Here is a 221,505-nt window from a genome sequence, read left to right on the forward strand (position 1 = left end):
TCGCCAGCTGGCAGGTCGCATCAATCGACTTGACCAATGGCGGACCTGTCAGTGATGTGTCGGAACAGGTGTCAGCAATGTCTCCGGTCTAAACATCGAGCCGGGCGATGACACCGGAGTGAGTACAAGACTCCTCCCACTTGTCGTCCCTGCGAAAGCAGGGACCCATACTCCGCGGCCCCTGTCGTGAACGGGACTCGTCGTACCAGCATCGTTCAACGGTAGTCATTCGTGGTTATGGGTCCCTGCTTTCGCAGGGACGACACCGAGCATGTTGAACGGCCGGAGGTCATGGGTCTCGCGATCGCAGCGAGACGTCGCGCGTCAGGGCCGACAGCAAGACTCATGGATTGGCAGCAATCGCTCTACAATCACGTCAATAGCTCGGGGGCGGCGACAGGTCTGGCCCGGTAAATCTGCACAAATTACCGGCTTTCGAACCAAGGGTCGCCATGTCCGAGTTCCCGAGGGGCCCCGTCACGCCCGCCTTAATTGTTGAGGCACTGGAAGCAGTGGCCGGCCATCCGTCAAACGGACGTGCGGGCTTTGCCAAGGGCCAATGCGTCCACGGCACCTATATGCCGTCGCAGCAGGCGCAGGAAATCACGAGGTCGCGGAGCTTCACCAGGCCATCCCGCGTGCTGGCACGCTTCTCGGTGGGCGGCGGCAATCCCGATGTGGCGGATACCGACCATCTCGTGCCGCGTGGTTTCAGCTTCAGGCTTGGCGACACCGGTCATCGCTCGGACATCCTCGCGCAAAACGCTCCGGTTCATTATGCGAGGACGCTCGAGCAGATGCTGGCTTTCCTTGAAGTGCGCATCCCGGGACCCAATGGGCAGCCCGACGTCGAAAAGGTCAAGGCATTCTCTGCTGCCAATCCCGAAACGCTGCATCAGGCCAGCTACATCGCCGCGCGGCCGCTGCCGGCCAGTTTTGCCGGCACGACCTATTGGGGGGTGCACTCCTTCCCCGCCACGAATTCGATGGGCGAGACACGGTTCATCAAATTCAAGATCGCGCCGGTGGGCGGCGAGGTGACGCTGACAGCGGCGGAAGCCAGGGCGAAGTCGGCCGACTTCCTGCACGACGAACTCGAACAGCGGGTGGCGACAGGCAATATCCGCTTCAGTGTGATGGCGCTGCTCGACCGCCCCGGCGATCCTACCCTGGACCTGACCATCCGATGGCCCGACGAGGACGATCGCGAAGCTGTGCGATTGGGGACGATCGTGATCACCGGCGTCGAGCCGAACGACGCATGCGATGGCTCTATCTTCGATCCGGCAAATCTCGCCGATGGCATCGGTCGACCACCGGACGAGATCTTCGCAGCGCGCTCCGCCGCCTACGCCATCTCGCTGCGTCGCCGGTCAGGCGAGCCGCCGCGCACTGCCTGAAATCACCGATTGCCTTCGGACACGCCGCACATTTCACGGCGCCACACAGCCGGGCTGACCCCGACCACGGCTGAGAACACCCGTGTAAAGTGGCTCTGGTTGGCAAAGCCGGCCGATATCGCGATCTCGGCCAGCGGCAGTTCGCGCACGCCCATCAATTGCTTCGCGGCCTCCACGCGCTGACGAAGCAGCCACTGATGCGGCGGCTGGCCGGTGGAGATTCGGAACGCGCGCGAAAAATGGCTGACCGAGAGGCCGAATTCAGCCGCGATCTGTTGCGATGAAAGTTTTCCGCCAAGATCGGCGTCAAGCCTTTCACAGGCTCGTTTCATCTGCCAGGGCGCTAGACCACCGCGCGCGAGCTCCGCGACGCGCCGCATACCGCCATAGGTCTGCGCAACATGCGCGGTAAATGCGAGCATCGTGTAATCGACGAAGAGCTGGTTAATCTCAGCGGGCCGACGCAGCGCTTGCAGGAGCGACCCGCCAATATGACGGATGACCGCGTCATCATGACCGCCGCCGAGCTGGGAGGGGAGCTCGCCCACGCGCGGCGCGGCGGCCTGTGCAGCGATGCCGTCGAGCGCCGAGCGCGGAAGGTAGAAATGAAGGTGATGTAATGGCTGGTTGATGATGAAACGTGGATTTTTCTTCATGTCGTACAGGTGTGTTGCACCCGCACGAATATCGGTCTTGGTGGAACGCTTGCCGCGCTCCCAGCGCTCGGCGTTGGGGTAATCGTAAAGTTTCAGGCTGACAATATAGGCATCCTGAACATCCATCTCGCCGGAAGGGCCTTCCACAGGGGTATCATCCCGAACCTCAGTAACCGCGATTTCGGCATTGCGCAGCGAGCGCGTGATCAACGAGGATGCTGGATGCTCCAGATGAAAGTACTGGGTCACAGCCTGACCGTAGAAACCCATCGACTTCATATGCGCCGCCCCCTTGAGTGGAGTTGGACGGAATGAATGACCGCGATCGAGCGAAGGTCGCGACCATCGTGAGGATCACGCGGCAGCCTCCAGGGCAGCCCGTGATCATACTTCGCCTTCGGATACGCCATATTGCTCGCGACGCCACACGGCTGGACTGACCCCGACCGCGGCCGAGAACACCCGCGTAAAGTGGCTCTGGTTGGCAAAGCCGGCCGATATCGCGATCTCGGCCAGCGGCAGCTCGCGTACCGTCATCAACTGCTTGGCCGCGCTGATACGTTGGCGAAGCAGCCATTGATGCGGCGGCAAACCGGTGGAGATTCGAAAAGCCCGCGAAAAATGTCCGACCGAGAGGTCGAATTCAGCCGCGATCTGCTGCAACGAACGTTTTCCGCCCAAATCAGAATCAAGCCGTTCACAGGCCCGTTTCAACTGCCGGGGCGCAAGACCACCGCGCGCCGATTTGGTGACTTGCTGCAGTCCACCATAGGTCTGCGCAATATGCGCGCTGAACGCTAGCATCATGTGATCAACGAATAGTTGGTTCGTCTCGTCCGGCCGACGCAGCGCTTGTAGCAGCGCCGCACCGACATGACGCATGATCTTGTCGTCATGGCCGAAGCCGAATTGACAGGCGAGATCCCCGATGCGGGGTACACCGGCTTCCTCAGCGATGCGATCGAGCGCCGAACGCGGAAGAAGAAATTGGAGAGAGTGGAATGGCTTGTCGATGATATATCCCGGATCGCTCCTGAGGTCGTATAGATACGTTGTACCGGCTCTGACATCCGTCTTCATGACGCATTTGCCGTGATCCCAGAGCTCGCAGTCCGGGTAATCGTGAAGCTTCAGGCTGATGAAATAGGCCTCATCGGCCACTGAGCCGGAAAGACCCGGCTCGGGGTTATCACACTTGGTTTCGGTGACTGCGAGTTCGACGCCGCGCATCGAACGCGTGATCAGCGACGGCGGCGCCTGTCTCAGGTGCAACTGCCGCCCGACCCTCCGCGCGAAGGTGTCTGCCTGTGTCATGTGGGATGGTCTCATAGCAAGGAGCCAGACGAGGTGACCAGCCGATCGCCTCCGCAGTCATTATTGGTATTATCCGGTATCGGGATGCTGTGGTCTAGGTCAGCGGACGCTAGAACGGTATTGTGATTGCCTTGCGACGGACGATTTTCACAAATGATTTCAGTACCTGGCATCCGGTTGTGCTGACGACATCGATCAATACTGCTGACCTAACGCCCGCAGGCTGCCCATCGCGCGACGCCGCAGGCAAAATGTTGCAGCAGGATCAGGCAAAGCCCAGCGGTTTTGGGAAAGAAGCCGTAGTTCTCCTTGCCTAAAACGCGCGGCGAAGGCTCGCAGCATTTACCGGCATCAACCAACCGCGGACTCGAAGCAACGACGTCACGCGCCGTCCGTGAAGCCGGGCCGGTGGCACGCGTGTGGTCTCGCCAGACGAGTACAAGCCAATGAGCAAGCCAATCCGCCACGAAGCGTCAGAGGGGCCGCAGGCTGCGCCCGAGATGCGTCAGACCAATTTGCCGGGCAGCGACCATCGTACCGCCGAGGCCGAGATGGAGCGGGTGCTCGGGACCACGCCGTTTCACATGGCTTTGGATTCCTCGGGCGCCGGGATCGCGCATTGGAAGCATGATCCATTGCACGACGTCGTCGAGCCGATGACCCATCACGTCATCATGGCCTACAACGGCACGGTACAGCGCATGGAGCGGCGGACAGGGCGATCGCGCGTGACCGGCACGTTCCGGCCCGGCGTCGTGATCATCATCCCGGAAGGATCAAGCTCGCGATGGGACATCTCAAAGCCTGTCGACGTGGTTCAGCTCTATCTTCCGCACGCCACCCTCAGACGCGTGGCGGACGAAGTCGACGGCGCCACGCCAAGGGAAATCCTGGAGCGCACGGCGCATCCCGATCCCGTCACATCCCGGCTGCTGCTGAGCGCGGCAACTATCCTGGAGAGCAATGACGCCCTGGATACATTGTTCAGGCAGCAACTGACGGAGCTGCTGGCCACCCGTCTTCTCGTCGCGCATGCCAGCTCGACCGTCGCGGTCGAGCCGGTCAGGGGAGGATTGGCGCCGAAGGCGCTGCTTCGTGCGATCGAACGCCTGCGTTCAGACAGCGATACGGACGTGTCGCTGGCGGCTCTCGCATCGGAGGCCGGGCTGTCGCGCTTTCACTTCTGTCGCGCCTTCAAGGACAGCACCGGCCTTTCCCCCCATGCCTGGCTGCGCCAGTACCGGCTCGAACAGGCGATGAGCATGTTGCGTAACACGGATGCGTCGGTGGTGTCGGTGGCGGCGGAGCTCGGCTACGCCTCCCAGACCGCCTTTGCTGCCGCGTTCAAGAAGCTCACGGGCGAAACGCCGAGCGATTGGCGGAGGCGCGTGCGTTAGCGGCAATCGCTCTGGCAGGTAACTGAAATGTCTTCCGAACGCGAGGACGGCCCCATGGGCGACCCGATATTGCGCGCTCCCTTGCAAGACCCTCAGCCGCGTCCCTCCGAGGCGGACCCGGACAAACTACGTCGCGCCGATGTGGAGATGGCGCGTGTCCTCAAGACCGTCCCCCTGCAGATGGCTTCGGACCCATCCAATGGCTCCATCGCGCATTGGAAGCATGGGGCTCTGCACGACGTGGTCGAGCCGATGACCGATCATGTCATCATGACCTATCCCACCGGCGTTCAGCGCCTGGAGCGACGGACCGGGACGTCGGTCGCGATCGGAACGGCGCGTTCCGGCGTCGTGACGATCATTCCGGCCGGATCACAAGCCAGATGGGATATTCCCGGCATCGTCGATGTCATCCAGCTCTATCTTCCGCACACGACGCTCGCACGCGTTGCCCGTGAAGCCAATGCGCCCGCGCCCGGCGATCTTCTGGAGCGGACGGGACAGCCAGACCCCATCACGTCCGGATTGCTGATGAGTGCGGCGGATGTGCTGGATGGCAATGCGGCCCTGGATGCACTGTTCAGGCAGCAACTGACCGATATCCTGGCGACGCGCATTCTGGCCGGACACACCGGCGCACCAACCACGTTCGTGCCGATCATGGGCGGACTGTCTCCGCATGCTCTGCGACGCGCGATCGAACGCCTGCATTCCGACAGCGACGCTGACGTTTCGCTCGCGGCTCTCGCGTCGGAAGCCGGCCTGTCGCGCTTCCACTTCTGCCGTGCCTTCAAGGACAGCACCGGCCTTTCGCCCCATGCCTGGCTGCGGCAGCACCGGCTCGAGCAGGCGATGAACATGTTGCGCGATACCGACGCATCGATGGTGTCGATCGCGTCCGCACTCGGTTATGCGTCGCAGACCGCCTTCGCTGCCGCGTTCAGGAAACTGACCGGCGAAACGCCGTCCGATTGGCGGAGGCGTATGCGTTAGCCGCAATCTTTCTGCAAGCACGGCAATCGCTCTGGCGCAGTCGAAATCTCAATCCGTTAGGTCAATACGGTACCCAAGATCCGTATCGGATGGAGATCAACGATGACCTGGAGGAAATATCTCACCCTTCCTGCAATCGTCCCGCCACGGAGGGCGATAGCGAGCGCAGTCGTCTACGGCCTCTCGCTGGGCATCCGTTTCACGTCAGCCACCGGCGAGCAGGTCGAGGTTCACTCGCTCGCCACGGCGCCGATCATGACAACGGACGACGCTCCGCTATCCTACAATGGCTTTCCCCTGAGGCCAACGCAGCCGATTGCGCTTCGACTTGTCCAGCCGATGCTTGCCGGCCGTTGTCACGCGGCGTGCGGACACTCCATGCCGATGGCGCTGGCGGCGACATGCGGCGCGCCGTGAGCGCCGCCTAGAATTTATCTCACATCGTCGTGTCGTTGGCGATCGCGCCGGGCTCTCCCGGACGGCGGCGACGCGCGTGCGTCCCGGCGTCATGACGCCTGCCTGCGACATCCGATTCGACTCCCGAGCGCAACAACTTTTGGAGGACCACCATGTCGACCCTTCCTTACGCCGCCGAGCAGAAAGCCGGCACCCGCAGCTCGCCGTCGCGCCAGGCAGTCCGGCGCGCGGCGTTCGCGCTCGCCGCGGCACTCGGCGTCGCCAACGCTGCCGCGTTCGGCCACTACTACGTCACCACCGGCCGCTACCTGGAAACGACCGACGATGCCTATGTCAAAGCCGATTCCACGATTATCGCACCCAAGGTCTCCGGCTACATCGCCGAGGTGCTGGTTTCCGACAACGAACGGGTCAGGGCCGGCCAGACGCTGGCGCGGATCGACGACCGCGACTTCAAGGCCGCGCTGGGGCAGGCCCAGGCGGATGTCGCCGCGTCCGACGCTGCCGTCAAGAATCTCAACCTGCAGATCGAATTGCAGGAGCCGCTGATCCAGCAGCAGGCAGCCGAGGTCGACGCGATCGAGGCCAGCCTGAAATTCGCGCAGCAGGAGCGCGCCCGCTACGACGAACTCATGAAATCGGGTTCCGGCACGATCCAGCGCGCCCAGCAGACCGACGCGGCGTTGCGCACGCAGACTGCGCAGCTGCAGCAGGGCAAGGCGGGATTGCTGGCGGCCAACAAGAAGATCGAGGTGCTCGCGGCCCAGCGCGCGCAAGCCGTCGCGCAACTCAGCCGCGCGCGCGCGGTCGAACAGCAGGCCGCCCTGAACCTCTCCTATACCGAGATCACGGCACCGGTTGAGGGGACGGTCGGCGCACGAACGCTCCGCATCGGGCAGTATGTGCAGGCTGGAACGCAACTGATGGCAGTCGTGCCGCTCGACGCGGTTTACGTGGTCGCGAACTTCAAGGAGACCCAGCTTACCCATGTGCGCAATGGCCAGCCGGTCGAGCTGCGGGTCGACAGCTTCCATTCGATCAGGCTGAAGGGCCATGTCGACAGCCTGTCGCCGGCAAGCGGCCTGGAATTTGCGCTGCTGCCGCCCGACAACGCCACCGGCAATTTTACCAAGATCGTGCAACGCGTGCCGGTGAAGATCGCGCTCGACGATCACAGCCTCACGGGCCTGCTGCGGCCCGGCATGTCGGCGATCCCGACCGTCAACACCAAATCGGCCGCCGTCGCCGAACGTACCTCCGGGAAGCGGCTCGCTGCGCGCGGCGGCGGTCCCGCAGCCGACTGATGCATCACGCCCGCGCGCGAGGAGGCCACCATGACGACATTACAAGCTGTCGATGCCGCTCCCGCCAGCGACGGTCAGTCGCCGGCCGCCGGTCCTGCTGTCTCCGCAAAGACCTGGCTCGCGGTGACGGGGGCGACGCTCGGTGCCTTCATGGCGGTGCTCAACATCCAGATCGTCAACGCCTCGCTCGCCGACATTCAGGGCGGAATCGGCGCCGGCATCGATGACGGCGGCTGGATCTCGACGTCCTACCTGATCGCCGAGATCGTCGTGATCCCGCTCTCCGGATGGCTCGCCCAGGTGTTCTCGGTCCGCATCTATCTGCTCACCAACGCGTTCCTGTTCCTGGTGTTTTCGGCGGCGTGCGCACTGGCGCAGGACCTGCCGCAGATGATCGCGCTGCGCGCCGTGCAGGGCTTCACCGGTGGCGTACTGATCCCGATGGCGTTCACGCTCATCATCACGCTGTTGCCGAAGGCGAAGCAGACGATCGGCCTCGCGATGTTTGCGGTCTCCGCGACTTTCGCGCCCGCGATCGGTCCGACCATCGGGGGCTATCTCACCGAGAATTTCGGCTGGGAGTACATTTTCTACGTCAACGTCGTGCCTGGCGGGGTCATGATCGCCATGCTGTTCTTCTCGCTGGAATCGAAACCCATGAATCTGTCGCTGCTGCGCGAAGGCGACTGGGCCGGGATCATTACCATGGCGATCGGGCTCGCCGCGCTGCAGACCGTGCTGGAAGAGGGCAACAAGGACGACTGGTTCGGCTCGCCCTTCATCGTCCGGCTGGCAATCATTGCCGCGGTCGCACTGGTGTTGTTTCTCGCGATCGAGCTGACCGCGAAGCGGCCGTTGCTCAACCTGCGCATCCTGTTCCGCCGCAATTTCGGGTTTGGCGTTCTCGCGAACTTCCTGCTCGGCGTTTCGCTCTATGGCTCGGTCTACGTCCTGCCGGTCTACCTGTCCCGTATCCAGGGCTACAATTCGGAGCAGATCGGCATGGTGCTGGCATGGACCGGACTGCCGCAGCTCTTGCTGATCCCGCTGGTGCCTCGTCTGATGCAGCGCTTCGACGCACGTCTGGTGATCGGCATCGGCTTCGTGTTGTTCGGGGGCTCCAACTTCATGAACATCTATATGACGAACGACTATGCCGCCGACCAATTGTTCTGGCCGAATGTCATCCGCGCCTTTGGCCAGGCACTCGTGTTCGCCCCGCTTTCCGCGGTTGCGACCGCGGGCATCGAGCAGGAGAACGCCGGTTCCGCATCCGCCCTGTTCAACATGATGCGAAACCTCGGCGGCGCGATCGGCATCGCCGCGCTGCAGACGCTGCTCACGAAGCGCGAGCAATTCCACTCCAATGTGCTCTCGCAGCACGTCACGATGTTCGAGCAGGCGACCCGCACCCGGCTTGATCAGCTCACGCAGTATTTCATCAGCCATGGGGTGGTCGACCGGATGGATGCCGTCCACCACGCCTATGTCGCGATGGGCAAGGTGATCCAGAAGCAGGCCTTCATCCTCGGCTTCAGCGATACCTTCTATCTGCTGGGAGTATCGCAGATCGTCGCGCTGATGGCCGCTCTCATGCTCAGGAAGCCCGGCCGTCTCGATGCCGGCGGCGGGCACTGACCAGCTTCAAGGACATCGTCACCGCATCTCACGATCGGCAATATCAGCCGCAATCTCTCTGCAACGACGACAATCGCTCTGGGGCAGCTGCAGCGCCGGTTCGCTAATAGTCCAACCTACCGCAAACACGCCTCAACGCGGCGTGGCCGGTCAGCAGGAGACGAACATGAACCTACACAACACCTCGCTCCCCATTAAGTCGGAGCCCGAAGAGCTGGTGCCGTCGCGCTATGCGCTGCGGATCGGCGAGATTGACGTGCTGGTCGTCAGCGATGGTGTGCTGCCGCTCCCATCCCAGATGCTGGCACATAATGCCGACCCGGCGGTTCGCGCGGCCTGGTTGAAGGACATGTTCCTGCCGCCGGACGCGTTCGATTGGGCGCTGAACGTGGTTGTGGTCCGCAGTGATGGGAAAACCATCCTGATCGACGCCGGGCTCGGATCCGATCCGGACCTGCATCTGCCGCGCGCCGGGCAGACGATCAAGCGACTGGAGGCCGCCGGCATCGATCTTGCGGCCGTGACCGACGTGGTGCTGACCCATATGCACATGGACCATGTCGGCGGGCTGCTCGTCGACGGCGTCAAGGAGAGGCTGCGTCCGGACCTGCGGATCCACGTGGCCGCCGCCGAAGTCAAATTCTGGGAGGCGCCGGATTTCTCCCGCGTCTCGATGCCGCCGGGCTTCCCGGACGCGCTTCGTGCAACTGCCAAGCGGTTCGCGAACGAATACCGCGGCAATCTGCGGACGTTCGATGACGAGCACGAGGTGGCGCCGGGCGTGGTTGTCCGCCGCACCGGCGGTCACACCCCCGGGCACAGCGTGGTCCGCCTCGCATCCGGCGGCGACCGGCTGACATTCGCCGGCGATCTCGTGTTCACCGTCGGGTTCGAACACCCCGACTGGCACAACGGCTTCGAACACGACCCCGAGGAGGCGGCCCGCGCCAGAATTCGCCTGCTGCGGGAGCTGGCGGCGAACCGCGAATTGCTGGTGGCGACGCATATGCCGTTCCCATCCGTCGGTCATGTCGCGGTTGATGGCGACGCCTTCCGCTGGGTCCCGGCGTTCTGGGACTACTGACCGCTTGCTGGGTTAGAGCTGAACCGGGGCGCGGGCTCATCATGTTGACGAGTTCGCGCCCTGGGGCGCAGCCGGGCGCTATGCGACACCGGCGACCGCCGCGTGGATGGCACGGCAGTGTTGCGCCAGGGCGTTGTGCGCGACCACGAACGCCTTCAACGGCGTGTCGATGTCGTAGAAGTAGATATTGGCCACGAAGCCATAGATGCCGGCGTCGATGGACGTCGGCGTGTTGCCATGCACGTAGCCTTGCCGCGAGATCAGGTTCGCCAGTGCGGCGAGATCGGCGAGCCCGCGGGCCATCGCGGCGTCGGGCTCGAAGCGGCCGATGCCCTGGTAATGATAGCGTTGCGCGTTGAACTCCCTGGCCTTCATCAAGCCGTCGTCGGTAAGGTCCGGATGCTCACGCTTGAGCGCATCGCGGAACTTCGGCCAGTAGCGCTCGTCCTTCCAGCGCGAGTAGGACATCACCCAGTAGAGATCGTCGAGCGTCCGCGTGACGAGGAGATCGGTGGTGCGTTGCGCCGGCGTCAGCGCCGCATCCAGCGTCACGCCGTATTTTTCGGTGACATAGCGGAGGATGGTCTCGCTGTCGCCGACGGTGTCATCGCCGTCGACGATATAGGGCAATTGCTGGCGCGGCGCCTTCGACGCATCAAAGATGTGCTCATGCCGGAACGGCACGCGCGCGAGCTTGAGAAAAGCGAACACCTTCAGACCGTAACCGTTGTTGTCGGCGACGCCGAACAACGGCGGATAGGAATAGAGCGTGAGCATGGCGGCTCGTCACGTTCAGGATGGACGAAGGTACCTCAAGAATGATCGGTTGGAAACGCTGGCCAACCGCGCCGTGCTCGGGCGGATAACGATTGGTCGGTGGGCGTTGATCCTGATGTCTCGCGCCCCGAATTTCGGCGAAGTCATGTTGGCTTCTCAAACACGTAAAATCTGCTAGATTTTGTCTGGCCAGCCCTCGGCAGTCACGTGCCGAAAGAAAGGGCGGCGATCGTCCCATTGATCCGCGCGCGCCTTTTTCTTGCGCGTCGGCTATCTCGATTTACGCACGGCCTTCGCAGCGTTGGCACCAGTGCGCGCATTTCGTTGACGGACCTTTTTGAAGCCAGAAATCGATCAGAGTTCTATCGGCATATTTAATTGATTGGAGACGTCGTCATGATCCGTATCGGATCGTTAGCGCTCGTTGTCGGCGCGGTATTGACCAGCCCGGCCAGCGCACAATCGGACCTAGTCGAGCGCGGTGATTATCTGGTCAATGGCATCCTGGCCTGCGGCAACTGCCATACGCCGAAGGGGCCATCGGGGGATATCCCGGATAAGGCATTTTCCGGCGGCGCGTCGTGGGATGAGCCGCCTTTCAAGGTCACCGCCCCGAACGTGACGCAGGACAAGGAAACCGGCATCGGCAACTACACCGACGCCGAGCTCAAGCAATTGCTGCGGAAGGGCGTCAAGCGCAACGGCGAACGTGTGGCCATGGTCATGCCAAGCGGCTTCTATGAGATCATGACCGACCGGGATATCGATGCGGTGATCGCTTATCTGCGGACGCTCAAGCCGATCAAGAATGCGGTGCCGGAGCCAATCTACAGGATGGCGCAAGGACATCCGGTCCCACCGGGCGGTGAAAGCCCGTACACCGAGGCGATGTTGAGCGGCAAGGTGCAGCAAGGGTTCTACCTCGCTACTATCGCGCACTGCATGGCGTGTCATACGCCGATGGGGCCGCAAGGGCTGGAATTCGCAACCAAGCTGGGCGCCGGCGGCAGGGATTTTCCGGGAGCATGGGGCTTGTCGGTTTCCAGGAATATCACCTCCAGCAAGACGAAGGGCATCGGCGGCTGGACTGATGACGCGATCAAACGCGCCATCACGCAGGGCGTCAGCAACGATGGCGGCAAGCTCAATCCGCCCATGGGCTTCCATTACTACGCCACTCTGGCAGCTGCCGACCTCGACGCCATCGTCGCCTATTTGCGTACGGTGCCGGCAAAAGAATAGTCTGACGGCCGCTTCTGGCGGGCAATGACGATGGAGAGGCGTAGACCCGGTGAGGGTCCGCGCCTCGCATATCGCCTGCTGCGTTCACGCCTTCGAGATGCCGCCGTCGATCACCGGTCCCATCGGCTCGTAGCGTTCGCCGCTGAAGCGCGTCAGTTGCAGTTGCTCGAGCGGATAGTAGTCGGTCGGCGAGGTGTTGATCCTGATGCCCGGCAGCAGCATGTCGGATTCGACGTCCCGCAAATTCGCCGCCTGCTTGATGATGTTTTCGGACGAGACATCGTCGCCGCACTGCTTGAGCACCTGGACCAGGATCTGGCTGGTGAGATAGCCGGTGACCGCGTAGATGTCGTTCTTGGCGGCTGCCGGATCGTATTTGTCGAGGAAGGCACGCCATTTCCGGATGGCGGGGTCGTTGTCCCAGGCGGCGTCGACGGGATCCTTCAGATAGGCGCTCGAGATGATCCCCTTGGACACGTCGAACCCCGCGGCCTTCAGCGTCGAGCCCGCGGAGGAGGCGTTGTTGCCGATGTAATGCGCCGGCTGCCAGCCGAGTTCGGCGATCTTCTTGATACCTTGGGCGGCGAATTTCGGTGTGGTCATGCTCATGAACACATTTGCACCGGCGGATTTGCAGCGGACCACCTGGCTGTCGATCGTCGGGTCAGCGGTTTCGTAGGACAGCTCGGCAACGATCGCGGACGTCTTGGCGCCAAGTCCGTCCTTGAAACCCTTCAGCACGTCGCGTCCGAAATCGTCGTTCTGGTAGACAATGCCGATCTTGGCATCCGGCTGTGTCGCGAGAACGTGTTGCGCGAAGGCGCGCCCTTCGATCTGATAGCAGGGCTGGAAACCCATGGTGTAGGGGAAATTCTTGTGGTCGCCGAACTTGGTCGCGCCCGAGGCGATGAAGAGGTGCGGGACCTTCTTCAGGTTCATGTACTTCATGATCGCTGCGTTGGTGGGCGCACCGAGCGGCGCAAACAGAACATCGATCTCGTCGCCTTCGACGAGCTTGCGCGCCTGTTCCACCGTCTTGGCCGGGCTGTAGGCGTCGTCATAGGTGATGTACTTGATCATGCGGCCGTTGATGCCGCCTTGCTCGTTGATCATCTTGAAATAGCCGCCGGGAGTGCGGCCGATCGACGAATAGACCGCGGCTGGTCCCGAATAGGCGTCGATGTTGCCGATCACGATCTCGGTCTTGCCCTCGATCTTGCCCTTGGCGATCGCGGGCCTGCCGAGCAGCAGCGTGGCCGACGTGGCGGCCGCGCTCTTGATGAGATGACGGCGGGATAGCTGGATTGAACGGTTCCTTGGCATAGTAGTTCTCCGCTTCTTCTTGTTGGCCGTTTTGGCATTGTTGGCCGTTTGGCAGCCTCTGACGGGCATGTCGGCTCGAAGCATTCCGCAATTCCGAGCCCGATCAAGCCAGTCTAGGAGAGGAGCGCGTCCGGACTTGTGTGCAGTCGCTATCATCACGAATATTGGCGGCGGTGTCAGGATGCGGAGCGGCGCGGCGGATCTGATGATCCGAGCCGCACCGCGTATCACAGGCGATCAGGCCGGCAGCGCCCGGCTTGCCACGCCACCGTATGCCTTCAACGGGCGCACCGGGAAGACGCGATCGTAGGCGATGTTGAACACGAACGCGTAGACCAGATAGAACGCGACGATCGAGATATCCATCATCAGCGCGGCCCACAGCGAGATGCCGAGGTACCAGGCGACGAACGGGATCAGCAGCACGATCAGGCCGGCTTCGAACAGCATCGCGTGCGCAACGCGGATCGGCATCGTCTTGACGACACGGCCGGTGAAGCGGACCAGCGCATGGTCGAAGCCGAGATTGAACAGCAAGTTCCAGATCGTCGCCACCGTCGCCGAGACAACGCCGATGACGCCCGTATGGGCGACCGGCTGATTGAACAGCCAGGCGGCCGCCGGCGTGAAGATGGCGATACCGATCAGCTCGAACAGGACTGCGTGCCTGATCCGGTCGGAGAAGGAACGCATGGACATTTTGAAACCCTTTCTTGTCGTTGTGACCGGATTTCTATCTGGTATTGTGGGATTACAAAGTTAGATAATATCTGTAAAAGAGATAGATGGCCGTTTCCATGGACCAGCTCGAATCCTTCGTGGCGGCGGCCGAGCAAGGCTCGTTCTCCGGCGCAGCGCGGCTTCTGAAGAAGGCGCAATCAGCCGTCAGCACACACGTCGCCAATTTGGAAACCGATCTCGGACTCGCGCTGTTCGACCGGACCGGCCGCAACCCGGCGCTCACCGAAGCGGGTGCGCGGCTGTTGCCGGAAGCAAAATTGATCCTCGATCGCCGCGAGCATCTGATCGGTGTTGCCAGTAGCTTCGAGGCGCATGTCGAGAAGCGCCTGGTGGTGGCGATCGACGAGCTCTATCCGGAGAGCGCGGTCGGCGAGCTGTTTGCGGAGTTCGCCACGCGCTTCCCGCATGTCGAGCTCGAGCTGCTGTTTCCGATCATGGAGGACGTCAGCCGCCTCGTGCTCGACGGCAAGGCCGACGTCGGCGTGATGTGGCGGCAGGAGCAGCTGCCGCCCGAGCTTGGTTTCAAGACCATCGGCTGGGTGCCACTGCAGCTCGTGTGCGGCAAGAACCATCCACTGGCACATGGGCGGGTGGACTGGGAGGAGCTGAAGCGGCATCGCCAGATCATGGTCACGGTGCGCAACGAGGGAACCGAGCGGCATCGGCTGCGTGTCGCGGCGGAGGTGTGGTGGGTCGAGAGCCACTGGGTGATCCTGCAAATCCTCAAGCACGGTGTCGGCTGGGCGCTGATCCCGGCGCACATCATGGCGAGCTCGCAGGTCGCCGAGGACCTTGCCATTCCCGAACTGGAATTCGACGAGGGCGCGCATCCCGTCGCGCTCGAAGTGGTCTGGCACAAGCAGCGGCCGGCGGGGCCGGCGGCAAAATGGCTGCGCCGCCGTTTCGCCACGCGGCCGCCGATGCTCCGCCTGTGAGCGGCGGCGCGCGCACCGTCGCGGATCGCATGGGAGCTGACATCGCGACCGCGATGTGTTGCGATGCGCGCCGCACTGACCTGACAGGGTGAAGACGATGGCGAAGCAGTTGGAAGGCAAGGTCGCGGCGGTGACCGGGGCGGCATCGGGTATCGGACTTGCGAGCAGCGAGGCGATGCTGGCCGCCGGCGCGCGCGTGGTGATGGTCGACCGCGACGCCGCCGCGCTCGCGGCGCTCGCCGGCACGCATGGCGATGCCGCGATCCCGCTGGTGATCGACCTGCTCGACCCGAATGCCTGCGCGACGCTGTTGCCGCGCGTGCTGGAGAAAGCCGGCCAGCTCGACATCCTGCATGCCAATGCCGGCATCTATGTCGGCGGCGACCTCGTCGATGCCGATAGCGCCGCGATCGACCGGATGCTGAACCTCAACGTCAATGTCGTGATGAAGAACGTGCACGACGTGCTGCCGCACATGATCGCGCGGGCGACCGGCGACATCATCGTCACAAGCTCGCTCGCCGCGCATTTCCCGACGCCGTGGGAGCCGGTCTATGCCTCGTCGAAATGGGCGATCAACTGTTTCGTGCAGACGGTGCGGCGCCAGGTGTTCAAGCACGGCATCCGCGTCGGTTCGATCTCGCCGGGGCCCGTGATCAGCGCGCTGCTCGCCGACTGGCCGGCCGAGAAGCTGCAGGAAGCCAAGGCCGCCGGCAGCCTGCTGGAGGCGAGCGAAGTCGCCGAGGTCGTGATGTTCATGCTGACCCGGCCGCGCGGCATGACCATCCGCGACGTCGTGATGCTGCCGACGAATTTCGATCTGTAGCGCGGCGGCCCGCCGGACCTCGTCTCAGGCGGCGCCGCGATCGAGCGCCGGCGCGGGGTCCTTCTTCGTCAGCCGGCGCAGCGCCGCGACATTGGTGGCGACCGAGGCCATGCGGCACTGGGCCTTGCCGGCGGATTTGGCCTCGTAGAGCGCGGCATCGGCAACCGCCAGCAACTCTTCGGCCTCGGCGCCGTGCTCGGGCGATACGGCGACACCGACGCTGACGCCGACCTTCGCAAAGATACCGTCGGCGAGCCGGTAGGGCATGGTGACGGCCTGGATGATGCGATGGCCGACGGTAAGCGCCTGCTCGGCGGTGATGCCGTTGGCCAGCACCACGAATTCGTCGCCGCCAAGCCGCGCGATCACGTCGGTCTCCGGCAGCGCGCGCCGCAGCCGCTCGGCGGCCAGTATCAGCACCTGGTCGCCGGCGGCGTGGCCATAGGTGTCGTTGACCGGCTTGAAATTGTCGAGGTCGAAGAACAGCAGCGCGAACGGCCCGCCATGTCCGGCCGCGGCCTCGAGCTTTGCGTTCAGCGCGGCGACGAAACCGGCGCGATTGCGCAGGCCGGTGAGGGTGTCGTGATGGGCGAGGTGGCCGTTCTCGCGCTCGGCGCGCATGGTCGCGATCAGCATCTTGTTGAGACGGAAGGCTGCAACCGTCATCGCCGTGAGATACAGCGGCACCTGCAGGAAGACGATGAACAGCAGCGGCTCGCCGGCAAGCGCTGCACCCGGCACGATCGGGCCGAGGCTGAGCAGGATCATGGTTCCGGCGAGGCGGGGAGCGCTGAAGTTGCGGAAGCAGATGCCGCCGACCATCGCCGCCGCCGACAGCGAGGCCAGCAGCGCGACCACCCAGTCGCCGCTGGCAAGGCTGATCAGGATGCCGAAGCCGACGCTGGCGCTCCAGGCGACCGCAAGCACGAGGTGCAGATCGGTCGGGGTGGGCCGCTGCTCGCGCGCGGCGCGATGCGCAACCACGAGCACCGCCAGTCGCGACAGGCAGATGACGAGTTCGAGCACGACCCAGGTGATGAACAGCGCGGTCGGCTCGCGGATCGCAATCACGGCCGCGACTGCGACCGTGTTGACGGCGCCGGCCGCGAACACCGGCAGCGAGCCGTAGAGATCGCCGATCAGCGCCGCGCGGATGTCGTCAGGCACGCCGGGTCCGGCGTCGGCGAGCCAGCGCGTCACGCCCCAGCGCGGCTGGCTATATCGTCCTTTTTCGGACTGCATTGTTCTTGCCCCGTACTTTCACGTGGCAAGAAACCCGACCGGCCCTAACAGGTCTCTAAGGCTGGTCTCGATCACGCAACGTGATTGATGGGTCGTAAATCCGCGCCGCCACCGCGTCATCCGGACGCAGCGGTCGCCGCCGCATCGACGTCCGGTCATTCGGCTGTCACCTCGTTCGACTGTGATGGCGCCGAAAATCGCAACAGCGAGGCGGGGCATTCATGGCTTATCTTGGGGTCACCGCGACCTGGATCGGGATTGCCGCCTGCATTTTGCAGTCGGCGCTGTTCTCCGGCCTCAATCTCGCGGTGTTCAGCCTCAGCCTGCTGCGGCTGCAGATCGAGGCGGACAGCGGCAATCGCAATGCGGTGCGGGTGCTCGAGCTGCGCAAGAGCGCCAACCAGATCCTCGCCACCATCATCTGGGGCAATGTCACCACCAATGTGCTGCTGACGCTGCTGTCGGATTCGGTGCTGGCCGGCGTCGGCGCGTTCGTGTTCTCGGCCTTCGCGATCACGCTGCTCGGCGAGATCTTCCCGCAGGCCTATTTCTCGCGCAACGCGCTGGCGATGACCGCGCGGTTTCTGCCGTTCCTGAATTTCTATCGCATCGTGCTGTTCCCGCTGGCGAAGCCGACCGCAATGGTGCTCGATTGGTGGCTGGGGGCGGAAGGTATCACCTATCTGCGCGAGCAGGACATCAGGCAGATGATCGCCCGCCATGTCGTCGACGGCGGCGACATCAGTCGGGTGGAGGCGACCGGCGCGCAGAACTTCCTTGACCTCGACGACGTCTCCGTCTGCGACGAGGGCGAGGTGATCGATCCCGACAGCATCCTGAGCCTGCCGCTCGCCAATCAGCGCTGCGTGCTGCCGAAATTCGACCGCGTGCCCGACGATCCGTTTCTGCGCCGGATCGATGCGTCGGGAATGAAATGGGTGATCGTGACCGATCTCGCCGGTGAGCCGGTGTTCGTGCTCGATGCCCATCACTTCCTGCGCGATGCGCTGTTCAATCAGCTCGAGAGCGATCCGACGGCCTATTGGCACCGGCCGATCATCGTGCGCGACGCCAAGGCGCGGCTCGGCGATGTGATCGGGCTGATGAAGGTGGTGCCGGAGACGCCGGGCGACGACGTGATCGAGCACGACCTGATCCTGGTGTGGAGCGGTCAGAAGCGCATCATCACCGGCTCGGACCTGCTCGGGCGGCTGCTGCGCGGCATTGCGACCGTGGAGAAGCGCTCGGCGGCCTAGACGAAGGCTTGCCGACCGCTGCCGTCGTAACGGGCAAAGCGGCATGGAAACTGCATGTTTGTCGGCGTCCGGCGGCATAAAATGCGGCCGGGCGCCGATCAATGCCGGCGTCGGTACAGCGTGCCAACGCCTAAGGAGGAAGCCTCATGAAACGCGAAGACCTCACCGAAAAGCTGCTCGACATCAAGCGCGAGAACGGCTGGAGCTGGAAGTACATCTGCGAAAAGATCGGCGGTTATTCCGAAGTCTTGATAACGGGCGCGATCCTCGGCCAGATGAAATTGACAAAGCCGCAGGCGGCCAATGCCGGTGAATTGTTCGGGCTGACGAAGGCCGAGATCGCGATGCTCAACGAGGTGCCGATGCGCGGCACCGGCACGCCGATGCCGCCGACCGATCCCCTGATCTACCGCTTCTACGAGATGGTGATGGTCAACGGTCCGGCGTGGAAGGCGCTGATCGAGGAGGAGTTCGGCGACGGCATCATGTCGGCGATCGACTTCGACATGGCGCTGGAGCGCGTCGCCAATCCGAAGGGCGACCGCGTCAAGATCACGATGTCGGGCAAATTCCTGCCGTACAAATATTACGGCGCCAGCGGCAACGTGCCGGAGTATGGCTTCAAGGAAGGTTGAGGACGGATGGCGAGTAGCGAACCGGGTTCTCCATTCGCTACTCGCTACCCTCTCAGCTCTTGGCGGCAGCGAACGCCTCGCGAAGGTCCTTCACCGGCGCCATGTCGCGGACGAAGGTGAACGCGCCGTTATCCTTCATCTCGCGGGCGCACCGCAGGAACGCAGCCAGCGCGTGGCGCTCCATCGCGCCACCGACGCTGATGCGCTTGACGCCGGCGGCCGACAGCTGCTCGACCGTCAAGGTCGGATCGGCAAAGCCCATCACGAGATTGAACGGCCGCTTCACGGCCGAGACCACGGTCTTGATGGTGCCGATGTCGTAAAGGCCAGGTGAATACAACACGTCGGCGCCGGCGGCCTCGAACGCCTGCAACCGCCTGATGGTGTCGTCGAGGTCCTTGCGTCCCCAGAGGAAATTCTCCGCCCGCGCCGTCAGCGTGAACGGGAACGGCAGGGCCCGTACCGCTTCGACCGCGGCCTGCACCCGCTCGACTGCAAGCGAGAAATCGTAGATCGGACGCTCGCGGTCGCCGGTCGAGTCCTCGATCGAGCCGCCGACGACGCCGGCTTCGGCCGCGCGCGCGATCGCCTTTGCCGCGGTCTTCGGATCATCGGCGCCGCAATTCTCCAGGTCGGCGTTGACGGGCAGGTCGGTGGCCTCCGAGATCACCCGGCAGTTCTCGATGATGGCATCGAGGGAGATCGTGGCCTGGCCGAGCGTGTTGGCGACCCCGAGGCTGGTGGTCGCGAGCGCCTCGAAGCCCATCGCCGCGAGCAGCTTCGCCGTGCCGGCGTCCCACGGATTTGGAATGATGAAGGCGCCGGGCCGCTGATGCAACTCGCGAAACCGTGCTGCCTTGTCTGCCTGGGTGCGCATGTGAACTCCTGATGGTTGGAAAAGCGACTGGCAGCAGCGATAGGGCGGTTTCGGTCATCAGACAAATTTGTTATTCCTCTCGATATCATCAGCTTTTTGCATGAGGCGGGAATGGACAGCGACGCGCTCAACACGTTCCTGGTGGTGCACCGCCGCGGCGGGATCTCCAATGCCGCCAAGGCGCTGCATCGCTCGCAGCCGGCGATCTCGAGGCGCATCGCGCTGCTCGAGCAGGAGCTCGGCGTGCCCTTGTTCGAGCGGATCGAAGGCAAGACGCGGCTCAGCGATGCCGGACGGGTGATGGTGCCTTATGCCGAACGGGCGGTGGCGGCAGCGCAGGATGCCGAGAACGCGGTGCGCGCGCTGCTGCGCGACAATTCCGGTCCGGTGGCGTTGGCGGTGACGGGCACGCTTGCGGGCGAGCGGCTCTCGAAGGTGCTGAAGCGCTTCGCCCGCCAGCATCCCGACGTTACGCTGACGCTGCGCACCGCGACCAGCGCGGAGGTCAGCGATTTGATCCGGCGCGGCGAAGCGACGATCGGGCTGCGCTACGATCGCGACCGCTCAGGCGAGCTCGATTGCGAGGTGCTGCGCGCCGAGCCGCTCGGGGTGGTCTGCGCGCCGGATCATCGCCTGGCCGGACGCCGGGTCGGCCGTCTCGCCGACCTCAGGGACGAGCGGTGGATCGCGTTTCCCGAAGTGCCGGGACGGCGCGAGATCACCGCCTCGCATGTGTTCGCCCTGTTCCTGACCCACGGGCTCGGCGAGATCGCCTGGACGCCGGTCGACAGCCTGACCGCGCAGAAGCGGCTGGTCGAGGCCGGGCTCGGGATCGCGCTGCTGTCACAGAGCAATGCGGCGGAGGAGCTGCGCGCCGCGACGATCGCGACGATTCGCGTCGGCAATCTCAGCGCAAGCCACGAGGTCGTCGCGGTGACGCGGCATGGCGGCTTTCTCAGCGCCGCGTCGCGCCGCCTGCTCGACATCATTCGCGCCGAGTTCACCAGGGCGAGGGGTACAAACACGTCGCGCCGGAGCAATGTCCGGCGCGCGTAGAAGGTCGAAACAGGAGCGCTGCGGGCGTGAGCCCAGGTTCGCGCCTTCAGGTTCCTGCTATCAGCTTCCTGCCTTCACTTGGGTCACGGCAACGGCCAGCAGCTCATCCATCTTGGCGCGGATGTCGCGCTCGGTGGCGGGCTGGCCCTTGGCGGTGAGGTCCTTCAGCACCTTGTGCAGGACGTCATTGTCGCCGGCTTCCTCGAAGTCGGCGGCCACCACATCCTTGGCATAGGCGTTGGCGGCGTCGCCCGAGATGCCGAGCTTCTCGGCGGCCCATAAGCCCAGCAGTTTGTTCCGGCGCGCTTCCGCCTTGAACTTCAGCTCCTCGTCGAGGGCGAACTTCTTCTCGAAACCTTCCTCGCGCTTGTCGAATTCGTTCATAGCCGAAGTTCCAATCCCCTGCTGAATGCGGGCCGCGGCTCGTTGCGGCAGGCCCGATGCCTGCCTAGATAGTTGGGAGGAATCGGCAAGACAACGAGCCGTTAAGCCGCAGGCAAAACAGGCGGAATCGGCCCTTTTCGATAGGGCGGTATAAGTGCCCGCAAGGGGGCACTATCGATTGTGCTGGATGGGCCAATCAGATAGGTTGCCAACAGGTGTGGTTCTTGTTCTGTTTCCAGTTGGATAGCTCAGGTTCCAGGCCTCCGCGGCAGCTCCGTCGTGGGTCGTAACCCCAAGTCATCCGGAGCACCCAAATTCATGGATTTCAACAAAACACGGTACATCCCAATGAGCCGTCGACGCCGCATTTATGAAGGCAAGGCCAAGGTGCTTTACGAAGGCCCCGAGCCGGGAACCCTGATCCAGCACTTCAAGGACGACGCGACCGCGTTCAATGCCAAGAAACACCAGGTGATCGAGGGCAAGGGCGTCCTCAACAACCGGATTTCGGAGTACCTGTTTCAGCACCTCAACGACATCGGGGTGCCGACCCACTTCATCCGCCGCCTCAACATGCGCGAGCAGCTGATTCGCGAGGTCGAGATCGTGCCGCTCGAGGTGGTGGTGCGGAACGTCGCCGCCGGCTCGCTGTCGCAGCGGCTCGGGATCGAGGAGGGCACCCAGCTGCCGCGCTCGATCATCGAATTCTATTACAAGAACGACCAGCTCAACGACCCGATGGTGTCGGAAGAGCACATCACCGCGTTCGGCTGGGCGACGCCCCAGGAGATCGACGACATCATGGCGCTGGCCATCCGTGTCAACGACTTCCTGACCGGTCTTTTCCTCGGCATCGGCATCCGCCTCGTCGACTTCAAGATGGAGTGCGGGCGGCTGTTCGAGAACGAGATGATGCGGATCATCGTCGCCGACGAGATCTCGCCGGACTCCTGCCGGCTGTGGGACATCAAGTCGAACGAGAAGCTCGACAAGGATCGTTTCCGCCGGGATCTGGGTGGTCTGCTCGAGGCGTACACCGAGGTCGCAAAGCGGCTCGGCATTCTGATCGAAAACGAGCGGCCGGCCGGCAGCGGCCCGGTGCTGGTGAAGAGCTAAGGTTAAGGGGCAATCGTGAAGGCACGTGTGACTGTTACGTTGAAGTCGGGCATCCTCGATCCGCAGGGCAAGGCGATCGAGGGCGCGCTGAAGTCGCTCGGCGTCGACGGCATCGCCAGCGTTCGGCAGGGCAAGGTGTTCGACATCGAGCTCGCCGCGACCGACAAGGCCAAGGCGGAGGCGGCACTGAAGGCCGCCGCCGACAAGCTGCTGGCGAACACCGTGATCGAGAACTACCGGGTCGAGGTTCTGAGCTAGCCGGGCGCGCCAGATGACAACAGCCGCTCTCGCCTGTTCCCGCAGCGACCGGATGATCGCCCAATCATTGTTGGCCGGTTTGCTCACGGTCGTCGGGATCGGCGGCGCTGTGGCTCAGTCGCCGGCGCCGGCTCCGGCCGCGACCACGCAGCGGCCGCCGTTTGCGATCAGCGGCTGGCGTTACGAGCGCCGCGCTGACACACACCTGTTCCGTTGCGAGCAGCCGCAATGCGGTGCGGGTTCGAAGGTCAGCTACCGGTTTTACACCGGCGGAAATCAGATGACGCTGGACCAGTTCCGCGACAGCCAGAACCAGGTCATCAAGGCGCTGGAGCAGCGCACGCCCGGACAACGCATCACGCTGCTCGGCGTCGATGGCGACAAGGGCAGCTCGGTGCCGCGCATGTACAAGGCACGGCGCCTGACGGTGACGCCGGGCGGCGCGAGCGAGTATCAGGTCAATGGCTTGATGCTCGGCGCGCAAGGCTCGGCCAGCCTGATCAGTTCGGCGCGCGACGAGAAGGCCAGCAACGACAATTACGCAAAATTTGCCGCCGCAGTTAAGCTTGTGCTGGCCCCCAAAACCAGGTGATCCGATGAAATCAGCCGTCCTCGTCTTCCCCGGCATCAATCGCGAGCGCGACATGGCGCGCGCACTCAGGCTCGCATCCGGCAACGAGACCGCGATGGTCTGGCACGCGGAGACCGCGCTGCCCAAAGGCACCGACCTCGTGGTCGTGCCGGGCGGCTTCTCCTATGGCGACTATCTGCGCTGCGGCGCGATCGCGGCGCGCGCGCCGGTGATGGACGCGGTGCGCGACTTTGCCGCCAAGGGCGGGCTCGTGCTCGGCGTCTGCAACGGCTTCCAGATCCTCTGCGAGTCCGGCCTGTTGCCGGGCGTCTTGATGCGCAATGCCGCGCTGAAATTCGTCTGCCGTGACGTGCATATGAAGGTCGAGCGCTCCGACACCCCGTTCACCCGCGGCTACAATGCCGGCCAGGTGATCCGCGTGCCGGTGGCGCATGGCGAAGGCAATTACGAGGCGGACGAGGAGACGCTGAAGCGGCTCGAGGGCGACGGGCGGGTGCTCTATCGCTACTGCTCTGCCGATGGCGTCGTCGACGAGGCCTCCAACTTCAACGGCGCCGCGCATTCGATCGCCGGCATCGTCAACGAGCGCGGCAATGTGCTCGGCATGATGCCGCATCCGGAAAACCACGTCGAAGAGATCATGGGCTGCACCGACGGCCGCGGCCTGTTCGCAGGGCTGGTCCAGCAGTTCGAGAAGGCGGCCTGATCGCCATAGCGTTTTCGAGCGAAGTGAGGGCCGGTTCGCGTGAAGAAAACGCGTCAAAATAAGATGCTGCGACGGTGGTTCGCGGCGGCTGCCGCGTTGCTGCTTGCGACAACGGCGCAGGCACAGGATTTCCCGAAGCGCCCGATCACGATGATCGTGCCGTTCACGGCCGGCGGTACCTCCGACGTCATTGCCCGCGCCGTTGCCGACCAGATGAGTGCAGCGCTCGGCCAGACCATCATCATCGAGAATGTCGGCGGCGCCGGCGGCTCGACCGCGCTGACCCGTGCGGCGCGCGCCGAGCCGGACGGCTACACGATCGCGATCGGCAATGCCGGCACCAATGCGGCGACCTACACGATCTATCCAAAACTGTCGTTCACGCCCGATTCCTTCGCCCCCATTGCTGTGGTTGCCAAGACCTTCGGCATCGTGGCGCTGCGCAAGGATTTTCCGGCCAAGGATCTCAAGGAATTCATCGACTACGCCAAGAAGAACCCGGGCAAGGTCAATCTCGGCCATGCCGGCGTCGGCTCCTCGAACTACCTGATCTGCAAGAGCTTCGTGCACGCCGCCGGGATCGACGTGCAACTGGTCGGCTATCGTGGCGCGGCGCTGGCGCTGACGGACGCGATCGGCAGCCAGATCGACGGCGTCTGCGATGCCGCGGCCTCGGTGTCGCAGGCGATCGACGACAAGCTGGTGAAAGCGGTCGTGGTCGGCTCGACCGTGCGGCTCGCCTCGCTGCCGGAGCTGCCGACCTCGGCAGAGGCCGGACTGCCCGAGTTCGAGGCGCAGGGCTGGAACGGCCTGTTCGCGCCGAAGGGCACGCCGCCGGAGATCATCGCCAAGCTCAACGCCGCCGCGCGCACCGCGGTCGCAAGCGACGCAGTGAAGAAGCGCTTCGTCGACCTGTCGACAGTCGCCCCCGACGCCAATGAGCTCACGCCCGAGGCGCTGCAGCAGCTCGTGACCCGCGATGTCGCGAAATACCGCACGCTGCTCGCGGACGACAAGAAGTAGCGCCTCCGCGGCGTGCAACTCCCTATTGCGGACACAGTCTGCGGCAAGCCTGCATTCAGGTCTGATCGGGGATGCGGTCATGCGCCGTATGGTGTTGTGCTGCTGCGCCGGCATGGCGCTCGCCTGGCTCGTTGGCGGTGCCGCGGCCGGCGAACAGGCTGGCCTGATTTACTTGCCCTGGGCGAAGTTCTGTATCGGCAATGCCTGCTTTATCGGGCGAGATGGTCGATTGAAGATAGAGAACATCGACTGCGGACGGGTCGTCTCAGCCGCGCTCATCGCCCGCGCCGGCGATCCCAGGAAGACGTTGCGCGTCACCCTGCCGACCCGGGTGAAGGTGGAACGCGGCGTTCGGATCATCCTCGATCAGGGGCAGGCGATTGAGCGGCCTTACACGAGCTGTTTTGCCAGCGGCTGCATCGCGGACTACGACGCGGGGCCGGAACTGGTCGATCAGCTCAAGCAAGGGCATACGCTTGGCCTCGAGGCAATCGACAAGGCCAATTCGCCGATCAGCCTGATCGTACCGCTCGCCGGATTCGCTGATGCCTACGATGGACCCGCACAAGAGACGAAGGTGATCGAGCTTTCAAAGGAAGAATCAGAGCGCGCGAAGCGCGCCGAAGAGGAGCGCAAGTCCCGCTGTGGAGCGCAATAGGGACCATGAACCTCGACCGTTCCGTCCGCGACCAATGCAGGGATAGTCGCCTCCGTTTCACAATCTCTTCACGCTAGCACGGCCGGCATGGCAACCGGGGATTGTCGCAGTGTGCCGGGCACGTTATGACGAGGGCGATTGGGATGGTCTGTCCGGTTCGCTGGGATCCTCGAATGCCTGTCGCATTGGTCGTATTGCTGCTCGACATCACACTGATCTACCACGCCTCGCGCACCGGGCGCTTGCAGCCATGGGCCTTCATCATCCTGATGGTGCCGCTGATCGGCGCGCTCGCCTACATCGTCGTCGAGCTGATCCCGGAATGGTGGGGCGGACCGGGTGCCGCGCAGGCGCGCAAGCGCGTCGCCAACCGGCTCGATCCGGAGAAGCGGTATCGCGAATTGTCCGACCGGCTCGCAACGTCGGACACGATCGCCAACCGTGCGGCGCTCGCCGCGGAGTGTCACACCATCGGCCGCTTCGAGGAGGCGGAGAGCCACTACGACCACGTGTTGCGGCTGCCGCAGGGCGACGATCCTGCCTACGCGCTGGCCAAGGCGCAGGCCCAGTTCGCCAGGAAGCAGCCGGCCGAGGCGCTGGCGACGCTCGATGCCCTGCGCGAGCGCTGGCCAGATTTCGAGTCCGCCGAGGGGCATCTGCTTTATGCGCGTTCACTTGCCGAGATCGGACGGCTCGACGAGGCGCTGGAGGAATATCAGGCGGTGTCGCAGTATTTTCCCGGCGCGGAGGCGCGGGTCCGCTATGGCCTGCTGCTGCAGCTGGTCGGCCGCACCGCCGAGGCGCGGATGGTGTTCAACGAGTTGTTGATCCAGATGCGCCGCGCGCCGAAATACCTGCGCGACGCGCAGGCCGAGTGGCTCTCGATCGCCGAGAAACAGCTGTCGGCTTGAGCTTGGACTAAAGCCTTCGCAACCAGCGCTTCACGGCGTCGCCCGGCACCGTCATCGCGGCGACGCCGAACATGACCAGCACGAGTCCCAGCGCCAGGTTCGATGGCACGGATTCCCCGAGCAGGATGACCGACAACGCGACGCCGATCGGAATCCGCAAATAGCCTTGCGCATTGGTCGTGAGCGTGCCGAGCCGCGTCAGGCACATGTAGAACAGCATCAAGCCGAACGCGCTGGAGAAGATGCCCATCACGACGGTGGCGACCAGCGCCTGCGGCGTCGGGTGCAGTGTCCAGGGATGGTCGACGATCAGGGCGACCGGCAGCAGCACGGTGCCGCCGAACAGCAGCGAGCCGGCGGCGACCACCATCGGATCGTAGTCCGACAGCCGCAGCCCGAAGATCGTGGCGCAGGCGAACGAGACGGTGGCGAGCAAAATCGCGATCTCGGCGAAGATCTCCTTGCCGAAGCCCGAGAGCGCGTCGAGGCCGATAATCGCGACCGTGCCGGCGAGGCCGAGGATCGCGCCGACCAGCTTGAGCAGCGAGGCCGGCTCGTGCCGCGTGATCGCCCAGGTGATGAGGAAGGCGAAGATCGGCGTCGTCGAGGCCAGCACCACGGTGTTGGACGCCGGCACGTAGAGCTGCGCCCAGGTGATCACCAAAAACGGGATCGTCGAGTTGATGGTCTGCTGGAAGGCGAACAGCTTCCAGGCCTTGATGTCGGTCGGGATGCGGATGCCGCGGATCCGCAGCACCACGAGCAGGAAAGCGGCGGCGACCAGCGAGCGCGCCGAGATGAAAGTGATCGGCGGGATCGAGCCGAGCCCGATCTTGGTCAGCGGATAGGTCGAGCTCCAGCAACAGGCCAGCGCCAGCAGCAGCGCATAGTCGCGCCAGCCGCGCGCGCTCGGCGCCGGTGGAGTGGGCGTGATCGCGGGAGCCGGCACACCGCCCGTCTTGGCTCCTTGTTTGAGCACGTTCTGGATCATGCTCTCGCTGTGCTCTGCGGCACCTTGACTGGCTCCCCGCGCATTTAGCGCGCATGGAAACTGATACTTCGGGAGCTTACCCGAGGCCAGAGCAAGTTTGCGGCGCTTCGTGTCGTCTAATCCCGCGAGGCGGTATTCGACACGGCCGCTTCGGCATCCGTGGAGCCGGGATGTGGGCTCGTATCCGACGTCGTTTCCCACCAGTCGCCGAGCGCATCGATCAGCGGCACGAGCCGGTGGCCGGCCGGCGTCAGCTGGTATTCGACGCGCAGTGGATAGCCTTCGAACTCGGTGCGCTCGACGATGCCGGCGTCCTCCAGCTTGCGAAGCTCGAGGGTCAGCATCTTGTGCGAGATGGTCGGGTTGTCGCGGCGCAGGTCGCTGAAGCGCTTGGTGCCCTGCTTCAGATAATAGATCAGCAGCGTCGGCCAGCGGCCGCTCAGGATCTGCATCACTTCCTCGATCGGGCAACGGGAGACGAGAGATTTCATGGCGGCTCGTGGTTACAAAAAGGTGCGTAATTTACTTCATGGATGTGGCGAATAGGGTCCGGCTCCGCTGCGCAGCGTGATCGTCAGATCATCACCGGAGACCACATCATGGAACCTATCCTCATCTATGGCTTCCCGCTCGGAAGCTCCATGGGGCTCGTTGCAGCTCTCGAATGGCTGCGCAAGCCCTATCGCCTTTGTCGCGTCGACATGCTCGGCGAAATGCGCGATCCCTCCTATGCGCGGATCAATCCGCGGCACGAGACGCCGGCCTTCGTCACGAACCAGGGCAGGGTGCTCACCGAGAACATGGCGATCGCAAGCTGGCTCGCTGCGCGCGATACCGAACGCCGGATCAGCTTCGACCCTTTGTCGCCCGAGGCGGACCGGATGCATCAGCTGATGGCCTTCGTGAACACCGGCTTCACCGCGGCGTTCAGCCCGCTGTGGGCCGCGCTGGAGATGCAGACGCCGAACCCGGCGATGCAGTCGGCGCTGCGGCAATGGGGGCAGGGCAGTGTCGTGCAGCGGCACGACCGGCTCGAGGAACTGATCGGCGATGCGCCGTTCCTGCTCGGTGACCATCCGACATTGGCGGATGGGCTGCTGATCGGTGTCGCGCGCTGGCTCGATTTCCACGCCGTCGCCGACCGCAATCGCTGGCCGAAACTCGCGGCACTTCGCGCACGCCTCGAGTCCGATCCGGCCGTGATCTACGCGACCGCGCTGGAGCAGGGCGAGCACATCCCGGGAACGGGCGCCTGCGTCGGTCACCTTCCGCTTGCCGAGGTGATCGACCGGTTCGGCACGCCCGGCGCGTGACGAGTTCCGGCCGCCGGCGGGCCGGAGCCCCCTCGTCCGGCGCTCCGGCCTATGTTACAGTTTTGTGACTTGGCCCACACGCAGTTGCCGCTCTTGCTGCTAGGCTTGGCCTCATGACGAAGCATTTCAGATTACCGATCTTTTTCACTGCTCTGTTCGTCGCAACGCAATGCTTGGCTGCGGAGACGAAGGGCGCGGGCTCAACCTTCGTGTCGCCGGTGATGGCGAAATGGATCGATGCCTACAAGGCAAAGACCGGCAACAACGTCAGCTATCAATCGGTGGGCTCGAGCATCGGTGTCGGCCTGATCAAGAAGGCCGCCGTCGATTTCGGGACGAGCGATATGCCGCTTGATTCGAAGGAGCTCGACAAGCTCGGCATGATGCAATTCCCGATCGTGATCGGCGGCGTCGTGCCGGTCGTCAACATCGAGGGCGTCAAGCCCGGCCAGATCCAGTTCACCGGACAGCTGCTCGCCGACATCTATCTCGGCAAGATCAGGTCGTGGAACGATCCGGCCATCCAGGCCGTCAACCCCGATCTGAAGCTGCCGCGCACGGCAATCACCGTGGTGCATCGCCTCGATGGCTCGGGCACCACGTTCAACTGGTCGAACTACCTCGCCAAGGTCAGTGCGCAGTGGAAGGCGAGTATCGGAGAGGGCACGTCGGTGGAATGGCCGGTCGGGCTCGGCGGCAAGGGCAATGATGGCGTCGCCTCGCTCGTCAGCCTGATTCCCGGGTCGATCGGCTATCTCGAATATGCCTACGCGCTGCAACGGCTCGACCGGATTTCGTTCGGTCTGGTGCAGAACAGTGCCGGCAATTTCGTCACCCCGGACGCCGCATCATTCCAGGCGGCGGCGGCGAGCGCGGACTGGACGGCGACGCAGGATTTCAACCTGGTCCTCACCAACGCCCCTGGCGAAGACGCATATCCGATCACGGCCACGACCTTCGTGCTGATGCACAAGCAGCCGAAGTCGCCGGAGCGGTCCGCAACCGCGATCGATTTCCTGCGCTGGTCATTGGACAGCGGCAAGCCGCAGGCTCAATTGCTCAATTACGTTCCCTTGCCGGCCACGCTGGTCGAGCAGATCGAGCTTTATTGGCAGCACAATTTCGAGGCCGTCACGGCGTCGGCAGCGGCGCCTGGAAAGCGGTGAGGGATCGGCGGACGACGCGGACAAGCTACTTAAATCCGATCACCATCGAATCCGGACCGACAAGTGGTTCGACCCGCGTTCTCGAAAAGCCGGCTTCGCGCATCCAGGCCTGACAGTCTGCTCCCGTATAGTCGAACCCACCGGAAGTCTCGATCAGCATATTCAAGCTCATCAGAAGACCGAAAGCGTTTTCGCGGCGATCGTCATCGATGATGGCATCATAAACAATGACTGCGCCGCCTTTCGAGAGAGCATCGAATGCCTTGCCGAGCAGCGTCTTCTTCCCGGCAAGGTCCCAATCATGCAGGATGTGGCCCATGACGATGACATCGACGTCCGGAAGAGGGTCCTCGAAGAAGTTTCCGCTGCGAAACCGCACGCGGTCCGCCACCCCGCGCTGAGCGATAAACTCCTCGAAGACCGGCTTGACCACGGGAAGGTCGAAACCGATGCCGGTGAGGTGCGGATGGGCGTGGGCGAGAGTGGCAGGTACCATGCCCTGAGCGGAGCCGATATCCGCGAAAGTCTTGTACTCGCTCCACGGGAATTTGCCGGCAATGGCCTGGGCCGCGCCGGCGCTGATTGCGCTCATGGCGCCCAGAAATCCCCGCAGCCGATCCGGATCGGCATACATGGCCGCAAAGAAGTTGTCTCCTCCGCCCTTGCCCTCGTTCTGCAATTCGCCGCTGCGCAGCGCCTCGGTGAGCGATCCCCAGAAGCCATAGAGCCGGGCATTCGCCATCTCCAGGACGCCGCCGATGTAGGATGGCTTGGCTCGATCGAGATACAGGTCGGTGTCCGGGGTGTTGCTGTAGATGCCGTTCTCGCGCTCCAGCAGTTTGAGCGCCACCAGCGTATCGAGGAAGTCGCGGGCTGAACGCGGATGCAGCGCCAACTTGCTTTGAAGCGTCGGCAGGTCGGCTGGGCCATCGGCCAAGGTGCTGAACACGCCGAGTTCGACACCGCTCAGGAGCGTTTTGGATGACCAAAAGCCCAAACCAATCTGCATGATATGTTCCGGTGTTGCCGCGCTCATGACTTGATCCCAAATTGGTTGTTACCGCTGATGCAGCAGAGTGAGCATGTTCGGGCCTGGTGCCCCGAGATGGTGGCAGGGGCCCGACACGAGGTCATTTCAAATAACGGCGAATAAATTTGATTTTGGCATTTCGGCCTAGTGAATGCCATCGACGTCGAATTGGCGAGAAAAAAGAGCGATGGACGCCGGTCTGGCGTCCATCGCGTAACGCTTGCCTGAAATCCCGGCAGGAGGACCTAGCGCAGCACCTCGCTGAGCACCTCGCCGTCGACGTGATGCGGCGTGGTGCCGAGGATCCGCATGATGGTCGGCGCCACGTCGATATTGCGCATGTGCCGTACCACGGTGTCCTTGCGGATCTGCGGCCCCGCGGCGATGAACGTCGCGCTCATCACCGGAAGCTCGGGATCGTGACCATGGGCGCCGTAGAAGTTCGGCATCGACAGGGCGGTGGTGGCCGAATTGAACGGCGCATCGCCCTGGCGTGCGACGCCGGGGTTCTGGATACCGTCGAAGTTGTAACCCGGCGCCATCAGCGCGAACACGTCGCCATAGTCCTGGCCGACTGTCTTGCTGGTGCACTGTCCGGTACCGGCGTCGCATTGCAGCGGCCGGGTCTCGACGACGGTGAAGATGCGCTGATCCCTGAGCGAGTAGTTGAAGCGCGCATTGGGATCGACCGCGTTCTTCACCGCATCGGTGATCTGCGCCACCAGGGCACGATAGGTCGCCAGATCGACGGTGCCGCCGAGCTCGCGGTTCTGCAGGTTGACGTAGATGTCGGCGGCAGGACCCGAGGTGCGGATGCCGACCTTGCTGGTGTCGATGCCGGCGTTGCGCAGGATGTTGGTCAGGTTGACCGAGGTGTGGAACGGCGCGAAGCCGTGATCCGACACCACGACGACGTTGCTGTCATGGCCCGCCGCATCGGCGATCTGCTTCACCGCCTTGTCGGCGGTCTGGTAGGCGAAGCGGATGTAGGACGCATAGCGCTTGACCTTGGCCGGATCCTGGTTGGCACCGATCGAGTTCGGGTCGGTCGGGCTGGTGCCCTGGCGCGGATCGGTCAGCAGGAACTGGTGCTCGGAGCCGTCGGGCTGCTCGATATAGACCATCACGAGATCGGCATCCGGATGGGTCTTGACCGCGCGCTCGCCGATATTGGCCTGGTAGCGCACGAAGGTCTTGACCATATCCTCGAACATGGTCTCGATCTCGACATCGGGGAAGCCGGTGAAGCCCGGGCTCAGGCGCTCAGGAATGCGGAAATCGGCCTGCGGACGCCAGAAGCCGATGTTGTTGTTGATGTCGTCGACATCGGCGAGCACCGGCGTGTTGCGCGGGATGTAGTTGGCGCCGTAGCGGGCGAAGCGCACCACCGAGAGGTCCGGCGACAGCGCCGACACGAAGTAGGCGGCACCGACCTTCGCGCCGCTGCCCTCGAAGAAGAACGGTGCGTTCTCGCCGCCGAACTTGACGTAGGCGGGCCCGGTCGACGGCGCGTGGAACGGTCCCGCGGTGATGCCGCGGTTCTCGTCGAAGAACACCAGGGTGTCGTAATTCACCTTGCGATCATTTGTCGTGTCGATCGCGGCGACGCGGATCGAATATTTGACGTCGAGCGTCGATGCGCCGGTGCAGGTCGCGGTCGCAGCGGCCGAGCACGAAAACGTCTCGATCGGCGCCGAGGTCACCAGCACGGGGCTGAACGAGAAATGGCCCGCGGCCTGCAGCGCCGCCACGATGCCGGGATCGGCCGTGAAGTCGCTGCGCGACAGCGTGAAGCCCTGGGCGCCGATGCCGCCGAACGCGCCGAACGGTACTGTGAAGTCGGTGACGCGGGTCGGCTGGGCCGGCTGCACCACGGTCTTGTTGATGGAGATGTCGGCGCCGTCGCCACCGGGCCAGGTCGCGGTAACGACCTTCTTGCCCTGCTGGCGCAGCTGCACCCACAGCGGCTGCGCCGTCGGGTTTGCCGACGGCCCGAGCGGGCTCTCATTGTAGCCGCCGATCGGCGCCGCGAAGCCGCTGATGCTGCTGGAGATCGGCCCGACGATCGGCTGGAACGTGTTCGAAGGGATGTCGTTATGGACAGCCGTCGAACCGGTCGCGATCGCGATATGCGAGACCGCGGTGAGCGACGGTGACGCCGTCACGTTCTGCAGCGCCACCGCGCCGCGCCGGCTGAGCCGGGCGAGGCCGCCGTCGCGCGGCAGCACGCCTTCCTCAATGAATTTCTGGATGAAATCGGGTTTTGCGCCGTCGAGCGAGATCATCACCACGCGCGGCTTGCGGCCATGATGACCGCCGTCATGGTCTTGGTCCTGATCCTGACCGCGGGCATCGCTGCCGCGATCGCCATTATCGCCGTCCTGTCCGGCGCGCGCCGGAGTTGCGATCCATGCCAGCGATGCGACAAGCGACATCGCCGTCGTAACGGAAACGAACGTCTTCAATTTCATGAGAATGCCCCAACCTGGCTTGCGCGAATGCACAAACGGAAACCGTTCGGCAATCTACGGAGGCTTGGCTGACGGGCATGTGACGCATGCGCGACGACGCAACGACAGCACGTCGTCGCGTCACAACTGCAATGCGAATTGCTTCACGCGAAGAACGCGCGTGAACACAATGCGGTAGCGCTCGGCTTTCGATTCAATCCGTGCCGATGTAACGGCTGGATGACGACGTGCATTCACAGGCCTCGCGTATTCTCGCGCGAAGCGGTGGCGCGTGCGCTTACGCGGTCGGCTCCGCCGGAGCCTTCCGCTTCACGCGCTTGATGGTGCCGGAGAAGGTGAACAGCGGCCGCTCGGCCGAGGTCAGCATGCCGCGCACAAAGATCAGCGAGCCGCCGGCGCGGGTGACCTCGCCGGTGCATTCGATCAAATCGCCCTCGCGGGCCGCGTCGAGGAATTCCGAGGCGAACGAGACCGTGACGCCGGGGCCCTGGAGCACAGAAGCAGCAAGCGCGAACAGGCAGTAATCCGCAAAGGTCATGAAGCAGCCGCCATGGACGTTGCCGGAGCCGTTGAGGTGCTTCTTGGCGACCCGGAACGCGCAGGAGATGCGGCCGTTCTCGTCCATGCGGTGGTAAAACGGGCCGGTATGGGTCTCGAAATTGTCCCGCGTCCAGGTTCGCCAGCCGGCGAATTCGCCCTCGGTTTCGACATGCAGGTCGGGGCGGCGGTTGAATGCGGTGTTGAGTGCGGTCGGGGCGAGCTCGTTCACGAAATCTGGGCCTTCAATTATCGGGTTCGGGTCCTTAAATCCGATCCATCCCCATTGTGCAAATCCCGGGTGCCAACCCCGGGCCGCGTCCAACCGCCGCAAAGCTCTGGACAGGCCGGAAATGGGCCGTAAAAGGCCTTTTCGCCCCCGTTCGATCTACCTATTAAGGGTCCCATGACCGCGCCCAAGAATGATCCGAAGAACGAGCCCCAGATCACCCCCGAACTCGTCGCCGCCCACGGGCTGAAGCCGGACGAGTACGAGCGCATCCTCAAGCTGATTGGGCGGGTTCCGACCTTCACCGAGCTCGGCATCTTCTCGGCGATGTGGAACGAGCATTGCTCGTACAAGTCGTCCCGCATCCATCTGCGCGGGCTGCCGACCAAGGCGCCCTGGGTGATCCAGGGCCCCGGCGAGAATGCCGGCGTGATCGACATCGGCGACGGCCAGGCCGTGGTCTTCAAGATGGAGAGCCACAACCACCCGAGCTATATCGAGCCCTACCAGGGCGCGACCACCGGCGTCGGCGGCATCCTGCGCGACGTCTTCACCATGGGCGCGCGCCCGATCGCCTGCCTGAACGCGCTGAGCTTCGGCGCGCCGGAGCACCCCAAGACCCGGCACCTGGTGTCCGGCGTGGTCGCGGGTGTCGGCGGCTACGGCAATTCGTTCGGCGTGCCGACGGTCGGCGGGCAGGTCCGCTTCCATACCCGCTACGACGGCAACATCCTGGTCAACGCGATGGCCGTGGGCCTCGCCGATGCCGACAAGATCTTCTACGCGGCGGCCTCCGGCGTGAACATGCCGATCGTCTATCTCGGCTCAAAGACCGGCCGCGACGGCATCCACGGCGCCTCGATGGCCTCGGCCGAATTCGACGACGCCTCCGAGGAGAAGCGCCCGACCGTGCAGGTCGGCGATCCCTTTGCCGAGAAGCTGCTGCTGGAAGCCTGCCTCGAGATCATGGAAGCCGACTGCGTGATCGCGATCCAGGACATGGGCGCGGCCGGCCTGACCTGCTCGGCGGTCGAGATGGGCGCCAAGGGCGACCTCGGCGTCGAGCTTGACCTCAGCGCAGTGCCGACCCGCGAGACCGGCATGAGCGCCTACGAGATGATGCTCTCGGAGAGCCAGGAGCGCATGCTCATGGTGCTCAAACCCGAGAAGGAGCAAGAGGCCGAGGCGATCTTCCGCAAATGGGGGCTCGATTTCGCCATCGTCGGTTACACCACGCCGACCAAGCGCTTCGTCGTCAAGCATGGCGGCGACGTGATGGCCGATCTGCCGATCAAGGAGCTCGGCGACGAGGCGCCGGTCTATGACCGTCCGCATGTTGCCTCGAACGCGCTGCCGGTGATCCGCGGCCAGGACGTCAAGCCGCCGCTGGGCATCGCCGACGCGCTGGAAAAGCTGATCGGCACGCCCGAGCTGTGCTCGAAGCGCTGGGTGTGGGAGCAGTACGACCACGTCATCCTCGGCAATACCATGCAGCGCCCCGGCGGCGATGCGGCGGTGGTCCGGGTCGAGGACGGGCCGAAGGGGCTTGCGCTCACCGTCGACGTCACGCCGCGCTATTGCGAGGCCGATCCGTTCGAGGGCGGCAAGCAGGCGGTGGCCGAAGCCTGGCGCAACATCACCGCGGTCGGCGGCCGGCCGCTCGCGATCACCGACAACCTCAATTTCGGCAACCCGGAGCGGCCCGAGATCATGGGCCAGTTCGTCGGCTGTCTGAAGGGTATTGCGGAAGCCTGCGTTGCGCTGGACTTCCCGGTCGTCTCCGGCAACGTCTCGCTCTACAACGAGACCAACGGACGCGGCATCCTGCCGACGCCCTCGATCGGCGGCGTCGGCGTACTCGACGACTTCACCAAATCCGCGACCCTGGCGTTCAAGGCGGCCGGCGAGGCGATCCTTTTGGTGGGCGATACCCACGGCTGGCTCGGCCAGTCGGTCTATCTGCGCGACGTCTGCGGCCGCGAGGAGGGCGCTCCGCCGCCGGTCGATCTCGCCACCGAGAAGCGCAATGGCGACGTGGTGCGCGGCATGATCCGCGCCGGCACTGCGACAGCGGTGCATGACGTCTCCGACGGCGGGCTCCTGATCGCGCTCGCCGAGATGGCGATCGCGAGCGGCATCGGCGCGCAGCTGCTGGCGGCGCCGTCGTCCATCGTGCCGCATGCCTATTGGTACGGCGAGGATCAGGCCCGTTACATCGTCACCGTGCCCGCGGCGGATGCTGGTCTCGTGCTGGCCAAGATGAAGGGTGCAGGCGTGTCCTGCGCACGTATCGGCACCACGGGCGGCGATGCCATTGCGGTCGCCGGCGAGGCGCCGGTGACCGTTGAAAGCCTGTCCCGCGCCTTCGAGCACTGGCTGCCGAACTACATGCGCGGCACGGCCGCCTGATCCCGGCGGATCAGGCGTCACAAAGCAACGATCTCAACAGCGCGATGACCCAATCATCGCGCTGTTCTCTTTTGTTCAACTGCGATACCTGCGGATCGTGCGCTAGGTCGCGCCGCGGACCGCGCGCCACGCAAAGATGATGATGCAGGCGCCGATGAAGCCGGCAATGAGATAGCTGAGCCAGCCTCCGCCGAGCGACACGCCGATCAGACCCAACAGCCAGTTCGCCAGCGCGGCGCCGACGATGCCGAGGATGATGTTCATGAAGATGCCGGTTCCGGACTTCATGATCATCTCGGCGAGCCAGCCGGCCAATCCGCCGACGATGATTGCCGCGATCCATCCAACTTGAGGGTCGTTCATTCTGGGACTCCCTAGGTCAAGCAGTCCGGCCAGCATACCTGAGAATCAGGGGAGGGCATGTGACCAATGGCAGGTTGTGCGCAACTTGTCGGCCTCGATGATGCCGTCAACCTTGCCGCTTGCGCGGCTGTCACCGCGCCGCGGCAGCGCCGCGGCTGGAGAGCGTCGCGGCGAGGGGCGAGATCGCGGCGTGATCAAAGCACGTATTTCGAGCCCGGAATCTTGCGCAGCACGGCGGTGGCCGCCCAGCTCAGCGCCACGGTGGCGAAGAACGCGATCGTGGCCTTGGCGATCGCCGGCAATTCCATGTCGAACAGCCAGTATTGCAGCCACAGCACGATCGGATAGTGCACCAGGAACATGCCGTAGGCGTCGCCCTGCATGCGGTCGAGCAGCGTCGGGCCCGCCGCCTTCGATTGCAGGAAGTAGGCCAGGATCGCGAACAGGATCGAGGCGCTGAACAGCACGTAGAAGCTGCCGTAGATCGCGAGATACCAGCCCGGCAGCGGGTCGGGGTTACCGATGATCTGCCGCTTGATGTAGATCATCACCCACATCAAGCAGTAGGGGATCAGTGTGATGCCGGTCCAGAACCAGCGCCGCTCGGTCAGCCGTCCGTTCGCGCTGAGCAGGCCGTTCTCGAAGTTCGCCGAGCCGATCCCCGCACCGATGAAGAAGTAGCACGCATACAGCAGCACCCGGCTCGCCTGCACCGAGAACGGTCCGAGCTCGAACCAGTAGTTCTGGCCGTAATGGACCAGCATCGGCAAATAGAAGGCGGCACTGACGACGACGAGGAACAGCCAGAACTTCGAGGGACGTTCAAATCCCTTGACCGACAGGCGGTTGATCGGTTCGAGCAGGCGCGCCGACACCCGGTACAGCACGCTTGCCGTCAGGTCTAACGCCATCAGGACCCAGACGAACCAGATCGGGCCGCTCGGCCAGGGCCCGTAGATCATGGTCCTCCACCAGAAGTCGGAGAAGGTCAGGTCGGGCGTCGCACGCAGCGCGATCGCGTAATAGGCGATCGGAATCACGGTGAACGCGCAGATCACGAAGGGCAGGCCGAGCCGCAGCAGCCGGTCGCGCAGGAAGATCAGCCACGGTTTGTTGCCGAGCCCGGGCCACACGAACAGCCCCGACAGGAAGAAGAACATCGCCATGAAGAAGCTGTCGGTGGCGAGCACCATGCAGTCGAAGCCGATCCACGACGTCGGATCGGTGTGTCCGAAATAGGTGTAGGGGATCACCGCGTGGTGCAGCAGCACGACCAGCGTCAGGAAGGTGCGCGCACGATCGAGGGCGACATTGCGCTTGTGGAGTTTCGGTGCTGCCTGGACGTCGACGGCCGGAGCCGCGTGAGCAATCGATTTCATGGCGCCCCCAGCCGGGTCTGCACCCGGATGTTGCAATCGGGAACCTGATTCAGCAAGTACGAATTGTCTCGATTCCGTGGTGTCGAGGTCGGTCATCTCGGCGTCTGTTTCGATTTGGAACTTGAATATGTAGCGGGCGTTGTCGGAAAGGCTGGCGGGCGCACCGGGCGCACGCGGCTTTGAGGAGCAAGCAATGACTCTGCTGAAATGGGCGTTGATCTTCCTTGTTGTCTCGATCATCGCGGGCTTGCTCGGCTTCACCGGTATCTCAGCCGCCTCCGCCGATATCGCACGCTTCCTGTTCTACGTGTTCGTCGTGATCTTCCTGGTGCTCCTGATCCTCGGGCTCACGATATTCAGGGTCTAGCGGCGATCCGGCCGCACACTCCCGTTATCATGCCCGGGCCTCGCCCCGGGCATTTACGTTCTCAGGCTGGGGGCGCACGCCGAAGCGCCGGGCACGGCCCGGCGTTGCGGTAGGCCAGGCGGCCTAGGCGACTTCCTCGATCTTCACCTTGTCGGGATAGAACGCGAGGTGGCCGGCGATCTCGGTCATCGCCGGGAAAGGCTCCTCATAGGTCCAGATCGCATTGTCCAGCGTCTTGCCGTTGGCCTTGATGCTGAAATAGCTCGCATCCCCCTTGTAGGGGCAATGTGTGGTCCGCTCGGTGCGGGCGAGCAGCTCCATGTTGGCGTCTTGCCGGGGGACGTATTGCACGGCCGGATAGCTCGCTTCCTTCAAGGTCAGCGCATGGGTGGTCTCGGCGATGACGACGCCGTCGGCGGTGACGCGGACGCGCTTGGCATTGGGCGTGATCGTAATCGGATGGTCGGGGCCGGGGAGCTTCATGATTCTGCGCCTCTTCTGGTCATTTCGGCGTGATGGCTTGTGACCGATTGATGCAGGTTTAAATCGCTGGGAATGGGAATATAGTGTGCGGCGGGATGACCTAGAAGACCTCAAGGACTAGGTTTTATCTTAGGCTTTCTTGGCCGAATCGGCCCTGATTCGAACGACCTGACGGAGGTGGACTGGGATGCCGATGGACGCCCGTGATATCGAATCGATGATCAAGGCAGCGATCCCGGACGCCGAGGTGACGATCCGCGACCTGGCAGGCGACGGCGACCACTACGCGGCCACTGTCGTTTCCGAGTCATTCCGCGGCAAGTCCCGCGTCCAGCAGCACCAGATCGTCTACCAGTCGCTGAAAGGCCAGATGGGCGGCGTGCTGCATGCGCTCGCCCTGCAGACCGGGGTGCCGGAAGGCTAGGCCCCGGCCAACGGGCGGGGGCCTCGAGCGATGGCAGACAATCCGCGCGGAGCGATGTTTCGCGTCATCGTGCCGAACCAGCACGGCCGCGTCACCAATGCCGAGCTGTTCTTCGACCTCGTCTTCGTCTTCGCCGTCACGCAGCTGTCGCACACGCTGCTGCACCACTTCACCCCGCTGGGCGCGGTGCAGGTCACACTGCTGTTTCTCGCGGTGTGGTGGGTGTGGGTCTACACCACCTGGGTCACCAACTGGCTCAATCCCGACCTGACCCCGGTCCGCCTGCTGCTGTTCGTCCTGATGCTGGGCGGGCTGCTGTTGTCGACCTCGATCCCGACCGCCTTCGAGGGCCGCGGGCTGTGGTTTGCCGGGACCTATGCGGCGATGCAGGTCGGCCGCACGGCGTTCTGGCTGCTGGCAACGCCGCGGCGACGGACCGCGGTGCGTCACAACGCGATCCGCATCCTGACCTGGCTGAGCTGCTCGGCCGTGCTCTGGATATCAGGCGGCTTCGCCGAACACGAGACGCGGATGTGGCTCTGGATCGCGGCGCTGACAATCGAATATGTCGCGCCGGCCGCGCGGTTCTGGACCCCGGGGCTCGGGTTCTCCTCGATGGAGGCGTGGTCGGTCGAGGGCGGCCACATGGCCGAGCGCTGTGCCGGCTTCATCATCATCGCGCTCGGCGAGGCCATCGTGGTCGACGGCGCGACCTTCGCCGACCTGACCTGGACGCCGGAGAATGTCACAGCCTTCATCTCGGCATTGGTCGGCAGCATCGCGATGTGGTGGATCTATTTCCACAAGGGTGCCGAGGCCGGCTCGGACATGATCTCGAAATCCGAGGAATCCGGCCGCGTCGCGCGGATCGCCTACACCTATCTGCACATGCCGATCGTCGGCGGCATCATCCTCACCGCGGTCGCCGACGAACTGGTGCTGAAGCACCCCGGCGGCCATTCCGATCTGAAGACGATCGTGAGCTCGGTCGGCGGTCCCATGCTGTTCCTGGTCGGGACCATCCTGTTCAAATACGTGATCCGCGGCTTCCTGCAGCTCTCCCATGGCGTCGGCATCGTCGCGCTGGCGGTCACGGCCTTTTTCGCCGGGGCGATGTCGCCGCTGGTGCTCTCGATCGTCACCACCGCGATCATGATCGTGGTCGCGGCGTGGGAGTCGATCTCGCTGCGGTCGACGGAAGAGGAAGAATAGCGAAGGTCGTTACGCGCGACGGGCCGTCGCCACCCGGTGCTGCCAATAGACGAACAGCGGCGCACCGATCACTTCGAGCAGGGTGAAGCCGACGAAGGGCAGCGGCGGTGCACCGACCATCATGATCGACAGCAGCCGGCCGACGCCGCCGAGGAAGATGCCGCCCCAGGCCACGCGAAACAGCACGCTTTCGCTTTCGATGCGCGGCACCAGCCAGAGCAGCGCGAGGCCGAGGCCGAGCCAGACCCCGCCGAAGAAGCGCAGATTGCTGTCGAGCACCGGCAGCGCCGGCACGCCCGACGAGGCGTAGAGCGGATCGCTCACGCCGAGCATGGTGATGATGCCGGTCAAGATCGGGACGAGGGCGAGCACCACTGTTGCGATCTGCAGCGCGCGCCGGCCCATGATCGTGCTCCCGTCCCTCGCGTTCACAGCGTTTTCGAGCGAAGTGGGTACCGGCTCGCGTGAAGAAAACGCGTCAAACTAATAAATATCGCTAGTCCGCGACCAGCGCGTGCACCGAGAACATCGTGTTGGCGTCGGTCCAGCTGTTGCGCACCGTCCAGCCTGCGCTGCGCGCGAGCGCGGTGAAACGCTCGAGCGAGTATTTGTAGCTGTTCTCGGTGTGGATGCTCTCGCCGGGGCGGAACGCGAAGGTGTTGCCGAGGATGCGCACGGTCTGCGCCTTGCGGCTGATCAGGTGCATCTCGATGCGATGGCGGTCGCGGTTGTAGATCGAGCGGTGGGTGAAGCCCGAGAGATCAAAATTGCCGCCGAGCTCGCGATTGATCCGCGCCAGCACGTTCATGTTGAAGCGCGCGGTGACGCCGGCCGCGTCGTTATAGGCGTCATACAGCACGCGCTCGTCCTTCTCGAGGTCGACGCCGATGATCATCTGCGCGCCATGGCCGAGGATCTTGCGCGCGCTGCGCAGGAAGGCCAGGGCCTCGCTCGGCTCGAAATTGCCAAGCGTCGAGCCCGGGAAGAAGCCGACCTTCGGCATCGCCGCGACCGCCTCGGGCAGCGCGAACGGCGTGGTGAAATCGGCCGCGACCGGATAGATGCCAAGACCGGGGAAATCCGTGCGGAGGCCGTCGGCCTGGGCCTTGAGGAAATCGCCGGATATATCGACCGGGACATAGGCTGCGAATTCGCAATGCTCGAGCAGCAGCCGCACCTTGGTGGTCGCGCCGGCGCCGAATTCGACCAGCGCCGCGCCATCGGGGATGATCGCGGCGATCTCGTCGCCGCGGTCGCGCAGGATGCCAAGCTCGGTGCGCGTCGGATAATATTCCGGCAGCACCGTGATCTGCTCGAACAGCTCCGAGCCCGCGGCGTCGTAGAAATATTTCGGCGACAGCCGTTTCGGATGACGGGCGAGATCGCCGATCACGTCGCCGGCAAACGCCGAAGTCGCTTCGTCGAACGGATACGCTTTTGCCAAAGCGGCGGCATGCACATTCATGATACTCTCCTGAACGCGCTTACCGGCGCGCACTTGATGTCAACTGGAATCAATCAGGCGTAGTCGGCGAGGCGTAACCCCGTGAATTGCCAGCGATGGTGCGGATAGAAGAAGTTGCGGTAGGTGACGCGGCTGTGACCTTGCGGCGTCGCCAGCGACGAGCCACGCAGCACGAGCTGATTCACCATGAATTTTCCGTTGTATTCACCGAGCGCGCCCTCGATCGCGCGGTAACCCGGGTAGGGTGAGTAGGCGCTGCGGGTCCATTGCCAGACGATGCCATAGGCGTCGTTGAGCAGGCCGGCACGGGCCGCGACCTCCCATTCCATCTCGGTCGGCAGATGCTTGCCGGCCCAGCGCGCGAAGGCGTCGGCCTCGTAATAGCTGACATGGCAGACCGGGGCTTGCGGATCGATCGGCTGCAGACCGCCGAGCGTCATGATCGTCCATTCGCCGTCGATCTCGCGCCAATGCCCGGGCGCCTGCCAGCCCTCGTTGCTCACGGTGCCGAAGCCATCCATCAGCCACAGCGTGGCGGTGGAATAGCCGCCGTCCTTAATGAAGGCGAGCCAGTCGGCATTGGTGACGAGATTCTTCGCGAGCTTGACCGGGCCGACCAAAGCGCGATGCGCGGGCTTCTCATTGTCGAAATGGAAGCTGTCGTCGCCGTGGCCGACGGTGTGGATGCCTTCGTTGAGCGTCACCCAGTCCTGCGGCCCGTGCTGCGACGCCGGGAAGCGCCATGCCGGATCGTAGGCCGGCGGGATCGGGTTCTGCGCGAAGGCATGCAGGATGTCGGTGTACATCAGCTCCTGATGCTGCTGCTCGTGATTGAGGCCGACCTCGACCAGCGGCACCAGCGCCTCGAGCTTTTCAGGCGTCGCGGTCTGGAAAAATTTCACCACCTCGGCGTCGACATGGCGGCGATAGGCGGTGACTTCGTCGGCGGTCGGGCGGGTCAGATGGCCGCGCTGGTGGCGGGCATGGCGGGGGCCGGCGCTGACGTAATAGGAATTGAACAGATAGGCGTAGTCCGGATGGAACGGTGTGTAGCCCTTGAGGTACTCGCCGAGCAGAAACTGCTCGAAGAACCAGGTGGTATGGGCGCGGTGCCATTTGGCCGGGCTCGCATCCGGCATCGACTGGATCAGCTGGTCTTCCGCCGACAGCGGGGCGGCCCGGCGCTCGGTCTCGTCGCGGACCGCGCGATAGGCGTCCGCCAGCCGCTGCGCGAGCGGGGCGGATTCGGAGGAAAGTGACGGGGTGGCGGCGGTCGTGGTGGCCGCGGCAGAGGCTGGTTTCGTCACATGGGTCTCCGATTCGAGGGGAGAACGTTGCTTCGGCAATCTGGTTCCTGACGGACAGTTCGTCCTAGATAGGGGCTCCGTTACGGGAAAAAAGCCTCCCTCATGATGATATTGGGGCCGTCAGATAATCCCGGCGCTTTTGGGGGTGCCGTCCGGCCCCCGCCGCATGCCAGATTTCCGCCATTTTGCTTTGGATGCACAATGGTTTGAGCTACATATATAGCCAGTCACGGGTTAGAAGGGCGGGCCGGCCCGCAAGGGCTTGAGAGCGCCGCCTACGCAAGGAAGCGAAAATGAGCATCGAGCAATTCATCGACAACGAAGTGAAGTCGAACGACGTCGTGCTGTTCATGAAGGGCACGCCGCAATTCCCGCAGTGCGGGTTTTCCGGTCAGGTCGTGCAGATCCTCGACCACATCGGTGTCGGCTACAAAGGCCTCAACGTTCTCGAATCGGCCGAGCTGCGCAACGGCATCAAGGTCTATTCGAACTGGCCGACGATTCCGCAGCTCTATGTGAAGGGCGAGTTCGTCGGCGGTTGCGACATCATCCGCGAGATGTTCCAGGCCGGCGAATTGCAGCAGCTGTTTGCCGACAAGGGCATCCCGGTCGACGTGGCTGCCTGACCTTGACCGCGCGCCAGATCGGCAAGGCGCGGCTCGAAGTCATCGTCACCGACATCACGACCCTGCGCGTTGACGCCATCGTCAACGCGGCCAATTCATCGCTGCTCGGTGGCGGCGGTGTCGACGGCGCGATCCATCGCGCCGCTGGACCCGAACTCGTCGCCGAGTGCCGTATGCTTCACGGCTGCAAGACCGGGCAGGCCAAGATCACAAAGGGGTATCGGCTGCCTGCGAAGCACGTCATCCATACGGTCGGCCCGGTGTGGAATGGCGGCAAGCTGGACGAGGACGGTCTGCTTGCATCGTGCTATCGGTGCTCGATGGAGCTCTGCGAAAAGCACGGGCTTGCCTCTGTTGCTTTCCCGGCAATTTCCACCGGCATCTATCGTTTTCCCGCAGATCGCGCGGCGGCCATCGCCGTCCGAACCGTCGTCGATGCCCTGGCATCCGCACCCGGTGTCACGCAGGTGATCTTCTGCTGCTTCTCGGCCCCAAGCGGCGAGCTCCATCAGGCGGTCCTGGATGCCTTCGGTAGCCCTTGTGCCTGATGATACCGCCGCTACACTTCCCCGTGATATCCGGGGAGGGATAGTTCGAATGCATTCATTTCGTTTGACGTGCGCCGCAGCCGCGGCCGCGGTGGTGCTTGCGGCGCCGGCGTTCTCGCACACCGAGGGCACCTATGAGATTCCGGCGGGTGCGCATTTCAACCCCGACAAGCTCGCCAAGATCAGCGAGTTCTTCAAGAACGAGGTCGCGACCGGAAAGATTCCCGGCGCCGTCGTCCTGATCCAGCAGCACGGCAAGCCGGTCTATCATGAGGCCTTCGGGGTGCAGGACGTGGTCAGCAAGGTGCCGATCACGGACAAGACCATCTTCCGGCTGGCTTCGATGTCCAAGTCGATCACCGCCGTGGTGTCGATGCAGCTGCTGGAGGAGGGGAAATACAAGCTCGACGATCCCGTCTCGAAGTACATTCCATCCTTCGCCAACATGAAGGTCGGCGTCGAGAAGAAGGCCGAGGATGGCACCAAGACGCTCGAGCTGGTGCCGCTGAAGCGGCCGATCACGATCCTCGACCTGATGACGCATACGTCGGGTATCACCTACGGCTTCTATGGCGACAGCCTGGTCCGCAAGGCCTACAAGGCAGCCGACATCTACGGCGGAGATTTCGATCTCGCCGAATTCGCCGAGCGGATCGCCAAGCTGCCGCTGCACAACCAGCCCGGCGCGCTCTGGCAATACGGTCATTCCACCGACATCCTGGCGCGCGTGATGGAGGTGGCCACCGGCGAGAAGCTCTCGACGATCGAGCAGGAGAGGCTGCTCGGCCCGCTCGGGATGAAGGACACCGGCTTCTTCGTCACCGATCCGGAGAAGCAGAAGCTGATGGCCGAGCCGATGCCGAACGACAGCGATTTCCGGGTCGGCCGGGTCAACGACCCGACCAAGGTCAAGAAATGGGAGTCCGCCAGCGGCGGTATGGTCTCGACCATGGCGGATTATTCGCGCTTCGCGCAAATGCTGCTCAATGGCGGCACCCTCGACGGCAAGACCATCATGAAGCCCGAGACGTTCAAGGAGCTGACGACCGACCGCGTCGGGCCGGGCTCCGGCGTCGAGCGCGACTTTTTCTACTTTCCCGGCGACGGCTTCGGCTTCGGGTTGGGGATTGCGGTGCGTACCGATCCGGGCAACGCCAAGCCGCCGCCACCCGGCGATCTCGGCGAGCTGAAATGGGACGGCGCCAGCGGCTGCTACTATATCATCGACCGCAAGCAGGATTTCTTCTTCGTCCTGCTGGAGCAGACGCCGACCGAGCGCCAGCGCATCCAGCGGACGCTGAAGCAACTCGTCTATGAAGCAATGGAAAACTAGAGCGTTTTCGAGCGAAATGGATACCGGTTCGCGTGAAGAAAACGCGTCAAAAAGAAAGAGCCAGAGCATGATCCGATTCAATCCAATCGGATCATGCTCTTACATGCGTGGGTGTCGCGCAATCGTCGCGGCACTCGTGCTCGCGTCCATTGCAACGGTTGCGAAGGCCGGCTCCATGGGGCCGGCCGCGCACAGCTTCTCGCCGGCAGGCCTGGCCAAGGTCTCCGACTATGTCAGGAACGAGGTCGCGTCCGGCAAGATTCCCGGCGCGATCCTGCTGCTGCAACAGCACGGCAAACCGGTTCACTTCCAAAAGTTCGGAGTTCGCGACGTCGCCACCGAATTCTCGATGAGTGCGGATACCATCTTCCGTCTCTATTCGATGTCGAAGCCGATCACCACGGTCGTCGCCATGATGCTGGTGGAGGAAGGCAAGCTCGCGCTCAACGATCCGGTGTCGAAATACATCCCGGCCTTTGCCGACATGAAGGTCGGCGTGGAGAAGCGCGGCGACGAGGGCAAGCCGACGATGATGCTGGAGCCGCTGAAGCGTCCCATCACCATCGAAGACTTGATGCGCCACACCGCCGGATTGCCCTACGGTTATTATGGCGGCGGGATCGTGAACAAGGGTTACGCCGATGCCGGCCTGTTCAACAACGATCCCGACAATGCCGAATTCGTGGCGCGGCTCACGGCGCTGCCGCTCGCCGAGCAACCCGGCACGCAATGGGACTACGGCCATTCCACCGACGTGCTCGGCCGCATCATCGAGGTGATCTCAGGGAAATCCCTGTTTCAGGTCGAGAAGGAGCGGCTGCTCGGCCCGCTCGGAATGAACGAGACGGCGTTCTACGTCACCGATCCTGCGAAATGGCCGCTGATCGCCGAGCCGATGCCGAAGGATCGCACCATCAGTCCGGTTGCCGATATCCGCGACCCGCGCCAGCTGCTGCGATGGGAATCCGGCGGCGGCGGCATGGTCGGCACCATCGGCGACTATGCGCGCTTCTCGCAGATGCTGCTGAACGGCGGCCTCTATGAGGGCAAGCGCTATCTGAAGCCGGAAACCATCGCGCTGATGGCGAAGGACCATATCGGCCCTGAAACCGGAGTCGTGCGCGACAAGAACTATTACCCCGGTCCGAATTCCGGGTTCGGCCTCGGCTTTGCCGTGCGCACCTCGGTGCCGCCGAACACGGACTGGCCATTGGGCGAGTATCGCTGGGACGGCGTCGGCGGCACGTTCTTCTTCATCGATCCCGCCGACGATCTGTTCGGGATCTTCATGGTGCAGACGCCGTCGCAGCGCGGCCGGATCCAGCAAGAGCTGAAGACGCTGATCTACCAGGCGATGGGGCGGTAGCGGTGGTGCGGGGAGGTGGTCATGCAGGCGATGACATTCACTCTCCGCAAGCTCATCCTGGCGGCCATCACATCTGCCGCCACGACTGCTGCCGCCATGACTGCGTGCCGGCCTGTTCTGGCCGAAGAACCTCGCCGCCCCGGTGATGCCGACGTCATGCAGCGGATCGACCACGTCTTGGACGGCCTGAGGACGGCGATTGTCGTCGACGGCGATGCGCCAATGACGCTTGCCGATCGCATGAACGAGCTGCACGTTCCCGGTGTCAGCATCGCGGTGATTCATGGCGGCGCCATCGAATGGGCGCGCGGCTTTGGCTCGGTCGCCATCGGCGGTCCGCCCGTGGTGCCGGAAACGCTGTTCCAGGCGGCCTCGATCAGCAAGCCGGTGACCGCCATTGCCGCTCTGGCGCTGGCCCAGGCCGGCAAGCTCGATCTCGATGCGGACGTCAACGCTTCGCTCAAGAGCTGGAAGATTCCGGACTATCCGTATTCGCTATCCCGGGTGACGGTTCGGCGATTGCTGAGCCATACGGCCGGGACCAACGTGCCCTTCTACCCGGGCTATCAGGCCGGCCAGCCGGCCCCCTCTCTTCTCCAGATTCTCGACGGCGCGCCGCCTGCGAACAGCGCGCCTGTCCGGGTCGAGCACGAACCCGGCAAGCAGGACCGCTATTCCGGCGGCGGCTACACGATCGTTCAGCAACTGCTCGTCGACGTGACGGGGCGGCCGTTTCCTGCGCTGCTCGACGACGTCGTCCTCAAGCCTTTCGGGATGACGCATTCCAGCTTCGCGCAGCCATTGCCTGCGGATCGTTTGACGATGGCCGCCACACCATACCGGTCGGACGGCGCGCCGGTGCCTGGCGGCCCGCATGTCTATCCCGAACTGGCCGCCGCGGGATTATGGACGACGCCAACCGATCTCGCCCGTCTCTTGCTCGGTGTGCTGGATTCGTTGGCCGGTCGGAGCAATCCCGTTCTATCGCAATCGATGACGGCCGAGATGCTCTCGCCGGTTCTCGGCAGTGCCGACGGGCTACCCCCCGGGATCGGACGACGCGGGCTGGGCTGGCTGGTTCGCGGCTCGGCGCCCAACCGGCAATTCTGGCACAACGGGGTGAACGAGGGCTTCATCGACACCATGGTCATTTTCGAGAACGGCGATGGCGCCGTTGTCATGACCAACAGCTGGGGCGGTCGGATCCTCGTCGACGAGATCCTGCGCAGCATCGCGGCCGAGTACGGCTGGCCAGATCGCCAGGCCAAGGTCGGGAAGTTCATTGCGGTGAGCCCGCAGGCGCTGGACCGTCTGGTCGGAACCTATCGGTTCTCGCCGGAATTTTCGATCCGCGTCACAAGGGAGGGCAATCGCCTGTTCAGCGAGGCGACAGGGCAGGAGCGGCGCGAAATCTTTGCCATCAGCGATCACGAGTTCTTTTTCAAGATCGTCGATGCCGTGCTGTCATTCGACACGGACGACCAGAACGCGGCAATGCAAGTGATGCTTCACCAGGAAGGAGCTGACTACGTCGGAAAGCAGCTGCCGTAGTTTGGCAGCCCGGATTTCGTGGAGCTCCATCCGGGCTACGGGAGTTACGCCGCGCGCACGATGTCCCTGACGTGCCCGACTGCTTCCTCGATCATTGCCGCCGACACATCGAGATGCGTGCAGGCCCTGATCCGGCCGTCCATCATGGCGAGCGTCACGCCACGCTTGCGCAGCTCGGCGACCATCTTGTCGCCCGAGACGCCGGCGCCGTCGGGCTTGAAGAACACGAGGTTGGTCTCGGGCGCCTGCACCGCGATGCCGTTGATCTGCGCCAGCCCGCGCGCCAGCGCCCGCGCATTGGCGTGGTCGTCGGCGAGACGGTCGACATGGTGATCGAGCGCGTGGATGCAGGCCGCGGCGCAGACGCCGGACTGCCGCATCGAACCGCCGAGCCGCTGCTTCCAGCGCCAGACGTCGTCGATGAAGGCGCGGGTGCCGGCGATCACGCCGCCGATCGGCGCGCCGAGACCTTTCGAGAAATCGATCCAGGCCGAATCCCAGCCCGCCGTCATGTCGCGCGGCGAGATGCCGGATGCAACGGTCGCGTTCAGGAGCCGCGCGCCGTCCATGTGGGTCACCAGCCCGTGCTCCTTGGCGATGCGCACGACCTCGTCGAGCGCGGCCTTCTTCCAGATCGTGCCGCCGCCGATATTGGCGGTCTGCTCGACGCTGACCAGCACCTGCGGCGGCTGGTAGCGGGTGCGCGGATGCAGCGCGGCGCGGAAGGTGTCCGGCGTGAACTGGCCGTCATCGCCCGGGAGCTGGGTGATCTGGAAGCCGCCGAGCGCGGCATGCGCGCCGCCCTCGCGCGCGACGATATGCGCGGTGGCGTGCGCCAGGATCTCGTCGCCGGGCCGGCAATAGGCGAGCGTCGCCGCGACGTTGCACATCGTGCCCGACGGCATGAACACCGCGGCTTCCTTGCCGAGCAGATCGGCGACCCGGGCGCAGAGCTCGTTGGTGGTCGGATCGTCGCCGACCTGCTCGTCGCCGACCTCCGCCTTCGCCATCGCCTCACGCATCGCCGGCGTCGGTTTCGTCTGGGTGTCCGACAGCAGGTTGATGCGGACGGCGGGCGCCTTCGGATCGGGGCGGGCAGGGGTGTAGTGCATGATGTCTCTCTCGGTCGATATGGCCTGACTTTAGCCAAACAAAAAGGCCCCGGCAAAACCGGGGCCTTTCCGAACTCGCAATGCTGAACTGATCAGCGCGAATAGAATTCGACGATCAGATGCGGCTCCATCTGCACCGGGAACGGCACGTCGGACAGGCCGGGGGTGCGCGCGTACTTCGCGGTCATCTTGGAGTGATCGACTTCGATGAAGTCGGGCACGTCGCGCTCGGGGAGCTGGCTCGCCTCCAGCACCGGGGTGAGCTGCTTGGAGGATTCCTTGACCTCGACGACGTCGCCGACCTTCAGCTTGTAGCTGCCGATGTTGACCTTGCGGCCGTTCACCTTGACGTGGCCGTGGTTGATGAACTGGCGCGCGGCGAACATCGTGGAGACGAACTTGGCGCGATACACCACGGTGTCGAGACGGCGCTCGAGCAGGCCGATCAGGTTCTCGCCGGTGTCGCCCTTCAGGCGGCTGGCTTCGACATAGATGCCGTGGAACTGGCGCTCGGAAATGTTGGCGTAGTAGCCCTTGAGCTTCTGCTTGGCGCGGAGCTGCACGCCGAAGTCGGAGAGCTTGCCCTTGCGGCGCTGGCCGTGCTGGCCGGGGCCGTATTCGCGGCGGTTCACGGGGCTCTTCGGGCGGCCCCAGATATTCTGGCCCATGCGGCGATCGATCTTGTACTTCGCCTCACTGCGCTTTGTCATCGCGTCCTCTTTGCATAGCCGTCGCATCAAGCGACCGGCATTTTGTCAGTCTAGGGTTTGAGGAGACGCGCCCTCCTGTGTACCAGCCAAAAGGCCTGTACCGACAGGTCCGCCTCGAAAGCTCGGGGAGAACCACGGGTCGCGAAACGCATCGCGGGCCGAAACCGGCCCGCGAGCAAGGGTGGTCTTAAGGAGAAAGTCCGGTCCTGTCAAACAAAACGGGGGGTGTCTTGGACCGAATCTGCGTCAAAACCGGCCAGTTTCGGCCCTCAAAGCCGGTTTCCGGCCGCCCGGACCGGCCGGGCGTCGGCGTGCGGCCGGATCGCACCCAATTCCGCGGCAATTTCGCCGCTCAGCACGTGCTCGAGCCGGGTCAGGGTCTGGGCGATCAGGGCGGCGTCGCAGACCAGATGGTCCCAGCGCAGCACCACATCGACGGTGTGGTCCGGCTTGATCACGCCATAGCTCAGCAGGAAGGGCCCCGGGCTCAGCGCGTGCAACTCGCTGGGGCCATAGGCCGCGACCGAGGTGACGCCGAAGCTGCCGCAGAAATTGGCGCGCTGCCGGCCGAAATTCAGCCCGATCGCCCAGGCGAGGCGGCGCAGCGGAAGCGGCAGGCGCGTCACACAGAGGGTTTTGCGGAACGAGGGGATCTCGTGCAGCGGCGCGGTCTTGGCGCGCCGGATCAGCGCATCGACATCGCTGAGCGCCATCTCGTCGGCGGCGCAGACGCGCTCGAACAGCACGCAGTCCTCACCCTTCTCGACGCGCGCAATGGCCACCATGCCGACGCTGCGCGGCAGCTCGTAGAGGCAGGGCCACGGCAATTTGACGTGCAGCGTGCGCAGGGTCGGCTCGGTCTTGGCGACCAGCGCGAATGCCTTGACGAAGATCGCGGCCCAGCCCGGTGCCTGCGCGGCGCGTGCGCGGGCCTCGACCACCGCACGAACGTTCAGCGAGCGCGTCAGGGAGACGAACGGCACGCCTGATGATGCGTACATCAGATCGGCGACGAGACGACGCGGCAATGAGATCCGACGAAACTTACCGCGCATCTGTCCGGTTCAAATCCCTGCAATCAGGCAAAACATCAAAGGCCCGGCGAACTCAAATTGTCGCTCGCCGCACCTGAAGCCAACATGAACCGATTGGTCGGAAACCAATCGGTTCGGGTTCACGGCGCTGGTTTCGCCAAGGGCTCGCCGGCCTTGACCACGTAGACGCCGATCACCTTGAGCGGCTTGTCGCCGGAAGGCTTGGCATCGTGCACCGCCTTCCGGAATCTGGTAGGAATCGCCCGCCTTCAGCGTCAGCGGCGGCTTGCCGTCGATCACAAGCTCCAGCTCGCCTTCGAGCACATAACCGGTTTCGGCACCGGGATGGCTGTGACGCCCCGACGCACCCCCGGCCGGAACCTCGGCGATCGCGGTGACCGTGTTGTAGCCCGCCGGCAAATCGACCTTCTGCAGCGGCGTTCGCTTGATGCCGCTCTGCTGCGCCAAGGCAGCGCCAGCACCGACAAAGGCAGCGCCGGCGCCGGCAAACGCAATCACGGCGAGACCAAGCAGCAATTTGTAATTTCCTCCCAACCCGCGAAACTCTAGCAGCGCGGAATCGCGGCGAAAAGCGGGCGCTGTGTGACGTATGCTTTCGACATTGGGATTAGTCCGTTCATCCAATAACGCTGGCCGTCGTGGAATTATCCGCGGCCGAGCTTACAGAGGGCTGACAAGCCGTTCAGGAAATTGCAGCGCTTGGCGTTCAGCTGATCGCAGCGCGCGGAGTTGCGTTGCGGTTCCTCCGTGACATCACTGGAACTTGCTCGCCGGCGCGAGCACGCGTCACGCCTATCGCTTGATCCCGGCAAACGCAGCTGCAATGCCGCGCTGGAACAGCGACCAGTCGAAGCCGAGCGCAAGCGCGAGGTAACCGCGCTCGATCATCGCGTTGGCCTGCTCGGCGGTGCGCGCGACGCCGCCGATCGGCACGCCGCTCTTCATGATGCCTTCCTCGGCGCGCTGCATCAGTGCGACCACTTCGGGATCGTCGGGCAGCCCGCGCTTGTTGATCGAGGTGGCGAGATCGCCGGGGCCGATCACCGCGAGGTCGATGCCGGGCGTCGCCATGATCTCGTCGATCCGGTTGACGGCATCGACGTGCTCGATCGTGATCATGCAGATCATGTCGTCGTCGGCGGTCGCCATGTAGTCGTTCATCGAGACGCCCCAGCGGAACGGCGCATGGAACGGGCCCCACAGCCGGTCGCCGTTCGGCGGATAGCGCACGCTGCGCACCGCCTTCTCGGCGTCGCCGCGGTTGCAGATCATCGGGAAGTTGATGCCGAGCGCGCCGATGTCCATCGGCGCCTTGGCAAGGTGCGGCTCGTTCGCCGCGATCCGCACCATCGGCACGCATGGCGTCCCTGAGGTCGCCACGATCATCGCATGCGCGGTGCCGAGATCGATCGGGCCGTGCTCGAGGTCGACGATGATCCAGTCCAGCGACTGCGCCATGATCTGGACGGTCTGAATGCTCGGAATGGTCGCGATCGCGCCGAAGGTCGGGCGCTTGTCGCGCCACTGCTTGCGCAGGCGGTTGAGCGGCGTCAGCGGTGCTGAGGTCAATGCGGTGCTCCCTCGGTGAGGCGAGGGCAAACTAGCAGCGCGCTGTGACGGCGGAAAGGATCAGGCCGGGACGCGGCCGCCGAAGAACGGCGTCAGCGCCGCGGACAGCGCGTGCGGTCGCTTCGAGGTGAAGATCATCTCGGCGCCGGCCTCGTCGGTCTCGGTGCCTACCGGGCCGAGCAGGTCGGCGACGCGGCGGGCGATCGCCGGCGCCGGATCGATCCAGTCGACCGTCCAGGGCGCGAGCCGCCTCAGCCGTTCCAGCAGCAGCGGATAATGCGTGCAGGCCAGCACGACGGTATCGGTGCGGGCCGGGTCGCTCGCGCCATTGCCGACGAAGCAGGGCGCGAGCTCGGCCGCGATGTCCTCGTCGCGCACGCTCTGGCCGCTGAGGGCGGCTTCCGCCAGCGAGGCGAGCTCGCCGGAGCCGACCAGCGTCACCTCGCAGCCTTGCGCGAAATCCGAAATCAGCTTGCGGGTATATTCGCGCTTCACGGTGCCCCTGGTGCCGAGCACCGAGACGCGCCGGGTCTTCGACGAGGCGCAGGCCGGCTTGATCGCCGGCACCGTGCCGACGAAGGGCAAAGGATAGGCGTCGCGCAGATGCGACATGACCAGGGTGGATGCCGTGTTGCAGGCGATCACGACCAGGTCGGGCGCGTGCGCCCGGATCAGCTCGCCGACCAGCGGCACCACGCGGGCGATGATCTCGTCCTCGGTGTGGTGGCCATAGGGGAAGAACGCATCGTCGGCGACATAGACAAAGTGCGCGTCGGGCCGGGCGCGGACGATCTCGCGCAGCACGGTGAGGCCGCCGAGGCCGGAATCGAACACAAGGATGGTCGGGGGAGTGGACACGGTGAAAAGTCTATCCGAAGCAGGGTTACCATTCAGTTGTCTTTGCCTGCCCGGCCTTTGGGGCCGACAAAAGGCAGTGAAGGCGGGAATTTCATATGGCCTTGACCGATCCCTGCAAGTATCACGGCAAACTATTGCCGCGACGTGCGAAATCCTGACGGGGCAGCTCCACCATGATCCGCAATACCACCGCAAGCTGGGGTTCGCTCGCCCGGGCGTTCCACTGGGGGCTCGGCATCACCATCATCGGCATGCTGGCCTATGGCTGGTGGATGAACCACATCCCGGCGCGGGCGGACAAGTTCTTCTACCGGTCGATCCATGCCGACATCGGCTATCTGGTGCTGCTGCTCACGGTGCTCAGGCTGGTCTGGCGCGGGGTCAATCCGACGCCGACGCTGCCGGCCGACATGCCCAGCTGGCAAAGGATCGCCGCCCGGATCAACCACGGCGCGCTCTATGCGGTCACCATCCTGGTGGCGATGCTGGGCTGGGCGCATTCCGGGTCCCGCGCGCAGGACTATTCGAGCTTCTTCGGCCTGTTCCACGTGCCCCAGATCACCTCGCCGGACAAGGCGGCGGCGGATGCCTATGAAGGCCGTCACATCTTCTTCGCCTATGTGCTGCTGGCGCTGATCGTGCTGCATCTTGCCGCGGTCGCCTTCCATCATTTCGTCAAACGCGACCGCGTCGCCGCGCGGATGATCGGAGCGGGTGAGGCCGGCCCCGCCCGCTAGCGCCGGTCGTGGCGTCGCGCCGGTGGCGGCGCTAGTCTGGCGGTGAAGCCGGGAGGGCCGAAGCGGCCGGGACCTCGTGGACGATCTTGCGCGAGACAATGCGAACTGGCGGATGCCGGACGAGGGCGCGCCGCATGCCGCGACCTGGATGGCGTTCGGCGCCAGCGCGGCGATCTGGGGCGGCAAGCTGCTTCCCGTCGCCAGGGAAAATCTCGCCGGCATCGCCAAGGCGATCGCCGCCTATGAACGCGTCAACATGCTGGTGCGCGAGGAGGACCGCGAGATTGCCGCGCGGCTGTGCGGCCCCTCGGTCAGCCTCGTCGTTCGATCGATCGATGACGTGTGGATGCGCGACACCGGTCCGGTGTTTGTGCGGGACAGCACGGGGCAGCTTGGTGCCGTCGGTTTCAACTTCAACGGCTGGGGCAACAAGCAACGCCACGCGCTTGATGCCGGGGTCGCAGAGCACGTGGCTCGTGCCGCGAATGCGACGTTCGTCAAGGCCGGACTGGTGCTGGAAGGCGGCGGGATCGAAGTCGACGGTGAGGGGACAGCGATCATCACCGAGAGCTGTGTGCTCAACCCCAATCGCAATCCGGGCGTGTCGAGGGACGCATGCGAGGCCGAGCTATCTTGCCTGCTCGGGCTCGATAAGATCATCTGGCTGCCCGGCATCGCCGGCAAGGACATCACCGACGGACATACCGATTTCTACGCACGGTTTGCCGGTCCCGGCGTCGTGGTGGCCGGCCTCGAACCGGATTCGTCGTCGTTCGATCACGCGGTGACGCGGCGGCACCTCGATCTCCTGCACGGCGCCGTTGATGCGAAGGGCCGGCGGTTGGATGTCGTGGTGTTGCAGGGCCCGTCGACGGTGCGTCCAAAGCACGGTACGAAGGACTTCGCTGCCGGATACATCAATTTCTACGTCTGCAACGGCGCCGTGATCGCGCCCGAGTTTGGCGATGCGGCCGCGGACCGCAATGCGCGCGATGTCCTGCGGGAGCTGTTCGCGGACCGGGAAATCATCCAGCTCAACATCGACGGCATCGCCGCCGGCGGTGGCGGCATTCATTGCACCACGCAACAGCAGCCGCGTCCGTGATGTGAATGGCCCGGGCGCGATGGATCGCGGCCGGACCATTCGTCGTTCATCAATTGCGCAAGCGGTGCTAGCCCGCCGGCATCTGCTTCTCGACCAGGCGCACCCAGTAGGACGCGCCGTGGCCGAGGATGTTGTCGTTGAACTTGTAGGCCGGGTGGTGGCACATCGGGCCGTCGCCCATGCCGAGGAAGACGAACGCGCCGGGGCGCGCCTCCAGCATGAACGCAAAATCCTCGGCGCCCATGACGGGCACCAGATTGTCGTTGACGCGGTCGGCGCCGACCACGTCGCGGGCGATCTCGGCGGCGATGCCGGCCTGATGCGCATGGTTCAGCGTCACCGGATACATGCGTCCATAATCCGTCTCGGCAGAGCCGCCATAGGCTTTGGCGATGTTGGAAGCGACCTCGCCGATCCGGCGCTCGACCAGGTCGCGCACCTCGGGATCGAGCGTACGCACGGTGCCGCCGAGCGTGACGGTTTCCGGGATCACGTTGAAGGCGCTGCCGGCTTCGAACATCGTGATCGAGATCACCGCCGACTTCAGCGGGTCGACATTGCGCGATACGATCGACTGCAGCGCATTGATGATCTGGGCTCCGATCAGCACGCTGTCGACCGCCTCGTGCGGGGCGGCGCCGGCGTGGCCGCCCTTGCCGCGCACGACGATCTTCAAGGTGTCCGACGAGGCCAGCATCGGGCCCGGCGTGGTCGCGAAGTAGCCCTCGGGCAGGCCGGGCATGTTGTGCAGGCCATAGACCTCCTGGATGCCCCACCGGGTCATCAGCCCGTCGTCGACCATCGCCTTGCCGCCGGCGCCGCCTTCCTCGGCGGGCTGGAAGATCACGACCGCGGTGCCATCGAAATTGCGGGTCTCGGTGAGGTATTTCGCGGCGCCCAGCAGCATCGCGGTATGGCCGTCATGGCCGCAGGCGTGCATCTTGCCGGGGACCTTCGAGGCGTAGGGCACGTCGGCGGCCTCCACGATCGGCAGCGCGTCCATATCGGCGCGCAGCCCGATGGTCTTGCCCGAGCCGTTCTTGCGGCCGCGGATAACGCCGACCACGCCGGTGCGCCCGATCCCCGTCACCACCTCGTCGCAGCCGAACTCGCGCAGTCTGTCGGCGACGATGCCGGCGGTGCGGTGGACCTCGTAGAGCAGTTCGGGGTTCTCGTGGAAGTCATGGCGCCATGCGGCCATTTCATCCGAGAGGGCGGCAACGCGATTGACGATGGGCATGGGGAGCGTCCGTTTCTTGTGATTGCGTAGGGCGGGTCAGCGTAGCGTAACCCGCCGCGATGTCACGTGGGAATGGCGGTCTCCCTCAGCTCTCCCCGAACACCCGCTTGAAGATCGTGTCGACGTGCTTGAGGTGATAGCCGAGGTCGAACTTCTCCTCGATCTCGGCATCGCTCATGTACTTCTTCACGTCGGGGTCGTTCTTCAGCAGCGTCTGGAAGTCGCCTTCGCCGCGCCACACCGGCATCGCGTTGCGCTGCACGAATTTGTAGGCGTCCTCGCGGCTGGCGCCCTTCTGGGTCAGCGCGATCAGCACGCGCTGCGAATGCACCAGGCCGCCGAGCCGGTCGAGATTCTTCTGCATGTTCTGCGGATAGACCAAGAGCTTCTCGATCAGGCCGGCGAGCCGGACCAGCGCGAAGTCGAGGGTGACGGTGGCATCGGGGCCCATCATGCGCTCGGCCGAGGAGTGCGAGATGTCGCGCTCATGCCACAGCGCGACGTTCTCCAGCGCCGGCGTCACATAGGCGCGCACCATGCGCGACAGGCCGGAGAGGTTTTCCGACAGCACCGGGTTGCGCTTGTGCGGCATCGCCGACGAGCCCTTCTGGCCCTCGGAGAAGAACTCCTCGGCTTCGAGCACCTCGGTGCGCTGCAGATGGCGCACCTCCACCGCGAGCCGTTCGACCGAAGCGGCAATCACGCCGAGCGTCGCAAAATACATCGCGTGGCGGTCGCGCGGGATCACCTGGGTCGAGACCGGCTCCGGCCGCAGGCCCATCGCTTTCGCAACGTGCTCTTCGACCCGCGGGTCGATCTGCGCGAAGGTGCCGACCGCGCCCGAAATCGCGCAGGTCGAAATCTCGTCGCGCGCGGCGACCAGGCGGGCGCGGGCGCGGGCGAACTCGGCATGGGCATAGGCGAGCTTGAGGCCGAAGGTGACCGGCTCGGCATGGATGCCGTGGGAACGGCCGATGGTCGGCGTCATCTTGTGCTCGAAGGCGCGGGTCTTCAGCGCCGCCAGCACCCGGTCGAGATCGGCGATCAGCAGGTCGGCGGCGCGCTTGAGCTGGACGTTGAGGCAGGTGTCGAGCACGTCGGAGGAGGTCATGCCCTGGTGCACGAAGCGCGCCTCGGGGCCGACGATCTCGGCGAGATGGGTCAGGAAGGCGATGACGTCGTGCTTGGTCTCGCGCTCGATCTCGTCGATCCGCGCGACGTCGAAGGTGGCATCCTTGCCCTTGGCCCAGATCGTCCTGGCGGCTTCCTTGGGGATCACGCCGAGCTCGGCCAGCGCGTCGGCGGCATGCGCCTCGATCTCGAACCAGATCTTGAAACGCGTCTGCGGCTCCCAGATGGAGGCCATTTCCGGGCGGGTATAACGGGGGATCATCGAGAACTCCGAAGTGGGCCGGGCGGGGCGCAAAGGTGGCTCCCGGCCGAATTATTTTTTACGCCGTGCTTTAGCAAATTGGGGCCGACGAGGCCACCCATTCGGGGGATTTGGCGGGGAAAACCGGCCGAAATCGGCGGTCCGCGGCCCGTTGGCTCGCCCGGGCGGGCTACGAGGCTGGGACGGGCCTACAGGTTCGCCAGGCCGCATTCGACGGCGAGGCGGACCAGTTGGGCGTCGGTCCGCATGCCGGTCTTGGCCTTGATCAGATAGTGGTAGTTCTGCACGGTCTTGGTGCTGAGGTTGAGGTTGGCGGCGATCTGCTCCTTGGTGCTGCCGGCCGCGAACTGCCGGAGGATCTCGATCTCCCGCTCGCCGAGCTGGTCGAGCGCGGATTTGGTCGGCACCAGGCTCTCCAGCGCGAGCACCCGCGCGACGTCGTCGCTCATCGCATGCTCGCCGCGCGCCACCGAGCGGATCGCCGCGATCAGCTCGGCCGGCTCGCTTCCCTTGGTGACGAAGCCGGAGGCGCCGGCGCCGAACGCCGCCTTCACCTGGGCGGCCTCGCTGTGCATGCTGAAGACCAGGATGCGGGCGTCGGGATCGCGCGCGCGGATATTGCGGATCGCCTCCAGCCCGCTGGCGCCGGGCATCGAGATATCCATCACCACGACGTCGGGCCCGTGCGACTTGAACGCGCGGTAGGCGTTGGCGGCGTTGTCGGCCTCGGCGACCACGCTGAAATCGTCCTGATGCTCGAGCACGCGCCGGTAGCCCTGGCGGACCACCGGATGGTCATCCACCAGCAGGATCGAGATTCCCCGAGTCTTCACGGCTGTCATCTTCGCGGTCGTCATCTCAGGCGGCGAGCGGGATCGTGGCGGCGACCGAGAGGCCGCGGCTGGCGCGGGCGATCGACAGCGAACCGCCCAGTGCGGCGACGCGCTCGCTGACGCCGGTGAGGCCGAAGCCCGCCGACTGCGCCACCTTGGCGGCATCGCCGCCGCCGTCATCCTCGACCCGCACCAGCAGCGCGTTCTCGGGGCCACTGCGCCGTTCGATCCGCAGCACGATCTCGCGCGCCGCGCTGTGGCGCAGCGCATTGGTCAGGCATTCCTGCGCGACCCGATAGGCCGTTACGGCAACCGTGCCGCTGATGTCGGCGAGGTCGCCCTGCAGATCGAGCTGGATCATCGGCTGCGCGGTGCGCGATCGCCAGCTGTCGACGAGATCGACCAGGCTCGCTTCCAGCCCGAGCTCCTCGGCCGGCGGATGGCGCAAGCGGTTCAGCGTATCGCGCAGGCAGGCGATGATGCGGCGCGTCGCCTGCGAGATCATCCGTGCGTCCTGCGCGATTTCCGTACCGGCGGCGTATTTGTCGCCGGCGCTCGCCTCGATCGTGTTGGCGAAGGCCAGGATCGCGGTGAGATTCTGGCCGAACTCGTCGTGCAGCTCGCGCGCAAGAGCGCGGCGTTCGTCGCTACGGATTTCAAGCAGGCGCCGCGTCAGCGTCGTGCGCTCCTCCTCGGCCTGCGCGAGGCGATCGCCGAGATCGCCGACGGCGCGACCGATCATCGCAAGCTCCATCGAGCGCACGCGCGGCAATGGCGTGCGGTACTCGCCGTCGGCCATGCGGCGCAGCGCCGACACGATCGAGTGGGCGGGCGCCAGCGTATGCGCGATCGCCAGCGAGGCGAGCAGCGCGATGGCGAGCGCCATCAGCAGCGCGACATGGATGTTGTCCAGGATGTGCTGCCAGGCGAGCGCGATCGCCGCGTCCGGATCGGAGATGGCGCGGACGGTTCCCGCGGTCGCGGCGCGGGCGCTGATCGGCCGCTCCACGGTGGCGTGCGCGCCGAGCATCGCCTGCACGGTGGCCGCGAACCAGCGCGGCGGCGCCTTGCCGATCCCCTTGCTTTGGCCGCAGAGCGGCTTCTCGAAGGCGCCGGCCGGTTCGAACTGCACGCAGATCCCCGGCGCGATCAGGCCCATGGTTTCGATGGTGCGCCAGTCCGGTGCTGGCAGCAATTGCTCGCGCATCCGGTTGCTGCGGAGCAGCAATTCACGCCAATACAGCGCCTCGAGCGACTGCGAGACCCGCGCGGCGGAGGCCTCGGTGGCGCGATCGACGCTGCGATAGGCATCGATCGTGGCCCAGACAGTAGCGGCGCCGAGGCATAGCGCGACGATGACGAGCAGGCGGGCGACCAGTTGAAGCACGAGGCGCATGCGATCACTCCACGGCCGGAGCATGATCCGAACAGGCGCGGTGCGGTTTCATGCTCAAATGAGTGGCCTGATGCTAACAGCACCCCCGTTCCCCGCCAATCGCAAGCATGCCAAGCTATGCAGGTCGGGAAATTTGCCCGACCAAATTTGGGCAGATGTCTTTGGACGGCGCCGGCCGGCTCTGCTCTAACCGTAGCTGAGGTTCTGACACGGGCCTCGCGGAACAGTCGCCACAGGGAGCGAGCGCAGCATGGACGCCAAGGTCGAGGCCGCGGCCGCACCGGCCGGCACGGACGCGGCGGAGCGCAGTGTGCTGCTGCTCTGGATGATCTTCACCGGCCTTTCGGTGTTCGCCGCCTTCCTGTTGTGGCGCTACGGGCTGATCCGCCTGATGGTCAGTTCCGACCGCACCTACATTTCCAGCGTCATCGCGGTGCTCTACGTCGTCACCTGCATCCATTGCTTCTGGCGGACGCGGGCGATCGCGCGGGAAGGTGAGGTGGCGCGGTCCTGCCGCACCATCCTCGCTGCGCCTGACGGCGCCAAGGCATTGGTATCGGATGCGCGCGGCTTGCCGCGTGGTCTCGTCACCGATCACATCAAGAGCCTGGTTCAGAAGGCCGACGCGCAAGCCAAAGGCCGGATCGACCAGACCCTGCTGCTGCGGACGCTGGCGGACCGTCTGCGCGGCTCCAACGGTTTCGGTGCCTTCGTCTCCGACACGCTGATGAAGCTCGGCCTGCTCGGCACCATCATCGGCTTCATCATCATGCTGGCGCCGATCGCCTCGCTCGATGCCGCCGACAAGGTCGCGATGAAATCGTCGATGGGCCTGATGAGCGACGGTATGGCGGTTGCGATGTACACGACGCTGGCCGGGCTGATCGGATCGATCCTGGTCCGGATCCAGTACTACATGCTGGATTCCGCGACCCAGCGGGTGTTCTCCGATGCCGTCGTGCTGACCGAGACCCACGTCACGCCGGCCCTGGAGCGCCGCCTTGGTACGCCGTCATGATGGACGAGTTCGGCCTCTATCCGCGCGAGGAGCCGTTCGATCCGCTCGGCGTCATGCTGTTCAAGGCGCTCCAGGTGATCGCCTTCCTGTTCTTCCTGGCGCTGCTTGCGGTGTCGCCGGACTCCAAGGACGGCAAGATCGAATCCAAGGCGGAGTTCATCATCACGATGGACTGGCCGGACAACCATCCCGACGATCTCGACCTGTTCGTGCAGGACCCCGCCGGCAATATCGCCTGGTACCGGCATCGCGAGGCCGGCTTCCTGACGCTCGACCGCGACGATCGCGGCGGCGCCAACGACTTCATCGTGGTCAACGGCAAGAAGATCGCCTCGCCGATCCGCGAGGAGATCGTCACCCTGCGCGGGGTCGTCGCCGGCGAATACACCGTCAACGTCTCGCATTTCCAGGCGACGACCGGCGAGCCGGTGCAGGCGAACGTCAAGGTGCAGAAGCTCAATCCGACGGCGCAGGTGATCTTCGACGACAAGCTGACCGTCGATCACACCGGCGACGAGAAGACCGCCGTCAGGTTTCGTCTTGATGCCGAGGGCAAGGTGATCAACGTCGACCGGCGGCCGAAATCGCTGCTCGAGACCTTCCGCAGCAGCTGGCGCAACGGCGCCGACCTCGATCCGAACACCGGCGCCCCGAGATCCGGCGTCAGGGTGCTCCGCAATGATTAGCTTGCAGTCAGTGATCCTCACCATTGCAGTCGCCTACGCAGTGATCGGTGCGCTGCTCTTGATCGTGCTGGTCTATGCGCGGCTGCACTGGTCGCTGAAGGCGGTCGTCATCGTCGTGACCAGCGCGTTCTATTTCGTCAGCTTCGGCGGCATGCGCGGCCTGCTCGGCTGGGCCTCCGCGGAGAAGCTGCCGGCCAACTTCAAGCTGCTGTCGACGCGGATCGTGGAGCCGCATTCGCTGGAGGGCGATCCGGGCTCGATCTATCTGTGGGTCGAGGAACTCGACGAGGACAACCGGCCGAGCGCCGTGCCGCGCGCCTTCCGCATTCCCTACAGCGACGCCTTGGCCGAGCAGACCCACACCGCCGACAACGAGATCAAGGCCGGCCATCCGCAAGGCGGGCGGGCGGCGGATTTCGGCGGCGGCGACGGCACCATCATGGACTTCGTCAGGGAGTACATCACGCCGAAGACGATCGTGGAGACCACGGGCGGCGATTCCACGACGGGGACGTTCGTGGCCCCGCCGGCGGGCGCACAGGGATCGGTGTTCACGCCGCTGCCGCCGCCCCGGATGCCGCCCAAGGACGAGCAGCAATAGGACGAGGCGCACCGGCTGAGGATGGCATAAAAATAGGGATCGCCAATAATCGGTCAGCGGGGTGGACAGTAGTGATCCGGAATCCCGCCAACGGTCAGCTCGGTGTAATCTAATTCCTAACCGGGGCTAGATTTTATCCCGAAGCCATTTTCCCGGCAAAGGGGCCGCTGCGTGAAGCGGCCCCTTTCGATTCCAGCGCCGCCAAAGCGATCTCACACCGACAGGAATGCGATCGCGACAACCATCAGCCACCCGACAATGACGAGCGAGGCCACCGCGCCGGCGGTGATCTTGGCGATCTCCTTGAAAGTGATTGGGTGGTCCATGCAAACCTCTCCTGGCAAGCCTTTCTTGGGCTGGTCGGGCTGGCCGTATCGAGACATATGCACGCCCCGGCGGATCGCCCTGCCGCTCACGGAACGGTGTAGCCCCATGAGCCGGAACCCGACCGGCGGGCCCCGGCGGCCCGGCTATCATTTCACAAAATATTGTCTGACAGATATTGAAATCTGTCAGCGAGATGGTGTATATACTAACCAGCCCAAGGGAGGAGGGCGCCCAGTGGCTGTTCCGGCGTTTTGGCCGGGGGAGCCGAACCTGATTTGATTACCTCGAAGGACTACCTCCATGACGATAGAAATCTTCCAATTGACCGCCCAGATTCAACAGTGGCTCAACCTTCGCGTCGCCCGCCATTTGGCTGCCCAGGCTGCCAAGTTCACCCGCGGGCAGGACAGCGATAACCAGACGGTAAACGCATGAACGAGGCGGTGGTTTTGACACCCGAGCGGATCCTTGAGGCAACTGAGGATGTCTTGAGGCGCTTCGGGCTTTCCAAGGCCACCGTTGTCGACGTTGCCCGTGCGCTGGATGTCAGCCACGGCAGCGTCTACCGTCACTTCCCCAGCAAGGCCTCGCTGCGCGACGCGGTCGCCAAGCGCTGGCTCGACCGCGCCAACGAGCCGCTGTGCAAGATCGCAGCCGGCTCGGGCCCGGCGCCGGAACGGCTGGAGAAATGGCTGCGCACCGCCTTCTCGATCAAGCAGAAGAAGGTCTGCGACGATCCGGAGATGTTCGCGACCTACCTCGCGCTGGCGCAGGACGCGCGCGAGGTGGTGGAAGCCTACAAGGACAAGCAGGTCGATCTGATCGCGAAAATCCTGTCCGACGGCGTCGCGCAGGGTGTGTTCGAGATCGACAACGTCAAGGCGACCGCGCGCGCCGTGTTCGACGCGACCGTCCGCTACCATCACCCGGCGCATGCCGAGGAATGGGCCAAGCCGGAATGCCCGTCGCGGATCGACGCCCTGATCGCCCTGCTGCTGCGCGGCGTGCGGGTCTGCAAGCCTTAGCCCGACGTCTTTCTCTCCCTCAGCTGAGCAAGCGGCACCCCTCTCCCTAGCCCTCCGCCGCAAGGGGGGAGGGAACCCATTCGCTGGTGCCTCCCTTACATTCGTCGTTGATGTTCTGAGCCGCGATTTGTCGTGCCGAAGCTGCAACTCAGTGAGGCGAGCACGGCGGTCAGGCTCCCTCCCCCCTTGCGGAGGAGGGTTGGGGAGAGGGTGAGCCACGAGTTACGACGAGAGAGATTGCGCGCTCGCGCGCCAGATGGCTTTTCGTGTCTGCCTTCGGCCCGATTGCGAGCCCGGGGCCGCGTGTGCTTGATATCGGGCACGGATCAGTAGCGGACCACGATGCGGCTTGCACTCTTTGCCGATATTCATGCCAACCGGCAGGCCTTCGCCGCCTGCCTGGATGCCGCGCGTGCGCGTGGCGCCGAGCGGCTGATCTGCCTCGGCGACATCGTCGGCTACGGCGCCGATCCCGAATGGGCCGTCGACACCGTGATGGACCTGGTCGCCAACGGCGCGATCGCGGTGCGCGGCAACCATGACAATGCGATCGGGTCCCCGAGCGACAGCATGAACGCCGATGCGCAGGCCGCCATCGACTGGACGCGCAGCCGGCTCAGCGCCGAACAGAAGACCTTCCTCGCGGGCCTGCCGATCCTGCGCGAGGAGGACAACCGTCTCTACGTGCATTCCGAGGCCTCGGACCCGGCGAAGTGGCGCTATGTCCGCGACACGTCGGATGCCGCGCGCAGCATGATGGCCACCGAAGTGCAAATCACGTTCTGCGGCCACATCCATCGTCCAGGCCTCTACTCGATGTCCTCGACGGCGAAGATGACGAGCTTCGTCCCGACCGCCAGCGTCGCGGTGCAATTGCTGACCGGGCGGCGCTGGCTTGCGGTGCTCGGCTCGGTCGGCCAGCCGCGCGACGGCGATCCCGCGGCATCGTTTGCGATGTTCGACACGACAAGCCGCGAGATCACCTATCACCGCGTGCCCTACGACGTCGCGACCGCCGCGGCGCGGATCAAGGCGGGCGGCCTGCCGCTCTGGCTCGCCGACCGCCTGCTGATCGGCAGGTGACGCCGGTGGCGGCGCTGACGATGCAGCTGGGCGCCGAGATCGATGGCTTCACCATCGGCGAGCTCGTGCACCGCGGCGGCATGGCGACGCTGTGGAGCGTCACCCACCCGGGCATCGACGTGCCGCTCTTGATGAAGGTGCCGCTCACCTCGGAGGGCGAGGATCCGGCCGCGATCGTCAGCTTCGAGATGGAGCAGATGATCCTGCCGCGGCTGTCGGGGCCGCATGTGCCGGCCTGTTTCGGCACCGGCGATTTCGAGCGCCAGGCCTATGTGGTGATGGAGCGCATCCCCGGCCAAACCCTCTACAAGCAGATCGACAATCTGCCGTTGCCCTATGACGAGGTGAGGGTGATCGGCGGCAAGGTCGCCACCGCGCTCGCCAGCCTGCACCGGCAGAACGTCATCCATCACGACATCAAGCCGAGCAGCATCATGTTCCGCGAGCGCGGCGAAGCGGTGCTGATCGATTTCGGCCTCTCGCATCACCAGCATCTGCCCGATCTGCTGCAGGAGGAGTTTCGCCTGCCTTACGGCACCGCGCCCTACATGGCGCCGGAGCGCCTCAACGGCGTGCGCGACGATCCGCGCAGCGATCTGTTTTCGCTCGGCGTGCTGCTCTATTTCTTCACCACCGGCGTCCGCCCGTTCGGCGAGACCGAGACTTTGCGCGGCATGCGCCGGCGGCTGTGGCGTGACCCGTATCCGCCGCGTCAGCTCAAGCCCGACTATCCGCCCTGGCTGCAGGAGATCGTGCTGCGATGTCTCGAGATCGACCCGGCGGCGCGCTATCCGACCGCGGCGCAGCTGGCGTTCGATCTCGGCCACCCCGAACAGGTCAAGCTGACGGCGCGGGCGCAGCGGCTGAACCGCGATCCGCTCGGCACGGTCTGGCGCCGCCGCTTCAATCTCGGTGCGGTGCCGCCGCAGCCGAAATCTGATGTCGCAGCCCAGCTCGCATCGAGCCCGATCGTTGCCGTTGCACTCGATCTCGGCGAGGGGGCCGAGGCGCTGAACGAGACCATCCGCGCCACCGCCGAGCAGGTGCTATCGACCTCGCCATCGGCGCGGCTCGCTTGCGTGAACGTGCTGAAGCTCAATCTCCTGGCGATCGACCGCAGCCATGACGAGCAGGGTCAGAACAAGCATGTCGACCGCCTGGTGGCGCTGCAGCACTGGGCGCGGCCGTTCCGGCTCGAGGAGGGACGGCTGACCGTGCATGTCTTGGAGGCGATCGATCCGGCCGCGGCCATCCTGGAATTCGCCGCGGTCAATCTGGTCGACCACATCATCATCGGCGCGCGGCAGAATTCGATGCGGCGCGCGCTGCTCGGCAGCGTGTCCGCCAAGGTCGCAGCCGAAGCGCTGTGCACGGTGACCGTGGTGCGGCCGTCGCGGCTAGCGCCGCAAGCGGACGACGATGAGGCGGCGGGCGAGGCGGCTAATGCCCCGGTCACGCCGCCTTCAGTGTTCTAGTTCCGCCGCAGAATCAGATCGCTTCGCCGCGCGCGTCGGCCGCGGCATTGCGGATCGCGGCGACGTTGGTCTTGTAGGCCTCGAGCGTGCCGCCCTTGAACACCGCGGAGCCCGCGACGAAGGCATTGGCACCGGCGGCGGCGAGCTGGCCGGCGACGTCGGGCGCAACGCCGCCGTCGACCTCGATGTCGATCGGCCGGCCCGCGACCATCGCCCGGACGTCAGAGATCTTGCCGATCGCCGAGCGGATGAAGGCCTGGCCGCCGAAGCCGGGATTGACCGACATCACCAGCACGAGGTCGATCAGGTCGAGCACATATTCGATCACGCTCGCCGGCGTCGCCGGATTGATCGAGACGCCGGCCTTCTTGCCGAGCGCGCGGATCGCCTGCAGCGAGCGATGCAAATGCGGGCCGGCCTCGGCATGCACCGTGATGTGGTCGCAGCCCGCCTTGGCGAACGCCTCCAGATAGGGGTCGCAGGGCGAGATCATCAGATGGGCGTCGAAGATCTTCTTGGTGTGCGGCCGCATCGCCTTGATGACGTCGGGGCCGTAGGAAATGTTTGGCACGAAGTGCCCGTCCATCACGTCGAGATGGATCCAGTCGGCGCCGGCCTGGTCGACGGCACGGACCTCTTCGCCGAGCTTTGAGAAATCCGACGCCAGGATCGACGGAGCGATGACGAGGGGACGCGGGGTGAATGACTGAGTCATGTCAGCAGTTCCGGAAGACTAGCAGGGGGCGACGGGTGATCCCGCCTAACATGCGGACGCGTGGCGGGCAATGCGAGCGGACGGCGGCTGGAAGCCGGAAAATTCTGCCGCCGGCGGCAGGTCTTGCCGGGTGCGCGGAACCCGCGGCGATGCGCCAAGGCCTGGTTTTATTGAGTTTTTGCCATGGCACGCCGCTTGCTGCGCCTTTGGCAAGCGTTTGAGCCGCCGGGCGCGGCCTTGTTGGAGTATTGCCATGTTATTTGCCATTGGCGCTGCGTCATCCGCCGTCGATCTTTTGAGCTCGCTGATGTCGTCGAAATCGACGACGCAGACCGGCAGCTCCACCCAGGGAAGTCAGACCACCGGGCTGTTCGATCTTGCGACCACGACATCGACGTCGAGCAGCAGCAGCGCCGGTGCCGGGTCGGGCGCCAGCACCCCGCAGATTTCGCCGCAGACCATGAGCGCGCTGCTCGACGCGCAGAGCCAGACGACCGTTTCAACCAGCACGGCTTCAACCGGCACGACTTCAACCAGCACAACGCCGACCAGCAGGTCGGATGCGCTGAAGGACCTGTTTTCGCTGATCGACGCCGACGGCAATGGCCAGATCACCAAGACCGAATTCGAGAACGCGCTCGGCGCCGGCGGCACCAACGTCGCGCAGGCCGACGACGTGTTCTCCAAGCTCGACAAGAACGGCGACGGCAGCGTCAGCCTCGGCGAGATGTCGCAGGCCTTGCAGGGCCACAAGGGCGGCGGCCATCATCATCACCACATGGAGAGCGGCGCGACCGACGGATCCGGCTCCAGCAGCGGCTCGGGCGGATCGAGCTCCGATCCCCTGATGCAGGCGCTTGATGGCGCGACCTCGACCTCGGTGACCAACAGCGACGGCTCGACCACGACGACCACGACCTATGCCGACGGCTCCAAGGTGTCGATGACGACGCCGGCCACGGCCTCAGCCACCAGCAGCACGAATTCGTCCTCCGCCGGCAACAACGCCACCTCGTCCTACAATTTCATCGAGCAGCTGATCCAGCGCCAGTCGCAGGCGATCTCAGCGAAGGCCTCGTCGTCGCTGTCGGTCAGCGCCTAGGGCGGAACTACTGACGGCCGTCATTGCGAGGAGCGCAGCGACGAAGCAATCCATGTCTCGGCAAGCGGCGCGATGGATTGCTTCGCTTCGCTCGCAATGACGATGCTAGAGCTGCGGCCATAAAACTCAGCGCCTAACCGAATCGATCCCGCCAGCTCGGCTGCGCGCCGGCGAAGGGCAGGCCGGTCGCTGAATGGACGCCGCGCGCGATCGCGCGTGCCACCGTGTTGGCGGCGATGGCGCCGAGCTTGGTCAGGCCGAACAGCGGATCGACCGGCTTGGCACCGGTTGCGGCGGCAAACACCACATCGCCATCGAGCGGGGCGTGCACCGGGTAGATCGCGCGCGCCATGCCGGTCTGTGCGATCATCGCCAGCCGCCGTGCCTGCGGTTTCGTCAATTGCGCGTCGGTCACGACAACGACGAGCGTGGTGTTCTCGGCCGCGGTGGCGTCCGCGCCGCCTTTCAGGCGCGGCTTCAGCATGTCCGGCGTGAACGCCGGCGGCAGGCCGCGCCCGCCGAACTCGCGGTCGACTTCGAACGGCGCCGCCCAGAACCACGGGCCGCTGCCGACCGTGACGCTGCCGACCGCGTTGACCACCGCAAGCGCTGCGACCTTGATGCCATCGTCGGTCACGGCGGACGCTGAGCCGAGGCCGCCCTTCAGGTTGGCGGTGGTCGCGCCCATGCCGGCGCCGACGCTGCCGAGTTCGAAATTGTCCGAGGCGGCATTCGCAGCCGCATAGCCGAGATCGCGATAGGGGGGGAAGCGGCCCCACGCCTTGTTGCCGCCGTTGAGGAGGTCGAAACAGATCGCGCCGGGCACGATCGGGATCACCGCATCGCGGATACGAAAGCCGCGGCCGCGCTCGGCGAGCCAGGCCTGCACGCCGCCCGCCGCATCGAGCCCGAGCGCGGAGCCGCCGGACAGCGTAATCGCGTCGATCGCCTCGACGACATTATGCGGGGCAAGCAGCGCGTCCTCGCGGGTGCCGGGGCCGCCGCCGCGGACATCGATCGAGGCCACCGCCGGCCGCTCGAACAGGATCGCGGTGACGCCCGAGGCGATCACGGCGTCGTCGGCGTGGCCGACGGCAACGCCGGCAATATCGGTGAGAAGGTTTTTCACGATGCGTCCATCCCTGCTGTCCGATCGATCCGGTATAGCAGCCGTGGTGTCAAAGCAAAACGCCCCGGCTGACCGGGGCGGTTTGTAACTCTATCCTCGTCATTGCGAGCGAAGCGAAGCAATCCATTGTCACCGATTACGCGGAAGGATGGATTGCTTCGTCGCTGTCGCTCCTCGCAATGACGGCGAAGGATGGGGAGCCGATCAGGAGCCCTTCGGATTGATCTCGGTGTAGTTGCCCTTGGCGTCCCACTTGTAGACGACGTAGTCGATCGCCTTGATGTCGCCCTTGGCGTCGAAGCCCATCTTGCCGAGCACGGTGTCCCAGTCGCCGGCCTTGATGGTGGCCATCACCTTCTTGGCGTCGGTGGTGCCGGCCTTGGCGACGGCCTGCGTCCACACCTGCATCGCGGCGTAGGTGTAGAGCGTGTAGCCTTCGGGATCGATGTTCTTGGCTTTGAACTTCTCGACGATCGCCTTCGCGGTCGGCTTGTTGCGCGGATCGGGGCCGAAGGTGAACAGCGTGCCCTCGGCGGCCGGGCCGGTGATCGAGGCGAACTCCTTGTCGTTCATGGCATCGCCCGCCATCAGAATGGTCTGCAGGCCCTGGTCGCGCATCTGGCGCAGGATCAGGCCGGCTTCCTGATGGTAGCCGCCGACATAGACCAGATCGATGTTGTCGCGCTTCAGGCGCGAGACGATCGAGTTGAAGTCCTTGTCGCCCTTGTTGTAGGACTCGAACATCTTCTCCTGGAAGCCGGCCTTGTTCAGCGCCTTCTTGGTCTCGTCGGCGAGGCCTTTGCCGTAGGTGGTCTTGTCGTTCAGGATCGCGACGTTCTTGCCCTTGAAGTTCTTCACGATGTAGTCGGCGGCGACCAGGCCCTGCTGGTCGTCACGGCCGCAGACGCGCGCCACGTTCCAGAGCTTGCGCTCGGTGAACAGCGGGTTGGTCGAGGCCGGGGTGATCTGCAGCACGTTGGCGTCGGCATAGGCCTCGGAGGCCGGGATCGACGACGACGAGCAGAAATGACCGGCCACGAACGGGATCTTCGAGGAGCCGATCTTTTCCGCGATCGAGCGCGCCTGCTTCGGATCGCAGGCATCGTCGTCGGCTTCCAGCGCGAGCTTCTTGCCGAGCACGCCGCCGGCGGCGTTGATGTCGGCGATTGCCTGCTCGGCGCCGTTCTTCATCTGCCGGCCGAAAGCGGATTCGGAGCCCGTCATCGGGCCCGCGACTGCGATGGTGATATCTTGCGCGAATGCGCTCGCCGAGAATGCGAACGAAGCGCCCAATGCCAGGCCGATCAGCTTCATTGATTTCATGAGACGTCCCTCGTGGTCGTTGCCTCTTGCGGAAGGGCCCGGCACGCCGGGCCCCAAAACCGCGGGCATTCTCGGCTGGTTTCGCGGCGAAGTCACCGGCAATTTTCAGGCAAATCGACGCTGCATCAGCCGCATCCAGCTGCAGGGGCGGCACGAAACGTGCAGCTACCCGCGGCGGCCGCCTTCCAGATAGGCGGCGCGGATTTCCGGGCGCTGCAGCAACTCGGCGCCGGTTCCGGCCAGCGTGATCAGGCCATTGACCATGACATAGCCGCGATGGGCGAGCTTCAGCGCATGGTTGGCGTTCTGCTCGACGATCAGCACGGTGAGGCCGTCCTGCCGGTTCAGCGTGCGGATGGCGTCGAAGATCTGGCGCGCGATCAGCGGCGCAAGGCCGAGCGAAGGCTCGTCCAGCATCAACAGGCGGGGCCGGCTCATCAGGGCGCGGCCGATCGCGAGCATCTGCTGCTCGCCGCCCGACAGCGTGCCGCCGCGTTGTGCGACGCGTTCCTTCAGCCGCGGGAACAGCGCGAACACGCGCTCCAGCCCGGCCTCGCGTTCGGCCTCGCTGCATTCGGTGGCGTCGGCGCCCATCTGCAGGTTTTCCGCGACGCTCATGCGCGGAAAGATCCGCCGGCCCTCGGGCGATTGTGCGATGCGCAGCCGCGCGATCTCGTGGGTCGGCACGCCGGTGATGTCATTCCCGTCGAATTCGATCCGGCCGGCGCGGGCGCGCGGCCGGCCGAAGATCGTCATCATCAGCGTCGACTTGCCGGCGCCGTTGGCGCCGATCAGGGCGACGATCTCCCCTCGATTGATCTCGATGTCGACGCCCTTCAGCGCTTCGATCTTGCCATACGCCGCACGCACGCCGCGCACCGCGAGCAGGGGTGTGGTTGCAGCTGTCGCGCTCACGTGCCGCTCTCCATCACGGCGATCGCCTCTTCCTCGTCGGCGCCGAGATAGGCGGCGATCACCTTGGGGTCGTCGCGCACGGCCTGCGGCGTGCCTTCGGCGATCTTGACGCCGTAGTCCATCACCACGACGTGGTCGGAGATCTCCATCACGACCGACATGTCATGCTCGATCAAGAGGATCGAGGTGCCCTGGTCGTTGCGGATCGACAGCAGCAACTCGTTGAGCCCGCCGCTCTCGCGCGCGTTCAGTCCGGCGGCCGGCTCGTCGAGACAGAGCAGCACGGGCTCGGTGCACATCGCGCGTGCGATTTCGAGCCGGCGCTGGTCGCCATAGGCGAGATTGCCGGCGGCATCGTCGGCGCGTGGGAGCAGGCCGACACGATCGAGCCAGGTCCGCGCCAGTTCGATGGCGCGCTCCTCGGCCGCGCGCCAGGACGGCGTACCGATCAGGCCGAGCAAGGTCAGGCCCGAGGCGCGCATCAGCGCGTTGTGCTGCGCCACCATCAGGTTTTCCAGCGCGGTCATGCCGGGGAACAGCCGGATGTTCTGGAAGGTGCGCGCCACCTTGGCCTGCTTGGTGATGCGGAAATCGCCGAGCCGCTCGAGCTGCATGGTGCGGCCGACGTCATCGGTGAGGCGGATCGCGCCGCCGCTCGGCCGGTAGAAGCCGGTGATGCAGTTGAAGACCGTGGTCTTGCCGGCGCCGTTCGGGCCGATCAGCGCGGTGATCTTGCGCCGTTCGGCGGCAAAGGAGAGCTCGTTGACCGCGACGATGCCGCCAAAGCGCATCATCAGGTGGTCGACAGTGAGGATGGGATCGCCGCTCATCCGTGGCCCTCCTTGACGAGGTCGGACGAAATCGCCTGGTTGCGCTCCAGGAACACGGTCGGCGCGCGATGACCGATCAGCCCGCGTGGCCGCCAGATCATCAACAGCACCATCGCGATGCCGAACACCAGCATGCGATACTGATCAAAACCACGGAACAGCTCGAAGCCGCCGATCATGGTCAGCGCCGCCAGCGCGACGCCGAGCTGCGAGCCCATGCCACCGAGCACGACGATGGCAAGCACCAGCGCCGATTCCTGGAAGGTGAAGGATTCCGGGCTGATGAAGCCCTGCCGCGTGGCAAAGAAGGCGCCGGCGAAGCCGCCGAACATCGCACCCGTCGCGAACGCGGTGAGCTTGGTCGTGGTGACGTTGATGCCGAGCGCGCGGCAGGCCACCTCGTCCTCGCGCAGCGCCTCCCAGGCGCGGCCGATCGGCAGCCGGCGTAGCCGGATCGTCACCCAGTTGGTGAGCAGCGCCATCGCGAGGATCAGATAGAACAGGAACACGATGCGATGGGTCGGCGAGAAATCGATGCCGAGCCTGGCGGCAAGCCCGTCATCGCTGTTGTCGAGCGGGATGCCGAACAGGGTCGGGCGCGGGATGCCGGAGACACCGTTGGGGCCGCCGGTCAGGCTCTGCCAGTTGATGATGACGAGACGGATGATCTCGCCGAAGGCGAGCGTGACGATCGCGAGGTAGTCGCCGCGCAGCCGCAGCACCGGGAAGCCGAGCAGCACGCCCCAGAACGCCGCCAGGATGCCGGCGAGCGGCAGGCAGACCCAGAACGACAATCCGAAATTGGTGGCAAGCAGCGCGTAGGAATAGGCGCCGACCGCATAGAAGGCGACATAGCCGAGGTCAAGCAGGCCGGCGAGCCCGACCACGACGTTCAAGCCCCATCCCAGCATCACATAGGTCAGCACCAGGATCGATAGATCGAGAATATAGCGCTGGTTGTAGAAGATCACCGGCACCAGGAAGGCGAATACCAGGAGCGCCGGTGCCAGCCAGCGCCCGGCGAACGACATCGCAGCCTGCACCGGCTTCGGGACGATGTGTTCCTTGTCGACCGGTCCCCACCATTGTCGCAGCAGCTCGATGATGATGCTGCCGCCGAACACGGTGCCGACGAGGGCGGCGAGATCGCCGAACCGCGTCCAGTAGATCAGGCCGCCTTGCGGTCCGGCCTCGGTGCGCACGCCGATCATCAGCGAGAACAGCACCAGCGCGACGGCGGCGCTGATCAGGGCTTTCTTGAGAATGAAGGCGCTGCCCGAGGGCTGCGCGGCGTGCGAGGGGCGGGCTGAGATCGCGCTCACGAAGTGCCTGTCAGACTTTTTCGACTTCGGGACGGCCGAGCAGGCCGGTCGGCATGAAGATCAGCACCACGATCAGGATCGAGAACGCGGCGACGTCCTTGTACTCCACCGAGAAATAGGCCGACCAGAACGTTTCGATCAGGCCGATCGCGAGCCCGCCGAGCATCGCGCCCGGCAGCGAGCCGATGCCGCCGAGCACCGCGGCGGTGAACGCCTTGATGCCGGCGACGAAGCCCATGAAGAAATCGACCAGCCCGTAATACAGCAGGTACATCATGCCGGCGACGGCCGCGAGCGCAGCCCCGATCACGAAGGTCATCGAGATGGTGCGGTCGACATCGACGCCGAGCAGTGAGGCCATCGTCTGGTCCTGCTCGCAGGCGCGCATGTCGCGCCCGAGCCGGGTGCGCGAGACCAGCCAGGTGAACACCGCGAGCAGTACGATGGTCGCGAGCACGACCACGATCTGGATGTTGGAGAGCTGCACGGCGAAGCCTTCCGGGCCTTCATGCAGCGTGTAGCCGCCGGTGATGATCGGCGGCACCGGCTTGACCCGCGCGCCCTGCGACACCTGCGAAAAATTGGTCAGCACGAACGACATGCCGATCGCCGACAGCATCGGCGCGAGGCGGAACGAGTGGCGCAGCGGCCGGTAGGCGATGCGTTCGATGGTCCAGCCATAGAGCGCGGTGATCACCATCGAGACCAGCAGCACGATCAGCAGGATCAGCGGGATCGCGGTGAGGCCGAGCGACACCAGCACCAGGAAGGAGATCATCGCGATGAAGCCGCCGATCATGAAGATGTCGCCATGGGCGAAGTTGATCATGCCGACGATGCCGTAGACCATCGTGTAGCCGATGGCGATCAGGCCATAGATCGAACCGAGCACGAGGCCGTTGATCAATTGCTGGGCGAAATAATCCATGCGCTGCCGTCAGAGCCTGTTCGGTTGAGAACCGAACGGGCTCTCGGTTTGATTTGGACGCGGTGTCTTCACGCGAACCGGTCTCCACTTCGCTCGAAAACGCTACGTCGCGGGTGACGCGGCGAGGGCCCCCGGCAGCCTAGTCCGTCGCGTCGCGGTATTTTCTAACAGCGGAACCCCGGCGGCGGCAACAGCATGGCAGCTGCAGAAAGGGCTTTGTACATAACTACTTTGGCGGGTGCGGTTCCGATGTCACAGGGGGCGAGACCCCGTTGCCCTGCAATGATCGCGCCGGAACCCGTGTTATCAGAGCAACTGCGGTCTTGAAGCGCGTGTTGTCCCCACCTGAATGAAAGGAATGGACAACCAGGATCCAGGTCAGAGGCTCAGGATCCGGCCGGCAAGGCAATTGAGCAGTTGCAACAAAAGGGTCTCGCCGCGCAGCGAGGCCCATTTCGTCTGCTGATTTGTTTCTGCTTGGAGTTCAGGCCAATTGATCGGCGAAGCGGCCGCGGAAGGCGTATGAACCGAAATGCGTCAGCTCGCTGCGCAGGTCCAGCCAGATTTCGCCGCCCAGGTCGATCCAGCGCCGGCAGAATGCGTAATCCTCGGAGAGATACTCGCCGGTCGTCTTGTCGATCATGCATTCGAACAGCGACACGCGCTCGAGGTCGGCGCGAACCAAATTGCCGGTGTTCAGATCGTTGGTCTTGTGGTTCGCCCGATATTTCAGTTCGGGATGCGCATCGCACAGCCTGACGAGCGCGGATCGCTTCATCATCAGAAAGCCGGTTCCGGCATATCGGACCTTGGCGAAGCCGTCGCCCCGCACGGTGATCTGGTCACCCGCCCATGTGACGACATAGTCCAGCGAGGATGACGCGAGGTTCGCTCGCTTGGCGTCCGCAGCCCGCTGCACCTTGGCCCAATCGATGTGCTTGAGCGGATAGGCCGCGGCCGAGACGTCGGCATCGCTATCCAGCAGCCGGAACACGGCCTCGGGCTCGAACCCGATATCGGCATCGATGAACAGGAGATGGCTGGCGCCAGAGGCGAGGAATTGGTGCGCCAGCTCGTTCCGGGCGCGCACGATCAGCGATTCGTTTCCGATCAGATGGAACACGATGTCGATGCCCCGGGCCGTGGCCACAGCCTGGAGCTTCAGGGCTGACAACACATAGGCCATCTTCAGATCGCCGCCGTAGCAGGGCGTTGCGACGAAAACGCGGGTTCTTTCAGTCATTTTACCCCCCTTTATCATTGGCTGGCGCGGATCCTGGCCAAGCCCGATCGCATCGATCCGGAACCATCGCACCGCGCTTAACCTTAACAAAGGGTTTAAATTGCTGCCGGCAATCGATCGGCGTTACCTCGCGAGCTGAACCGTCGCCGGTCGATGAGGCGCGGGAAGCACGGGAAGCGGCAATGTCGAACAACTGGCGGATCAGCTCCTTCAACGGCGCGCTGCTTGCGGCCTATTTCATTCCGGTCTGGACCATCATCGCCTTCAGCATCATGGTGTCGCCGATCCACGGCCTTTATGAGCGGCCGAGCGTGTCGATCGCGCTGTATGCGAGCGACTATCTGCACCTCGGCAAGATGGCGACGGTGCGGCTTGCATGGCTGTTGGCGCTGGCGCGGATCACGGTGGTGGCGTTCTTCGCGGTCTTCCTCGCGATGGCCGCGTTCTCGCCGTTGCGCCGAAACAGCAGTGGCGCCGACGAGGCGCTTGCGGTGGCGCTCTGCCTCGGCAGCGTGCTGAGCTTCGCCAGCATGATGATGGCCTCCAAAGTCGGTGAGATCGAAGCGATGCGGATGCACGCGTCAGAGCTTCTGATGCTGCTCGGCACCGCGATCGTGATGCTGTTCGAGACGTCACCGAAGCGAACTGCCGTGACTCCTGCCGTTGAGGCGGGTGCGCCGGCGAGTGGATTATCCCTTCAGCAGCCCTAGTTCGGCGATGATCGCACCGGCTTCCTTGACGGCGTGATTGGCCGCGGGCACGCCGCAATAAATCGCCTGTTGCAGCAGGATCTCCTTGATGTCGTCGGGCGTGAAGCCGCCTTCAGTGAGCGCGGCGCGCACGTGCAGGCGGAATTCGTCCCACTGGCCGAGTGCGACCATGGTGCCGATCACGAGCACGCGGCGGGTGCGGTGATCGAAATGCGGCCGGGTCCAGATATCGCCCCACGCGTAGCGCGTGATCAGGTCCTGGAAGTCGGTGTTGAACGCGTTGCGGTTCTTGATCGACTTGTCGACCCATTCATTGCCGAGCACCTTGCGGCGCTGCGTCATGCCGTCATCGCGGCGTTGATTGTCGTCCATGGAATTTCCTCCTGAAATCGTAGCCCGGATGGAGCGCAGCGCAATCCGGGGTTCGGTCTTCGCCGCGAAGTCCTGTCCCGGATTTCGCTTCGCTCCATCCGGGCTACACGGGTCTCTCGTCGCTACGTCAGCGTTGCGTCAGGAAGCCGACCACGGCTTCGGTGAAGGCGTGCGATTGCTCGACATTGGAAATATGCGCGGCATCGAGCAGCGTCATGCTGGCGCCGGGAATGCCGCTGCGGATCACCTCGCCCGCCGACACCGGCGTTGCCATGTCCTGCTTTCCCGCGATCACCAGCGTCGGGCTCTTGATCCTGGGCAGCAGCGCGCGCTGGTCGAGCGTCGACAGCGCCTCGCAACAGGCGAGATAGCCTTCGACCGGCGAGGCAATCAGCATCGCCTTCATGCGCGCCGTGGTCTCCGGTTCGCGTTCGCGGAAATCAGCGGTCAGCCAGCCCGCGATCACGGTGTCGGCGACCGCGGCGATGCCGCCTTCCTTGACCGCCTTGATGCGGTTCAGCCAGTTGGTCGGATCGGGATAGTAGCAGGCGGTGTTGGCGAGGATGATCTTGCCGAATCTCTCAGGTGCGTTGGCGCCGAGCCATTGCCCGACCATGCCGCCCATCGACAGGCCGCACCAGTGCACCTTCTCGATGTTGAGGTCGTCGAGGATCGCCAGCACGTCGCGGCCGAACCGTTCCATGGAGTAGGGTCCATCAGGCACGCCGGATTTGCCGTGACCCCGGCGGTCGTAGCGGATGACGCGAAACATCTGCGTCAGCGCACGCATCTGCGGCTCCCACATCTGCAGGGTGCAGCCGAGCGAGTTCGACAGCATCAGGGTCGGTCCGCCGTCGCGGCCATCGACCTGGACATTGAGCAGGCATCCGTCGGCGTTGATCATCGGCATTCTTCTACTCCTTGTCATGCGCGGACTTGATCAGCGCATCCATCAAGAGAAATTCTTCTGCGATGATGATTGCCGGATCAAGCCCGGCAATGACATCGTCGCTATTTGTCGTCCAGTGAAGCCAGCAACCGGTCGATCAGCGCCTGCGAGGCGCCCTGATAGGCCATCGGTTCGAACAGTTCTGCGATTCGCTTTGTGTCGAGATGCGCGGTGACCTTGGCATCTGCCCACAGAACGTCGCGCAGATGCTTCTTGTCCGCGACCGCTTTCTTGCTGGCGGCCTCGATCAGATGATGGGCGTCGCTCTTGCCGATCTTTTCGGCCAGCGCAAACGTCACGGCTTCCGCCATGATCAGCCCATGCGTCGCATCGAGATTGGTGCGCATCCGCGCCGCATCGACCTCGAGCCCTTCGGCGAGATCGACGATCGCGGCAAGCGCCCCCGACGTCGCCAGCATCAGGCCCGGCAAGGTCGGCCATTCCGCGTGCCACGAGCCGGCGCTGCGCTCATGGTCCTGCACCTGCGCGGCGAAGATCGTCGCCGCGAGGTTCGGCGCCATGGTTGCGGCGCCCAGTGCGCTCGCAGCGGCGACCGGGTTGCGCTTGTGCGGCATGGTGGAGGAGCCGCCGCGGCCGGCGCCGGAAGGCTCGAAGGCTTCGCCGACATCGGTCTGCATCATCAGCGAAATGTCGCGCGCGATCTTGCCGCAGCTGCCGGCGAGGATGGCGAGCACCGACGCGGCCTCCGCGATGCGGTCGCGATGGGTGTGCCAGGGCGCATCGGGCCGCGGCAGCTCAATGGTCCAGGCCAGCGCCTCCTCCACCGCCAGTCCCTTATCGCCGAGCGCGGCGAGGGTACCTGCGGCGCCGCCGAATTGCAGCGCCAGCGTCTCGCGGCGCAGGCGCAGCAGCCGCTTGCGGGAGCGGTGCAGGGCTGCGGCGTATTCGGCGAGCTTAAGCCCGAATGGCATCGGCAGCGCATGCTGCAGCCAGGTCCGCGCCACCACCGCGGTATCGCGATGGGCGCGCGCTAATCCGGCAAAGCCGGCAACGGCGCGGTCGAGGTCGGCGAGCAGCGCGTCGATGCCGGCGCGCAAGGTCAGCATGGTCGCGGTGTCGATGACGTCCTGGCTGGTCGCGCCCCAATGCACATAGCGGGCCGCCTCGGCATCCGCTTTGGCGACGTCAGCGGTCAGGGCCTTGACCAGCGGGATCGCCAGATTGCCCGATCGCGTCGCGGCGTCGGCCAGCGCGACGGGGTCGAATGATTCGGCCTTGCAGGCTTGCTCAATCGGCGCCACGGCGGTCCATGGAATGACGCCAACGAGAGCCTCGGCGCGGGCCAGCGCGGCCTCGAAATTCAGCATGTTCTGCAGGGTGGCGGCATCGTCGCACACCGCGCGCATCGCGGCGCTCGACAGCATCGGCGCAAGCAGGGGGGAGAGGGCTGTGCTCATGGCGCGCGACCTAACCACTCCCGGGCGTCGCTGCCAATGCCCCGGCGCTGCCGGCATTTTCGACAGCGCGGATTGCGCGATTTCGTGAACAGCGGGCTCGGCTTGCTGCGGTTGCGAATATGCATCGCTCATCCTCCCAAGGTGGCCTTTCCTTTGCGCCCGGGCTGCTTTACTTGGGGGAAAGGTTTCTTGCGATCGAGGAGGTCCTCCCATGGCCATGACAATGACCGGCGAAGTCCAGCTTGCAGCGCCGCGCCAGGCTGTGTGGGACAAGCTCAACGATCCCGACGTGCTGAAGGCTTGCATTCCCGGCTGCGAGGAGCTGGAAAAGACCGACGAGGGCGGCTTCCGTGCCACCGCCAAGATGAAGGTCGGCCCGGTCTCCGCCCGCTTCAAGGGCAAGGTGACGTTGAGCGATCTCGACCCGCCGAACGGCTACAAGATCTCGGGCGAAGGCGAGGGCGGGGTTGCCGGCTTCGCCAAGGGCGGCGCCACCGTCGGCCTTGCCGACAAGGATGGCGGCACGCTTCTGAGCTACAACGTGGAGGCGCAGATCGGCGGCAAGCTCGCCCAGCTCGGCCAGCGCCTGATCAACGGTGCCGCCAAGAAGCTGGCCGATGAATTCTTTGCAAATTTTGCCAAGGCGGTGCAGGGTTAGCCCTGTCGACGGGCCGGATCACTCAGGCCCCGCCAAGTCTTCCCGCTATGCCCTGGATGGGTGGCTCCAAAGGTTGCCCATCGCGGGGCGCGCCCATATTATGCCGTCTGGAATGATTTTAAACCGCCTGCTTCGCCGATATGCGGTGGCGCAGATAAGAGAGTGCTGATGGCCAAGATTTCAATGATCGTGAACGGCAACCCCGTCAACGCGAATGTCGACCCCCGTACCCTTCTGGTCCAGTTTCTGCGCGAAAACCTGCGGCTGACAGGTACCCATGTCGGCTGCGACACTTCGCAGTGCGGCGCCTGCGTCGTGCACCTGGACGGCAAGGCGGTGAAGTCCTGCACGACGCTCGCGGTGATGGCCGACGGTCATGAGGTCAAGACCATCGAGGGGCTCGCCGCCGACGGCGCGCCGCTGCATCCGATGCAGGAGGCCTTCCGCGAGCATCATGGCCTGCAGTGCGGCTTCTGCACGCCGGGCATGATCATGACCGCCGTCGACCTCGTCCATCGCAAGGGCCACGAGCTCTCCGACGAGGTGATCCGCGAGGAGCTGGAAGGCAATCTGTGCCGCTGCACCGGCTACCAGAACATCGTGGCCTCGATCGCCGCCGGCGCCAAGGCGATGGCCAAATCGGACTTGGCTTAAACAAGTCGGACCTCGCTCAATCAGCAATTCGTCGCGATCGCGATCAGGACATTCCCAGGAATTTTGCCAATGTACGAATTCAAATATCACCGTCCCGGCACCGTGCGGCAGGCCGCCAATCTCCTGGTGAAGAATGAGGACGCCAAGCTGATCGCCGGCGGTCACACGCTGGTGCCGGTCATGAAGCAGCGGCTCGCGAGCCCGCCGCATCTGGTCGATCTCTCCCATATCGAAGGTCTCGACACGATCGAGATGAAGGGCCGTTCGCTGGTGATCGGCGCCACCGCCAAGCACGCCGACGTTGCGAACTCCGCTGTTGTCGGCGAGGCGATCCCGGCGCTGGCCGAACTGGCCGGCCTGATCGGCGATCCCGCCGTGCGCCACCGCGGCACCATCGGCGGCTCGCTCGCCAACAACGACCCGACCGCGGACTATCCGGCGGCGGTGCTGGCGCTGGGCGCGACCATCGTCACCAACAAGCGCCGCCTCAAGGCCGAGGAGTATTTCCAGGGCCTGTTCTCGACCGCGCTGGAGGCCGACGAGATCATCACCAAGGTGATGTTCCCGCTGCCGAAGAAGGCGGCCTATATCAAGTTCCGCAACCAGGCCTCGCGCTATGCGTTGGTCGGTGTGTTCGTGGCCAAGCGTCCGTCCGACGTGCGCGTCGCGGTCACCGGCGCGGGCTCGGACGGTGTGTTCCGCGCCACCGCGTTCGAGGAGGCCTTGAAGAAGCGCTTCTCGCACAAGGTGCTCGACGGCATCGCGGTTCCCTCCGAAGGGCTGAACAGCGACCTGCACGGCAGCGCGGAATACCGCGCGCATCTGATCGGCGTTTTGACGCGCCGGGCGGTGGAAGCCGCCAACGCCAAGGACTAGCTAAGGACTAGATCCAAGGGACTAGATCCAAACCTGATCCCAAGGACTAGATCTGACGCGTGACCTTGCTAACCCCTGTTCAAAGACTGGCTGTTCCATGAGTGCATCGGCGTTACCCACTTCCGTCGATGCGCTCGAGGAGCTGTTGACGTCGCGCGGCTACCTCGCAGAGCGGTCGCTCGCGACAGTGACTTTTCTTGCGCTGCGCATGGGCCGGCCGCTGTTTCTCGAAGGCGAGGCCGGCGTCGGCAAGACCGAGATCGCCAAGGTGCTGTCGGCGGCGCTCGGGCGCAAGCTGATCCGCCTGCAATGCTATGAGGGCCTCGACGTCGCTTCCGCCGTCTATGAGTGGAGCAGCGCGGCGCAGATGATCGCGATCCGCCTTGCGGAAGCCTCCGGCGATACTGATCGCGACCAGCTCGCCAGCGACATTTTCGCCGAGCGCTTCCTGATCAAGCGGCCGCTGTTGCAGGCGCTCGAGCCTGATGTCGCCGGCCCGCCGGTGCTTTTGATCGACGAGCTCGACCGCGCCGACGAGGCGTTCGAGGCGTATCTGTTGGAAATCCTCAGCGACTTCCAGGTCACCATCCCCGAGCTCGGCACCGTGAAGGCGCCGGCGCCGCCGATCGTGATCATCACCTCGAACCGCACCCGCGAAATCCACGACGCGCTGAAGCGGCGCTGCCTCTATCACTGGGTGGATTACCCCTCGGCCGAGCGCGAGCTCGCGATCGTCAAGTCGCGGGTGCCAAACATCTCCGCCAAGCTGTCGCAGCAGGTCGTGCGCTTCGTGCAGGCGCTGCGTAGCCAGGATTTCTACAAGTCCCCAGGTGTTGCCGAGACCATCGACTGGGCCACCGCGCTGTCCGAGCTCGACGCCCGCTCGCTGACGCCGCAGGTGGTCGGCGACACGCTGGGCGCGCTGCTCAAGTACCAGGACGACATCGCGCGCATGCAGGGCGATGCGTTGCAGAAGACATTGAAGGAAGCGACGAGTGAGACGTAAGTCGCGCGCGTCGTAACAACATTCGTCATTCCGGGGCGATGCGAAGCCCGGAATCTCGAGGTTCCGGGTTCGCCCGCTCCGCGTGCGCCCCGGAACGACGGGAAATGGATTCCATGACGATCAACCATCTCAATCCTCCGACCGGCCACATGGCCGACAACGTGATCGGCTTTGCCCGCGCGCTGCGGGCAGCCGGGCTGCCGGTCGGGCCGGGCTCGGTGATCGATGCGCTCGATGCGCTGCAGCTGATCGAGGTCGGCAACCGCTCCGATTTCTACGCCACGCTGGAAGCGATCTTCGTCAAGCGCCATGAGCATGCGCTGATCTTCCGCCAGGCCTTCATGCTGTTCTTCCGCGCCGCCGAGGAGTGGAAGAGCATGCTCGATTCGGTGCCGCTGCCCGACCACGCCAAGAAGAAGCCGCCGCCGGCCTCGCGGCGGGTCCAGGAGGCGATGGCGCAGCCGGCGAAGAGCGAGGAGCGGCCGCAGGCCCAGGAGCAGGAGCTGAAGCTCTCGGTCTCCGACAAGGAGATCCTGCAGAAGAAGGATTTTGCGCAGATGACCGCGGCGGAGATTGCCGAGGTGACGCGCGAGATCGCCAAGATGCGCCTGCCGCAGGCCGAGCTCGTCACCCGCCGCTACCAGCCGGACGCGCGCGGCTTGCGGCTCGACATGCGCCGCACCGTGCGCAACTCGCTGCGCACCGGCGGCGAGATCATCGATATCCGCAAGCTCGGCCGGATCGAGAAGCCGGCGCCGATCGTGGCGCTGCTCGATATCTCGGGTTCGATGAGCGAGTACACCCGCCTGTTCCTGCACTTCCTGCATGCCATCACCGATGCCCGCAAGCGCGTCTCGGTGTTCCTGTTCGGCACCCGTCTGACCAATGTGACGCGCGCATTACGGGCGCGTGATCCGGACGAGGCGCTGGCGAGCTGCTCGTCCTCGGTCGAGGACTGGGCCGGCGGGACCCGGATCGCGACCTCGCTGCACACTTTCAACCAGCTCTGGGCCCGCCGGGTGCTCGGGCAGGGCGCCATCGTCCTCCTTATATCCGATGGACTAGAACGGGAGGCGGATGCCAAACTGGCCTTCGAAATGGACCGTTTGCACCGTTCCTGCCGCCGCCTGATCTGGCTCAACCCGCTGCTGCGCTACTCGGGCTTCGAGGCCAAGGCGCAGGGCATCAAAATGATGTTGCCCCACGTTGACGAATTTCGCCCGGTGCATAACTTGACGTCCATCAAGGGCTTGATCGGGGCGCTGTCATCCCCGCCGCCGGCGCACCACCGCAGCCTGATCCGCTCTGTTGCCTAAGAAGCCTGACCCGATAGCAGGAGGCCACCATGCTCAACCGCGACGAAGACATTCTGCAGGCCGCCGAGACCTGGCAGAAGCAGGGCCATGGCGTGGCGCTCGCCACCGTGGTCGAGACCTGGGGCTCGGCGCCACGTCCGGCCGGCTCCAGCCTCGTCATCAATGACGACGGCACGTTTCTGGGCTCGGTCTCCGGTGGCTGCGTCGAGGGCGCTGTCGTCACCGAGGCGCTCGACGTGATCGCGAGCGGGCAACCAAAAATGCTCGAATTCGGCGTCGCCGACGAGACCGCCTGGAATGTCGGCCTGTCCTGCGGCGGCACCATCCGCGTCTTCGTCGAGAAGGTCGGTTAGCCGTGAAGCTCGAGATATTGAAAGAACTCAACGCCGAGCGCGCCGCGCGCCGCCCGGTCATCATCGTCACCGACACCGCCAATGGCGATCAGCGCCTGGTCAAGGCCGCGGACATCGCCGCCGATCCGCTGCGCGCCGAGCTTTCAAAGCAGCTCAGGATGGGCAAGAGCGGCAATGTCGAGGTTGCGGGCAAGAAGCTGTTCCTCAACGTCTATGCGCCGACCGCAAAGCTCGTGATCATCGGCGCGGTCCATATCAGCCAGGCGCTGGCGCCGCTGGCGCGCTCGCTCGACTATGACGTGACGGTGGTCGATCCGCGAACCGCGTTCGCGAGCCCCGAGCGTTTCCCCGACGTGCCCTTGGTCGCCGAATGGCCCGACGTCGCGCTGCCGCCGCTCAACGTCGATCACTACACCGCGTTCGTCGCGGTGACCCACGATCCCAAGATCGACGATCCCGGGCTGCTGCATGCCTTCGACCGCGAGTGCTTCTATATCGGCGCGCTCGGCTCGCGAAAGACTCACGCCAAGCGCGCCGAGCGCTTGCGCGCGCAGGGCGCGAAGGACAGCGACATCGCGCGCATCCACGCGCCGATCGGGCTCGACATCGGCGCCGTGTCGCCGTCGGAGATCGCGGTTGCGATCATGGCCGAGATCACCGCGCAGCTGCGTCTGCCTCCCAAAGAAAAAGAAGAAGCGGCATGAAGTTCGGTCCCGCCAGTCCGGCCGACGCGATTGGCGGCGTCACCGTGCACACACTCCGCCAGGGCGCGCTGGTGCTCAAGAAGGGCACCACCATCGGCCCTGAGGAAGTCGAGGCGCTGACCAAGGCCGGCGTCAAGGACGTCGTCGTGGTGCGGCTGGAGGACGGCGACGTCTCCGAGGACACAGCTGCCGCCGGCATCGCGCAGGCGGTGGCGGGCGAGGGCGTCAATGTCGAGCGCGCCTTCACCGGCCGCGCCAATCTGTTCGCGGCGCGCCCCGGCGTGCTGGTGGTCGATCGCGCCGCAGTCGATCGCATCAACGGCGTCGACGAGGCCATCACCTTCGCGACGCTCGCGGCCTACAAGCCCGTGGTCGAAGGCGAGATGATCGCGACCGTCAAGCTGATCCCGTTCGGCGTCGAGGGGCGCTTGCGCGACGCCGCCGTCGCGGTCGCCGGCAAGGACACGCTGCGGATCGCGCCTTACGTGATCAAGAAGGTCGGCGTGGTCTCCACCTTGCTGCCGGGCCTTGCACCGAAGGTGATCGACAAGACGCTGCGCGTCACCGCCGAGCGTCTGGCGCCGGCCGGCGCCACCATCATCGCCGAGCGCCGCGTGCCGCATGACGAGACGGTGCTCGCCGCCTCGATCAAGGAATTGCTCGGCTTGGGCGCCGAACTCGTCATCGTGTTCGGCGCATCCGCAATCGCCGATCGCCGCGACGTGATTCCTGCTGCGATCACCGAGATCGGCGGCGCGGTCGAGCATTTCGGCATGCCGGTCGATCCCGGCAATCTGCTGCTGATCGGCAGCGCCGGCGGCGTACCGGTGCTGGGTGCGCCGGGCTGTGCGCGCTCGCCGGTCGAGAACGGGTTCGACTGGGTGCTGATGCGGCTGCTCGCCGGCATCAAGGTGACGCGGTCGGATCTCACCGGCATGGGCGTCGGCGGTCTTCTCATGGAGATCGTGACGCGGCCGCAGCCGCGCACCGTGCCGGACACCGAGGGCAACCGCAACGTCGCGGCGATCGTGCTCGCCGCCGGCCGCTCGACCCGGATGGGCGGCCCGAACAAGCTGCTCGCCGAACTCGACGGCAAGAAGCTCGCGCGCATCGTCGCCGAGCAGGCGCTGGCCTCGAAGGCTTCGGAGGTGATCGTCGTCACCGGGCATCAGGGCGACCTGGTCGAGCAGGCGCTTGACGGGCTCAAGGTCAAGTTCGTGCGCAACCCGGATTTCGCCGGCGGCATTGCGAGCTCGGTGAAGGCGGGTATCTCGGCTGTTTCCGACAGCGCCGACGGCGCGATCGTCTGCCTCGGCGACATGCCGCTGATCGATGCGCAGCTGATCGATCGGTTGATCGAGACCTTCGCGCCCGACCGCGGCCATCTCATCGCAGTGCCGGTCAGCGAAGGCCGTCGCGGCAATCCGGTGCTGTGGTCGCGGCGCTTCTTCAAGGAATTGATGACGCTCGACGGCGATATCGGCGCCCGTCATCTGATCGCCAAGCATGCCGAGGTGGTCGCCGAGGTCCCGGTCGAAGGCAACAGCGCCTTCCTCGACATCGACACGCCGCAGGCGCTGGAAGCCGCAAGGCGGGGCTAAGATTATCCGCGTCGTCCCGGCGAAGGCCGGGACCCATTACCACGAATGCGGATTGTCTTGCGAGGCTGGGGCCGCTGCTTCGCCCATAGCAGCGTTCGGTGGTTATGGGTCCCGGCCTTCGCCGGGACGACGAGGGGATGGAGCGGCGTCCCGCCATCAACCCGTCATTCACCATCTGGCAACGACCCCCGCGTACAGTCCGCGCCGGACTTTGGGGGATTTCCACTTGATCATTTCGACCGCCGCCGCGCAGCGCCGCGCGCTGACGATACTTGTCCTGACGTTGCTGCTCGGGGCTACGCGTCTCTCCGTGGAAAACTTCATCCCCAACGCCCGCGCGGCGGGCGCCTTCGCGGTCGGCAAGTGCGGCGCGTATGGTCAGGCCTATGATTATCCCGCGGAAGGCGCGGCGCGCGCCGCGGCGCTCAAGCAGTGCAAGGGCGATTGCACCACCGTCACCATGAAGCGCGCCTGTGCCGCGCTGTCGATCGACATGAAGAACCCCTGCGGCGCGCATGGTTATGCGGTGGCGCCAAAGATTTCGAGCTCGCTCAATGCCGCGACCAAGAAGTGTTATGAATACGGCGGCAAGGAATGCGTGATCCGCGCCTGGGCCTGCGACGCCAAGGGGTAGGGCGGGCTACAAGAACCCCGGCGATTGTTGGCCGCCCGGAGGCCTTGCAGGAAACGAACGTCAACGTTTGACGGGCAGATGAGATCTGCACCGTCCGGACTGGCGCTTGCCATCGGCCTGCGGCTAGACTTGCCCCATGCAGTTCGACACCAAGATCGCGGTCGTGATCCGCACCGACCTGGAAGTCTGGCAGAAGCTCAACGTGGCGTCGTTTCTCGCCGGTGGCATCGCAGCTTCCTTTCCCGAATGCATCGGCGAGAATTACGAGGATGGTTCGGGGACGCAATATCTCTCTTTGATCGGCCAGCCGATCCTGATCTACGGCGCTGATCGCGCGCAGTTGTCACGCGCGTTGGAGCGTGCGCTGGCGCGCGACGTGAAACCTGCGCTCTACACCGAGGACATGTTCAAGACCACGCATGACGCCGCCAACCGCGAAGTGGTGAGGGCGGTCGCGCGCACCGAGCTCAACCTCGTCGGCCTCGCTTTTCGCGCCGAGCGCAAGGTGGTCGACAAGATCCTCGATGGGCTGAAGTTTCATACGTAGCGGGCGTACACGTGAGGTGAGCACGACGGTCAGGCTCCCTCCCCCCTTGCGGGGGAGGGTGGGGAGAGGGGTGTGCCGCGGACGAAATGACTCATGAGATGGGAGCCTCTCAACCTCGTTCTCTTATCGCCGGTGACAGATACGGAGAGTGCGCGTCGTGTGACACCCCTCTCCCTAACCCTCCCCCGCAAGGAGGGAACCCTTCCGCCGGTGCGTCCATCACTACCGGCTCACCCCTTGTCCGGCATGATTTGCAGCAACGGCGTCGGCGCAATCGATATCTGGCCCGTGAACGGCCGATCATGCGCTGCGATCAGCAGAGCCGATGTCGCGACGCCGGTCGCGAACAGTCCCATGGCGATGGCAGATCCCAGCCGATTGTCGCAGTGAATAAGGGCGATCGCCAGCAACTCGCAGACCGCCTGAATGTAAAGGCACCACCACTTGATTGAGTTGACTTCAGACTGGCTGAGGATGAGCCGTTGCCGTCGCGCGTCGAGCGCCGTATCCAGCGCCGTGATGATCTCGCGCTGCGCCGTCTGCTGACCCGGGCTTTGCACAGGCATCGAAATGACCAGCCGCAGCGCCTCGGTGAGGGCGGCAGGTGCCGCCTTGAGCGAAGCCTTCTGGCGCGCCATCATTGGCCATTCCACGGCGACCGCTTCCTCGACGTGGTCATGAACGAGGCTGCGCAAGCGCGCCTCCTGTTCCGGCGGCAGGCCGCCGGCGAGAAGGATCACCGCCCGCAACGCACTGGCTTCGCGGCTCACCGCCGTTGCGGCGTGCTCGCTGGCGCTCCAGACCTGCGCTGCGGTGAAGGCAACGAACAGGCCGAAAATGACGCCGAGCACCGGCAACAAGCCGGCAGAGATCGATTTGAATGAGGCCGTCCGCGCCTTGGTCGACAGCGCCGCAACGGCCATGAACACCAGCATTGCGAGAAAATAAGTGAAGCCGAAGACGACTATGGCCATCCACGGCACCGAAAGGTTGTGTAGCCAGTCGCTCATTGGCGTCTCCCCAGCCGATCGCCTGAATCAACTCTTGCCGCAGCGCATGATCGCGCTGCCTCCCCTGTGGGAGAGCACGAAGTAAGCCTTAGCCCGTCGCGCAGGGAAAGCCGGGTTGTTTCCGGTAACACCCGTGATCCGCGTTTTTATTGCGTGGGAGCCACGGGTGCGATCGGCACCCGGCTTTCCCTGCGCCGTCTGATTGAGAGAGGGCAAACCTCGGGCGGAACGCGCCGCGAGATCGGGGCCGGACGCCCACCCAAGAACAGGAACGTTTCGCGCCGCAGCCGGTTACTTCTGATCACATTGACAATGACTGACCAGTCAGTCATAATGTAGGCCATGACAAAGCGCACGGAAAAGACGACCCACACCAAGCCTGCCAAACGCCCGGCCACGATCCGGGCTGCCGCGGCGAGGATTCCGAAGGTGGCCTCGGCGAAGCTGGCCGAGGCGAGGCCACCGGCGAACCGGGCCGAGAAATCGGCGGAGCGGCGCGCTGCGATCGTCGAGGCGGCGATGGACGAGTTCATCGCCCGCGGCTTTGCCGCGACGCGGCTCGACGACGTCGCCAAGCGGGCGGGCGTCGCCAAGGGCACGCTGTATCTGTACTTCAAGGACAAGGAATCGATGTTCGAGGAGCTGATCCGCACCGCGCTGGTGCCGCTGATCAGCCGCATGACGGCGCTGCCCACCATCACCGGTCCGGTGCGTGACGCGGTGGAGGGGTTTGCCGAGACCTTCATCCGCGAGGTCGTGTCCACCCGGCGCGGCGACATCATCCGTCTGATCGTCTCCGAAGGGCCGCGCTTTCCGGCGATCGCCGATTTCTATTTCCGCGAGGTGGTGTCGAAGGGCCTGACCGGCATGAAGGCGCTGGTCCAGCTCGCGATCACGCGCGGCGAGATCAAGCATCGGGAGCTCGGCGAATTCCCGCAGCTGGTGGTGGCGCCCGCGATCGTCGCGGTGATCTGGCAAAGCCTGTTCGCCCGCCACGCGCCGCTCGACGGGCTCGCGATGTTCAAAATTCATCTCGATCTGATCTTCGGCGAACGGAGGCAGACATGACCGCGTCGCACATGATGAAGCTGATCGCCGCCGTCGCGCTGGCGGCGGTGCTGGCCGGTTGCCAGGAGAAGCGCGATCCGGGCTTCCAGGGTTGGGTCGAGGCCGACATGATCTTCGTCAGCCCGGACGAATCCGGTCGGGTGATCAAGCTCAATGTGCGCGAGGGCGACGAGGTCAAGCCCGGCGATCTGCTCTATACAGTCGACGACGACCTGCAGCGCGCCGATCTCAACCAGAACAACGCGACGCTGGCCAATGCGCAGCAGAGCTACGACCGCGCGGCCTCGCTGCGCGGCACCGGCGCCGGCACGCAAGCCAATCTCGATTCCGCCGTCTCGGCGCTGCGCGTCGCGGAGGCGCGCGTCAACACCTCGCAGACGCGGCTCGACCGCCGCAAGGGCTTTGCACCGATCGCCGGCTCCATCCAGCAGATCTATTTCCGCGAGGGCGAGATGGTGCAGGCGCAGCGGCCGGTGCTGTCGATCATGCCGCCCGGCAACATGAAGCTGCGCTTCTTCGTGCCGGAGACCGAGCTGCCGAAGCTCGCGCTCGGCGATGAGGTGCGGGTGACCTGCGACAATTGCGCCGCCGATCTCACCGCCAAGATCTACTTCATCGCCACGTCAGCGGAGTACACGCCGCCCGTCATCTACAGCCTCGATGAGCGCAACAAGCTGGTCTATCTGATCCAGGCGCGGCCGAGCCGGCCCGATGTCCTGCGCGTCGGTCAGCCGATCAGCATCTACCTCAATCCCAAGACCAATTCAAAGACGCCGGTGGCGGAGCGCAGATGAACGGCGGCCCCACCAGCACGCAGTCCAACGCATCGTCCGTTGCGATCGATGTGAAGGGCCTGACCAAATCGTTTGGCGGACGCGAGGTGGTCCACGACCTGTCGATGCAGGTCAAGCGCGGCTCGATCTACGGCTTCCTCGGCCCCAACGGCAGCGGCAAGACCACGACCATCCGCATCCTGTGCGGCCTGCTGACACCCGATAGCGGCGAGGGCACCTGCCTCGGCTACGATATCCGGCGCGATGCCGACAAGATCAAGCGCAAGGTCGGCTACATGACGCAGCGCTTCAGCCTCTACCAGGATCTGTCGGTGCGCGAGAACCTCGAATTCGTGGCGCGGCTCTATGGCATGCCGGATGCGCGCGGTGCCGCCGCCGACATGATCGCGCGAATCGGGCTGAAGGGCCGTGAGGAACAGCTCGCCGCCAACCTCTCCGGCGGCTGGAAGCAGCGGCTCGCGCTCGGCGCCTGCACGCTGCCCAATCCGCAGTTGCTGCTGCTGGACGAGCCGACCGCCGGCGTCGATCCCAAGGCGCGGCGCGATTTCTGGAACGAGATCCACGCGCTCGCCGCCGAAGGCCTCACCGTGCTGGTCTCGACCCACTACATGGACGAGGCCGAGCGCTGTCACGAGATCGCCTACATCGCCTACGGCCATCTGCTGGCTCACGGCACGGTGGACGAGGTGATCGCGGCTTCCGCGCTGTCGACCTGGACGGTGACGGGCGAGGATTTCAACGGCCTGATGGCCGAGCTTACGGATAAGCCCGGCGTCGACATGGTGGCGCCGTTCGGCACCAGCCTGCATGTCTCGGGCCGCGACAAGGCGGCGCTCGAGGCTGCGATTGCACCCTATCGCGACAATCAGAAGTGGCGCTGGCAGCCGAGCGAGCCGTCGCTCGAGGATGTTTTCATCGATCTGATGGGGCGCACCAAGGACAATTTCCAAGGATAGTCGTCAGGGATAAGTGCCATGAGTGCGACGGATACGATCCGGAATGGCGAAGAGAGGGAGCCGGCATTCGGCTTCTGGCGCCGCAGCTATGCGATGCTCGTCAAGGAGTTCATCCAGCTTCGCCGCGACCGCGTCTCGTTTGCCATGATCATCATGCTGCCGGTGTTGCAGCTCACGCTGTTCGGCTACGCCATCAACACCACGCCGCGCAATCTGCCGACCGCGGTGCTGACCCAGGAGGACACCGATCTCGGGCGGTCGATCCTGAAGGCGATGGAGAACACCTCCTATTTCCATTTCACCCGCGAGGTCCATACCGTCGCGCAGTTCGACGAGCTCCTGCAATCCGGCAAGGTGCTGTTCGGCGTCGAGATCCCGCGCGGCTTCGAGCGGGCGGTGCGGCGCGGCGACAGGCCGGCGCTGCTGGTCGCGGCCGATGCCACCGACCCGGTGGCGTCCGGCACCGCGCTCGCGACGCTCGGGCCGCTGGTGCAGACCGCGCTGGCGCATGACCTGCACATCGGCGATCCCCCGGATATGCCGTTCGAGATCCGCGCCCATGCCCGCTACAATCCGGCCGCGGAATCGCGCCTCAACATCGTGCCGGGCCTGGTCGGGACCATCCTGACCATGACCATGCTGATCTTCACCGCGCTGTCGGTGACGCGCGAGATCGAGCGCGGCACCATGGAGAGCCTGCTGTCGATGCCGATCAAGCCGATCGAGGTGATGTTCGGCAAGATCATCCCCTATGTGCTGGTCGGCTTCATCCAGGCTGCGCTGATCATCGGCATCGGCGTGTTCGTGTTCGGTGTGCCGGTGCTCGGCAGCTTCGCGCTGCTGGCGCTGCTGACCACGCTGTTCATCACCACCAATCTGTCGATCGGCTACACGTTCTCGACCATCGTGCAGAACCAGCTGCAGGCCATGCAGCTCTCGATGATGTTCTTTCTGCCGAGCATCCTTTTGTCCGGCTTCATGTTTCCGTTCGCGGGCATGCCGGTCTGGGCGCAATATATCGGCGAGGGGCTGCCGCTGACCCATTTCGTGCGCATCGTCCGCGCCATCATGCTGAAGGGCGCGGCGATGCAAAACCTGCAATACGACACCATCGCGCTGGTCGCCTTGATGCTGTTCGCCATGACCGTCGCCGTGACGCGCTTCCGCCGCACGCTCGATTGAGGCTAGTATAAACGCAGCTATTCATCGTCATTCCGGGGCGGTGCGAAGCACCGAACCCGGAATCTCGAGATTCCGGGTTCGCTTCGCGCCTCGGAATGACGGGGGTGGGGAATGACGGCAATTTCGGACAAAGACATGGCAGGAAGCGGCACGACGGTCGCGACGGACTTCCATCACGCCCTGATGCGCGGGGTGATGACCACGGAGCTGCTCCGCATCAAGGTGCTGATCGGCACCACGATCCTGCTCGGCGTCATCAGCCTGCTGGTCTATTTCTTTGCCCCCGAGGCGGTCAGCCGCGTCTGGCACGGCAACCTCAGCCCGGTCTACGTGTTCTACGTCATCGTGCCGCTGATTGTGTTCGAGCTCTGGGTGCACGGGGCGATCAGCCGGCACATGCGCAAGGGGCGCGACCTGCCGGTGATCCGGCGTTACGTCGGCGTGCTGGTGGAGACGTCGCTGCCGACCGTCGTGCTGGCGCTGCATATCGACAGCATGGGCCGCCAGGAGGCGCTCGGCTTCGTGGCGCCGCTGATCTACTTCGTCTTCATCATCCTCTCGACGCTGCGGCTCGACTTCTGGCTCTCGACTTTCACCGGCTTCGTCGCGGCAACCGAGCTGTTCTACATGGCGGTGTTCTTCCACGCGGCCGATGGCGTCGAGGCCGATCCCAGCATCTACTATCACGCCGCGCGCAGCTCGATCATCCTGATCTGCGGCATGCTGGCGGGTGCAGTGGGCATGCAGTTGCGGCGGCAGTTCGCGGCCAGCATTGCGGCCGCTACCGCGCGCGACCGCATCACCAATCTGTTCGGCCAGCACGTCTCGCCGCAAGTGGTCGAACGCCTGATGACCGAGGGCGCCGGCACCGGCAGCGATATCCGCCGCGTCGCGGTGATGTTCGTCGATTTCCGCAGCTTCACCGCGGGGGCGAGCACGCGCTCGCCCCAGGAGGTGGTGGACAGGCTCGACGGCGCGTTCGCGGTGCTGGTCGATATCCTCGATCGCCATGGCGGCATCGTGAACAAGTTTCTGGGTGACGGCTTCCTCGCGCTGTTCGGTGCGCCGTTCGAGGCCGGCGACGCCGCGCACCAGGCGGTTGCCGCCGCCCGCGAGATGCTGGCCGCCAATGAGCGCACCAACGCGACGTCGAGCTGGCCGTTGCGCATCGGCATCGGCATTCATGTCGGCGAGGTCGTCGCCGGCAATATCGGCTCGCCGCGACGCAAGGAGTACACCGTGATCGGCGACACCGTGAACTTTGCCGCGCGGCTCGAGGCGCTCAACAAGGAGCTCGGCACGCAATTCCTGATCTCGGCTGCGGTGCGCGACGCGCTCGGCGACGAGTGCAAGGACGCCGTCTCGCGCGGCGAGATCCCGGTGCGCGGCTACGAGCAACCCGTGGCGGTCTGGCAATTGGGGTAGGCCGCAGCCCTTAGCAATTTGAGGTATTCGGGTAGTGATTGACGCGTCGTCATATACTCATATAGATGACTAGATGAATTCAGCCCTCGACGACCGCCTGCCGCGCTATCAGCGTCTCCGCGACGATCTCGCGGCGCGCATCAATCGCAACGAATGGCGTCCGGGGGACCTGATCCCGTCGGAGGCCGAGCTCGGCGCGCATTACGGCGTCGCGATCGGCACCGTGCGCAAGGCGATCGACCAGCTCGTCAGCGACGGCGTGCTGGAGCGCCAGCAGGGCCGTGGCACTTTCGTGCGCCGCGCGCGGTTCAACTCGTCGCTGTTCCGCTTCTTCCGCTTCCAGTCCGAGACCGGCGAGCGCCGCGTGCCGCAAAGCCGCATCGTGCGGCGCAAGGCGATGCCGGCGACGACGGCCGTCGCGTCGGCACTGCGCATCTCCGTCGGCGAGCCCGTCATCAGCCTGTCGCGCCTGCGGCTGATCGACGACGTGCCGCTGCTCGCCGAGGAGATCTGGCTCGAGCGGTCGCGCTTCGAGGCGATCCTTGCGCTCGACACCGCCGAGTTCGGCGACTTGCTGTATCCGCTCTACGAAGACCGCTGCGGCCAGGTCGTCGTCTCCGCCGACGAAATCCTCACCGTCGAGATCGCAACCGAGATGCAGTCGCGCCTGCTGCGGCTCGAGGCCAACGCGCCGCTGATCGTGATCGAGCGTCTGGCCTTCGATCTGGAGCGGCGGCCGATCGAATGGCGTCGCTCGCGCGGGCCGGCGGATCGCTTCCGCTACCACGCCGAGATCAGATGAGCGCGGCAAGCAAATAAAACAACACAAGACATTTCAGGGAGGAATGATGGCAAACTGGTACAGCGAATGCTCGCCGCTCGAACGGCGCACCTTCTGGGCAAGTTTTGGCGGCTGGGGGCTCGATGCGCTCGACGTCCAGATGTTCAGTCTCGCTATTCCGGCGCTGATCACCGCGTTCGGGATCAGCAAGGCCGATGCCGGTCTGCTCGGCTCGGTCACGCTGTTCTTCGGCGCGTTCGGCGGCTGGCTCGGCGGCGCGCTCGGCGATCGCTTCGGGCGCGTGAAAGCGCTGCAGATCACGGTGGCGACCTTCGCGCTCGCGACCTTCGCCTGTGCGTTTGCGACGAGCTACCCCCAGCTCCTGGTGCTGAAGGCCATTCAAGGTATCGGCTTCGGCGCCGAATGGGCTTGCGGCGCGGTGCTGATGGCCGAGATCATTCGCGCCGAGCATCGCGGCAAGGCGCTGGGCGCCGTGCAGAGCGCCTGGGCGGTCGGCTGGGGCGCGGCGGTGCTGCTCTCGGCCTTGGTGTTTACCTATGCGCCGGCCGAGATCGCCTGGCGCATCCTGTTCGCGGTCGGCCTGATCCCCGCGCTCTTGATCCTCTACATCCGCCGCGGATTGAAGGAGCCGCCGCGGGCCGCATCGCGCGCGGCCGAGCCGCCGTTCTTCGCAACGCTCGCCGGAATCTTCCACCGCGACGTGCTGCGGTCGACCTTGATCGGCGGGCTGTTCGGCATCGGCGCCCATGGCGGCTATGCCGCGCTGACGACATTCCTGCCGACCTTTCTGCGCGAGGTGCGGCATCTCTCGGTGCTCGGCTCCAGCGCCTATCTCGCGGTCATCATCGTCGCTTTCTTCTGCGGCTGCGTGGCCTCGGGGATCATCAGCGACCGGATCGGCCGGCGCGCCAATGTGACGCTGTTCGCCGCGGCCTGTGTCGTGACGGTGCTGGTCTACATCTTCGCGCCGCTCTCCAATTCGCAGATGCTGGTGCTGGGCTTTCCGCTCGGCTTCTTCTCGGCGGGGATTCCCGCCAGCATGGCGGCGCTGTTCAGCGAGCTCTACCCGGCCGGCGTGCGCGGCACCGGTGTCGGCTTCTGCTACAATTTCGGCCGCATCGTCTCCGCGGCGTTTCCCTTCCTGGTCGGCTATCTCAGCGATCACATCGGCCTTGGGGCTGCGATCGGGATCGACGCTGCGTTTGCCTATTCGCTGGTGCTGGTCGCGGTGCTGATGTTGCCGGAAACCCGCGGCAAGGTTTTCGAGCAGGCCACTGCTGCGCGCGCGTGATGATGAGGAATGATCATGACATCGAACGAGCATGGCTTGACGCGGCGCCGGTTTGCCGCGGGGATGGTTGCCGCGCTGTCGGCAGGCGGATTGGCGCGCAAAGTGAGGGCTGAGGTGCCGCAACCGGCGATCGATACCCATGCCCACGTCTTCCATCGCGGGCTGAAGCTCGCGCCGGGTCGGCGCTATGCGCCCGACTACGACGCGCCGCTCGCGCTCTATCTGCAGCAGCTCGACCAGAACGGCATCACCAACGGTGTGTTGGTGCAGCCGAGCTTTCTCGGTACCGACAATTCCTATCTGGTCGAATGCCTGAAGGCGACCAATGGCCGGCTGCGCGGCATCGCCGTGGTCGATCCTGCCGTTGCAGCCGACGAGCTTCGCGCGCTCGATCGCGCCGGCGTCGCCGGCATCCGTCTCAATCTGGTCGGCCAGACGCTGCCCGATCTGACGTCGGCGGAGTGGACGGCGCTGCTGGCGCAGATCAGGGCGCTCGACTGGCAGGTCGAGATCCAGCGCAACGCGACCGACCTTGCGACGCTCGCGCCGACACTGCTCGACCAGGGCGTGAAGGTCGTGCTCGATCACTTCGCCTTGCCCGATCCCAAGCTCGGCATCGACGATCCCGGATTCCAGGCCGTGCTCAAGCTTGGCGCGACACGCAATGTCTGGGTCAAGATCTCGGCGCCATACCGCAATGGTCCCAACGGAGAGGCATTCGCGAAGCAGGCGTATCCGCTGCTGCGCAACGCTTATGGCGTCGATCGGCTGTTATGGGGCAGCGACTGGCCGCACACGCAATTCGAGTCGGTGCAGAGTTACGCCAAGAACCGCAAATTCCTCGACGAGCTCGTCACCGATGCCGACGAGCGAGCTCGTGTGCTCGCATCGCCGCGTGCGCTGTTTCGGTTCTAGCTCACCTGTCTAGCTCGCGCGCGATTGTACTGAGTGCTCTGAATGGCGTCGTTGCAGCCGTGCTACGATGACGCCATCGGTCGCGGATGACCGGAGCACGAGGACACGCAAGATGCAGCGGCGCTATATCACTGTCGACGTTTTCACCGACCGCGCCTTCGGCGGCAACCCGCTCGCCGTGGTGCTCGACGCCCAGGGGCTGTCGACCGCGCAGATGCAGGCGATCGCGACCGAGTTCAACTATTCCGAGACGACCTTCGTTCTGCCGCCGCAGGACAAGGCCAACGACGCCAACGTTCGCATCTTCACGCCGGTCAGGGAGCTGCCGTTCGCCGGGCATCCCAATGTCGGGACCGCCTTCGTGCTGGCGCAGCTCGCGAAGGAACCAAAGCCGCGTCTGGTGTTCGAGGAGAAGGCGGGACTGGTACCGGTCGATATCGCGCGAGAGGGCGACGGGGTCGTTGCGACGGAGCTCACCGCGCCGCAGCCGCTGTCGCGCCTGTCGCAATTCTCTGCGGGCGAAGTCGCGAGCCTGATCTCGCTCACGGCTGATGACGTCAGGACGGATCGTCAGATCCCGCAGGTGGTCGGTGTCGGAACACCATTCCTGGTCTTCGAGGTCGCATCGCGCGACGCGGTCCGGCGGGCAAAGCCGGATGCGGCGGCGTTCGCCCGCTTCTTCCCGCGTGACGGGGCCTTCTCCGCATATTTCTACACGCGCGACGTCCCCGCCGCGGAAGCGCCGTGCGATCTGCAGGCGCGGATGTTCTTTCCGGGATCAAGCGGCCTGATCGAGGACCCGGCGACCGGCAGCGCCACGGTCGCCGCGGCCGCGCTGCTTGCGACGCTCGATCCGCTGCGCGACGGCACCGTGAAGCTGACGATCGGCCAGGGCTTCGACATGGGCCGGCCGAGCCTGCTGCTGACCCGCGTCCACAAGGAGGACGGCGCAGTCGTATCCGCGCATGTCGGCGGCGCCTGTGTGCAGATGATGCAGGGGACGCTGAACCTGCCGGGCGAGGGCGGCTAGACCTGCGGCGCGGCCAGGTTCTCGATCTTCACGCCGTCGCGCTCCTCGATGATCTCGGCGATCCAGCGCCGGTGGCAATGCTCGTGGTCGCGCTCGTAGCAGAGGATGCAGACCGGGCCGGACTTCTTGACCAGCGCCGACAGCTCGTCGAGCTCTTCCTTGGCCTGCACCGTCTTGAGGTGGGCCGAATAGATCTTGTGCAGCAGCGCATATTGCCCGCTGCGCGCCGCCTCGCGCCCGCTCTTCGGCGTGCCGAGGCCGCGGAGGTGGACGTAGCCGATGCCGCGCTCGTCGAGGCCGGCGGCGAGCTGGGTCTTGGAGAAGCCGGGACGGCGCGAGGAGGCGATTGCACGGACGTCGACCAGCAGCTTGACGCCGGCGTGCTGGAGCTCGTCGAGCACAGCCTTGGACGGCGTCTGCTCGTAGCCGATGGTGAACAGCTTCCTCGCTTTCGCCATCGCCGTTCGCTCACTTCACCCGTTCGATCAGCTCCATCGCGCCGGCGGGCGCGCGGATCTTGCCCTCGTGGATCACGTAGGCGAACACGTCGCGCGGCGCCTTCTTCGGCGCTGACTTGCCGACCTTCGGCAGGTCGTCCGGCTCGCCGCCGCCGGCCCAGTCCTGAAACCGCTTGGCCCAGGCGTCGAGCTGCTTCGGTGGATAGCAGGTCTTCAGTTCGTCATTGCCCTTTTGCAGCCGGGCATAGACGAAGTCGCTGGCGACGTCGGCAATCGCCGGATATTTGCCGTGCTCGGCGAACACCACCGGCACCTCGTGCTCGCGAATGAGCGCGACGAATTCGGGCACGCAAAAACTGTCGTGGCGCACCTCGACCACGTGGCGCAGCGCACGGCCGTCGAGCTTGCGCGGCAGCAGTTCGAGGAACTTGCCGAAATCGGCGCCGTCGAACTTCTTGGTCGGCGCGAACTGCCAGAGCACCGGGCCGAGCCGGTCCCTCAGCTCCAGCACGCCCGAATCATAGAACCGCTTCACCGAATCGCCGGCCTCGGCGAGCACGCGGCGGTTGGTCGCGAAGCGCGGCCCCTTCAGCGAGAAGATGAAGCCGTCCGGCACTTCGCTGGCCCATTTGCGAAAGCTCTCCGGCTTCTGCGATCCGTAATAGGTGCCGTTGATCTCGATCGAGGTAAGCTTCGAGGCGGCGTAGGACAGCTCCTTCGCTTGCGTGAGTTTCTCCGGATAGAACACCCCGCGCCACGGCTCGAAGGTCCAACCGCCGATGCCGATATAGATGTTGCCTGCGTCCGTCTTGGTCGTCTTGGTGTCTGTCTTGGTCGCCTTGGTGGGAGCTTTGGCCACGACTGCACTCATCGTGAGGGAGGGGAACAGGCATCGAGAGTAGTCAAAATAATCGTGATTGACCAGTTTGCCAGATTGGCGCGGGGATGCTTATCGTCGTTGTCGCTCTTCGCTACGATGCGCCAAAACGGAGAACAACACATGCGCATGCTGGTTGCGGCCGCCTTCCTGATCACGTCCTCCGCTGCCATATCGTTCGCTGCAATGGCCGACGAGGTCGACGATGCGCACAAGCTCGCGATCACCGGCCGCGACGCCTACTGGAATTGTCTCGCCCGCGAATATCCCCGCGACAGCAACAAGGCGATGTCCGACCAGGAGTTCACCGCGCTGATCGCCAATGTCTGTCCCTCGGAGCGGCAGAACTTCCGGGTGTCGCTGATCGATTTCCTGTCGCTGCAATTTCCCAAGCAGGATGCCGACGCGAATCTGACGACAGCCAACCGCGCGATCGAGCTGGCGCAGAAGGACATCGTGACCGCCTTCACCCGGCGTAGGGCCGCGGCGAAATAGGTTCCCGAATCCTGTTGCGGTCGGCCGATTTTTGATATCAATCCGCGCAGGCGAGGGGATGATCGGCATGCGCTCACAATCGACGGCAGGGTTCTTGGGCGCATTGGTCGCAGCCATCGCGCTGGCGGCCGCGTTCATCTACGGGCCGTCGCCGAGCCAGCTCCGTAACCCGACCCAGCCCGCGGCGCCGCAGGCGGCGCCCGCCGCCGAGGCCGCGCCGGCGGCCCCGGTGCCACGCGGCCCGGTAATCCGGGAAGTCCCGAACAACTAGCGCCCTCCAGACCGCCCCTTGCAAACCGCATGGCGGCTTCCTATCTGGCTCATAACGGCGACGTTGCAGCTTAAGGGCTCCGGCGCTGGGACGACCACGACAATGTCGGTTGCGCCGGATGTACGCGCGCCCCTTGTTCGTGGTCGTTGGCATTTTCGGGGGGATTTTGCCCCGTTTTCCCGCTTTCCGAGACCGCGTTTGGGCCGGCCCGCCTTGGCAGCGGGGGAGGCTGCGGCTATACGCTGGCGCTCATGAACGAAGCCATCAAGCCGAGCCCCGAAACCTCATTGCCGGCAGCAAGTCTGCCGCAGCTTTCGGTGGTGGTCCCGACCTTCAACGAACGCGACAATGTCACGGTGCTGTACCGCCGGCTCGATGCGACCCTGAAGGACGTGTCCTGGGAAGTCATCTTCGTCGATGACAATTCGCCCGACGGAACCTGGGACGTGGTGCGCGCGCTGGCGCGGAAGGATTCCCGCGTGCGCTGCATCCGCCGGGTAGGCCGGCGCGGCCTGTCCGGCGCCTGCATCGAGGGCATCCTGGCATCGAGCGCGCCCTATGCCGCCGTCATGGACGCCGACCTGCAGCATGACGAGACCCAGCTCCCGAAGATGCTGGGGCTGCTGCAGAGCGGCGAGGCCGAGCTCGTGGTCGGCAGCCGCTACATCGAGGGCTACAAGGCCGATGGCTTCAACAAGCAACGCGCCGGCGCCAGCGCCTTCGCCACCGAGATCGCGCGCCGCGCGCTGAAGGTCGAGGTCGCCGATCCCATGAGCGGCTTCTTCATGATCCGCCGCGACCGTTTCGAGCAGCTCGCGCCGCAGCTCTCGACGCAGGGCTTCAAGATCCTGCTCGACGTCGTGGCGACGGCGGAGGGCAAGCTGCGCACGGTCGAAATTCCCTACACGTTCGGTGCCCGCCAGCATGGCGAGAGCAAGCTCGATTCGATGGTTGCGCTCGACTTCCTTGGCCTCGTGCTGGCGAAGCTGACCAACGACCTGATCTCGCTGCGCTTCATCCTGTTCGCCGCGGTCGGCGGGCTCGGCCTGCTGGTGCATCTCAGCGTGCTGTTCGTCGCGCTGGAACTGTTCAAGGCGCCATTCCCGGAGGCCCAGGCCGCCGGCGCGATCGTCGCGATGACCAGCAACTTCATCCTCAACAATTTCCTGACCTACCGCGATCAGCGGCTGAAGGGCTTTGGCATCCTGGGCGGCCTGCTGCTGTTCTATCTGGTCTGCAGTGTCGGCCTGCTGGCCAATGTCGGCGTTGCGTTCTCGGTCTACGACCAGGAGCCGATCTGGTGGCTTGCGGGCGCGGCCGGCGCGCTGATGGGCGTGGTGTGGAACTACGCGATGTCCGGGCTGTTCGTCTGGCGCAAGCGATGACGGTGGCATGAACGCGAACGAGGCGCGGCTGGCCCGGAACACCGCGCTTGCGGTGTGCGCGCTGGTCGGGTTGCGGCTGGCCGCCGCCGCATGGACGCCGCTGACTTTCGACGAAGCCTATTACTGGATGTGGTCGAAGTCGCTCGCCGGCGGCTATTACGACCATCCGCCGATGGTCGCGGTGGTGATCCGGCTCGGCACCATGATCGCGGGCGATACGCCGTTCGGCGTGCGGCTGGTGTCGATCCTGCTCGCCTTGCCGATGAGCTGGGCGATCTACCGGGCGGCCGAGATCCTGTTCGGCGGCCAGCGCGTCGCCGCAAGCGCGACCATCCTGCTCAATGTCACGCTGATGGCCGCCGTCGGCACCTTGATCGTGACGCCGGATGCGCCGCTGCTGGTTGCGTCCAGCTTCCTGCTATACGCGCTCGCGAAGGTGCTGGAGAGCGGCCGCGGCGCCTGGTGGCTTGCTGTCGGCGCCAGCGCCGGCCTGGCGCTGCTGTCGAAATACACCGCGCTGTTCTTCGGTCCCGCAATCCTGATCTGGCTTGCGAGCGTACCGAAGCTGCGGCGCTGGTTTCTCTCGCCATGGCTCTATCTCGGCGGCCTGGTCGCGGCCGGCCTGTTTGCGCCGGTCATCTTCTGGAATGCCGATCACCACTGGGTGTCGTTCATCAAGCAGATGGGGCGGGCCCGGATCGAGGACTTCCGGCCGACCTATATCGCCGAGCTGATCCCGACGCAGTTTGCGTTCGCGACGCCGCTGATCTTCATCCTCGGCGTGATGGGCCTCTACGCGCTCTACCGGCGCCGCGCCGGCGCGATGGCCGCGCGCGTGCTGATCAACAGCATGTTCTGGACCATCGTGGTCTATTTCACCTGGCACGCGCTGCATGCGCGGGTCGAGGCTAACTGGTTCGCGCCGGTCTATCCGGCCTTCGCGGTGGCGGCCGCGGTTGCAGCGATCCAGGTGCAGTGGGCGCCGCGCGAGCAGCGCACGATCGATTTCTGCCGCCGCTGGGCCGCGCCCACCGGCGTCGTGCTGTTCGGGCTGCTGATCGTGCAGGCCAACACCGGCATGCTCTCGGCTTACCGCCGTGACGCGACCGTGCGAAGCGTGGGTGTCGGCTGGCAGGAACTCGCAGGCGAGATCGAGGCGGCGCGTATGCGCACAGGCGCGAGCTGCGTGCTGGCGCCGGACTACGGCACCACCGGCTGGCTAGCCTTCTATCTCCCCAAGGGCACCTGCGTCGCACAACAGGGCCAGCGCATTCGCTGGGTCAACATGCCAGAGCCGAGCCCGGCGCAGCTGTCCGGCAAGCTGTTGTATGTGCATGAGGTCGAGCAGGAGATGCCGGCCGCGCTGCGCGACAATTTCGCCCATGTCGAAACCGTGGGCGAGGCCAGGCGCATGCGCGGGCCGCTGGTGATCGAGACCTACGCGTTCGATCTGCTGGAGGGTGCAAAGGGCGATGTCCTGGACCGTTCGCCGCCGCCGGAACTGCAATAAGATCGTCGCCGTTGAGTGTCGGATCGCCCGAGGCCGGGTCGTCTTCCAGGAAGCCCGTCAACCACGCGAGGTTCCAACATGACCAGTTCCGTCCTCAAGCCCGCCGCCGAGCTCGCCAGCACCAACACCAGGCGCTTTCCCAATGAGAGCGCGGAGTATCGCCGCGCGCGCCAGGCGCTGCTCGTCGAGGAGATCGAGCTGCGCCGTCATATCGAGCGCGTCGCCGAGTTGCGCCGCGCGCTGCCGCCGGGCGGCGAGGTCACCAAAGCCTATGCGTTCGGTGGTGAGGCCGGCGCGGCCTCGCTCGCCGATCTGTTCGGCAGCAAGTCGACGCTGATCATCTACAGCTACATGTTCGGCCCGCAGCGCGAGAAGCCGTGTCCGATGTGCACATCGTTCATGGGCACCTGGGAGGAGAAGCTGCCCGACATCGCGCAGCGCGTGTCGTTGGTGTTCGTGGCGCGCTCGCCGATCGCACGATTGATCGAGGCGAAGAAGGCGCGCGGCTGGACGCGTCACAGGATCTATTCGGATCCGTCGGGTGACTACACGCGCGACTATGTCAGCAGGGATGACAGCGATCTGCCCGGCTACAATGTCTTCACGCGCCAGGACAGCACGATCCGGCATTTCTGGGCCGGCGAAATGGGGGCGGGCACGATGGACCCCGGCCAGGACCCGCGCGGCGCGCCGGACATGGATCCGCTCTGGACCTTGCTCGACACCACGCGCGAGGGCCGCGGCGCGGACTGGTATCCGAAGCTCAGCTATTGAGGGATGGTTTTTGCTCGATCCCCGCGCAATTACGGGGCGATCGGGAAGGAAATTCTCCCTAGGATTTATCTCGGCACGCGGCGACGGAGCCGCGTGCCGGAATGTCCCATCATGGGACAAAAAAGCCGTTTTGGCGGTCCAATGTCATCTTAAAAAAGCCCTACGCCACAGGCACTTCCCGCGTTGCAGGGGATCGCATCCGGTTAAGTCGCATTTAACTAAAAGTCGCCTTAATGGCCGTCTGTGCCCCCGCGCGACGTTGAGCCGAACACCGTTCGACCGTGCGTCGAGTGAGGGACAAAGGTGGACCTGTTTTGAGCGCCGGGCGTATGGGTACGAGTGCGAGTGCGTATGTTCTTGGGGCGCCAAGCCGCAAGAAAACCTCCCGAAAAATCCTCCCACAGCATTTCCTCGGCAGCGCCGCGGTGGCGGGGCTGGTGCTTGGCTGCGCCTGGACCGTCTACGCCAACATCTTTGCGGCGGGCGTCTATCCGTCGGTCGGCAGCGCATCGTTCGATGCGCCGGTGGTGAAGCGGCCCGTCGCCGTCGCCGCACGGCCCGCACCCGCGTTCAACGAGGTGTTCGCGTCCCTGACGCCGGCGCCGGTGGCTCCGGCCAAGACCGAGGTCGCGAAGTCGGAAGCGCCAGCACCTTCGCTCATGTTTAACGATCGGTTTGCAGCGGCATCGCCCGAGGGCGTTGCGTCCAGCGTCGTGGCCGATGCCGCAACGCAGATCGACCCGATCAAGCAGGCGGCCGCTGCACCAAAGGCCGAAGCGGCGAGGGCGGTCGCAACCGCTGAGCTCGCCGAAACATCGAAGCCGCTGCCGGCTCCGAAATCGGTCGAGACAGCAAAGAAGCAAGCCGCCGCCAATCTGAAGGTGGCGCTGAACGATCCCGCTACCAATGTGCAGCCCAAGGGAGCCGAGAAGGGAGCCGAGAAGGCAGCCGAAGCGAAGACTTCCGAGCCGAAGCCGGCCGAGGTCAAGCAAGCTGTGAAATCCAGCGGCGTTCGCGACATGGCTGCGCGTGCCAAGGCCGCGGTGATGTCGATCGCATCGAGCGAACGGCAGACCATGGTCGAGAAGCTGTGGGGCAAGCGTGAGTCGAGCGGCGGACTGCTGTCGTTTGCCTCCGCCGACGCCAACGTCACCGGCAGCATTCCCTCGACGCTGGACCAGAACCCGATGCTCGGCGGCTCGCCGCCCTATGACCGCCAGACCGCGGTGTACGACATCTCGGCCAGGACCGTGTACCTGCCCGACGGCACGCGCCTCGAGGCGCATTCCGGTCTCGGCTCGAGGCTCGACGATCCCAGGTCCTCGCACATGAAGATGGTCGGCGTGACGCCGCCGCACATCTACGAGCTGAAGCCGCGCGAAGCACTGTTCCACGGCGTGCCGGCGCTGCGCCTCAATCCGATCGGCGGCGAAGGCAAGATCTTCAACCGCGATGGTCTGCTCGCGCATACCTTCATGCTCGGCCCGAACGGCGACTCCAACGGTTGCGTGTCGTTCAGGGATTATTACGCGTTCCTCGATGCCTATCGAAACAAGGGTATCCGCCGTCTCGCGGTGCTCGCGCGGATTCAATAGCCGCATTCCGCACGAGGGAGCGCTTGCTCCCCGGCCGGTCGTCCACTGAACGGACGTGAAGCGTTGCGCGGCATCGTACGGCCGGACACAATCTTTGGTGTTCCCTGAAGCAGCCCCGAATGTGGTAATGTGTTCGGCAGAGGCGAGTCCCAGCTCGGCAACGGATCTGGTGCAAAGCGAACATGTCTCCGACGCCACCCATCGAAACCCCACCGCCGATCACGACCGAGGCGTTCGTCGAGGCCGGCGCGGCGGTTGCACGCCTCGAAGATATCTACGAGCGCAACACCGCCTTTCTGCGCAATCGCTTCGAGGCCTATGTCAACGGCGTGCCGTTCACGACGCGGGTGCGCGCGCATTACCCGTTCGTCCGCATCACAACCTCGTCGCATGCCCGGCTCGATTCGCGGCTTGCCTACGGTTTTGTCGCGGGGCCCGGTATCCATGAGACCAGCATCACGCGGCCGGATATTTTTCGGACCTATCTCACCGAGCAGATCGGGCTGCTGATCAAGAACCATGGCGTGGCGGTCGAGATCGGCGAATCGAACGAGCCGATCCCGATCCATTTCGCCTACCGGCGCGACATCAATATCGAGGCGGCGCTGACCATCGCCGACAGTTCGGCGTTCACGCGATCGCTGCGCGACGTGTTCGACACGCCGGATCTCGCGGCGATGGACGATGCGATCGCCGACGGGACGTTCGAGCTGACGCCGGGCACGCCCGAGCCGCTGGCGCTGTTCCGCGCCGCGCGGGTCGATTACTCGCTGCGCCGGCTCTATCACTACACCGGCACCGATCCGGAGCATTTCCAGAATTTCGTGATCTTCACCAACTACCAGTTCTATGTCGACGCCTTCGCGCAATCGAGCCTGCAGCGGCTCGCGGCGGGCGAGCAAGACATCGAGGCGTTTGTCGCGCCCGGCAATCTGATCACGCGCAATGCACGGCTCGGCGGCGGCACCACGGGGACGGCATCGGAGCGCGTGCCGCAGATGCCGGCGTTTCATCTCGTCGAGCCCGGCTATCGCGGCATCACCCTGATCAATATCGGGATCGGACCGTCCAATGCGCGCAACATCACCGATCACGTCGCGGTGCTGCGGCCGCATGCCTGGCTGATGATCGGGCATTGCGCTGGTCTCAGGAACACGCAGCGGCTCGGCGATTACGTGCTCGCCCATGGCTATGTCCGCGAGGACCACGTGCTCGATCACGAGCTGCCGCTGTGGGTGCCGATCCCCGCGCTGGCGGAGATGCAGGTCGCGCTCGAGGAGGCGGTCGGCGAGGTCACCGGGCTCTCCGGTTTCGAACTGAAGCGGCTGATGCGCACTGGCACGGTCGCCAGCGTCGACAACCGCAACTGGGAGATCAGCGGGCCGCAGGTGATCCGGCGGATGTCGCAATCGCGCGCCATCGCGCTCGACATGGAATCGGCGACGATAGCCGCCAACGGCTACCGCTTCCGCGTGCCCTACGGCACGCTGCTGTGCGTCTCCGACAAGCCGCTGCATGGCGAGATCAAGCTCGCGGGCATGGCGAGCGAGTTCTATCGCCAGCGCGTCGGCCAGCACCTTCAGATCGGCCTGAAGGCGCTGGAGCGGCTCAAGCAGCAGGAATCCGAGCGGCTGCATTCGCGCAAGCTGCGCAGCTTCGCCGAGGTCGCGTTTCAATAGAGCATGATCCGGAAAAGTGCGAAGCGGTTTTCCGAAAAGATCATGCTTGAGCAATAAGCCAATGCGCCGGGCGCGCGGCGATCACGCCGCGACGCTCTTCCACAATTGCATCTCGGTGCCGATAGCGGCCTTGACCTGCGGCCGCGCCTGGATCCGCACCAGGTAACTGCCGAGATCGGGCCATTGCGCGAGGTCGACGCCGGCGTGGCGCAACAGCAGCAGCGCCCAGGCGAGATAGCCGTCGGCGACCGTGAAGCGGTTGCCGACCAGGAATTCGCGGTGCGCGAGATGCGCTGACGGCACCGACAAGGTCTGTCCGATCCTGGCACGCGGCTTGGCAAGCGACGCTTCGTCCTTGTACCAGAAGGTCGGGAACAGAAAGCCTTTGTGGATCTCGGTGCCGATGAAGCTCAGCCATTCCTGCAGCCGGTAGCGATCCGGATCGCCTGATGGCGGCGCAAGGCCGAGTTCGGGCTTCAGGTCGGCGATGTATTGCAGCACCGCCGCGCTCTCGGTCAGCCGCTCGCCGTTTTCCAGCACCAGCACGGGCACCGCGCCCTTCGGCGAGACCGTGCGGAAGTCGCTATCGTCCTCGACCACCTTCTTGGTCCAGAGATGGGCCATGCGGTAGCGCGCGTCGATGCCGGCTTCCATCAGTGCGATCCGGCTGGCGAGCGAGCAGGCCATCGGCCAGAAATAGAGCTCAAGCATGATGGCGGCCTCAGGCGAGGGCGTCGCCGCGGGCGATGATCGCGAAGCGGTCGGACAATTCGGCAAGCGCGACGTCGTGGATGAGCCGCGCCGCAATGGTGCCGCCCTTGCCGTCGGGCAGGTCGCGGGTGGCGCAGCTCTCGGCGTCGATGGTGGTGCGGAAGCCGAGATCGAGCGCGGCGCGCGCGGTCGAGCTCACGCACATATGCGTCATGAAGCCGGCGAGCACCAGCTCCTTGCGGCCGGTCGCGGCGAGCTGCGCGTTGAGATCGGTGCCGGCAAAAGCGTTCGGCAGTTGCTTCTCGATCACGATCTCGCCCGGCCGCGGCTTGAGCGGCGCGACGATCGCGCCGCGCTCCGCGCTGCGATCGAACAGGCTTCCCGGCGCTCCCTTGTGCGCGATGTGGATGATCTTGGCGCCGCTCTCCCGCGCGCGGTTGAGCAACGCGGTGGCGCGCGCGATCGCGGGATTGGCGTCGGGCAGGGCGAGGGGACCGGCGAGATATTCGTTCTGGATGTCGATCAGCACCAGGCAGCTGTCACTGAGACGGGGCGGGGTGAGGTCGATGCCGGCAAGCTGCATCAAGGTTTTGGCTGCGGTCATGGTCCTGAGATCTCCAGCGGGTTGGCACCGAAAATATAGCCGCGGACCGGCCTGCCGTTATGCAGGGATATTGCAGCCGGTGGCTGCGTTATTGCAGGAGGGTCGGGCACGATGTACCCTGCCGCCATGAACTGGGACGACCTTCGCATCATCGCGGCCGTCAGGGACGAGGGCACCTATGCCGGCGCCAGCGCGCGGCTGCGTATCGACGAGACCACGGTCGGCCGCAGGCTGGCGCGGATCGAACGCGCGCTCGGCCTGCGGCTGTTCGAGGCCGCCGACGGCGTCCGCAAGCCGACCCGGCAGTGCGACGTGGTGCTCGCGCACATCCAGGCGATGGCGGCGCATGCCGAGGAGATCGGCCGGATCGGCGAAAGCCTGCCGGGCCCGGTCGGCCGGCTGCGCGTCGCCTCCACCAACGCGATCGCGGAGGAGGTGCTGGCGCCGCGCACCGGCGAATTGCTGCGCGCCAATCCGGGCCTGACGCTGCAGTTCCTGACGTCGAGCGACAACGTCAAATTCTCGCGCTGGGAGGCCGATCTCGCGATCCGCCTGCGCAAGCCCGACAAGGGTGATTTCGCGATCTCGAAGCTCGGCGAAGTCCGGCTGTATTTCTTCGAGCCGGCCGCGACATCGGCAGCGGACGCGGTGACCTGCGCCTATCCTGACGAGCTCGGAGCGATTCCTGAAATGCAGTTCCTGCGCGCGAAGCGGCTTCGGGCGCGCTGCGTGACCGACAATGTCCGCATCATCCACAAGATCATCCAGTCGCATCAGGCGGTCGGCGTGCTGCCGGAGCATAGTTGCGCGGACCTTTTGATCGATCGCCGCTTGCGCGCCACGCTGCTGCCGAAACGGCGCGACGTCTGGCTGCTCGTGCAAAGCCATCTCAAGCGCGACGCGGCGACGCGCGTCACCATCGATTGGCTGCGCGCCTGCTTCCAGGACGTCGCGCGCAGCGGGTAAGGCGGGCGGAAGCAGGTCCTCGTCGTTCCGGGGCGGCGCGTGACGCTGACCGCGTTCCGCCGGATCAACCAGGTGATGGAACCGGATTGCAGCGTTTACCGTGCACCGAAATTTGGAACCCCGTTCCGCGGTTCTACGGTGCGAACATGTGCATTTTGCTGTTGCGTCCGTCGGTGCATTTGCATCTAACTCTTTGGGTACTGCCTGCAGAGAATTCCGCCTTACGGCCAAGCGTTTGGAGTTGGTTTTTTGAACGTGCGTCTGAGTAAGTTGGTTATGTGTCGCATCACCACGGGGCGGCGCCAGTGAGGTTCTCCGGCGGGACCGGTAATCGCCTTCTCGCAACATTGCCGGCAGCGGATCTCGATCTGCTCGGGCCCGACCTGGAAACGGTCGCGCTCGATCAGGATGCGGTCCTGACGCGAGCCGGCGACGAGATCGATTATGTCTTCTTTCCCCATAGCGGTGCGATCCTGCTGATGATCGACATGGCGGACGGGCACACGGTCGCGACCGGTGTGGTTGGGCGCGAAGGGGTGGTGGGCAGTCTTTCGGTGCTCGGCTCGTCGCCATCGGGCATTACCGCGGTGGTTGGGGCCGCGGGCACCGCCTCGCGGCTCCCCGCGGCCCGCTTTCATGCCGCTTTCGGCCGTAGTGCCGCGATCCGGCAGGCGATGCAGAAGCACATCAGATCGATGCTGATCCAGTTCCAGCGCGGCTCCGCCTGCAATGCTCTGCACCCGGTCGAGGCCCGCATGGCGCGCTGGCTGCTCCAGCTTCGCGATCGGGTCGACAGCGATGTCCTCCCGTTGACCCAGCACGCGCTGTCGCAAATCCTCGGCGTGCGACGAACGACGGTGACGCTGCTGATGCGCAATCTTCGCACGCGCGGCGCGATCCGGTCCGAGCAACGAGGCCGGATCGAGATCGACCGGTCACGGCTCGCGGCGGTGGCGTGCGAATGCCACCGCGTCATGCGTGTCGAAGCCGAGGAGATCTTCTCGGGCCACCAATCCCGCGCGGCGGCGCGAACCGACGATCCGCGCATCTCGCAAGCCGAGACCGACGACGCGATGTGAGCGCGCAGGAAGCGCGATCAACGGCGCCGCCGCCGATCAGGCCGCCGGGTCGAGGCCGCTGTTGTCTCGAGCCTGGCGATCTCGCGCAGCTCTTTCGCCGTCCGGCGCAATTCATTGCGTTCCGGACCCGGCTTGAGCCGTCGTGCCTCGTCGAGAAAGTCCTTGGCCTGCAGCAGCCAGGGCAATGCTTTCGTTGCGACCTGCATGTGCGACATGGTGTCCCTCCATCGCGATCGTCAATGATCTGTGTCGGCGTTCAGGCCGGCGGCCCGGCACTGCGCCGCCGCACGCGGATGCTGGGCTCGTCGACCCAGGCCTCGCGCGCGAACCAGGCATGATCGGCGCGGCAGAACGGGCAGCGGGTGCGCGAGAAGAACACCGTGCTGCGTCTAAAGCTCTCGCGATCGGTCGTGATGCCGGTGGGTATCGCGTGTCCGGTTTGCGGACATTTCACCATGAGCATGCCCATGTGAGCCCTCGATATTGCTTTCTTGCCTCTTGCAGGAAAGCACCGGCCGGTCGGAATGCGCCTCTTGAAGGTGCGGGTACTTGGGGAGCATCGCGCACCTGCGGCATTTGACGAAGCATCGGGCAGTGGGGGCTGCGTGCTCGTCTGTGGGCTTATTCCAACCGGCCGGATCCCTCCTCGAACGAATCCTCAATATGACTTTAGGCGCCGCCTTTTTGTCAGGCGGCTTGCTTGATCACCTTCGCGACGTGCGTTCTCACCGGCGCAGCCATGTCCGCCGCAAGCCTCTCGCCAAGCACCCACAATTCCCTGTTTTGGTCGGATGCCAGCTGGAAGGTCTTGCGGGCATGCTCGGCAGACAAAGCCAGGGCATCGGTGGCTGACCTGGCGCCGAGGAGATGGACCAGGAAGTCGAGCGCGGAGGCGGCATTGGCCTGCGAGATTTCGAACATCTTGAGCCCGTAGTCGGTCGCGCCTCGCGTACTGCACGAATAGATTTCGCCCAGCGCCTCCGCCATCTGCTCGGAGGCGGTTCGTGCGCGGGCAAGACCCTGTTCGGCAAGATTGCCGAAGCCCGGCAACGGCATTGCGAAGACGGTGGTGCCATTCGCTGTGACTTTCATCTCACCTTCACTCAAGACGCAGTCTCCCTCTCAAGCGAAAGCCTTCCTCGCAACGCTGCCGCGTCACGAGAGCCGACGCTCCGTGTTTGGTTCAGATTTTGGGTGAGCTTGAAATCCCGTCCCGACGCTACTGTGCGTGAATGCAAGCGCGATTGTCGGTTCGGTTTGCGACTCTTGCGATGAATTTTTTTTGAAATGTCAACTCACACCAACGTATGTTTACGGGGCCTGTGTATGACGTGGATATCGTGAGCAGCAGAACATTCCCGCTTCGCTGTGAGGTTGCGCAGGTCGCGTTGCGGAAGGGCAAGCGACGGATGTGCAGTCGCACATCATCGCTCGACGCGCGGGCGCCGCGAATTGATGGCGCAATTCATCGGGCGCACAACACGTGGTAGTGGATGCCGTAACCGGACACCGCCTTTGGCACAATTCGCATGGTCCATGGGGCCGGCCGCGGCCAAATTGCTGCAAACAAGGAGTGCCGGGGCGGGACATATTGGGATAACCTTGGTCCGCCGTGGTCCATTCGGCCAGCCGTCAACCCGTCGGTGAAGCCAATGCAGCAGATTGCGGAATGGCTCGAGAAGCTGGGGCTTGGGCAATACGCACTGCGTTTTGCCGAGAACGGCATCGACGTAGGTGTTCTTCCGGAATTGACCGATGAAGACTTCGACAGGCTCGGCGTCCTGCTCGGCCATCGCCGCAAGATGCTGCGCGCGATCGCCGATCTCAATCAAGCCGAACTGATCGCCGCGCCGATTTGCTCGCACGATGCCGAGCGCCGCCATCTCACCGTGATGTTCTGCGACCTGGTCGGCTCGACGGCCTTGTCGGCGCGTCTCGATCCCGAGGACATGTGGGAAGTCATCCGCGCCTATCGTGCGGCCTGTGTACGGGTGATCGCGACATACGATGGCGTCGTTGCCAGATTTATCGGCGATGGGATCCTCGCTTATTTTGGTTATCCCCGGGCCCACGAGGATGACGCGGAGCGCGCGGTGCGGGCCGGCCTCGACGTCATCGCCGCAATCGGCAAGCTCGAGATCCGCGCGGACGAGGGGGTTGCGGTGCGGATCGCGATCGCGAGCGGGCTAGTCGTGGTCGGCGACCTCGTCTCCGGCGCTGTGTCGGAGGAGCAGGCGCTGGTCGGCGATGCGCCGAACGTCGCCGCGCGGTTGCAGAGCCTTGCGGAGCCGGGGGTGGTCGTCGTGGCCGCCTCGACGCGCCGGCTGCTCGGTAATCTGTTCACGCTTCGCAACCTCGGTCGCCGCGAGGTCAAAGGCATCTCCGAGCCGATCGCGGTGTGGGCTGTCGAAGGCGAGCCGGCATCGGAAAGCCGTTTCGAGGCGGTGCGTACCGCGCGCTCGATCGGCTTCGTCGGCCGCAAGGCGGAGATCGAATTTGCGCTGTCGCGCCAGCAACTGGCGTGGCAGGGCCAGGGCCAGGCGGTGCTGATATCGGGCGAAGCGGGTATCGGCAAATCCCGCATCGTGGCGATGCTCTCCGACAGTCTCGTGCCCGAGACGTACCGCCGTGTGCGCTATCAATGCTCGCCCTATCACGCCAACAGCGCGCTGCATCCTTTCGTCGCCCAGCTCGAACGCGCCGCCGGCATCCGCTCGGAGGATGTGCCGGAGCAGAAGCTGGACAAGCTCGAGGCCATGCTGGCGCTGGGGACGCAGCAGGTCGCCGCCGTGACGCCGCTGATCGCGGCGCTGCTGTCGATCCCGACCGGTAAGCGCTATCCGCCGCTCGGCCTCAGCCCGGCGCAGCAGCGGCGGCAAACATTCGCAGCGTTGCTCGACCAACTCGAGGGCCTCGCCCGGCAGCAGCCGGTGCTTGTCGTCTGCGAAGACATGCATTGGGCCGATGCCACGTCGCTCGAATTGCTCGACCTCGCGGTTGACCGGATCAGGGGGCTGCCGATCCTCATGCTCATGACGTTCAGGCCCGAGTTCGAACCGCCGTGGGCGGGGCTCGGCAATGTCAGCCTGCTGCGGCTCGATCGGCTCGACCGGCAGGACACGCGCGCCCTGATCGAGCAGGTGACCGTCGGCCGGTTGCTGCCCGGCGAGATGATGGCACAGATCATCGAGCGAACGGATGGTGTCCCGCTGTTCGTCGAGGAACTGACCAAGATGGTCATGGAGTCGGGGCTGCTCGTCGAGAATGCCGGGCGCTATCGCCTCGACAATCCGCTGCCGCCGCTTGCGATCCCGGCGACGCTGCAGGATTCGCTGATGGCCCGGCTCGACCGCCTTGCGCCGGTCAAGGAGGTGGCGCAGATCGGCGCGGCGATCGGCCGTGAGTTCTCCTATGCGCTGCTGCGCAGCGTGGCCGGGCGCGACGATCTGACGCTTGCCGCGGCGCTCGCCCAGCTCGAAGAAGCCGAGTTGCTGTTGCGCCGAGGCACGCCGCCGGATGCAAGCTACAGCTTCAAGCACGCGCTGGTCCAGGAAGCGGCTTATGAGAGCTTGCTCAAGAGCCGCCGGCAACTGCTGCACAAGCAGATCGGTGACGTGCTGCGCGCTAGGTTTGCCGAGATCGCCGAGATCGAGCCGGAAGTCGTTGCTTATCATTTCACCGAGGCTGGGCTCGGCGAGACCGCGCTGGCGTGGTGGCGCAAGGCCGGTCAGCAGGCGCTGAAGCGCTCGGCCTATTGCGAGGCGATCGCGCATCTCGGCAAGGCGGTCGCCATCGCCGATGAATTGCCCGACGAGCCGGGTCGGATGATCGGCCGGCTCCATCTGCAGATCGCCTACGGCCGCGCGTTGCGGGGCAGTCTCGGACACAGTGCCCCCGAGACGGTGGCCGCCTGGACGCGCGCCCGGCGGTTCGCCTCTGACATCGATGATCCAATCGAACTGGCGCCGATCCAGTCGGGCCTCTTCAACGCCTGCTTGACCCACGGCGAGCTCGCGCCGATGCGGGAGTTGGCGGAGGCGATCATGGGAGCGGCGGAACGGCATCGGGAATCGCCGGTGGCGACGATCGTCGCGCGCTGGACCAGCGGGGTGACCTCGTGGTTCGCGGGCGACTATCTGAACGCGGGCATCCATCTCGAGCAGGCGTTCGCTGCTTATGGGACCGAGCGGGATCCGGCAACGTTCAAGGCGTCGACGCTCGATCTGCCGTTCGTCATCATGAGGTTTCTGGCTCTCGTGCTTTGGCCGCGTGGCGAGATCGATCGGGCCCGGCAGCTCGCGGGCGCAGCAGTGAGCGTCTCCGGCGAACAGCGCGCGCTCGCGCGTGCCAATGCGCTGGTTCACAAGGCGGTTTTCGACGGGCTGTGCGGCAGCCGGTTGCGGCAGACCGAGACGATCCTCGCCCTCGGACTGGCGCAGGATCACACGATGCCGCTGTATGTCGCCGCCGGCACCTATCTCAATGGTTTGGCGAAATGGCGCGCCGGCGACCGGTCGGCAGGTCTCGCGGACATGCAGCGCGGCTGGACACTGCTTCACGAGAACGACTGCTACCTCTGTGATCCCTTCTGGGGATTGCAGATTGCGGTGGCGAATGCAGAGGCCGGCCTTGTCGAGGCGGGACTCGACATCATCAGCGAGCTGATCGACGCGACGGCGCAATCCGGGCAGCACTGGCTGGATGCCGAGCTCCACCGCGTGTTGGGTGAGCTGCGGGCGCGTCGCGACACCCCTGACATTTCCGGCGCCGAGGATGCCTTCCACCGCGCACTCGAAATTGCTCGAAGGCAACAGACGAAGACGTTCGAACTGCGCAGCGCATTGGGACTTGCACGCCTATACGTCGGCAATGGCCGGGCGGATGCGGTGCCGGGGGTGCTTGCGCCGGTGCGCGCATGCTTCGATGCCGGGCAGGATCTCGCCGAGATCGGGGAGGCCGACGAACTGCTCGGCCATGCGGATTGGCCGGGCCGCCACTCCCGTGCATCCTGACGGGAGCCGGTCGTGACAAACAAAAACCCCGGCATCGCTGCCGGGGTTTTGCATTTCGTGGCTTGCCTTGAGTGGCTGGATCAGAAGTCCATGCCGCCCATGCCGCCGCCCGGAGGCATCGCGGGGCCGCCGGCGTTCTTCTTCGGCAGCTCGGCAACCATCGCTTCCGTGGTGATCAGCAGCGCGGCAACCGAGGCAGCGTTCTGGATCGCGGTACGGACAACCTTGGTCGGGTCGATGATGCCCTTCTTGACGAGGTCGGCGTAGTCGCCGGTCTGGGAGTCAAAACCGTAATTGTAGGTCTTGTTCTCCAGGATCTTGCCGACGATGACCGAGCCGTCTTCACCGGCGTTGATCGCGATCTGGCGAGCCGGAGCCGACAGCGCCTTGCGCACGATCTCGACGCCCGTCTTCTGGTCGTCGTTCTTGGTGCGCAGGCCCTTGAGCTGCTCGGAAGCACGGAGCAGGGCGACGCCGCCGCCCGGGACGATGCCTTCCTCGACAGCCGCACGGGTCGCATGCATCGCGTCATCAACGCGATCCTTGCGCTCCTTCACCTCGACTTCGGTCGCGCCGCCGACGCGGATCACCGCGACGCCGCCCGCGAGCTTGGCGAGACGCTCCTGCAGCTTCTCACGGTCGTAGTCCGAGGTGGTTTCCTCGATCTGCGCCTTGATCTGGGCAACGCGGGCGTCGATGTCGGCCTTCTTGCCGGCGCCGTTGACGATCGTGGTGTTTTCCTTGTCGATCATCACCTTCTTGGCGCGACCGAGCATCTGCAGCGTGACGTTCTCGAGCTTGATGCCGAGGTCTTCCGAGATGGCCTGGCCGCCGGTCAGGATCGCGATGTCCTGCAGCATGGCCTTGCGGCGATCGCCGAAGCCCGGAGCCTTGACGGCCGCGACCTTCAGGCCGCCACGCAGGCGGTTGACGACGAGGGTGGCGAGGGCTTCGCCTTCGACGTCTTCAGCGACGATGACCAGCGGCTTGCCGGTCTGCACCACGGCCTCGAGCAGCGGCAGCAGCTCGTTCAGCGAGGAGAGCTTCTTCTCGTTGATGAGGATGTAGGCGTCGTCCATCTCAACGCGCATCTTGTCGGCGTTGGTGACGAAGTAGGGCGAGATGTAGCCGCGGTCGAACTGCATGCCCTCGACGACGTCGAGCTCGGTCTCGAGCGACTTGGCTTCCTCGACCGTGATCACGCCCTCGTTGCCGACCTTCTTCATGGCGTCGGCGAGGAACTTGCCGATCTCGGCATCGCCGTTGGCCGAAATGGTGCCGACCTGGGCGATCTCCTCGTTCGAGGTGACCTTCTTCGAGTTCTTCTGCAGGTCCGCAACGACGGCTTCGACCGCGAGGTCGATACCGCGCTTCAGGTCCATCGGGTTCATGCCGGCGGCGACCGACTTGGCGCCTTCCTTCACGATCGCCTGGGCGAGCACGGTCGCGGTGGTGGTGCCGTCGCCGGCCGCGTCAGCGGACTTGGAGGCGACTTCGCGCACCATCTGGGCGCCCATGTTCTCGAACTTGTCCTCGAGCTCGATCTCCTTGGCGACGGTGACGCCGTCCTTGGTGATGCGGGGAGCGCCGAACGACTTCTCGAGCACCACGTTGCGGCCCTTCGGACCGAGGGTAACCTTCACCGCGTTGGCGAGAACGTCGACGCCGCGCAGCATCTTGTCGCGCGCCTCGACGGAGAATTTGACTTCTTTAGCTGCCATCTGAATTTTTCCTTGAGAGATTTAACCTGGGAGGGAGGGAGGCGCTTAGGCCGCCTTCTTCTTGGAAGCGGGGACGTCGAGGACGCCCATGATGTCGCTTTCCTTCATGATCAGCAGGTCTTCGCCGTCGATCTTGACCTCGGTGCCCGACCACTTGCCGAACAGGACGCGGTCGCCGACCTTGACGTCGATGGGGATCAGCTTGCCAGCTTCATCGCGGCCACCCGGGCCAACGGCGATGACTTCGCCCTGCGAGGGCTTTTCCTTGGCACTGTCCGGAATGATGATGCCGCCAGCGGTCTTCTCTTCGGCGTCGATACGCTTAACCACGACGCGGTCGTGAAGCGGACGGAATTTCATGCAGTCCTCCTAAATATTTGCGGATGCTGTAGATTTTTGGAGTTTTAGCAGTCCAGCCCAGCGAGTGCCAGACTGGTTGGGCAGGAGATAGGCCAAGCCTTGGCGGCGGGCAAGTGCCTCTAGCAGAAAAATTGGCACTCGTAAGTGTCGGTTGCCAGAAGGATATCGGGATCATTTCGGCAAGCTTAATGCCGCCCCGAGGGCGCGCCGAGGCTATTAGCAGATGCGGTAAGCTGCTGCCAACGCACGAAATTTCAACAACCTATTAAACATTTAGGCTTGAGATGAGTTAGTCGCGTGCGTCACATTTCTCTCATGTGAGCGCATCCATTGCCGGTGGTCCGGCGGGGAGGTCGGCCACCATGTGAATGCGCTCCGTCACAGGAGGTTGGCATGGTCTCGCGAGTTGGTGGGGTTGTTTCCGACGATTTCAGGAAGCAGTTGCTGGGGTATGGGCTGACGACGGCGCAGATCCTCTATCGGATGCCGGATCACCCTTCGTTGCTGCAAACCTATGTCTGGCAGAACTACGACCTGTTTCCGAAATTTCCGGCACTGCAGGATTTCCTCGCCTTCTGGCAGCAGAAGCTCGAGGGCCCGCTGTTCTCGGTGACGGTGGCGCATTCCAAGCTGGTCAAGCCGGCCGAGCTGCGCGCCGTCGACGGCGTGTTCCGGCTGCATTGATCCGCTGAGGGCGCAAGGCAAGGAGGCAAGGCGCGGCGATGCGCCTTTGCCCACCTCGCGCGGTGCGAGTTGTGTTAGCCTCCGCCCGCCAGAAAAAGACGGGAGGCGAACAATGGCCAAGAAGACGGCATCAAGATCCGCAGCCAAGACCGCGGTGAAGAAGAAATGGACCGGGCTCGGCGCCGGTGCCAAAAAATCGTCCGCGCGCAAGACCATCAAGTCCAAGGGCCGCGTCTCGGCGGCGAAGAAGAGCGCGCCCAAAACAGCAACCAAGACAGCGACCAAGGCACGGCCGAAGCAGCGCGTCGCCATCAGCCATCACCGCGAAGAGGACTTCAAGGCCGATGGCTTGCGCGCCTACGCCAAGTATCGCGACCTCGGCATCGCTGCCGCCTCGCATGGCCTCGCTCAGGCGCATGTGATCCGGCTGCAGGGACCGTGCAATCCAGATGAAGTTTCGAAGCTGCACTTCCACGATGTCGAATTCCAGATGGTCTATGTGCTCAAGGGTTGGGTGAAGACCTACATGGAAGGCGAGGGCGAGACGTTGATGAAGGAAGGCAGCGCCTGGACCCAGCCGCCGCGCATCCGGCACATGATCCTGGACTACTCCGACGATGTCGAACTGCTGGAAGTGATCCTGCCGGCCGAGTTCAAGACGGTGGAGTTGAAGGCGTAGGCATCTAGCAAGGCAACATTGGTTACCTCGCTCCGCTTGCCGGGGCGAGGCGGTGTCACTCCGAGCGTCCTGGGCTCCGATGTTCGAGTTTCCCCCTCACTTCCAGATTCTTCTAACTGACTTGCACGAACCAGAAGAGAACACCTTGCGCGTGGTCGTAACGGAGGTGAAGACGCTCTCCGCCCATGCGCCGGGACGTTTTCCTCCCTCGTCGCTGTCGCCGATAGCGATCGCTGCGGACTCAAGATGTCTTGAGTTCGTCTGGCACCAATACGTTGCCTGGCAGGTCCGCAACGAGTCATTTGCGTTGCCGGAAGAGGGTGGACAGTTTGGAGTGTTTGTAGAGAGGAATACGTCGGCCTATCTTCGATTTCTTGAAGAGACGACGTTTGCAGCGTCGGTCGTCCAAAAGCCCATGAGACATTGGTCGATCAACTGCCTCAATCACTGTGTCGATATTGTATCTTTTGGCGAGCCCCGTGTCGGCCAGATCGAGCCGTCACGGGACGTTCGCTTCTGGTCCGGCTCAAACTGGTTCTCCGAAGCTTCGTAGCCCGGATGGAGCGAAGCGAAATCCGGGACTCGTACCCGCGGTGACACGGCCCCGGATTGCGCTTCGCTCCATCCGGGCTACGACGCTGGGGTGATCCTGCCGGCCGAGTCAGACGATGGAGTTGAAGGCGTAACTCTCCCGTCGTCATTCCGGGGCGCGCGCAACGGGAGCCCGGAATCCATTTCTCCGCTGGGGCTGCGGCCTGATGGATTCCGGCTCGGCGCTATGCGCCGCCCTCAGATGCGCAATTGTGCATCGGGGAATGACACGGGTTCACACAGCCTCGGGACACTGACTTCCGCCAGCGCTTCGAATATCGCCGGCGTGCGTTCCAGGCGGGCGATCGTTCGCGCGCCTTCGAGGGCGGCGACCAATGCGGCTGCGGTAGAGGATGCGCGCGCGGGAGTGAAACCGCATCCCCGAAAATGCTCCGCGACAATCTCGGTCGAATCCACAAATCCACGCGCGACCCGTTTGGTCAGCTCGGCGTCGAGCGCGGGCAGCTCATTCGCCAGATTTTGCATCAGACAGCCGTACTGGAAATCAGAGGCGACCATTTCGGCGGCGAATGCGCGGAAAATCTCCTGAACGAAATTGAGGGCATCACCCGCCGTATTCGCCGAGATGCTCCGCAAAACAGCAATTCTAGCCGCGACGTAGTGATCGATCGCTTCTTCCGCGAGCTGTGCCTTGCCGCGTGGAAAGTGAAAGTAGAACGATCCTTTCGGCGCACCGCTTTCTGCAATGATCTGGGTCAATCCAGTCGCGGTGTAGCCCTGGATGCGAAACAGTCGTTGGGCCGTGGCAATCGCGCGAGCGCGGGCGTCAGTCTTACGTGGCATGGCGGAAACATAATCCGTTTCGCTTGACGCCGCTATGGTGATCGCCATACTATGGCGATCACCATAGAAAGAGTCCGGCGATGCACCGCAGCCAAATCCCAAGCCAGGAAGCGTCCCGACGAGCCGTCCTGGCGATGGGGGCGGCCAGCCTGGTTGCGGCTTCACTTCGACCGGCCCGCGCAAACCCCATGGGAGGAGCCGATATGACCACATCAACGTATGGCGCGGGCACGCTTCCCAAGGAGGTCCGCTCGCGGATGATCCATGGGGTCAACGGCCTCGATGTCCATATTCTCGAGGCCGGTTACGAAAGCCCCGGCCGGCCGCTCGCGCTGCTTCTGCACGGCTTTCCGGACCTGGCTTACGGTTGGCGACACCTGATCCCAATTCTGGCTGACGCCGGCTACCATGTCGTGGCGCCCGACCAGCGGGGTTTTGGTCGTACCACCGGTTGGGTGAACGGCTATGACGCTCCGCTTGAGTCCTTTAGCCTCTTGAACATGACGCGGGACGCCCTCGGATTGGTTTCGGCGTTGGGATATCGGCGCACGGCAATGCTCGTCGGGCACGACTTCGGCTCGCCCGTGGCGGCCTATTGTGCGCTCGCCCGACCCGACGTGTTTCCCTCGGTGGTGTTGATGAGCGCGCCGTTCCCCGGTCCGCCAGCGTTTCCGTTCAACGTTGCGGAAGGCGAGCCATCGTCGGTTCAACCGAGCGCTGGAAATCAAGGTTTAGCGGCCGCGCTGGCGGCGCTCGATCCGCCGAGAGTGCATTATCAACAATACCTGAGCACGCGGCAGGCGAACGATGACCTGTGGCACCCCCCTCAAGGTCTACACGCGTTTCTTCGCGCATTCTTCCACGTCAAGAGCGCGGACTGGCCAGGAAACAAGCCGCATCCGTTGAAGGCGCCAACCGCCATCGAACTTGCACAAATGCCGACCTATTACGTCATGGATCTCGGCAAGACGATGTCCCAGACCGTCGCTCCATTCCAACCTTCCGCCGCCGAAGTCTCGGCCTGCAAATGGCTCACCGAGCCGGAGCTTGGCGTGTACACGGAGGAGTATGGCCGCATGGGGTTTCAAGGTGCCCTCATGGCCTATCGCGTCTTTTCCGATCCTGCCTTGAACGCTGAGTTGCGCCTGTTTTCGGGCAAGACGATCGATGTCCCGTCGCTCTTCATCGGCGGGACAAGCGATTGGGGCACCTATGCGGCGCCGGGCGCGCTCGATCTGATGAGGGCGAAGGCCGCGACGAGGATGCGTGGCATCGAGCTGATCGAAGGCGCCGGTCACTGGATCCAGCAGGAGCAGCCGGATCGGCTCGGCATGCTCCTGCTCGGCTTCATCAAGGACGCGGGTGGGGCGGATCACGCCAGCCGTTAGGTCATCGTCCCCACGATCGCGCCCATCAGGCACGTCGTCAGCGTGCCCGAGACGACCGACTTCAGCCCGAGCGCGTTGATCTCGTCGCGCCGTTCGGGCGCCATGATGCCGAGGCCGCCGATCATGATGCCGAGGCTTGCGAAGTTGGCGAAGCCGCACATCGCGTAGAGCATGATCAGGCGCGAGCGCGGATCGAGCGCGTCGGGGCCGAGCTTCGACAGATCGACATAGGCGATCAGTTCGTTCAGCACGGTCTTGGTGCCCATCAGGCTTCCGGCCGTGATCGCCTGCGGCCAGGGCAGGCCCATCAGCCAGCACACCGGCGCCATGACGTAACCGAGCAGGCGTTGCAGCGAAATCTTCGCGCCACCGATCTCCGGCAGCAGGCCGATGATCGCATTCGCCAGATACACCAGCGCGACCAGCACCAGCAGCATCGCGATGATGTTCATCAGCAGTTCGAGCCCCGCGGCGGTGCCCTTCACGATGGCGTCCATCGTCGACGACACATGGATGTCGGGATCATCGAGCGACCCGCCGGTGCGTTTGTCTGACGTCTCCGGGATCATGATCAGGCTGACCAGGATCGCCGCCGGCGCGCCGAGCACCGAGGCGATGACGAAATGCGCAGGTGCATCTGGAATCAACGGCGCAAGAAGCGTGGCATAGAGCACCAGAACGGTGCCGGCGATCCCGGCCATGCCGCCGGTCATCACCAGAAACAATTCGCTGCGCGTCAGTTGCGCGAGATAGGGGCGGATGAACAGCGGGGCCTCGACCATGCCGAGGAAGATATTGGCCGCGGTCGAGAGCCCGACCGCGCCGCCGACACCGAGCGTGCGCTCCAGCAGCCAGGCCATGCCGCGCACCACAGGCGGCAGCACGCGCCAATAGAACAGCAGCGTCGTCAGCACGCTCATGACCAGCACGATCGGCAGCGCCTGGAAGGCGAGGATGAAATCCGAGCCCGGCGCCTTGGGATCGAACGGCGCCGGGCCGCCGCCGACGTAACCGAACACGAAGGCGGTGCCGGCGCGCGTCGCGGCCGCGATGGTGCCGACGGCATCGTTGATCGCGCCGAAGGCCTGCGTCACCAGCGGCACCTTGATCAGCACCAGCGCGGTCACGACGGTGACCGCGAGCCCGATCGCCACCTGCCGCAGCGACACTTTTCGGCGATTCTCGCTCAACACCCAGGCGATCACGAGCAACGCCACCACGCCGAACGCCGATTGCAACTGCAGCATCACGCCCCCAAGAACCCTCACGCGATTATGGGTGGGGGCCTCGCGCAGCGCAATGCTGTTGCGCGTTAGCGTCCTCTCCATTGACAAGTTGCAGGCGCTCGGCCACGCAATCATCCATGTCCTCCGCCACGCCGGCCGGCGCCCGCGATCTGCTCGGCCACAGGCCGTTCCTGTTCTTCTTGTCGTCGCGCAGCCTGTCGCGCTTCTCCAGCCAGATCGGCGCGGTGGCGATCGGCTGGCAGATCTACGACCTGACCGGCAGCGCGTTCGACCTCGGCATGGTCGGCTTGGTCCAGTTCCTGCCGACCGCGCTATTGGTGTTCGTCGCCGGTCACGCCGCCGACCGCTTCGAGCGCAAGCGCGTGGTGCAGGCCTGCCAGGTCGCCGAAGCGCTGACCGCATTGTTTCTCGCCGGAAGCACATTTGCCGGCACCATCTCCGAGATCCAGATCTTCGTTGCGACCTTCGTGCTCGGGATCGCCGGCGCGTTCGAGAGCCCGGCGACATCAGCGCTGCTGCCGCTGATCGCCCCGCAAGGCTCGCTGCAGCGGGCGACCGCGATCTCGAGCGGCGCAGCGCAGGTCGCGACCATCACCGGCCCCGCGCTCGGCGGCTTCGCCTATGCACTGATGCCGAGCGCGCCCTACGGCATCATGATGGTGTTCTGGCTGTTCGGCGCGCTGCTCACCGGCGGCATCGGCCGGCTGCAGCAGGCGGCGGCGACGAACGGCGCGGTGTCGGACGATTTGTTTGCCGGCGTCACCTTCGTGCGCAGCAATCCGGCGATCCTCGGCACCATCTCGCTCGATTTGTTCGCGGTGCTGTTCGGCGGCGTCACCGCGCTGCTGCCGATCTATGCGCGCGACATCCTGATGACCGGCCCGCTCGGGCTCGGCATCCTGCGCGCCGCGCCCGCGGTCGGCGCGCTCCTGATGACGATGGTGCTGGCGCGGCACACCATCAACCGCCGCGTCGGCATGCGCATGTTCCAGGCGGTGATCGTGTTCGGCGTCGCCACGGTGGTGTTCGCGCTGTCGCACTGGATGTGGCTGTCGGCACTGGCGCTCGCGGTGCTCGGCGCCGCCGACACGATCAGTGTCGTGATCCGCTTCTCTCTGGTGCAGCTCGCCACCCCCGACGAGATGCGCGGCCGGGTCGGCGCGGTGAATTTCCTGTTCATCAACGCCTCGAACCAGCTCGGCCAGTTCGAAAGCGGCGTCACCGCGGCACTGCTCGGCACCGTGCCGTCAGCCGTGCTCGGCGGCGTCGCCACCGTGGCCGTCGCGCTACTCTGGATGAAGCTGTTCCCGACGCTGCGGGACGTGGAGAAGCTGGAGTAGGGCGGGTTCTCTCCACTGTCATTGCGAGGAGCGAAGCGACGAAGCAATCCATTTTTCCCCGCGGGGAAAAATGGATTGCTTCGCTTCACTCGCAATGACGGTGATTGTGGCCAGAACTCTGGATCGCTACCTCGCCCCGCTTGCGGGGAGAGGCGCAGGCCGCCTCCGGCTGCCGTTTCGCCGGCGCGCATAATTTCGGAATATTAGAAATATATCGCTGATTTGCCCGACGTGTCAATTTGCCGTGTCGGACGCCGGCAGCCGAAGGCTACTTTGCATGGGGTTGTTTTCGATATTTTGACAGTGCGCGCCTGCGACGGCATGGCACGGGCCGTGCCGTCGCGATAGCTTTGCCGCAAGCGGGGGTTCAGCCCCGCCCGACGAACGGCATCTTGGTCGCCATGACCGTCATGAACAGCACGTTGGCGTCGAGCGGCAGGCCGGCCATATAGGCGACGGCGTCGCCGACCGCCTTCGCATCCATGCGCGGCTCGTGCTTGGTGGTGCCGTCGGGCTGCAGCACGCCGGGGCCGTTGACCATGCGATCGGTCATCGGGGTCGCGGCGTTGCCGATGTCGACCTGGCCGACCGCGATGTCATACATGCGGCCGTCGAGGTTGGAGGCCTTGGTCAGGCCGGTGATGGCGTGCTTGGTCGAGGTGTAGGCCGCCGAGAACGGCCGCGGCGCGTGCGCCGAGATCGAGCCGTTGTTGATGATGCGACCGCCGCGCGGCGACTGGTCCTTCATGATGCGGAAGGCGTGCTGGGTGCACAGGAACGGAGCGGTGAGGTTGGTGTTCACGACGGCCTGCCACTGTTCGAGCGGCAGATCCTCGAAATTGACCGGCGGCGCGCCCATGCCCGCGTTGTTGAACAGCACGTCGAGCCGGCCGTAGGTCGCCTTCACCTTGTCGAACAGCGCGGCGATCGCAGCCGGATTGGCCATGTCGGCGGTAATGCACAGGCTCTTGCCGGCGGGACCGAGCTTGGCGGTCTCTTCCAGCATCTCCAGGCGGCGCCCGACGAGCACGACGGTGTAGCCCTTGTCCATCAAAGCGAGCGACGCGGCGCGTCCAACGCCGGTGCCGGCGCCGGTCACGAGTGCGATCTTGCTGGTTGCTTCGGTCATCCGAGTTTCCTCTTACTTGGTTTTTGCTTCGGTTTCGTTCTTGTAGGGGGGACGTGGAATGTTCTGGTGCGCCGCGCGGAGCGCCGCCGACCAGCGCGAGCGCAAATCATGGAAATAGGGCTCGCCGGCCTCGATGCGATGATTGAGGTCGGCCTCGCAGACGTCGGCGCGCACCACCAGGACGTCGATCGGCAGGCCGACACCGAGATTGGAGCGCATCGTCGAATCCATCGAGATCAGCCCGGTCTTGAGCGCCTCATAGAGCTCGACGTCGTAATGCATGGCGCGATCGAGCACCGGCTTGCCGTATTTGTGCTCGCCGATCTGCAAATAGGGCGTATCGGTCGTGCACTCGATGAAATTGCCGGCGGTGTAGACCATGAACAGCCGCATCCGCGAGCCCTTGATCTGGCCGCCGAACAGGAACGACACGTCGAAGGAGATATCCTCCGAACGCAGCGCCTCGCCCTCGGTGGCGTGCACCGAGCGGATGGCGCGGCCGATCCGTTGCGCCGCCTGGAACATGGTCGGCGCGTTCATCAGCGTCTCGAGCTCGCCGGTGTGCGGGTCTTCCATGCCCTCGGTCAGGGTCGAGAGCACCGACTGGCTGATCGCCAGATTGCCGGCGCTGGCGATCGCCATGATGCGCTCGCCGGGCTTTTCGAAGATGTGCAGCTTGCGGAAGGTCGAGACGTTGTCGAGGCCGGCATTGGTGCGGGTATCGGCGATCATGACGAGGCCGTCGCGCACCAGAATTCCGCAGCAATAGGTCATTTCCAGCCCTCAAACGGTCCGAGTTTCTCGGCGCCAAACGTGTAGCCAATTTCGAGGTCGCATCCAACCCTAATTCCCCGTGACGGGACATGCGGCAGCCGGTCAAAGAAGGGGAGAGGCCCGATCGCGGAGAACGCCTCTGTTCCCGCCATCGGCTGTCCGGACTTGTGGGCTCCGGTCCCGCTCTGCGTCGCACGCATCCGGCAATGATCCGCGCCCCCCGTCATTGCGACGCTCCTGGCCTTGTGGTCGACTGCCTGCAACCGACAACAACAAGAATTCCGGGAGGCGAGAATGTCGTTCAAGCTGGCCGCATGCGTTGTGACCATGGGCATCGCGGCGATGGCGGCGAGCCCCGCATCGGCGCAGAAAGGGGGCGGCACGCTGCGGCTCTATCACAACGACAATCCGCCCTCGACCTCGCTGCTCGAGGAGTCCACCATCGCCTCGGTGATGCCGTTCGCGGCCGTCTTCAACAACCTCGTCGTGTTCGATCCGGCCAAGGTGCACGAATCCATCGACACCGTGATCCCCGATCTTGCCGAGAGCTGGTCGTGGGACCCGACCAACACGAAACTCACTTTCAAGCTGCATCACGGCGTGAAATGGCATGACGGCCAGCCGTTCACCGCCAGGGACGTGCAGTGCACCTGGCGGATGCTGATCGGCAAGAGCGAGACTCAGGATTTCAAGCGCAATCCGCGCAAGGTCTGGTACTCGAAGCTCAGGGATGTCAGCGTCAACGGCGACGATGAGGCGACCTTCGAATTGACCGAGCCGCAGCCCGGCCTGTTGGCGCTGCTCGCCAGCGCCTTCTCGGTGGTCTATCCCTGCCACGTGCCGCAGCAGGTGATGCGCACCAAGCCGATCGGCACCGGGCCGTTCAAGTTCGTCGAGTTCCGGCGCGGCGATTCGATCCGTCTGGTGCGCAACCCCGACTACTTCAAGAAGGACCGGCCGTATCTCGACGAGATCACGGTGCGCTCGATCGACAGCCGCGCTACCCGCATGCTGGCGTTCGCGACCGGCGACTATGACATCACCTTTCCCTCAGACGTCAGCATTCCCCTGATGAAGGACGTCAAGGCGCGGGCGCCGAACGCGATCTGCGAGATGACGTCGACCAATCTGCAGATCAATCTTTTGGTCAACCGGGTCAATCCGCCGTTCGACAACCCGGAGATCCGCAAGGCGATGTCGCTGGCACTGGATCGCAAGGCCTTCAACAGCATCCTGTTCGAGGGCACCGGGCGGCTCGGCGGGGCGATGCAGGCCAAGCCTGAAGGCGAGTGGGGCATGCCGCCGGAGATCCTGTCGACGCTGATGGGCTACGGCCCCGACACCGAGAAGAACCTCGCGGACGCGCAGGCGATCATGCAGAAGCTCGGCTACAGCGACGCCAAGCCGCTGTCGATCAAGATCCAGACCCGCAATTTGCCGACCTATCGCGACCCGGCCGTGATCCTCGCCGACCAGCTCAAGAAGATCTACATCGTCGCCGAGCTCGATATTTTGGATACGCCGCGCTGGTACTCGCGGCTGCAGCGCAAGGACTACACGATCGGCCTGAACGTCACCGGCGTCAGCGTCGACGATCCTGACGGCAATCTGGTCGAGAATTATTCCTGCAACTCCGAGCGCAACTACACCCAGTATTGCAACGCCGAGGTCGACAGACTGCTCGCGGCGCAGTCGCGCGAGGTCGACAAGGACAAGCGCCGCAAGATCGTGTTCGATATCGAGCATCTGCTGGTCGACGACGCCGCGCGACCGGTCATCCTGCACTCATCGGCCGGCAATTGCTGGCAGCCCTACGTGAAGAACTTTCATCCGCACGACAACAGCCAGTACAACAATCTGCGCTTCGAGGATGTCTGGCTAGATAAGTAACGCATATCACCCCCTGGCGACGGCATACGCTGTCGCCCTCGTGCGCTTCGCGTCTTCATTCATTCACGCGACCAAGAGCCGGCCGCGTAGGGATCCGCCGGGATATCCGTAGCCGCTACGGGAGTTCGGATATCAGCTTGGTCCACTCGGCCTCGGGCCACGCCCGCGAGGTGCAGGTCCGAATGTTTCCCATTGAGCTCAGAGCAAGCGCGAGTTTTGTAATGTTGTCGCCGAGGGGCGCTTCGGCGAGCAGAAGAATGTCATGCTCGCCGGAGGTGAGATAGACCTCCTTGATTTCGACGCCGAGCTTCTGGGCGAGTTCTCGCGCCGCTCTGCTGCGCTTGGGAGCTTCCTTGACATTACGAATTCCCTGGTCGGTCCAGTCGATCCTCAATATGAATGTCGCCATGTCGTCCTCCAAGGGTTATGCATGCCCTTGTCTGCCGCGTGCGCGGCAGGCCAACTTGCTTCACGTTGAAGTTGAGGGAGCGCCACATAAGGCAGGCGCCGCTATCAGACTGAGATGCCTGCCGACGGCCTGACCGCCGCCCGTTCCTTCAAACGGCGACGTCGGCCCGTCCCGTCTCAAAGGGCAGCTCGGTGCAGATTACGCCACGTCGCTGGTTCGAGAAAGAGGGCTCCCCGCGTTGTGATCGGGAGCGCGGCGGCGAGGCTCGGCGATCCCTCGGCCGTCGACGCGCGCGCCGAGAGAGAAGCAAGAGAGAGGTCAAGAGAAAGCTGCCGCGGTATTGCATCGTTGCGGCCCGAACACCAAATATTTGAACGTGGGAGGCAGAACCGCTCCAGGAGTGAGCGCGTGGCCAGCAAAAGAGCAAACGAAGAGCTCCCCGTCATTGCGCACTTTGAGGTGCGCCGCCGCAATTATCTCGCGCCCGACGGCTCGATAGACCGGCCGCTTCCCGCCTTCGCTACAGATGTCAGGCTGCTCGTTGAACTTTACCGGTCGATGGTGCTGTTGCGCCTGTTTGACCGAAAGGCTGTTGCGTTGCAGCGCACCGGTCGACTTGGAACCTATGCCGTTTCGCTCGGCCAGGAGGCGGTGTCGGTCGGCATCGCGAGTGCGATGCGGGAAGATGACGTTCTGCTGCCCTCTTATCGCGACAATGGCGCATTGCTCTGGCGTGGCGTCAAGCCGGAGGAGATCCTGCTGTTCTGGGGCGGCGACGAACGAGGCAATCACTTCTCCGGTCCGCGCCACGATTTCCCGTTCTGCGTTCCCGTCGGATCACAGGCGCCGCACGCGGCCGGTGTTGCCTATGCCCTGAAGCTGCGCAAGGAGCCGCGCGTGGCCGTCTGCTTGTTCGGCGATGGCGCGACCTCGAAAGGCGACGTTTACGAGGCCATGAATTTCGCCGGCGTTCACAAATTGCCGCTCGTGTTCGTCGCCACCAACAATCAATGGGCCATATCGGTGCCGCTGCGGCTGCAGACGGGGGCCGAGACGCTGGCGCAGAAGGCCATCGCCGCGGGGTTCAGCGGCGAGCAGGTGGACGGAAGTGACGTGGTGGCGATGCGTGCCGCCGCCGAGGAGGCCATTGCCGCTGCCCGCGATGGCAAGGGCCCTCACTTCATCGAAGCGGTGACCTACCGGCTCGGCGATCACACCACTTCCGATGATGCGTCGCGCTATCGTTCGGCCGATGCAGCGCAGGCGCACTGGAAGGAAGAGCCGGTCGCACGGCTCAGGTCCTATCTCGTCGGCCGGAAGATGTGGACCAAGGCCGACGAGGAGCAGCTTGCCGCCGAGTGCCATGAACGTATCGAGGCGGCGGTGGAGCGCTATCTAAACACGCCGCCGCGCCGAGCGGAGACCATGTTCGACAACCTCTATGCCGAACTGCCCGAGGCCTATGCCGCGCAGCGCCGCGAACTCGCGGGAGAGGACGATGCCTGAAGTCACGTTGGTCGAAGCCATCAATCTGGCTCTCGGCCGCGCCATGGCGGATGATCCTGATGTGGTCGTGCTCGGCGAGGATGTCGGCGTCAATGGCGGCGTCTTCCGCGCGACCGTCGGCTTGCAGGAGCGCTTTGGTCCGGAGCGCGTCCTCGATACACCGCTTGCCGAACTCCTGATCAGCGGACTCTGCGTCGGCATGGCCGCGCAGGGATTGAAGCCCGTCGGCGAAATCCAGTTCATGGGATTCATTTATCCCTGTCTCGATCAGCTGGTGAATCACGCATCACGGATGCGCAACCGTACCCAGGGACGGCTCACCTGTCCGATGGTCCTGCGGACGCCGCACGGTGCCGGCATTCGCGCGCCAGAGCACCATTCCGAAAGCACTGAGGCGATGCTCGCCCATATTCCGGGCTTGCGTGTCGTCATGCCTTCGTCGCCGGAGCGCGCCTATGGACTTCTCCTCGCCGCGATCCGTGATCCGGATCCGGTGGTGTTCCTGGAGCCGACGCGGTTGTACCGCGCGGCGAAAGGCGAGGTGGATGACAACGGCGAAGCCTTGCCGCTGGATCTCGCCTTTATCCTGAGGGAAGGTCGCGACGTCACGCTGATCAGCTGGGGCGCGATGCTGAAGGAAACGATGGCCGCAGCGGACGCGCTCGCCGACGAGGGCATCGCTGCCGAGGTTATCGATCTCGCCACGCTCAAGCCCTACGATGAAAACACCGTGCTCGGTTCGGTCGCAAAGACCGGGCGCTGCGTCATCGTGCACGAGGCCGCGCACACCGGCGGATTTGGCGCGGAGATCGCAGCCCTCATTGCCGAGCACGGACTATCCTCGCTGCTCGCACCCGTGACCCGCGTCACCGGTTACGACACGGTCATTCCGATGGCCCGCCTCGAGCAACGCTACATGCCGTCGGTCGGACGCATCGTGACCGCAGCCCGAAAGGCGTGCCAGTACAACTGAACATCAACGGACCTCGTGCCATGCGCCAGTTCACGTTGCCGGACCTTGGTGAAGGTCTTGAAGAAGCCGAGATCGTCACCTGGTACGTCAACGAGGGCGATCACGTCGTGACCGATCAGCCGCTCGTTTCGGTCGAGACCGACAAGGCGGTGGTCGAGATACCGGCGCCGTCGAGCGGGCGGATCGCGCGCTTGTTCGGTACCAAGGGCGATATCGTGAAGGTCGGCGCGCCGCTCGTGGAGTTTGCCGAGGACGCCGGGCAGGACACCGGCACGATTGTGGGCGAGCTCGGCGCCGGCGAGCAACGGCCGGTGCCGACAACAGCTTCGCTGCCCGGCGGGCAGGGAGCTCAGGTGTTTCCGGCAGTGCGGGCGCTGGCGCGCAAGCTTGACGTCGCGCTCGATCTCGTCGAGGCGACGGGGCCTGGCGGCACCATCACGCGGGCCGATGTCGAGCGGGCGGCGAAGCGGATGTCTCACGGCGGACCCGCCGAGCCGCTGCGCGGCTTGCGCCGCGCGATGGCCCAACGCATGACGGCAGCGCACGCGGAAATCGTTCCGGCAACGGTCACCGATGAAGCTGATATCCACGAGTGGCGGCGGGGCGAGGATGTGACGATCCGCCTGGCGCGGGCGATCGCCGCCGCCTGCAAGGCAGAGCCCGCACTCAATGCCTGGTATCATTCCGGCGCGGGAGAACGGCGCTTGATCGAGCGCATCGATCTCGGCATCGCCGTCGACACCGGCGGCGGCCTGATCGTTCCCGTGCTGCGCAACGTCGCGGAGCGGAGCGTATCGGATCTGCGGGCTGGACTGGACCGTCTGCGAGCCGACGCAATCGCACGTGCGATACCCCCGGAAGAGCTGCGCGGTGCGACGATCACGTTGTCGAATTTCGGCATGATCGGAGGGCGGTTTGCCAATCTCATCATCGTGCCGCCGCAGACGGCGATCGTCGGTGCCGGGCGGATATCGGAGCGCGTGGTCGCGCTTCGGGGAGAGGTTGCGGTCCGGCGCACGCTGCCGCTATCGCTGACCTTCGACCATCGGGTGGTGACGGGCGGTGAAGCGGCCCGTTTCCTGGTTGTCCTCAAATCCGACGTCGAGCGCGTTTCGTGACGTCACTCGTTCGCGAGCGTCACGACTCCTGCCTTTGTCCTGCCGGTGCATCGACCAGGAACGCCTCGTCCACCGGCACGCCGAGCGCGGTGACCAACCGGTTGGTCTCGGCCGCCATGCCGATGATCGCCAGCATTTCCTGGTACTCGGCGTCGGTCATGCCCTTGGCGCGGGCGGCCGCGGTGTGGGAGTGAATGCAGTAGCTGCAGCCATGCGCCACAGAGACCGCGACGTAGAGCATTTCTTTCACCTTCGGGTCGAGCGCACCCGGCGCCATCACCTCCTTGATGCTCTCCCAGGTCCGCCGCAGCGTCTTCGGATCATGCGCCAGCGCGCGCCAGAAATTGTTGATGAAGTCCGACTTCCGCACTTTGCGGATGTCGTCGAAGACGGCACGCGCCTCGGCCGAGAGTTCGTCGTCGGCGAGCAGCTTTACGGTGGCCATGGTGTGTTCCGATGGTTCGGATGTGAGGGTGACAGCAATCATAGCACCTTGGCCGTCATTGCGAGGAGCGAAGCGACGAAGCAATCCATGCCTGGGCACGCGGCCGGATGGATTGCTTCGCTGCGCTCGCAATGACGGGCGCGGAGCGGGGACAGCCTACGACTGCGTCTGGCTCTGCCACTGCCCGGGGCGTCCGGCCTGGTCGACCTTGACCGCGACCGTCAGCGTCTCGTTGCCGCCGCCATAGCGGGTGCCGCGGACCGGGGCGGCGCCGAGATAGTCGAGGCCGATTGCGACGCGGGCATGGGCGTCGGTGGTGCAGATGCCGTTGGCGGCGTCGAAGCCGACCCAGCCCAAGTCTGGCACGAAGGCCTCGGCCCAGGCATGGCCGGCCTGCTGGTTGACCATGCCGTCGGAGCGCAGGAAATGGCCGGAGACGAACCGCGCCGGAACGCCGCCGGCGCGCGCGCAGGCGATCAGGATGTGGGCGTAGTCCTGGCAGACGCCGCGCTTCAGCGCGAACGCCTCGGAGGCCGAGGTGGCGCTGTTGGTCGGGTCCTCGTCGAAGGTCATGTGCTCGTAGATCCGCACCATCAGCGCGTGCAGGAAGCCGAGCACGTCGGTGCCGGCTTCGGCGCGCAGCTCACGCACGATACTCGTCATCGCCGGGTTGAGGTCGGTCAGCGGCGTGGGGCGCAGGAACAGGCTCGGCGGAAACCGCTCGTCGCTGCCCTTCAGCACTCCGCCGGTGTCCTGGGTCTCGACCAGGCCCTCGCAGTGGATGGTGAGGTCGCTGATCGAACCATGCGTCAGCACATGGGTGACGTTGCCGAAGGCGTCCTCATGGGTATCGAGTCTGGAATCGGTCGAGACATCGATCTGCCAGTCCGCGACATATTGGCCGTCATGGCTGCCCGGCGTCATCCGCAGAATCTGGATCACGCCCGAGGCCGCGGGCTCGTAGCGATAGGTGGTGGTGTGGGCTATCCGCAGGCGCATGGCGTTCCAGTAGGTCAGATCAGAGCTGGCAGCAACGGGATTTTACCTCTCCCATCGGGAGAGGTAAAATTGCGCAGCAATTCGGGTGAGGGGTCAAGGTCCCTCGATAGACCGAACTCCCTCACCCGGATCGCAAAAACGCGATCCGACCTCTCCCTTCGGGAGAGGTGAAGATAGTGCCCGCCGACGGCACTGATTTCACGTCGTTTCCTCTAGATCAGATACTGCTTGGTGATGATCTCACCCAGCCTTGAGTTATCCGCGATGAATTCCTGGATGAATTCGTGCACGCCATGCTGGAAGATATCGTCCATATGGCTGTGCTCGAGCCGGTTCCTGATGCCGCGGGCGTGGCGCTGGGAGGCGCCCTGGCGGCCATAGGCGACGCCGATCTGATCCAGGTTGCGCACCAGATTGCTGTAGCAGCTGGCAAGCGAGCGCGGCAGCGTGTCGTTGAGGATGAGGAGGTCGGCGATCAGCCAGGGTTTCAGGGTTTCCCGGTAGACCCAGTGATAGGCTGTTGTCGCCGACACCGAGCGCAGGATCGAGGTCCACTGGTAGTAATCCAGCGGGCCGCCGACGTGCTCTTCCTCGGGCAGCAGCATGTGATACTTCACGTCGAGGATCCGAGCGGTGTTGTCGGCGCGCTCGAGATGGACGCCGAGCCGCGAGAACCAGTAGGCGTCGTTGCGCAGCATGGTCCGGTAGGCCGAACCGTCGAAGCGCAGCGAGGTCTCCTGCACGAAGCGCAGGAATTTGGCCAGCTCCTCGCGGTTGGCGGGACCCTTGTTCCAGACCGCCTGCAGCTCGATCCACGCCGAGTTGATGGTGTCCCACATTTCTGAGGTCAGCGCTGTTCGCACCGAGCGCGAATTGAGCCGGGCCGCCTCGATGCAGTTCTTGATCGAGGCGGGGTTCTCCGACGAGAAGGAAAGGTACTCGACGACGTTTCGCTCGTTGGCTTCTTCATAATGGTCATAGAAGGCCGCGCCGACGCCAGCGGTGAGCAGGGCGGAGTCCCACTCATTGGTCTTGCCGACATAGGCCGCGGGCAGCGCGGTGACGCGGAGCGTGGCGTCGATCGTGCGCGCGAGATACTCGGCGCGTTCGACATAGCGGGCCAGCCAGAACAGGTTTTCAGCGGTGCGCGACAGCATGCTTTCAACTACTCGCTCAGTATCCAGGTGTCCTTGGTGCCGCCGCCCTGGCTCGAATTGACCACGAGCGAGCCCTCCTTCAGCGCCACCCGTGTCAGTCCGCCGGGCACGATGGTGGTGTGGCTGGAGCCGGTCAGCACGAACGGGCGGAGGTCGACATGGCGCGGCGCCAGGCCCTTGTCGGTGCAGGTCGGGCAGGTCGACAGCGCCAGCGTCGGCTGGGCGATGAAGCCCTCCGGCTCGCGCTTGAGCTTGTCGCGGAACGCCTCGATCGTCGCCTTGGTGGCGGCGGGGCCGATCAACATGCCGTAGCCGCCTGAGCCGTGCACCTCCTTGACCACGAGGTCGGCGAGGTTGTCGAGCACATAGGACAGATCCTGCGGTTCGCGGCAGCGCCAGGTCTGCACGTTCTTCAGGATCGGCTCCTCGCTGAGGTAGAACTTCACGATGTCGGGCATGTAGGAGTAAATCGCCTTGTCGTCGGCGATGCCGGTGCCGACCGCATTGGCGAGCGTGATGTTGCCGGCGGCATAGGCCGACATCAGGCCGGGGACGCCGAGCGCGGAATCCGGCCGGAAGGTGAGGGGATCGAGGAAGTCGTCGTCGACGCGGCGGTAGATCACATCGACCCGCTTCAGCCCCTCGGTGGTGCGCATGAACACCTCGTCGTTCTTGACGATGAGGTCGCGCCCCTCGACCAACTCGATGCCGAGCTTGTCGGCCAGGAAGGAGTGCTCGTAATAGGCCGAGTTGTAGACCCCGGGCGTCATCAGCGCGACCGTCGGCTCGGCGGAAGCGTTGTGCGGCGCCACCGACCGCAGCGCCGACAACAGCTCGTCCGGATAGCGTTCGACCGGCGCGACGCGGTGACGCGAAAACAGGTCCGGAAACAGCCGCATCATGATCTCGCGGTTTTCCAGCATGTAGGACACGCCGGAGGGCGTGCGCGCATTGTCCTCCAGCACGATGAAATTGTCCGGGTCGGTGCGGATGATGTCGATGCCGGCGATGTGGACGTAGATGTCGTGCGGCACGTCCTGGCCGTTCATCTCCGGCCGGAATACCGGGTTCTGGAAGATCAGGTCCTCGGGGATGACGTTGGCGCGCAGGATGTCGCGGCCGTGATAGATGTCCTTGAGGAACATGTTGAGCGCGAGCACGCGCTGCTTCAGGCCCTTCTCCAGCAGCGTCCACTCGGTCGCGGACATGATGCGCGGAATGACGTCGAACGGGATCAGCCGCTCCTGGGCTTCGGAATCGCCGTAGACCGCGAAGGTGATGCCGATCCGGCGGAACAAGAGCTCCGCTTCCTGGCGTCGATATTCGAGCGCATCCGGTGGCGTCTCTTTGAGCCAGCGGGAGAGCTCCTGGTAGGCCGGGCGGAGATCCTCGCCGAGGCCGTTCATCTCATCGAACGCGACTGCCATATATCCCGACTGCCCTCCCAAGCCATGTGACACAGTGCATGACTTGATGGGATGGTAGCAAGGGGCGGGCCAGCGCGATATGCATTGGCGTGTGGCATTTGCTAGGGATAGCGAGGAAGGCCTGCCCGAAAAACCGGCTGAGGTCTGCTTAATTCGGCGGCAAAACCCCGTGACATCAAGGCATTGGATCGGCAATGTCAGGGGATCAAGTTAGGGCAAGTTTTAGGGAATGAGACCATGAGCGAGATCGTCACGGCGGGGATATTGGTGATCGGCGACGAGATCCTGTCCGGCCGGACCAAGGACAAGAACATCGGCTTCATCGCCGAATACCTGACCAATATCGGCATCGACCTGAAGGAGGTCCGCGTCGTTGCCGACGACGAGGCCGACATCATCTCCGCCCTTGATGCGCTGCGGCATAGGTACACCTACGTGTTCACGACCGGCGGCATCGGGCCGACCCATGACGACATCACGGCCGACAGCGTGGCCAAGGCGTTCGGGGTCGATATCCACCATCACCCCGAGGTGGTGGCGCGGTTCAGGGAGCGCTGGAGCGAGCAGGACCTCAACGAGGCGCGGCTGCGAATGGCCCGGGTGCCCGATGGCGCCGAGCTGATCCAGAGTGCGACCATCCTGGCGCCGGGCTTCAAGCTCGGCAATGTCATCGTGATGGCCGGCATTCCCACCATCATGCAGGCGATGATGGACATCGTGGCGCCGACCCTTAAATCCGGCGTGCGGATGCTGTCGGACTCGGTCCGCGCCGACGCGCGCGAGGGCGATATCGGCGGCCCGCTGCGGGCGATCGCGGAAGCCAATCCCGACACCATCATCGGCAGCTATCCGTTCCAGGACGAGAACCAGAAGCCGAACACCAATCTGGTGGTCCGCTCGCGCGATCCCGAGAAGCTTGCGGTGGCGATGGCGGCGGTGAAGGAGATGCTGAAGCAGGTGCAGGCCGCGCAGCAGAAGCCGGCGGGTTGAAGCGAGATGGTTGAACGAAACTCTGAACCGAGCGTGCAAGATCGGGCCGGCAGGCCGTTTCCGGTCTCGTGGGATCAATTCCACCGGGATTGCCGGGCGCTGACCTGGCGGCTCAACGAGGTCGGCCCGTTCCACGCGGTAATCGCGATCACCCGCGGCGGGCTGGTGCCGGCCGCGATCGTGGCGCGCGAGCTCGGTCTGCGGGTGATCGATACCGTCTGCGTCGCCAGCTACGACCATGACAAGCAGGGCGATCTGAAAGTGCTCAAGGGCATTTCGGAGCAGACCGCCAAGCTCGGCGGCGGCACCGGCAAGGGGCTGTTGATCGTCGACGACCTCGTCGACACAGGAAAGACCGGCAGGCTGGTGCGCGAGCTGCTTCCGGACGCGCATTTCGCAACCGTCTATGCCAAGCCCCAGGGACGCCCGCTGGTCGACACCTACATCACCGAGGTGTCGCAAGACACCTGGATCTTCTTTCCCTGGGACACTGCGCTGTCGTTCCAGCCGCCGATCCGGGATGGAGCGGCGTGAGTTGACCCGTCATTGCGAGCGAAGCGAAGCAATCCACGGCTCCGCATATGCGGTAGTGTGGATTGCTTCGTCGCTTCGCTCCTCGCAATGACGCGTGTGGTTAGAGGCGCGCAATGCCCCTGCAAAACCGCGTCACTCCATCAGGCGACATCGTCGCGTCAGAGCATCGCGGCACCTTCACCGGCAATCGCGGCATCATCCACGATCCCGCGACGCGGACGCTGCTCAACAAGCGCTGGTCGTCGCCGGCGTGGCTCACCTGCGTCTGCGAGTTCAGGGGGCGGCGGCGCGAGGTGATGCGCCGGCAGAGCTGGACTGAGCTGTTCTTCCTTGACGAAGCCACCGCGTTCGCGGCCGGACACCGGCCTTGCTTCTACTGCCGCCGCGACGACGCCAACCGGTTTCGTGCCGCCTGGGAGAAGGGCAACGGCGTGAGCGATCTCAGCGCCAAGGCGATGGATGCGGTGCTGCATGCCGAGCGGCTGGATCACAGGAAGAAGCGGCTGCATCCGCTGCCGCTGCCGATTGACGCGTTGCCCGACGGGACGATGGTGCAGGCGAGCGGCGAGAGCTACCTCGTCGCCGATGGCAAGACGCTGCGCTGGTCGTTCGCCGGCTATGAGCGGGCCGACGTGACCACGCCCGCGATGCTGCTGACGCCGCCGTCGACCGTTCGTGCATTTCAATCCGGCTACCGGCCGGTGCTGAACCCGAGCGCGGCGGCCGCGCTCGGTTGAGCCGCCGGCGCTGCCTTATGCCAGCCGCTGCCGTGCCAGTTTCGCACCGGCGCCGAGCGCGATCAGCTTGGCCTCGGCGATATCGCGCCGCATCGGCGCCATGCCGCAATTGGTGGTCGCGATGATATTGCCCTTCGGCACGTGCTTTGCGACCGCCTCGATCACCTTGACGACATCTTCCGCGGTCTCGACCTCGTCGCTGGCGACGTCGATCACGCCGGCCTGCACGATCTTGCCGGGCAGTGCGGCGAGCAGCTCGATCGGCACTTTCGAGTTGCGGCACTCGATCGCGACCTGCTGGATCGTGCTGTTGTCGATCACAGGGAAGGTCTCTTCATACTGCCGCCACTCGCCGCCGAGCGTCTCTTTCCAGTCAGTGTTGGCCTTGATGCCGTAGCCGTAGCAGATGTGCACGGCGGTGGCGCAGGTGAGACCCTCGGCGGCGCGCTCCAGCGCCTTGATGCCCCAGTCGCGCACCTGGTCCATGTAGACGTTGAAGGCAGGCTCGTCGAACTGGATCATGTCGACGCCGTCGGCCTGCAACGCCTTGGCCTCCTGGTTCAACAGCTCCGCGAAAGCGAATGCCATCTTGACGCGGTCGCCATAATATTGGTCGGCGATGGTATCGATGATCGTCATCGGGCCGGGCAAGGTGAATTTCAGTTTGTTCTTGGTGTGGGCGCGCGCGGCCCGCGCCTCGCCTTCGTGGACGCGTCCCTTGAGCTGCAGCGGCGCGACCACCTGCGGCACCATCGCCTTATAGCGATCCTTGCGGATCCCCATCTCGACCTTGTGGGCGAAATCGATGCCCTCGATCCGCTCCAGGAAACCGTGCACGAAGTGCTGGCGCGCCTGTTCGCCCTCGGTGACGATGTCGACGCCGGCATCCTCCTGCAGCTTGACCGCAAGCACGGTGGCATCGCGCTTGGCGCGGGCGAGCTCGGCGCCTTCGGACTTCCAGGGTGCCCACAGCATGTTCGGCTCCGCGAGCCATTCCGGCTTTGGCAGCGAGCCTGCGATCGTGGTTGGAAACAGCATGGGTGCCTCCCGATGGGTTCTGATTGAGCGCCTGTGTGCCATGTCCTAGAGTGGACGTACAGAACAACAAAAGTCTTTGTGATGGGGAATAGACGCCGATGATCGACCTGCACTACGCGCCGACGCCGAACGGCTGGAAGATCTCGATCATGCTGGAGGAACTGGGGCTCCCGTACACGGTGATCCCGGTGAACATCCGCGCCGGCGAGCAGTTTAGGCCCGAATTCCTGGCGATCAGCCCGAACAATCGTATCCCCGCGATCGTCGACCATGCGCCCGCCGACGGCGGCGGGCCGTTCTCGGTGTTCGAGACCGGCGCGATCCTGATCTATCTCGCCGACAAGGCCGGCCGCTTCCTGTCCAGGGAGCTGCGTGCGCGGTCGAACGTCATCCAATGGGTGATGTGGCAGATGGGCGGCCTCGGGCCGATGCTCGGCCAGCACGGCCATTTCGCGCTCTATGCGGCCGAGAAGATTCCCTACGCGATCGAGCGCTACCGCGACGAGACCGCGCGGCTCTATGGCGTGCTCGACCGTCAGCTCGGCAAGACCGGCGCCTATATCGCAGGCCTCGACTATTCGATCGCCGACATCGCCTGCTTCCCCTGGACCATGACCCACAAGGCGCAGGGCTTCACCCTCGACGATTTCCCGAACATCAAGCGCTGGTACGCGACCGTGCGCGCTCGGCCGCAGGTGCAGGCGGGGCTTGCGATCGGCAAATTCGTCAAGGAGCCGTTTGACGAGGAATCACGCAAGAACATGTTCGGCCAGCGTGCGAAGGAGCTGGTCGACAAAAAATAGTGTCCGTTATTCCGCGGCGCGACACAGTCGCGAGCTCTCCGCCTTGCGGCGCATCCCGGAATGACGAGAATGAGCGTGGAAAAGACAAAGGGAAACGCCATGATCGAATTCTTCTTCGACTGTTCCAGCCCGTGGACTTACCTCGCCTGGCACAACATCCAGCCGCTGGCGAAGGAGTTCGGCGCCGAGATCACCTGGCGGCCGATCCTGGTCGGCGGCATCTTCAACACCGTCAATCCGTCGGTTTACGCGCAGCGCGAGAAGCCGGTGCCGTTGAAGGCGCGCTACATGAAGAAAGATCTTGCCGACTGGGCGCGCTCGGCCGGTCTTGCGATCAAGATGCCGCCGACCGTATTCCCGGTGAACAGCGTCAAGGCGATGCGCGGCTGCGTCTGGCTCGGCAACGAGAAGATGGTGCCGTTCGCCCGCGCCGTGTTCGAGGCCTATTGGGGCGACGACAAGGACATCTCGCAGGATGCGGTGTTGACCGAGATCTGCAGCAAGCTTGGGATTGATCCGGCGCAGTTCCTCGCCGGCATCGGCGATCAGGCGATCAAGGACCAGCTCAAGGCCAACACCGAGGAGGTGATGGCGCGCGGCGGCTTTGGTTCGCCGACGATCTATCTCGACAAGACCGACATGTATTTCGGCAATGACCGCCTGCCGCTGATCCGCGAAGCGCTGGCACGTCTCAAGGCGCGAGCCGCCTGATGCCGAAAGCCGTCGTCTGCCGCGAGCTCGGGCCGCCCGAGCGTCTTCAGCTCGAGAGCTTCGCCTCGGTGCCTTTGCAGCCGGGGCAGGTGCGTGTTGCGATCCGTGCCGCCGGGATCAATTTCCCCGACATCCTGATGGCCGCGGGCGAGTACCAACTCAAGCCGCCGCTGCCGTTTACGCCGGGGTCGGAAGCCGCCGGCGATGTGGTCGAGGTCAATGCTGCCCCGGGCGTCGCGGTCGGCGACAAGGTGATCGTCAAGATGCGCTTCGGCGCCTATTGCGACGAGACGGTCGCCGTGCCGGCGCAGCTCGTGCCGGTGCCGTCGACCTTCGACTATGCGGAAGGCGCGACCTTCCTTGCCGCGCACGGCACGGCCTATCACGCGCTGATCGATCGTGGGCAGATCAAGCCGGGCGAGGTGCTGCTGGTGCATGGCGCCGGCGGCGGCGTCGGGCTTGCCGCGGTCGAGATCGGCAAGCTGCTCGGCGCCACCGTGATCGCCGCGGCCTCGTCCGAGGAGAAGCTTGCGATCGCCAAGGCGCGCGGCGCGGACCATCTCGTGCTCTACGCGCGCGAGCCGTTCCGCGACGCCGTCAAGCGCCTCACCGACGGACGCGGCGCCGATGTCGTGTTCGATCCGGTCGGCGGCGAGGTGTTCGAGAACTCGATGCGCTGCATCAACTGGGGCGCGCGGATTCTCGTTGTCGGCTTCACCGGCGGCATCGGGCTTGCCCGCACCAATCTTTTGATGATCAAGGGCGCCAGCGTGCTCGGCGTCCGCGCCGGCGAGGCGGTGCGCAAGGACCCCGCGCTCGGCGAGGTCAGGTTCAAGGCGCTGAGCGAATGGGCCGAGGCCGGCCGGGTGCGGCCGAATATCTCACACCGGTTGCCGCTCGAGGATTATGCGAAGGCGATGCGGCTGTTGATCGAACGCAAGGCGATCGGCCGTGTGGCGCTGATCACTCGGTAGAACTACGACCTTTGCAAACGTTCTGCGCAGCGCCTGCCCAAAACTTCAGCGGCGCTGCCGCAGGGCTTTTTTACCAATCGAATGTAGGCATGATCCAACCGGGGGTTGAGTCATGTTGAAGAACACCAGGATACTTTATCGCATTGCGTTCTCCGCCTTGCTGCCGCTGGTCGCGTTTGCGGCGCTGGCGATCTACGAGATCTCGGCGAAGTGGTCGGTTCGGTCTGACATCGCCCGGATGCAGCCGATCGCCGAGGGCGTCGGCAAGCTCAGCCGGCTGGTGCATGAGCTGCAGCGCGAGCGCGGCCTGTCGTCGGCCTATCTCGGCAGCAAAGGCACGCAGATGCGGAACGAGCTTGCCGAGCAGCGCAAGCGCAGCGACGCGGAGCGGTCGGTCGCAGCATCGGTGCTCGCAGACCTGAAGGCGCCGGGAGCCGGTGACCTCGCCGCGGCCGCGCAAGCGGCCCAGGATGGTCTCGGTCGGCTTGACCAGCGCCGCATCGACATCGATGGCCTTGCGGTCGCGCCGCCGGCAGCGGTCGGCTATCTCACCGATACGATCGGCCGGCTGATCACGGTCATCACCGGCATTGCGAAGCTCAGCAGCGACGACGAGATCTCGAAATCCATTGCCGCCTACGCCAACCTGATCGAAGGCAAGGAGCGCGCCGGGCAGGAGCGCGCCGCGATCGCCGGTGGCATTGCGGCGGGCCGCTTCGAGCCGCAGCTCTACGTCCGCGCGGTTGGACTAGCGGCGGCGCAGGAGAGCTTCTTCAGCGCGTTCCGCGCCGCCGCGTCGCGGCAAGCACGTGAGCTGTTCACCGGAACGATGTCAGGCGGCGCCGTCGACACATTGAATGCCATGCGCAAGACGGTCGAGCAGGGCGGGCTCGCCGGCGACCTCAAGTCGCTCGACAGCAAATCGTGGTTCGACGCCGCCACCGTCCGGATCGACATGCTCAAGACAATTGAAGACGGGCTTGCCGCCGAATTGTCTCGCCTGATGATCGACAAGAAGGCAGAGGCGACCATGAGCCTTGCCGTCGTCGCCGGAATGATGCTGCTGGCGCTGCTCGCGGGAGTGCTCGCCGTATTGGCGATGGCGCGCAGCATCACGGTGCCGATCAATACGCTCGCCGCCAACATGACCGGGCTGGCGGAAGGGCATCTCGATCTCAGGGTCGGCGCCACCGACCGCGGCGACGAGATCGGCGTGATGGCGCGGACCGTGCAGTTCTTCAAGGAGAGCATGATCCGTTCCGCCGCGCTCGCCGCCAGGGATAGCGAGGCCGTCAACCAGCGCGCGGCCCGCGTCGCGCGCGTCGACGACCTCACCGACCAGTTCCACGACGACATCGGCGCGGTCATCGATGCCGTGATCTCGGCGTCGGCACAGCTCGAGGCGACGGCTGCGCAGATGCGCAAAAGCGCCGGTAAGACCAGCGAGCAGGCCGCGAATGTCGCGGGCGCGACGCAGGCGGCGTCGACCAACATGCAGACGGTTGCCGCCGCGACCGAGCAGTTGTCGGGCTCGGTCGGTGAGATCGGCCGGCAGGTGACGCAATCGGCGCAGATCGCACAGCGTGCCGCGGCAGACGGGCGGCGCACCAATGAGACGGTGCAGGGGCTCTCCGCCGCCGCGGAGAAGATCGGCGACGTCGTCAAGCTGATCAGCGAGATCGCGAGCCAGACCAATTTGCTGGCGCTCAATGCCACGATCGAGGCGGCGCGCGCCGGTGACGCCGGCCGCGGCTTTGCCGTCGTCGCGGCCGAGGTCAAGACGCTTGCGGAACAGACCGCGAAGGCGACCGACGATATCCGGGCGCAGATCGGCGCGATCCAGGCAACGTCGGGCGATGTCGTCACCGCGATCCGAGGCATGACCGTCACGATCGACGAGATCAACGAGATCGCCTCGTCGATCGCCAGCGCCGTCGAGGAGCAGGGCGCGGCGACCCAGGAGATCGCGCGCAACGTCCAGCACGCCGCCAAGGGAACCGGCGAGATCTCGGCCAATATCGGCGCGGTCACCGGCGCAGCGGAGGAATCGGGCACGGCCGCCGGTCGGGTGCTCGGTGCTTCCCAGGAATTGTCGCGCCAGTCGGCGCGGATGCGCGGCCACGTCGAGAATTTCATCGGCAGCATCAAGGCGGCCTGATCAGCGCATCTTTGCGAACCGTCCATCGCGCAGGAACGCGATGGTCTGCGTGATCGCCTCCGCATTGCGCACCAGCCAGGGATGCGAGGTGCTGATCACGGTGTGATCGGCCATGCCCTCGAGCCTGGTGTTGGCGACCGACACCCTTCCGTCATGCGGACGCGGCAGGGCCATCGAGGTAATCGGATAGACCGAGCGGTTGCCGGCAATGATGCCGGCCTCATAGTCGATTGCGGGCAGCAGCGCGCTGGTCGCGGCATCGCGGCGGGTGACGAGCTGCTGGCCGGCCGGGCCGAAGTAGGCGCGATACGCGGCGAGGTTCTTCAGGCGGTCGGCGACCTCGCTGCCGCCGTTCGGCGTGCCCAGCATCACGACGCGGCCGAGCCGGGCGGGGCGATGTCGTGCCAGATAGACGCGGGCCAAGAGACCGCCCATCGAATGGCAGACGAAGTGCACGGAGCCGTCGAGGCCCTGCGCGAAGCGATCGAGGGGACGATGGATGTCCTCGGCCAACGCATCGAGCGCCTTGCGCCGGCTGTCATAGTCGAGATTGAGGGTGGCAAAGCCGGCATCGCCAAGCGCCAGCTCCATCCTGCGAAACGAGCGCGCCGTCCTGCTGATGCCGTGCAGCAGGACGACGCCGTCAGATGTGGACGCCGCTTGACGCCGTTCGTTCACTTATAGTCGCGCTCTTGCCACCACGGGAAATAGTCGGGCATATCCGACGAGACCTTGTTCTTGAATTGCGCGGGGCGCTTCTCCAGGAACGACACCACGCCTTCCTTGACGTCCTCGGAGCGGCCGCGGGCATAGATGCCGCGGCTGTCGACCTTGTGCGCCTCCATCGGATCGTCGGCACCCATCATGCGCCACATCATCTGGCGGATCAGCGCCACCGACACCGGCGCGGTCTTGGCGGCGAATTCCTTGGCGAGCGCACGCGCGGTCGGCAGCAGATCGTCCGGCGGCACCACCTTGCTGACGAGCCGGCCGGCGAGCGCCTCCTGCGCCGGGAAGACGCGGCCCGAGTAGCACCACTCCAGCGCCTGCGAGATGCCGACGATGCGCGGCAGGAACCAGCTCGAGGCAGCTTCCGGCACGATGCCGCGCTGGGAGAACACGAAGCCGAAGCGCGCGGCGTCCGACGCGATGCGGATATCCATCGCGAGCTGCATGGTCACGCCGATGCCGACCGCCGGACCGTTCACCGCGGCGATCACGGGCTTCAGACACTTGAAGATGCGCAGCGTCACCTGGCCGCCGCCATCGCGCACCTGCGGATCGCTGTAGTCGACGCTGCCGTCGGCATTGCGCTTGACCGGGCCGCGCCGCGCGTCGCGGTCGAAGGTGTTGGCGCCCGAGGAGAGATCGGCGCCGGCGCAGAAGCCGCGGCCTTCGCCGGTCACGATGATCGCCCTGACGTCGTCGTCCTTGTCGGCCTTGTCGAACGCGTCGATCAGCTCCTGCTGCATCGTGGCGTTGAAGGCGTTGAGCTTGTCGGGCCGGTTCAGCGTGATGGTCAGGATCTGCTCGGCGACCTCGTACTTGATCGTCTCATACGCCATGGGGATGATTTCCTCTCGGTTTTCTTGAATGAACGGCGCTGGCGCGCGTCTCCATTCAGTTAACCCGGCAATCATCCCTTGTGAAGAAGTCGGATGTGCAGGCTGAGCTCCGCGCATCCGACTTGCGTTGAGGCGCTACTTCTTCGGCGGCGTCGGCCACGGCTTCTGCGGGCCGCGCAGGCCTTCGAACGCCTTGCCCATGCCGAGCACGCCGATGTCGTCGAAGCGGCGACCGATGATCTGGACGCCGATCGGAAAGCCCTTCTTGTCGTAGCCGCCGTTGATCGACAGCGCAGGATTCTCCGACATATTCCACGGCACGGTAAAGCAGATGTGCTCGAACGGCTTCGCGGGGTCGTTGAGCGGCGCTGCGAACTCCGCGGGGAAGTTCACGACCGGCGACACCGGCGAGATCACGTAGTCGACCTCGCAGAACAGCTTTGCGGCGGCGGCGCGGATCGCCATCGTCTGATTGAAGCCGCGCACCACGTCGACGCCGGAGAGCTTCGCGCCGGCCTCGGCCCAGTTGAGGATATAGGGCAGGGTCTTGCCGCGATCGGCTTGCGACAATTTCGACAGCTCGTCCCAGGTCCGTGCACGCCAGAAATTGTCGAGCCCTTCGAGCATCTCCGGCGTCAGGATGCCGTCGATCTCGGTAATCACAGCACCGGCGGATTCGAACGCCTTCGCCGCCTTGACGACGACCTCGCGAACCTCCTTCTCGACCTTCTGGCCGGATCCGGCATCGAGCATCAGGCCGATGCGCAGCTTGCGCGGCGACTTCTCCAGCGCCTTCCAGTTCACCTCGAGTGCCGGCAGGCTCATGCCGTCGCGGCGATCGGGACGCGACAGCACGCTCATCATCAGCGCGGCGTCGTCGACGGTGCGGGTCATCGGCCCCGCGACGCGGCCGACATAAGGCGGGTCGATCGGCACGCGGCCGAGGCTCGGCTTCAGTGCGACGAGGCCGCACCAGGAGGCCGGCAGCCGCACCGAGCCGCCGATATCGGTGCCGAGATGCAGCGGGCCGTATCCGGCGGCACCGGCCGCGCCTGCGCCGGAGCTCGATCCGCCGGGGTTCTTGCTGACATCCCAGGGATTGCGGGTGAGGGGATGGAACGATGACAGTCCCGACGACAGCATGCCGTAATCCGGCATCGTGGTCTTGGAGAAGATCACGCAGCCGGCTTCGCGCAGCCGCGCGGCAGGCGGCGCATCCTTCTCCGCCGGCGTGAGCTTGACGCTCATCGTGCCCAGCGGCACCGGCTGTCCCTTGGTCGCGACGTTGTCCTTGATGGTGACGGGCACGCCGTCGAGCGTGCCGGCCGGCTCGGCCTGCTGCCAGCGCTCGGTCGAGGCCTTGGCGACCTTGCGCGCCCCGTCGGGGTCGTACAGATACAGCGCCTTGATGTGCGGCTCCCAGGTCGCGACCTGGGAGATGATTTCCTCGAGCACTTCGGACGGCGAGAACTGCTTGGCACGATAGCCGGCGAGCAGGTCGACGGCAGAGAGATCGTGCAGCGACGTGATGGCGTCCCCTTTCGGCTTATGCATGCGCACCTGCCGGCATACGTTTCTCGATGATGCGAGCGAACATGCTGGCGCCGATCGGCAGGATCTTGTCGTCGAGAACGTAACCGGGATTGTGCACGGGCACTGAACCGTCATGTCCGACCCAGAAATACGCACCGGGAACGGCCTGCATCATGTCTGCGAAATCCTCGCTGCCCATCTTGGGCGTCGAGCGGGTGATCACCTTGGCCGGATCGACCACGGTGCGCGCGACTTCCTCGACCACGCGGGACTGCTCTTCCTGATTGACCAGCACGCTGAAGCCGTCGCGGATCTCAACCGAGATTTCGGCGTCATAGGCGGCGGCGAAGCCGGCGCAGATCTCGCGCATGCGCTTGCGGATCAGCGCGCGGATCTCCTCGGAGAAACAGCGCACCGTGCCGCACATCCAGGCATCCCCGGGAATGACGTTGTAGGCCGAACCGGAATGGATCTGGGTGATCGACAGCACCGCTGCCTCCAGCGGATCGACGTTGCGGCTGACGATCGACTGCAGCGCCTGTCCGAGCGTCATTGCGATCACCACCGCGTCCTTGGAGCGTTCCGGCATCGCGCCATGGGCGCCATAGCCCTGGATCCTGATGTCGAAGAAGTCGGCCGCGGCCATCGCCGGGCCCGGCAGGATCGCGATCTCGCCATGGTTGAGATCGGGCGCATTGTGCAGGCCATAGACCTCGTCGCAGGGGAATTGCTTGAACAGGCCGTCCTTGATCATGGCGCGGGCGCCGCCGAGACCTTCCTCGGCCGGCTGGAAGATGAAATGCACGGTGCCGTCGAAATTGCGGGTCTCGGCGAGATAGCGCGCCGAGCCGAGCAGCATCGTGGTGTGGCCGTCATGGCCGCAGCCGTGGAAGCGGCCCGGGATGGTCGAACGCCACTTCAGATTGGTGTTCTCCTCCATCGGCAGCGCGTCCATGTCGGCGCGCAGGCCGATCTTCTTGGTGCCGCTGCCCTTGCCCTTGAGCACGCCGACCACGCCGGTGCCGCCGAGGCCGCGATGCACCTCGATGCCCCAGCTCGAAAGCTTCTCGGCGACGATGCCTGATGTGCGGACCTCCTCGAAGCCGATCTCGGGATGCGCATGCAGATCCCGTCTGATGGCGGTGAGTTCGTCGGCAAAACTGTCGATGCGCTCAATGGTCGGCATGGCTCTCTATCCGTTTGTGCGTGATGGGGAGGTGGGTGTGAAAGTGGGGCCGTTAGGCTTGATACGAATGCCCGGCCGCAAATGTTTCCACGGCAGCGTGGCGGTGTCGGCCGGCATTGCACCGGGCGCGGCGCAGATCAGCAGTTTCTCCGCGATCGGTTCGAAATCGGCGCGGAAATGCACCGAGCTCTTGTTGACCAGGATCTTCTGCGCCGTCGGCTCGATACCGACATAGCGGTACATCGACTGGTCGGCAAGCTGGGCCTTGTAGGAGCCGACGACGACGCGGACGTCGCCGACCCGCAGGCAGGCCGAGGGGCCCATATCCATGTCGCGGCCGCCGAAATAGGGGCCGGGCGCCACGAACTTGCCGTCCGACAGTTTCTCGACGACGAAAGTCTCCCGGTAGGGCGCGTCGCCGGGAATACCGGACTTGCCGCCGAGCTCGAGCGTGACCGATGCGCCGACCCCCGCCGCGTGCGCGGTCTTCGCGGATTGCGGGTCGTAGATCACGCCGGTTGCGGCGCTCGCTCGGTTGCGCACCAGCGCGCGCAGCATGCCTGTCGTGTCGGAATCGCCGCCGGCGCCGGGATTGTCCTGGGTGTCGGCGATGATGATCGGCTTGCTGGCCGACTTCGCCAGTTGCATCGCCAACTGCACGCCTTCGTCCGGCGAATAGATCCGGCCGTCGAAATCGTCCTCATGGCTCTCGACCAGGGCGACGACCTTGTCGGCGGCCGCATCCGCGTCGGCCTGGGTCCGGCCATAGGCGAACACGCTCGGCCCGCAATCCCTGAAATCGGCCGCCGGGAAGCCCGGGGCAAACGACAGCGTCGGCACGGCGTCACCCTCGAGAGCCGCGAGCTTCTGATAGATGCCCTTGGTCGGCTGGTCGTTGGTGCATTGCCAGCTGATCGGGATCAGGAACGACAATTGCCGGAATGCTTTTGCAAAGCGCTGCCCGGACTTGAGCATCAGCGCCAGATGCCGCGCGCAGGCGCGGCCGGTGTCGGCCATGTCGACATGCGGGTAGGTGCGGTAGGCGATCAGCGCATCGGCATGTTCGACCATCTTGGGCGAGACGTTGGCGTGCAGATCGAGGCTCACCACCAACAGCACGTCCGGGCCGATGGCCTTGCGCACGCGCGCGAGGGTTTCGCCTTCGCCGTCGTCATAGTGCTCGGTGACCATGGCGCCGTGCAGGTCGAGATAGACCGCGTCGATCGGCCCGGCCGCGACAATGCCGTCGACCATTTCCGTGACGATCCGCTCGAACGCATCCTTGCTGACATGCGCCGACGGGCTCGCCGCGGCGAAGATCGTCGGCACCAGCTCCCAGCCATTGGCTTCCGCGGCCTCGACGAACCCGGCAAGCCCGACATTGATCCTGCGCATGACCTTGAGCACGTCGGCGCCATGCGTCATCGACGGCCAGCCGCCGCCATGCACGAAGTCGTCATAGGTTGCCTTCGTCGGTGCGAAGGTGTTGGTCTCGTGCAGGAAGCCGCCAACGGCAATGCGGGTCATCAAGGTCTCGACAGGTTTCTTCGATGATGAAGCGAATTGGAAGCAATCGCATCATCCCACCATCTGAGTTGGAGCATGATCGTTCGAAAGCCGGTTCGCCTCTTCCGGATCGCGCTCTAGCGCGCGACGTTAAGCGTGTCGTCGCGCCAAGCGCAAGTCGGCGAGCACTGCCGGAATTGCATGCCCTATGGGCGTATTGAAAGGCCCACAGTTCAGGCTAAGGCTAAAGACCTAGGCCGTTGCCACAATGCCTTCCGAAACCGGGCGGAAGTTGGCGAAGTCCCAACCGCGCCCCGGTGCCGCGTCGAGCAGCGCGCGGGTATAGGCCTGTTGCGGATTGGTCAGCACCTCGGCGGCCGGCCCCTGTTCCACGACCCGTCCACGCTGCATCACAGCGACGTCGTCGCAGATTTGCGCGGCAACGCGCAAATCATGCGTGATGAACAACAGCGCGATGCCGAGCCGACGCTGGATTTCGTCGAGCAGATCCAGAACCTGCGCCTGCACCGAGACGTCGAGCGCGGATACGGCTTCATCAGCCACCAGCACGTCGGGATCGAGCGCCAGCGCGCGCGCGATCGCGATGCGCTGGCGTTGGCCGCCGGAGAACTGGTGCGGATAGCGCGAGATCGCATCAGGCGGCAAGTGGACGAGCTCGAGCAGCTCGCGGGCGCGTGCCAGCGCGTCCTTGCGCGGCATGCCGTAGTTGATCGGGCCCTCCGCGATGCTCTCGCCGACAGTGACGCGCGGATTGAGCGAGCGGTAGGGGTCCTGGAAGATGATCTGGATCTTCTGGCGATGCGGCTGCAACAGCCGGCGCGACAAATCCGAGATCTCGCGGCCGGCGAGCCGCACCCCGCCCGAGGTCGGATCGATCAGGCGGACGATGCAGCGTGCCACGGTCGACTTGCCGGAGCCGCTTTCGCCGACGATGCCGAGCGTGCGACCCTTCCTCAGGGTGAGGGTGACGTTGCTGGCGGCCGCGACCTCGCGGGCTTTGCCGTACAGCGACCGCTCCCGGTAGATCTTGCTGAGCTCGTTGGCTTCCAGCACCACCGGCTCGGTCGTTTCCGGCCGCGGCGCGCGCGGCACGAGGCTCGGCACCGAGGACAAGAGGTTGCGGGTGTATTCCATCTTCGGAGTGCGCAGCACGTCCTGCAGCGGGCCGGCTTCGACCAGCCTTCCGTGCCGCATCACCGCGACGCGATCGGCGATCTCGGCCACCACGCCCATATCGTGGGTGATGAACAGAACAGCCGTGCCGTGATCGCGTTGCAGGTCGCGGATCAGCGTCAGGATCTGCTTCTGGGTGGTGACGTCGAGCGCCGTGGTCGGCTCGTCCGCGATCAGTAGCTTCGGTTCCAGCACCAGCGCCATCGCGATCATGATGCGCTGGCGCTGTCCGCCGGAGAGGCGGTGAGGGTAGGAGGAGAAGATGCGCTCCACGTCCGGCAGTCGCACATGCTCCATCATCGCCAGGATCTTCTGACGCCGCGCGCGGGAGTCGAGATCGGTATGGGCGCGCAGCACCTCGTCGATCTGGCGGCCGACCGGCACGACCGGATTGAGCGCGGTCATCGGCTCCTGGAAGATCATCGCCATCCGCGTCGCGCGCAATTGCCGCAGCCGCCGGTCGGTCGCGGTGAGCAGTTCCTCGCCGACCAGTTTGACGCTGCCGCCCGACGGCACCAGCGTGCCCTTCTGCTGCAAGCCCATCACGGTGAGCGAGGTCACCGACTTGCCCGAGCCGCTTTCGCCGACGAGGCACAGCGTCTCGCCTTCGTGCACCTGCAGCGACAGGTCGTCGATGATGCGATGCGCATCCGCCTTGCGGCCGAGGCCGACGACGAGGTTGTTGATGTCGAGGACGACGTTGGAAAAGTTCGTTGTGGTCACTTGCCCTCACGCTGCTTCATGCGGGGATCGAGCGCGTCGCGCGCGGCGTCGCCGATCAGATTGACGCTGAGAATCGCGATCGAGAGCAGCAGCCCCGGCCAGAAGATCAGCGACGGCTTGACCTGGAAATAGGCGCGGCCCTCGGCCATGATGTTGCCCCAGGTCGGCGTTTCCGGCGAGATGCCCGCGCCGAGGAACGACAGGATCGCCTCGGTCAGGATCGCGGACGCGCAAACGTAAGTGCCTTGCACGATCAGCGGCGCGATCGTGTTCGGCATCAGATGCCGCCACATGACCTTCGGCAGGCTCGAGCCGAGCGAGATCGCGGCCTCGACATAGGGTTCCTCGCGCGCGGTCAGCACCACCGAGCGCACCAGTCGCGCCACGCGCGGGATCTCGGGGATGGTGATCGCGACCATCACGGTCCAGATGCTGGCGCCGGACAGCGACACCACGGCGATCGCGAGCAGGATGGCGGGGATCGCCATCAGGCCGTCCATCACGCGCATCATCACCGCATCGACCCAGCGGAAGAAGCCGGCGACGAGGCCGATCAGGAGCCCGACGCCGATCGAGCAGACGGCGGCGCCGAGCCCGATCACCAGCGAGATCCGCGCGCCGTAGATGATGCGCGACAGCAGGTCGCGTCCATAGGCATCGGTGCCGAGCAAATATTGCGCGCTCGACGGCTTCAGCCGCTGCGCCGGCGTCAGCAAGAGTGGATCATGGGGCGCAAGGAGCGGTGCGAAGATCGCCATCAGGATGATGAGGACGAGGCAGATCGTCGCAACCGCGATGATCGGCGTCGACGTCAGGAAGCCGAATTTGACGCGGAACGGCCGGGTGACGGGGAGAGAGGATTCAGGGAGGGTATCGATCGCCATCGCTTAATACCGGATACGAGGATCGAGCAGGGTGTAAGCAACGTCGATCAACAGATTGACGCCGACATAGATGCCCGACGTCAGAAGGATCATCGCCTGGATCACCGGATAGTCGCGCGCCAGCACCGCATCGACGGTGAGGCGGCCGATGCCGGGCAGGTTGAACACGCTCTCGGTGACGACGACGCCCGAGATCAGCAGCGCGAAACCGGAACCGATCACGGTGATGACCGGTACCGCGGCGTTGCGCAGCGCATGGCGCAGCAGCACGCCGGCCTCGCCGATGCCCTTGGCGCGCGCGGTGCGCACGTAATCCTCGCCCAGCACATCGAGCATCGAGGCCCGCGTCATGCGTGCGATCAGCGCGACATAGATGAAGGAGAGGGTGCAGGTCGGCAGGATGAGGCGTTCGAAGAACGGAACGAAGCTGTCCCTCACGCAGGCGGCGACCTCAAGCGTGCTGAGCGAATTCGGCGGCGCTTTCGCGCAGGCCGACATGATGCTCTTGTAGCCTTGCACCGGCACCCAGCGCAGATCGATTGCAAAGAACTGGATCAGCACATAGCCGATCACGAACACCGGCACCGAGAAGCCGAGCACCGACAGCCCCATCACGAAGCGGTCGATCCAGGTGCCGTGCTTCCACGCCGCGATCACGCCGAGCGGCACCGCCACCAGGATCGAGAGGGTGATGGTGGCGAGCGCAACCGCAATCGAGGGCTCGAGGCGCGGGCCGATCATCTCGAGGATCGGCTTGTTCGAGATCAAGGAGACGCCGAGGTCGCCGTGCAGCAGCTTGGCGACCCAGGTGTAGAACTGGATGTAGATCGGCTCGTTGAGACCAAGCGAGGTGCGAATGCGATCGAGCTGTTCGGGCGTCGCGTTGTCGCCGGCGAGAATGGCGGCCGGGTCGCCCGGCGTCAGCCGCAGCAACAGGAACACGAACAGAGCCACCACGCCCATCACGGGAATGGCGGCGAGGATGCGGCGAAGCAGATATCCGAGCAAATTGGATCCGTTGGGTTGTGGTCGATGAAGTCCCCAGCGGGACCGTTGCACACCGGACCGTAGCACAGATGGTAGAGGACACACTGGAGAACTTCAGCAAGTCCCATGCCATCGGTGCTGCAGTTTTTGCGGTGCAGCTAATCAGTTCGAGGGCGCGATCATTCCTCCGATGACGTTCGAAGCAGTCCACCGGAAGGTGGATTGATTTCAGCTTTGCGAGAATGAGCGGATACATCGTCGAGCCCGGCACCAAGCGCCGGCGCCATCGACGGCGTGTCGAGGTCGCGCCAGTCATCGATCGCCCCTGCGACCATCTGCGCGGTCGCGGCCGACAGCGTCCAGCCGAGATGTCCGTGGCCGGTGTTGTAGAACACGCCCGGAATCCGCCCGGCGCGCACCACCGGCATCATGTTCGGCATCATCGGGCGCAGGCCCGCCCAGGGCAGGACTTTCGACGTATCGATCCCCGGGAAATGATGCCGCACCCAATCGACCAGCGGCTGGATGCGGTCGGCGCGGATATCGCGATTGAAGCCGTTGAACTCGGCGGTGCCGGCGACGCGGAAGCGGTCGGCGCCGAGCCGGCTGGTCACGATCTTCGCGGCTTCATCGAGCAGGCTGACGGTCGGTGCGGCATCCCGGCTTTGCGGCGCATCGAGCTGCACCGTGATCGAATAGCCCTTCACCGGATAGACGTTGACGCGGTCGTTGAGCAGGCCCGCGAAGTGGCGGCTCGCGACGCCGGCGCAAATCACGATGCCGTCCGCCTGCAATTCATGTCGTGTCACGACATCAGCCTCATGCGAGGTCGCTTCGTTCCAGCCGATGCGGAAACCGCCATTGTCGCGCGCGATCGTGTCGACGTCGGCTTCATGGATGAAAGCCGCGCCGCGGCGGATGCAGACCTCGGCGAGGCCGCGCGTGAACTTGTGGATATCGCCGGTCGCATCCGACGGCGTGAAGAAACCGCCATAGCAGCTGGTTTGCAGCGCGGGTTCGATGCTGCGGATTTCGTCCGCCGTCACCGGCCGGCGGTCGAGCCCGCCCTGTTGCAGCAGCGTGTTGACCCGCAGGCCGGCCTCGAAGCCGGCCTTGTCGTGATAGACGTGCAGGATGCCGCGGCGTTCGAGATCGAAGGCAATGTTCTCGCGCTGTGCGATCGAGAACAGATGCTTGCGCGCTTCGATTGCGAGTTTTGTGGTCTCGATGGTGTTGGCGCGATAGCGGGTGATGTGGCCTACGAACTCGCCGATCCAGGAATATTTGTGCCAGCTCGGCTTCGGATTCATCAGAAGCGGCGCGTCGCTTCGGAGCATCCAGCGCAGCCCCTTGAGAATGGTCGCGGCGCTGTTCCACACCTCCGCATTGCTGGCGGAGAGCTGTCCGCCGTTGGCGAACGAGGTCTCCATCGCGGCGTAGCGATGCCTGTCGAGGACAGTCACGCTGTAGCCGCGTTCGAGCAGGGCATAGGCCGTCGTCACGCCGGTGATGCCGGCGCCGATGATCGCAATATGTGGCATGATGGTCTTCAGGCTCCCGTGTTGTTAGAGTCGCCGAACCACCGGTGAAACCGGTCGTTTCGACGCCCCATCTGTCACGGTACCTGAGAGCTTGATCCGCACCGGGCCTGCGCCCGGATGCGAACTATCCCCTTCGGTGGACGTCACGGCCCTCGATGAGTGGTCGTGTCCGTCTCTCTCCAGATCGTCCTGACGATACAGTCCTTTTGCCTGAGAGTTTCCGGGGCGGTTGCTCCGTCGGCGCCGAAGCCAACAACACGAATGTTGTCGCTTCGATCTCTCCCGCATCGTCGCGTTGGACGGCCGGACCGTAGGCGAAGCCTCAAAAATGGACAAGGCTAAATTTCGATCCGGCAGTGCCAACGTGTTGTGCAGTGCAATCGACGTCAGTCGAGCGTCGCCAGCAGTGCCGCCATCAGGCGACCGCGCTCGGCGAGGCTGTCGACTTCAATGTGTTCGTTGAGCGTATGCGCATCCGCGCCGCGAACGCCGAGGCCGTCGAGGGTAGGGATCCCCATCGCGCCGGTGAAGTTGCCGTCCGATCCGCCGCCGGCGCTGCCATGCGGCAGATCGAGGCCCATCGCCGCCGCGAGGCCCTTTGCCTTTTCATAGAGGGCCATGGTGCCGGCATCCGGCTCCCACACCGGGCGGGTGACGCCGCGCGTCACCTTGAAGGTGACGTCGTTGGCGGTTCCGGACAGCGCCAGCATGCGCTCGACACCGCGGTCGAGATCGGCCTGGCGTTTGGCCATGCTGAGCGCTTCGCCGGTGCAGGTCGTTGCGACGCAATTGACCCATTGGCCGCCGTGCACGATGCCGACCGAGAAAGTGCAGTCCTCGGTGGTCATGCCGTCGATGGCCATGATCTGCCGGGCCATTTCCCGGATCGCGGAACGGCCGGACGACAGCGTCGCGCCGGCATGGCTCGGCTTGCCGGTGGCTTCCAAATTGAAGCGCGCGATCGCGTAGCGGCCGGTGACGACGCCGTTGTTCGGCCGGCCGGGCTCCGGCACCAGCACGTATTTGTTGCGCGCGGCCTCCGCCTCGATGATGTCGCGCGTCGACGGCGTGCCGACCTCTTCATCGGGCGTGAACAGCACGGTGATCGGCAGCGGCGTCGTGAAGGAGGCGCGCGCCAACTGCCGGATCGCCTCGATCGACAGATAATTGCCGCCCTTCATGTCGAAGATGCCGGGCCCGAAGCACTTGTTGCCTTCGCGCCGCCATTGCAGCTTCTCGATGGTGCCGACCGGGTGCACGGTGTCGAGGTGGCCGGCGATCAGGATGCCGGGTTGGCCCTGTTTCGGATGGGGAAAACGGGCGCGGACGCAGCCGGCAAAGCCCTGGCGTCCCGCGATGCGTTCGATCGTCGCACCCATGATCGCCATCTCGCGCGCGGCGAGATCGAGCATGCGCTCGACCGCGCGCGCATCCCAGGTCGGGCTTTCGCATTCCACCCAGCTGCGCAGGCCCTGCAGCATCGCTTCGGAATCAAAGGGGAGATTGGCTGGGTTCATCGTTTTTTCCTCTTGTTGTTCTGACGGCGCCGGCATCGCGCGGTGCTCACGAAAATCTCAGTCGACGATTTTGTAAAGCCAAAATCGCGCGCGCGGCCTCATTCGTTTGTGTACGTCCGATCCCGCCCGAAACCGATTGACGCGCTTTGCGCTTGGTGCAAGTCTCGATTTCACAAGCCATACAGCATGTTAGTTCGCCCAAATAACGAACCGCATGCATAACGAATAAGCCGGCTTTGACCAGTTACACGTCAGGAGAGATTGCATGTACCCTATCTCGCGTTGGAAGCGCCGCACGCTCGCGGCGGCGTTGTCGGCGATCGCGCTGTCGTTCGCGCCGCAGGAATTGTCGTTTACCCAACAGGCCATGGCCGCGGACAAGACCATCACCGCGGTGATGCATTCGGATCTGCGCGTCATCGATCCGATCCTGACCACCGCCTACATCACGCGCGACCATGGCTACATGGTCTACGACACGCTGGTGGCGACCGACTCCAACTTCAAGATCCAACCGCAGATGGCGGACTGGAAGGTGTCCGACGACAAGCTCACCTACACGTTCATGCTGCGCGATGGCCTGAAATGGCATGACGGCACGCCGGTGACCGCCGAGGACTGTGTCGCGTCGCTGAAGCGCTGGGCCAAGGTCGACGGCATGGGCCAGAAGCTGATGGACTTCACGGCGAGCCTCGAAGCCACCGATGCGAAGACGATTACGCTGAAGCTGAAGGAGCCCTACGGCCTGGTGCTGGATTCGATCGGCAAGCCGTCGTCGCGCGTCGCCTTCATGATGCCGAAGCGGCTCGCCGAGACGCCGCCGGACAAGCCGATTCCGGAACAGATCGGTTCGGGCCCCTTCAAATTCGTCCAGGCGGAATTCCAGCCGGGCGTGAAGGCGGTCTACGTCAAGAACAAGGACTACGTGCCACGCAAGGAGCCGGCGAGCTGGACCGCGGGCGGCAAGGTCGTGAAGGTTGACCGCGTCGAGTGGGTCACGATGGCCGACGCGCAGACCGCGATGAACGCGCTGCAATCCGGCGATATCGATTTCGTGGAGAACCCGTCGTTCGACACGTTGTCGATCCTCGAGGCCGACAAGGACCTGAAGGTCGAGACGCTGAACAAGTTCGGCTTCCAGACGCTGGGCCGTATGAACTTCCTCTATCCGCCTTTCGACAACATCAAGGTTCGCCAGGCGGCGCTGCTTGCGGTCAACCAGAAGCAGGTGCTCGACGCGCTGGTCGGCAATCCCAAATATTACAAGACCTGCGTCTCCTTCTTCATCTGCGACACGCCGTTCGCGTCCGAGGTCGGCGGCGAGACGTTGGCGAAGGGAGGCGACATGGCCGCGGCCAAGAAGGCGCTCGCCGAGTCGGGCTACGACGGCACGCCGGTCGTCATCATGGCGCCGGGCGACGTCGTTACGCTCAAGGCGCAGCCGGTTGTTGTCGCCCAGCAGCTGCGCGATGCCGGCTTCAAGGTCGACCTGCAGGCGACCGACTGGCAGACCGTGGTGACCCGCCGCGCCAGCCAGAAGGCGCCGAAGGACGGCGGCTGGAACATGTTCTTCACCAACTGGGTCAGCGCCGACGTCTCCAACCCGATCGCCAACCTCTCGATTGGCGGCCAGGGCAAGAACGGCGGATGGTTCGGCTGGGCCGACGATCAGAAGATCGAACAGCTGAAGGATGCCTTCGTTCGCGCGCCGTCGCTCGACGAGCAGAAGAAAATCGCGGCCGATGTCCAGAAGGAAGCCTACGATCAGGTCATCTACATCCCGCTCGGTCAGTACCAGGCGCCGAGCGCCTGGCGGAAGTCGCTGACCGGTGTTCTCGATGGTCCGGCGACCCCGATCTTCTGGAATATCGACAAGTCCGAGTAAGCGCGCGGCTTGACGCAGATTTGGAATGGCCGGGGCTCGTCCCCGGCCATTTTCGTTTTCGCCGTTGCGCGTCAGGCGTGGCCGTCGCGGCGGGGCATGCGCCGCTTGGGGCATGGCGACCTGAACCGCTGATCGGACCGAACCGGCGGCCGCTAAGGCGTGTGGCCCGACTTCGCGCTGCCCGCGCTCGACAGGCTCGTGAGCTGCGTCTGTCCGGCGCTGCCGCCGTTGATCCAGACCGCCGCGCCGGCGGCAAGTGCCAGCACGACGCATGACACGATCGCGCCGCGGATCCATCGTTGGTAGATCGCGCGCTCGTCGGGCGGCGCATCGCGGAATCTCCGCGCATTGAGCCCGTTGCTGCAATGAGCAGCGTCGTCGCCATGCTCGAGGATGGAAGCGCCGGGATCGGGCGCGGTGTTGCCAACAATCTGATTGCGACCGGCAATCCGATTGCGATCCGCAATCGTCATCGCCTAGCTCCAAAGAAATTTGATCTCGGAATGCGAGCGCCGCGAAATGCGCGGCAGGAATTTTCCAACGCCTCGGCAATACCACAGTCGGCGATCGCGGCGTGTGAACCGCGCCACAGCCGGAGGACACGATGAGGTGATGCGAGCAGGCCGTGAGCGCCCTGGCATGCCAATGGACGGTCGCACGAGGCTAGATGCCGGTCGCGCCGCGCCGATTTGCGCGGCAAGTTGTCGTCTATTTCACAATCTACCTTGGGTTACCGGGGTATTGTCCTACGGGCCGGATCGGCGCCGTCCGAAGCCGCACGCTCCAGCAGTGCGCGGACGGCGTGCATTGTTTCGCTCCTGTGGATTCATCCAACCTCGGGGAAATTATCATGACCATCAATGTCAAGGCCTATGCCAATGCCGATGATGTCCTGATCGCCTGGCAGCCGGACACCTGGCCGAACGACTGGGTCGGGTTCCAGCTCGAGCGGCGCAACAACATCACGCAGCAGACCACCGTGCTGTCCAACCGCATTCCGCCGAAGCCCGGCGAGAAGCCGGTGGCGGACGGCGGCATCTCCTCGACCCAATCGCCGTTCCGGCGCTGCATCTGGACCGATCACAGTGTCGTCGACACCGACAACGTCTCGTACCGCGTCACCGCGATGAAGAACGGCGCGAACGGCACCTTCACGACCGATCCTGCCTCGGTGACGGCATGGACGGCGCCGGTGGTCGCTTCGGGCGATGCGGGCGGCGGCCTGTCGGCCTATTTCAACCGGGGCACCCTGATGTCCCAGATCGTCAGCCGCTTCGTGCATGGCGATACGTCCGACGACGCGCTGCGCAATTTCGTCAAGGGCCTTTCCGATCCGGCCAACCAGGCCCGGCGCTATTTGTCAGGCGACGCCCTGCACGAGATCCTGGCCTTTCTGCACGATGCCGACCTGCGCGGCAGCCAGGTGCATGCCGCCATCTACGAGATGAATGACGAGGAGCTGGTCGGCGCGCTGAAGCCGTTCGGAAGCCGCGGCAACGTCCTGCTCGGCAACGGCAGCGCGACCAAACCGAACATCGCGGGCGAACTCAGCAGCGCCGGCTTGACGGTCAAGCATCGCGATCTGTCGAATGCGGGCAGGTCGTCGCCCAGCGTGCACAACAAGTTCGTGGTCGAGAGCGACGCGCATGGCAACGCCATTCGCGTGCTGACCGGCAGCACGAACTGGACCACCACCGGGCTGTGCACGCAGCTCAATAATGTGCTGATCATCGAGAATGCGGCGATCGCCAAGCGCTACCTCGACCAGTGGGGCAAGCTGGTCGCCGCCGGCAACGCCATGCCGCCCGCGCTGAAGGCGTCGAATTCCAATCCGACCAGCGACAGCGACATCTCGGTCTATTTCGCGGCGAGCAACGGCGAGGCGGAGTTCAAGCCGGTGCTGGACCTGATCAAGAACGCCAAGGACGGCGCGCTCTTCCTGATGTTCATGCCGGGTCAATCGCCGCTGCTGAGCGCGCTGCTCGACCGCGCACAGCAGAACGACGTGTACGTCCGCGGCGTGGTGTCGACGATGATGGCCAGCAAGAACGGCAACATCGTTTCGGTCGGCGGCCAGGTCGTGAAATCAGGCGCACCGGCGCAATCCTTCCATGACGACGTCCAGTTGCCGCATAACGTCAACGCCACGAACGAACCGTCATGGGCCGACGTCGAGTTCAGCGTCTCGCAGATCCGCAACGCGGGGATGATCGCGATCGTGCACTCCAAGACCATCGTGATCGATCCATTCTCGGACGATTGCGCCGTCATCACCGGATCGCACAATTTCTCCGTCGCCGCCTCGGAGAAGAATGACGAGAATCTCGTGATCATCCGCGGCAACAAGAAGCTCGCCCAGGCCTATGCGCTGCACATCAACGGCGTCTACGACCACTATTCCTGGCGCGGCTATCTCGGCAGCGGCGGCAATGCGGATCAGATCTATTCGCTCGACGGCTGGAAGCCCGGCGGCGGCAAGGAGCAGGAGCTGGACTTCTGGATGGAGGAGCCGGTGCCGCCGCGCCCGACACGCGCAGGCGGTGGCGGCAGTGCCAGCGGCGGCGCTGCGCATCAGGCCGGCGCGGGTGGCGGGACTGTAAAGAAGAAGGCCGTCAAGAAGGCCCCCAAGAAAGTCGCCGCCGCCAAGCGAACTGCCAAGGCGTCAGTCAAGAAGTCGGCCAAGAAGTCGGTGAAGAAGGCCAAGGCCAAGACGCCGGCAAAGGCAAAAGCCAAGAAGACAAAGAAGGCCAAGGCCAAAAAAGCGAAGGCCAAGAAATAGAAGCCCAATAGAGGCCGTCTCGCAGAACACGGCGCATGCCTGCAACGATCATCGGACTGCCGGCACGCGGCGGGTCAGATGGTTGGTGCGGGCGGTGGGACTCGAACCCACATGACGTTGCCGTCGAGGGTGAATCTTTTGGTTAGCAATATTGTGGTGATTTGGAACCGAAAGTATCGTGTGGTCTTTCGGATTAGGGCGGCGCTCTGGCTTACGAGCGCAATGGCCCTATCACGGCTTGCGGCTAGACATTTCGAGGACGTGAAGCACTTGCTTTCGAGTAAGGGTGATGCCGAGGTCAAGCCAATACGAAACGTTGTAATACCTTAGGCGGTCCTGAGTTAGCTGCTCTTTGAGCAATCGCTTCAAACGTGTCTTCGGCAGCGCTCTGACGCTCTTTAGCAGGATCGCCTTGCGAACGTGAGTTTCATCCGAATGGTAGATTTCGGTAAGTTCTTGATCGCTTAACCCCACAACCTCCTTGTCGCTGGCAAGGCCTAGGATGCGTTGAAGGAGGCGAGGCGGCATCTTTTCCTTGCAGAGTTCGCTAAAGCGGCTCTTGCCAATGGCGTAGACGGCTTGCGCGACAGCTTCGAGCGTCCTGTCATCTAAAATCCCACCAAGGAGCGTCGCCGATGTGTCGGGGCGGTCTAGCATTGAAATTAATAAGCTGATGTCCTGCCATTCGCCATGCTTTCTCAGGAATTCAATGTCTAGCATCGAGAAGTTGGCGAATCCGCTGGATACTACGCCCCGTATTCTTTCTAAATCCTCGGGTTCCCGACTCAGTCTCAGATTAATGCGGATAATAGCATCTGCTGCAGCCGCTGCAGTTTGATAGTTTCTCTTGTCGTACTCACCTTTGAGAGCGGGAAGATCTTCTGGTTCGCCGCAGGCTGATAGATATTGCAGCGCGGCAGTCTTGAGGCGTTCGCTCGAACGAGATGATAACCATGTTGAAGTGAAGAAGCTCCGTTTGGCAGTTTCATCATCCGGGCCCAAAGGCTCCAGCGGGACTATCGGCTCGCCTATGAGCCGCATGGCAATCAATGCTCCAACGCGTTGACCCTGGGGGCCGACGAGGGTTGAAACGCAAAGGTAGGAGCGATCGCCGCCTTTAACGGTGTCGTACCAGTGCCAAAAGGGAATAGTCTCACTGGCGATGCTGTCTAGGCCTGAGTCTACTAGGCCCATCATCTCGCGGCGGCTTAGATCGAGCGCATCGCGGCTCTGGAAAAGTAAATTGGCGTCGTGCGTGCCGAGAAAATCCTCGTCATTGCTTGCCACTCCGATCATACCGGCAAGCAAACGGAAGCGTGCAACGTCCACCGCCTCGATCGGGTGGGCTTTTTGATCGCGCTCGGTCTTCGCAACAAAGTGACGAAGAAATTGAGCTCCCTGCGGTGATAGAAGGGTGTCAGAGGAGTTGGTGGCTTCCGATTTTTCGGGAACGCTTCCGAGTGACGGGGCCTTCTCATCGGCCTTCGCGGTAGTATCCTCAAGTTTCTTGAGATGCTTGACGTAGTGCGTGATCCAGTCGTTGAGCTTGTCTTCGAAATCTTTCAAATTCTCGAAGTCGTGGAAAAGTATCTGTTGTTCTTCGATAACGCGTTGGCGAAAGGCCAAGACCCGGTTCAGGTCTGGACCGCGGTCCTTCAAAAATTCATCGTCAATCTTCTTGAAGAAGAGCGTCATCTCGGGGCGTGTGGACTTCATGCGACTGGCAAGGGCGCGCTCAAACTCCTCCTCAAATCCTGACGTGTAGTCGCCGCCCGGTGGAGTCCCCCATTTTCTCCACATCAAGCCGATGAAGGCCTCACACCGGTCAAGGTCGAGATTAATCTGGGCTTGTGGGCGGCCAAAGCGCTTGAACGTATCTTCCCAGCCAACGAGTTCGATCTGGATATCAAACCAATCCGCCCAACGCTTATTGAAAGCGTCAACCACCAGTTTTGCAGTTTGGCGCTCATTTTGGAGGTCGCCGGGGGATGCAAGAAATATCTGAATGATTTTACGACTATTCGCCATGCGGTATGCTCAAAGTGGTGCGGGCGGCCGGGATCGAACCGGCACAGAGTATGGTCCCTCCGAGGGATTTTCGTACCACTACGGCTTTCGCCGCCTTGCCTTCGCACGTTGGTGCCGAGGCTCGTTTGTGGTCTGGACTATACCTTCACCATAGCGCGCCTGCGCCGTAGGTGCTGCCCGTCTAGTCTCTACACCTTCGCACCGGCTGTTTAGCTGGAGCGCTTGGCTCGGGATTGCCACTTGCGAGGTTTCCCCGAATTTGAGCAGTTCTGCATCTTCGGTTTCCCGGAGAGCACTCACGTCGTCTAAGTCCCTTGCGTCTACCAATTCCGCCACGCCCGCACATCGTTAACCTAACGGGCGAGAAACCCGCAGGCTAACGGAGAATTGCTATAGCGGCTTCAAGAGCTTGACGCCACCTGCAATTCCATTTGCGTCGGCCGCCGCGCATTGGGATAAGCAGCGCGCCGCCGCGATTGAGCCTCAATCCGGACACCGGCGGCTGCTTTAGGCAATCTCAACACTGTCCGATTAAGAAAGCCGAATGTCTGCTCGTCTCCCACGCCGCCCGAATCTGTTGCGCGCGGCAGTTCTCGTTGCGCTGCTCGGCTCGGCCGCCGGCGTTTCCGGCTGCGCGCAGATCGGCGACAGCGTGCCGTCGGCCTTCGCCGATCCCGCCAAATACGACCTGTATGATTGCAAGCAGCTCGAGACCGAGCGCAAGAGCCTCGCGTCCCGCGCGACGGAACAGGAAAGGCTGATGGCCAAGGCGGAAACCGGCGTCGGCGGTACCGTGGTCTCCGAGATGGTGTATCGCAACGAATTGATCTCGATCCACTCCCAGCAGCGGCTCGCGGATCAGGCATGGCGCGCCAATAAGTGCCACGAGAGCCCGCCGGACAGCCCCGCTGCCGCCGCATCCGCAGCGCCCGCGCCGGCTGCGAACGGGCCGCGCGCCCCGCGAGGCCTCGTTCACTAAGTCAGCGTTTCCGGAAGAAGCGGTTGGCGTTCAGGCGCGCGGCTCAGGCGCGCCAGTCGTAGATCCAGTCCTGCCGCGCCAGCATGCGCTCCGGACCGATGGCGCGGATCGCGAGATCGCGCGCGATCGCCAATGGTCCACTCAGATGATAGATGCGGCCCTGCTGCCGGGCCATGCGCTGCACCTTCAGCACACGTCCGCGCCGCATCCGTGCGTAGCGCTTCAATGCGGCGGGAATGCCTGCGGTGTTTTCGCCGGTGCAGTCGGCCAAGGCCTTGGCGAGCACGGCCGCATCCTCGATCGCCATGCCGGCGCCCTGTGCGGCAAACGGCAACATCGCGTGCGCGGCGTCGCCGAGCAGCGTCACCGCGCCTTCGCTCCAGCGGCCGATATCGGGCAGGGTGAACAGTGCCCATTTGCGCCAGCCATCGACCGCACCGACCAGCATCCGCGTCGTGGCCGGCCAGCGCGCTGTGGCGAACGCGCCCTTGATCTCGTTGCCGTCGCCGGGCGCGCTCCAGCCCGGCCGATTCCAGGTGCCCGACACGATCGCGACCACGTTGATCTGGCGTCCGGCCGAGATCGGGTAGGCCACGAGATGGGCGTCCGGCCCCATCCAGAGCTGCACGCGCGGCGCAGTGTATTCACGCGGCAGGGCAGTTGCGTCCAGCGTGCCGCGCCAGGCGATCAGGCCGGAGAATTGCGGCTGTACATCCGGAAACAAATGTCCGCGGACCGACGACCAGATGCCGTCGGCGCCGATCAGCGCAACGGCCAATTCCTCCTGCCGTGAATTGCCGCGGCGCTGCACCACCGTCAGGCCCTTGGCGTGCTTGGTCACGTCCTCGAACTGGCAGCCGAGCCGCAGATCGATATCGGGATGGTCGTTGACGGCGGCTTGCAATGCGGCTTGCAGATCGGCGCGGTGGATCACCCAATAGGGGGCACCGGCGCGGAACTCGGCCGCCCGGCCGAGCGGCATCCGTGCGATCTCGCCGCCGGCCCGCGCGCTCAGGATGTTGACGGATTCAGGCGTGACTGCGCGCCGCGCCAGCGGCTCCTTGAGCCCGAGCTCGACCAAGATGCGGCTGGCATTGGGGGAGAGCTGGATGCCGGCGCCGGCTTCCTCGAGCCGCTCGGCCTTTTCCAGCACCACGACACGAAAGCCCTGTGCCGCCAGGGTCAGCGACGCCGTCAGTCCTCCGATCCCGGCGCCGGCTACGATGACGGTTCGCGTCAGCGCCACGGAGCGGTCAGGCGACCTTGTCTTTCAGCACGCATTCCGGCGGCCGCGCTTCGCCGGCAGCGAGGTCGGGCGCGAAGCGATAGAGCGTCGAGCAGTATGGGCAGATGATCTCGTTGTCGTTGCCGAGGTCGAGGAATACGTGCGGATGGTCGAACGGCGGGTTGGCGCCCACGCACATAAACTCCTGCGATCCGATCTCGATCACCGAAACTCCGGCATCGTTATGGAAGTGCGGGACGACGTGGTCGGACATATTCTCACCTTGGTGGCAACGATGGGCAGACGCAATCAACAGCATGCGGCATCGCGAAATGCCGCGCACCATACTGGCGGGAACAGTTGATTCCTAGAGCCCCGATGGCTCATTTGCTCATGCAAATTCGACACAATCTTGTCGTCCCAGAGAAGCCCTTCTTTGGTCGGAGCCGTTGTGTCGCAAAAACGGCACACTATGTCCAAGTCGGACTAAACAAGGCGAACCAAACAAGGCGAATTAAACTTGAGGTTTCAAGCGGAATGAACGGGGTGCGCCTCGGCGTTGCGGTGGCTGGCCTGGCAGCAAGTGCTGCTGTGGGCGTGGCTATTTGGCCGCATGCCCGTGACGCCGGCGCGGTGCTGTCAGCGCGGGACGATCCCGCTGCGCTCGCCGACCTCAGGGTCAATTCCGTGCTGCGCAACAACCCGGCGTTGATCTCGGACAATATCGAGGCGGCACTCGCCTCGGGGGACGCCGATCTTGCGACCAGCTTTGTCGCGCTGGCGGGCGAGCAGAACATCGCGCTCAATGCGGAACTCACAAAGCGCGTCGACGACGCGCGCGCCGAGCAGTCGTCCACCACGCATTTCGCCAAAGGGTTCGCCACCGGCCTTGTGACCGGCAACGCCGACGATGTCGCGAGCCTGTCCGGCACGGTCGCGGGCGACCTGTTCGTGTTCGGTGACATCAGGGATGTCGTGCGCGAAGGCAAGCACCTCGTGATGGGCGAGGACACCGACCAGCTGGTGCTTGGCCTCGCGGCCGCCGGGCTCGCCGTGACCGCGGCGACCTATGTGTCGGTCGGCGGCGCCGGGCCGCTGCGCGCCGGGCTGACGCTGGTCAAGGACACGCGCAAGGCGGGACGCCTGAGCGAGGGCATGATCGAATGGGCCGGGCGCTCGACCCGCGAGATGGTCGATCAGCCGGCACTGCGTGAGGCGGTCGCCTCGGGCTCGGTGCTCCGGCCGATGGAGACCGCAACCGCCATTCGCGCGGCGTTCCGCGCCGAGAAGGCCGGCGCGCTGGTGCGTGTCGCCAAGGACGTCGGGCGGATCGGCGAGGCGGCCGGCGTTCGCGCCGCGCGGGACACGCTGAAGGTCGCGGAGAACCCGCAGGAGATCGCGCGCGCGGCGCGGATCGCCGACGTGAAGGGCGGCCAGACCCGCGCGATCATCAAGCTGCTCGGCCGCGGCGCGCTGCTGCTCGCGGCCGGCACGTTCAATCTCACCATGTGGCTGTTCGGCGCGCTGCTTGCGCTGTTCGGCTTCCTGTCGTCGATCAAGGCCACCACCGAGCGAACCACGGCGTGGTGGCTGCGACGAAGCAAGGCCCTGCGCCTGAAGCGGCAGATGGCTGCGCAGGCGGCGCTGGCGAGTATGCCTGCCCAGGGATAAGCTTGCGGTCGCCGGTCGATCGCCAATCGCAAATCCCAACAACAAAAATCCCAAAACAAAACGGAATCGATGATGCCGAGTTTCCACCACGGCGATGTTGAAATTGCCTATGTCGACGAAGGCGCGGGCGAACCGATCGTGCTGGTGCACGGCTTCGCCTCGAGCAAGAACGTCAACTGGATCTATCCGACCTGGGTGTCGGAGCTCGTCAAGGCAGGCCGTCGCGTCATCGCGCTCGACAATCGCGGCCACGGCGAATCCGCCAAGCTCTACGATGCCGCGCAGTACGAGATCGCGATCATGGCAAGCGACGTGACCGCGCTGATGGATCATCTCGGCATCGCGCGCGCCGACATCATGGGCTATTCGCTGGGCTCGCGGATGACCGCGATCCTGGCGCGCGATAATCCCGATCGGGTGCGCTCGGCGATCCTCGGCGGCATCGGCATCGGGCTGATCGAGGGCGGCGGACCCGGCGAGGCCGTTGCGCTGGCGCTTGAAGCGCCGTCGCTCGACGATGTCACCGATCCGGTCGGCCGCACCTTCCGCGCCTTCGCCGATCAGACCCGCTCCGATCGCCGCGCGCTCGCCGCCTGCCTGCGCGGCTCGCGCCGGCTGATGACGCGCGAGGAAGCCGCCGGCATCGGCGTGCCGGTCCTGATCGCGGTCGGCAGCAAGGACGAGATCGCAGGCTCGGCGTCAGCGCTCGGCCGGATCATTCCGGGTTCGCGGGTGCTCGACATTCCGAACCGCGACCACATGCGGGCGGTCGGTGACAAGGTCTACAAGACCGGTGTCATCGACTTCCTGTCGCAGCGCAAATAGCTCGTCGGCGTCGTTCTCGGCATCGTACTCAGCATCGTCTCTGGCGAAGGCGCGCGCGGCCGCGATCAGCACCACGAAGGTTGCGATCCACACCATGCGCGCGCCGTAGCGGTCGTGCGGCCCCGAGATCACGCCACAGATCGCGGCATTGCCGAGCAGCGCGAGCGTGACGGTGCCTGCCAGCAGCGTCAGATCGTCGAGCCGGCGCTGCCACAGCCCGCGGCCGAACAGGAGCACGACCAGCAGCATCGAGGCCAGCGCGACCGGCACGTGGATGCGGTTGATCTCAGTGAAGTCGAGGTGCCATTGCTGTTGCCGCGCCGCGCGCATCGGCGCGCGCTGCTTCGGAATATAGCGCTCGATGATCCCATAGGTGTGCGGAAGCCAGCCGCTGCTGCCTTCGCCGGTCGCGACATGCATGAGCTGGTCGGCGGTCGCGGCCAGCGCCGCCTTGGCCTGCCATGTCGGATATTCGGCCAGCGAACGCTTCACGATGTAGCCCATCTCGTCATTCAGTCCCTGGAAGCGGCCGAGCGTGTTGAACATGCTGTGGCCCCACAGGAAGTCGTCAGCGGTCGGCGGCAACTCGTTGCGATAGGGGCAGAGCTTCAGCTTCTCCTTCGCGCAGTTGTCGCGCAGATATTGCGCGACGATGCCATCCTGCAGCATGCGGCCGAACGCGACGCCGACGCCGCCGGGCGTCCAGGCCAGCTGTCCGGACAGCGCGAAGTTCGCCGCCAGCAGCATTGCGGCACCCGCGACGGTCGTGAGGCTGCCTTGCACGAGGCTTGCGACCGGGATGCGCCGGCCGAGCCACGGCCGCAACATCCAGCCGACCAGGCACAGGCCAAGCAGCACCCCGAGCGTCGCGCTGTGGGTTGCCGCCGAAAACGCGGTGAAGCCGAATAGCACAACCTTCTCCAGCGTCGAGATCCTGTCACCGTGCAGCACGAGGATGAAGAGCGCGAGCACCGAAAGGCCGGCGAAGATGTCGGTCAGCAGCATGCTGGCGAGCCAGGGCAGCGCGGTGGTTGCGATCAGCACGAGGCTGATCGCGATCAGCCGGACCGGCCGGGCGAGGCCGAACACACGCAGGGTCAGCTGCAGGATCCACAGCGTCGCCAGGGTCTGGATGCCGAGGTTGAGCCAGAAGCCCGACGTCTCGCCGGCATGGAGGTAGATGCCGAACACCGTGGACCGGCTCGGCACTAGATAGCCCTCATACCAGCGCGCCAGATAGCCGCCGGTATCCCATTGGAGCAGCGGATAGCCGTTCCAGAAGGCAGGTGCGAGCAGGAGGAGGGGAATGGCAATGGTGGCGATCCAGACCGACCGGGCATCGGTCAGGCGGCCGCGTAACGTCTGGGTATTGATGATGTTTCCCCCTTTTATTGGGGCCGACCATGCCCAAAACCACACTGCAGACGAAATCCGCCAATAGTTGCAGAAGCACGGCTTGATTTCGGCAAAATCCCGACCAACTCCCCTAGACGCCGGTCCGGGGGCGTAGGGGTGGGGTTTACCGTACCGAGCCCTCCCGGGACGCGCTGGGTCCACCGTGCTATAACGCACATCAGAACAACCGAATTGCGAGAGCAGCTATGGCAGTTCATCAGGTCAATCCGCAGGGGGCGAAGCTGGCGGCGCTCGATCCGATCTGGGATCGGATCCGCGGCGAGGCGGAAGACATCCTGCGGCGCGAGCCGGAGCTCGCGACCTTCATCTATGCGACCGTGCTGCATCATGAGCGCCTCGAAGATTCAGTGGTTCATCGCATTGCCGAGCGGCTCGACCACGCCGCGCTGTCGGGCGACCTGATCCGCCAGACCTATGGCGAGGCGCTGCGCGACGAGCCCGATATCGGCAACGCGTTCCGCGCCGACCTCGTCGCCGTCTATGACCGCGATCCCGCGACCTCGCGCTTCATTGATCCCTTGCTCTACTTCAAGGGCTTCCACGCGCTGCAGACCCATCGTCTGGCGCACTGGCTCTATCAGAAGGGCCGCAAGGACTTTGCCTTCTACCTGCAGAGCCGCTCCTCGGCGGTGTTCCAGACCGACATCAATCCGGCCGCCAGGATCGGCCGCGGCATCTTCCTCGATCACGCCACCGGTTTCGTCTGCGGCGAGACCGCCGTCATCGACGACGATGTCTCGATCCTGCATGGCGTCACGCTCGGCGGCACCGGCAAGGAGAACGAGGATCGCCATCCGAAGATCCGTCACGGCGTGCTGATCGGCGCCGGCGCCAAGATCCTCGGCAATATCGAGATCGGCCATTGCGCGCGCATCGCGGCGGGCTCCGTCGTGGTCAAGCCCGTGCCGCACAACGTGACCGTCGCGGGCGTGCCGGCGAAAATCGTCGGCGAGGCCGGCTGTGCCGAGCCGTCGCGCACCATGGACCAGATGCTCAACGCGATCGGTCTTTGATTTCATTCGCTTTCTGATCGGCCGCGCGTTTCAGCGTGTGCGCAACATCACGTCGCCAAAGCCTGAAAAGGCTCTGGCGATCTTTGTCGTCTCGTCCTAAAACCTCCCCGAAAATCATCGACCCGATTGGAGACGGCCGTGGACGTTCAGGAAGTCAGGAAGCTCGACGCGTATCTGAAGCGCGTGTTCAGCAATCCCAAGATCCGCGTGGTGCCGCGGCCCAAGAAGGACGACTCGGCCGAGGTCTATATCGGCGAGGAGTTCATCGGCGTGCTGTTCGTCGACGACGAGGACGATGATCGCTCGTTCCAGTTCCAGATGGCCATTCTGGAAGAAGATCTGGCCGAGTAAGGCGGAACAGCCTCTGCTTGTTAAGTCGTCACTGCGATGCTCGCAGTGACGAACAAGTTATCCCTTCGCGCTGTGCATCTGCGCGGAGAGGCGGTTCATCCCGGTTGCGATGTCGCGCCATTGCGCGAGCCAGCTTCGCGGAAAGCGGAAGGTCAGGTCGGCGCCCTCGATGCGCTGCTCGCTCAGGCACATGCCAGGTGTCGAGGTGTCGCGGGTGCAGCGCGCGACCAGCTGCGGCTCGGTCGCGGTGAACAGATCCTCGCCGCCATAGGGCGTGCCTTCGCGGAACGCGCGCGCCGTCAAGCCGTCATCGGTATTCGCACGCTCGTCGAGATAGCGCGGATAGATCGTGCGCAGGCGCATGTCCGGCGCAAGTGAATCGTGGTGGGCCGCGATCGACACGAAGATCCTATCGATCGGCTGCACCTTGTCCTCGACCGTATCGGCGCTGTAGTGCTTCGGCGCAGCGGGCGCCTGCAGCGACGGATAAAGGAAGCTCAGATCGACGCGCTCCTGCGGCCCGGAATGGCGCTGGATCTTCATGCGCACGGCCATCGTCGGCACGTTGAACAGCGTGCCGCCGACGCTGACCGGCAGCCGCGACGGATCGCTCGCCGGGACGGTCGTATAGGTCGGCCACAACAGGTAGGCGACGAGCGCAATCGCGCCGGCCGCGATGACCGCCGAGGCGATGATCGGGACGAGATGCGCGCGTGGATTGCGGCGGGTGTCGCGGGCGAGATGCTGGGCGGTCGACAGAAGCGTCATGAACGAGGCAAAGACCGGGTCGGGGGTGGTCGAATCACCTGCCGAATATGCCATGAGGCGAGCAATTTCCGTACGATTCCAACGGAATCCCTGAGCGAATGGCCATGCGCAAACGCAAGCCAAGCGGACCGGATTAACCTTTCCTTAAGGATGATGTGGCGGCCGGCAGTCAATTCTGCGAAGCAGGGGCGAGTTGCCAGTTGCGTAGCGGAAGTTCCCGATGTCGCCCGATACCTTGAATTCCCTGTTCTCGCTGTTGATTGGCTTTGCGTTCGCGGGCGCCCTGGCGAGCGGCTATCAGGCCATGGCGGAGCGCCCGGCCGGTTTCGGCCTGCTGCAGGAGGGCGTGGCGCCGAAGACCTTCGCCGCGGTCCCGTTCCTCGTCTTCGCCGCACCCTTTATCATCATGCGCAACACGCTGCGCGGCGCACGCATCGAGCGCCGCCGCTTCGAGTTCGTGATGATGGCGACCGTCATCTCCGGCTTCTGGAGCCTGATGTCGGGCACCTTCTTCATGATGACGCTGCGCGCCGCGGGCGTGCTCGGCTGATCCGATCGTGATCCGCGGCCGATCATGGCCGCGCTTGCTTGAAACCATGTCCGCCGCTGTGCCAAGGTCTCCTCTGATCAGAGCTTCGGTTCTGATTGAATCAGAACCGAAGCTCTGGATTTTCGTTTCGACGCGTTTTCTTCACGCGAACCGGTGTCCACTTCGCTCGAAAACGCTCCAGGGAGACCTCAATGGCGATCTACGAACTCGACGGGCAGGGGCCCGATCTTCCCGCCGACGGCAGCTACTTCATCGCCGACAATGCCGTCGTGATCGGCAAGGTGCGCCTCAAGCCGGGAGCGAGCGTCTGGTTCGGCGCGGTGCTGCGCGGCGACAATGAGTGGATCGAGATCGGCGAGGGCTCCAACGTCCAGGACAATTCGACCCTGCATGTCGATCCCGGCTTTCCCCTGACCATCGGCAACAACGTCACGATCGGCCACAATGCGATCGTGCACGGCTGCACGCTGGAAGACGGCGTGCTGATCGGAATGGGATCGATCGTGATGAACGGCGCGCGCATCAGGCGCGGCAGTGTGGTCGGCGCCGGCTCGGTCATCACCGAGGGCAAGGAGTTTCCGGAAAACTCCCTGATCATCGGTGCGCCCGCGCGCGCAGTACGCACACTTGACGCCGCCCAGGCGGAAGCGTTGTCGCGTCCGGCCAAGTCCTACGCGATCAGGGGACCGCAGTACAAAGCCGGGCTGAAGAAGATCGGCTAAAGCATGATCCGGAAAAGTGCGAAGCGGTTTTCCGAAAGGATTATGCTTAGACAATGTCTTCAGCGCTTGCGGCCCTGTTTGCGCGCGCGCTTCGGGGTTGCGGGGCCCGGCTTTGCCGCCTCGGTCTCCTGAAGTCTTGCGCTCTTGCGCAGCGCGTCCTTCAGGTCGATCGGGATACCGTGCTTCCTGAGCAGGTCGGCGAAGGCCTCGTCCGCGAGCTCCTGCAAGGTCGTCATCCGGTCGCGCCCAAGCTGCTTCAGCTTGTCGGCAGTATCGTCGTCAAACTCGATCAGCTTGCGCAAATTGCATTGCTCCCAAACCTTATTGCTCCAACGCCCGTGGGAACCGGCGTTTTGCGGACCCGTTGATGTCCGCAAGGGAGAGTTGCCATGTGCAAATTATCCGCTACCGCCGCGTTCGCGACAATTGCGATTCTGCTGACGCCCGCGGCGACCGTCGCCCAAGGCACCGGGAGCGGCAGCGGCTCGACAGCCAGCCCGGCATCGCCGCAAGTCACGTCACCGCCGCGCGGCACCAACAGCGCCGGTACCGCTCAATCCTCCGGCCGGCTCAACTCCGGAGAGGGCGTCACCACAGGCGCGGCCTCGAGCGAAAGCTTCGACAAGGCGATCGCCGATGAGAACAAGGCGGTCGAGCAACGGCTGAAAGGCATCTGCCGCGGCTGTTAACTTTTGACGGCTGTGCCTTGATGAACGCGGGTCGCGCAGAAGTGAGCGCGACACGGGCGCGCGGGTCGAAGCTGCGATCCTAGATTGGGTTAGCATGCGCGGGACGCGGCGGACGAGGCTTGAAAAGAAGAGCCTTGGAAAGAGGAGTAACGGGTGATGTTGCGTAAAACGATGATCGCCTTGCTGGCGACGGTCTCGGTCGGCCTGTTGACGGTCGACACCGCGTCGGCGCGCGGCGGATTTGGCGGCGGTGGTTTCCACGGGGGCGGTGGCTTCCACGGCGGCGGCGGTTTCGGCGGCTTCCACGGCGGTGCATTCCGCGCCATGGGCGCGGGCGGCGGCTTCCGGTCGGCTGCGATCGGCGGCGGTTGGGCTGGCGGCGGCGGTTGGCACGGCGGTGGCTGGCATGGTGGCGGCTGGCACCGGCGCGGCTGGGGCTATCCGTTCGCGGCGGCAGCGATCGGCTTCGGGCTCGGCTACGGCGCCTACGATTACTATGATGGCTACTACGGCAATCCGTACTACGCCGGTTACGGCTACGACGACGGCTACGGCTATGGTTATGGCTACGGTGACGGCGGCTGCTACGTCGTGCGCCGTCGCATGCTGACACCGTATGGCTGGCAGATCCGGCCGGTGCAGGTTTGCAACTGAGCCATCCCCTGACGCATGGCCGGTCCATGCGATCGCCATGCTGATGGTCTTGGAATGTTTGGCGCGGCCTCGGTGTCTTGATGCCGAGGCCGTCGCGCATTGGTATGCAGCTTGCTTTGCGTGACGGCAGTTGCGTGAGCGCGTCGCGAATACACATGGTCCGGCTGCGGTTGGAGCCGCGCCTCAGAGGACATCCGAGATGCTGACCATTCCTGATCTGACATTGCTGTTCATGGTGGTTGTTTCGAGCCTTGCCGTTGCGCTGGTCTACATGCTCCACGAGCTCGAGCCGCAGCTTGCGCGGTTGCGGCAGAAGGGCGGTCGCGTCATGCGCGATCGCGTCAAGTAGGCGACAATGCCGTTCGCTGCGCGATAGCCGTTGCCAGATGCAGAGCCGGTCAGCCGGGCCCGTCGTGCTGCTTCGGCTAGGGCGTTTTCGAGCAAAGGGTGTCGGGAGCCAAGCCTTGGTGGGGCAGTCCCGAGACCGGGATTCCAGCGCCCCAAAAAAACAAGGCCGTCGACGTAGTATACCGTCAACGACCTTGCCAGCCCCGGATATTGAAATCGGCTCACGCCATCCGGTGATTTAAGGATGACTCGGATTCGAAGTCGGTTATGTGAACCAGTTCACAAAGTCCGGATTAATTCACGGTAACGGGCACTCAAGCGAGGCCGCCGTCAGCAGGCCTGGAGTTCGAAAGTTCCACCTTAGCTGCTGATCTTGTTCGGGATTTGGCGCATTTTGATGGCCGGTCTGGTGTCCGGACGATCGTCATCTTCGGTCGTCAACCGCGCGACCTGTGGCGCTTGCGGTTGGCACTCCTTGTGGCCTTCGACCGCTTGCGCGGCTCGGGCTCGGCGGCCGGCTCATTGGCCTGCGCGCTCGCCAGTGACTGGCGCAACCCCTCGACCTGCTCGGTGAGTGCAGCGACCTGGTCGGACAGCCTCTTGGCGTCGGCCTGCTGCAGGGCGAACTGCTTGCGCATGGTCAGCAGCTGATCCTGCACTTCCTGCAACTGGTCGATGGATTCCTGCTGGGTCGCCTCCATCCCCTTGGTCTTTTCCACCAGGGCCTCGGAGACCTGCGCGGTCCGCGCCTGCAACTGGCGGACGGCGACCATCCGATCGGTCTCGGGCACGTTGCCGCTGAAGCTACGCCACAGTGCGATCGAGCCGATCCCGAACAGCACGAGCACCAGCGCCACGGCGCCGATCGCGATCGGCTGCACGCCAGTCAGGCTGCTGGCTTGTGAATTCCGGGGGGCAAGTTCGACCATGCGACCAGAACCGGACATCAATTGAAAGGTTCGAAATAGCACAACCTTGCCGCGGGCAAAACCCGGGGTGTCAGGCCGATGGCGCGGGGGCTGCAAAATCCGCCGCAAATTCCGGGGCTTCTGCCCCAAAACGGGACTGTGCCTTAGCCCGCGGGTGCGATCAGGCCGACCCTCATGTCCTTTGCCAGATAGACGCAGGCGCCGTCGGCGAGCACGCGGCCATCGGCGATGCCCAACACCAGGCGGCCGCGCCGGACCTGGCGCATGTCGACCTCGTAGCGCACCAGCCTGACATCAGGCGTGATGTGCCCCCGGAACTTGACCTCGCCGACCCCGAGCGCGCGGCCTTTGCCCGGCGAGCCCGACCAGCCGAGCCAGAAACCGATGATCTGCCACATCGCGTCGAGACCGAGGCAACCGGGCATCACCGGGTCGTCGGCAAAGTGACAGGCGAAGAACCAGTGGTCCGGTGCAACGTCGAGTTCGGCTGCGACGCGGCCCTTGCCGAACGCGCCGCCGTCGATGCCGATATCGGTGATGCGATCCATCATCAGCATCGGCGGTGCCGGCAGCTGCGCATTGCCGGGGCCGAAATAGCCGCCCGCGCTCGAGCGCAGCAGATCCGGCTTGCTGTAGGACGATTGCGGCGTGTGAAAATCGTGCGGGTTGAACAAGATGGCCACCGACCTTGGGGTTAAAGTTGAACGTTAGGAGCGGCTGCGCCGCGTGGCTTTTGACTTGATGGGCGCGGGGCCGGCCGGCAGCCGCAGCGCGGCGGCCATGAAGGCCCAGATGTCGTCGGTGAGCCTTGCCGGATCCGGCCGCCGGTCGGCCGTCAGCGCGCCGATCAGCGCCTGGCGGATGCCGCCGATCATCAGCGCGATGGTGAGGTGAGGGTCGAGCCCTTCGGGCACGATCCCGTCGCGCTGCGCGGCTTCGAGCATGCGCGCACCGGCCGCAAGCTGGCGGCCGGTGAAGGCGGTCTCGACGTCGAGGACCTCCGGTGTGCGGCTCAGCGGGCCGATCACGAGGGGCGCGAACGGGTGCTCATAGTGAAAGGCGACATAGACGCCGATCCGCGCCTTCTCCCGGTCCGCCCAGTTCGTTGCGGACGGCTTGGCGCCGCCGAATGCCGCCTCATCGAGGCGCTCGTAGAAGTCCTCGACCACCGCGGCGATCAGGCCGGCTTTCGATCCGAAGTGGTGATAGGCGAGCCCGACCGAGACCTGCGCCCGTCTCGCGACCGCCTGCATCTCGAGGTGTCCCTGGCCTTCGATCAGTTCCTGTTGGGCTGCGGCGAGCAGCCGTTCGCGTGTCCCGAGACTTGTTGCGCCCATCGCTTATCCGTTGCTGAATTGAATTCAATTCAACCGAGCCGATACTAGGATGTCAAGCCTCGGTCCGCCGGACGGCCGAGCGAACCGGCGAAAGGCGTGCGATGGCGTTTGCGATCAAGACCGAGATCCGTGAACCGCGGGCGAAGGCGTTCACCTTCGCCGCGCAGAAGACCATGTATGGCGGCAAGCTGATCGTCGCCGGCGACGTCGTGTTCGTATTCGCGAGCGAGAACGAGGGCGGCAACGGCCTGATCGCGCGTGGGATCGTCATTTCGGCCGAAGCGGTGCCGCGCAAGGCCGGCATCGCCAGGCAAACGCCGCGCGTCGGCATCGCGGTCAGGTGCGTTGCGTTGGCGAGGCAGCCGCTCGGACGCGACCAACTCAAGCGCTTCAAGGTTTGGGATGACGGCCGGCCCGAGACCGAGCTCAACTTCAAATTCTATCGGCAGGCCACCAACAAGATCGTTGGCATCACGGATCAGACGGCGGCCTTCCTCGAGCGCTTCTTCTGATCGGCAGTCCCCCCAAAATGGTTGCGGCCAGGCTTTGGGGGAAGCCTGGCCGCGCGCGAACCGGTCTGGGACGGGGAGGGGTGGGGATGTGACCGGGTCGCGAACTCGATTCCCTGTTGTCGCTCAGCGCGAGCTGGCGGTTGAAATTGCGGGGCGGCTGTCGCCGAGCGAGACCCACACATTGGGATCGCTCTGCGATTGCCGCTTGACGAAGCGGTAGCCGGTCTCCGTCCAGGCGACGATGCTCTCGTTCTGGTTATCGAGCACGAACTCGCCCTTGTCGGTCTTCACCGTCAGCACCGCGTGGCCTTCGCCCTTCTTGTCGCGCACCACCGTGATCAACAGCGCCTCGCGCGGCCAGCCGGCGTCCATCAGCATCTTGCGCTTCAGGAGCACGTAGTCCTCGCAGTCGCCGTAACCGTCGGTCGGTAACGACCATTTCTCGATCACGCCCCAATGATCCATGTCGGTCATCGGCTTGATGGATTCGTTGACCCACTTGTTGACCCGCACGAGGTCGCGCCAAGCGGTCTGCGACATCACGATGTCGCGTGGTTGCGTCTTGCCGCCGCGGCACTCGGCGGGATTGTCGGTACAGAATTCGACCCAGCCGATCGGCGAACGCGCAACGTCACCCAGGCTGGCGTAGACCACGTCGCCGGCCTTGGCCGACACGCACGTCGCAAACAGAATGGCGGCAACCGCCAAACCTTTCCCCTGTCCCCTGAACCCAAACATCGTAGCCCCCGTTCTTCTTGTTGGGACCACGTTTCGCACAAAGCTTTTGCGCCGCCGCTAAGTGCGCAAAGTAGATTTGACGCGAATACTGGTAAAAGCTGCGGCGAATTCGATCTGTACTTGAATCGAATTCGCGTAAAATTTGAAACAACTGCAATTGATTCAAATTTTATGCATTAACATCGCAAGCGTTGCGCCGGCGCGGTTTGTTGCGCCAAACGGCGCGGCCGTTAACCGCCGATTGTGCCGGGCCAAACGCGGCGAAGGCGGCCACCGGTGCACCGGAGGCCGCCTTCGCAGGCTGAAAACGGGGGCTTGAGCGGTTTTCCGCTTTACCTCGCGGTAACGCTCTCTTCGAGGGTTTCCGCGGACTGCTCGTGGACGAACTCGAGCGCGAAGCCTTCCTCGAGGTTTCGCACCACGCGGGCCTGCACCCGGCCGAGCATCACCAGCGACTTCAGCGGCGGGCGGTTCTCGGCGGCGATCGCGGCGCCGGAGAGAGAAAGGTCGATGATGCGGCAGGTCATCCGCGTGCCGTCTTCCTGGGTGAGCAGGGCGATCGGGTTGCGCGGCACGATACGGTCGTGGCGGCGATCCTCGGGCAGATTGAGGATGTCGCGGTTGGCGAGCCAGGTGAGCTGGGCGGCGAGCTTGTCGCGCTTGCGCGCGGTGGCGCCGATCGTCATGGCAAAGCCGTTGTCGATGATGCGGGTGATGCGGCCCTCGACCCGGCCGATATGGTCGAGATAGGCGATCACGCGGTCGCCGACATTGCCGATACCGGGTGCCAGCAAGGCGAGGCCGCCCGGGGACATGTTGATAATCTGGCAGGGAAACTCGCGCCGGTCGGGCAGCATGTAGCGGCCGAGCAGGTGCACCTTGACGCGCTGGAAGCGGCGCCGCTCCTCGGCAACGGGGACGACGTTAGTTTTCTTCTGTGCAAACGACATCACGACAAACCCGGCCACCGTCCATTCGGAGCCCCGATGACCCTAAAGCTGATAGGGTTAACGGGGCGTTACGGTTGTGAAATGGAACCCGGACACGGAGCGAGAGCGTTCCCGTGTGCCATACCCAAATGCGTTAGGCTCCTCGATACGCCGCGTCAGGTTCTCCGAACCATCGCGCCGCGGCTCGAGCAGTCTCCTGCAGATCCGGCTCGATGTCTGTGGCCCAAGCCACAAGCCCGTCAGGGCGCACCAGCAATGCGGTCAAGCCCAGCCGATCCCGGGCGTCGCTTGCGACATAGCCGATCCGGCCTCGCCAGCGATCGGCAAGCGCTTGCAAGGGCGCGCGCGGGCCAAAGTCCAGCAGCAGGCTGCGCCCGTCTCTGAGTCGTTCGCCGAGCCTCACTCCGCAAGCGAGCTCGAAGTCCGGCGCGCTGCGGCCCACCAGCGGATGGCCGCCGCCGAGTTCGTGGCGCAGCGAAACGCCCCACACGCGCTCGGCAAAATATGTCGCGCCGTCGGGCGTTGCGATCAGATCGCGAATGATGGCTTCGAGCGCGCGCGTGCTCCGGGTCGGCCGCATCAGCGCGACCTGCGCGCGCGACCAGTCGAGAATCTGCGCGCCGACCGGATGCCGCTCGCGCGAATAGCTGTCGAGCAAATCCGCCGGCGCGTCGCCGCGGATGGTGGCTGCGAGCTTCCAGCCGAGGTTCATCGCATCGCCGAGCCCGAGGTTGAGCCCTTGGCCGCCCAGCGGAGAATGGATGTGCGCGGCGTCGCCGGCGAGCAGCACGCGTCCCTTCCGGTATTCCGTCGCCTGACAGGCGCGATCCGTCCAGGTGGTGGCAAGCTGGAGCGCCGTCAATTTGACGTCGGTGCCGGAGACGCGGCGCAGGACCGCCTGCACATGCTCGCACGTGATCTGTTGGGTGCGGTGGAACGCGCCGCCGTCGAACTCGACCATCGCGATGATGCCGGGGCGCGCGTAGGTGTACATGCCGGTCGGCGTGTAGTGGCGGCCCGCGGCGAGCTCGTCCGGATCGGCGATCTCGACCACGGTCGAATAACCTGTGAACTCGGGGTCGGTGCCGGCGAAGTCGAATCCGGCCGCCTTGCGCACCGTGCTCCGGCCGCCGTCACAACCGACCAGCCAACGTCCATGGAACGTCTCGCCGCCAACGCGAATGGCGACGGCGTCATCCGACTGCTCGAGTGCCTCGACGCCCGCGCCGCGCCTGATCTCGACGCCCATCCCGGTTGCGTGCGCGGCGAGGGCGAACTCGAGCGCCGCCATGTCGACCGCCATGCTGGTGCCGGCCGGGCTCGGCAGGCGAAACGGCCATTGCGACGTGTCGATATCGTCGTGATAAAACTGGATGCCGGCGAAATGGCCGGCCGGGCGGCGCGGCTGTTGCATCCAATGCGCGGCGTTCGATGCGTTGCTATCCGAGCCTTGCTTCGCACGCTGGACCGCCGCGATCTCGTCCAGCATCCCGCGACGATCGAGGGCTTCGATGGTGGGCGCCGAAAGGCCGCGCATGCCGAACGGCAGCCGCTTCAACGGCGAGCGCGGGTCCGCGGCCTGCTCCAACACCAGGACCGACAGCCCAGCAAGCCGCAGCTCGCAGGCAAGCATCAGGCCGACGGGCCCGGCACCGGCAATCACGACATCATGGGGAAGGTGGTGGTGGTTGTGCATGAACGGCTCCTGTGTCGGTGTTCGACCGGAGCGGTTCGTCGGGTTGAGAACCACACGGACGAACAATGGACGCCTGGATGGCGTCCGGTGTTCGTCGTGGGGATCTCATGCACGAGGCAGGAGACCAGAGCTTTCGTTCGAAGCGACTTCGTTCACGAAAGGACTTGGGCTTACCAAACCAAGTCTGCCTTTTCCGACAGGGGCGATATAACGGCATCGCGCCGGATCTGCAACCCGCGTGGCGGACCGCACCAACGCGTTCGCTAGGTCCTGGCGACCGCACCGGCACTATCAGGGCCGTCGACGCGGCGCGCGCCCGGGCGCGGCGCAAGATTGTCCGGCGTCTTGATGTTGCGCGCGAGCCCTGCGGCCTCGAATGCCTTGATCAGCCACCAGCCGAGATCGATCTGACCCGGCAGCAGCCCGAGCTTCGCGGAGCCGGGATAGGCGTGGTGATTGTTGTGCCAGCTCTCGCCCATGCTGATCAGCCCGGCGATGCCGACATCGTAGCCCTGGGCTGCAACGCCCTCGATGACCCAGGTCTGTCCGCCCCTGCGATGCGAGTAATGACCGATCAACCAGTGGCCGGTGACGCAGACCGCGACCCGGACGCAGATGCCCCAGACCAGCCAGCTCCACGAGCCGATCGCAAAAAACAGCAAGGCCCAGGGCAATTGCTGCCACATCCAGCTTCGCTCGACGAACGCATAGAAGCGATCATCGGCGAGCCGCGGTTCGAGCCGGAACAGCGGCGGGTGCTTCAGCATGAGCCTGCAGTGCAGCTGCCACCAGGCATCGCGCCAGAAGCCGGCCGCGTGGCAGGAATAGGCGTGACATGCCGCCTGGCGCTGCGCCCAGTCGCGGAAATCGTGCAGCCGCACCATGCCGTAGGGACCGGCCATCCCGACCAGCGTGCCGAGATAGACACAGAGCCGCTCCAACCACAGCGGGCAGTCGAAGCTTGCATGGATCAGGCGGCGATGCATGCCGACCGAATGTCCGAAGCACAGGGTGATTGCGCTGGTCACAATGAACAACGCGAATGCGCTCCACGAGAACAGCAGCGGCCCGAAGATGATCGCGACCGCGGTCATGCTGCCGAGCCATAGCGACTTCGCCGGTGCCCATTGCACGCGTCCATCCAGCGGGTCGGTGCGCTCGTCCGCGAAGATTCGTTCGGAGCCGGGCTGTAGCTTCATTCCGTAACCTGAAATTGTGCCGCAGCTTGGGATGGAGCTGCCGTTGCTGTCAATCCGCCGCGCCCGTCCGTCGTGTCGCAGCAGGCATTGGCAACCCCGGCGGGTTCACCTAGCCTCGCCAATCAGTCGGCTCATGGGGTGGAGACGTTCAATCATGCGACCGAAACCGTGGCTTGCGCTTGTCGCGGCCATCCTCGCAGGCTGCGGCATGGCCCGTTCCGCCGAGATGCGGGTCACCTTGCTCGGCACGGGAACGCCGACGCCGCGGCTTTCCAGCTTCAGCGCCTCGACGCTGGTGGAGGCGGGGCCGGAGAAGCTGATCTTCGATCTCGGGCGCGGCTCGACGATCCGCCTGTTCCAGAAGAAGATCCCGATCGGCGCGATCACGGCGCACTTCATCACCCATCTGCATTCCGACCACGTCGTCGGACTTCCCGACATGTGGTTGACGGGATGGATCGGCACGCCGTTCGGCTCGCGCAAGACGCCGATGGTGATCTTCGGGCCGAAGGGCACGGTGGCGATGACCGAAAATCTCACCAAGGCGTTCTCCGAAGACATCCGGATCCGGATCGACGATGAGAATTATCCGCCGTCGGGTGTCGCGTTCGCGGCCAAGGACATCGAGCCGGGACCGGTCTACGAGAACAATGGCGTCAAGGTCACTGCGATCGAGGTCAATCACGGCGAGAAGATCAAGCCGTCGTTCGGATACGTCGTCGAGTATGACGGCAAGAAGGTGGTGCTGTCGGGCGACACCAAGCCGGACGAGCGGGTGGCCAAGGCGGCCGAGGGCGCCGACCTCCTGATCCACGAGGTCGCGGTCATCGATCCCGACCTGTTCAAGGCCTATCCGAACTACCGGGCGATCGAGAACCATCACACCTCGCCGGAAGAGGCCGGCAGGATCTTCGCAGAGGCGAAGCCGAAGCTTGCGGTCTATTCGCACATCGTGTTCGCAAGCCAGCCGCCGACCCAGGACGTGCCGGAGGAGGCGCTGCTGAAGCGGACGCGCACGACCTATCAGGGGCCGCTCGTGATCGGGCACGATCTGATGTCGTTCGTGATCACGGACAAGGTCGAGGGCTTTGCCCCCGACGGCACCGCGATCAGGTAACGACCGCCGTGCGCAGGCGGCGAGGCTATTTGGCCTCGGCGTCCATGGCCGGCTCGGCCGACACCGCTGGTTGTTCAACGGTCACGGCCTTCAGCACCTTGCGTTTCGCCGCGCGGATCTCAAGCTGCAAGGGCGGCTGATAGGACCCGGCGGGCGGCTCGAACATGAAGGCGTGGTGCCCGTCGCCCTTGTTGAGCTTGAGCAGGTCCTTGCGGAATTGATCGGCAATAACCTCGGCAACGAGCTCGCCGTTGAAATAGATATCGATCGTCACCCGTTTGTCGGGGTGCTGGTCGTACAAGGCCCAGCCGGCGATCCTGTTCTCGTTGAAGACGTCGACATGGCCGGTGACCTCGCCTGAGAGGCTCTCGATGCCGGCTTCGATCACCTCGAGGTCGCTTCGGTAGATCGATCGCGTCACGTCGAAGCTGAAATTCGCCGTATCGACGCATTGCTCCAGCAGGTTCTGCCGATGCTCCTTCATCCGTTGCAGCGTGTCCAGTTCGCCCAACTTGACGTACATGCCGACGATGCCTTCGATACCTGCATTCATGGTGTCGTCCCCGCAATGCTACTCACTTCTTCGCACTCAGCTGCGTTCACAATCGATGGTTTCTTGCGATGCTTCCTTGCGGAAAAATACTCCCGTCAAGACTTGAAGCGCCTCGTCCCGCCAAGGTCAGTCATGAAGACCTTCATGACAGGCATTCATGACATCCCAATCGTCCTGACCTAAACTCGGTGCGGCCGTACCCGGCCCAACGACAAGGACAGGGAGAGCGAACCGATGGAGCAGATCCGCGTCTGCACGCATGATGGACCTGGAGCCAAGCCCGTAATCCGGACCGTGCCATGGCCGGAAATCGGCAAAAAGGCGGCCTTGATCAAGGTCGGCGCCTGCGGGGTTTGCGGAACCGACCTGCACATCCTGAAGGGACATTGGCCGAAGCCGCTGCCATGGCCGTTCACGCTCGGCCACGAGCTCGGCGGCGTGATCGTCGAATGCGGCCCGGAGTTCACCGAAGACTTCATGAGCAAGCCGCTCAAGGTGGGATCGAAGGTGATGATCCCGCCCTTGATGCCGTGCGGCCGCTGCTACTACTGCATCCACTATCCCGAGAGCGCCAACAAGTGCCTGACGCCGGTCTATTACGGCCGCTATCTCGGCTTCGACAAGGCGCCGCACATGTGGGGCGGCTGGGCTGAATATGTCTATGTCGATCTCGACATGCTGCCGGGCACCAAGATCTACAAATTGCCCGACGACATGTCGCTGCGGCTGGGCGCACTCTCCGAGCCCTTGACCTCCTGCATCCGCGCCTTCAACCGCGCCACCCGCGCCGGCGGCTTTTCCTGGGGCGGCACGGTGGTGATCCAGGGCTCCGGGCCGATCGGCATCCTCGCGGTGGCGGCCGCGCAGGAGATGGGGGCAGGGCGCGTGATCTGCGTCGGCGCGCCGGAAGATCAGCGGCTCAAGCTGGCGCGCAAGTTCGGCGCCGAGGCGACCGTCGACATCGAGCAGCTCAAGACGCCGGAAGAGCGCATCAAGGCGGTGCGCGACATCGTCGGCGGCTTCGGCGCCGATCTCGTGATGGATTGCTCCGGCCATCCGACCGCGGGACCCGAAGGCATCGAGATGCTGCGCGACGGCGGCACCTACGTCGAGATGGGCCAGTTCACCGATGCCGGCTCGATCAACACGTCGTGGCATCGCATCTGCACCAAGGACCTCAACGTGCTCGGCTCCTGGGGCTTCACCGGCAACGATCTGCCGCTCGGCGTCGACATGCTCTACCGCACCCGCGACAAATATCCCTGGCTCGACATGCAGACCATCTATCCGTTCACCGAGGACGGCGTCGCGCAGGCGGTCGCGGACGCGATGGCGATGAAGACGGTGAAGTCGACCATCGTGCCGTGGCCCGAGCTGGTCGGGTGAGGCAGGCAAATGGGAATGCTGCAATTCCTGTTGCAGTGCTCCCAAGGGAATAGCGGCCGGGTGCTGCCGATCATGCTCTGATATCGCTCGCCGGGACGACGGCCCGGCGCTAACATCCGATCATGCAGTCGAACCGCGTGCCGCCGAGTGCAACGTTTGCGTGGGGAAACCTGTCCGAGGACTTCCCGCTGTTCAGGACGCTCAGCGCGGAGCAGCGGCTGATCGCGTTTGGCGCGATGACCCGGCGCGACCTGGTGCGTGGCGAGCTGCTGGTCGAGCAGGGCGGCGCCTCCGACGCCTTGTTCCTGGTGCTGCACGGCGCGCTCGCCGTGTACCGGACCGATCATCCCGAGCCGATTGCGGAGCTTCGCGCCGGCGAGCTGGTCGGCGAGATCGGCTTCTTCGCCAACATCCCGCGCACCGCCAATGTGATCGCGATCCGCGATAGCAGCGTACTGGTGCTGACGCGGGCGGCGTATGCGCGGCTTGTCGAGGAAACGCCAGGGATCGTCGAGGCGCTGCTGGCCGCGCTCGCGCAGCGGTTTGCGATCCAGACCGCGCGGCTGCTGCCGGTCCGGACGTCACCGAAGGCGCGCACCGTCGCGCTGATCTCGGGCGGACGCGAGCCGGTGCCGGCGGCCTTCGAACAAAGGCTGCGCCAGGGCCTTGCCGCCGCCGGCGCCGAGATCGTCGACCTCGCGCGCGTGCAGGCGATGTTTCCCGGCCGCACGCTGGACGCTTCCGAGGTCGCCGACTGGCTCAACCGGATCGAGTACGACGCGCCGCTGGTGGCCTATTTCGGCGGCTCCGATGCGTCGGAATGGGCGCGCAAGACCATCCGCCAGGCCGACCTCGTCGTGTTTGCCTGCCGCGGCCAGGCGCCGCCGCCTGACCTGACCGAGCTCGAGAGCTTCGCTTGCGCCGTGCATCCGGCGTCGGCGCGGCGCCTGGTTCGCGTTCATGACATCAGGCAGAACGAGGTCAGCGGCACCGCGGCCTGGCTCGCGCGGCTGCCCTGCTTCATGCACCACCATGTCGCGCTCGAGGACCAGATCGATATCGACAGCCTGGTGCGTTTCCTGTGCGGCCGCGCCGTCGGGTTCGTCGCCGGCGGCGGCGGCAGCCTCGGCACCGCGCATGTCGGGGTCTACAAGGCCTTTCGCGAGCGCGGCGCCATGTTCGACATCTTCGTCGGCACCAGCGTCGGTTCGGCGATGGCGGCGGGTTTTGCCAAGAACTACGACGCCGAACATCTCGAGCGCGGCACGCATGAGATCTTCGTCTCCAGCCGCAGCTTCCGCCGTCCGACCTGGCCGCGCTATGCGCTGCTGGACCACAAGGCCTTCGATCGGGCGCTGGCCGATCAGTATGGCCACAACTGCCGGATCGAGGATTGCTGGCGGCCGTTCGCGGCGGTCGCCACCAATCTGTCGACGCACAGTCTCGAATTGATCCGGACCGGCCTGCTGTGGCAGGCGGTGCGCGCTTCCAGCGCCATCCCCGGCCTGCTGCCGCCGTTCTACACGAAGGACGGACTGATGCTGGTCGACGGCTGCCTCGTCGACAATGTTCCACTGGCGCAGATGCACCAGATGAAGAGCGGCCCGAATCTGGTGGTGCATTTCGGCGAGCCGGCGAGCGAGATGTTCGATGTCGACTATGCCGCGCTGCCGGGAAGGTTCGAGCTGCTTGCGACCTTGCTGATGCCGTTCCGGCGGAAGTCGCTTCCGGCCGCGCCGAGCGCCGTCAACGTGCTGTGGCGGAGCCTCGTCGCGCATCAGCGCTACGATACGCTGCCGACCACGCCGTTCGACCTGGTGATGCGCCCGCCGACGCCCGACGGCATCGACGTGACCGATTTCGACCGCCATCAGGAGATTTTCGAGTCGTCGTATCGCTGGGCCCAGGAAACCATTGCCGCCTCGGAGGCCGCGCATAACCCGGCCATTGCGGCGATCGTCGCGTCCGCCAAGGACGCAGGCAACGATACGAACAAGGATGCAGACACGAGCGCGGCTCCGGTGACGACGGCGGCCGCGCCGGTTTCCCATCAGGCCCGCGTCGGTTGAGCCGCTTGCAGGCGCCGCCGAAGTCGACCATCGTGCCGGCCTGAAATCCGGAGAACACAATGCCGTTCGATTTGATTCTACGCGGCGGACGGGTGATCGACCCGTCGCAAAAGCTCGATGCGGTGACCGACGTCGCCTTTGCAGGCGGCAAGGTCGCCGCGATCGGCCGAGAGTTGAATGCCGATCCCGCGACCGACGTGCGCGACGTCTCCGGGCTGATCGTCTCGCCGGGGATCATCGACCTGCACACCCATGTCTATTGGGGCGGCACCTCGCTCGGCATCGACGCGGAGGAATTCTGCCGCAACTCCGGCGTCACCACCTCGGTCGACACCGGCAGCGCCGGCCCCGGCAATTTCGCCGGGTTCCGCAAGCACGTCATCGAGCCGAGCCAGGTTCGCATCCTCGCTTATCTGCACGTCTCGCATGCCGGCATCTTCGGCTTCTCGGACCGGGTGATGGTCGGTGAGAGCGAGGAGTTGCGGCTGATGAATCCGGTCGATGCCGCGCGCGTCGCCGACGAGAACCGCGACCTCATCGTCGGCATCAAGGTCCGGGTCGGTCTGTTCGCCTCGGGCACCTCGGGCCTGGTGCCGCTCGAGATCGCGCTCGAAGTGGCGGAGCAGGTCGGCATGCCCTTGATGGCGCATATCGACCATCCGCCGCCGAGCTATGAGGAGGTGCTCGCGCGGCTGCGCCCGGGCGACGTGCTGACCCATGCGTTCCGGCCGTTCCCGAACACGCCGGCGACCGCGCAGGGCACGGTGAAAAGGAGCGTGCTGGAGGCGCGCGAGCGCGGTGTGCTGTTCGACATCGGCCACGGCAAGGGCTCGTTCGCCTTCAAGACCGCGCGCGCGATGCTCGCCAACGGCTTCTCACCCGACACCATCTCGTCCGACATCCATCAGCTCTGCATCGACGGTCCGGCGTTCGACCAGGTGACGACGATGTCGAAATTCCTCTGCATGGGGATGTCGCTGCCGGACGTGATCGCGGCGTCCACCGTCAATGCCGCGATGGCGCTGCGGCGGCCCGAGCTCGGCAGCCTCAAGCCGGGCAGCGTCGGCGACGCCACGCTGCTCTCGATCAGGCAAGGCCAGTTCGACTACGTCGACGTCGTCGGCGAACATCTGACGGGCGATCGCAAGATCGCATCCGAAGGCGTCGTGATCGGCGGCCGCTGGTGGCACCCGAAGCAGGACGCCGCCTCATTGACGCGCAGCCATAGCTCGGCCGTGTAGGCGGCACGCAGTGACCCCGCAATCCGGAAACAACGAGGCCGCCACATCGAGGCGGCCTCGCGGCGAGATCCCCGGGCGTTCCCGAAGCGTCGTCTTATTTGCGTTATTTGCGCTCGATGAAAATCTGCCGGCAGTCGGCCGGGCCAATATTCTCCGCCGAGTGTGAAGCGATGACGGGGACCGCATTCACGCTTCCGGCCTTGGTGTGGGTATCCGTGGTTTTTCCGTCAGCTGCGTAGAGCCTCGTATCGCAATCAGTCAGGTGGTAGAGAACCGACGGAAGAGGATGGCCATGCACCTTGTCATGGACGCCTTGCTTTCGCACCGTTTCGATGACGCGAAAGTTTTGATCCTCGAAGATCACCTTGTAGACGTCTGGGTCCCCTTGAAACGTCGGCGGCGCGTTTTGCGCAATCGCCGCGGATGACACCAGATACAGTGCCGCGAATGCGCCCAGCGCGAATGTGCTGTCTCGAGTCATTTCGCAACTCCTCATTGGCGACGGTTGAGTTCTTCACGGACGTCGGGATGCGCCGCAGAATGCTTCGATGCTTCGAAAGGCCAGGTAGCGATTTGACGTCGGCGGTACCGGATCGGATCATGCGCGCACTTCGCCATTTCCACCACCAGCCAGCGCAACCGCATTGACATCACTTCCGGACTACCTCGATCGGCGGAAGCTCGTCGTAGCGTGCTTCATCAAGGCGACATGGAAGCCGGTCTGAATGAATGTCCGCCAGGGGCCCGAGGGCGGACATCCCGCACACTTCCCAATCGCTTCAAAGTGCGGTCATATGGCGCCCGCTCGCACTTGGCGCTTTGGGACGATGGTGTCCGCTTGCACGGGGGAGAATGCGCGTGAAGGAACTTGCTGGAAAGACCGCGTTCGTGACCGGTGCAGCGTCGGGCATTGGATTGGGGATCGCGACCGCTTTGGCCCAGGCGGGGGCGAAGGTCATGCTTTGCGATATTGAAGAAGCGGCGCTGTCCGCCGCGCTCGAGCAACTGAGGCGCACCAACGCCGATGTCGACGGCGTGAAAGCGGACGTCTCACTCAAGGCCGAACTGGTGGCCGCCGCCGAAGCCACGATTGCCCGCTACGGCAAGGTGCATATCCTCGTCAACAACGCTGGCGTCGGCGGCGGTGGCCCCTATGGCACCTGGACCGACGCGTCGTGGAATTGGACCCTCGAGGTCAACCTGATGGCGACCATCTGGGGGATCGAGATTTTCGGGCCGTTGATCGAGCAGCATGGCGAGGGTGGACACATCGTCTCCACGGCCTCGCTCGCCGGCATTATTTCAGGGGCGAGCACGGCATACAACGTTTCGAAGTATGGCGTCGTCGCGCTGTCCGAGGGACTGCGGCAGGAACTCGCGCCGCGCGGGATCGGCGTGTCGGTGTTGTGTCCCGGGTTCATCCGCACGCACATCATGGACTCGAGGCGCAACCTTCCCAAGCGCTTCGAGGGGGAGACGCGTACCTTGCCGACGTCGGGCCCGCTTGCCGAGCGCATCAATCAGGTCCGCCAACGCATCTCCGAGGGCATCGATCCCATGTATGTCGGTGAACTCGTCCGCGAAGGCGTCGAAAACGACTGGCCCTATATCTTCACCGACCTCGAATTCGAGCCGGTGGTCGACGCGCGCTTCGCCGCAATCAAGCAAGGCTTTGACCAGATCCGCGGGCGCAACCCGAAACGTTGAGCACCGGCACTTCCACCAGCTGCTGCGAATGATGTGCAATCGCAGCATGCTTTCGCGCGGATCGATGTCGCGCCACAAGTGCCGCGGTTCATCTCGTCATCAAAAAAAGATTGGCAGCGCGAACAATGTTCGCGCCTTGCGCCGCCATGGCCGCACCACATGTCCGCACCGCAATTCTTGGGTCAGGTTTGGGTCCCCAAACCGCCCAGTTGCGAATTGTGGAGACGGACTATGGACTTCGTCGGTTTTCTTAATGGCTTGGGTTTAACCCAACCGGCCATTTGGACCGCAGTCGTGATCGCGATCGCGATCCTGCTGCGCGTATCGAACGTATTTCGCTACATTCCCAACAACCAGGTCGGCATCGTCGAGAAGCTGTGGTCGACCAAGGGCTCGATCGATGACGGCTTCATCGCGCTGAACGGCGAGGCCGGCTATGAGCCGGAGGTGCTGCGCGGCGGCCTGCACGTGATGTTTCCCCTCATGTACCGGATCCATCGCTCGGACCTCGTGACCGTCGGCCAGGGTAAGATCGCCTATGTGTTCGCGCGCGACGGTGCGGCGCTGGAGTCGTCGCAGGTGCTCGGTGCCAACGACACCGAGGACAAGTCGGACTTCCAGGACGCGCGCCGCTTCCTGCGCGGCGGCGGCCAGAAGGGCCCGCAGCGCAAGATCCTGCGCGAAGGTACCTATGCCATCAACACCACGCAGTTCGCCGTCATCACCGACGACCGTGTCTACGGTCACGCCTTGAGCGAGCGCGAACGCGGCGTGCTCGAGAGCATGCAGCTCACCATCACCGAGCGCTGGGGCTTTGCCCCGGTCGTGCTGGCGGCCGATCACGATTTGGTCGGCATCGTCACCGTGCATGACGGTCCGTCGCTGCCTCCGGGCGAGATCATCGCGCCCGAGGTCGGCATCGAGCTGCGGGATGCGGCGACCTTTCACAACAATTTCCAGGAGCCCGAGAAATTCCTGAGCGCCGGCGGCTATCGCGGCCGCCAGCTCCAGGTCATCGTCGAGGGCACCTGGTACATCAACCGCCTGTTCGCGACCGTCGAGGCGGTGCCGAAGACGGTGATCCCTGTCGGTAATGTCGGCGTCGTCATCTTCTACACCGGCCCGCGCACCGACGACGTCTCGGGCGAGCAGTATCGCCATGGCGAGCTGGTGCTCAACGGCAGCCGCGGCGTCTGGAAGGATCCGCTGTTGCCGGGCAAATACGCCTTCAACACCTATGCCGGCAAGATCGAGATCATTCCGACCGTCAACTTCATCCTGAAATGGATGCGTGGCGAGGTCGGCGCGATGAAGCTCGACGAGAACCTGTCGGAGATCTCGCTGATCACCAAGGACGCGTTCGAGCCGACGCTGCCGCTCTCGGTGGTGATGCACATCGACTACAAGAAGGCGCCGATGATCATCCAGCGCTTCGGCGACGTGAAGAAGCTGGTCGAGCAGACGCTCGACCCGATGGTCTCTGCGTTCTTCAAGAACATCGCGCAGAAGATGACGCTGATCGAGCTGTTGCAGAACCGCGCCGCGATCCAGGCGGAAGCGGCCCACGACATGAAGGCGAGGTTCGAGAGCTATTCGCTCGACCTTCAGGAGGTCTTGATCGGCACGCCGCGTGCGGCGCCCGGCGACCACACCATCGAGAACATCCTGATCCAGCTCCGCTCGCGCCAGATCGCGCGCGAGCAGATCGAGACCTATCAGGAGCAGGAGAAGGCCGCGGTGCAGGAGCGCGCGCTCAACGAAGCCAAGGCGACGGCGGCGGCGCAGTCGGCGCTGACGCAGTCGCTGATCCAGGTCAAGGTCAACGAGAACGAGGGCGCCGCGGCGCTGGCCCGCGCGCAGAAGGACGCCGAGACGCGGAAGGTCACCGCGGCCGCGGTCGGCGAGCAGTCGCGGCTCGAAGGCCAGGGTGAGGCCGACCGGGTGCTGGCGGTCGGCGCCGCCAACGCGCAGGCGACCAAGCTGTCGGTCGATGCCTATGGCGGGCCGGAATACCGGCTTGCCGAGCAGAACTTCGCGAAGTTCGCGGATGCCCTGACGCGGATCAACCAGCCGCTGGTGCCGCAATTCCTGATGTCGAGCGGGCAGGGCCAGGAGGGCAACAGCGCCGGCCTGATCCCGACCGCGATGCTGAGCTCGATGTTCGGGCAGATGATGCCCGGCGCATTGGAGAAGCTGAAGGACGAGGCCCCGAAGGCCACGCGCCGGACCAACGGCCAGTGACGCGCATGGCCTGATCAACGACGTGATCGGCGGCGCGCTACAGACGCGCCGCCGATTCAAATTGTACTGTGAGCTTGGGCGAGCTCGCCTCGCCGGACAGATTGCCAGCCCGGCGCTCTTAGCGCTCGCGTTCCCAAGTAAGGCTTCCTACGACTCTCTTTCCGGGAAAAACGGAACTGACTTGTTCAGCTGTTCGAATGATCAGCTTATCACCTTCCAGCTTGAAAAATCGTATTTGGTCCTGTCCAGTAAGAAGCTCATTCCCCGATATGTCCACTTTGGTTGTGAACTTGTCTCCTTCGATCATGAATTTTCCGCTGTAAGCAAGGAGCGACCTCAGAAGGGTCGCCGACTCCTCATTGCTTGTTGCCGGTTTACGATTTGCCGCCACGATGACGAACGTCACGTATCCATCCGCCGCGAAGATCGCTCTGCCTTTGGGATTGGGACCGAAAGGCTCGGTAGCCTCTCCACCGATAATCTGAATTGTCCACGAGCTCAGCTTCCAACTACCTGCGAGCTGCCCCGCTGCATTGTCCGCGAGGGCAACTCCAGCTTGAAAACAGACGCATACAACAGCAGCGGCCAGCACACGGAGAAGTACCATGTCTTCCTCCCTCTCAGTAGATGACCAGGTCCATTCAAACAAATGCCCAGACTACCTGTGAGAGACGAAATCGGCGAGAGCGAACGGTCCGGGGAGAGGTCCGCTGTGGGGTCATTTTCGACGAACCAGGGTGAGGGACGCCGCTCATGACGCAGCAGGGTCAATCCGCGACCATCGGCCCGAACGGTTCCCAGCGCTCGCCGGTGAAGCGCATCATCCGGAACTGCTTGACCACGCGATAATCGCTCTGGCTGGTGCTGATGGAGAGGCCCGGCAGCAGCAGATCGAGCTTCACGTCCTTCAGATTGGCCGCCTGGCGCATGACATTGTCGCGCGAGAGATCGTCGCCGCATTGCCGTAGCACCTGCACCAATAGCTCGGCGGCGCTGTAGCCATAGGTCGTGAAGATGCTCTTTCTGTCACCTTCCGGATAATACGAGGTCATGAAGGCGGTCCATGTCTTCATGCCCGCATCGTCCGCCCAGCTCGGGTCGGCGGCCTCCTTGAACGAACTTGCCGAGATCAGCCCCTTGGCGTTCTCAAGTCCCGCAGGCGCCAGCACCGCGTCGATCGAGGACGAGCCGACGCCGAGCAGATGAACAGGCTTCCAGCCGAGCTCCGCGGCCTTGCGGATCGCCTGGGCGGCGAACTTCGGCGCCGCCATGTCGATCAGCACGTTGACGCCGGCGGCCTTGAGCCGCACCACCTGCGAGTCGATGGTCGGGTCCGTCATTTCATAGGGCGCAGCGGATGCGACCATCAGCGCGGCCTTCGCGCCGAGCCCGTCCTTCAAGCCGGCGAGATAGTCCTTGCCGCTCTCGTCATTCTGGTAGAGCAGGCCGATCCTGGCATCCGGATAATTGTCGAGGATGAAGCGCACGTAGACGCGAATCTCGGTCCGCAGGTTCGGGGCGAATCCGATCGTCCATGGAAACTCGGCGGGATCCTCGAAGCGCGTCGAGCGACCGCCCACGAACAGTTGCGGGACATGGTGGTCGTTGAGATATTTCTGAACCGCGACGTTGGAGGCGCTGCCGGGCGTCTGGAACGTGAACAGCACCTCGTCGCCTTCGACGAGCTTGCGGGTCTGCTCGACCGTCTTGGATGGCGTTGCCGCGTCGTCATACGAGATCAGTTTGATCCTGCGCCCGTTGATCCCGCCGCGCTCGTTGATCATCCGGAAGTAGGCGGCCTGGAGCTTGCCGATCACCGAGACTGCCGACGCCGGCCCGCTATAGGGCATGGTCTGCCCGATCCTGATCTCGGTGTCGCCGGCGCCGGGATCGTATTTGCGGCTTTCGGCGAGCGTGTTGGCGGCAGCGAACAGGCTGACGCCGACGATCGCCGCCCTGGCCGCCAGCTTGCACCAGTCTTTATGCATCGTGCTGTCCAATGCAGTCCCGGCTTGAAGGCGTGGCGCACCGCGCGTCGGACTGCGGCAGGTGCGGCACGACCTCCGGCAGCGTTTTCCATTCCGGCGTCGGCGGCGTCTCGCCCGGGCGCGGCACATAGGCGGAGCGTGCCGTTGGCGCGAGATCGGGGACATAGCGCGGACAGTTTGGATAGATGTCGCGACATACGACGCGGATCACCGCCTTGGCACCGTGATGCCGTGCCAAACTTTCGGCGTCGCGGTGAATGCTGGCGTCTCCGTTGATGCGAATGCGATAGCTCTTGCTGTCGAAGGTCATGAACAGGAGCCCGACCCTCGGATTCATGGCGATATTGCCGAGCGTCCGGTACATCAGGTTGCCGTCGTAGTCGGGAAATTCCAGTGTATTCGGGCCGACAATCCTGACGAACCCGGGATCGCCTCCCTTGAAGCTGCAGTCCGGATGATCGCCATGAGACGACGCGATGAAGAAGAAACTTGCCGCCGTGATCTGCGCCGCGTCCCGTTCGGAAAATTCGCTGTGCCTGGCGTTGGTCGCCAGGAAATCGGCAAGGCGCCGGCCATCGGCCTGCTCCTGCAACGCAAGCATCCCCTCGTGGTAGAATCCACGTGCTTCCATGGCCGTTCTCGCGCTTCAATGTGATGGCTTTGGGTTAGACGACAGCATAGCAGCGGCGCGCCGCCGGCTCTCGCCGATTTCCCCTCAAGGCGACGCGTCCTGCGCCCGCTTGCTGCCGGGTGGATTGCCGGAGACGTCGGGAAGGGTGCCCGCATTCTCGGGCAAGACGCCCGCGCGAAATGGCTCTGGTGCTTGAAGCCACGATCGGGCGCGATCGGTGGGCCAATCTGCGACATCGCCGATTCCGGCCGGATGATCGTTCCAGTCCCCCTAGAGGGTTCGATGCCGGTCGATTAACATGGTCGTATTCTCGACACTGATGAAAGCGGAGGGGGACATGGCTCGATGCTTCGTCGCAGTCGCGCTGCTGGGGGTCTCTTGGCTGATAAGCGGTGCATCCAATAGCTACGCCGCACCGTGCCTTGTAGTAACGCTCACAGGTACACAGGGGGGACCACAATCTTTTAACGGTCTCGCCGGCGCCGGAACGCTGGTGCGTTTTGGCGATGACACCGATGAATGTGGGGCGGTGAAGTTGCAGTTTGATGCCGGCCGCGGGACCACCATGAGGCTATCGCAGCTAAAAGTCGGGCCTGAGCAGCTAGATGCAGTATTCTTCACGCACATGCACAATGACCACACGGAAGGTTTCGCCGATCTGGTGCAGCTTCGATGGTCATTTAACGGGACCGGAGCGAAGATCGACGTCGTCTGCAGCGCGGATAGCGTCTCGCCCACGGGCATCACGATAAGCTGCAGCAAGTTCACCGCGCATATCGCTGATGCGTTTATTCAGTCAGGCGAGATAGCACAGCGTCATTCCGAGCTCAAAGAACGGACGGCGGCTGGCCCCGCCGAATTGATCAATACGATCACATTCCAGCCAACGGACGAGCCGCAAGTGGTCTGGTCCAAAGGCGGTGTAAAGGTCAGCGCAATTCGTTCAGCCCACATCGCAGGGCACGCATCCTACCGCGTCGACACGCCCGCAGGCAGCGTTGTCATCGGCGGTGACGCCGGAAATGATGCGCCGGCTCCCCCGCGCAGTTCTTCGGCCTCAGAGCAGGTAGAGAAGCTAGCTGAGGGAGCCGACATCATCGTCCATTCGGCAATTCATCCTGTTATGGCCCCCGGCAAGGGGAGCGGGATGTTCGCTTACGCCTATCTGCGTCAGACCTCGGTCCCTGATCTTGCCGCCATGGCCCAGCGCGCTGGCGTGAAGCATCTCGTGCTCACGCACATGATTCCGCCGATTGGAGGTGAGCAATATCCTTTCAAGCTTCCAGGCGGCTTGCTGACGGAGGCCGACTACACGAAGGCGGCTCGAGATGGCGGCTTCACCGGAAACATCGTAGTTGGCACCGATCTCGCGAGCCTTCGTCTGCCAGCGAGATAGGCCTGATGATACAATGATCGCCGTCGGAACGTACGAGTCGCCATTCGGGGAGAACAGGATGCTGCGTCTCATCGCATTCGCACTTGCCGCCTATTGCTATCTCCAGTCCGGATTTGCCAGGGCGGACGAAGCGGCCAAGCAACTGGTTGGAAGCTGGCGGTTGACTTCATGGGTTATCAAGGTCGTGGGCGGAGAGACCACCGAACCATTTGGTCCCAATCCGAAAGGCAGAGCGGTCTTCACTTCGGATGGGTTCTCGGCATTCATGATCGCCGGGCCAGACCGGAAGCCGGCAACGAACGATTCGGACTCGGCCGCGCTCCTCAAATCGTTGATGGTCTACACCGGAAAATTTACAGTCGATGGAGACAGGCTCACGACAAACGTCGATCTATCGTGGAACGAGATTTTGACCGGCTCGGCCCAAATCCGGTTCTTCAAACTGGAGGGCGACAAGCTCTCCATTCGAACCGCGGAGCAGGTCAGCGCGGTCTACCCCGGCAAAAAGGTAATAGGAACCCTCACTTGGGAGCGTGAACGTTGACGGCGCGCCCTTCGTCTCACAACGGCGCGGGAGTGCGCTGAACGGGGCCAAGACGGCGGCGCTGACGCAATCGCCGGACGCCTGCGCGATTTCGGAATATTGGAAATGTATCCCTGAGTTGCCCGACATGTCAAGCCGCCTTCGAACGCCGGCAGCCGCTGGCTCCTTTGCATGGGGTTGTTTTCGATATTTTTGGCCGCACGCAGCTGCGGCGGTGCCGCAAGCAGGCGAAGCGAGGCTGCGGACAAGCCGATTGACTATTCGGTCTTGTCGACGTTCCAGAACACCGGCGGCGCCGGGCCTTCGAGCACGCCGGTCAGCGATTTGCGCCAGGCGCTCGGCAAGCGGAACTGGCCGAGCGGGATATAGATCACCTGCTCGTAGGCTTCCTTCTGGATCTCGACCGCGAACTTCTTCTGCTCCTCCGGCGACGTGGCGCGCGCGTAGGCGTCGCGCATCTGCTCGAGCTTGGCGTCTTCGGGCCAGCCGAACCAGGCTTTCTTGCCGTTCGCGGCGATCTGGTTGTTGACGATCGGGTTCATCACCTCGGTGGCGCCGGTGAAGGTGAAGAACAGGTTCCAGCCGCCTTCCTTCGGCGGCTTCTGGCTGGCGCGGCGGCTCACCACGGTCTGCCAGTCCGTCACCTGCGCGTCGACGTTGAAGCCGGCCGCGCGCAACAGCTGCGCTGCGACCGTCGGCGGCCCCTTCAGCGTCTGCACGTCGCCGGGGATCATGATCACGACCGGCGTGCCGTCATAGCCCGAGGCGGCGAGCGCCTTCTTGGCCTCGGCCATGCCGTTGCCCTTGATCAGCGTCTCCGCGCCGGCGTCGCTGGCGAGCGGCGTGTCGCAGGCGAAATAGGAGCCGCAAATCTCGTAGAACTTCGCGTTGCCGACGGTGGCGTCGAGCACGTCCTTCTGGTTCATCGCCAGGAACGCCGCGCGGCGGACCTTGGGGTTGTCGAACGGTGGATGCAGGAAATTCATCCGGCCCTCGATCTGGAAGCCGAACTTGTTCAGCACGGCCACGGTGAGATCGGAATTGGCCTCGAGCACCGTCAGCAGGTCGACCGAGGGCTGTTCCAGGAAGTCGATCTCGCCGGATTGCAGCGCGTTGATCGCGGTCTGTGCGTCCGGCATCGTGATCCATTCGACGCGATCGACTTTTGCGACCTTGCCGCCCGACAGCCAATCCGGCTTTTCCTTGCGCGGTACGTAGTCGGCGTTGCGCTCATAGACCGCCTTGACGCCCGGCTGGAATTCGGCGGCCACGAACTTGAACGGTCCGCAGCCGATCTGTTCGGCGATCTGCTTGCCCGGCGGCGTCTCGGCGAGCCGCTTCGGCATCATGAACGCGACGTAGGAGGAGGGCTTTGCCAGCGACTCCAGCACGAGGCCATACGGCTCCTTGAGCTTGAGCACGATGGCCTTCGGCCCGTTAGCCTCGAGAGAAGCCGTGAATTCGGCCAGCTTCTGCGCCATGCCGTCGACAGCGGTCCAGCGTTTCAGCGACGCGATGCAGTCCTCCGCCGTGACGGGCGCGCCGTCATGCCATTTCAGGCCGTCGCGCAGCGTGAACGTGTAGGTCAGTTTGTCGTCGGAGATGGTCCAGTCCGCCATCTGCGGCCGGACCTTGAAGCTGGAATCGATGCCGAGCAGCGTGTCGTAGACCATGTAGCCATGGTCGCGGGTGATGTAGGCGGTGGTGAAACCGGGATCGATGATGCGCAGGTCCGAATGCATCACCGCGGTGATGGTCTTGCCCTTGGCCGCGGCGACGGCGCGCGATGACAATATGGCCGGGGCTGCAATCGCCGGCGGCACGCTGGCCGCGAGCTTGAGGAGTGTCCTGCGCGAAACATCCGCCATTCACCATCTCCCGATTTGCCGTTGCGCCGGCAAGCATGCCGCAGCGACCGGCATGCTTCACGAATTCGTTGTTGAAAGCAAGCAAGGGCCGCGCCACTGGTCTGGCACCCGGATTCCTGGATTGGTCAGGCGAACGTGCGATGACCGCGGCCGCGGCGCGCGTTGCGCCGGCACCGCACAAGTCCGCATCCTGCATAGGAGCCTGCGCTTCCTGCCGCACCTCGCAGGCTGTTCGGACCCTGATCCGCCGTGTAGGCTTATGGTCCTGCCGGCCAGCAATAAGGCCATATCCCCTTAAGGGAACAAGCAGCGCGATCGAGCAGCCGAGGGAGACCAGAAGAACCGTCATGACCGATATCCGATACGTAGCACCGCGCACGCTTGATGAAGCGATTGGCGCATTTGCTGCCGCCGGGAGTGCCGCCCGCATTATGGCTGGGGGTACCGACTTATTGGTGCAAATGCGCTCCGGCCTGGTGCGGCCGGGATTGATCGTCGACATCAAGAAGATCGGCGAGATGACCGAGATCACCGAGACCGCCGACGGCGGTTTCCGCGTTGGTGCCGCCGTCTCCGGCATGGAGCTTGCCGAGCATGCGCGCTTCGGCAGGGTGTGGCCCGGCGTGCTCGAGGCCGTGAACCTGATCGGCTCCAAGCAGGTGCAGGGCCGGGCCTCGGCCGGCGGTAATCTCTGCAACGGCTCGCCGGCCGGAGACAGCGTGCCGGCGATGATCGCGGCGGGTGCCGTCGTCACCGTGCAGGGCCCGAACGGCCGCCGCGAGATCAAGGTCGAGGACGTGCCGGCCGGACCGGGACGGACCAACCTCAAGCCGGGCGAGATCCTGGTCAGCTTCGCGTTGCCGCCGCGGCCTGCGGGGTCGGGCGACGCTTATCTGCGGATGATCCCGCGCACCGAGATGGACATCGCGGTGGTCGGGATCGGCGTCAGCCTGACGTTAAAGGACGGCATCTGCACCGCCGCCCGTGTCGGCCTCGGCGCGGTGGCGCCGACTGCGCTCTTGGTCGCGCCGGCAGCCCAAGCGCTGGTTGGTTCGAAGCTCGACGATGCCGCGCTGGAAGCAGCCGCTGCCGCATGCCGCGCCGCCTGCCGTCCGATCGACGACAAGCGCGGCACCATCGCGTATCGCACCAAAACCGCCGGCGTGCTGCTCAAGCGCACCGCCGCGATCGCGGCCCAGCGCGCGGGAGGACATTAGCATCATGCCGAAACTACACGTCACCACCTCGGTTAACGGCGAGCCGGTCGAATTCCTGTGCGAGCCGTATGAGACCATGCTCGATGCGCTGCGCGGGCAATTGGGGCTCACCGGCTCCAAGGAAGGCTGCTCGTCCGGCGATTGCGGCGCCTGCTCGATCACGCTCGATGGCCGTCTCGTTTGCTCCTGCCTGATGCTCGCGGCCGAGGCCGAGGGCCACGAGATCCGGACCATCGAGGGCATGGCCAAGGGCGAGAAGCTGCATCCCCTGCAGCAGAAGTTCCTCGAGCATGCCGCGCTTCAATGCGGCATCTGCACCTCGGGGATGCTGGTCGCTTCCGAGGCGCTGCTCGCCAAAAATTCCAACCCGACCGAAGAGGAAGTCCGCTTCTGGCTCGCCGGTAATCTCTGCCGGTGCACCGGTTACGACAAGATCGTCCGCGCGGTGATGGAGACCGCGGCTGAAATGCGGGAGACTGCACGATGAACGTCGTCAACAACAAATGGATCGGCCAGCGCACCATCCGGCCCGATGGCGTCGACAAGGTCACCGGCCGCGCGGCGTTCGCCGCTGACACTACGATGCCCGGCATGATCTGGGGCAAGGTGCTGCGCAGCCCGCATCCGCACGCCCGCATCAGGTCGATCAACACCGCCAAGGCCGAGGCGCTGCCCGGCGTCAAGGCAGTGGTCACCTCGCGCGACATCGTCGACTTCACGATCGAGAAGGGCGCGGTGATGCTCGGCATCCAGGACATGCGCTGGATGTGCCGCAACGTGATGGCGCGCGACAAGGCGCTCTTCCCCGGCCACCCCGTCGCCGCCGTCGCCGCGACCACGGAGGCGATCGCAGCGGAAGCCTGCAAGCTGATCGAGGTCGACTACGAGGTGCTGCCCTGGGCGATCGAGATCGACGACGCGATCAAGGACGGCGCGCCGATCCTGCACGAGTTCAACAAGTTCGACGGCAAGCCCTCGAACATCATGGGTCGCATCGAATCCAAAAAGGGCGACATCGCGCAAGGGTTCAAGGACGCCGAGATCGTGATCGAGCGCTGCTTCTCCACGCGCCCGGTGCACCAGGGCTATATCGAGCCGCATGCCTGCCTGATCTCGGTGGCGGCCGACGGCAAGACCACGATCTGGTCGTCGAGCCAGGGCCAGTTCATGGTGCGCGCGATGACGTCGATGCTGACGGGCATCCCGCAGAGCGACATCCGCGCCATCCCCGCCGAGATCGGCGGCGGCTTCGGCGGCAAGACCATCGTCTATCTCGAGCCGCTCGCGACCTTGCTCGCCAAGAAATCCGGCCGTCCTGTGAAGATGGTGATGACGCGCGAGGAGGTGATGCGCGCCACCGGGCCGACCTCGGGCTCGAAGAGCACGGTGAAGATCGGCGCCAGGAAGGACGGCACCATCGTCGCCGCCCATGGCAGCTTCTATCTGCAGGCCGGCGCTTTCCCGGGCTCGCCGATCCGCGGTGCGGTCGGGTGCAGCTTCGCGCCCTATGACATTCCGCATGTGCTGTCGGAAGGCTTTGACGTCTGCTCCAACCGCTCCAAGGTCGCGGCCTATCGCGCGCCCGGCGCGCCGATCGGCGCCTATGCGGTGGAATGCGTACTGGACGAGCTCGCCGAAGCGCTCAAGATGGACCCGCTCGCGCTGCGGCTGAAGAACGCCGCCAAGGAAGGCACCAGGGCCGCGCACGGACCGGTGTTTCCGCGCATCGGCTATATCGAGACGCTGGAGGCCGCGCAGAACCATCCGCATTATGCCGCGCCGCTCGGCAAATATCAGGGTAGGGGCGTCGCCTCGGGCTTCTGGTTCAATGCCGGCGGTGAATCCTCCGCGCAGGTCAACATCACCGAGGACGGCAACGTCGTCGTCACGACGGGGCATCCCGACATCGGCGGCTCGCGCGCCGGCATCGCCAACATCTGCGCCGAGCTGCTCGGCATCGACTACAAGCGCGTCTCCGTCATCATCGGCGACACCCAGACAGTCGGCTTCTCCAACCTGACCGGCGGCAGCCGCGTGCTGTTCGCCTCTTCGATGGTGGTGACGCAGGCGGCCGACAAGGTGATCGCGACCTTGCGCGAGCGCGCGGCGAAGCTCTGGGAGATCGACCCTGAAGCCGTGAAGTGGGAGAACGGCGCCGCGCATCCGGTCAGCCCGAATGCCGGCCAGTTCGAGCCGTTGACGCTCGCCGACCTTGCCGAGAAGGCGCCCTCGCAGGGCGGCCCGATCGGCGCCAGCGTACAGCTCAACACGCAAGGCGCGGAAGGCGGCTTCGGCACGCATATCTGCGACGTCGAGGTCGATGTCGATCTCGGCATCGTCCGCGTGATCCGCTACACCGCCGTCCAGGATGTCGGCCGCGCCGTGCATCCGAGCTATGTCGAAGGCCAGCTGCAGGGCGGCGTCGCGCAGGGCATCGGCTGGGCGCTGAACGAGGAGTACATCTACAACAAGGACGGCAAGGTCGATAATCCGGGCTTCCTCGATTATCGCATGCCAGTCTGTTCCGACCTGCCGATGCTCGACTGCGCGCTGGTCGAGGTGCCGAACCCGAAGCATCCGCAGGGCGTCAAGGGCGTCGGCGAGGTGCCGCTGGTGCCGGTCATGGCCGCGGTCGCCAATGCCGTGCACAACGCGCTCGGCAGACGCTTCTACAGCCTGCCGATGTCGCCGCCGAAGGTGTCGGCGGTGCTCGCTGCGCCGACGCAGCAGGCCGCGGAGTAGGGAGCGTAGGGCGGGTTAGGCGAAAGCCGTAGCCCGCCATCTCTCCGTGGATCGATCGGCGGCGGGTTACGCATCGCTAACCCGCCCTATGGTTGTGGGCCATTGACGTGGGAGTCTTTGCCTCGGCAAGATCGGAGAATGACCCATCCCGACGAACTCTCCGCCTACATGATCTTCAGCCGCAGCGATTGGGCGGCGCTGCGCGCCAGCACGTCGCTGACGCTGTCGGATGCCGATCTCGCGGCGCTGCGCGGCCTCAACGGGCCGATCACCTCAGCCGAGGTCAGTGATGTGTACCTGCCGCTGACCCGGCTGCTGAACCTGCATTTCTCGGCGGCGCGCAATCTGATGCAGGTCAAGGCGGAATTTCTCGGCCGGCCGGCGCGCCGTTCGCCCTACATCGTCGCGTTGGCCGGCAGCGTCGGCGTCGGCAAGAGCACCTTTGCCCGCGTGCTGTGTGCGCTGCTGGCCGGCTGGGCCGATCAGCCGCAGGTCGCGCTGGTGACGACCGACGGCTTCCTGCATCCCAACGGCGTTCTGGAAGAGCGCGGCCTGATGCGGCGCAAGGGCTTTCCCGAGAGCTACGATCTGCCGCGGATGCTGCGGTTTCTCGCGGCGGCCAAGGCGGGTGAACGCGAGCTCGAGCTGCCCGTCTACTCGCATCTGATCGGCGACATCGTGCCGTCCGAACGGCAGGTCATCCGGCAGCCGGATATCCTGGTGTTCGAGGGTCTCAACGTGCTGCTGGCGCGCGGCACGGCGCCGGTGGTGGTCTCGGACTTCTTCGACTTCTCGATCTACCTCGATGCCGATGAGGCCGACATCCAGTCCTGGTATGTCGAGCGTTTCCTCAGGCTGCAGCCGACCGCGTTCCGGAATCCCGCCTCCTATTTCCACCACTACCGGGACCTGCCGCCCGGTGACGCGCGCGAGGTCGCGGAGCGGCTGTGGCGCGAGCACCACCGCGCCAATCTCAGGGAGAACATCCTACCGACGCGGACGCGCGCCGACGTCGTGCTGCGCAAGCGCTCCGATCACTCGATCGGTGAAGTCTGGCTGCGGGAGACGTAGCAATGTAGGGCGGGTTAGGCGAGGCCGTAACCCGCCGTCTTTCCGCGCGTCGGGTTGGGTCGGCGGGTTACGCTTCACTAACCCGCCCTACGGTCCCTCACTTCAGCTCTTTCCCCAGCTGCGCGAACACCGTCTCGCAGGTCATCAAATCCAGATGCCCGCCGCCGGCGTTCTTGAAGAAGGTGATGTCGTCAGCCGACTGCCGGCCGGTGACTGCACCGCTCGCGAGGTCGTAGTGGTCGCCGAGCACGTCGCTCTCCTTGATCGCACCGCTGGCGATCGGCTGCAGGATGTCGCCGACGCCGTCGAAGGCGGATTCGCGGCGGTCGACGAAGATGCGCGAGCGCCGCGCTGCCTCGTCGTCGGACTCGCGGGTGTCGGGGGTGAAGCCGCCGACCAGATCGAGATGGGTGCCGGGCTTCAGATTGGCGCCCTTGACCAGCGGCTCGCGCGAGCGGGTGCAGGTGGTGATGATGTCGGCCTTGCCGGTCGCGGCGTCGAGATCGCTCACCGCCTCGGCGGCGATGCCGTCGGCTTCCAGCAGCGTGGCGAGCTCCTGCGCGCGCTCGACGGTCCGGTTCCAGACCCGCACCCGCTTCAACGAAGGCCGCACCGTGCGGTGGCCGCGCACCAGCCAGCGCGCCATCTCGCCGGCGCCGACCACCAGCAGCGTCTCGGCATCCGGCCGGGCGAGGTGCTTGGCGCCGAGCGCGGAATCCGCGGCGGTCTTCCAATGGGTGATCTCGGCGGCGTCCATCACCGCGAGCGGCCGGCCGTCATTGCCGTCGAACAGCACGCAGACCGCCTGCACGGCCGGCAGCTTGCCGTGCGCGAGGTTGCCCGGGAAGCTGGTGTAGAGCTTGGTCATCATGAAGCGGCCGGCATCGACCGCGCTGCGGGTCACCAGCTGCTGGCCCTTGTCGTCGCCGAGATAGCCGTCATGGACCGCGATCTTGGGCCGCCGGTGCGCGGCCTCGATCGCCTCGATCAGGATTGGAAAGCTCAGGACGCGGTTGACCTCGCTGTCGTCGACAATATGCACGTGGTTCTCTCCTCGGGCACCCTTGCGCGGCTCCCGGAGCGCGCCAAAGCGGCTCCGGACTGGATAGCGTGTGGGGAAGGCTAGTCAACCGGACATGCGCTGCGCCCCTTGCTATCCTGCGCATCTGATTCTCTCGCAGGTCTCGCAAGCCGTGGTTGCAGTCGTCGTCGCCATCCTGATCTTCATGCTGCTCGGCGGCGCCGCGCTTGGGACCATGGCGATCCATGGCCGGCTCGAGGATCATCACCGCAGCGACGAGACCAATACCTCGGTACGCCTGGTCGCGACGCTGTTCGTCACCATGCCGTCGCTGCTGCTCGGCCTGATGATGAACAACTCGGCCAACACCTACGTGGCGGTCGACCGCAATCTGCATGTGTTCGCCACCGACCTCATCCTGCTCGACCGCAGCCTGCGGCCGCTCGGTCCCAGCGCCGACGAGCCGCGCCGGCGGCTGCTCGCCTATGTCGAGCAGGTGCTCAAGGATGTGCCGATCTCACGGGCTAACGAGGTGTCCGAACATCTGCTCGACGAGGTCGGCACCAGTCTCCGCGAGCTGAGGTTCGGCGACGAGCAGAAGGTCGCGCTGTGGAACGATGCAAGGTCGCTCTATCGGCAGGCGGTGCAGCAGCGCTGGACCTTTGTCGAGCAGTCCGACGGTTCGTTCCCGTCACCGCTGATCTGCATTCTGGTCGGATGGCTGACACTGATGTTCGCGACGCTGGGCTTTCGGGCGCCACGCAACGCGGTCGTGATCTCGACCTATGTCGCCGCGGCGGCGCTGGTCGCGGCCGCGATCTATCTGATCCTCGAAATGAGCACGCCGTTCTCCGGCCCGATCCAGATTTCCGACCGCCCGCTGGTGCGTGCGGCGGAGGAGATCAGGCGGTAGCTCATTCGGATCGAGCTAAGCGGCGGTATTGGCACGCGCCCTCGGCTTTATTCCCCTCACATCAGTCGCTCGGCCGGAAATTGTTTCCGCACCGCCGGCGGAATAGTGCAGGCCTTCGCGCGTCCTTACGCATGCAAGCGATTTGCACTCGAAAGGGAGACATCATGAAGACAACGTTCGCACTCACGCTCGCCGCCGCCGCTTCGTTCGCTCTTGCGTCTGCCGCCTTTGCCGCGCCGCCGACCAAGACCGGCACCACGGCGAAGGGTTCCGTCCTGACCGACACCAAGGGCATGACGCTCTACACTTTCGACAAGGACACGGACGGCAAGTCGGCCTGCAACGGCCCCTGCGCGACCAACTGGCCGGTGCTGAAGGCGGATGCCGGCGACAAGGCTGAAGGCGGCTACACCATTATCTCGCGCGACGACGGCTCGAAGCAATGGGCCTACAAAGGCAAGCCGCTCTATACCTTCGCCAAGGACCAGAAGGCCGGCGACATCACCGGCGACGGCTTTCTCAACGGTGCCTGGCACCTCGCGCAGCCCTGAAGAGTTGCAGCTTCGTAGGGCGGGTTACGCTTTGCGAACCCGCCCTGTGATTGCGTCAGCGGCCACCGCCACCACCGCCACCACCGCCGCCACCTCCGCCACCGCCGCGGCCTCCGTTCATCAGGGCCTGGTTGTAGCGCGGGTCGGACTGCTTCATGTAGTCCGGTGAGATGTCGCGGTCGCGCGCGCGACCCGGACCGGCCAGTGAGACAGGCTGCCCGCATCCCGCGAAGATCAGGAAACTGCAGGGCGGATCGACGACGCGCGGCTGAAATGCATGGGCTGCCGTGGTCGTCAGCGCCGTCGTGGCGACGGTGGTGGCGAGCACGGCGGCTGCCGCCAAGGCGGTGGTGCTCGCGACGGTGAATAACGCTGCAGTTGAGAGTCTCGATCGCATCGACATAGCAAATTCCATCCTTCGGTTCGGCGAAACCGGAATGGCCCGCTCGCAAAATTGGACGGGGCCTGATGGAAGTGGGTTCGAGCGGGAAGCCGCGATTTTGCGATGCGGACACGACAACGTGAAGGCGCGAACCGACGCGTCTTCCGCCGAAGGCTCAGCCTGCGCCGGCAGGTTTGCCAGCGCTTTGCGCGTTCAGGTGCGCTGCTTCAGCGCCATGCCCATGCTGATCCAGCTGACGCCGGCGCAGATCAGGTCGACGCTGAGGAAGATGCCGAGCACGTAGAGGCTCGACACCGGCCAGTGCGCCAGGATCATGGCGCCGAGCACGAGCGTGATCAGCCCGGAGATCGCGACCATTCCCCACGGCGCCGCCGAGTTCATGCCGAACGCGAGGAAGATCCGCACGATGCCGGAGACCACCAGCGCGATGCCGAGGAACAGCGTCAGCGTCGCCGCCGCGAGCAGCGGATTCTCGAAGGTGATGAATCCCGCAACGACATAGAGCGCGCCGAGCAGCAGCCAGAACAGGAACTTGCCCCACGTCTTGAACTGGAAGGCGTTCACGATCTCGGCGGCGCCCGCGACGATCATCATGGCGCCGACGAACAGCACGCTGACGACGGTGGCGAACAACACACTGCCGAAGGCGAGCACGCCGGCGATCAGGTAGATCACGCCAAGGGCGACGATCCAGCCCCACTTCGCGCGAAGGTTGGCAAGCCCGGATCCGAGGCTGTGAGGAGGAGTGGCGGGTGAGCTGGACGCTGTGGACATCGTATCGCTCCCGAATACTTGATCAAACCATGCTACCATAGGTGACCGCGCGGACAAGGGCAGGCGCAGGGTGGCACCAAATGCAGGTGGCACCAAAGGCGCCGCGACACGTTGATTCAAATCAATCGGCGTGTTGCCGCGCAGCATTCGTTCGACGACGGCCGGTTTGCACCAGACGACGGACTGTCCGGATTGGACTGCAAACTGTCCGGACCGCATCCACAAAGGAGGTCGACATGCCCACGACGCACGACAAGGACCACGTCTACAAGATCCTCGAACTGGTCGGATCATCCGACAAGAGCATCGAGGCGGCGATCGAGAACGCCGTCAGCCGTGCGTCGAAGACGATCCGGGAAATGAAATGGTTCGAGGTGGTGCAGACGCGGGGCCATATCGAAGACGGCAAGGTCCGGCACTACCAGGTGACGCTGCGGGTCGGCTTCACGCTGGAGTAGGCGGCGTCCGGCAATGATGCGTGTACGCGTTTCGTAGGATGGGTAGAGCGAAGCGAAACCCATCATTCGCGCTGCGGATATGAAGTGATGGGTTTCGCTGCGCTCTACCCATCCTACGCGACGCCATGCCCGCGAAGCTGCGTCGCCACCAAAGCTGTCATCGTCCGGCTCGACCGAGCGATCCACTGAATGCGGTGGTTATGGGTCCTGGCTTTCGCCAGGACGACGAATGAAAACAGCGCGGCCCATCACCGCCGCGACAGCGGCGCGGGCGGGGGCGGGGCGGTGGCGCCGGCGGCGAGCGAGCGTTGCACCATCACGGTGTCGGACCAGCGGCCGTAGCGATAGGCGACGCCCGGCAAATGCCCGACGCGGGCAAAGCCGAAGCGGTCGTGCAGCGCGAGCGAGGCGGCGTTGTCGCTGTCGATGTAACCGATCATCTGGCGAAAGCCGGCCGCGGCGCAGGTGTCGACCAGCACCTGTAGCAACTTGCCGCCGACGCCCTTGCCGGTGAAGCGGTGGTGAATATAGATCGAGTGCTTCACCGTGTAGCGATAGGCCGGGCGCTTGCGGAACTGGACCACATAGGCGTAACCGACCACCTCGCCGTCGCACACCGCGACCAGATGCGGCAGGCGGGTGCTGCGCAGGTTCTTGCGGCGGTCGCGCAGATCGTCGGGCTCGGGCGTGCCGCTATCGTCGACGCTCTCCTCGATGCCGTGGCGGATGTGATGGCGGTAGATCGACAGCATCGCATCGACATCGCTGTCACGGGACGGACGGACGGTGATCTTCTGATCATTCTCCATTGCGTGTAGACCGTTCCCTTATTCGGAGACCACGTAGGTGTAGAAGCGGACGCGGCCGGATTCGTCAATCTCCTTGTAGATGCCCTGCACCTCGACCTCGAAGCCCGGGAACGCGTTGAAGCTCGCCTCGAACATCTTGAGGTAGTCGATCATCGGCTTGCTTCGTTCCGACAGCCGCTCGCCCGGCACGATGGTTGCGATGCCGGGCGGGTAGACCACGAACGGCGTCGCAGCGACGCGGCCGAAGATCTGGTCGATCGGCAGATAATCGACGTCGTTGCGGATCAGGTATTGCGCAGCCTGGCGCGGCGACATCGCGATCTCGGGCAGATGCTCGGGCAGGAATTGCCTGGCCTGCAGCGTGCTGACGCCGCCGTCGCGGAAGAAGCGGTGCATGTCGCCGCAGAGATCGCGCAGCCGCACCCCGCTGTAGCGTTGCGGGCGGCGGCGGAAGAATTCGGGGATGACGTCCTCGATCAGCGCGTTGTCGTCGTGCAGCTTCTTGAAGGCGACGAGCCCGGAGACCAGCGTGCCGGCCTTGCTGGCCTCGACACCGGGCGTCAGCAGGAAGAGCAGGGAGTTGAGGTCGTTCTTCTCGGCGACGATCTGGTTCTCACGCAGATATTGCGCCACGACCGGCGCGGGGATGCCGTGATCGGCATAGGCGCCGGTGGCGTGATCGAAGCCCGGCGTCAGCAGTGTGAGCTTGTTCGGGTCGGTCATCGCGAAGCCTTCCGTCAGCTCGGGGAAGCCGTGCCAGGTTTCGCCCGGACTGAGCTGCCAGTAGGACGGATTGGTCGCGAGCTGGTCGGTCGAGATCGTCTCCCAGGCGACGTTGTGCACGCCGTTCTCGCGGGCGATGTCGGGGATCTTCACCCGGTCCGGCACGAACGGCTCGAAGAACCAGCGCCGTTCGGCCCGTGTCTCCTTCTCCTCGAACTCGCGCTTCACCGCGCGGATCTTCTTGCGCAGCTCGATGCCGAGCCGGATCGTGTCGTCCCACAACACTTCGCCGGAGCGGCCCTTCATCATCTGCGCGCCGACGTCGAGCGAGGCGAAGATCGGATAAAACGGCGAGGTCGAGGCGTGCTGCATGAAGCTTTCGTTGAAGCGGCGGTGCTCGACCCGGCGCTTCTGGCCCTTGATGTGGCGGTCGCGGATGTGGATCTGCGAGGCCTGCGAGAAGCTCGCCAGCTGCTTGTGGGTCGACTGGGTGGCGATGATGCCGGGCGCCTCGGGGCCGAGATTGGCGAGCCCCATCGCGAAGCGGCCGGCATAGATCGGGTGGAATTTCATGAAGCCGGCCCAGGCCTCGTCGAACAGGATGTAGTCGCAGAGATGGCCGATCCGCTTCAGGATCATCTCGGCGGAATGGATGGTGCCGTCATAGGTGCACTGCTCGACCACCGCGACGCGGAACGGGCGCTCCTTCTTCCAGGCGTTCTCGTCCTTGACCAGCGGGTGCTTGCGGATGTGGTCGCGCAGCGCGCCCTCGTCGAGCAGGTCCCAGCGCATCGGGCCGATCAGGCCCCAAGCATTGCGCACCGTCGGCACGTAGACCGGGATGCCGCCGCCGATCAAGAGCGCGCCGTGATGCGCGGCCTTGTGGTTGTTGCGGTCGAACAGCACGAGGTCGCCGTCGGTGACCAGCGAGCCGAGCGCGACCTTGTTAGAGGTCGAGGTGCCATTAAGCACGAAATAGGTTTTTTCCGCGCCGAAGATCTTCGCCGCTTCCTTCTGCGCGCGCAGCGCCGGCCCCTCATGGGTGAGGAGGTCGCCGAGGTCGAGCACGGAATTGTCGAGGTCGTCGCGGAACACGGCTTCGCCGAGATGCTCGACGAACACCCGGCCGATCGGGCTGCGGCTGTAGAACACGCCGCCATTGTGGCCCGGGCAGGTCCAGAGCTGGTTGCCTTCCTCGGCATAATCGACCAGCGCCCCGAAGAACGGCGTCTTCAAATTCTCGGCGTACTGCTTGAGCCTGGAGATCAGGTTCTTGGCGATGAAGGGCGGAGTTTCCTCGGACAGGAACACGTAGCCGTCGATGAAATCCAGTACCTCGACCGGGAGATCCTCGAATCGCTTGCGGCGGATCAGAAGGATGATCGGGAAGTCGAGGCCGCGCCGGCGCATCAAATTGATCAGCGCCGCGGTCTTGCCCTCGAGCCCCTTCTTGCCCCAGTCGACCACCATGCAGCCGATCGCGGCATCGGTCTGCACCGCGATTTCGGCATCTTCCAGCTTGCGGGCGCGGACCACCTCGAAGCCGGAGCGCTCGATTTCGGTGATGATCTGATTGAATCGGATGCCTTCGAGGTCGTCCGCCTCGAAAACCGGCGCGGCAAACAGGAAGTTGAAGCGTTTGAAATAGTCCATGCGTGTCCCCGAACTGTGCTGGCGCTGACGTGTCGGCACTATTCATGACAAACAGATGACAATGGGGATAGCAGGCAATCAAATGCGAATGGAGGGGCGCTTTTCAGCGCACGGCGTGGCCCCTCGGATATTCGAGCTGGACGGCGACGAAGTCCGCCGTGCTCCCGCCATAGCGTGCCTCGATCCCGGCAAGCGCCTGGTCGAGCGCTTGCGCGGGCGGTGTCGTGCCGACCGCGGGCAGCAGGCGGTCCGCGGGCCAGCTGGCTGCCACGGTTTGCGGATAGATGCGTAGGCCGTTGCGGGTCGTCACGGGATCGGCGGTCGCGGCGAATGTCGCAGCATGCGAGCGATAGGTGCGCGACCAGCTGTCCGCCACCAGCGCCAGCGAGACCTCGTCGACACCAGGGACAAGCGCGAGGCCGAGTTGCTCCCGGTTCCAGAACGCCAGCGTGTTCCGGATCGCGGTCAGCGCGAAGGGGCGGGTGAACTTGAAGGCGTTGCTGTCATGCCGCGCATCCCAGCCGGGTAGGCCGATCGCGCGGGCGACGGCCTCGGCCTTCTCGCGGCCGGCGATCGCCTCGATCAAGGTAAGCGACATCGGCATCGACGCCGAAATGCCGGTCGTCGTCGCGACGCCGCGGTCGACCACGATGCGGCGGTCGGCAACGTAGCGGATCGCGGGATGATTGTCGCGCCAGCCCTTCAGGTAGAACCAGTGCGTGGTCGCGCGCCGGCCATTGAGCAGGCCGGTCGAGGCGACGACCTTGCCGCCGGCACAGATGCCGACGATCACGGCGCCTTGCTCCGCCTGCCGCCGGATCCATTGCAGGACGGCCGGATCGTCGTCGCGGCTCATCGCCGGCACGATCACGTAGTCGGCGCCGTCGGGATGCGCGGCATCGAATGCCGCAATCGTGGCATCCGGCTCGACCTTCAGCACCGGGAACAGCGTGACCGGACCTGGTCCCGTCGCCAGCGTGACGACGTCGGCGACATCGGCACGCCTGAGGATGCCGTAGGGCATCAGATAGTCGGTGGTCTCGGTCATGTCGTTGATGCCGACGATCGCGATCAACGGGCGGGCGCGCTTCGGCTTGAGCGCCGCGAGCGTGGCGTCGTGCTCCCGCTGCGTGATCGGCGGCTGAACCCGGAACGCCGACGCGGCGGGCAGGGTGAAAAGCCAGATGCCGCCAACGATTGGAATCAGCGCGGCCACGGCGATGCCGCTCCACGCGAGAAGCCGCCAGGTCATGATGATCGATCTCGTATCCGCTTGGGTCGCACGGCGCGGAAACTAGTTGGCGCGCATGCGGATCGGAATGGCGAAATTCCCGCAAAAACGGACACGCGCGTGGCCCGGATGAGCGCGAGCGACATCCGGGCCGATGTATCCCTGCATATCGCTTTCGCGCATGCAGGCGACCAGCGCGTTCAATAGACGAGACTTGTCCCCGGCGGCTTCTCGAGCGCGGCTGCCAGCGAGCGATATTCGTCGCAAGTCGTGCCGCAGATCTCGGCGATCCGGCTCAGATGATACTGGGCGGCATCGCGGTTGCCCTGTTCGATCTGCCAGAGGCCGTAATAGTTCCACGTCAGCACGTGGTTCGGATCGGCCTTCAGCGCACGCTCGTACCAGACCTGCGACTGCTTGTAGTCGCCGAGCTTGCGGTAGGAGTAGCCGATCAGATTGGCGACGTTGGGATGATCGTCACGGCCGAGTGCGTGCAACTGCTCGATGGCGGCGGCGTAGTCGTTACGCTCGTAGATCGTTGCATAGGCTGCGCGATAGCCGTCGCGGAATGCCGGATCGTCGAAGCTGGATTGCTTGGCCGGTCTTTTCTTCTGCGTGGTCCGCTTGCCCTTCTCCTGGGGGTAGGACGGCGGGGCGGGGGTGCTGTAGCTCGACCCGTAGAGCTCTCCGCCGCCTGCTCCTCCTCCGCCGCCACCACCACCTCCCGCGGCAATGACGCTTTGTGGCGGGAGCAGGATGAGCGGCACTGTCAGGAGTGCCACATGCGTTGCGAGCCTCATCGGTGACCGGATCATGCAAACCTCCCGATTCGAACAGGCCAGTCGTTGACCTGAATCAACAACTCCGCGTGACGGGTGACATTCCCCATTCTCCAAGAAAAATATTGCGGGAAAGAATCTGGCAATCGCGCTGCCCTTCTGGCGCGAGCGGCGTCGCGTGTCGCACACGCGGTGTTACGGTCCTGGAGTGGGCAGTCAGAAACTAACATCCGTGTTAGTTGCCGTGCTTCGTGTCTTCCGGCTGAGGCCGTGGATTACGCCGTCGGCGACGACGCATGATATTCGGCCGCCGCGGTTTCGTCGGTCGAACCGGCGCCCAGCCAGGTGAGCAGCAGGGTGAGCACAACTGTCAGACCGAGGTTGACGATCACTGCGTAAAGCGCCGCATAGCCTGGGAAGGTGAAGGTGCCGACCGCAAGCGCATAGGTCGGGGCAAGCTTTGCAGCGATGAACATCGCGGTGCCGGTGGTGATTCCGGCGGCCCAACCGATCAGCAATGCCCAATCATTGAACCAGCGCGTATACACGCCCAGCAGCACCGAGGGCAGCGTCTGGATGATCCAGATGCCACCGAGGAGCTGCAGGTAAATCGCAAACTTGGACGGCAGGAAGAGGATAAAGACCAGCGCGCCGAACTTGACAATCAGCGATACCCACTTTGCCATCTGCGCTTCTTGCCTGTCGGTCGGCTGTCGATTGATGAACTCGCGATGAATGTTGCGCGTGTAGAGGTTGGCCGCGGCAATCGACATGATCGCCGCCGGGACGAGAGCTCCGATCCCGACGGCCGCGAATGCGATCCCCACGAACCATGAGGGGAAGCTATGGAGGAACAGTGCCGGCACTGCAAAGTTGTTGCCGAACTGCTTGAAGCCGGCCGCATATTCGGGAAGTTCGCTGACGCCTGCGGCGATGGCAAAGAAGCCGATGAGGGCGAGCAGACCGAGCATGAACGAATAGCCCGGCAGCAGTGCGGCGTTGCGACGGATGGCGCGGCCGCTGCTTGCGGCGAAAATCCCGGTGATGGAGTGCGGATAGAGGAAGAGCGCAAGCGCCGATCCTAGCGCCAGTGTCGCGTAAGTCCCATATGCGCCGGTCGTGTTGGCGCCGGGAGCAGCCAGCAGCAGTTTCGAGGCCGGTACGGCCGCAAAGATCTTCTCAAAGCCGCCCAGCTGTATCGGCACGACGACGACCGCGGCGAATGCGGTCACATAGATGAGGATATCCTTGACAACGGCGATCGAGGCGGGGGCTCGCAGCCCGCTCGAGTAAGTGAAGGCCGCGAGGATGATAAAGGCGATGACGAGCGGCAGGTCCCCGGCGTAACCCTCTCCCGAAATACCCAAGCCTCCGATCACGACCTGCAACCCGACAAGTTGCAGCGCGATGTAAGGCATCGTCGCCACGATGCCAGTCACCGCGACTGCCAGCGCGAGCCAGCGGTTGCCGAAGCGCCCGCGCACGAAGTCGGCGGCGGTGATGTAATTGTGCCTGTGACAGACGTACCATAGCCGCGGAAAGGCCAGGAAGAGAATGGGGTAGGCGACGATCGTGTAGGGGACCGCGAAAAACGCAATTGCGCCGGCCCCGAAGGCGAGTGCCGGAACGGCAACGAACGTGTAAGCCGTGTAGAGGTCGCCGCCGATCAGGAACCAGGTGACGATGGTGCCGAAACGACGTCCTCCGAGCCCCCATTCATGCAAGAGATCGAGGTCTCCCTGGCGCCAGCGGGCCGCGGCAAAGCCCAACCAGGTGATGAAGGCAAACAGCACCACGAAGATGATGAAGGCGGTCCAGTTCACGTTCTGCACGGCACCCTCCCGGTTAGCCCTCCTCGTTACCTCGTCGCTTTCTCCTCATCTCGGCAGTCCGGCCCGGCGTTGTATCGGTGCGCGGCACGATGAGATTGCGTTGAATCGTCTTAGCTCCTTGTTTGGGCATGATCTCGCGCAAACGCGTTCCGCGTTTGTCGCGAGGGAAAAAACCGCTTCATGCTTTTCCGGATCATGCTCTAGTCCTCCGTTGCAAAGTAGACAATCGCAGTCAGGAAGGCTCCGATGATGATCCAAAGAAGTTGGTACCAGTAGAAGAAGGGCATGCCGATCCAGGATGGCTCGATCCTGTTGTAGAATGGCGGCCAGAGCACTGCGATGAACTGAATGAGAAGGAGCAGATACCACCAACTCCATTCTGCTCGTCTGGTATGTTGATTCACGATTCCTCCTCGGAAGAAGTCGGGCTCCTCTTGATGTTGCTCTCGCCAGCGCGATCGCTGCGTGGTTCGAAAACTCGCTGACGGCTCGGGCGATCCACTACCAATGTCGTGCCTGATCCGGCGAGCGACGAGGCTCATCCAAATTGATGACGAGCCGATCAATTCTCTTGCAGCATCCACGAGCTGAAAAGCGATCCACAGCAACGCGCCGCGGCGATCCAGTATATGACTTTCGTGGAACTTTGGTTCCTAATCCATGTCATTCCGTTAGTCAGAACAGGGCTATGGGTTTGTTCGCACGTGCAGCATCGTCCCGGTATGTCGTGGACGGCGCGTCGCCGCACTCTCATGGGGGTGCCGGTTGACGGCACACATGGACGAGAATGGAAACGAGGCCATGAGCAAGACTGACCTCTCCGACATCTATCGAGACTACATTGCCTGCCTCAACCGACAGGACTGGTCGGTGTTGGGACGGTTCGTGGACGATGACGTGTGCCACAACGGCCGGCGGATCGGCTTGTCAGGCTATCGCGAGATGCTGGAGGGGGACTTTCGCGACATTCCGGACCTTCGCTTCAACATCGCGTTGCTGATCTCGAACGCGTCCCATGTTGCGTGCCGGCTGGCGTTCGACTGTTCGCCGAAGGGAAGATTTCTCGGACTCGACGTTGACGGCAGGCGCGTCTCGTTTAGCGAGAACGTGTTCTACGAATTTCGTGACGGCAAGATCGTGGAGGTCTGGTCGGTGATCGACAAGACGGCGATCGAGGCTCAGTTGTGAATGGGCTTCCCCGTGCTGACGCCGGCGAGTAACTCTACTTGGACTCCAGGTGCCACGCACCGTCCCAATCGGCTGCTGGCGGATTCTGCCGGAAATTGACGACCCGCGCCTTCAGCGTGGCCGATGGTCCATCGTTCGGTACAGCCGCGAGGGCCGCGGCGAAGGCCAGTTCTGCGTCGTCCCAGCGGCGCTCGCGATAGGCGGCGAGACCGTCCGCGTAGTGCTGCCGCAGTTCGGTCTGCGCCGGCGACAGCTCGTCCTTCTTGCCGATGATCTCGAACACGGCGACCGGCTGGGTCTGGCCGACGACGACGAGACGATCGATCTCGCGCAGTTCGATGGTGGCGGCGCAGGCCGCGGCGGTCGCCTCCGAGATCAGGCTGCGGCTGCCGTAGAACTTGTTGGCGCCTTCCAGCCGCGAGGCGAGGTTCACGGTGTCGCCGAGCACCGTGTAGCTCATCATGAATTCGGAGCCGATGCTGCCGACCAGCGCTTCGCCGGTGGCGATGCCGATCCTGATGTCGCAGTCGGCCGGGATCGCGCGCACGCCGAGCAGCTCGGGCAGATCCTTGCGCAGCTGGTTGACCTGGCCGACCATGTCGATGGCGGCAAGTGCGGCGAGGTGGGTCTGCTCGGCTTCCTCGACGAAGGGCGCGCCCCAATAGGCCATGATGGCGTCGCCGATATATTTGTCGATGATGCCGCGATGGGCGTGGACCGGCGCCGACATCGTCGACAGATAGAGGTTCATGATCTTGACGAGGCCGCGCGGCGTCACGCCTTCGCTCAGGCTGGTGAAGCCCTTCATGTCGCAGAACATCACCGTCATGATGCGGCGCTGGCCTTCGGTGGCGGCGATCGCCGGCTGCTCGAGCAGGCCCTCGGCGATCCGCGGATTGATGTAGCGGCCGAACGTTTCGCGGATGCGCTGGTTGTGGCGCAGCGTCTCGATCATGCGGTTGAAGGCCGCCGACAGCTGGCCGATCTCGTCCTGGGTCGTGATGGCGATGGTACCGTCGAGGCGGCCGGCCTCGACCTCGCGGGTGCCCTCGAGCAGGCGCATCACCGGGCGGGTGATGCCGCTGCCGACCAGCATGGCGAACACGAAGCCGAGGATCGCGGCAATCGCAGTCACGAAGCCGGAGATGATGATCGCCCGCTGCTGGGCACTCATCACCTTCGCGGCGGCCGAGGCGACCTGGGCCAGCATGTCGCCACGGATGCCTTCGATCTTGTTGCTGAAGTCGTCGCGCAGGACATCGGCGCGGAGCGTGGTTGCTTTCGCGGCCGCGAATTCCTGGGCATCGAGTTGCTCGAGCAGCGTCTTGTTCTCGGCGTTCAGGCGCATCAGGAGATCGTTGACCGCATTGTCGATGCGGTCATCGAGGCGCCCGAGGGCGGCATTGTCGGACGGAGTCGACGGATCGGCGATGATCGCATCGATCAGCACGCGGGCGGCATTGGCCTCGCGCTTGATTGCCGGCTCGATCTCGTCGAAGGTCTTGCGCGCCGCCGCGTAGCCGCCGTCTTCGCCCGGTGCCTGCATCTTGGCCATCATCATCCGGCGCATCGCCAGGGACCGCTCCAGCGAGCGGATGTTGACGCGGGCGAGATGGCCGTAGGCGGGGATGTAGCGGTTTGTGAGCTCGTCCAGGAGATGGCCGACCTGGCCCGCCATCACCATGGACAGCAGCGAGGTGATCACCGCGAGGACGATCAATCCCGCGGCAATGCCGACGATCTTCTGCCTGATCGAATTCCGAAACATGCCGAGCCCCGCCGCAGCTGCAACAAGCGAGTCACCCCCGCCGTGGCGGCGCACCAGCTAATAGAGTTCCACGGCCCGCGGTGCAAGCGACCGGTTCCTGCCATCCCGTCGCCAAGCAGGCGTCAGCGGCTAGCGCAGGCCCTCGTAGACCATCAGGCCGCGCGCGATCGCGAGCTTGCGCAGGGTGCGCGGCACGAACCGCTCGTGGGGATGCAGGTAACGCCACGAGGTCAGGACTAGGTCGTGCAGCCTTGTGACGTCGTCTTCGAACGGGGCGAGTAGGCCGGTCAGGCTCGCCGGCATGTGAACGCGGGCGGTGAAGGGCAACAGCAGCAATTCAAGATGCGCCTTGGACCCGGTTTCGGTCGTCGCGGTGATACCGGCGATGGCCGGCAGGGTCTCTTCGACGACGCAGGTGATGATGTCCTCGATCTCGCCGCGGCTCTCGCCGGTGAACAGGGCGGAAAAGCTGCGGTTCTTGAGGTCGCAGCCGAGCAGGGCGGAGGTACGGGTGCCGGCGACGCGGAACGGGAAGCGGGTCTCGCCGTCGTAGGACAGCACGAAGATGTCGGACAGCAGCTCGCGCACCGCGGACGGCTCGAGCTCACTCCGGTCGGGTGCACGCGCGGTGCCACGCTTCGCATTCCAATAGGCGAAGAATTCGCGGCTGGAACTGTGTTTCATCTAAAGAACCTTGCCCGGCGCCTGTCTCGGCGGGACACTTCTGTCCCGGTTTTGCTCAGGCGCCTTCCCTTCTCTGTTGTGCAGGGAAGGCTGTGCAGCGTCCATGCCGCGGCCGCGGTTTGGGCGGCTTATCGGCAGCTTTGTGTTGTTAACGTAAATTTAACTATGTCCTTGGCGTCCCAGGAACTCCAACGTAGGGTCTGCGCGTTCCCGTTCACGCCGGCTGCCCCAAGCGCCGGCGCGGTTGGTACACAGGTGGCGTCAAACAGTTTGGTCATCGTGCGGGGAGGGGTGGGGATGCTGTCCCGATCCTTCTGGGGCACGACAAGACCAGCCGATCAGGGAGGGTGTTCTCAGCGCCCTCCCTTTTGATTTTTTTATATTTATCAATAGATTGCTGGCGTTTCGGAAAACTAGCGCCGTCCGGTTTTCCAAATCCTGTTCTCGGTTCACGCCTCCGCCGCCTTCTCGCGGATCGTTTCCATGACGTGGGAGGCGATCTGCTCGATCAAGGCGGCGTCCGAAACGTTCCGCTTCTTCTTCAGGTGCTGGCCGAAGAATCCCTGAATGATCCTGGCTTCCTGCTCGACGTGGCGCGTGTAGTGGCGTCCCATTCTGGATCGCGGTCGCCGAGGGCCGCGGCCACTTGGTCGTCATTGGCTCCGGTCACGCGCGTGATCTCAGCGGCGAAGGTGGCGCCGCGCAGCCCGTGCTCGGTGAGGCCGGGCCCCACCAATCCATCCCGCGCGAGTTTCGTGAGGAAATTGCTGGACTGCCTCTGCAGTTGCTCAGCGCTCTCCCACGGTTGGCCGTTGTAGCCGTCGCGATCTTGCCCTGTGAGGCGGGAAGCGCCGCTCGTTGCGCTAGGGATACCGCCCCCAAAGGACCGTCTTCGAGCTTTGCCCGGAAGTCGCCGTGACATAGTAGGCCGATGTCACGCCCTGTGACGTGATCCGGTTGCATGGCGGCCGAAAGCTGTTCCGGACAATGGTTGTCCCCGACGGTTCGGCTTGAACCTGGGTGCTCCCATGATCGTTGGTCCTGCCGTTGCTCAGGCGGTCCACCATCGAGATGGAGATGCTGCCTGTCCCGCGCGCATGTCGAATCGTAATGACCGGAGCCTGTTCACCACCGCCAAGGGCGGAGCACAGGTTGGCCTTCCCGAGCCTCGAGACACTAATGGACGAAATCTTTACTTCCTGAGCGCAGGCGCCGCTTGCCCACAGCGTGATTGAAGTAATCCATAAAACCAACCACCTGTTCATGATGTCTCCGAAATTGGCCCGCAATGTAAGGCGCATCTTTCTTCGAACGATTGCTCGTCGTCCGGGGGATCGGACGCGAGCTATTTCTTCGCCTTGGCCATGCAGGCCTGCAGCTCAGCGTGACGCTGGCCGTTGTCCATCGAGCCCTCGGGATGCCGGCCGTAAGAAGCCGCGCAGCATTTCGCGGAGTAGCCGAATTGCTGGGTGCACTGCTGAGGAAAGGCGAAGGAGGCGGAAGAAGAGGTGAGCAAAAGAGCGGCGACAAAAATGGTTCGCATGATGAACTACCAGGCGGCGTGATTGCCGTTACAATGGGTGAACGAAGGGCCACCCGATGAGGGGGCGCTGAGCGGGGTGTTGAAGCAGTGCCCGATGCCGACAATAAGGACGGGCGCCGCTCAGGAAGCACTTGAGTTATCGCTTCTCAGCCTGACCGTGATTGGTTCCG

The 221,505-nt window shown here is 64.6% G+C and carries 216 protein-coding genes, 2 pseudogenes and 2 riboswitches; of the genes and pseudogenes, 115 read left to right on the forward strand and 103 right to left on the reverse strand.

Going from position 1 to position 221,505, the window contains the following annotated elements:
- Positions 1-452: 452 nt before the first annotated feature.
- A complete protein-coding gene (locus FBZ93_RS29595; RefSeq protein ID WP_146990918.1) occupies positions 453-1,400 on the forward strand; it encodes a catalase family peroxidase in 948 nt (315 codons plus the stop codon).
- 2 nt (positions 1,401-1,402) lie between these two features.
- Here the strand turns inward: FBZ93_RS29595 and FBZ93_RS29600 are convergent, their stop codons facing one another.
- Positions 1,403-2,335: a helix-turn-helix domain-containing protein gene (locus FBZ93_RS29600; RefSeq protein WP_146990920.1), complete on the reverse strand. Its 933-nt coding sequence runs from the start codon at positions 2,333-2,335 to the stop codon at positions 1,403-1,405.
- 105 nt (positions 2,336-2,440) lie between these two features.
- A complete protein-coding gene (locus FBZ93_RS29605) occupies positions 2,441-3,370 on the reverse strand; it encodes a helix-turn-helix domain-containing protein (protein WP_146990922.1) in 930 nt (309 codons plus the stop codon).
- 446 nt (positions 3,371-3,816) lie between these two features.
- Between FBZ93_RS29605 and FBZ93_RS29610 the strand changes: the two genes are divergently transcribed.
- The 5 genes from FBZ93_RS29610 (at position 3,817) to FBZ93_RS29630 (ending at position 10,203) form a co-directional block, all read left to right on the forward strand.
- Positions 3,817-4,767 (forward strand): helix-turn-helix transcriptional regulator, encoded by a 951-nt coding sequence (locus tag FBZ93_RS29610; RefSeq protein WP_146990924.1) that lies wholly within the window; start codon positions 3,817-3,819, stop codon positions 4,765-4,767.
- Positions 4,768-4,821: 54 nt separating this feature from the next.
- Positions 4,822-5,760, forward strand: coding sequence for a helix-turn-helix transcriptional regulator (locus FBZ93_RS29615; protein ID WP_146990926.1), 939 nt, complete (start codon positions 4,822-4,824; stop codon positions 5,758-5,760).
- Between the two features lie 569 nt (positions 5,761-6,329).
- Positions 6,330-7,481, forward strand: a complete 1,152-nt coding sequence (locus FBZ93_RS29620; protein WP_146990928.1) for an HlyD family secretion protein — start codon at positions 6,330-6,332, stop codon at positions 7,479-7,481.
- A gap of 30 nt (positions 7,482-7,511) precedes the next feature.
- Positions 7,512-9,119, forward strand: a complete 1,608-nt coding sequence (locus FBZ93_RS29625; protein ID WP_146990930.1) for an MDR family MFS transporter — start codon at positions 7,512-7,514, stop codon at positions 9,117-9,119.
- A 166-nt stretch (positions 9,120-9,285) separates the two neighbouring features.
- Positions 9,286-10,203: an MBL fold metallo-hydrolase gene (locus FBZ93_RS29630; RefSeq protein WP_146991189.1), complete on the forward strand. Its 918-nt coding sequence runs from the start codon at positions 9,286-9,288 to the stop codon at positions 10,201-10,203.
- A gap of 78 nt (positions 10,204-10,281) precedes the next feature.
- Here FBZ93_RS29630 and FBZ93_RS29635 read toward each other — a convergent pair whose 3' ends face one another.
- On the reverse strand, positions 10,282-10,980 hold the full coding sequence (locus FBZ93_RS29635) for a glutathione S-transferase C-terminal domain-containing protein (RefSeq protein WP_146990931.1): 699 nt from the start codon (positions 10,978-10,980) through the stop codon (positions 10,282-10,284).
- Positions 10,981-11,376: 396 nt separating this feature from the next.
- Here FBZ93_RS29635 and FBZ93_RS29640 point away from each other — a divergent pair, with 396 nt between their 5' ends.
- The gene (locus tag FBZ93_RS29640; protein WP_246667699.1) at positions 11,377-12,222 is read left to right on the forward strand and encodes a c-type cytochrome; all 846 of its coding nucleotides are present in this window, start codon (positions 11,377-11,379) and stop codon (positions 12,220-12,222) included.
- Positions 12,223-12,306: 84 nt separating this feature from the next.
- Here the strand turns inward: FBZ93_RS29640 and FBZ93_RS29645 are convergent, their stop codons facing one another.
- Together FBZ93_RS29645 and FBZ93_RS29650 are read right to left on the reverse strand one after the other, a co-directional pair.
- The gene (locus FBZ93_RS29645; RefSeq protein WP_146990933.1) at positions 12,307-13,545 is read right to left on the reverse strand and encodes an ABC transporter substrate-binding protein; all 1,239 of its coding nucleotides are present in this window, start codon (positions 13,543-13,545) and stop codon (positions 12,307-12,309) included.
- A 237-nt stretch (positions 13,546-13,782) separates the two neighbouring features.
- A complete protein-coding gene (locus FBZ93_RS29650; RefSeq protein WP_167529268.1) occupies positions 13,783-14,244 on the reverse strand; it encodes a PACE efflux transporter in 462 nt (153 codons plus the stop codon).
- Positions 14,245-14,330: 86 nt separating this feature from the next.
- Between FBZ93_RS29650 and FBZ93_RS29655 the strand changes: the two genes are divergently transcribed.
- Positions 14,331-15,221, forward strand: coding sequence for a LysR family transcriptional regulator (locus FBZ93_RS29655; RefSeq protein ID WP_146990935.1), 891 nt, complete (start codon positions 14,331-14,333; stop codon positions 15,219-15,221).
- A gap of 97 nt (positions 15,222-15,318) precedes the next feature.
- Positions 15,319-16,047 (forward strand): SDR family oxidoreductase, encoded by a 729-nt coding sequence (locus FBZ93_RS29660; protein ID WP_146990937.1) that lies wholly within the window; start codon positions 15,319-15,321, stop codon positions 16,045-16,047.
- Positions 16,048-16,071: 24 nt separating this feature from the next.
- Here the strand turns inward: FBZ93_RS29660 and FBZ93_RS29665 are convergent, their stop codons facing one another.
- Positions 16,072-17,289, reverse strand: coding sequence for a GGDEF domain-containing protein (locus tag FBZ93_RS29665; RefSeq protein WP_146990939.1), 1,218 nt, complete (start codon positions 17,287-17,289; stop codon positions 16,072-16,074).
- A 221-nt stretch (positions 17,290-17,510) separates the two neighbouring features.
- Here FBZ93_RS29665 and FBZ93_RS29670 point away from each other — a divergent pair, with 221 nt between their 5' ends.
- Both FBZ93_RS29670 and cynS read left to right on the forward strand, forming a co-directional pair.
- Complete coding sequence (locus tag FBZ93_RS29670) at positions 17,511-18,545, forward strand: DUF21 domain-containing protein (RefSeq protein ID WP_146990941.1); 1,035 nt, start codon at positions 17,511-17,513, stop codon at positions 18,543-18,545.
- Between the two features lie 146 nt (positions 18,546-18,691).
- Positions 18,692-19,180: a cyanase gene (gene cynS, locus FBZ93_RS29675; protein ID WP_074128076.1), complete on the forward strand. Its 489-nt coding sequence runs from the start codon at positions 18,692-18,694 to the stop codon at positions 19,178-19,180.
- Between the two features lie 52 nt (positions 19,181-19,232).
- Here cynS and FBZ93_RS29680 read toward each other — a convergent pair whose 3' ends face one another.
- On the reverse strand, positions 19,233-20,057 hold the full coding sequence (locus FBZ93_RS29680) for an isocitrate lyase/PEP mutase family protein (RefSeq protein ID WP_146990943.1): 825 nt from the start codon (positions 20,055-20,057) through the stop codon (positions 19,233-19,235).
- A gap of 111 nt (positions 20,058-20,168) precedes the next feature.
- On the opposite strand from FBZ93_RS29680, the gene FBZ93_RS29685 reads away from it, so the two are divergent.
- Positions 20,169-21,113: a LysR family transcriptional regulator gene (locus tag FBZ93_RS29685; RefSeq protein ID WP_146990944.1), complete on the forward strand. Its 945-nt coding sequence runs from the start codon at positions 20,169-20,171 to the stop codon at positions 21,111-21,113.
- A 60-nt stretch (positions 21,114-21,173) separates the two neighbouring features.
- Here the strand turns inward: FBZ93_RS29685 and FBZ93_RS29690 are convergent, their stop codons facing one another.
- Positions 21,174-21,497 (reverse strand): DUF1476 domain-containing protein, encoded by a 324-nt coding sequence (locus tag FBZ93_RS29690; protein ID WP_146990946.1) that lies wholly within the window; start codon positions 21,495-21,497, stop codon positions 21,174-21,176.
- Between the two features lie 348 nt (positions 21,498-21,845).
- On the opposite strand from FBZ93_RS29690, the gene purC reads away from it, so the two are divergent.
- From purC to FBZ93_RS29725, 7 genes are all read left to right on the forward strand, one after another.
- Positions 21,846-22,613, forward strand: a complete 768-nt coding sequence (gene purC / locus FBZ93_RS29695) for a phosphoribosylaminoimidazolesuccinocarboxamide synthase (RefSeq protein WP_016843454.1) — start codon at positions 21,846-21,848, stop codon at positions 22,611-22,613.
- Positions 22,614-22,628: 15 nt separating this feature from the next.
- Positions 22,629-22,871, forward strand: coding sequence for a phosphoribosylformylglycinamidine synthase subunit PurS (gene purS / locus FBZ93_RS29700; RefSeq protein WP_021077860.1), 243 nt, complete (start codon positions 22,629-22,631; stop codon positions 22,869-22,871).
- 13 nt (positions 22,872-22,884) lie between these two features.
- Complete coding sequence (locus tag FBZ93_RS29705) at positions 22,885-23,463, forward strand: hypothetical protein (RefSeq protein WP_246667700.1); 579 nt, start codon at positions 22,885-22,887, stop codon at positions 23,461-23,463.
- A gap of 4 nt (positions 23,464-23,467) precedes the next feature.
- Positions 23,468-24,169: a phosphoribosylformylglycinamidine synthase subunit PurQ gene (gene purQ / locus FBZ93_RS29710; RefSeq protein ID WP_146990948.1), complete on the forward strand. Its 702-nt coding sequence runs from the start codon at positions 23,468-23,470 to the stop codon at positions 24,167-24,169.
- Between the two features lie 63 nt (positions 24,170-24,232).
- Entirely contained in the window at positions 24,233-25,192 is a 960-nt protein-coding gene (locus FBZ93_RS29715; RefSeq protein ID WP_146990950.1) for a tripartite tricarboxylate transporter substrate binding protein BugD, read from the forward strand.
- 79 nt (positions 25,193-25,271) lie between these two features.
- Complete coding sequence (locus FBZ93_RS29720; protein ID WP_167529269.1) at positions 25,272-25,850, forward strand: invasion associated locus B family protein; 579 nt, start codon at positions 25,272-25,274, stop codon at positions 25,848-25,850.
- Positions 25,851-26,023: 173 nt separating this feature from the next.
- Positions 26,024-26,761 carry a tetratricopeptide repeat protein gene (locus tag FBZ93_RS29725; protein ID WP_146990954.1) on the forward strand — a complete coding sequence of 246 codons (738 nt, stop codon included), beginning with the start codon at positions 26,024-26,026 and terminating at the stop codon, positions 26,759-26,761.
- A gap of 7 nt (positions 26,762-26,768) precedes the next feature.
- On the opposite strand, the gene FBZ93_RS29730 is transcribed toward FBZ93_RS29725, so the two are convergent.
- Both FBZ93_RS29730 and FBZ93_RS29735 read right to left on the reverse strand, forming a co-directional pair.
- Positions 26,769-27,710 carry a DMT family transporter gene (locus FBZ93_RS29730; RefSeq protein ID WP_146991193.1) on the reverse strand — a complete coding sequence of 314 codons (942 nt, stop codon included), beginning with the start codon at positions 27,708-27,710 and terminating at the stop codon, positions 26,769-26,771.
- Between the two features lie 158 nt (positions 27,711-27,868).
- Entirely contained in the window at positions 27,869-28,243 is a 375-nt protein-coding gene (locus FBZ93_RS29735) for a winged helix-turn-helix transcriptional regulator (RefSeq protein WP_246667701.1), read from the reverse strand.
- A gap of 108 nt (positions 28,244-28,351) precedes the next feature.
- Here FBZ93_RS29735 and FBZ93_RS29740 point away from each other — a divergent pair, with 108 nt between their 5' ends.
- Together FBZ93_RS29740 and pstS are read left to right on the forward strand one after the other, a co-directional pair.
- Entirely contained in the window at positions 28,352-29,065 is a 714-nt protein-coding gene (locus FBZ93_RS29740; RefSeq protein ID WP_146990955.1) for a glutathione S-transferase family protein, read from the forward strand.
- A 173-nt stretch (positions 29,066-29,238) separates the two neighbouring features.
- Entirely contained in the window at positions 29,239-30,231 is a 993-nt protein-coding gene (gene pstS / locus FBZ93_RS29745; protein WP_246667702.1) for a phosphate ABC transporter substrate-binding protein PstS, read from the forward strand.
- A gap of 25 nt (positions 30,232-30,256) precedes the next feature.
- Here pstS and FBZ93_RS29750 read toward each other — a convergent pair whose 3' ends face one another.
- From FBZ93_RS29750 to FBZ93_RS29760, 3 genes are all read right to left on the reverse strand, one after another.
- Positions 30,257-31,267: a methyltransferase gene (locus tag FBZ93_RS29750; RefSeq protein WP_146990959.1), complete on the reverse strand. Its 1,011-nt coding sequence runs from the start codon at positions 31,265-31,267 to the stop codon at positions 30,257-30,259.
- A gap of 239 nt (positions 31,268-31,506) precedes the next feature.
- A complete protein-coding gene (locus tag FBZ93_RS29755) occupies positions 31,507-33,732 on the reverse strand; it encodes an alkaline phosphatase family protein (RefSeq protein WP_146990961.1) in 2,226 nt (741 codons plus the stop codon).
- 277 nt (positions 33,733-34,009) lie between these two features.
- Positions 34,010-34,501 carry a PaaI family thioesterase gene (locus FBZ93_RS29760; RefSeq protein WP_050423598.1) on the reverse strand — a complete coding sequence of 164 codons (492 nt, stop codon included), beginning with the start codon at positions 34,499-34,501 and terminating at the stop codon, positions 34,010-34,012.
- Positions 34,502-34,675: 174 nt separating this feature from the next.
- On the opposite strand from FBZ93_RS29760, the gene purL reads away from it, so the two are divergent.
- Positions 34,676-36,907 (forward strand): phosphoribosylformylglycinamidine synthase subunit PurL, encoded by a 2,232-nt coding sequence (gene purL / locus FBZ93_RS29765; protein WP_146990963.1) that lies wholly within the window; start codon positions 34,676-34,678, stop codon positions 36,905-36,907.
- A 102-nt stretch (positions 36,908-37,009) separates the two neighbouring features.
- Here the strand turns inward: purL and FBZ93_RS29770 are convergent, their stop codons facing one another.
- A complete protein-coding gene (locus FBZ93_RS29770; RefSeq protein WP_146990965.1) occupies positions 37,010-37,270 on the reverse strand; it encodes a GlsB/YeaQ/YmgE family stress response membrane protein in 261 nt (86 codons plus the stop codon).
- Between the two features lie 194 nt (positions 37,271-37,464).
- The gene (locus tag FBZ93_RS29775; protein ID WP_146990967.1) at positions 37,465-38,649 is read right to left on the reverse strand and encodes an acyltransferase family protein; all 1,185 of its coding nucleotides are present in this window, start codon (positions 38,647-38,649) and stop codon (positions 37,465-37,467) included.
- A gap of 193 nt (positions 38,650-38,842) precedes the next feature.
- On the opposite strand from FBZ93_RS29775, the gene FBZ93_RS29780 reads away from it, so the two are divergent.
- Positions 38,843-39,016 carry a DUF1328 domain-containing protein gene (locus tag FBZ93_RS29780; RefSeq protein WP_074128140.1) on the forward strand — a complete coding sequence of 58 codons (174 nt, stop codon included), beginning with the start codon at positions 38,843-38,845 and terminating at the stop codon, positions 39,014-39,016.
- 123 nt (positions 39,017-39,139) lie between these two features.
- Here the strand turns inward: FBZ93_RS29780 and FBZ93_RS29785 are convergent, their stop codons facing one another.
- The gene (locus FBZ93_RS29785) at positions 39,140-39,499 is read right to left on the reverse strand and encodes a DUF427 domain-containing protein (protein ID WP_146990969.1); all 360 of its coding nucleotides are present in this window, start codon (positions 39,497-39,499) and stop codon (positions 39,140-39,142) included.
- Positions 39,500-39,686: 187 nt separating this feature from the next.
- Between FBZ93_RS29785 and FBZ93_RS29790 the strand changes: the two genes are divergently transcribed.
- Entirely contained in the window at positions 39,687-39,923 is a 237-nt protein-coding gene (locus FBZ93_RS29790; RefSeq protein WP_021077843.1) for a BolA family protein, read from the forward strand.
- A 30-nt stretch (positions 39,924-39,953) separates the two neighbouring features.
- On the forward strand, positions 39,954-41,135 hold the full coding sequence (locus tag FBZ93_RS29795; RefSeq protein ID WP_146990971.1) for a low temperature requirement protein A: 1,182 nt from the start codon (positions 39,954-39,956) through the stop codon (positions 41,133-41,135).
- Between the two features lie 9 nt (positions 41,136-41,144).
- Here FBZ93_RS29795 and FBZ93_RS29800 read toward each other — a convergent pair whose 3' ends face one another.
- From FBZ93_RS29800 to egtB, 3 genes are all read right to left on the reverse strand, one after another.
- Positions 41,145-41,540 carry a DUF4345 domain-containing protein gene (locus FBZ93_RS29800; RefSeq protein ID WP_146990973.1) on the reverse strand — a complete coding sequence of 132 codons (396 nt, stop codon included), beginning with the start codon at positions 41,538-41,540 and terminating at the stop codon, positions 41,145-41,147.
- A 91-nt stretch (positions 41,541-41,631) separates the two neighbouring features.
- The gene (gene egtD, locus FBZ93_RS29805; protein ID WP_167529270.1) at positions 41,632-42,600 is read right to left on the reverse strand and encodes an L-histidine N(alpha)-methyltransferase; all 969 of its coding nucleotides are present in this window, start codon (positions 42,598-42,600) and stop codon (positions 41,632-41,634) included.
- Between the two features lie 53 nt (positions 42,601-42,653).
- Complete coding sequence (egtB, locus tag FBZ93_RS29810) at positions 42,654-43,907, reverse strand: ergothioneine biosynthesis protein EgtB (RefSeq protein ID WP_146990977.1); 1,254 nt, start codon at positions 43,905-43,907, stop codon at positions 42,654-42,656.
- Positions 43,908-44,200: 293 nt separating this feature from the next.
- On the opposite strand from egtB, the gene grxD reads away from it, so the two are divergent.
- The 5 genes from grxD (at position 44,201) to FBZ93_RS29835 (ending at position 49,331) form a co-directional block, all read left to right on the forward strand.
- Positions 44,201-44,533: a Grx4 family monothiol glutaredoxin gene (gene grxD / locus FBZ93_RS29815; protein ID WP_016843475.1), complete on the forward strand. Its 333-nt coding sequence runs from the start codon at positions 44,201-44,203 to the stop codon at positions 44,531-44,533.
- On the forward strand, positions 44,530-45,081 hold the full coding sequence (locus FBZ93_RS29820) for an O-acetyl-ADP-ribose deacetylase (protein ID WP_146991194.1): 552 nt from the start codon (positions 44,530-44,532) through the stop codon (positions 45,079-45,081). Before grxD ends, FBZ93_RS29820 begins: the two co-directional genes overlap by 4 nt.
- A 49-nt stretch (positions 45,082-45,130) precedes the next feature.
- A complete protein-coding gene (locus FBZ93_RS29825) occupies positions 45,131-46,414 on the forward strand; it encodes a serine hydrolase domain-containing protein (protein ID WP_167529272.1) in 1,284 nt (427 codons plus the stop codon).
- A 103-nt stretch (positions 46,415-46,517) separates the two neighbouring features.
- The gene (locus tag FBZ93_RS29830) at positions 46,518-47,780 is read left to right on the forward strand and encodes a serine hydrolase domain-containing protein (RefSeq protein ID WP_167529273.1); all 1,263 of its coding nucleotides are present in this window, start codon (positions 46,518-46,520) and stop codon (positions 47,778-47,780) included.
- Between the two features lie 21 nt (positions 47,781-47,801).
- Entirely contained in the window at positions 47,802-49,331 is a 1,530-nt protein-coding gene (locus tag FBZ93_RS29835) for a serine hydrolase (protein WP_146990983.1), read from the forward strand.
- A 44-nt stretch (positions 49,332-49,375) separates the two neighbouring features.
- Here the strand turns inward: FBZ93_RS29835 and FBZ93_RS29840 are convergent, their stop codons facing one another.
- From FBZ93_RS29840 to murI, 6 genes and pseudogenes are all read right to left on the reverse strand, one after another.
- Entirely contained in the window at positions 49,376-50,443 is a 1,068-nt protein-coding gene (locus FBZ93_RS29840) for a threonine aldolase family protein (RefSeq protein WP_146990985.1), read from the reverse strand.
- Positions 50,444-50,535: 92 nt separating this feature from the next.
- Positions 50,536-51,153: a 30S ribosomal protein S4 gene (gene rpsD / locus FBZ93_RS29845; protein ID WP_024582597.1), complete on the reverse strand. Its 618-nt coding sequence runs from the start codon at positions 51,151-51,153 to the stop codon at positions 50,536-50,538.
- A 269-nt stretch (positions 51,154-51,422) separates the two neighbouring features.
- Entirely contained in the window at positions 51,423-52,208 is a 786-nt protein-coding gene (locus tag FBZ93_RS29850) for an acyltransferase (protein WP_146990987.1), read from the reverse strand.
- 119 nt (positions 52,209-52,327) lie between these two features.
- Positions 52,328-52,706: pseudogene (locus tag FBZ93_RS29855) on the reverse strand (cupin domain-containing protein).
- A gap of 294 nt (positions 52,707-53,000) precedes the next feature.
- On the reverse strand, positions 53,001-53,777 hold the full coding sequence (locus tag FBZ93_RS29860; RefSeq protein WP_146990989.1) for an HpcH/HpaI aldolase family protein: 777 nt from the start codon (positions 53,775-53,777) through the stop codon (positions 53,001-53,003).
- Between the two features lie 60 nt (positions 53,778-53,837).
- The gene (murI, locus tag FBZ93_RS29865) at positions 53,838-54,635 is read right to left on the reverse strand and encodes a glutamate racemase (protein WP_146990991.1); all 798 of its coding nucleotides are present in this window, start codon (positions 54,633-54,635) and stop codon (positions 53,838-53,840) included.
- Positions 54,636-54,808: 173 nt separating this feature from the next.
- On the opposite strand from murI, the gene FBZ93_RS29870 reads away from it, so the two are divergent.
- Positions 54,809-55,372, forward strand: coding sequence for a cytochrome b (locus FBZ93_RS29870; protein ID WP_146990993.1), 564 nt, complete (start codon positions 54,809-54,811; stop codon positions 55,370-55,372).
- A 112-nt stretch (positions 55,373-55,484) separates the two neighbouring features.
- Positions 55,485-56,477, forward strand: a complete 993-nt coding sequence (locus FBZ93_RS29875) for an agmatine deiminase family protein (RefSeq protein ID WP_146991195.1) — start codon at positions 55,485-55,487, stop codon at positions 56,475-56,477.
- A 67-nt stretch (positions 56,478-56,544) separates the two neighbouring features.
- On the opposite strand, the gene FBZ93_RS29880 is transcribed toward FBZ93_RS29875, so the two are convergent.
- From FBZ93_RS29880 to FBZ93_RS29895, 4 genes are all read right to left on the reverse strand, one after another.
- A complete protein-coding gene (locus FBZ93_RS29880; protein ID WP_146990995.1) occupies positions 56,545-57,717 on the reverse strand; it encodes a M20 aminoacylase family protein in 1,173 nt (390 codons plus the stop codon).
- Positions 57,718-57,802: 85 nt separating this feature from the next.
- Positions 57,803-59,110 carry an adenylosuccinate lyase gene (purB, locus tag FBZ93_RS29885; RefSeq protein ID WP_146990997.1) on the reverse strand — a complete coding sequence of 436 codons (1,308 nt, stop codon included), beginning with the start codon at positions 59,108-59,110 and terminating at the stop codon, positions 57,803-57,805.
- Between the two features lie 188 nt (positions 59,111-59,298).
- A complete protein-coding gene (locus FBZ93_RS29890) occupies positions 59,299-59,952 on the reverse strand; it encodes a response regulator (protein ID WP_146990999.1) in 654 nt (217 codons plus the stop codon).
- 16 nt (positions 59,953-59,968) lie between these two features.
- Positions 59,969-61,339, reverse strand: coding sequence for a histidine kinase (locus tag FBZ93_RS29895; protein ID WP_146991001.1), 1,371 nt, complete (start codon positions 61,337-61,339; stop codon positions 59,969-59,971).
- Positions 61,340-61,589: 250 nt separating this feature from the next.
- On the opposite strand from FBZ93_RS29895, the gene FBZ93_RS29900 reads away from it, so the two are divergent.
- From FBZ93_RS29900 to FBZ93_RS29930, 7 genes are all read left to right on the forward strand, one after another.
- Complete coding sequence (locus tag FBZ93_RS29900; protein WP_146991003.1) at positions 61,590-62,357, forward strand: MotA/TolQ/ExbB proton channel family protein; 768 nt, start codon at positions 61,590-61,592, stop codon at positions 62,355-62,357.
- Positions 62,354-63,043 (forward strand): hypothetical protein, encoded by a 690-nt coding sequence (locus FBZ93_RS29905; protein WP_146991005.1) that lies wholly within the window; start codon positions 62,354-62,356, stop codon positions 63,041-63,043. Before FBZ93_RS29900 ends, FBZ93_RS29905 begins: the two co-directional genes overlap by 4 nt.
- A complete protein-coding gene (locus FBZ93_RS29910; RefSeq protein WP_146991006.1) occupies positions 63,036-63,644 on the forward strand; it encodes a hypothetical protein in 609 nt (202 codons plus the stop codon). Before FBZ93_RS29905 ends, FBZ93_RS29910 begins: the two co-directional genes overlap by 8 nt.
- A gap of 627 nt (positions 63,645-64,271) precedes the next feature.
- Positions 64,272-64,406 (forward strand): hypothetical protein, encoded by a 135-nt coding sequence (locus FBZ93_RS41780; RefSeq protein ID WP_016843141.1) that lies wholly within the window; start codon positions 64,272-64,274, stop codon positions 64,404-64,406.
- Complete coding sequence (locus FBZ93_RS29915; protein WP_050423578.1) at positions 64,403-64,996, forward strand: TetR family transcriptional regulator; 594 nt, start codon at positions 64,403-64,405, stop codon at positions 64,994-64,996. The genes FBZ93_RS41780 and FBZ93_RS29915 overlap by 4 nt, the downstream gene beginning before the upstream one ends.
- Before the next feature lie 342 nt (positions 64,997-65,338).
- Positions 65,339-66,079 (forward strand): metallophosphoesterase family protein, encoded by a 741-nt coding sequence (locus FBZ93_RS29925; RefSeq protein WP_146991008.1) that lies wholly within the window; start codon positions 65,339-65,341, stop codon positions 66,077-66,079.
- A gap of 20 nt (positions 66,080-66,099) precedes the next feature.
- The gene (locus FBZ93_RS29930; RefSeq protein WP_146991196.1) at positions 66,100-67,554 is read left to right on the forward strand and encodes a serine/threonine protein kinase; all 1,455 of its coding nucleotides are present in this window, start codon (positions 66,100-66,102) and stop codon (positions 67,552-67,554) included.
- A 13-nt stretch (positions 67,555-67,567) separates the two neighbouring features.
- Here FBZ93_RS29930 and rpe read toward each other — a convergent pair whose 3' ends face one another.
- The gene (gene rpe, locus FBZ93_RS29935; RefSeq protein ID WP_146991010.1) at positions 67,568-68,269 is read right to left on the reverse strand and encodes a ribulose-phosphate 3-epimerase; all 702 of its coding nucleotides are present in this window, start codon (positions 68,267-68,269) and stop codon (positions 67,568-67,570) included.
- Between the two features lie 253 nt (positions 68,270-68,522).
- Between rpe and FBZ93_RS29940 the strand changes: the two genes are divergently transcribed.
- The gene (locus tag FBZ93_RS29940; protein ID WP_146991012.1) at positions 68,523-69,371 is read left to right on the forward strand and encodes an EF-hand domain-containing protein; all 849 of its coding nucleotides are present in this window, start codon (positions 68,523-68,525) and stop codon (positions 69,369-69,371) included.
- A gap of 133 nt (positions 69,372-69,504) precedes the next feature.
- Here the strand turns inward: FBZ93_RS29940 and FBZ93_RS29945 are convergent, their stop codons facing one another.
- The 7 genes from FBZ93_RS29945 to FBZ93_RS29975 all read right to left on the reverse strand — a co-directional run bounded on the left by FBZ93_RS29945 (position 69,505) and on the right by FBZ93_RS29975 (position 77,061).
- The gene (locus FBZ93_RS29945) at positions 69,505-70,500 is read right to left on the reverse strand and encodes a P1 family peptidase (protein ID WP_146991014.1); all 996 of its coding nucleotides are present in this window, start codon (positions 70,498-70,500) and stop codon (positions 69,505-69,507) included.
- A gap of 204 nt (positions 70,501-70,704) precedes the next feature.
- Positions 70,705-71,823, reverse strand: a complete 1,119-nt coding sequence (locus FBZ93_RS29950; protein ID WP_146991016.1) for a branched-chain amino acid ABC transporter substrate-binding protein — start codon at positions 71,821-71,823, stop codon at positions 70,705-70,707.
- 165 nt (positions 71,824-71,988) lie between these two features.
- Entirely contained in the window at positions 71,989-72,738 is a 750-nt protein-coding gene (locus tag FBZ93_RS29955) for an ABC transporter ATP-binding protein (RefSeq protein WP_146991017.1), read from the reverse strand.
- A complete protein-coding gene (locus FBZ93_RS29960) occupies positions 72,735-73,568 on the reverse strand; it encodes an ABC transporter ATP-binding protein (protein WP_146991019.1) in 834 nt (277 codons plus the stop codon). The genes FBZ93_RS29955 and FBZ93_RS29960 overlap by 4 nt, the downstream gene beginning before the upstream one ends.
- On the reverse strand, positions 73,565-74,881 hold the full coding sequence (gene livM, locus FBZ93_RS29965; protein WP_208764081.1) for a high-affinity branched-chain amino acid ABC transporter permease LivM: 1,317 nt from the start codon (positions 74,879-74,881) through the stop codon (positions 73,565-73,567). Before livM ends, FBZ93_RS29960 begins: the two co-directional genes overlap by 4 nt.
- Before the next feature lie 19 nt (positions 74,882-74,900).
- Entirely contained in the window at positions 74,901-75,818 is a 918-nt protein-coding gene (locus FBZ93_RS29970; RefSeq protein ID WP_146991023.1) for an ABC transporter permease subunit, read from the reverse strand.
- A 484-nt stretch (positions 75,819-76,302) separates the two neighbouring features.
- Positions 76,303-77,061, reverse strand: coding sequence for a hypothetical protein (locus tag FBZ93_RS29975; RefSeq protein WP_146991025.1), 759 nt, complete (start codon positions 77,059-77,061; stop codon positions 76,303-76,305).
- 182 nt (positions 77,062-77,243) lie between these two features.
- On the opposite strand from FBZ93_RS29975, the gene FBZ93_RS29980 reads away from it, so the two are divergent.
- Positions 77,244-77,771, forward strand: a complete 528-nt coding sequence (locus FBZ93_RS29980) for a hypothetical protein (RefSeq protein WP_146991026.1) — start codon at positions 77,244-77,246, stop codon at positions 77,769-77,771.
- On the opposite strand, the gene FBZ93_RS29985 is transcribed toward FBZ93_RS29980, so the two are convergent.
- The 3 genes from FBZ93_RS29985 to FBZ93_RS29995 all read right to left on the reverse strand — a co-directional run bounded on the left by FBZ93_RS29985 (position 77,751) and on the right by FBZ93_RS29995 (position 80,510).
- Entirely contained in the window at positions 77,751-78,143 is a 393-nt protein-coding gene (locus FBZ93_RS29985) for a carboxymuconolactone decarboxylase family protein (RefSeq protein ID WP_146991028.1), read from the reverse strand. The two genes, FBZ93_RS29980 and FBZ93_RS29985, sit on opposite strands and share 21 nt — an antisense overlap.
- A 127-nt stretch (positions 78,144-78,270) precedes the next feature.
- Positions 78,271-79,053 (reverse strand): 3-oxoadipate enol-lactonase, encoded by a 783-nt coding sequence (pcaD, locus tag FBZ93_RS29990; protein ID WP_146991029.1) that lies wholly within the window; start codon positions 79,051-79,053, stop codon positions 78,271-78,273.
- Between the two features lie 101 nt (positions 79,054-79,154).
- A complete protein-coding gene (locus FBZ93_RS29995) occupies positions 79,155-80,510 on the reverse strand; it encodes a 3-carboxy-cis,cis-muconate cycloisomerase (protein WP_146991031.1) in 1,356 nt (451 codons plus the stop codon).
- Between the two features lie 211 nt (positions 80,511-80,721).
- On the opposite strand from FBZ93_RS29995, the gene FBZ93_RS30000 reads away from it, so the two are divergent.
- The 10 genes from FBZ93_RS30000 to FBZ93_RS30045 all read left to right on the forward strand — a co-directional run bounded on the left by FBZ93_RS30000 (position 80,722) and on the right by FBZ93_RS30045 (position 88,859).
- Entirely contained in the window at positions 80,722-81,168 is a 447-nt protein-coding gene (locus tag FBZ93_RS30000; RefSeq protein ID WP_106327163.1) for an SRPBCC family protein, read from the forward strand.
- Positions 81,169-81,336: 168 nt separating this feature from the next.
- Positions 81,337-81,822, forward strand: coding sequence for a (2Fe-2S)-binding protein (locus FBZ93_RS30005; RefSeq protein ID WP_016840414.1), 486 nt, complete (start codon positions 81,337-81,339; stop codon positions 81,820-81,822).
- A 69-nt stretch (positions 81,823-81,891) separates the two neighbouring features.
- Positions 81,892-82,698, forward strand: a complete 807-nt coding sequence (locus FBZ93_RS30010; RefSeq protein ID WP_146991033.1) for an FAD binding domain-containing protein — start codon at positions 81,892-81,894, stop codon at positions 82,696-82,698.
- A 97-nt stretch (positions 82,699-82,795) separates the two neighbouring features.
- Positions 82,796-83,704, forward strand: coding sequence for an AAA family ATPase (locus tag FBZ93_RS30015; RefSeq protein ID WP_146991035.1), 909 nt, complete (start codon positions 82,796-82,798; stop codon positions 83,702-83,704).
- Positions 83,705-83,817: 113 nt separating this feature from the next.
- Entirely contained in the window at positions 83,818-85,020 is a 1,203-nt protein-coding gene (locus FBZ93_RS30020; protein WP_146991037.1) for a vWA domain-containing protein, read from the forward strand.
- Positions 85,021-85,049: 29 nt separating this feature from the next.
- Positions 85,050-85,373 carry an XdhC family protein gene (locus FBZ93_RS30025; RefSeq protein WP_021077800.1) on the forward strand — a complete coding sequence of 108 codons (324 nt, stop codon included), beginning with the start codon at positions 85,050-85,052 and terminating at the stop codon, positions 85,371-85,373.
- Between the two features lie 2 nt (positions 85,374-85,375).
- Positions 85,376-86,077, forward strand: coding sequence for an XdhC family protein (locus FBZ93_RS30030; protein ID WP_146991039.1), 702 nt, complete (start codon positions 85,376-85,378; stop codon positions 86,075-86,077).
- Positions 86,074-87,678: an NTP transferase domain-containing protein gene (locus FBZ93_RS30035; RefSeq protein WP_146991041.1), complete on the forward strand. Its 1,605-nt coding sequence runs from the start codon at positions 86,074-86,076 to the stop codon at positions 87,676-87,678. The genes FBZ93_RS30030 and FBZ93_RS30035 overlap by 4 nt, the downstream gene beginning before the upstream one ends.
- A gap of 283 nt (positions 87,679-87,961) precedes the next feature.
- Positions 87,962-88,312 (forward strand): DUF4189 domain-containing protein, encoded by a 351-nt coding sequence (locus tag FBZ93_RS30040; protein ID WP_246667710.1) that lies wholly within the window; start codon positions 87,962-87,964, stop codon positions 88,310-88,312.
- 136 nt (positions 88,313-88,448) lie between these two features.
- The gene (locus FBZ93_RS30045) at positions 88,449-88,859 is read left to right on the forward strand and encodes a DUF2000 family protein (RefSeq protein WP_146991044.1); all 411 of its coding nucleotides are present in this window, start codon (positions 88,449-88,451) and stop codon (positions 88,857-88,859) included.
- A 230-nt stretch (positions 88,860-89,089) separates the two neighbouring features.
- Here FBZ93_RS30045 and FBZ93_RS30050 read toward each other — a convergent pair whose 3' ends face one another.
- A complete protein-coding gene (locus tag FBZ93_RS30050; protein ID WP_146991197.1) occupies positions 89,090-89,833 on the reverse strand; it encodes a DUF4239 domain-containing protein in 744 nt (247 codons plus the stop codon).
- Positions 89,834-90,211: 378 nt separating this feature from the next.
- On the opposite strand from FBZ93_RS30050, the gene FBZ93_RS30055 reads away from it, so the two are divergent.
- From FBZ93_RS30055 to FBZ93_RS30095, 9 genes are all read left to right on the forward strand, one after another.
- Complete coding sequence (locus FBZ93_RS30055) at positions 90,212-90,937, forward strand: TetR/AcrR family transcriptional regulator (RefSeq protein ID WP_146991046.1); 726 nt, start codon at positions 90,212-90,214, stop codon at positions 90,935-90,937.
- Positions 90,934-91,731 carry an HlyD family secretion protein gene (locus tag FBZ93_RS30060; protein ID WP_146991048.1) on the forward strand — a complete coding sequence of 266 codons (798 nt, stop codon included), beginning with the start codon at positions 90,934-90,936 and terminating at the stop codon, positions 91,729-91,731. The genes FBZ93_RS30055 and FBZ93_RS30060 overlap by 4 nt, the downstream gene beginning before the upstream one ends.
- Positions 91,728-92,687, forward strand: a complete 960-nt coding sequence (locus FBZ93_RS30065; RefSeq protein WP_146991050.1) for an ABC transporter ATP-binding protein — start codon at positions 91,728-91,730, stop codon at positions 92,685-92,687. Before FBZ93_RS30060 ends, FBZ93_RS30065 begins: the two co-directional genes overlap by 4 nt.
- A gap of 18 nt (positions 92,688-92,705) precedes the next feature.
- Positions 92,706-93,869 (forward strand): ABC transporter permease, encoded by a 1,164-nt coding sequence (locus tag FBZ93_RS30070; protein ID WP_146991052.1) that lies wholly within the window; start codon positions 92,706-92,708, stop codon positions 93,867-93,869.
- 111 nt (positions 93,870-93,980) lie between these two features.
- Positions 93,981-95,294, forward strand: a complete 1,314-nt coding sequence (locus FBZ93_RS30075; protein WP_246667703.1) for an adenylate/guanylate cyclase domain-containing protein — start codon at positions 93,981-93,983, stop codon at positions 95,292-95,294.
- 73 nt (positions 95,295-95,367) lie between these two features.
- Entirely contained in the window at positions 95,368-96,096 is a 729-nt protein-coding gene (locus tag FBZ93_RS30080; RefSeq protein WP_146991054.1) for a GntR family transcriptional regulator, read from the forward strand.
- Positions 96,097-96,142: 46 nt separating this feature from the next.
- The gene (locus FBZ93_RS30085; protein WP_146991055.1) at positions 96,143-97,387 is read left to right on the forward strand and encodes an MFS transporter; all 1,245 of its coding nucleotides are present in this window, start codon (positions 96,143-96,145) and stop codon (positions 97,385-97,387) included.
- A gap of 15 nt (positions 97,388-97,402) precedes the next feature.
- A complete protein-coding gene (locus tag FBZ93_RS30090; RefSeq protein ID WP_146991057.1) occupies positions 97,403-98,302 on the forward strand; it encodes an amidohydrolase family protein in 900 nt (299 codons plus the stop codon).
- 112 nt (positions 98,303-98,414) lie between these two features.
- The gene (locus tag FBZ93_RS30095; RefSeq protein WP_146991059.1) at positions 98,415-99,332 is read left to right on the forward strand and encodes a PhzF family phenazine biosynthesis protein; all 918 of its coding nucleotides are present in this window, start codon (positions 98,415-98,417) and stop codon (positions 99,330-99,332) included.
- Here the strand turns inward: FBZ93_RS30095 and FBZ93_RS30100 are convergent.
- Both FBZ93_RS30100 and FBZ93_RS30105 read right to left on the reverse strand, forming a co-directional pair.
- Entirely contained in the window at positions 99,329-99,790 is a 462-nt protein-coding gene (locus FBZ93_RS30100) for a DUF488 domain-containing protein (RefSeq protein ID WP_146991061.1), read from the reverse strand. The two genes, FBZ93_RS30095 and FBZ93_RS30100, sit on opposite strands and share 4 nt — an antisense overlap.
- Before the next feature lie 10 nt (positions 99,791-99,800).
- A complete protein-coding gene (locus FBZ93_RS30105; protein ID WP_146991063.1) occupies positions 99,801-100,649 on the reverse strand; it encodes a DUF72 domain-containing protein in 849 nt (282 codons plus the stop codon).
- 141 nt (positions 100,650-100,790) lie between these two features.
- Here FBZ93_RS30105 and FBZ93_RS30110 point away from each other — a divergent pair, with 141 nt between their 5' ends.
- The 7 genes from FBZ93_RS30110 to FBZ93_RS30140 all read left to right on the forward strand — a co-directional run bounded on the left by FBZ93_RS30110 (position 100,791) and on the right by FBZ93_RS30140 (position 108,376).
- Entirely contained in the window at positions 100,791-101,162 is a 372-nt protein-coding gene (locus tag FBZ93_RS30110) for a hypothetical protein (protein WP_146991065.1), read from the forward strand.
- Positions 101,163-101,229: 67 nt separating this feature from the next.
- Positions 101,230-101,433 (forward strand): hypothetical protein, encoded by a 204-nt coding sequence (locus FBZ93_RS30115; RefSeq protein WP_146991067.1) that lies wholly within the window; start codon positions 101,230-101,232, stop codon positions 101,431-101,433.
- A 251-nt stretch (positions 101,434-101,684) separates the two neighbouring features.
- A complete protein-coding gene (locus FBZ93_RS30120) occupies positions 101,685-102,818 on the forward strand; it encodes a glycosyltransferase family 2 protein (RefSeq protein ID WP_146991069.1) in 1,134 nt (377 codons plus the stop codon).
- A 7-nt stretch (positions 102,819-102,825) separates the two neighbouring features.
- Positions 102,826-104,328 carry a glycosyltransferase family 39 protein gene (locus tag FBZ93_RS30125; protein ID WP_146991071.1) on the forward strand — a complete coding sequence of 501 codons (1,503 nt, stop codon included), beginning with the start codon at positions 102,826-102,828 and terminating at the stop codon, positions 104,326-104,328.
- A gap of 78 nt (positions 104,329-104,406) precedes the next feature.
- Positions 104,407-105,102, forward strand: coding sequence for a DUF899 family protein (locus FBZ93_RS30130; protein WP_146991073.1), 696 nt, complete (start codon positions 104,407-104,409; stop codon positions 105,100-105,102).
- A 425-nt stretch (positions 105,103-105,527) separates the two neighbouring features.
- On the forward strand, positions 105,528-106,697 hold the full coding sequence (locus FBZ93_RS30135; protein WP_146991075.1) for a DUF2778 domain-containing protein: 1,170 nt from the start codon (positions 105,528-105,530) through the stop codon (positions 106,695-106,697).
- 182 nt (positions 106,698-106,879) lie between these two features.
- Positions 106,880-108,376 carry an AMP nucleosidase gene (locus FBZ93_RS30140; RefSeq protein ID WP_146991077.1) on the forward strand — a complete coding sequence of 499 codons (1,497 nt, stop codon included), beginning with the start codon at positions 106,880-106,882 and terminating at the stop codon, positions 108,374-108,376.
- A gap of 81 nt (positions 108,377-108,457) precedes the next feature.
- Here the strand turns inward: FBZ93_RS30140 and FBZ93_RS30145 are convergent, their stop codons facing one another.
- Positions 108,458-109,087: a glutathione S-transferase N-terminal domain-containing protein gene (locus tag FBZ93_RS30145; RefSeq protein ID WP_146991079.1), complete on the reverse strand. Its 630-nt coding sequence runs from the start codon at positions 109,085-109,087 to the stop codon at positions 108,458-108,460.
- Positions 109,088-109,097: 10 nt separating this feature from the next.
- Entirely contained in the window at positions 109,098-109,691 is a 594-nt protein-coding gene (locus tag FBZ93_RS30150; protein ID WP_146991080.1) for a cysteine hydrolase family protein, read from the reverse strand.
- A 126-nt stretch (positions 109,692-109,817) separates the two neighbouring features.
- Here FBZ93_RS30150 and FBZ93_RS30155 point away from each other — a divergent pair, with 126 nt between their 5' ends.
- Positions 109,818-110,657 carry a LysR family transcriptional regulator gene (locus FBZ93_RS30155; protein WP_146991199.1) on the forward strand — a complete coding sequence of 280 codons (840 nt, stop codon included), beginning with the start codon at positions 109,818-109,820 and terminating at the stop codon, positions 110,655-110,657.
- Positions 110,658-110,962: 305 nt separating this feature from the next.
- Positions 110,963-111,736: a Crp/Fnr family transcriptional regulator gene (locus tag FBZ93_RS30160; RefSeq protein WP_146991082.1), complete on the forward strand. Its 774-nt coding sequence runs from the start codon at positions 110,963-110,965 to the stop codon at positions 111,734-111,736.
- A 17-nt stretch (positions 111,737-111,753) separates the two neighbouring features.
- On the opposite strand, the gene FBZ93_RS30165 is transcribed toward FBZ93_RS30160, so the two are convergent.
- From FBZ93_RS30165 to FBZ93_RS30175, 3 genes are all read right to left on the reverse strand, one after another.
- On the reverse strand, positions 111,754-111,951 hold the full coding sequence (locus FBZ93_RS30165; RefSeq protein ID WP_146991083.1) for a hypothetical protein: 198 nt from the start codon (positions 111,949-111,951) through the stop codon (positions 111,754-111,756).
- A gap of 41 nt (positions 111,952-111,992) precedes the next feature.
- A complete protein-coding gene (locus FBZ93_RS30170) occupies positions 111,993-112,205 on the reverse strand; it encodes a hypothetical protein (protein WP_146991085.1) in 213 nt (70 codons plus the stop codon).
- Positions 112,206-112,423: 218 nt separating this feature from the next.
- Positions 112,424-112,828, reverse strand: a complete 405-nt coding sequence (locus tag FBZ93_RS30175) for a phasin family protein (RefSeq protein WP_246667704.1) — start codon at positions 112,826-112,828, stop codon at positions 112,424-112,426.
- A gap of 560 nt (positions 112,829-113,388) precedes the next feature.
- Here FBZ93_RS30175 and FBZ93_RS30180 point away from each other — a divergent pair.
- Positions 113,389-116,748 carry an adenylate/guanylate cyclase domain-containing protein gene (locus tag FBZ93_RS30180; protein ID WP_167529275.1) on the forward strand — a complete coding sequence of 1,120 codons (3,360 nt, stop codon included), beginning with the start codon at positions 113,389-113,391 and terminating at the stop codon, positions 116,746-116,748.
- Between the two features lie 80 nt (positions 116,749-116,828).
- Here FBZ93_RS30180 and groL read toward each other — a convergent pair whose 3' ends face one another.
- Together groL and groES are read right to left on the reverse strand one after the other, a co-directional pair.
- A complete protein-coding gene (groL, locus tag FBZ93_RS30185) occupies positions 116,829-118,469 on the reverse strand; it encodes a chaperonin GroEL (protein ID WP_024582526.1) in 1,641 nt (546 codons plus the stop codon).
- A 45-nt stretch (positions 118,470-118,514) separates the two neighbouring features.
- Positions 118,515-118,829 (reverse strand): co-chaperone GroES, encoded by a 315-nt coding sequence (groES, locus tag FBZ93_RS30190; protein ID WP_021077770.1) that lies wholly within the window; start codon positions 118,827-118,829, stop codon positions 118,515-118,517.
- Between the two features lie 393 nt (positions 118,830-119,222).
- On the opposite strand from groES, the gene FBZ93_RS30195 reads away from it, so the two are divergent.
- From FBZ93_RS30195 to FBZ93_RS30205, 3 genes are all read left to right on the forward strand, one after another.
- The gene (locus FBZ93_RS30195) at positions 119,223-119,513 is read left to right on the forward strand and encodes an usg protein (RefSeq protein WP_074127572.1); all 291 of its coding nucleotides are present in this window, start codon (positions 119,223-119,225) and stop codon (positions 119,511-119,513) included.
- A 112-nt stretch (positions 119,514-119,625) separates the two neighbouring features.
- On the forward strand, positions 119,626-120,192 hold the full coding sequence (locus tag FBZ93_RS30200; RefSeq protein ID WP_146991089.1) for a cupin domain-containing protein: 567 nt from the start codon (positions 119,626-119,628) through the stop codon (positions 120,190-120,192).
- Positions 120,193-120,271: 79 nt separating this feature from the next.
- Entirely contained in the window at positions 120,272-120,745 is a 474-nt protein-coding gene (locus FBZ93_RS30205) for a hypothetical protein (protein ID WP_146991091.1), read from the forward strand.
- Positions 120,746-120,981: 236 nt separating this feature from the next.
- Here FBZ93_RS30205 and FBZ93_RS30210 read toward each other — a convergent pair whose 3' ends face one another.
- Complete coding sequence (locus tag FBZ93_RS30210) at positions 120,982-121,587, reverse strand: TetR/AcrR family transcriptional regulator (protein ID WP_146991201.1); 606 nt, start codon at positions 121,585-121,587, stop codon at positions 120,982-120,984.
- 203 nt (positions 121,588-121,790) lie between these two features.
- Between FBZ93_RS30210 and FBZ93_RS30215 the strand changes: the two genes are divergently transcribed.
- A complete protein-coding gene (locus FBZ93_RS30215) occupies positions 121,791-122,975 on the forward strand; it encodes an alpha/beta fold hydrolase (RefSeq protein WP_208764079.1) in 1,185 nt (394 codons plus the stop codon).
- On the opposite strand, the gene FBZ93_RS30220 is transcribed toward FBZ93_RS30215, so the two are convergent.
- Positions 122,972-124,222 carry a NupC/NupG family nucleoside CNT transporter gene (locus FBZ93_RS30220; protein WP_146991093.1) on the reverse strand — a complete coding sequence of 417 codons (1,251 nt, stop codon included), beginning with the start codon at positions 124,220-124,222 and terminating at the stop codon, positions 122,972-122,974. The two genes, FBZ93_RS30215 and FBZ93_RS30220, sit on opposite strands and share 4 nt — an antisense overlap.
- Before the next feature lie 116 nt (positions 124,223-124,338).
- Between FBZ93_RS30220 and FBZ93_RS30225 the strand changes: the two genes are divergently transcribed.
- On the forward strand, positions 124,339-125,562 hold the full coding sequence (locus tag FBZ93_RS30225) for an MFS transporter (RefSeq protein ID WP_146991094.1): 1,224 nt from the start codon (positions 124,339-124,341) through the stop codon (positions 125,560-125,562).
- 367 nt (positions 125,563-125,929) lie between these two features.
- Here the strand turns inward: FBZ93_RS30225 and FBZ93_RS30230 are convergent, their stop codons facing one another.
- Together FBZ93_RS30230 and FBZ93_RS30235 are read right to left on the reverse strand one after the other, a co-directional pair.
- Entirely contained in the window at positions 125,930-126,691 is a 762-nt protein-coding gene (locus tag FBZ93_RS30230) for an SDR family oxidoreductase (protein ID WP_146991096.1), read from the reverse strand.
- A 12-nt stretch (positions 126,692-126,703) separates the two neighbouring features.
- Positions 126,704-127,465 carry a proteasome-type protease gene (locus FBZ93_RS30235; protein ID WP_050422298.1) on the reverse strand — a complete coding sequence of 254 codons (762 nt, stop codon included), beginning with the start codon at positions 127,463-127,465 and terminating at the stop codon, positions 126,704-126,706.
- Between the two features lie 294 nt (positions 127,466-127,759).
- Here FBZ93_RS30235 and FBZ93_RS30240 point away from each other — a divergent pair, with 294 nt between their 5' ends.
- Positions 127,760-129,355, forward strand: coding sequence for an ABC transporter substrate-binding protein (locus FBZ93_RS30240; protein WP_146991098.1), 1,596 nt, complete (start codon positions 127,760-127,762; stop codon positions 129,353-129,355).
- A 115-nt stretch (positions 129,356-129,470) separates the two neighbouring features.
- Here FBZ93_RS30240 and FBZ93_RS30245 read toward each other — a convergent pair whose 3' ends face one another.
- Positions 129,471-129,764, reverse strand: coding sequence for a GYD domain-containing protein (locus tag FBZ93_RS30245; RefSeq protein ID WP_076859210.1), 294 nt, complete (start codon positions 129,762-129,764; stop codon positions 129,471-129,473).
- A 408-nt stretch (positions 129,765-130,172) separates the two neighbouring features.
- On the opposite strand from FBZ93_RS30245, the gene pdhA reads away from it, so the two are divergent.
- The 3 genes from pdhA to FBZ93_RS30260 are packed head-to-tail and all read left to right on the forward strand — an operon-like array spanning position 130,173 to position 133,361.
- On the forward strand, positions 130,173-131,270 hold the full coding sequence (gene pdhA / locus FBZ93_RS30250) for a pyruvate dehydrogenase (acetyl-transferring) E1 component subunit alpha (RefSeq protein WP_433995456.1): 1,098 nt from the start codon (positions 130,173-130,175) through the stop codon (positions 131,268-131,270).
- Entirely contained in the window at positions 131,263-132,243 is a 981-nt protein-coding gene (locus tag FBZ93_RS30255) for an alpha-ketoacid dehydrogenase subunit beta (RefSeq protein WP_146991100.1), read from the forward strand. Before pdhA ends, FBZ93_RS30255 begins: the two co-directional genes overlap by 8 nt.
- Before the next feature lie 20 nt (positions 132,244-132,263).
- Entirely contained in the window at positions 132,264-133,361 is a 1,098-nt protein-coding gene (locus FBZ93_RS30260) for a dihydrolipoamide acetyltransferase family protein (protein WP_146991102.1), read from the forward strand.
- A 19-nt stretch (positions 133,362-133,380) separates the two neighbouring features.
- Here FBZ93_RS30260 and FBZ93_RS30265 read toward each other — a convergent pair whose 3' ends face one another.
- The 4 genes from FBZ93_RS30265 to FBZ93_RS30280 form a co-directional block, all read right to left on the reverse strand.
- Positions 133,381-133,806: a carboxymuconolactone decarboxylase family protein gene (locus FBZ93_RS30265; RefSeq protein ID WP_146991104.1), complete on the reverse strand. Its 426-nt coding sequence runs from the start codon at positions 133,804-133,806 to the stop codon at positions 133,381-133,383.
- A gap of 156 nt (positions 133,807-133,962) precedes the next feature.
- The gene (locus FBZ93_RS30270; protein WP_146991106.1) at positions 133,963-134,805 is read right to left on the reverse strand and encodes a transglutaminase family protein; all 843 of its coding nucleotides are present in this window, start codon (positions 134,803-134,805) and stop codon (positions 133,963-133,965) included.
- A 212-nt stretch (positions 134,806-135,017) separates the two neighbouring features.
- Positions 135,018-135,962, reverse strand: coding sequence for an alpha-E domain-containing protein (locus FBZ93_RS30275; protein ID WP_146991107.1), 945 nt, complete (start codon positions 135,960-135,962; stop codon positions 135,018-135,020).
- A gap of 8 nt (positions 135,963-135,970) precedes the next feature.
- Positions 135,971-137,389 carry a circularly permuted type 2 ATP-grasp protein gene (locus FBZ93_RS30280; protein ID WP_146991108.1) on the reverse strand — a complete coding sequence of 473 codons (1,419 nt, stop codon included), beginning with the start codon at positions 137,387-137,389 and terminating at the stop codon, positions 135,971-135,973.
- A 237-nt stretch (positions 137,390-137,626) separates the two neighbouring features.
- On the opposite strand from FBZ93_RS30280, the gene FBZ93_RS30285 reads away from it, so the two are divergent.
- The 3 genes from FBZ93_RS30285 to FBZ93_RS30295 all read left to right on the forward strand — a co-directional run bounded on the left by FBZ93_RS30285 (position 137,627) and on the right by FBZ93_RS30295 (position 139,650).
- Complete coding sequence (locus FBZ93_RS30285; RefSeq protein WP_146991109.1) at positions 137,627-138,379, forward strand: competence/damage-inducible protein A; 753 nt, start codon at positions 137,627-137,629, stop codon at positions 138,377-138,379.
- A gap of 6 nt (positions 138,380-138,385) precedes the next feature.
- The gene (gene gpt, locus FBZ93_RS30290; protein WP_146991110.1) at positions 138,386-138,913 is read left to right on the forward strand and encodes a xanthine phosphoribosyltransferase; all 528 of its coding nucleotides are present in this window, start codon (positions 138,386-138,388) and stop codon (positions 138,911-138,913) included.
- 113 nt (positions 138,914-139,026) lie between these two features.
- Positions 139,027-139,650, forward strand: coding sequence for a hypothetical protein (locus FBZ93_RS30295; protein ID WP_146991111.1), 624 nt, complete (start codon positions 139,027-139,029; stop codon positions 139,648-139,650).
- 15 nt (positions 139,651-139,665) lie between these two features.
- On the opposite strand, the gene FBZ93_RS30300 is transcribed toward FBZ93_RS30295, so the two are convergent.
- The gene (locus FBZ93_RS30300; RefSeq protein ID WP_146991112.1) at positions 139,666-140,688 is read right to left on the reverse strand and encodes a methionine synthase; all 1,023 of its coding nucleotides are present in this window, start codon (positions 140,686-140,688) and stop codon (positions 139,666-139,668) included.
- A gap of 98 nt (positions 140,689-140,786) precedes the next feature.
- On the opposite strand from FBZ93_RS30300, the gene FBZ93_RS30305 reads away from it, so the two are divergent.
- The 4 genes from FBZ93_RS30305 (at position 140,787) to FBZ93_RS30320 (ending at position 145,334) form a co-directional block, all read left to right on the forward strand.
- A complete protein-coding gene (locus FBZ93_RS30305) occupies positions 140,787-141,491 on the forward strand; it encodes a glutathione binding-like protein (RefSeq protein ID WP_146991113.1) in 705 nt (234 codons plus the stop codon).
- A gap of 99 nt (positions 141,492-141,590) precedes the next feature.
- A complete protein-coding gene (locus FBZ93_RS30310) occupies positions 141,591-142,202 on the forward strand; it encodes a 2-hydroxychromene-2-carboxylate isomerase (RefSeq protein ID WP_146991204.1) in 612 nt (203 codons plus the stop codon).
- Positions 142,202-143,176, forward strand: a complete 975-nt coding sequence (locus FBZ93_RS30315) for an NADPH:quinone oxidoreductase family protein (RefSeq protein WP_146991114.1) — start codon at positions 142,202-142,204, stop codon at positions 143,174-143,176. Before FBZ93_RS30310 ends, FBZ93_RS30315 begins: the two co-directional genes overlap by 1 nt.
- Before the next feature lie 112 nt (positions 143,177-143,288).
- Entirely contained in the window at positions 143,289-145,334 is a 2,046-nt protein-coding gene (locus FBZ93_RS30320) for a methyl-accepting chemotaxis protein (protein WP_146991115.1), read from the forward strand.
- Here FBZ93_RS30320 and FBZ93_RS30325 read toward each other — a convergent pair whose 3' ends face one another.
- From FBZ93_RS30325 to FBZ93_RS30370, 10 genes are all read right to left on the reverse strand, one after another.
- Positions 145,335-146,012, reverse strand: a complete 678-nt coding sequence (locus tag FBZ93_RS30325; protein WP_146991116.1) for an alpha/beta fold hydrolase — start codon at positions 146,010-146,012, stop codon at positions 145,335-145,337.
- Complete coding sequence (locus FBZ93_RS30330) at positions 146,009-146,899, reverse strand: crotonase/enoyl-CoA hydratase family protein (protein ID WP_146991117.1); 891 nt, start codon at positions 146,897-146,899, stop codon at positions 146,009-146,011. Before FBZ93_RS30330 ends, FBZ93_RS30325 begins: the two co-directional genes overlap by 4 nt.
- Before the next feature lie 135 nt (positions 146,900-147,034).
- The gene (locus tag FBZ93_RS30335) at positions 147,035-148,453 is read right to left on the reverse strand and encodes an amidase (RefSeq protein ID WP_146991118.1); all 1,419 of its coding nucleotides are present in this window, start codon (positions 148,451-148,453) and stop codon (positions 147,035-147,037) included.
- Positions 148,446-149,618 (reverse strand): M20 aminoacylase family protein, encoded by a 1,173-nt coding sequence (locus tag FBZ93_RS30340; RefSeq protein WP_146991119.1) that lies wholly within the window; start codon positions 149,616-149,618, stop codon positions 148,446-148,448. The genes FBZ93_RS30335 and FBZ93_RS30340 overlap by 8 nt, the downstream gene beginning before the upstream one ends.
- Before the next feature lie 6 nt (positions 149,619-149,624).
- Positions 149,625-151,145 (reverse strand): M81 family metallopeptidase, encoded by a 1,521-nt coding sequence (locus FBZ93_RS30345; RefSeq protein WP_146991120.1) that lies wholly within the window; start codon positions 151,143-151,145, stop codon positions 149,625-149,627.
- A gap of 231 nt (positions 151,146-151,376) precedes the next feature.
- Complete coding sequence (locus FBZ93_RS30350) at positions 151,377-153,041, reverse strand: ABC transporter ATP-binding protein (RefSeq protein WP_146991121.1); 1,665 nt, start codon at positions 153,039-153,041, stop codon at positions 151,377-151,379.
- Positions 153,038-153,925 carry an ABC transporter permease gene (locus FBZ93_RS30355; protein ID WP_146991122.1) on the reverse strand — a complete coding sequence of 296 codons (888 nt, stop codon included), beginning with the start codon at positions 153,923-153,925 and terminating at the stop codon, positions 153,038-153,040. The genes FBZ93_RS30350 and FBZ93_RS30355 overlap by 4 nt, the downstream gene beginning before the upstream one ends.
- A gap of 3 nt (positions 153,926-153,928) precedes the next feature.
- Complete coding sequence (locus tag FBZ93_RS30360; RefSeq protein WP_167529276.1) at positions 153,929-154,933, reverse strand: ABC transporter permease; 1,005 nt, start codon at positions 154,931-154,933, stop codon at positions 153,929-153,931.
- Positions 154,934-155,091: 158 nt separating this feature from the next.
- On the reverse strand, positions 155,092-156,453 hold the full coding sequence (locus tag FBZ93_RS30365) for a D-amino acid dehydrogenase (protein WP_146991123.1): 1,362 nt from the start codon (positions 156,451-156,453) through the stop codon (positions 155,092-155,094).
- A gap of 69 nt (positions 156,454-156,522) precedes the next feature.
- Positions 156,523-156,638: riboswitch (glycine riboswitch) on the reverse strand.
- 3 nt (positions 156,639-156,641) lie between these two features.
- A riboswitch (glycine riboswitch) is annotated at positions 156,642-156,748 on the reverse strand.
- 91 nt (positions 156,749-156,839) lie between these two features.
- On the reverse strand, positions 156,840-157,970 hold the full coding sequence (locus tag FBZ93_RS30370) for a M20/M25/M40 family metallo-hydrolase (RefSeq protein WP_146991124.1): 1,131 nt from the start codon (positions 157,968-157,970) through the stop codon (positions 156,840-156,842).
- Between the two features lie 265 nt (positions 157,971-158,235).
- On the opposite strand from FBZ93_RS30370, the gene FBZ93_RS30375 reads away from it, so the two are divergent.
- Positions 158,236-159,855, forward strand: a complete 1,620-nt coding sequence (locus FBZ93_RS30375) for an ABC transporter substrate-binding protein (RefSeq protein WP_146991125.1) — start codon at positions 158,236-158,238, stop codon at positions 159,853-159,855.
- 152 nt (positions 159,856-160,007) lie between these two features.
- Here the strand turns inward: FBZ93_RS30375 and FBZ93_RS30380 are convergent, their stop codons facing one another.
- Complete coding sequence (locus FBZ93_RS30380; protein WP_146991126.1) at positions 160,008-160,328, reverse strand: hypothetical protein; 321 nt, start codon at positions 160,326-160,328, stop codon at positions 160,008-160,010.
- Between the two features lie 377 nt (positions 160,329-160,705).
- Here FBZ93_RS30380 and FBZ93_RS30385 point away from each other — a divergent pair, with 377 nt between their 5' ends.
- Positions 160,706-162,634: a phospholipase D-like domain-containing protein gene (locus FBZ93_RS30385; protein ID WP_146991127.1), complete on the forward strand. Its 1,929-nt coding sequence runs from the start codon at positions 160,706-160,708 to the stop codon at positions 162,632-162,634.
- A gap of 231 nt (positions 162,635-162,865) precedes the next feature.
- Here FBZ93_RS30385 and FBZ93_RS30390 read toward each other — a convergent pair whose 3' ends face one another.
- The gene (locus FBZ93_RS30390) at positions 162,866-164,662 is read right to left on the reverse strand and encodes a DUF4062 domain-containing protein (protein ID WP_146991128.1); all 1,797 of its coding nucleotides are present in this window, start codon (positions 164,660-164,662) and stop codon (positions 162,866-162,868) included.
- 544 nt (positions 164,663-165,206) lie between these two features.
- Here FBZ93_RS30390 and FBZ93_RS30395 point away from each other — a divergent pair.
- Positions 165,207-165,641: a twin-arginine translocation pathway signal gene (locus FBZ93_RS30395; RefSeq protein ID WP_146991129.1), complete on the forward strand. Its 435-nt coding sequence runs from the start codon at positions 165,207-165,209 to the stop codon at positions 165,639-165,641.
- 43 nt (positions 165,642-165,684) lie between these two features.
- Here FBZ93_RS30395 and FBZ93_RS30400 read toward each other — a convergent pair whose 3' ends face one another.
- A complete protein-coding gene (locus tag FBZ93_RS30400; RefSeq protein ID WP_146991130.1) occupies positions 165,685-166,887 on the reverse strand; it encodes an FAD-dependent monooxygenase in 1,203 nt (400 codons plus the stop codon).
- 7 nt (positions 166,888-166,894) lie between these two features.
- A complete protein-coding gene (locus FBZ93_RS30405; RefSeq protein ID WP_021077734.1) occupies positions 166,895-167,140 on the reverse strand; it encodes a zinc-finger domain-containing protein in 246 nt (81 codons plus the stop codon).
- 263 nt (positions 167,141-167,403) lie between these two features.
- On the opposite strand from FBZ93_RS30405, the gene FBZ93_RS30410 reads away from it, so the two are divergent.
- Both FBZ93_RS30410 and FBZ93_RS30415 read left to right on the forward strand, forming a co-directional pair.
- On the forward strand, positions 167,404-168,537 hold the full coding sequence (locus FBZ93_RS30410) for a hypothetical protein (protein ID WP_146991131.1): 1,134 nt from the start codon (positions 167,404-167,406) through the stop codon (positions 168,535-168,537).
- 72 nt (positions 168,538-168,609) lie between these two features.
- Positions 168,610-169,362, forward strand: a complete 753-nt coding sequence (locus tag FBZ93_RS30415; protein WP_146991132.1) for an alpha/beta fold hydrolase — start codon at positions 168,610-168,612, stop codon at positions 169,360-169,362.
- A 36-nt stretch (positions 169,363-169,398) separates the two neighbouring features.
- On the opposite strand, the pseudogene FBZ93_RS30420 reads toward FBZ93_RS30415, so the two are convergent.
- Positions 169,399-170,781 (reverse strand): annotated as a pseudogene (locus FBZ93_RS30420) (hypothetical protein); the annotation flags it as partial.
- Positions 170,782-170,963: 182 nt separating this feature from the next.
- Between FBZ93_RS30420 and cysE the strand changes: the two are divergent.
- Complete coding sequence (cysE, locus tag FBZ93_RS30425; RefSeq protein ID WP_146991133.1) at positions 170,964-171,791, forward strand: serine O-acetyltransferase; 828 nt, start codon at positions 170,964-170,966, stop codon at positions 171,789-171,791.
- A 138-nt stretch (positions 171,792-171,929) separates the two neighbouring features.
- A complete protein-coding gene (locus FBZ93_RS30430; RefSeq protein ID WP_021077729.1) occupies positions 171,930-172,142 on the forward strand; it encodes a DUF3126 family protein in 213 nt (70 codons plus the stop codon).
- 57 nt (positions 172,143-172,199) lie between these two features.
- Here FBZ93_RS30430 and FBZ93_RS30435 read toward each other — a convergent pair whose 3' ends face one another.
- A complete protein-coding gene (locus FBZ93_RS30435) occupies positions 172,200-172,910 on the reverse strand; it encodes a hypothetical protein (protein WP_167529290.1) in 711 nt (236 codons plus the stop codon).
- Positions 172,911-173,130: 220 nt separating this feature from the next.
- On the opposite strand from FBZ93_RS30435, the gene FBZ93_RS30440 reads away from it, so the two are divergent.
- Entirely contained in the window at positions 173,131-173,460 is a 330-nt protein-coding gene (locus FBZ93_RS30440; RefSeq protein WP_074125661.1) for a DUF6949 family protein, read from the forward strand.
- A 191-nt stretch (positions 173,461-173,651) separates the two neighbouring features.
- On the forward strand, positions 173,652-174,182 hold the full coding sequence (locus FBZ93_RS30445; protein WP_146991135.1) for a gamma carbonic anhydrase family protein: 531 nt from the start codon (positions 173,652-173,654) through the stop codon (positions 174,180-174,182).
- A gap of 59 nt (positions 174,183-174,241) precedes the next feature.
- On the opposite strand, the gene FBZ93_RS30450 is transcribed toward FBZ93_RS30445, so the two are convergent.
- Positions 174,242-174,484 (reverse strand): ribbon-helix-helix domain-containing protein, encoded by a 243-nt coding sequence (locus tag FBZ93_RS30450; protein WP_146991136.1) that lies wholly within the window; start codon positions 174,482-174,484, stop codon positions 174,242-174,244.
- 87 nt (positions 174,485-174,571) lie between these two features.
- Here FBZ93_RS30450 and FBZ93_RS30455 point away from each other — a divergent pair, with 87 nt between their 5' ends.
- The 3 genes from FBZ93_RS30455 (at position 174,572) to FBZ93_RS40815 (ending at position 175,874) form a co-directional block, all read left to right on the forward strand.
- Positions 174,572-174,871: a hypothetical protein gene (locus tag FBZ93_RS30455; protein ID WP_146991137.1), complete on the forward strand. Its 300-nt coding sequence runs from the start codon at positions 174,572-174,574 to the stop codon at positions 174,869-174,871.
- 156 nt (positions 174,872-175,027) lie between these two features.
- Positions 175,028-175,525 (forward strand): hypothetical protein, encoded by a 498-nt coding sequence (locus tag FBZ93_RS30460; RefSeq protein WP_208764080.1) that lies wholly within the window; start codon positions 175,028-175,030, stop codon positions 175,523-175,525.
- 199 nt (positions 175,526-175,724) lie between these two features.
- Positions 175,725-175,874 (forward strand): hypothetical protein, encoded by a 150-nt coding sequence (locus FBZ93_RS40815; protein ID WP_167529277.1) that lies wholly within the window; start codon positions 175,725-175,727, stop codon positions 175,872-175,874.
- 436 nt (positions 175,875-176,310) lie between these two features.
- Here FBZ93_RS40815 and FBZ93_RS30465 read toward each other — a convergent pair whose 3' ends face one another.
- The 3 genes from FBZ93_RS30465 to FBZ93_RS30475 form a co-directional block, all read right to left on the reverse strand.
- Positions 176,311-176,802 (reverse strand): hypothetical protein, encoded by a 492-nt coding sequence (locus tag FBZ93_RS30465; RefSeq protein ID WP_146991138.1) that lies wholly within the window; start codon positions 176,800-176,802, stop codon positions 176,311-176,313.
- A gap of 143 nt (positions 176,803-176,945) precedes the next feature.
- Positions 176,946-177,476 carry a bifunctional 3-hydroxydecanoyl-ACP dehydratase/trans-2-decenoyl-ACP isomerase gene (fabA, locus tag FBZ93_RS30470; protein WP_146991139.1) on the reverse strand — a complete coding sequence of 177 codons (531 nt, stop codon included), beginning with the start codon at positions 177,474-177,476 and terminating at the stop codon, positions 176,946-176,948.
- Positions 177,477-177,509: 33 nt separating this feature from the next.
- Complete coding sequence (locus tag FBZ93_RS30475; RefSeq protein ID WP_146991140.1) at positions 177,510-178,139, reverse strand: TetR/AcrR family transcriptional regulator; 630 nt, start codon at positions 178,137-178,139, stop codon at positions 177,510-177,512.
- A gap of 101 nt (positions 178,140-178,240) precedes the next feature.
- Between FBZ93_RS30475 and FBZ93_RS30480 the strand changes: the two genes are divergently transcribed.
- On the forward strand, positions 178,241-178,651 hold the full coding sequence (locus tag FBZ93_RS30480; protein ID WP_146991141.1) for a hypothetical protein: 411 nt from the start codon (positions 178,241-178,243) through the stop codon (positions 178,649-178,651).
- A gap of 123 nt (positions 178,652-178,774) precedes the next feature.
- Here the strand turns inward: FBZ93_RS30480 and FBZ93_RS30485 are convergent, their stop codons facing one another.
- The 4 genes from FBZ93_RS30485 to FBZ93_RS30500 all read right to left on the reverse strand — a co-directional run bounded on the left by FBZ93_RS30485 (position 178,775) and on the right by FBZ93_RS30500 (position 183,234).
- Positions 178,775-179,389 carry a transglutaminase-like cysteine peptidase gene (locus tag FBZ93_RS30485; protein ID WP_146991142.1) on the reverse strand — a complete coding sequence of 205 codons (615 nt, stop codon included), beginning with the start codon at positions 179,387-179,389 and terminating at the stop codon, positions 178,775-178,777.
- Positions 179,390-179,721: 332 nt separating this feature from the next.
- Positions 179,722-180,339: a PilZ domain-containing protein gene (locus FBZ93_RS30490; protein ID WP_021077717.1), complete on the reverse strand. Its 618-nt coding sequence runs from the start codon at positions 180,337-180,339 to the stop codon at positions 179,722-179,724.
- A gap of 133 nt (positions 180,340-180,472) precedes the next feature.
- Complete coding sequence (locus tag FBZ93_RS30495) at positions 180,473-182,035, reverse strand: FAD-dependent monooxygenase (RefSeq protein WP_146991143.1); 1,563 nt, start codon at positions 182,033-182,035, stop codon at positions 180,473-180,475.
- Positions 182,036-182,298: 263 nt separating this feature from the next.
- Positions 182,299-183,234: an acyl-CoA desaturase gene (locus FBZ93_RS30500; protein WP_146991144.1), complete on the reverse strand. Its 936-nt coding sequence runs from the start codon at positions 183,232-183,234 to the stop codon at positions 182,299-182,301.
- 154 nt (positions 183,235-183,388) lie between these two features.
- Between FBZ93_RS30500 and FBZ93_RS30505 the strand changes: the two genes are divergently transcribed.
- Positions 183,389-184,351: an MBL fold metallo-hydrolase gene (locus FBZ93_RS30505; RefSeq protein ID WP_246667706.1), complete on the forward strand. Its 963-nt coding sequence runs from the start codon at positions 183,389-183,391 to the stop codon at positions 184,349-184,351.
- Between the two features lie 25 nt (positions 184,352-184,376).
- On the opposite strand, the gene FBZ93_RS30510 is transcribed toward FBZ93_RS30505, so the two are convergent.
- A complete protein-coding gene (locus tag FBZ93_RS30510; protein ID WP_146991145.1) occupies positions 184,377-184,904 on the reverse strand; it encodes a hypothetical protein in 528 nt (175 codons plus the stop codon).
- Positions 184,905-185,138: 234 nt separating this feature from the next.
- On the opposite strand from FBZ93_RS30510, the gene FBZ93_RS30515 reads away from it, so the two are divergent.
- The 3 genes from FBZ93_RS30515 to FBZ93_RS30525 all read left to right on the forward strand — a co-directional run bounded on the left by FBZ93_RS30515 (position 185,139) and on the right by FBZ93_RS30525 (position 189,600).
- Positions 185,139-186,290, forward strand: a complete 1,152-nt coding sequence (locus FBZ93_RS30515) for a zinc-binding dehydrogenase (protein WP_146991146.1) — start codon at positions 185,139-185,141, stop codon at positions 186,288-186,290.
- Between the two features lie 122 nt (positions 186,291-186,412).
- A complete protein-coding gene (locus tag FBZ93_RS30520) occupies positions 186,413-188,359 on the forward strand; it encodes a patatin-like phospholipase family protein (RefSeq protein ID WP_146991147.1) in 1,947 nt (648 codons plus the stop codon).
- Between the two features lie 59 nt (positions 188,360-188,418).
- Positions 188,419-189,600 (forward strand): amidohydrolase/deacetylase family metallohydrolase, encoded by a 1,182-nt coding sequence (locus FBZ93_RS30525; protein ID WP_146991148.1) that lies wholly within the window; start codon positions 188,419-188,421, stop codon positions 189,598-189,600.
- Between the two features lie 103 nt (positions 189,601-189,703).
- On the opposite strand, the gene FBZ93_RS30530 is transcribed toward FBZ93_RS30525, so the two are convergent.
- The gene (locus FBZ93_RS30530) at positions 189,704-190,081 is read right to left on the reverse strand and encodes a hypothetical protein (RefSeq protein WP_146991149.1); all 378 of its coding nucleotides are present in this window, start codon (positions 190,079-190,081) and stop codon (positions 189,704-189,706) included.
- A 371-nt stretch (positions 190,082-190,452) separates the two neighbouring features.
- Here FBZ93_RS30530 and FBZ93_RS30535 point away from each other — a divergent pair, with 371 nt between their 5' ends.
- Both FBZ93_RS30535 and FBZ93_RS30540 read left to right on the forward strand, forming a co-directional pair.
- Positions 190,453-191,307, forward strand: coding sequence for an SDR family NAD(P)-dependent oxidoreductase (locus FBZ93_RS30535; protein ID WP_246667707.1), 855 nt, complete (start codon positions 190,453-190,455; stop codon positions 191,305-191,307).
- A gap of 231 nt (positions 191,308-191,538) precedes the next feature.
- On the forward strand, positions 191,539-193,548 hold the full coding sequence (locus FBZ93_RS30540; protein ID WP_146991151.1) for an SPFH domain-containing protein: 2,010 nt from the start codon (positions 191,539-191,541) through the stop codon (positions 193,546-193,548).
- Between the two features lie 118 nt (positions 193,549-193,666).
- Here the strand turns inward: FBZ93_RS30540 and FBZ93_RS30545 are convergent, their stop codons facing one another.
- The 3 genes from FBZ93_RS30545 to FBZ93_RS30555 all read right to left on the reverse strand — a co-directional run bounded on the left by FBZ93_RS30545 (position 193,667) and on the right by FBZ93_RS30555 (position 196,167).
- Positions 193,667-194,155 (reverse strand): lipocalin-like domain-containing protein, encoded by a 489-nt coding sequence (locus FBZ93_RS30545; RefSeq protein ID WP_146991152.1) that lies wholly within the window; start codon positions 194,153-194,155, stop codon positions 193,667-193,669.
- A gap of 160 nt (positions 194,156-194,315) precedes the next feature.
- Positions 194,316-195,536 (reverse strand): ABC transporter substrate-binding protein, encoded by a 1,221-nt coding sequence (locus FBZ93_RS30550; RefSeq protein WP_146991153.1) that lies wholly within the window; start codon positions 195,534-195,536, stop codon positions 194,316-194,318.
- Positions 195,529-196,167: a pyridoxamine 5'-phosphate oxidase family protein gene (locus tag FBZ93_RS30555; RefSeq protein ID WP_146991154.1), complete on the reverse strand. Its 639-nt coding sequence runs from the start codon at positions 196,165-196,167 to the stop codon at positions 195,529-195,531. The genes FBZ93_RS30550 and FBZ93_RS30555 overlap by 8 nt, the downstream gene beginning before the upstream one ends.
- A gap of 337 nt (positions 196,168-196,504) precedes the next feature.
- On the opposite strand from FBZ93_RS30555, the gene FBZ93_RS30560 reads away from it, so the two are divergent.
- Together FBZ93_RS30560 and FBZ93_RS30565 are read left to right on the forward strand one after the other, a co-directional pair.
- Positions 196,505-197,563: an MBL fold metallo-hydrolase gene (locus tag FBZ93_RS30560; protein ID WP_167529278.1), complete on the forward strand. Its 1,059-nt coding sequence runs from the start codon at positions 196,505-196,507 to the stop codon at positions 197,561-197,563.
- 58 nt (positions 197,564-197,621) lie between these two features.
- Complete coding sequence (locus tag FBZ93_RS30565; RefSeq protein WP_167529279.1) at positions 197,622-198,107, forward strand: lipocalin-like domain-containing protein; 486 nt, start codon at positions 197,622-197,624, stop codon at positions 198,105-198,107.
- 257 nt (positions 198,108-198,364) lie between these two features.
- Here the strand turns inward: FBZ93_RS30565 and FBZ93_RS30570 are convergent, their stop codons facing one another.
- A complete protein-coding gene (locus tag FBZ93_RS30570) occupies positions 198,365-199,975 on the reverse strand; it encodes an ABC transporter substrate-binding protein (protein WP_146991157.1) in 1,611 nt (536 codons plus the stop codon).
- A 356-nt stretch (positions 199,976-200,331) separates the two neighbouring features.
- Here FBZ93_RS30570 and FBZ93_RS30575 point away from each other — a divergent pair, with 356 nt between their 5' ends.
- The 4 genes from FBZ93_RS30575 (at position 200,332) to coaA (ending at position 205,005) form a co-directional block, all read left to right on the forward strand.
- Positions 200,332-201,192 carry an FAD binding domain-containing protein gene (locus tag FBZ93_RS30575; RefSeq protein ID WP_146991208.1) on the forward strand — a complete coding sequence of 287 codons (861 nt, stop codon included), beginning with the start codon at positions 200,332-200,334 and terminating at the stop codon, positions 201,190-201,192.
- A gap of 4 nt (positions 201,193-201,196) precedes the next feature.
- Positions 201,197-201,679, forward strand: a complete 483-nt coding sequence (locus FBZ93_RS30580) for a (2Fe-2S)-binding protein (protein ID WP_074130951.1) — start codon at positions 201,197-201,199, stop codon at positions 201,677-201,679.
- Positions 201,676-203,934, forward strand: coding sequence for a xanthine dehydrogenase family protein molybdopterin-binding subunit (locus FBZ93_RS30585; protein ID WP_146991158.1), 2,259 nt, complete (start codon positions 201,676-201,678; stop codon positions 203,932-203,934). The genes FBZ93_RS30580 and FBZ93_RS30585 overlap by 4 nt, the downstream gene beginning before the upstream one ends.
- A 138-nt stretch (positions 203,935-204,072) precedes the next feature.
- The gene (gene coaA / locus FBZ93_RS30590) at positions 204,073-205,005 is read left to right on the forward strand and encodes a type I pantothenate kinase (protein ID WP_146991159.1); all 933 of its coding nucleotides are present in this window, start codon (positions 204,073-204,075) and stop codon (positions 205,003-205,005) included.
- A gap of 97 nt (positions 205,006-205,102) precedes the next feature.
- On the opposite strand, the gene FBZ93_RS30595 is transcribed toward coaA, so the two are convergent.
- The gene (locus FBZ93_RS30595; RefSeq protein ID WP_146991160.1) at positions 205,103-206,047 is read right to left on the reverse strand and encodes an ornithine cyclodeaminase family protein; all 945 of its coding nucleotides are present in this window, start codon (positions 206,045-206,047) and stop codon (positions 205,103-205,105) included.
- 151 nt (positions 206,048-206,198) lie between these two features.
- Between FBZ93_RS30595 and FBZ93_RS30600 the strand changes: the two genes are divergently transcribed.
- Together FBZ93_RS30600 and FBZ93_RS30605 are read left to right on the forward strand one after the other, a co-directional pair.
- Positions 206,199-206,939, forward strand: a complete 741-nt coding sequence (locus FBZ93_RS30600; protein WP_146991209.1) for a DUF4239 domain-containing protein — start codon at positions 206,199-206,201, stop codon at positions 206,937-206,939.
- A gap of 164 nt (positions 206,940-207,103) precedes the next feature.
- Entirely contained in the window at positions 207,104-207,490 is a 387-nt protein-coding gene (locus FBZ93_RS30605) for a COG4315 family predicted lipoprotein (protein ID WP_167529280.1), read from the forward strand.
- Between the two features lie 55 nt (positions 207,491-207,545).
- On the opposite strand, the gene FBZ93_RS41435 is transcribed toward FBZ93_RS30605, so the two are convergent.
- Both FBZ93_RS41435 and FBZ93_RS30615 read right to left on the reverse strand, forming a co-directional pair.
- A complete protein-coding gene (locus tag FBZ93_RS41435; RefSeq protein WP_246667708.1) occupies positions 207,546-207,893 on the reverse strand; it encodes a hypothetical protein in 348 nt (115 codons plus the stop codon).
- A gap of 192 nt (positions 207,894-208,085) precedes the next feature.
- Entirely contained in the window at positions 208,086-208,667 is a 582-nt protein-coding gene (locus FBZ93_RS30615) for an HdeD family acid-resistance protein (RefSeq protein ID WP_167529281.1), read from the reverse strand.
- Between the two features lie 236 nt (positions 208,668-208,903).
- Between FBZ93_RS30615 and FBZ93_RS30620 the strand changes: the two genes are divergently transcribed.
- Positions 208,904-209,125, forward strand: a complete 222-nt coding sequence (locus FBZ93_RS30620) for a dodecin (RefSeq protein WP_050426447.1) — start codon at positions 208,904-208,906, stop codon at positions 209,123-209,125.
- Positions 209,126-209,373: 248 nt separating this feature from the next.
- Here the strand turns inward: FBZ93_RS30620 and FBZ93_RS30625 are convergent, their stop codons facing one another.
- From FBZ93_RS30625 to FBZ93_RS42000, 6 genes are all read right to left on the reverse strand, one after another.
- Complete coding sequence (locus FBZ93_RS30625; RefSeq protein WP_146991162.1) at positions 209,374-209,934, reverse strand: GNAT family N-acetyltransferase; 561 nt, start codon at positions 209,932-209,934, stop codon at positions 209,374-209,376.
- An 18-nt stretch (positions 209,935-209,952) separates the two neighbouring features.
- Complete coding sequence (locus FBZ93_RS30630) at positions 209,953-212,310, reverse strand: Orn/Lys/Arg decarboxylase N-terminal domain-containing protein (RefSeq protein ID WP_146991163.1); 2,358 nt, start codon at positions 212,308-212,310, stop codon at positions 209,953-209,955.
- A gap of 103 nt (positions 212,311-212,413) precedes the next feature.
- Positions 212,414-213,562: a DJ-1/PfpI family protein gene (locus tag FBZ93_RS30635; RefSeq protein WP_146991164.1), complete on the reverse strand. Its 1,149-nt coding sequence runs from the start codon at positions 213,560-213,562 to the stop codon at positions 212,414-212,416.
- A 179-nt stretch (positions 213,563-213,741) separates the two neighbouring features.
- Positions 213,742-214,356 carry a tetratricopeptide repeat protein gene (locus FBZ93_RS30640; protein ID WP_146991165.1) on the reverse strand — a complete coding sequence of 205 codons (615 nt, stop codon included), beginning with the start codon at positions 214,354-214,356 and terminating at the stop codon, positions 213,742-213,744.
- 239 nt (positions 214,357-214,595) lie between these two features.
- The gene (mctP, locus tag FBZ93_RS30645) at positions 214,596-216,152 is read right to left on the reverse strand and encodes a monocarboxylate uptake permease MctP (RefSeq protein ID WP_246667709.1); all 1,557 of its coding nucleotides are present in this window, start codon (positions 216,150-216,152) and stop codon (positions 214,596-214,598) included.
- A gap of 200 nt (positions 216,153-216,352) precedes the next feature.
- A complete protein-coding gene (locus FBZ93_RS42000; protein ID WP_433995454.1) occupies positions 216,353-216,760 on the reverse strand; it encodes a DUF3311 domain-containing protein in 408 nt (135 codons plus the stop codon).
- Positions 216,761-216,953: 193 nt separating this feature from the next.
- On the opposite strand from FBZ93_RS42000, the gene FBZ93_RS30655 reads away from it, so the two are divergent.
- A complete protein-coding gene (locus FBZ93_RS30655) occupies positions 216,954-217,340 on the forward strand; it encodes an ester cyclase (RefSeq protein ID WP_146991166.1) in 387 nt (128 codons plus the stop codon).
- Between the two features lie 34 nt (positions 217,341-217,374).
- On the opposite strand, the gene FBZ93_RS30660 is transcribed toward FBZ93_RS30655, so the two are convergent.
- The 4 genes from FBZ93_RS30660 to FBZ93_RS30670 all read right to left on the reverse strand — a co-directional run bounded on the left by FBZ93_RS30660 (position 217,375) and on the right by FBZ93_RS30670 (position 221,335).
- The gene (locus FBZ93_RS30660; protein WP_146991167.1) at positions 217,375-219,108 is read right to left on the reverse strand and encodes an adenylate/guanylate cyclase domain-containing protein; all 1,734 of its coding nucleotides are present in this window, start codon (positions 219,106-219,108) and stop codon (positions 217,375-217,377) included.
- A gap of 129 nt (positions 219,109-219,237) precedes the next feature.
- Entirely contained in the window at positions 219,238-219,792 is a 555-nt protein-coding gene (locus FBZ93_RS30665) for a PAS domain-containing protein (RefSeq protein WP_146991168.1), read from the reverse strand.
- 449 nt (positions 219,793-220,241) lie between these two features.
- The gene (locus FBZ93_RS40820) at positions 220,242-220,406 is read right to left on the reverse strand and encodes a hypothetical protein (RefSeq protein ID WP_167529282.1); all 165 of its coding nucleotides are present in this window, start codon (positions 220,404-220,406) and stop codon (positions 220,242-220,244) included.
- A 731-nt stretch (positions 220,407-221,137) separates the two neighbouring features.
- Positions 221,138-221,335: a hypothetical protein gene (locus tag FBZ93_RS30670; protein ID WP_146991169.1), complete on the reverse strand. Its 198-nt coding sequence runs from the start codon at positions 221,333-221,335 to the stop codon at positions 221,138-221,140.
- Between the last annotated feature and the right edge of the window lie 170 nt (positions 221,336-221,505).

This window comes from Bradyrhizobium macuxiense, from assembly GCF_007993935.1.
Taxonomy (GTDB): Bacteria; Pseudomonadota; Alphaproteobacteria; order Rhizobiales; family Xanthobacteraceae; genus Bradyrhizobium; species Bradyrhizobium macuxiense_A.

Excerpts from the sequence above, each read along its gene's own strand:
- FBZ93_RS29940 (WP_146991012.1), top strand. The coding sequence starts at position 68,523 with ATGTTATTTGCCATTGGCGCTGCGTCATCCGCCGTCGATCTTTTGAGC.
- FBZ93_RS30050 (WP_146991197.1), bottom strand. The coding sequence starts at position 89,833 with ATGGCCATAGTCGTCTTCGGCTTCACTTATTTTCTCGCAATGCTGGTG.
- FBZ93_RS30240 (WP_146991098.1), top strand. The coding sequence starts at position 127,760 with ATGTCGTTCAAGCTGGCCGCATGCGTTGTGACCATGGGCATCGCGGCG.
- FBZ93_RS29995 (WP_146991031.1), bottom strand. The coding sequence starts at position 80,510 with ATGAGCACAGCCCTCTCCCCCCTGCTTGCGCCGATGCTGTCGAGCGCC.
- FBZ93_RS30210 (WP_146991201.1), bottom strand. The coding sequence starts at position 121,587 with ATGCCACGTAAGACTGACGCCCGCGCTCGCGCGATTGCCACGGCCCAA.
- FBZ93_RS30055 (WP_146991046.1), top strand. The coding sequence starts at position 90,212 with ATGACAAAGCGCACGGAAAAGACGACCCACACCAAGCCTGCCAAACGC.
- FBZ93_RS30410 (WP_146991131.1), top strand. The coding sequence starts at position 167,404 with ATGAACGGGGTGCGCCTCGGCGTTGCGGTGGCTGGCCTGGCAGCAAGT.
- FBZ93_RS30230 (WP_146991096.1), bottom strand. The coding sequence starts at position 126,691 with ATGACCGAAGCAACCAGCAAGATCGCACTCGTGACCGGCGCCGGCACC.
- FBZ93_RS30370 (WP_146991124.1), bottom strand. The coding sequence starts at position 157,970 with ATGAACCCAGCCAATCTCCCCTTTGATTCCGAAGCGATGCTGCAGGGC.
- FBZ93_RS30115 (WP_146991067.1), top strand. The coding sequence starts at position 101,230 with ATGCGCTCACAATCGACGGCAGGGTTCTTGGGCGCATTGGTCGCAGCC.
- purC (WP_016843454.1), top strand. The coding sequence starts at position 21,846 with ATGAGCCGTCGACGCCGCATTTATGAAGGCAAGGCCAAGGTGCTTTAC.
- groL (WP_024582526.1), bottom strand. The coding sequence starts at position 118,469 with ATGGCAGCTAAAGAAGTCAAATTCTCCGTCGAGGCGCGCGACAAGATG.
- FBZ93_RS30305 (WP_146991113.1), top strand. The coding sequence starts at position 140,787 with ATGATCGACCTGCACTACGCGCCGACGCCGAACGGCTGGAAGATCTCG.
- cynS (WP_074128076.1), top strand. The coding sequence starts at position 18,692 with ATGAAACGCGAAGACCTCACCGAAAAGCTGCTCGACATCAAGCGCGAG.
- FBZ93_RS30125 (WP_146991071.1), top strand. The coding sequence starts at position 102,826 with ATGAACGCGAACGAGGCGCGGCTGGCCCGGAACACCGCGCTTGCGGTG.
- FBZ93_RS30095 (WP_146991059.1), top strand. The coding sequence starts at position 98,415 with ATGCAGCGGCGCTATATCACTGTCGACGTTTTCACCGACCGCGCCTTC.
- FBZ93_RS29605 (WP_146990922.1), bottom strand. The coding sequence starts at position 3,370 with ATGACACAGGCAGACACCTTCGCGCGGAGGGTCGGGCGGCAGTTGCAC.
- FBZ93_RS30270 (WP_146991106.1), bottom strand. The coding sequence starts at position 134,805 with ATGCGCCTGCGGATAGCCCACACCACCACCTATCGCTACGAGCCCGCG.
- FBZ93_RS30315 (WP_146991114.1), top strand. The coding sequence starts at position 142,202 with ATGCCGAAAGCCGTCGTCTGCCGCGAGCTCGGGCCGCCCGAGCGTCTT.
- FBZ93_RS29680 (WP_146990943.1), bottom strand. The coding sequence starts at position 20,057 with ATGCGCACCCAGGCAGACAAGGCAGCACGGTTTCGCGAGTTGCATCAG.
- FBZ93_RS30180 (WP_167529275.1), top strand. The coding sequence starts at position 113,389 with ATGCAGCAGATTGCGGAATGGCTCGAGAAGCTGGGGCTTGGGCAATAC.
- FBZ93_RS29980 (WP_146991026.1), top strand. The coding sequence starts at position 77,244 with ATGTCGAACAACTGGCGGATCAGCTCCTTCAACGGCGCGCTGCTTGCG.
- FBZ93_RS30260 (WP_146991102.1), top strand. The coding sequence starts at position 132,264 with ATGCGCCAGTTCACGTTGCCGGACCTTGGTGAAGGTCTTGAAGAAGCC.
- FBZ93_RS30285 (WP_146991109.1), top strand. The coding sequence starts at position 137,627 with ATGAGCGAGATCGTCACGGCGGGGATATTGGTGATCGGCGACGAGATC.
- FBZ93_RS30660 (WP_146991167.1), bottom strand. The coding sequence starts at position 219,108 with ATGTTTCGGAATTCGATCAGGCAGAAGATCGTCGGCATTGCCGCGGGA.
- FBZ93_RS29900 (WP_146991003.1), top strand. The coding sequence starts at position 61,590 with ATGGACGCCAAGGTCGAGGCCGCGGCCGCACCGGCCGGCACGGACGCG.
- FBZ93_RS30455 (WP_146991137.1), top strand. The coding sequence starts at position 174,572 with ATGTGCAAATTATCCGCTACCGCCGCGTTCGCGACAATTGCGATTCTG.
- FBZ93_RS40815 (WP_167529277.1), top strand. The coding sequence starts at position 175,725 with ATGCTGACCATTCCTGATCTGACATTGCTGTTCATGGTGGTTGTTTCG.
- FBZ93_RS29905 (WP_146991005.1), top strand. The coding sequence starts at position 62,354 with ATGATGGACGAGTTCGGCCTCTATCCGCGCGAGGAGCCGTTCGATCCG.
- FBZ93_RS30035 (WP_146991041.1), top strand. The coding sequence starts at position 86,074 with ATGAAGTTCGGTCCCGCCAGTCCGGCCGACGCGATTGGCGGCGTCACC.
- FBZ93_RS30560 (WP_167529278.1), top strand. The coding sequence starts at position 196,505 with ATGGCTCGATGCTTCGTCGCAGTCGCGCTGCTGGGGGTCTCTTGGCTG.
- FBZ93_RS30530 (WP_146991149.1), bottom strand. The coding sequence starts at position 190,081 with ATGACTCGAGACAGCACATTCGCGCTGGGCGCATTCGCGGCACTGTAT.
- FBZ93_RS30405 (WP_021077734.1), bottom strand. The coding sequence starts at position 167,140 with ATGTCCGACCACGTCGTCCCGCACTTCCATAACGATGCCGGAGTTTCG.
- FBZ93_RS30245 (WP_076859210.1), bottom strand. The coding sequence starts at position 129,764 with ATGGCGACATTCATATTGAGGATCGACTGGACCGACCAGGGAATTCGT.
- FBZ93_RS30490 (WP_021077717.1), bottom strand. The coding sequence starts at position 180,339 with ATGTCGTTTGCACAGAAGAAAACTAACGTCGTCCCCGTTGCCGAGGAG.
- FBZ93_RS30390 (WP_146991128.1), bottom strand. The coding sequence starts at position 164,662 with ATGGCGAATAGTCGTAAAATCATTCAGATATTTCTTGCATCCCCCGGC.
- FBZ93_RS29870 (WP_146990993.1), top strand. The coding sequence starts at position 54,809 with ATGATCCGCAATACCACCGCAAGCTGGGGTTCGCTCGCCCGGGCGTTC.
- FBZ93_RS29970 (WP_146991023.1), bottom strand. The coding sequence starts at position 75,818 with ATGGATTATTTCGCCCAGCAATTGATCAACGGCCTCGTGCTCGGTTCG.
- FBZ93_RS30585 (WP_146991158.1), top strand. The coding sequence starts at position 201,676 with ATGAACGTCGTCAACAACAAATGGATCGGCCAGCGCACCATCCGGCCC.
- FBZ93_RS29735 (WP_246667701.1), bottom strand. The coding sequence starts at position 28,243 with ATGAAATCTCTCGTCTCCCGTTGCCCGATCGAGGAAGTGATGCAGATC.
- FBZ93_RS29670 (WP_146990941.1), top strand. The coding sequence starts at position 17,511 with ATGGCTTATCTTGGGGTCACCGCGACCTGGATCGGGATTGCCGCCTGC.
- FBZ93_RS29770 (WP_146990965.1), bottom strand. The coding sequence starts at position 37,270 with ATGAACGACCCTCAAGTTGGATGGATCGCGGCAATCATCGTCGGCGGA.
- FBZ93_RS30255 (WP_146991100.1), top strand. The coding sequence starts at position 131,263 with ATGCCTGAAGTCACGTTGGTCGAAGCCATCAATCTGGCTCTCGGCCGC.
- FBZ93_RS30155 (WP_146991199.1), top strand. The coding sequence starts at position 109,818 with ATGAACTGGGACGACCTTCGCATCATCGCGGCCGTCAGGGACGAGGGC.
- FBZ93_RS29880 (WP_146990995.1), bottom strand. The coding sequence starts at position 57,717 with ATGCCCATCGTCAATCGCGTTGCCGCCCTCTCGGATGAAATGGCCGCA.
- FBZ93_RS30620 (WP_050426447.1), top strand. The coding sequence starts at position 208,904 with ATGCCCACGACGCACGACAAGGACCACGTCTACAAGATCCTCGAACTG.
- FBZ93_RS30015 (WP_146991035.1), top strand. The coding sequence starts at position 82,796 with ATGAGTGCATCGGCGTTACCCACTTCCGTCGATGCGCTCGAGGAGCTG.
- FBZ93_RS30540 (WP_146991151.1), top strand. The coding sequence starts at position 191,539 with ATGGACTTCGTCGGTTTTCTTAATGGCTTGGGTTTAACCCAACCGGCC.
- FBZ93_RS29755 (WP_146990961.1), bottom strand. The coding sequence starts at position 33,732 with ATGAAATTGAAGACGTTCGTTTCCGTTACGACGGCGATGTCGCTTGTC.
- FBZ93_RS29895 (WP_146991001.1), bottom strand. The coding sequence starts at position 61,339 with ATGCGCCTCGTGCTTCAACTGGTCGCCCGCCTGCTCGTCATCGTCGCG.
- FBZ93_RS30565 (WP_167529279.1), top strand. The coding sequence starts at position 197,622 with ATGCTGCGTCTCATCGCATTCGCACTTGCCGCCTATTGCTATCTCCAG.
- FBZ93_RS30225 (WP_146991094.1), top strand. The coding sequence starts at position 124,339 with ATGTCCTCCGCCACGCCGGCCGGCGCCCGCGATCTGCTCGGCCACAGG.
- FBZ93_RS29690 (WP_146990946.1), bottom strand. The coding sequence starts at position 21,497 with ATGAACGAATTCGACAAGCGCGAGGAAGGTTTCGAGAAGAAGTTCGCC.
- FBZ93_RS30045 (WP_146991044.1), top strand. The coding sequence starts at position 88,449 with ATGCAGTTCGACACCAAGATCGCGGTCGTGATCCGCACCGACCTGGAA.
- FBZ93_RS30615 (WP_167529281.1), bottom strand. The coding sequence starts at position 208,667 with ATGTCCACAGCGTCCAGCTCACCCGCCACTCCTCCTCACAGCCTCGGA.
- FBZ93_RS29780 (WP_074128140.1), top strand. The coding sequence starts at position 38,843 with ATGACTCTGCTGAAATGGGCGTTGATCTTCCTTGTTGTCTCGATCATC.
- FBZ93_RS30385 (WP_146991127.1), top strand. The coding sequence starts at position 160,706 with ATGACCATCAATGTCAAGGCCTATGCCAATGCCGATGATGTCCTGATC.
- FBZ93_RS30080 (WP_146991054.1), top strand. The coding sequence starts at position 95,368 with ATGAATTCAGCCCTCGACGACCGCCTGCCGCGCTATCAGCGTCTCCGC.
- FBZ93_RS30170 (WP_146991085.1), bottom strand. The coding sequence starts at position 112,205 with ATGGGCATGCTCATGGTGAAATGTCCGCAAACCGGACACGCGATACCC.
- FBZ93_RS30085 (WP_146991055.1), top strand. The coding sequence starts at position 96,143 with ATGGCAAACTGGTACAGCGAATGCTCGCCGCTCGAACGGCGCACCTTC.
- FBZ93_RS30205 (WP_146991091.1), top strand. The coding sequence starts at position 120,272 with ATGTTCGAGTTTCCCCCTCACTTCCAGATTCTTCTAACTGACTTGCAC.
- FBZ93_RS29650 (WP_167529268.1), bottom strand. The coding sequence starts at position 14,244 with ATGTCCATGCGTTCCTTCTCCGACCGGATCAGGCACGCAGTCCTGTTC.
- FBZ93_RS29840 (WP_146990985.1), bottom strand. The coding sequence starts at position 50,443 with ATGCACTACACCCCTGCCCGCCCCGATCCGAAGGCGCCCGCCGTCCGC.
- FBZ93_RS29630 (WP_146991189.1), top strand. The coding sequence starts at position 9,286 with ATGAACCTACACAACACCTCGCTCCCCATTAAGTCGGAGCCCGAAGAG.
- FBZ93_RS29795 (WP_146990971.1), top strand. The coding sequence starts at position 39,954 with ATGGCAGACAATCCGCGCGGAGCGATGTTTCGCGTCATCGTGCCGAAC.
- FBZ93_RS29835 (WP_146990983.1), top strand. The coding sequence starts at position 47,802 with ATGCAGGCGATGACATTCACTCTCCGCAAGCTCATCCTGGCGGCCATC.
- FBZ93_RS30165 (WP_146991083.1), bottom strand. The coding sequence starts at position 111,951 with ATGTCGCACATGCAGGTCGCAACGAAAGCATTGCCCTGGCTGCTGCAG.
- FBZ93_RS29625 (WP_146990930.1), top strand. The coding sequence starts at position 7,512 with ATGACGACATTACAAGCTGTCGATGCCGCTCCCGCCAGCGACGGTCAG.
- FBZ93_RS30090 (WP_146991057.1), top strand. The coding sequence starts at position 97,403 with ATGACATCGAACGAGCATGGCTTGACGCGGCGCCGGTTTGCCGCGGGG.
- groES (WP_021077770.1), bottom strand. The coding sequence starts at position 118,829 with ATGAAATTCCGTCCGCTTCACGACCGCGTCGTGGTTAAGCGTATCGAC.
- FBZ93_RS29890 (WP_146990999.1), bottom strand. The coding sequence starts at position 59,952 with ATGACAGCCGTGAAGACTCGGGGAATCTCGATCCTGCTGGTGGATGAC.
- FBZ93_RS30525 (WP_146991148.1), top strand. The coding sequence starts at position 188,419 with ATGCCGTTCGATTTGATTCTACGCGGCGGACGGGTGATCGACCCGTCG.
- FBZ93_RS30065 (WP_146991050.1), top strand. The coding sequence starts at position 91,728 with ATGAACGGCGGCCCCACCAGCACGCAGTCCAACGCATCGTCCGTTGCG.
- FBZ93_RS29655 (WP_146990935.1), top strand. The coding sequence starts at position 14,331 with ATGGCCGTTTCCATGGACCAGCTCGAATCCTTCGTGGCGGCGGCCGAG.
- FBZ93_RS30330 (WP_146991117.1), bottom strand. The coding sequence starts at position 146,899 with ATGGCGTATGAGACGATCAAGTACGAGGTCGCCGAGCAGATCCTGACC.
- egtD (WP_167529270.1), bottom strand. The coding sequence starts at position 42,600 with ATGAATGTGCATGCCGCCGCTTTGGCAAAAGCGTATCCGTTCGACGAA.
- FBZ93_RS30320 (WP_146991115.1), top strand. The coding sequence starts at position 143,289 with ATGTTGAAGAACACCAGGATACTTTATCGCATTGCGTTCTCCGCCTTG.
- FBZ93_RS29975 (WP_146991025.1), bottom strand. The coding sequence starts at position 77,061 with ATGACTGAAAGAACCCGCGTTTTCGTCGCAACGCCCTGCTACGGCGGC.
- FBZ93_RS30020 (WP_146991037.1), top strand. The coding sequence starts at position 83,818 with ATGACGATCAACCATCTCAATCCTCCGACCGGCCACATGGCCGACAAC.
- FBZ93_RS29660 (WP_146990937.1), top strand. The coding sequence starts at position 15,319 with ATGGCGAAGCAGTTGGAAGGCAAGGTCGCGGCGGTGACCGGGGCGGCA.
- FBZ93_RS30060 (WP_146991048.1), top strand. The coding sequence starts at position 90,934 with ATGACCGCGTCGCACATGATGAAGCTGATCGCCGCCGTCGCGCTGGCG.
- FBZ93_RS30130 (WP_146991073.1), top strand. The coding sequence starts at position 104,407 with ATGACCAGTTCCGTCCTCAAGCCCGCCGCCGAGCTCGCCAGCACCAAC.
- FBZ93_RS30340 (WP_146991119.1), bottom strand. The coding sequence starts at position 149,618 with ATGCCGACCATTGAGCGCATCGACAGTTTTGCCGACGAACTCACCGCC.
- FBZ93_RS30415 (WP_146991132.1), top strand. The coding sequence starts at position 168,610 with ATGCCGAGTTTCCACCACGGCGATGTTGAAATTGCCTATGTCGACGAA.
- FBZ93_RS29615 (WP_146990926.1), top strand. The coding sequence starts at position 4,822 with ATGGGCGACCCGATATTGCGCGCTCCCTTGCAAGACCCTCAGCCGCGT.
- FBZ93_RS30485 (WP_146991142.1), bottom strand. The coding sequence starts at position 179,389 with ATGTTTGGGTTCAGGGGACAGGGGAAAGGTTTGGCGGTTGCCGCCATT.
- FBZ93_RS29790 (WP_021077843.1), top strand. The coding sequence starts at position 39,687 with ATGCCGATGGACGCCCGTGATATCGAATCGATGATCAAGGCAGCGATC.
- FBZ93_RS41780 (WP_016843141.1), top strand. The coding sequence starts at position 64,272 with ATGACGATAGAAATCTTCCAATTGACCGCCCAGATTCAACAGTGGCTC.
- FBZ93_RS30215 (WP_208764079.1), top strand. The coding sequence starts at position 121,791 with ATGACCACATCAACGTATGGCGCGGGCACGCTTCCCAAGGAGGTCCGC.
- FBZ93_RS41435 (WP_246667708.1), bottom strand. The coding sequence starts at position 207,893 with ATGTCGATGCGATCGAGACTCTCAACTGCAGCGTTATTCACCGTCGCG.
- FBZ93_RS30335 (WP_146991118.1), bottom strand. The coding sequence starts at position 148,453 with ATGCATAAGCCGAAAGGGGACGCCATCACGTCGCTGCACGATCTCTCT.
- FBZ93_RS30435 (WP_167529290.1), bottom strand. The coding sequence starts at position 172,910 with ATGACGCTTCTGTCGACCGCCCAGCATCTCGCCCGCGACACCCGCCGC.
- FBZ93_RS30510 (WP_146991145.1), bottom strand. The coding sequence starts at position 184,904 with ATGAATGCAGGTATCGAAGGCATCGTCGGCATGTACGTCAAGTTGGGC.
- FBZ93_RS30570 (WP_146991157.1), bottom strand. The coding sequence starts at position 199,975 with ATGGCGGATGTTTCGCGCAGGACACTCCTCAAGCTCGCGGCCAGCGTG.
- FBZ93_RS30120 (WP_146991069.1), top strand. The coding sequence starts at position 101,685 with ATGAACGAAGCCATCAAGCCGAGCCCCGAAACCTCATTGCCGGCAGCA.
- FBZ93_RS29610 (WP_146990924.1), top strand. The coding sequence starts at position 3,817 with ATGAGCAAGCCAATCCGCCACGAAGCGTCAGAGGGGCCGCAGGCTGCG.
- FBZ93_RS30640 (WP_146991165.1), bottom strand. The coding sequence starts at position 214,356 with ATGATCCGGTCACCGATGAGGCTCGCAACGCATGTGGCACTCCTGACA.
- FBZ93_RS30535 (WP_246667707.1), top strand. The coding sequence starts at position 190,453 with ATGCGCGTGAAGGAACTTGCTGGAAAGACCGCGTTCGTGACCGGTGCA.
- FBZ93_RS30515 (WP_146991146.1), top strand. The coding sequence starts at position 185,139 with ATGGAGCAGATCCGCGTCTGCACGCATGATGGACCTGGAGCCAAGCCC.
- cysE (WP_146991133.1), top strand. The coding sequence starts at position 170,964 with ATGGCAGTTCATCAGGTCAATCCGCAGGGGGCGAAGCTGGCGGCGCTC.
- FBZ93_RS30010 (WP_146991033.1), top strand. The coding sequence starts at position 81,892 with ATGTACGAATTCAAATATCACCGTCCCGGCACCGTGCGGCAGGCCGCC.
- FBZ93_RS30145 (WP_146991079.1), bottom strand. The coding sequence starts at position 109,087 with ATGCTTGAGCTCTATTTCTGGCCGATGGCCTGCTCGCTCGCCAGCCGG.
- FBZ93_RS30280 (WP_146991108.1), bottom strand. The coding sequence starts at position 137,389 with ATGGCAGTCGCGTTCGATGAGATGAACGGCCTCGGCGAGGATCTCCGC.
- FBZ93_RS30605 (WP_167529280.1), top strand. The coding sequence starts at position 207,104 with ATGAAGACAACGTTCGCACTCACGCTCGCCGCCGCCGCTTCGTTCGCT.
- FBZ93_RS30580 (WP_074130951.1), top strand. The coding sequence starts at position 201,197 with ATGCCGAAACTACACGTCACCACCTCGGTTAACGGCGAGCCGGTCGAA.
- FBZ93_RS30380 (WP_146991126.1), bottom strand. The coding sequence starts at position 160,328 with ATGACGATTGCGGATCGCAATCGGATTGCCGGTCGCAATCAGATTGTT.
- FBZ93_RS29600 (WP_146990920.1), bottom strand. The coding sequence starts at position 2,335 with ATGAAGTCGATGGGTTTCTACGGTCAGGCTGTGACCCAGTACTTTCAT.
- FBZ93_RS29685 (WP_146990944.1), top strand. The coding sequence starts at position 20,169 with ATGGACAGCGACGCGCTCAACACGTTCCTGGTGGTGCACCGCCGCGGC.
- FBZ93_RS29850 (WP_146990987.1), bottom strand. The coding sequence starts at position 52,208 with ATGCGCGGTAAGTTTCGTCGGATCTCATTGCCGCGTCGTCTCGTCGCC.
- FBZ93_RS30175 (WP_246667704.1), bottom strand. The coding sequence starts at position 112,828 with ATGAAAGTCACAGCGAATGGCACCACCGTCTTCGCAATGCCGTTGCCG.
- FBZ93_RS29925 (WP_146991008.1), top strand. The coding sequence starts at position 65,339 with ATGCGGCTTGCACTCTTTGCCGATATTCATGCCAACCGGCAGGCCTTC.
- FBZ93_RS30265 (WP_146991104.1), bottom strand. The coding sequence starts at position 133,806 with ATGGCCACCGTAAAGCTGCTCGCCGACGACGAACTCTCGGCCGAGGCG.
- FBZ93_RS30300 (WP_146991112.1), bottom strand. The coding sequence starts at position 140,688 with ATGCTGTTTCCAACCACGATCGCAGGCTCGCTGCCAAAGCCGGAATGG.
- FBZ93_RS30100 (WP_146991061.1), bottom strand. The coding sequence starts at position 99,790 with ATGGCGAAAGCGAGGAAGCTGTTCACCATCGGCTACGAGCAGACGCCG.
- rpsD (WP_024582597.1), bottom strand. The coding sequence starts at position 51,153 with ATGACAAAGCGCAGTGAGGCGAAGTACAAGATCGATCGCCGCATGGGC.
- FBZ93_RS29750 (WP_146990959.1), bottom strand. The coding sequence starts at position 31,267 with ATGAGCGCGGCAACACCGGAACATATCATGCAGATTGGTTTGGGCTTT.
- FBZ93_RS29800 (WP_146990973.1), bottom strand. The coding sequence starts at position 41,540 with ATGGGCCGGCGCGCGCTGCAGATCGCAACAGTGGTGCTCGCCCTCGTC.
- FBZ93_RS29875 (WP_146991195.1), top strand. The coding sequence starts at position 55,485 with ATGCCGGACGAGGGCGCGCCGCATGCCGCGACCTGGATGGCGTTCGGC.
- grxD (WP_016843475.1), top strand. The coding sequence starts at position 44,201 with ATGAGCATCGAGCAATTCATCGACAACGAAGTGAAGTCGAACGACGTC.
- FBZ93_RS30465 (WP_146991138.1), bottom strand. The coding sequence starts at position 176,802 with ATGGTCGAACTTGCCCCCCGGAATTCACAAGCCAGCAGCCTGACTGGC.
- FBZ93_RS30375 (WP_146991125.1), top strand. The coding sequence starts at position 158,236 with ATGTACCCTATCTCGCGTTGGAAGCGCCGCACGCTCGCGGCGGCGTTG.
- pcaD (WP_146991029.1), bottom strand. The coding sequence starts at position 79,053 with ATGCCGATGATCAACGCCGACGGATGCCTGCTCAATGTCCAGGTCGAT.
- FBZ93_RS29595 (WP_146990918.1), top strand. The coding sequence starts at position 453 with ATGTCCGAGTTCCCGAGGGGCCCCGTCACGCCCGCCTTAATTGTTGAG.
- FBZ93_RS30070 (WP_146991052.1), top strand. The coding sequence starts at position 92,706 with ATGAGTGCGACGGATACGATCCGGAATGGCGAAGAGAGGGAGCCGGCA.
- FBZ93_RS30635 (WP_146991164.1), bottom strand. The coding sequence starts at position 213,562 with ATGACCTGGCGGCTTCTCGCGTGGAGCGGCATCGCCGTGGCCGCGCTG.
- FBZ93_RS30545 (WP_146991152.1), bottom strand. The coding sequence starts at position 194,155 with ATGGTACTTCTCCGTGTGCTGGCCGCTGCTGTTGTATGCGTCTGTTTT.
- FBZ93_RS29950 (WP_146991016.1), bottom strand. The coding sequence starts at position 71,823 with ATGAAATCAATGAAGCTGATCGGCCTGGCATTGGGCGCTTCGTTCGCA.
- FBZ93_RS30075 (WP_246667703.1), top strand. The coding sequence starts at position 93,981 with ATGACGGCAATTTCGGACAAAGACATGGCAGGAAGCGGCACGACGGTC.
- purB (WP_146990997.1), bottom strand. The coding sequence starts at position 59,110 with ATGATCCCCCGTTATACCCGCCCGGAAATGGCCTCCATCTGGGAGCCG.
- FBZ93_RS30440 (WP_074125661.1), top strand. The coding sequence starts at position 173,131 with ATGTCGCCCGATACCTTGAATTCCCTGTTCTCGCTGTTGATTGGCTTT.
- purL (WP_146990963.1), top strand. The coding sequence starts at position 34,676 with ATGACCGCGCCCAAGAATGATCCGAAGAACGAGCCCCAGATCACCCCC.
- FBZ93_RS29785 (WP_146990969.1), bottom strand. The coding sequence starts at position 39,499 with ATGAAGCTCCCCGGCCCCGACCATCCGATTACGATCACGCCCAATGCC.
- FBZ93_RS29915 (WP_050423578.1), top strand. The coding sequence starts at position 64,403 with ATGAACGAGGCGGTGGTTTTGACACCCGAGCGGATCCTTGAGGCAACT.
- FBZ93_RS30445 (WP_146991135.1), top strand. The coding sequence starts at position 173,652 with ATGGCGATCTACGAACTCGACGGGCAGGGGCCCGATCTTCCCGCCGAC.
- FBZ93_RS30395 (WP_146991129.1), top strand. The coding sequence starts at position 165,207 with ATGTCTGCTCGTCTCCCACGCCGCCCGAATCTGTTGCGCGCGGCAGTT.
- FBZ93_RS30355 (WP_146991122.1), bottom strand. The coding sequence starts at position 153,925 with ATGGCGATCGATACCCTCCCTGAATCCTCTCTCCCCGTCACCCGGCCG.
- FBZ93_RS30005 (WP_016840414.1), top strand. The coding sequence starts at position 81,337 with ATGGCCAAGATTTCAATGATCGTGAACGGCAACCCCGTCAACGCGAAT.
- FBZ93_RS29715 (WP_146990950.1), top strand. The coding sequence starts at position 24,233 with ATGCTGCGACGGTGGTTCGCGGCGGCTGCCGCGTTGCTGCTTGCGACA.
- FBZ93_RS29720 (WP_167529269.1), top strand. The coding sequence starts at position 25,272 with ATGCGCCGTATGGTGTTGTGCTGCTGCGCCGGCATGGCGCTCGCCTGG.
- FBZ93_RS30670 (WP_146991169.1), bottom strand. The coding sequence starts at position 221,335 with ATGCGAACCATTTTTGTCGCCGCTCTTTTGCTCACCTCTTCTTCCGCC.
- FBZ93_RS30195 (WP_074127572.1), top strand. The coding sequence starts at position 119,223 with ATGGTCTCGCGAGTTGGTGGGGTTGTTTCCGACGATTTCAGGAAGCAG.
- coaA (WP_146991159.1), top strand. The coding sequence starts at position 204,073 with ATGACCCATCCCGACGAACTCTCCGCCTACATGATCTTCAGCCGCAGC.
- FBZ93_RS30520 (WP_146991147.1), top strand. The coding sequence starts at position 186,413 with ATGCAGTCGAACCGCGTGCCGCCGAGTGCAACGTTTGCGTGGGGAAAC.
- FBZ93_RS30555 (WP_146991154.1), bottom strand. The coding sequence starts at position 196,167 with ATGGAAGCACGTGGATTCTACCACGAGGGGATGCTTGCGTTGCAGGAG.
- FBZ93_RS29640 (WP_246667699.1), top strand. The coding sequence starts at position 11,377 with ATGATCCGTATCGGATCGTTAGCGCTCGTTGTCGGCGCGGTATTGACC.
- FBZ93_RS30655 (WP_146991166.1), top strand. The coding sequence starts at position 216,954 with ATGAGCAAGACTGACCTCTCCGACATCTATCGAGACTACATTGCCTGC.
- FBZ93_RS30310 (WP_146991204.1), top strand. The coding sequence starts at position 141,591 with ATGATCGAATTCTTCTTCGACTGTTCCAGCCCGTGGACTTACCTCGCC.
- FBZ93_RS29725 (WP_146990954.1), top strand. The coding sequence starts at position 26,024 with ATGCCTGTCGCATTGGTCGTATTGCTGCTCGACATCACACTGATCTAC.
- FBZ93_RS30460 (WP_208764080.1), top strand. The coding sequence starts at position 175,028 with ATGTTGCGTAAAACGATGATCGCCTTGCTGGCGACGGTCTCGGTCGGC.
- FBZ93_RS40820 (WP_167529282.1), bottom strand. The coding sequence starts at position 220,406 with ATGGGACGCCACTACACGCGCCACGTCGAGCAGGAAGCCAGGATCATT.
- FBZ93_RS30275 (WP_146991107.1), bottom strand. The coding sequence starts at position 135,962 with ATGCTGTCGCGCACCGCTGAAAACCTGTTCTGGCTGGCCCGCTATGTC.
- FBZ93_RS30295 (WP_146991111.1), top strand. The coding sequence starts at position 139,027 with ATGCCCCTGCAAAACCGCGTCACTCCATCAGGCGACATCGTCGCGTCA.
- FBZ93_RS30630 (WP_146991163.1), bottom strand. The coding sequence starts at position 212,310 with ATGGACTATTTCAAACGCTTCAACTTCCTGTTTGCCGCGCCGGTTTTC.
- FBZ93_RS29910 (WP_146991006.1), top strand. The coding sequence starts at position 63,036 with ATGATTAGCTTGCAGTCAGTGATCCTCACCATTGCAGTCGCCTACGCA.
- FBZ93_RS30625 (WP_146991162.1), bottom strand. The coding sequence starts at position 209,934 with ATGGAGAATGATCAGAAGATCACCGTCCGTCCGTCCCGTGACAGCGAT.
- purQ (WP_146990948.1), top strand. The coding sequence starts at position 23,468 with ATGAAATCAGCCGTCCTCGTCTTCCCCGGCATCAATCGCGAGCGCGAC.
- FBZ93_RS30550 (WP_146991153.1), bottom strand. The coding sequence starts at position 195,536 with ATGCATAAAGACTGGTGCAAGCTGGCGGCCAGGGCGGCGATCGTCGGC.
- FBZ93_RS29985 (WP_146991028.1), bottom strand. The coding sequence starts at position 78,143 with ATGGACGACAATCAACGCCGCGATGACGGCATGACGCAGCGCCGCAAG.
- FBZ93_RS30000 (WP_106327163.1), top strand. The coding sequence starts at position 80,722 with ATGGCCATGACAATGACCGGCGAAGTCCAGCTTGCAGCGCCGCGCCAG.
- FBZ93_RS29960 (WP_146991019.1), bottom strand. The coding sequence starts at position 73,568 with ATGAGCGGCGATCCCATCCTCACTGTCGACCACCTGATGATGCGCTTT.
- FBZ93_RS30475 (WP_146991140.1), bottom strand. The coding sequence starts at position 178,139 with ATGGGCGCAACAAGTCTCGGGACACGCGAACGGCTGCTCGCCGCAGCC.
- FBZ93_RS30025 (WP_021077800.1), top strand. The coding sequence starts at position 85,050 with ATGCTCAACCGCGACGAAGACATTCTGCAGGCCGCCGAGACCTGGCAG.
- FBZ93_RS29665 (WP_146990939.1), bottom strand. The coding sequence starts at position 17,289 with ATGCAGTCCGAAAAAGGACGATATAGCCAGCCGCGCTGGGGCGTGACG.
- FBZ93_RS29740 (WP_146990955.1), top strand. The coding sequence starts at position 28,352 with ATGGAACCTATCCTCATCTATGGCTTCCCGCTCGGAAGCTCCATGGGG.
- FBZ93_RS29825 (WP_167529272.1), top strand. The coding sequence starts at position 45,131 with ATGCATTCATTTCGTTTGACGTGCGCCGCAGCCGCGGCCGCGGTGGTG.
- FBZ93_RS30505 (WP_246667706.1), top strand. The coding sequence starts at position 183,389 with ATGCGACCGAAACCGTGGCTTGCGCTTGTCGCGGCCATCCTCGCAGGC.
- FBZ93_RS29620 (WP_146990928.1), top strand. The coding sequence starts at position 6,330 with ATGTCGACCCTTCCTTACGCCGCCGAGCAGAAAGCCGGCACCCGCAGC.
- FBZ93_RS29645 (WP_146990933.1), bottom strand. The coding sequence starts at position 13,545 with ATGCCAAGGAACCGTTCAATCCAGCTATCCCGCCGTCATCTCATCAAG.
- FBZ93_RS29775 (WP_146990967.1), bottom strand. The coding sequence starts at position 38,649 with ATGAAATCGATTGCTCACGCGGCTCCGGCCGTCGACGTCCAGGCAGCA.
- FBZ93_RS30480 (WP_146991141.1), top strand. The coding sequence starts at position 178,241 with ATGGCGTTTGCGATCAAGACCGAGATCCGTGAACCGCGGGCGAAGGCG.
- FBZ93_RS30220 (WP_146991093.1), bottom strand. The coding sequence starts at position 124,222 with ATGCTGCAGTTGCAATCGGCGTTCGGCGTGGTGGCGTTGCTCGTGATC.
- FBZ93_RS30500 (WP_146991144.1), bottom strand. The coding sequence starts at position 183,234 with ATGAAGCTACAGCCCGGCTCCGAACGAATCTTCGCGGACGAGCGCACC.
- FBZ93_RS30665 (WP_146991168.1), bottom strand. The coding sequence starts at position 219,792 with ATGAAACACAGTTCCAGCCGCGAATTCTTCGCCTATTGGAATGCGAAG.
- FBZ93_RS30365 (WP_146991123.1), bottom strand. The coding sequence starts at position 156,453 with ATGCCACATATTGCGATCATCGGCGCCGGCATCACCGGCGTGACGACG.
- gpt (WP_146991110.1), top strand. The coding sequence starts at position 138,386 with ATGGTTGAACGAAACTCTGAACCGAGCGTGCAAGATCGGGCCGGCAGG.
- FBZ93_RS30110 (WP_146991065.1), top strand. The coding sequence starts at position 100,791 with ATGCGCATGCTGGTTGCGGCCGCCTTCCTGATCACGTCCTCCGCTGCC.
- FBZ93_RS29930 (WP_146991196.1), top strand. The coding sequence starts at position 66,100 with ATGCAGCTGGGCGCCGAGATCGATGGCTTCACCATCGGCGAGCTCGTG.
- FBZ93_RS30345 (WP_146991120.1), bottom strand. The coding sequence starts at position 151,145 with ATGACCCGCATTGCCGTTGGCGGCTTCCTGCACGAGACCAACACCTTC.
- FBZ93_RS29830 (WP_167529273.1), top strand. The coding sequence starts at position 46,518 with ATGCGTGGGTGTCGCGCAATCGTCGCGGCACTCGTGCTCGCGTCCATT.
- FBZ93_RS29635 (WP_146990931.1), bottom strand. The coding sequence starts at position 10,980 with ATGCTCACGCTCTATTCCTATCCGCCGTTGTTCGGCGTCGCCGACAAC.
- FBZ93_RS29705 (WP_246667700.1), top strand. The coding sequence starts at position 22,885 with ATGACAACAGCCGCTCTCGCCTGTTCCCGCAGCGACCGGATGATCGCC.
- FBZ93_RS30140 (WP_146991077.1), top strand. The coding sequence starts at position 106,880 with ATGTCTCCGACGCCACCCATCGAAACCCCACCGCCGATCACGACCGAG.
- FBZ93_RS30200 (WP_146991089.1), top strand. The coding sequence starts at position 119,626 with ATGGCCAAGAAGACGGCATCAAGATCCGCAGCCAAGACCGCGGTGAAG.
- FBZ93_RS30495 (WP_146991143.1), bottom strand. The coding sequence starts at position 182,035 with ATGCACAACCACCACCACCTTCCCCATGATGTCGTGATTGCCGGTGCC.
- FBZ93_RS30150 (WP_146991080.1), bottom strand. The coding sequence starts at position 109,691 with ATGACCGCAGCCAAAACCTTGATGCAGCTTGCCGGCATCGACCTCACC.
- FBZ93_RS30235 (WP_050422298.1), bottom strand. The coding sequence starts at position 127,465 with ATGACCTATTGCTGCGGAATTCTGGTGCGCGACGGCCTCGTCATGATC.
- rpe (WP_146991010.1), bottom strand. The coding sequence starts at position 68,269 with ATGACTCAGTCATTCACCCCGCGTCCCCTCGTCATCGCTCCGTCGATC.